General features: G+C 71.5%; 194 protein-coding genes, 1 tRNA gene, 3 pseudogenes and 3 riboswitches (1 of these 201 only partly in view). Of the genes and pseudogenes, 86 read left to right on the forward strand and 112 right to left on the reverse strand.

Going from position 1 to position 218,236, the window contains the following annotated elements:
* Nucleotides 1-4 carry the end of an HAD family hydrolase gene (locus IEY99_RS22645; protein WP_189206039.1) on the forward strand. 797 nt of this gene lie to the left of the window's left edge, so the window shows 4 of its 801 coding nt (coding positions 798-801); its start codon lies beyond the left edge, outside the window; its stop codon occupies nucleotides 2-4.
* Between the two features lie 286 nt (nucleotides 5-290).
* Here the strand turns inward: IEY99_RS22645 and IEY99_RS22650 are convergent, their stop codons facing one another.
* Together IEY99_RS22650 and IEY99_RS22655 are read right to left on the reverse strand one after the other, a co-directional pair.
* Entirely contained in the window at nucleotides 291-776 is a 486-nt protein-coding gene (locus tag IEY99_RS22650) for an SCO5741 family PH domain-containing membrane protein (protein ID WP_189206040.1), read from the reverse strand.
* 58 nt (nucleotides 777-834) lie between these two features.
* Nucleotides 835-1,578, reverse strand: coding sequence for a Fic family protein (locus IEY99_RS22655; protein ID WP_189206041.1), 744 nt, complete (start codon nucleotides 1,576-1,578; stop codon nucleotides 835-837).
* A gap of 159 nt (nucleotides 1,579-1,737) precedes the next feature.
* On the opposite strand from IEY99_RS22655, the gene acs reads away from it, so the two are divergent.
* The 5 genes from acs (at nucleotide 1,738) to IEY99_RS22680 (ending at nucleotide 10,490) form a co-directional block, all read left to right on the forward strand.
* On the forward strand, nucleotides 1,738-3,723 hold the full coding sequence (gene acs / locus IEY99_RS22660; protein ID WP_189206042.1) for an acetate--CoA ligase: 1,986 nt from the start codon (nucleotides 1,738-1,740) through the stop codon (nucleotides 3,721-3,723).
* 236 nt (nucleotides 3,724-3,959) lie between these two features.
* Nucleotides 3,960-6,359: an immune inhibitor A domain-containing protein gene (locus IEY99_RS22665; RefSeq protein WP_229799106.1), complete on the forward strand. Its 2,400-nt coding sequence runs from the start codon at nucleotides 3,960-3,962 to the stop codon at nucleotides 6,357-6,359.
* 218 nt (nucleotides 6,360-6,577) lie between these two features.
* Nucleotides 6,578-8,929, forward strand: a complete 2,352-nt coding sequence (locus tag IEY99_RS22670; RefSeq protein WP_189206232.1) for an immune inhibitor A domain-containing protein — start codon at nucleotides 6,578-6,580, stop codon at nucleotides 8,927-8,929.
* A 115-nt stretch (nucleotides 8,930-9,044) separates the two neighbouring features.
* Nucleotides 9,045-9,545 carry a hypothetical protein gene (locus IEY99_RS22675; RefSeq protein ID WP_189206043.1) on the forward strand — a complete coding sequence of 167 codons (501 nt, stop codon included), beginning with the start codon at nucleotides 9,045-9,047 and terminating at the stop codon, nucleotides 9,543-9,545.
* Between the two features lie 24 nt (nucleotides 9,546-9,569).
* Nucleotides 9,570-10,490, forward strand: a complete 921-nt coding sequence (locus IEY99_RS22680) for an alpha/beta fold hydrolase (protein ID WP_189206044.1) — start codon at nucleotides 9,570-9,572, stop codon at nucleotides 10,488-10,490.
* Between the two features lie 91 nt (nucleotides 10,491-10,581).
* On the opposite strand, the gene IEY99_RS22685 is transcribed toward IEY99_RS22680, so the two are convergent.
* From IEY99_RS22685 to IEY99_RS22705, 4 genes are all read right to left on the reverse strand, one after another.
* Nucleotides 10,582-10,944 (reverse strand): UCP033725 family protein, encoded by a 363-nt coding sequence (locus IEY99_RS22685; protein WP_189206045.1) that lies wholly within the window; start codon nucleotides 10,942-10,944, stop codon nucleotides 10,582-10,584.
* Nucleotides 10,937-14,554 (reverse strand): SseB family protein, encoded by a 3,618-nt coding sequence (locus IEY99_RS34425; protein ID WP_229799108.1) that lies wholly within the window; start codon nucleotides 14,552-14,554, stop codon nucleotides 10,937-10,939. The genes IEY99_RS22685 and IEY99_RS34425 overlap by 8 nt, the downstream gene beginning before the upstream one ends.
* A gap of 804 nt (nucleotides 14,555-15,358) precedes the next feature.
* On the reverse strand, nucleotides 15,359-15,655 hold the full coding sequence (locus tag IEY99_RS22700) for a WXG100 family type VII secretion target (RefSeq protein ID WP_189206046.1): 297 nt from the start codon (nucleotides 15,653-15,655) through the stop codon (nucleotides 15,359-15,361).
* 19 nt (nucleotides 15,656-15,674) lie between these two features.
* Nucleotides 15,675-16,013, reverse strand: a complete 339-nt coding sequence (locus IEY99_RS22705; RefSeq protein WP_373293418.1) for a WXG100 family type VII secretion target — start codon at nucleotides 16,011-16,013, stop codon at nucleotides 15,675-15,677.
* Nucleotides 16,014-16,318: 305 nt separating this feature from the next.
* On the opposite strand from IEY99_RS22705, the gene IEY99_RS22710 reads away from it, so the two are divergent.
* The 3 genes from IEY99_RS22710 (at nucleotide 16,319) to rarD (ending at nucleotide 20,290) form a co-directional block, all read left to right on the forward strand.
* Nucleotides 16,319-18,184, forward strand: a complete 1,866-nt coding sequence (locus IEY99_RS22710) for a type VII secretion protein EccE (protein ID WP_229799109.1) — start codon at nucleotides 16,319-16,321, stop codon at nucleotides 18,182-18,184.
* A gap of 321 nt (nucleotides 18,185-18,505) precedes the next feature.
* Nucleotides 18,506-18,886, forward strand: coding sequence for a phage holin family protein (locus IEY99_RS22715; RefSeq protein ID WP_189206047.1), 381 nt, complete (start codon nucleotides 18,506-18,508; stop codon nucleotides 18,884-18,886).
* Nucleotides 18,887-19,366: 480 nt separating this feature from the next.
* Nucleotides 19,367-20,290, forward strand: coding sequence for an EamA family transporter RarD (gene rarD / locus IEY99_RS22720; RefSeq protein WP_189206048.1), 924 nt, complete (start codon nucleotides 19,367-19,369; stop codon nucleotides 20,288-20,290).
* A gap of 11 nt (nucleotides 20,291-20,301) precedes the next feature.
* Here the strand turns inward: rarD and IEY99_RS22725 are convergent, their stop codons facing one another.
* The 23 genes from IEY99_RS22725 to IEY99_RS22835 all read right to left on the reverse strand — a co-directional run bounded on the left by IEY99_RS22725 (nucleotide 20,302) and on the right by IEY99_RS22835 (nucleotide 44,866).
* A complete protein-coding gene (locus tag IEY99_RS22725; protein ID WP_189206049.1) occupies nucleotides 20,302-21,012 on the reverse strand; it encodes an anti-sigma factor family protein in 711 nt (236 codons plus the stop codon).
* The gene (locus IEY99_RS22730) at nucleotides 21,009-21,503 is read right to left on the reverse strand and encodes a sigma-70 family RNA polymerase sigma factor (protein WP_229799169.1); all 495 of its coding nucleotides are present in this window, start codon (nucleotides 21,501-21,503) and stop codon (nucleotides 21,009-21,011) included. The genes IEY99_RS22725 and IEY99_RS22730 overlap by 4 nt, the downstream gene beginning before the upstream one ends.
* 90 nt (nucleotides 21,504-21,593) lie before the next feature.
* Complete coding sequence (locus IEY99_RS22735) at nucleotides 21,594-22,388, reverse strand: IclR family transcriptional regulator (RefSeq protein WP_189206051.1); 795 nt, start codon at nucleotides 22,386-22,388, stop codon at nucleotides 21,594-21,596.
* A 307-nt stretch (nucleotides 22,389-22,695) separates the two neighbouring features.
* Entirely contained in the window at nucleotides 22,696-23,688 is a 993-nt protein-coding gene (locus tag IEY99_RS22740) for a polyprenyl synthetase family protein (protein WP_373293425.1), read from the reverse strand.
* A 219-nt stretch (nucleotides 23,689-23,907) separates the two neighbouring features.
* A complete protein-coding gene (nuoN, locus tag IEY99_RS22745) occupies nucleotides 23,908-25,440 on the reverse strand; it encodes an NADH-quinone oxidoreductase subunit NuoN (protein WP_189206053.1) in 1,533 nt (510 codons plus the stop codon).
* Nucleotides 25,441-25,442: 2 nt separating this feature from the next.
* Entirely contained in the window at nucleotides 25,443-26,981 is a 1,539-nt protein-coding gene (locus tag IEY99_RS22750; RefSeq protein ID WP_189206054.1) for an NADH-quinone oxidoreductase subunit M, read from the reverse strand.
* Nucleotides 26,981-28,906 carry an NADH-quinone oxidoreductase subunit L gene (gene nuoL, locus IEY99_RS22755; RefSeq protein ID WP_189206055.1) on the reverse strand — a complete coding sequence of 642 codons (1,926 nt, stop codon included), beginning with the start codon at nucleotides 28,904-28,906 and terminating at the stop codon, nucleotides 26,981-26,983. Before nuoL ends, IEY99_RS22750 begins: the two co-directional genes overlap by 1 nt.
* A 12-nt stretch (nucleotides 28,907-28,918) precedes the next feature.
* Nucleotides 28,919-29,218, reverse strand: coding sequence for an NADH-quinone oxidoreductase subunit NuoK (gene nuoK, locus IEY99_RS22760; RefSeq protein WP_015618499.1), 300 nt, complete (start codon nucleotides 29,216-29,218; stop codon nucleotides 28,919-28,921).
* Nucleotides 29,215-29,982 (reverse strand): NADH-quinone oxidoreductase subunit J, encoded by a 768-nt coding sequence (locus IEY99_RS22765; RefSeq protein WP_189206056.1) that lies wholly within the window; start codon nucleotides 29,980-29,982, stop codon nucleotides 29,215-29,217. Before IEY99_RS22765 ends, nuoK begins: the two co-directional genes overlap by 4 nt.
* Complete coding sequence (gene nuoI / locus IEY99_RS22770) at nucleotides 29,979-30,635, reverse strand: NADH-quinone oxidoreductase subunit NuoI (protein WP_189206057.1); 657 nt, start codon at nucleotides 30,633-30,635, stop codon at nucleotides 29,979-29,981. Before nuoI ends, IEY99_RS22765 begins: the two co-directional genes overlap by 4 nt.
* 1 nt (nucleotide 30,636) lies before the next feature.
* Nucleotides 30,637-32,025 carry an NADH-quinone oxidoreductase subunit NuoH gene (gene nuoH, locus IEY99_RS22775; protein WP_189206058.1) on the reverse strand — a complete coding sequence of 463 codons (1,389 nt, stop codon included), beginning with the start codon at nucleotides 32,023-32,025 and terminating at the stop codon, nucleotides 30,637-30,639.
* Between the two features lie 2 nt (nucleotides 32,026-32,027).
* Nucleotides 32,028-34,499, reverse strand: coding sequence for an NADH-quinone oxidoreductase subunit G (locus tag IEY99_RS22780; RefSeq protein ID WP_189206059.1), 2,472 nt, complete (start codon nucleotides 34,497-34,499; stop codon nucleotides 32,028-32,030).
* Nucleotides 34,499-35,815: an NADH-quinone oxidoreductase subunit NuoF gene (gene nuoF, locus IEY99_RS22785; RefSeq protein ID WP_189206060.1), complete on the reverse strand. Its 1,317-nt coding sequence runs from the start codon at nucleotides 35,813-35,815 to the stop codon at nucleotides 34,499-34,501. Before nuoF ends, IEY99_RS22780 begins: the two co-directional genes overlap by 1 nt.
* Nucleotides 35,812-36,900 carry an NADH-quinone oxidoreductase subunit NuoE gene (nuoE, locus tag IEY99_RS22790; protein WP_189206061.1) on the reverse strand — a complete coding sequence of 363 codons (1,089 nt, stop codon included), beginning with the start codon at nucleotides 36,898-36,900 and terminating at the stop codon, nucleotides 35,812-35,814. The genes nuoF and nuoE overlap by 4 nt, the downstream gene beginning before the upstream one ends.
* Complete coding sequence (locus IEY99_RS22795) at nucleotides 36,901-38,226, reverse strand: NADH-quinone oxidoreductase subunit D (protein WP_189206062.1); 1,326 nt, start codon at nucleotides 38,224-38,226, stop codon at nucleotides 36,901-36,903. It abuts the gene before it with no gap.
* Nucleotides 38,223-38,951, reverse strand: coding sequence for an NADH-quinone oxidoreductase subunit C (locus IEY99_RS22800; RefSeq protein ID WP_189206063.1), 729 nt, complete (start codon nucleotides 38,949-38,951; stop codon nucleotides 38,223-38,225). Before IEY99_RS22800 ends, IEY99_RS22795 begins: the two co-directional genes overlap by 4 nt.
* On the reverse strand, nucleotides 38,948-39,619 hold the full coding sequence (locus tag IEY99_RS22805) for a NuoB/complex I 20 kDa subunit family protein (protein WP_189206064.1): 672 nt from the start codon (nucleotides 39,617-39,619) through the stop codon (nucleotides 38,948-38,950). Before IEY99_RS22805 ends, IEY99_RS22800 begins: the two co-directional genes overlap by 4 nt.
* 2 nt (nucleotides 39,620-39,621) lie before the next feature.
* Complete coding sequence (locus tag IEY99_RS22810; protein WP_189206065.1) at nucleotides 39,622-39,987, reverse strand: NADH-quinone oxidoreductase subunit A; 366 nt, start codon at nucleotides 39,985-39,987, stop codon at nucleotides 39,622-39,624.
* A 79-nt stretch (nucleotides 39,988-40,066) separates the two neighbouring features.
* Nucleotides 40,067-41,347 (reverse strand): geranylgeranyl reductase family protein, encoded by a 1,281-nt coding sequence (locus IEY99_RS22815; protein WP_189206066.1) that lies wholly within the window; start codon nucleotides 41,345-41,347, stop codon nucleotides 40,067-40,069.
* Nucleotides 41,348-41,445: 98 nt separating this feature from the next.
* Entirely contained in the window at nucleotides 41,446-41,739 is a 294-nt protein-coding gene (locus tag IEY99_RS22820) for a hypothetical protein (RefSeq protein WP_189206067.1), read from the reverse strand.
* Between the two features lie 78 nt (nucleotides 41,740-41,817).
* Nucleotides 41,818-42,513, reverse strand: a complete 696-nt coding sequence (locus tag IEY99_RS22825; RefSeq protein WP_189206068.1) for a demethylmenaquinone methyltransferase — start codon at nucleotides 42,511-42,513, stop codon at nucleotides 41,818-41,820.
* Nucleotides 42,514-42,843: 330 nt separating this feature from the next.
* The gene (mqnC, locus tag IEY99_RS22830; RefSeq protein WP_189206069.1) at nucleotides 42,844-44,079 is read right to left on the reverse strand and encodes a cyclic dehypoxanthinyl futalosine synthase; all 1,236 of its coding nucleotides are present in this window, start codon (nucleotides 44,077-44,079) and stop codon (nucleotides 42,844-42,846) included.
* 46 nt (nucleotides 44,080-44,125) lie between these two features.
* A complete protein-coding gene (locus IEY99_RS22835; RefSeq protein ID WP_189206070.1) occupies nucleotides 44,126-44,866 on the reverse strand; it encodes a TetR/AcrR family transcriptional regulator C-terminal domain-containing protein in 741 nt (246 codons plus the stop codon).
* Between the two features lie 71 nt (nucleotides 44,867-44,937).
* On the opposite strand from IEY99_RS22835, the gene IEY99_RS22840 reads away from it, so the two are divergent.
* The 4 genes and pseudogenes from IEY99_RS22840 (at nucleotide 44,938) to IEY99_RS22855 (ending at nucleotide 50,133) form a co-directional block, all read left to right on the forward strand.
* The gene (locus tag IEY99_RS22840) at nucleotides 44,938-45,318 is read left to right on the forward strand and encodes a VOC family protein (RefSeq protein ID WP_189206071.1); all 381 of its coding nucleotides are present in this window, start codon (nucleotides 44,938-44,940) and stop codon (nucleotides 45,316-45,318) included.
* A 55-nt stretch (nucleotides 45,319-45,373) separates the two neighbouring features.
* Nucleotides 45,374-48,421, forward strand: a complete 3,048-nt coding sequence (locus tag IEY99_RS22845; RefSeq protein ID WP_189206072.1) for a DEAD/DEAH box helicase — start codon at nucleotides 45,374-45,376, stop codon at nucleotides 48,419-48,421.
* A gap of 1 nt (nucleotide 48,422) precedes the next feature.
* Nucleotides 48,423-49,253, forward strand: a complete 831-nt coding sequence (locus IEY99_RS22850; protein WP_189206073.1) for an SWIM zinc finger family protein — start codon at nucleotides 48,423-48,425, stop codon at nucleotides 49,251-49,253.
* A gap of 67 nt (nucleotides 49,254-49,320) precedes the next feature.
* A pseudogene (locus IEY99_RS22855) lies at nucleotides 49,321-50,133 on the forward strand (IS5 family transposase).
* A gap of 8 nt (nucleotides 50,134-50,141) precedes the next feature.
* Here the strand turns inward: IEY99_RS22855 and IEY99_RS22860 are convergent.
* Nucleotides 50,142-50,432, reverse strand: coding sequence for a hypothetical protein (locus tag IEY99_RS22860; RefSeq protein ID WP_189206074.1), 291 nt, complete (start codon nucleotides 50,430-50,432; stop codon nucleotides 50,142-50,144).
* A 164-nt stretch (nucleotides 50,433-50,596) separates the two neighbouring features.
* On the opposite strand from IEY99_RS22860, the gene IEY99_RS22865 reads away from it, so the two are divergent.
* The gene (locus IEY99_RS22865; RefSeq protein WP_229799111.1) at nucleotides 50,597-50,938 is read left to right on the forward strand and encodes a DUF2087 domain-containing protein; all 342 of its coding nucleotides are present in this window, start codon (nucleotides 50,597-50,599) and stop codon (nucleotides 50,936-50,938) included.
* A 209-nt stretch (nucleotides 50,939-51,147) separates the two neighbouring features.
* On the opposite strand, the gene IEY99_RS22870 is transcribed toward IEY99_RS22865, so the two are convergent.
* Nucleotides 51,148-51,450: a hypothetical protein gene (locus tag IEY99_RS22870; RefSeq protein WP_189206075.1), complete on the reverse strand. Its 303-nt coding sequence runs from the start codon at nucleotides 51,448-51,450 to the stop codon at nucleotides 51,148-51,150.
* Nucleotides 51,451-51,760: 310 nt separating this feature from the next.
* Complete coding sequence (locus IEY99_RS22875) at nucleotides 51,761-53,359, reverse strand: glycoside hydrolase family 64 protein (RefSeq protein ID WP_189206076.1); 1,599 nt, start codon at nucleotides 53,357-53,359, stop codon at nucleotides 51,761-51,763.
* A gap of 231 nt (nucleotides 53,360-53,590) precedes the next feature.
* Here IEY99_RS22875 and IEY99_RS22880 point away from each other — a divergent pair, with 231 nt between their 5' ends.
* Nucleotides 53,591-54,544 (forward strand): aldo/keto reductase, encoded by a 954-nt coding sequence (locus IEY99_RS22880; protein WP_229799113.1) that lies wholly within the window; start codon nucleotides 53,591-53,593, stop codon nucleotides 54,542-54,544.
* A 2-nt stretch (nucleotides 54,545-54,546) separates the two neighbouring features.
* Nucleotides 54,547-55,512: an alpha-hydroxy-acid oxidizing protein gene (locus IEY99_RS22885; RefSeq protein ID WP_189206077.1), complete on the forward strand. Its 966-nt coding sequence runs from the start codon at nucleotides 54,547-54,549 to the stop codon at nucleotides 55,510-55,512.
* Nucleotides 55,513-55,516: 4 nt separating this feature from the next.
* On the opposite strand, the gene IEY99_RS22890 is transcribed toward IEY99_RS22885, so the two are convergent.
* The gene (locus tag IEY99_RS22890; RefSeq protein WP_189206078.1) at nucleotides 55,517-56,371 is read right to left on the reverse strand and encodes a menaquinone biosynthetic enzyme MqnA/MqnD family protein; all 855 of its coding nucleotides are present in this window, start codon (nucleotides 56,369-56,371) and stop codon (nucleotides 55,517-55,519) included.
* Nucleotides 56,372-56,620: 249 nt separating this feature from the next.
* Here IEY99_RS22890 and IEY99_RS22895 point away from each other — a divergent pair, with 249 nt between their 5' ends.
* Both IEY99_RS22895 and IEY99_RS22900 read left to right on the forward strand, forming a co-directional pair.
* Nucleotides 56,621-58,645, forward strand: coding sequence for a HelD family protein (locus IEY99_RS22895; protein ID WP_189206079.1), 2,025 nt, complete (start codon nucleotides 56,621-56,623; stop codon nucleotides 58,643-58,645).
* 99 nt (nucleotides 58,646-58,744) lie between these two features.
* Nucleotides 58,745-59,506, forward strand: coding sequence for a VOC family protein (locus IEY99_RS22900; RefSeq protein ID WP_189206080.1), 762 nt, complete (start codon nucleotides 58,745-58,747; stop codon nucleotides 59,504-59,506).
* 21 nt (nucleotides 59,507-59,527) lie between these two features.
* On the opposite strand, the gene IEY99_RS22905 is transcribed toward IEY99_RS22900, so the two are convergent.
* The 7 genes and pseudogenes from IEY99_RS22905 to mqnE all read right to left on the reverse strand — a co-directional run bounded on the left by IEY99_RS22905 (nucleotide 59,528) and on the right by mqnE (nucleotide 66,610).
* A complete protein-coding gene (locus tag IEY99_RS22905) occupies nucleotides 59,528-60,292 on the reverse strand; it encodes an ABC transporter ATP-binding protein (protein ID WP_189206081.1) in 765 nt (254 codons plus the stop codon).
* Nucleotides 60,289-61,332, reverse strand: a complete 1,044-nt coding sequence (locus IEY99_RS22910) for a FecCD family ABC transporter permease (protein WP_189206082.1) — start codon at nucleotides 61,330-61,332, stop codon at nucleotides 60,289-60,291. Before IEY99_RS22910 ends, IEY99_RS22905 begins: the two co-directional genes overlap by 4 nt.
* Nucleotides 61,329-62,243: an ABC transporter substrate-binding protein gene (locus IEY99_RS22915; protein WP_189206083.1), complete on the reverse strand. Its 915-nt coding sequence runs from the start codon at nucleotides 62,241-62,243 to the stop codon at nucleotides 61,329-61,331. The genes IEY99_RS22910 and IEY99_RS22915 overlap by 4 nt, the downstream gene beginning before the upstream one ends.
* A 65-nt stretch (nucleotides 62,244-62,308) precedes the next feature.
* Nucleotides 62,309-62,449: riboswitch (cobalamin riboswitch) on the reverse strand.
* A gap of 63 nt (nucleotides 62,450-62,512) precedes the next feature.
* Nucleotides 62,513-63,805: pseudogene (locus IEY99_RS22920) on the reverse strand (M14 family metallopeptidase); the annotation flags it as partial.
* A gap of 508 nt (nucleotides 63,806-64,313) precedes the next feature.
* Nucleotides 64,314-64,646: a DUF4229 domain-containing protein gene (locus IEY99_RS22925; RefSeq protein ID WP_189206085.1), complete on the reverse strand. Its 333-nt coding sequence runs from the start codon at nucleotides 64,644-64,646 to the stop codon at nucleotides 64,314-64,316.
* A gap of 12 nt (nucleotides 64,647-64,658) precedes the next feature.
* Nucleotides 64,659-65,036: a hypothetical protein gene (locus tag IEY99_RS22930; RefSeq protein WP_229799115.1), complete on the reverse strand. Its 378-nt coding sequence runs from the start codon at nucleotides 65,034-65,036 to the stop codon at nucleotides 64,659-64,661.
* A 404-nt stretch (nucleotides 65,037-65,440) separates the two neighbouring features.
* A complete protein-coding gene (mqnE, locus tag IEY99_RS22935; RefSeq protein WP_189206087.1) occupies nucleotides 65,441-66,610 on the reverse strand; it encodes an aminofutalosine synthase MqnE in 1,170 nt (389 codons plus the stop codon).
* A gap of 214 nt (nucleotides 66,611-66,824) precedes the next feature.
* On the opposite strand from mqnE, the gene IEY99_RS34430 reads away from it, so the two are divergent.
* Entirely contained in the window at nucleotides 66,825-68,822 is a 1,998-nt protein-coding gene (locus IEY99_RS34430; RefSeq protein ID WP_229799117.1) for a C40 family peptidase, read from the forward strand.
* 237 nt (nucleotides 68,823-69,059) lie between these two features.
* On the opposite strand, the gene IEY99_RS22945 is transcribed toward IEY99_RS34430, so the two are convergent.
* A complete protein-coding gene (locus tag IEY99_RS22945; protein WP_189206088.1) occupies nucleotides 69,060-69,599 on the reverse strand; it encodes a hypothetical protein in 540 nt (179 codons plus the stop codon).
* A gap of 124 nt (nucleotides 69,600-69,723) precedes the next feature.
* Here IEY99_RS22945 and IEY99_RS34970 point away from each other — a divergent pair, with 124 nt between their 5' ends.
* The 3 genes from IEY99_RS34970 (at nucleotide 69,724) to IEY99_RS22960 (ending at nucleotide 74,907) form a co-directional block, all read left to right on the forward strand.
* Complete coding sequence (locus IEY99_RS34970) at nucleotides 69,724-71,721, forward strand: hypothetical protein (protein WP_189206089.1); 1,998 nt, start codon at nucleotides 69,724-69,726, stop codon at nucleotides 71,719-71,721.
* 239 nt (nucleotides 71,722-71,960) lie between these two features.
* Nucleotides 71,961-74,021, forward strand: coding sequence for a DEAD/DEAH box helicase (locus tag IEY99_RS22955; protein WP_229799124.1), 2,061 nt, complete (start codon nucleotides 71,961-71,963; stop codon nucleotides 74,019-74,021).
* 262 nt (nucleotides 74,022-74,283) lie between these two features.
* Nucleotides 74,284-74,907, forward strand: a complete 624-nt coding sequence (locus IEY99_RS22960; protein ID WP_189206090.1) for a putative glycolipid-binding domain-containing protein — start codon at nucleotides 74,284-74,286, stop codon at nucleotides 74,905-74,907.
* Nucleotides 74,908-75,007: 100 nt separating this feature from the next.
* On the opposite strand, the gene IEY99_RS22965 is transcribed toward IEY99_RS22960, so the two are convergent.
* The 3 genes from IEY99_RS22965 to IEY99_RS22975 all read right to left on the reverse strand — a co-directional run bounded on the left by IEY99_RS22965 (nucleotide 75,008) and on the right by IEY99_RS22975 (nucleotide 78,104).
* A complete protein-coding gene (locus IEY99_RS22965) occupies nucleotides 75,008-76,264 on the reverse strand; it encodes a hypothetical protein (protein WP_189206091.1) in 1,257 nt (418 codons plus the stop codon).
* Between the two features lie 277 nt (nucleotides 76,265-76,541).
* Nucleotides 76,542-77,639 (reverse strand): L-cysteine desulfhydrase Cds1, encoded by a 1,098-nt coding sequence (gene cds1, locus IEY99_RS22970; RefSeq protein WP_189206092.1) that lies wholly within the window; start codon nucleotides 77,637-77,639, stop codon nucleotides 76,542-76,544.
* Between the two features lie 3 nt (nucleotides 77,640-77,642).
* On the reverse strand, nucleotides 77,643-78,104 hold the full coding sequence (locus IEY99_RS22975) for an Lrp/AsnC family transcriptional regulator (protein WP_189206093.1): 462 nt from the start codon (nucleotides 78,102-78,104) through the stop codon (nucleotides 77,643-77,645).
* 222 nt (nucleotides 78,105-78,326) lie between these two features.
* On the opposite strand from IEY99_RS22975, the gene IEY99_RS22980 reads away from it, so the two are divergent.
* Complete coding sequence (locus IEY99_RS22980) at nucleotides 78,327-78,602, forward strand: BldC family transcriptional regulator (RefSeq protein ID WP_071803604.1); 276 nt, start codon at nucleotides 78,327-78,329, stop codon at nucleotides 78,600-78,602.
* Here IEY99_RS22980 and IEY99_RS22985 read toward each other — a convergent pair.
* From IEY99_RS22985 to IEY99_RS22995, 3 genes are read right to left on the reverse strand one after another with little or no spacing between them, the layout of a single operon-like run.
* Complete coding sequence (locus tag IEY99_RS22985) at nucleotides 78,575-79,222, reverse strand: UbiX family flavin prenyltransferase (protein ID WP_189206094.1); 648 nt, start codon at nucleotides 79,220-79,222, stop codon at nucleotides 78,575-78,577. The two genes, IEY99_RS22980 and IEY99_RS22985, sit on opposite strands and share 28 nt — an antisense overlap.
* 3 nt (nucleotides 79,223-79,225) lie before the next feature.
* On the reverse strand, nucleotides 79,226-80,122 hold the full coding sequence (gene mqnP, locus IEY99_RS22990) for a menaquinone biosynthesis prenyltransferase MqnP (RefSeq protein WP_189206095.1): 897 nt from the start codon (nucleotides 80,120-80,122) through the stop codon (nucleotides 79,226-79,228).
* Nucleotides 80,119-81,579: a menaquinone biosynthesis decarboxylase gene (locus IEY99_RS22995; RefSeq protein ID WP_189206096.1), complete on the reverse strand. Its 1,461-nt coding sequence runs from the start codon at nucleotides 81,577-81,579 to the stop codon at nucleotides 80,119-80,121. The genes mqnP and IEY99_RS22995 overlap by 4 nt, the downstream gene beginning before the upstream one ends.
* 88 nt (nucleotides 81,580-81,667) lie before the next feature.
* On the opposite strand from IEY99_RS22995, the gene IEY99_RS34445 reads away from it, so the two are divergent.
* A complete protein-coding gene (locus IEY99_RS34445; protein ID WP_229799125.1) occupies nucleotides 81,668-82,660 on the forward strand; it encodes a hypothetical protein in 993 nt (330 codons plus the stop codon).
* A 22-nt stretch (nucleotides 82,661-82,682) separates the two neighbouring features.
* On the opposite strand, the gene IEY99_RS23005 is transcribed toward IEY99_RS34445, so the two are convergent.
* Nucleotides 82,683-83,651 (reverse strand): winged helix-turn-helix domain-containing protein, encoded by a 969-nt coding sequence (locus IEY99_RS23005; RefSeq protein ID WP_189206097.1) that lies wholly within the window; start codon nucleotides 83,649-83,651, stop codon nucleotides 82,683-82,685.
* Between the two features lie 64 nt (nucleotides 83,652-83,715).
* On the opposite strand from IEY99_RS23005, the gene IEY99_RS23010 reads away from it, so the two are divergent.
* Nucleotides 83,716-84,696 (forward strand): aldo/keto reductase, encoded by a 981-nt coding sequence (locus IEY99_RS23010; RefSeq protein WP_189206098.1) that lies wholly within the window; start codon nucleotides 83,716-83,718, stop codon nucleotides 84,694-84,696.
* A gap of 26 nt (nucleotides 84,697-84,722) precedes the next feature.
* On the opposite strand, the gene ccsB is transcribed toward IEY99_RS23010, so the two are convergent.
* From ccsB to hemL, 6 genes are read right to left on the reverse strand one after another with little or no spacing between them, the layout of a single operon-like run.
* A complete protein-coding gene (gene ccsB, locus IEY99_RS23015) occupies nucleotides 84,723-85,709 on the reverse strand; it encodes a c-type cytochrome biogenesis protein CcsB (protein ID WP_189206099.1) in 987 nt (328 codons plus the stop codon).
* A complete protein-coding gene (resB, locus tag IEY99_RS23020; RefSeq protein ID WP_189206100.1) occupies nucleotides 85,709-87,319 on the reverse strand; it encodes a cytochrome c biogenesis protein ResB in 1,611 nt (536 codons plus the stop codon). Before resB ends, ccsB begins: the two co-directional genes overlap by 1 nt.
* The gene (locus tag IEY99_RS23025) at nucleotides 87,316-88,074 is read right to left on the reverse strand and encodes a cytochrome c biogenesis CcdA family protein (protein ID WP_189206101.1); all 759 of its coding nucleotides are present in this window, start codon (nucleotides 88,072-88,074) and stop codon (nucleotides 87,316-87,318) included. Before IEY99_RS23025 ends, resB begins: the two co-directional genes overlap by 4 nt.
* Nucleotides 88,074-88,637, reverse strand: a complete 564-nt coding sequence (locus IEY99_RS23030) for a TlpA family protein disulfide reductase (protein WP_189206102.1) — start codon at nucleotides 88,635-88,637, stop codon at nucleotides 88,074-88,076. Before IEY99_RS23030 ends, IEY99_RS23025 begins: the two co-directional genes overlap by 1 nt.
* A complete protein-coding gene (locus IEY99_RS23035; protein ID WP_189206103.1) occupies nucleotides 88,634-89,290 on the reverse strand; it encodes a histidine phosphatase family protein in 657 nt (218 codons plus the stop codon). Before IEY99_RS23035 ends, IEY99_RS23030 begins: the two co-directional genes overlap by 4 nt.
* Nucleotides 89,287-90,621 carry a glutamate-1-semialdehyde 2,1-aminomutase gene (gene hemL / locus IEY99_RS23040; RefSeq protein WP_189206104.1) on the reverse strand — a complete coding sequence of 445 codons (1,335 nt, stop codon included), beginning with the start codon at nucleotides 90,619-90,621 and terminating at the stop codon, nucleotides 89,287-89,289. The genes IEY99_RS23035 and hemL overlap by 4 nt, the downstream gene beginning before the upstream one ends.
* A 147-nt stretch (nucleotides 90,622-90,768) precedes the next feature.
* Here hemL and IEY99_RS23045 point away from each other — a divergent pair, with 147 nt between their 5' ends.
* Nucleotides 90,769-91,095, forward strand: coding sequence for an STAS domain-containing protein (locus IEY99_RS23045; protein ID WP_189206105.1), 327 nt, complete (start codon nucleotides 90,769-90,771; stop codon nucleotides 91,093-91,095).
* Nucleotides 91,096-91,101: 6 nt separating this feature from the next.
* On the opposite strand, the gene IEY99_RS23050 is transcribed toward IEY99_RS23045, so the two are convergent.
* Both IEY99_RS23050 and IEY99_RS23055 read right to left on the reverse strand, forming a co-directional pair.
* Nucleotides 91,102-91,650, reverse strand: coding sequence for a response regulator (locus IEY99_RS23050; protein ID WP_189206106.1), 549 nt, complete (start codon nucleotides 91,648-91,650; stop codon nucleotides 91,102-91,104).
* Entirely contained in the window at nucleotides 91,643-96,037 is a 4,395-nt protein-coding gene (locus tag IEY99_RS23055) for a HAMP domain-containing protein (RefSeq protein WP_189206107.1), read from the reverse strand. The genes IEY99_RS23050 and IEY99_RS23055 overlap by 8 nt, the downstream gene beginning before the upstream one ends.
* 113 nt (nucleotides 96,038-96,150) lie before the next feature.
* On the opposite strand from IEY99_RS23055, the gene IEY99_RS23060 reads away from it, so the two are divergent.
* Together IEY99_RS23060 and IEY99_RS23065 are read left to right on the forward strand one after the other, a co-directional pair.
* A complete protein-coding gene (locus tag IEY99_RS23060; protein WP_229799127.1) occupies nucleotides 96,151-98,157 on the forward strand; it encodes a SpoIIE family protein phosphatase in 2,007 nt (668 codons plus the stop codon).
* A 30-nt stretch (nucleotides 98,158-98,187) separates the two neighbouring features.
* Nucleotides 98,188-98,754, forward strand: a complete 567-nt coding sequence (locus tag IEY99_RS23065) for a dihydrofolate reductase family protein (RefSeq protein WP_189206109.1) — start codon at nucleotides 98,188-98,190, stop codon at nucleotides 98,752-98,754.
* A gap of 36 nt (nucleotides 98,755-98,790) precedes the next feature.
* On the opposite strand, the gene IEY99_RS23070 is transcribed toward IEY99_RS23065, so the two are convergent.
* Genes IEY99_RS23070 through IEY99_RS23085 form a run of 4 tightly spaced genes read right to left on the reverse strand, consistent with a single transcriptional unit; the run spans nucleotide 98,791 to nucleotide 101,041 of the window.
* Entirely contained in the window at nucleotides 98,791-99,099 is a 309-nt protein-coding gene (locus tag IEY99_RS23070; RefSeq protein ID WP_189206110.1) for a hypothetical protein, read from the reverse strand.
* 28 nt (nucleotides 99,100-99,127) lie between these two features.
* Nucleotides 99,128-100,342 carry a WXG100 family type VII secretion target gene (locus IEY99_RS23075; protein ID WP_189206111.1) on the reverse strand — a complete coding sequence of 405 codons (1,215 nt, stop codon included), beginning with the start codon at nucleotides 100,340-100,342 and terminating at the stop codon, nucleotides 99,128-99,130.
* Between the two features lie 17 nt (nucleotides 100,343-100,359).
* Nucleotides 100,360-100,674, reverse strand: a complete 315-nt coding sequence (locus tag IEY99_RS23080; RefSeq protein WP_229799129.1) for a type VII secretion target — start codon at nucleotides 100,672-100,674, stop codon at nucleotides 100,360-100,362.
* Nucleotides 100,667-101,041, reverse strand: a complete 375-nt coding sequence (locus IEY99_RS23085; RefSeq protein ID WP_189206112.1) for a YbaB/EbfC family nucleoid-associated protein — start codon at nucleotides 101,039-101,041, stop codon at nucleotides 100,667-100,669. The genes IEY99_RS23080 and IEY99_RS23085 overlap by 8 nt, the downstream gene beginning before the upstream one ends.
* Nucleotides 101,042-101,202: 161 nt before the next feature.
* On the opposite strand from IEY99_RS23085, the gene IEY99_RS23090 reads away from it, so the two are divergent.
* Nucleotides 101,203-101,883 (forward strand): dihydrofolate reductase family protein, encoded by a 681-nt coding sequence (locus IEY99_RS23090; RefSeq protein ID WP_229799131.1) that lies wholly within the window; start codon nucleotides 101,203-101,205, stop codon nucleotides 101,881-101,883.
* Here the strand turns inward: IEY99_RS23090 and IEY99_RS23095 are convergent.
* Entirely contained in the window at nucleotides 101,880-103,082 is a 1,203-nt protein-coding gene (locus IEY99_RS23095) for an FAD-binding oxidoreductase (RefSeq protein WP_189206113.1), read from the reverse strand. The genes IEY99_RS23090 and IEY99_RS23095 overlap by 4 nt on opposite strands.
* A 119-nt stretch (nucleotides 103,083-103,201) precedes the next feature.
* Between IEY99_RS23095 and IEY99_RS23100 the strand changes: the two genes are divergently transcribed.
* On the forward strand, nucleotides 103,202-105,289 hold the full coding sequence (locus IEY99_RS23100; protein ID WP_189206114.1) for a S9 family peptidase: 2,088 nt from the start codon (nucleotides 103,202-103,204) through the stop codon (nucleotides 105,287-105,289).
* A 45-nt stretch (nucleotides 105,290-105,334) separates the two neighbouring features.
* On the opposite strand, the gene IEY99_RS23105 is transcribed toward IEY99_RS23100, so the two are convergent.
* Genes IEY99_RS23105 through IEY99_RS23150 form a run of 10 tightly spaced genes read right to left on the reverse strand, consistent with a single transcriptional unit; the run spans nucleotide 105,335 to nucleotide 116,132 of the window.
* Nucleotides 105,335-106,810 carry an FtsX-like permease family protein gene (locus IEY99_RS23105; RefSeq protein ID WP_189206115.1) on the reverse strand — a complete coding sequence of 492 codons (1,476 nt, stop codon included), beginning with the start codon at nucleotides 106,808-106,810 and terminating at the stop codon, nucleotides 105,335-105,337.
* Nucleotides 106,807-107,496 (reverse strand): ABC transporter ATP-binding protein, encoded by a 690-nt coding sequence (locus IEY99_RS23110; protein WP_189206116.1) that lies wholly within the window; start codon nucleotides 107,494-107,496, stop codon nucleotides 106,807-106,809. Before IEY99_RS23110 ends, IEY99_RS23105 begins: the two co-directional genes overlap by 4 nt.
* Complete coding sequence (locus IEY99_RS23115; protein WP_189206117.1) at nucleotides 107,493-108,029, reverse strand: PadR family transcriptional regulator; 537 nt, start codon at nucleotides 108,027-108,029, stop codon at nucleotides 107,493-107,495. The genes IEY99_RS23110 and IEY99_RS23115 overlap by 4 nt, the downstream gene beginning before the upstream one ends.
* A 32-nt stretch (nucleotides 108,030-108,061) precedes the next feature.
* Nucleotides 108,062-110,521: a hypothetical protein gene (locus IEY99_RS23120; RefSeq protein ID WP_189206118.1), complete on the reverse strand. Its 2,460-nt coding sequence runs from the start codon at nucleotides 110,519-110,521 to the stop codon at nucleotides 108,062-108,064.
* 25 nt (nucleotides 110,522-110,546) lie between these two features.
* Complete coding sequence (locus IEY99_RS23125; protein ID WP_189206119.1) at nucleotides 110,547-112,082, reverse strand: SpoIIE family protein phosphatase; 1,536 nt, start codon at nucleotides 112,080-112,082, stop codon at nucleotides 110,547-110,549.
* Nucleotides 112,079-113,422: a sensor histidine kinase gene (locus IEY99_RS23130; protein WP_189206120.1), complete on the reverse strand. Its 1,344-nt coding sequence runs from the start codon at nucleotides 113,420-113,422 to the stop codon at nucleotides 112,079-112,081. The genes IEY99_RS23125 and IEY99_RS23130 overlap by 4 nt, the downstream gene beginning before the upstream one ends.
* Entirely contained in the window at nucleotides 113,419-114,450 is a 1,032-nt protein-coding gene (locus IEY99_RS23135) for an ATP-binding SpoIIE family protein phosphatase (protein WP_189206121.1), read from the reverse strand. Before IEY99_RS23135 ends, IEY99_RS23130 begins: the two co-directional genes overlap by 4 nt.
* On the reverse strand, nucleotides 114,447-114,854 hold the full coding sequence (locus IEY99_RS23140; protein WP_189206122.1) for an ATP-binding protein: 408 nt from the start codon (nucleotides 114,852-114,854) through the stop codon (nucleotides 114,447-114,449). The genes IEY99_RS23135 and IEY99_RS23140 overlap by 4 nt, the downstream gene beginning before the upstream one ends.
* Nucleotides 114,851-115,261 (reverse strand): STAS domain-containing protein, encoded by a 411-nt coding sequence (locus IEY99_RS23145; protein ID WP_189206123.1) that lies wholly within the window; start codon nucleotides 115,259-115,261, stop codon nucleotides 114,851-114,853. Before IEY99_RS23145 ends, IEY99_RS23140 begins: the two co-directional genes overlap by 4 nt.
* 4 nt (nucleotides 115,262-115,265) lie before the next feature.
* Complete coding sequence (locus tag IEY99_RS23150) at nucleotides 115,266-116,132, reverse strand: STAS domain-containing protein (protein WP_189206124.1); 867 nt, start codon at nucleotides 116,130-116,132, stop codon at nucleotides 115,266-115,268.
* A 184-nt stretch (nucleotides 116,133-116,316) separates the two neighbouring features.
* Here IEY99_RS23150 and IEY99_RS23155 point away from each other — a divergent pair, with 184 nt between their 5' ends.
* From IEY99_RS23155 to IEY99_RS23165, 3 genes are all read left to right on the forward strand, one after another.
* A complete protein-coding gene (locus IEY99_RS23155; protein WP_189206125.1) occupies nucleotides 116,317-116,670 on the forward strand; it encodes an anti-sigma factor antagonist in 354 nt (117 codons plus the stop codon).
* Between the two features lie 107 nt (nucleotides 116,671-116,777).
* Nucleotides 116,778-117,218: a large conductance mechanosensitive channel protein MscL gene (gene mscL, locus IEY99_RS23160; RefSeq protein WP_189206241.1), complete on the forward strand. Its 441-nt coding sequence runs from the start codon at nucleotides 116,778-116,780 to the stop codon at nucleotides 117,216-117,218.
* 51 nt (nucleotides 117,219-117,269) lie between these two features.
* On the forward strand, nucleotides 117,270-117,503 hold the full coding sequence (locus tag IEY99_RS23165) for a hypothetical protein (RefSeq protein WP_189206126.1): 234 nt from the start codon (nucleotides 117,270-117,272) through the stop codon (nucleotides 117,501-117,503).
* A 6-nt stretch (nucleotides 117,504-117,509) separates the two neighbouring features.
* Here IEY99_RS23165 and IEY99_RS23170 read toward each other — a convergent pair whose 3' ends face one another.
* Both IEY99_RS23170 and IEY99_RS23175 read right to left on the reverse strand, forming a co-directional pair.
* Nucleotides 117,510-118,436 (reverse strand): zf-HC2 domain-containing protein, encoded by a 927-nt coding sequence (locus IEY99_RS23170; RefSeq protein WP_189206127.1) that lies wholly within the window; start codon nucleotides 118,434-118,436, stop codon nucleotides 117,510-117,512.
* A gap of 70 nt (nucleotides 118,437-118,506) precedes the next feature.
* Nucleotides 118,507-119,136, reverse strand: coding sequence for a CGNR zinc finger domain-containing protein (locus tag IEY99_RS23175; protein ID WP_189206128.1), 630 nt, complete (start codon nucleotides 119,134-119,136; stop codon nucleotides 118,507-118,509).
* A gap of 222 nt (nucleotides 119,137-119,358) precedes the next feature.
* Between IEY99_RS23175 and IEY99_RS23180 the strand changes: the two genes are divergently transcribed.
* A complete protein-coding gene (locus IEY99_RS23180) occupies nucleotides 119,359-120,144 on the forward strand; it encodes a L,D-transpeptidase family protein (RefSeq protein ID WP_229799133.1) in 786 nt (261 codons plus the stop codon).
* Between the two features lie 11 nt (nucleotides 120,145-120,155).
* Here the strand turns inward: IEY99_RS23180 and rho are convergent.
* Nucleotides 120,156-121,274: pseudogene (gene rho / locus IEY99_RS23185) on the reverse strand (transcription termination factor Rho); the annotation flags it as partial.
* Between the two features lie 415 nt (nucleotides 121,275-121,689).
* Between rho and IEY99_RS23190 the strand changes: the two are divergent.
* Nucleotides 121,690-122,253: a hypothetical protein gene (locus IEY99_RS23190; protein ID WP_189206131.1), complete on the forward strand. Its 564-nt coding sequence runs from the start codon at nucleotides 121,690-121,692 to the stop codon at nucleotides 122,251-122,253.
* Between the two features lie 28 nt (nucleotides 122,254-122,281).
* Here the strand turns inward: IEY99_RS23190 and IEY99_RS23195 are convergent, their stop codons facing one another.
* Nucleotides 122,282-123,880, reverse strand: a complete 1,599-nt coding sequence (locus IEY99_RS23195) for a GGDEF domain-containing protein (protein ID WP_189206132.1) — start codon at nucleotides 123,878-123,880, stop codon at nucleotides 122,282-122,284.
* A 313-nt stretch (nucleotides 123,881-124,193) separates the two neighbouring features.
* Between IEY99_RS23195 and IEY99_RS23200 the strand changes: the two genes are divergently transcribed.
* Nucleotides 124,194-126,566, forward strand: a complete 2,373-nt coding sequence (locus IEY99_RS23200; RefSeq protein ID WP_189206133.1) for an ATP-binding SpoIIE family protein phosphatase — start codon at nucleotides 124,194-124,196, stop codon at nucleotides 126,564-126,566.
* 15 nt (nucleotides 126,567-126,581) lie between these two features.
* Here IEY99_RS23200 and IEY99_RS23205 read toward each other — a convergent pair whose 3' ends face one another.
* From IEY99_RS23205 to IEY99_RS23220, 4 genes are all read right to left on the reverse strand, one after another.
* Nucleotides 126,582-127,577, reverse strand: coding sequence for a ribonucleotide-diphosphate reductase subunit beta (locus tag IEY99_RS23205; protein WP_189206242.1), 996 nt, complete (start codon nucleotides 127,575-127,577; stop codon nucleotides 126,582-126,584).
* Nucleotides 127,577-129,919 carry a ribonucleoside-diphosphate reductase subunit alpha gene (locus IEY99_RS23210; RefSeq protein ID WP_189206134.1) on the reverse strand — a complete coding sequence of 781 codons (2,343 nt, stop codon included), beginning with the start codon at nucleotides 129,917-129,919 and terminating at the stop codon, nucleotides 127,577-127,579. The genes IEY99_RS23205 and IEY99_RS23210 overlap by 1 nt, the downstream gene beginning before the upstream one ends.
* A gap of 126 nt (nucleotides 129,920-130,045) precedes the next feature.
* Nucleotides 130,046-130,250: riboswitch (cobalamin riboswitch) on the reverse strand.
* Nucleotides 130,251-130,300: 50 nt separating this feature from the next.
* On the reverse strand, nucleotides 130,301-130,645 hold the full coding sequence (locus IEY99_RS23215; protein ID WP_189206243.1) for a hypothetical protein: 345 nt from the start codon (nucleotides 130,643-130,645) through the stop codon (nucleotides 130,301-130,303).
* 138 nt (nucleotides 130,646-130,783) lie between these two features.
* A complete protein-coding gene (locus tag IEY99_RS23220; protein WP_229799135.1) occupies nucleotides 130,784-132,337 on the reverse strand; it encodes a CehA/McbA family metallohydrolase in 1,554 nt (517 codons plus the stop codon).
* 58 nt (nucleotides 132,338-132,395) lie between these two features.
* Between IEY99_RS23220 and IEY99_RS23225 the strand changes: the two genes are divergently transcribed.
* Nucleotides 132,396-133,115 carry a VanZ family protein gene (locus IEY99_RS23225; protein ID WP_189206135.1) on the forward strand — a complete coding sequence of 240 codons (720 nt, stop codon included), beginning with the start codon at nucleotides 132,396-132,398 and terminating at the stop codon, nucleotides 133,113-133,115.
* Nucleotides 133,116-133,124: 9 nt separating this feature from the next.
* Here IEY99_RS23225 and IEY99_RS23230 read toward each other — a convergent pair whose 3' ends face one another.
* The 3 genes from IEY99_RS23230 to IEY99_RS23240 all read right to left on the reverse strand — a co-directional run bounded on the left by IEY99_RS23230 (nucleotide 133,125) and on the right by IEY99_RS23240 (nucleotide 135,680).
* Nucleotides 133,125-134,633 carry a glycosyltransferase family 2 protein gene (locus tag IEY99_RS23230; RefSeq protein WP_189206136.1) on the reverse strand — a complete coding sequence of 503 codons (1,509 nt, stop codon included), beginning with the start codon at nucleotides 134,631-134,633 and terminating at the stop codon, nucleotides 133,125-133,127.
* Between the two features lie 111 nt (nucleotides 134,634-134,744).
* The gene (locus IEY99_RS23235; protein ID WP_189206137.1) at nucleotides 134,745-134,921 is read right to left on the reverse strand and encodes a YegP family protein; all 177 of its coding nucleotides are present in this window, start codon (nucleotides 134,919-134,921) and stop codon (nucleotides 134,745-134,747) included.
* A 99-nt stretch (nucleotides 134,922-135,020) separates the two neighbouring features.
* Nucleotides 135,021-135,680 carry a winged helix-turn-helix transcriptional regulator gene (locus IEY99_RS23240; protein WP_189206138.1) on the reverse strand — a complete coding sequence of 220 codons (660 nt, stop codon included), beginning with the start codon at nucleotides 135,678-135,680 and terminating at the stop codon, nucleotides 135,021-135,023.
* A gap of 63 nt (nucleotides 135,681-135,743) precedes the next feature.
* On the opposite strand from IEY99_RS23240, the gene IEY99_RS23245 reads away from it, so the two are divergent.
* Entirely contained in the window at nucleotides 135,744-136,184 is a 441-nt protein-coding gene (locus IEY99_RS23245; RefSeq protein WP_189206139.1) for a PaaI family thioesterase, read from the forward strand.
* A 118-nt stretch (nucleotides 136,185-136,302) separates the two neighbouring features.
* On the opposite strand, the gene IEY99_RS23250 is transcribed toward IEY99_RS23245, so the two are convergent.
* Entirely contained in the window at nucleotides 136,303-137,325 is a 1,023-nt protein-coding gene (locus IEY99_RS23250; RefSeq protein ID WP_189206140.1) for a right-handed parallel beta-helix repeat-containing protein, read from the reverse strand.
* A 101-nt stretch (nucleotides 137,326-137,426) separates the two neighbouring features.
* On the reverse strand, nucleotides 137,427-138,071 hold the full coding sequence (locus IEY99_RS23255) for a class I SAM-dependent methyltransferase (protein ID WP_189206141.1): 645 nt from the start codon (nucleotides 138,069-138,071) through the stop codon (nucleotides 137,427-137,429).
* A 95-nt stretch (nucleotides 138,072-138,166) separates the two neighbouring features.
* Between IEY99_RS23255 and IEY99_RS23260 the strand changes: the two genes are divergently transcribed.
* The 4 genes from IEY99_RS23260 to IEY99_RS23275 all read left to right on the forward strand — a co-directional run bounded on the left by IEY99_RS23260 (nucleotide 138,167) and on the right by IEY99_RS23275 (nucleotide 143,160).
* Nucleotides 138,167-139,096, forward strand: a complete 930-nt coding sequence (locus IEY99_RS23260; RefSeq protein ID WP_189206142.1) for a hypothetical protein — start codon at nucleotides 138,167-138,169, stop codon at nucleotides 139,094-139,096.
* A gap of 26 nt (nucleotides 139,097-139,122) precedes the next feature.
* The gene (locus IEY99_RS23265; protein WP_189206143.1) at nucleotides 139,123-140,322 is read left to right on the forward strand and encodes a sensor histidine kinase; all 1,200 of its coding nucleotides are present in this window, start codon (nucleotides 139,123-139,125) and stop codon (nucleotides 140,320-140,322) included.
* Nucleotides 140,319-140,957, forward strand: a complete 639-nt coding sequence (locus tag IEY99_RS23270) for a response regulator transcription factor (RefSeq protein WP_189206144.1) — start codon at nucleotides 140,319-140,321, stop codon at nucleotides 140,955-140,957. Before IEY99_RS23265 ends, IEY99_RS23270 begins: the two co-directional genes overlap by 4 nt.
* A gap of 370 nt (nucleotides 140,958-141,327) precedes the next feature.
* On the forward strand, nucleotides 141,328-143,160 hold the full coding sequence (locus IEY99_RS23275) for an alpha/beta hydrolase (RefSeq protein WP_189206145.1): 1,833 nt from the start codon (nucleotides 141,328-141,330) through the stop codon (nucleotides 143,158-143,160).
* 131 nt (nucleotides 143,161-143,291) lie between these two features.
* Here the strand turns inward: IEY99_RS23275 and IEY99_RS23280 are convergent, their stop codons facing one another.
* Genes IEY99_RS23280 through IEY99_RS23305 form a run of 6 tightly spaced genes read right to left on the reverse strand, consistent with a single transcriptional unit; the run spans nucleotide 143,292 to nucleotide 151,343 of the window.
* Nucleotides 143,292-144,329, reverse strand: a complete 1,038-nt coding sequence (locus IEY99_RS23280; protein ID WP_189206146.1) for a DUF6177 family protein — start codon at nucleotides 144,327-144,329, stop codon at nucleotides 143,292-143,294.
* Nucleotides 144,326-144,688, reverse strand: coding sequence for a hypothetical protein (locus IEY99_RS23285; protein ID WP_189206147.1), 363 nt, complete (start codon nucleotides 144,686-144,688; stop codon nucleotides 144,326-144,328). Before IEY99_RS23285 ends, IEY99_RS23280 begins: the two co-directional genes overlap by 4 nt.
* Nucleotides 144,685-148,626, reverse strand: coding sequence for a type VII secretion protein EccCa (gene eccCa / locus IEY99_RS23290; protein WP_189206148.1), 3,942 nt, complete (start codon nucleotides 148,624-148,626; stop codon nucleotides 144,685-144,687). The genes IEY99_RS23285 and eccCa overlap by 4 nt, the downstream gene beginning before the upstream one ends.
* A complete protein-coding gene (locus IEY99_RS23295; protein ID WP_189206149.1) occupies nucleotides 148,623-149,765 on the reverse strand; it encodes a nucleotide-binding protein in 1,143 nt (380 codons plus the stop codon). The genes eccCa and IEY99_RS23295 overlap by 4 nt, the downstream gene beginning before the upstream one ends.
* Before the next feature lie 4 nt (nucleotides 149,766-149,769).
* Nucleotides 149,770-151,089 (reverse strand): type VII secretion integral membrane protein EccD, encoded by a 1,320-nt coding sequence (gene eccD, locus IEY99_RS23300; protein WP_189206150.1) that lies wholly within the window; start codon nucleotides 151,087-151,089, stop codon nucleotides 149,770-149,772.
* Nucleotides 151,086-151,343, reverse strand: a complete 258-nt coding sequence (locus IEY99_RS23305) for a hypothetical protein (RefSeq protein WP_189206151.1) — start codon at nucleotides 151,341-151,343, stop codon at nucleotides 151,086-151,088. Before IEY99_RS23305 ends, eccD begins: the two co-directional genes overlap by 4 nt.
* Before the next feature lie 189 nt (nucleotides 151,344-151,532).
* Between IEY99_RS23305 and IEY99_RS23310 the strand changes: the two genes are divergently transcribed.
* Nucleotides 151,533-152,426: a hypothetical protein gene (locus IEY99_RS23310; protein ID WP_189206152.1), complete on the forward strand. Its 894-nt coding sequence runs from the start codon at nucleotides 151,533-151,535 to the stop codon at nucleotides 152,424-152,426.
* 24 nt (nucleotides 152,427-152,450) lie between these two features.
* Here the strand turns inward: IEY99_RS23310 and IEY99_RS23315 are convergent, their stop codons facing one another.
* From IEY99_RS23315 to IEY99_RS23340, 6 genes are all read right to left on the reverse strand, one after another.
* Nucleotides 152,451-153,140, reverse strand: coding sequence for a hypothetical protein (locus tag IEY99_RS23315; protein ID WP_189206153.1), 690 nt, complete (start codon nucleotides 153,138-153,140; stop codon nucleotides 152,451-152,453).
* 41 nt (nucleotides 153,141-153,181) lie between these two features.
* Nucleotides 153,182-155,368, reverse strand: a complete 2,187-nt coding sequence (locus IEY99_RS23320; protein ID WP_189206154.1) for a hypothetical protein — start codon at nucleotides 155,366-155,368, stop codon at nucleotides 153,182-153,184.
* Nucleotides 155,369-155,393: 25 nt separating this feature from the next.
* Nucleotides 155,394-155,729, reverse strand: a complete 336-nt coding sequence (locus tag IEY99_RS23325; protein ID WP_189206155.1) for a DUF6507 family protein — start codon at nucleotides 155,727-155,729, stop codon at nucleotides 155,394-155,396.
* Nucleotides 155,730-155,797: 68 nt separating this feature from the next.
* Nucleotides 155,798-156,103: a pore-forming ESAT-6 family protein gene (locus IEY99_RS23330; RefSeq protein ID WP_189206156.1), complete on the reverse strand. Its 306-nt coding sequence runs from the start codon at nucleotides 156,101-156,103 to the stop codon at nucleotides 155,798-155,800.
* A 30-nt stretch (nucleotides 156,104-156,133) separates the two neighbouring features.
* Complete coding sequence (locus tag IEY99_RS23335; RefSeq protein ID WP_189206157.1) at nucleotides 156,134-156,475, reverse strand: hypothetical protein; 342 nt, start codon at nucleotides 156,473-156,475, stop codon at nucleotides 156,134-156,136.
* Between the two features lie 225 nt (nucleotides 156,476-156,700).
* Nucleotides 156,701-157,174 carry a TSCPD domain-containing protein gene (locus IEY99_RS23340; RefSeq protein WP_189206158.1) on the reverse strand — a complete coding sequence of 158 codons (474 nt, stop codon included), beginning with the start codon at nucleotides 157,172-157,174 and terminating at the stop codon, nucleotides 156,701-156,703.
* Between the two features lie 378 nt (nucleotides 157,175-157,552).
* Between IEY99_RS23340 and IEY99_RS23345 the strand changes: the two genes are divergently transcribed.
* From IEY99_RS23345 to IEY99_RS23380, 8 genes are all read left to right on the forward strand, one after another.
* Nucleotides 157,553-158,674, forward strand: coding sequence for a hypothetical protein (locus IEY99_RS23345; protein ID WP_189206159.1), 1,122 nt, complete (start codon nucleotides 157,553-157,555; stop codon nucleotides 158,672-158,674).
* A 162-nt stretch (nucleotides 158,675-158,836) separates the two neighbouring features.
* Nucleotides 158,837-160,192, forward strand: coding sequence for a DNA polymerase IV (locus IEY99_RS23350; protein WP_189206160.1), 1,356 nt, complete (start codon nucleotides 158,837-158,839; stop codon nucleotides 160,190-160,192).
* A gap of 82 nt (nucleotides 160,193-160,274) precedes the next feature.
* Nucleotides 160,275-160,346: transfer RNA gene (locus IEY99_RS23355), tRNA-Lys, on the forward strand.
* A gap of 523 nt (nucleotides 160,347-160,869) precedes the next feature.
* A complete protein-coding gene (locus tag IEY99_RS23360; RefSeq protein WP_189206161.1) occupies nucleotides 160,870-161,223 on the forward strand; it encodes a hypothetical protein in 354 nt (117 codons plus the stop codon).
* Between the two features lie 803 nt (nucleotides 161,224-162,026).
* Nucleotides 162,027-162,452, forward strand: coding sequence for a hypothetical protein (locus tag IEY99_RS23365; RefSeq protein WP_189206162.1), 426 nt, complete (start codon nucleotides 162,027-162,029; stop codon nucleotides 162,450-162,452).
* A 94-nt stretch (nucleotides 162,453-162,546) separates the two neighbouring features.
* On the forward strand, nucleotides 162,547-163,020 hold the full coding sequence (locus tag IEY99_RS23370) for a hypothetical protein (RefSeq protein ID WP_189206163.1): 474 nt from the start codon (nucleotides 162,547-162,549) through the stop codon (nucleotides 163,018-163,020).
* 299 nt (nucleotides 163,021-163,319) lie between these two features.
* The gene (locus IEY99_RS23375) at nucleotides 163,320-164,615 is read left to right on the forward strand and encodes a cytochrome P450 (protein WP_189206164.1); all 1,296 of its coding nucleotides are present in this window, start codon (nucleotides 163,320-163,322) and stop codon (nucleotides 164,613-164,615) included.
* Between the two features lie 61 nt (nucleotides 164,616-164,676).
* The gene (locus IEY99_RS23380; RefSeq protein ID WP_189206165.1) at nucleotides 164,677-165,180 is read left to right on the forward strand and encodes a DUF6098 family protein; all 504 of its coding nucleotides are present in this window, start codon (nucleotides 164,677-164,679) and stop codon (nucleotides 165,178-165,180) included.
* A gap of 68 nt (nucleotides 165,181-165,248) precedes the next feature.
* Here the strand turns inward: IEY99_RS23380 and IEY99_RS23385 are convergent, their stop codons facing one another.
* The gene (locus tag IEY99_RS23385) at nucleotides 165,249-167,030 is read right to left on the reverse strand and encodes an N-acetylglutaminylglutamine amidotransferase (protein WP_189206166.1); all 1,782 of its coding nucleotides are present in this window, start codon (nucleotides 167,028-167,030) and stop codon (nucleotides 165,249-165,251) included.
* A 207-nt stretch (nucleotides 167,031-167,237) separates the two neighbouring features.
* Between IEY99_RS23385 and IEY99_RS23390 the strand changes: the two genes are divergently transcribed.
* Nucleotides 167,238-167,978, forward strand: a complete 741-nt coding sequence (locus IEY99_RS23390) for a GAF domain-containing protein (protein ID WP_189206167.1) — start codon at nucleotides 167,238-167,240, stop codon at nucleotides 167,976-167,978.
* Between the two features lie 10 nt (nucleotides 167,979-167,988).
* Here IEY99_RS23390 and IEY99_RS23395 read toward each other — a convergent pair whose 3' ends face one another.
* The gene (locus IEY99_RS23395) at nucleotides 167,989-168,783 is read right to left on the reverse strand and encodes a SigB/SigF/SigG family RNA polymerase sigma factor (protein WP_189206168.1); all 795 of its coding nucleotides are present in this window, start codon (nucleotides 168,781-168,783) and stop codon (nucleotides 167,989-167,991) included.
* A 327-nt stretch (nucleotides 168,784-169,110) separates the two neighbouring features.
* Between IEY99_RS23395 and IEY99_RS23400 the strand changes: the two genes are divergently transcribed.
* Both IEY99_RS23400 and IEY99_RS23405 read left to right on the forward strand, forming a co-directional pair.
* A complete protein-coding gene (locus IEY99_RS23400; RefSeq protein WP_189206245.1) occupies nucleotides 169,111-170,244 on the forward strand; it encodes a carboxylate-amine ligase in 1,134 nt (377 codons plus the stop codon).
* A 41-nt stretch (nucleotides 170,245-170,285) separates the two neighbouring features.
* On the forward strand, nucleotides 170,286-171,689 hold the full coding sequence (locus tag IEY99_RS23405) for a M20/M25/M40 family metallo-hydrolase (RefSeq protein WP_189206169.1): 1,404 nt from the start codon (nucleotides 170,286-170,288) through the stop codon (nucleotides 171,687-171,689).
* Nucleotides 171,690-171,729: 40 nt separating this feature from the next.
* On the opposite strand, the gene IEY99_RS23410 is transcribed toward IEY99_RS23405, so the two are convergent.
* Entirely contained in the window at nucleotides 171,730-171,924 is a 195-nt protein-coding gene (locus IEY99_RS23410) for a hypothetical protein (RefSeq protein WP_189206170.1), read from the reverse strand.
* Nucleotides 171,925-172,013: 89 nt separating this feature from the next.
* Between IEY99_RS23410 and IEY99_RS23415 the strand changes: the two genes are divergently transcribed.
* The 6 genes from IEY99_RS23415 (at nucleotide 172,014) to IEY99_RS23440 (ending at nucleotide 177,421) form a co-directional block, all read left to right on the forward strand.
* Entirely contained in the window at nucleotides 172,014-173,231 is a 1,218-nt protein-coding gene (locus IEY99_RS23415; protein ID WP_189206171.1) for a hypothetical protein, read from the forward strand.
* Nucleotides 173,224-173,820 carry a hemerythrin domain-containing protein gene (locus IEY99_RS23420; RefSeq protein ID WP_189206172.1) on the forward strand — a complete coding sequence of 199 codons (597 nt, stop codon included), beginning with the start codon at nucleotides 173,224-173,226 and terminating at the stop codon, nucleotides 173,818-173,820. Before IEY99_RS23415 ends, IEY99_RS23420 begins: the two co-directional genes overlap by 8 nt.
* Before the next feature lie 291 nt (nucleotides 173,821-174,111).
* The gene (locus IEY99_RS23425) at nucleotides 174,112-174,828 is read left to right on the forward strand and encodes a GAF and ANTAR domain-containing protein (RefSeq protein ID WP_229799139.1); all 717 of its coding nucleotides are present in this window, start codon (nucleotides 174,112-174,114) and stop codon (nucleotides 174,826-174,828) included.
* A gap of 49 nt (nucleotides 174,829-174,877) precedes the next feature.
* On the forward strand, nucleotides 174,878-175,618 hold the full coding sequence (locus tag IEY99_RS23430; protein WP_189206173.1) for a GAF and ANTAR domain-containing protein: 741 nt from the start codon (nucleotides 174,878-174,880) through the stop codon (nucleotides 175,616-175,618).
* A 236-nt stretch (nucleotides 175,619-175,854) separates the two neighbouring features.
* A complete protein-coding gene (locus IEY99_RS23435) occupies nucleotides 175,855-176,556 on the forward strand; it encodes a GAF and ANTAR domain-containing protein (RefSeq protein ID WP_189206174.1) in 702 nt (233 codons plus the stop codon).
* A 154-nt stretch (nucleotides 176,557-176,710) separates the two neighbouring features.
* On the forward strand, nucleotides 176,711-177,421 hold the full coding sequence (locus IEY99_RS23440) for a GAF and ANTAR domain-containing protein (protein WP_189206175.1): 711 nt from the start codon (nucleotides 176,711-176,713) through the stop codon (nucleotides 177,419-177,421).
* Nucleotides 177,422-177,476: 55 nt separating this feature from the next.
* Here IEY99_RS23440 and IEY99_RS23445 read toward each other — a convergent pair whose 3' ends face one another.
* The 3 genes from IEY99_RS23445 to IEY99_RS23455 form a co-directional block, all read right to left on the reverse strand.
* Complete coding sequence (locus IEY99_RS23445; RefSeq protein ID WP_189206176.1) at nucleotides 177,477-178,190, reverse strand: GAF and ANTAR domain-containing protein; 714 nt, start codon at nucleotides 178,188-178,190, stop codon at nucleotides 177,477-177,479.
* A 16-nt stretch (nucleotides 178,191-178,206) separates the two neighbouring features.
* Nucleotides 178,207-179,232 (reverse strand): ATP-binding protein, encoded by a 1,026-nt coding sequence (locus IEY99_RS23450; protein WP_189206177.1) that lies wholly within the window; start codon nucleotides 179,230-179,232, stop codon nucleotides 178,207-178,209.
* A gap of 173 nt (nucleotides 179,233-179,405) precedes the next feature.
* On the reverse strand, nucleotides 179,406-180,008 hold the full coding sequence (locus tag IEY99_RS23455; protein WP_189206178.1) for a hypothetical protein: 603 nt from the start codon (nucleotides 180,006-180,008) through the stop codon (nucleotides 179,406-179,408).
* A 114-nt stretch (nucleotides 180,009-180,122) separates the two neighbouring features.
* On the opposite strand from IEY99_RS23455, the gene IEY99_RS23460 reads away from it, so the two are divergent.
* Nucleotides 180,123-181,190, forward strand: a complete 1,068-nt coding sequence (locus IEY99_RS23460) for an ATP-binding protein (RefSeq protein ID WP_189206179.1) — start codon at nucleotides 180,123-180,125, stop codon at nucleotides 181,188-181,190.
* Nucleotides 181,191-181,308: 118 nt separating this feature from the next.
* On the opposite strand, the gene IEY99_RS23465 is transcribed toward IEY99_RS23460, so the two are convergent.
* On the reverse strand, nucleotides 181,309-181,803 hold the full coding sequence (locus IEY99_RS23465; protein ID WP_189206180.1) for an STAS domain-containing protein: 495 nt from the start codon (nucleotides 181,801-181,803) through the stop codon (nucleotides 181,309-181,311).
* A gap of 789 nt (nucleotides 181,804-182,592) precedes the next feature.
* Here IEY99_RS23465 and IEY99_RS23470 point away from each other — a divergent pair.
* A complete protein-coding gene (locus tag IEY99_RS23470; RefSeq protein ID WP_189206181.1) occupies nucleotides 182,593-183,603 on the forward strand; it encodes an ATP-binding protein in 1,011 nt (336 codons plus the stop codon).
* A 34-nt stretch (nucleotides 183,604-183,637) separates the two neighbouring features.
* Here IEY99_RS23470 and IEY99_RS23475 read toward each other — a convergent pair whose 3' ends face one another.
* Nucleotides 183,638-184,549, reverse strand: coding sequence for a LysR family transcriptional regulator (locus tag IEY99_RS23475; RefSeq protein ID WP_229799141.1), 912 nt, complete (start codon nucleotides 184,547-184,549; stop codon nucleotides 183,638-183,640).
* Nucleotides 184,550-184,628: 79 nt separating this feature from the next.
* On the opposite strand from IEY99_RS23475, the gene IEY99_RS23480 reads away from it, so the two are divergent.
* Nucleotides 184,629-185,297, forward strand: a complete 669-nt coding sequence (locus tag IEY99_RS23480) for a type 1 glutamine amidotransferase domain-containing protein (protein ID WP_189206182.1) — start codon at nucleotides 184,629-184,631, stop codon at nucleotides 185,295-185,297.
* Here IEY99_RS23480 and IEY99_RS23485 read toward each other — a convergent pair.
* Nucleotides 185,278-186,828, reverse strand: a complete 1,551-nt coding sequence (locus tag IEY99_RS23485) for an alkaline phosphatase D family protein (protein WP_189206183.1) — start codon at nucleotides 186,826-186,828, stop codon at nucleotides 185,278-185,280. The two genes, IEY99_RS23480 and IEY99_RS23485, sit on opposite strands and share 20 nt — an antisense overlap.
* A gap of 193 nt (nucleotides 186,829-187,021) precedes the next feature.
* Here IEY99_RS23485 and IEY99_RS23490 point away from each other — a divergent pair, with 193 nt between their 5' ends.
* From IEY99_RS23490 to IEY99_RS23525, 8 genes are all read left to right on the forward strand, one after another.
* The gene (locus IEY99_RS23490; protein WP_189206184.1) at nucleotides 187,022-188,140 is read left to right on the forward strand and encodes a hypothetical protein; all 1,119 of its coding nucleotides are present in this window, start codon (nucleotides 187,022-187,024) and stop codon (nucleotides 188,138-188,140) included.
* Complete coding sequence (locus IEY99_RS23495; protein WP_189206185.1) at nucleotides 188,140-188,844, forward strand: DUF6182 family protein; 705 nt, start codon at nucleotides 188,140-188,142, stop codon at nucleotides 188,842-188,844. The genes IEY99_RS23490 and IEY99_RS23495 overlap by 1 nt, the downstream gene beginning before the upstream one ends.
* 29 nt (nucleotides 188,845-188,873) lie before the next feature.
* On the forward strand, nucleotides 188,874-189,551 hold the full coding sequence (locus tag IEY99_RS23500) for a hypothetical protein (protein ID WP_189206186.1): 678 nt from the start codon (nucleotides 188,874-188,876) through the stop codon (nucleotides 189,549-189,551).
* Nucleotides 189,502-191,187, forward strand: coding sequence for a GH3 family acyl-acid amido synthetase (locus tag IEY99_RS23505; RefSeq protein WP_229799143.1), 1,686 nt, complete (start codon nucleotides 189,502-189,504; stop codon nucleotides 191,185-191,187). The genes IEY99_RS23500 and IEY99_RS23505 overlap by 50 nt, the downstream gene beginning before the upstream one ends.
* A gap of 55 nt (nucleotides 191,188-191,242) precedes the next feature.
* Nucleotides 191,243-191,356, forward strand: a riboswitch (SAM riboswitch).
* Nucleotides 191,357-191,566: 210 nt separating this feature from the next.
* Nucleotides 191,567-192,496 carry an ABC transporter substrate-binding protein gene (locus IEY99_RS23510; protein ID WP_189206188.1) on the forward strand — a complete coding sequence of 310 codons (930 nt, stop codon included), beginning with the start codon at nucleotides 191,567-191,569 and terminating at the stop codon, nucleotides 192,494-192,496.
* A gap of 4 nt (nucleotides 192,497-192,500) precedes the next feature.
* Entirely contained in the window at nucleotides 192,501-193,262 is a 762-nt protein-coding gene (locus tag IEY99_RS23515) for an amino acid ABC transporter permease (RefSeq protein WP_189206189.1), read from the forward strand.
* Nucleotides 193,259-194,002: an amino acid ABC transporter ATP-binding protein gene (locus IEY99_RS23520; protein ID WP_189206190.1), complete on the forward strand. Its 744-nt coding sequence runs from the start codon at nucleotides 193,259-193,261 to the stop codon at nucleotides 194,000-194,002. The genes IEY99_RS23515 and IEY99_RS23520 overlap by 4 nt, the downstream gene beginning before the upstream one ends.
* 9 nt (nucleotides 194,003-194,011) lie before the next feature.
* On the forward strand, nucleotides 194,012-195,019 hold the full coding sequence (locus IEY99_RS23525; RefSeq protein ID WP_268245140.1) for an aldo/keto reductase: 1,008 nt from the start codon (nucleotides 194,012-194,014) through the stop codon (nucleotides 195,017-195,019).
* A 26-nt stretch (nucleotides 195,020-195,045) separates the two neighbouring features.
* On the opposite strand, the gene IEY99_RS23530 is transcribed toward IEY99_RS23525, so the two are convergent.
* Nucleotides 195,046-195,633: a fibronectin type III domain-containing protein gene (locus tag IEY99_RS23530; protein WP_189206191.1), complete on the reverse strand. Its 588-nt coding sequence runs from the start codon at nucleotides 195,631-195,633 to the stop codon at nucleotides 195,046-195,048.
* 231 nt (nucleotides 195,634-195,864) lie between these two features.
* Between IEY99_RS23530 and IEY99_RS23535 the strand changes: the two genes are divergently transcribed.
* On the forward strand, nucleotides 195,865-197,409 hold the full coding sequence (locus tag IEY99_RS23535; protein ID WP_189206192.1) for a serine/threonine-protein kinase: 1,545 nt from the start codon (nucleotides 195,865-195,867) through the stop codon (nucleotides 197,407-197,409).
* A gap of 13 nt (nucleotides 197,410-197,422) precedes the next feature.
* Here IEY99_RS23535 and IEY99_RS23540 read toward each other — a convergent pair whose 3' ends face one another.
* Together IEY99_RS23540 and IEY99_RS23545 are read right to left on the reverse strand one after the other, a co-directional pair.
* Nucleotides 197,423-198,220 (reverse strand): FHA domain-containing protein, encoded by a 798-nt coding sequence (locus IEY99_RS23540; protein WP_229799145.1) that lies wholly within the window; start codon nucleotides 198,218-198,220, stop codon nucleotides 197,423-197,425.
* Nucleotides 198,221-198,258: 38 nt separating this feature from the next.
* The gene (locus IEY99_RS23545; protein ID WP_229799146.1) at nucleotides 198,259-199,506 is read right to left on the reverse strand and encodes an MFS transporter; all 1,248 of its coding nucleotides are present in this window, start codon (nucleotides 199,504-199,506) and stop codon (nucleotides 198,259-198,261) included.
* Between the two features lie 80 nt (nucleotides 199,507-199,586).
* Between IEY99_RS23545 and IEY99_RS23550 the strand changes: the two genes are divergently transcribed.
* Nucleotides 199,587-200,441, forward strand: coding sequence for a PaaX family transcriptional regulator (locus IEY99_RS23550; RefSeq protein ID WP_229799148.1), 855 nt, complete (start codon nucleotides 199,587-199,589; stop codon nucleotides 200,439-200,441).
* Here the strand turns inward: IEY99_RS23550 and IEY99_RS23555 are convergent.
* Nucleotides 200,431-200,844, reverse strand: a complete 414-nt coding sequence (locus tag IEY99_RS23555; protein WP_189206194.1) for a RidA family protein — start codon at nucleotides 200,842-200,844, stop codon at nucleotides 200,431-200,433. The genes IEY99_RS23550 and IEY99_RS23555 overlap by 11 nt on opposite strands.
* Before the next feature lie 83 nt (nucleotides 200,845-200,927).
* Here IEY99_RS23555 and IEY99_RS23560 point away from each other — a divergent pair, with 83 nt between their 5' ends.
* The 8 genes from IEY99_RS23560 (at nucleotide 200,928) to IEY99_RS23595 (ending at nucleotide 209,791) form a co-directional block, all read left to right on the forward strand.
* Nucleotides 200,928-201,746: a fumarylacetoacetate hydrolase family protein gene (locus tag IEY99_RS23560; protein WP_189206195.1), complete on the forward strand. Its 819-nt coding sequence runs from the start codon at nucleotides 200,928-200,930 to the stop codon at nucleotides 201,744-201,746.
* Nucleotides 201,747-201,754: 8 nt separating this feature from the next.
* Nucleotides 201,755-202,237: a cupin domain-containing protein gene (locus tag IEY99_RS23565; RefSeq protein ID WP_189206196.1), complete on the forward strand. Its 483-nt coding sequence runs from the start codon at nucleotides 201,755-201,757 to the stop codon at nucleotides 202,235-202,237.
* Nucleotides 202,234-203,145, forward strand: a complete 912-nt coding sequence (locus IEY99_RS23570) for an acyl-CoA thioesterase (protein ID WP_189206197.1) — start codon at nucleotides 202,234-202,236, stop codon at nucleotides 203,143-203,145. The genes IEY99_RS23565 and IEY99_RS23570 overlap by 4 nt, the downstream gene beginning before the upstream one ends.
* A gap of 23 nt (nucleotides 203,146-203,168) precedes the next feature.
* Nucleotides 203,169-204,812 carry an AMP-binding protein gene (locus IEY99_RS23575; RefSeq protein WP_189206198.1) on the forward strand — a complete coding sequence of 548 codons (1,644 nt, stop codon included), beginning with the start codon at nucleotides 203,169-203,171 and terminating at the stop codon, nucleotides 204,810-204,812.
* Nucleotides 204,809-207,166 (forward strand): bifunctional salicylyl-CoA 5-hydroxylase/oxidoreductase, encoded by a 2,358-nt coding sequence (locus IEY99_RS23580; protein WP_189206199.1) that lies wholly within the window; start codon nucleotides 204,809-204,811, stop codon nucleotides 207,164-207,166. Before IEY99_RS23575 ends, IEY99_RS23580 begins: the two co-directional genes overlap by 4 nt.
* Entirely contained in the window at nucleotides 207,163-207,606 is a 444-nt protein-coding gene (locus IEY99_RS23585) for an acyl-CoA thioesterase (RefSeq protein WP_229799150.1), read from the forward strand. The genes IEY99_RS23580 and IEY99_RS23585 overlap by 4 nt, the downstream gene beginning before the upstream one ends.
* 119 nt (nucleotides 207,607-207,725) lie before the next feature.
* Nucleotides 207,726-209,330 carry a metallopeptidase domain-containing protein gene (locus IEY99_RS23590; protein ID WP_189206200.1) on the forward strand — a complete coding sequence of 535 codons (1,605 nt, stop codon included), beginning with the start codon at nucleotides 207,726-207,728 and terminating at the stop codon, nucleotides 209,328-209,330.
* A 101-nt stretch (nucleotides 209,331-209,431) separates the two neighbouring features.
* Complete coding sequence (locus IEY99_RS23595) at nucleotides 209,432-209,791, forward strand: STAS domain-containing protein (RefSeq protein WP_189206201.1); 360 nt, start codon at nucleotides 209,432-209,434, stop codon at nucleotides 209,789-209,791.
* Here the strand turns inward: IEY99_RS23595 and IEY99_RS23600 are convergent.
* A complete protein-coding gene (locus IEY99_RS23600) occupies nucleotides 209,705-210,658 on the reverse strand; it encodes a sigma-70 family RNA polymerase sigma factor (RefSeq protein ID WP_268245141.1) in 954 nt (317 codons plus the stop codon). The genes IEY99_RS23595 and IEY99_RS23600 overlap by 87 nt on opposite strands.
* 91 nt (nucleotides 210,659-210,749) lie before the next feature.
* Here IEY99_RS23600 and IEY99_RS23605 point away from each other — a divergent pair, with 91 nt between their 5' ends.
* The 4 genes from IEY99_RS23605 (at nucleotide 210,750) to IEY99_RS23620 (ending at nucleotide 214,815) form a co-directional block, all read left to right on the forward strand.
* Complete coding sequence (locus tag IEY99_RS23605) at nucleotides 210,750-211,580, forward strand: alpha/beta fold hydrolase (RefSeq protein WP_189206202.1); 831 nt, start codon at nucleotides 210,750-210,752, stop codon at nucleotides 211,578-211,580.
* A gap of 56 nt (nucleotides 211,581-211,636) precedes the next feature.
* Entirely contained in the window at nucleotides 211,637-212,008 is a 372-nt protein-coding gene (locus IEY99_RS23610; protein WP_189206203.1) for a hypothetical protein, read from the forward strand.
* Nucleotides 212,009-212,010: 2 nt separating this feature from the next.
* Entirely contained in the window at nucleotides 212,011-214,086 is a 2,076-nt protein-coding gene (locus IEY99_RS23615; protein ID WP_189206204.1) for a CHAT domain-containing protein, read from the forward strand.
* A gap of 165 nt (nucleotides 214,087-214,251) precedes the next feature.
* On the forward strand, nucleotides 214,252-214,815 hold the full coding sequence (locus tag IEY99_RS23620) for a hypothetical protein (RefSeq protein WP_189206205.1): 564 nt from the start codon (nucleotides 214,252-214,254) through the stop codon (nucleotides 214,813-214,815).
* Nucleotides 214,816-214,819: 4 nt separating this feature from the next.
* Here the strand turns inward: IEY99_RS23620 and IEY99_RS23625 are convergent, their stop codons facing one another.
* On the reverse strand, nucleotides 214,820-215,674 hold the full coding sequence (locus tag IEY99_RS23625; protein WP_189206206.1) for a bifunctional helix-turn-helix transcriptional regulator/GNAT family N-acetyltransferase: 855 nt from the start codon (nucleotides 215,672-215,674) through the stop codon (nucleotides 214,820-214,822).
* Between the two features lie 92 nt (nucleotides 215,675-215,766).
* On the opposite strand from IEY99_RS23625, the gene IEY99_RS23630 reads away from it, so the two are divergent.
* Nucleotides 215,767-216,942: a phytase gene (locus IEY99_RS23630; RefSeq protein ID WP_189206207.1), complete on the forward strand. Its 1,176-nt coding sequence runs from the start codon at nucleotides 215,767-215,769 to the stop codon at nucleotides 216,940-216,942.
* A 74-nt stretch (nucleotides 216,943-217,016) separates the two neighbouring features.
* Here the strand turns inward: IEY99_RS23630 and IEY99_RS23635 are convergent, their stop codons facing one another.
* The gene (locus IEY99_RS23635) at nucleotides 217,017-217,844 is read right to left on the reverse strand and encodes a hypothetical protein (protein ID WP_189206208.1); all 828 of its coding nucleotides are present in this window, start codon (nucleotides 217,842-217,844) and stop codon (nucleotides 217,017-217,019) included.
* Nucleotides 217,845-218,236: the final 392 nt, after the last annotated feature.

Genomic DNA, 218,236 nt, shown 5'->3' on the forward strand with positions numbered 1-218,236 from the left:
CTGACCGGCATCGAGGTACGTCACCGCCAAGCGTCTGACTAATTACGGTTAGTAGCTTTTGCCCTGGTGATCAAGGGCGGAGCGGCGTAGAAAGGACTGGCGGGATCCCGGAGAACCACCGAGCGGATCCCGTGCACGGCCACCGGGAACCCACGCGCGATCAGCCACGGCAGGCACGTTGCGGCGGGACCCGCCGGATTCCGGCGGGACTGCCGACAACGACCCAGGTGCACGCTTGATAACCCGGCCGGACGCGCAAGCGGCGGCGTCTCACCTGTGAGGCGCCGTCCTTACATTTCCGCGCGCCGCGGAAAGGCCAGGTGCCGGTTGCGCAGCTCGTGGTAGACATCGCGGAACGCCTGCGGCCGGCGGTGGAAGTCGACGCCCTGGGCCCACAGCTCGGTGTTCACTGTGGATCCGTCGCGGCGCTCGATGAGCACGGTCATGCCGCCCTCGACCTCCCACCGGCCGATCTTGTTGGCGTGCCGGTGCAGGCGGACGTGGGCCACGTCCTCCCAGCGCATCGTCCGGGTTCGCAGAAGGCCGCGGATGCGCAGCGCGTGGGGACTGACGTAGACGCCCATCTCGAGGATGCGCCAGCCACCGATCACCCAGACCGCCGCCATGAGCACGGCGAGGATGCGTACGCCGACGCCGGTCAGCTCGAAGAGCCCGATGCTCGCCCAGCCCAGCAGCCCGAACGCCACCGCCTCCCAGCCGATGACCAGCCAGCGGCCGGTCCCGACGGAGTAGGGGCGAACCCACTCGTTTCCCACCAGCCGAGTATGCCAACCCGCTCGGGGACAAATAGGGTGTTGCGGACATCCGGCGGCGTCAGTTGCCCGACGGCGCCAGGACCTCGTTCCCGATCTCCTCCAGCTCCTCCGCGCCGGCCGACACGGCGGCCGCATAGTGCCGCAGCCACGACCGGACGCCGTCGGGGGTGCCGGTCGCGTACGCACCGGCCGAGCCGACGTACTCGGGCTCACGCGCCAGATGCCCCCGCTCGACGCCGACGAGGCCCCGGATGTCGAAACCGCGGGAGACGAGGGTGAGCCGGGCCGCGGCCCGCGCGACCACGCCGGACGGACCCGCGAAGGGCCGCAGGGTCAGCAGCTCGGCGTGCACGACCGCGGCCAGCAGCAGCGGCGGGGTCCGCTCGTTGCCCGCGACCAGTCCGGCCAGCGCGTCGATCCGTTCCGCCCCGGACAGCAGCCGGCCCAGGTCTCCGTCGGCGACCGCGCCGCGCGCGGCGAGCATGTGCAGGCGGGCCAGCACCTGCCGGGGAGCCCGGGGCCAGAGATCGGCGAGCCCGTCGAGCCCCTCCGACACCCGCAGCGCGCCCTGGACCACCGGGTCGGTGACCGTGCCGGCGCGGACCTCGGCGACGTCGTGGCGGTGGTCCTCCAGGGCGGCGCTCGCCACCGCGGCGCGCAGGCCCACCTCGGCCGCCACCTGGCCGCCGTTGCGGCGCAGCGCGCGGTGGCGCAGGGCGGCGTCGACCTTGGCGCGGGCGTCGGCGAAGGCGGGCTCGACGTCGGCGAGCGCGAGCAGCGGGGCCAGGGGATCGTTCGTCACGCGCCTACCGTACGCCGAAAATGACCCGCGCCGGGGGGTGCGCGTTAAGGCTCGGAAGTGGCAAGATTCGCGCAGTACCGAGCAGAAGGCTCGCCCGGGAAAGCCGGCAGAACTAGTGTTCCACCCAAGCAGAACGGTCACGGCAGAGGAGCCGCCCTCATGAGTGAGACCCTGGAGAATCTGTATTCGGAGACGCGGCAGTTCCCGCCGCCGGCCGAGCTCGCCGCCGCGGCGAACGTCAAGGCCGACGCCTACGAGCGGGCCCGCGCGGACCGGCTGGGGTTCTGGGCGGAGCAGGCCCAGCGGCTCACCTGGACCAAGCCGTGGGACCAGGTGCTGGACTGGTCGAACCCGCCGTTCGCCAAGTGGTTCGTCGGCGGCGAGCTCAACATCGCGTACAACTGCGTCGACCGGCACGTCGAGGCCGGCCACGGCGACAAGGTCGCCATCCACTGGGAGGGCGAGCCGGGCGACACCCGCACGATCACGTACGCGGACCTGCTGCGCAGCGTCAGCCAGGCGGCCAACACCCTGACCGAGCTCGGCGTCACGGCCGGCGACCGGGTGGCCATCTACCTGCCGATGATCCCGGAGGCCGCGATCGCGATGCTGGCCTGCGCCCGGATCGGCGCGATGCACAGCGTGGTCTTCGGCGGCTTCTCGGTCGACGCGCTCTCGACCCGGATCAAGGACGCCGACGCCAAGCTGGTGATCACGGCCGACGGAGGCTACCGCCGCGGCAAGCCGTCCGCCCTCAAGCCGACCGTCGACGAGGCGGTCGCACAGTGCCCGAGCATCGAGCACGTGCTGGTGGTGCGGCGTACGGGCGAGGACGTCGCCTGGGGTGAGAAGGACCTGTGGTGGCACGAGACGGTCGAGCGGGCGAGCGCCGAGCACCAGCCGCGGTCGTTCGACTCGGAGCACCCGCTGTTCATCCTCTACACCTCAGGCACGACGGGTAAGCCGAAAGGCATCCTGCACACGACCGGCGGCTACCTCACCCAGGTGTCGTACACGCACCATGCGATGTTCGACCTCAAGCCGGAGACCGACGTCTTCTGGTGCAGCGCCGACGTCGGGTGGGTCACCGGGCACTCGTACATCGTCTACGGGCCGCTCTCCAACGGCGCCACGCAGGTCATGTACGAGGGCACCCCGGACACCCCGCACCGGGGACGCTTCTGGGAGATCATCGACAAGTACCAGGTCACCATCCTCTACACCGCGCCCACGCTCATCCGCACGATGATGAAGTGGGGCGAGGACATCCCGGCCACGTACGACCTGTCCTCGCTGCGCATCCTCGGCAGCGTCGGCGAGCCGATCAACCCCGAGGCCTGGATGTGGTACCGCGCGAACATCGGGCACGACAACTGCCCGGTCGTGGACACCTGGTGGCAGACCGAGACCGGCGCCGGGATGATCGCGCCGCTGCCCGGCGTGACCAGCACCAAGCCCGGATCGGCGATGACCCCGCTGCCGGGCATCTCCGCGGACGTGGTCGACGACCAGGCGCAGCCGGTGCCGAACGGCGGCGGCGGCTTCCTGGTGCTGCGCGAGCCGTGGCCCTCGATGCTGCGCACGATCTGGGGCGACGACCAGCGCTTCATCGACACGTACTGGTCGCGCTTCGGCAAGGGCGCCGGCGCGGGCGACGACTGGATCTACTTCGCCGGCGACGGCGCGAAGAAGGACGAGGACGGCGCGCTCTGGCTGCTCGGCCGCGTCGACGACGTCATGCTGATCTCGGGGCACAACATCTCGACGACCGAGGTCGAGTCGGCGCTGGTCTCGCACCAGGCGGTGGCCGAGGCGGCCGTGGTGGGCGCGACCGACCCGACGACCGGGCAGGCCATCGTCGCCTTCACCATCCCGCGGGGCAACGTGGACACCACCGGCGACGCGGGCGAGAAGCTGATCCAGGATCTGCGCAACCACGTGGCGAAGACGCTCGGGCCGATCGCCAAGCCGCGGCAGATCATGCTCGTGGCCGAGCTGCCCAAGACCCGGTCCGGCAAGATCATGCGCCGGCTGCTGCGCGACGTCGCCGAGCGCCGTTCCCTGGGCGACGTCACCACGCTTCAGGACTCGACGGTCATGGACCTCATCTCGGCGGGAATGCGGAGCGCCAAGTCCGACGATTGACATAGACGCAGTTCCATCGACAGCGGCGGGTCCGGCGACGGATCTGCCGCTGTTTCATGTGGACGGTCCATTTTCGGCCGTTTGCCGGTATACGCGCGATGCCGCAGCCACGGATTGCAATCAACCATGATCAATCCGTTAGGACCCTTCCGATGCATCGCTCTATTTGCATACGTTCTCCTTCAGCCTCGAACCCGAGGCGGTCCACCGCCGTCGCTGTACAACAGCGCGCGGTCATGCCAACGGAGGTATACGTAGTGCGCAAGGTGGTCGTAGGACTGCTCGGCGCCGCGATGGTGACCAGCGTCGGAATCCTGATTCCGGCCGGCGCCACCGCTGCCCCGCCGGTCGATCCCACACCGGCGGCCAAGGCCGACGCGACACATGTGGACGATCTCCCCCACCCGCTGGAGGACAAGCGCCGGGCACTGCGCGAGCAGGCCGTCGCCGACGTCGCCAGCGGCAAGGCGAAAGCGATAAAGCGGAACGGCAGCACGGTCGTCAAGGTCGGCCGGACCCAGGGATCGGGTCCCACCAACCGCAAGATCGCCAAGTCCGGCGCCGACCAGTACGTCGAGCTGGGCCGCGAGCGGACCGACCGGATCTTCGTGATCCTGGCCGAGTTCGGCAACGAGCGGCACCCGGACTACCCGGACGTCGACTCCAACCCGAACGTGGCCGGGCCGACCACGTTCGAGGGCCCGCTGCACAACAAGATCCCCGCGCCGAACCGTGCGGTCGACAACTCGACGGTCTGGCAGCCGGACTACAACCCCCAGTACTACCGGGACCTGTACTTCGGCGAGGGCGCGGGCAAGGAGTCGGTCAAGACCTACTACGAAACGCAGTCCTCCGGGCGCTACAGCGTCGAGGGTGAGGTCACCGACTGGGTCAAGGTCAACTACAACGAGGCGCGGTACGGCCGCGACCTCTGCGGCAGCAACGTCTGCAACAACACCTGGGCGCTCGTGCGTGACGCGGCGAACAAGTGGGTCGCGGACCAGCAGGCGGCCGGGCGCACCGACGCCGAGATCGCCGCGGACATGAAGTCGTTCGACCAGTACGACCGCTACGACTTCGACAACGACGGCAACTTCAACGAGGCCGACGGCTACATCGACCACTTCCAGATCGTCCACGCCGGTGGCGACGCCGCCGACGGCGACCCGCAGCAGGGCGAGGACGCGATCTGGAGCCACCGCTGGTACGCGTTCGGCACCGACCAGGGCCGCACCGGCCCGGCGGGCAACCTGCTCGGCGGCACGCAGATCGGCAACACCGGCATCTGGATCGGCGACTACACCATCCAGCCGGAGAACGGCGGCCTGAGCGTCTTCGTCCACGAGTACGGCCACGACCTGGGCCTGCCGGACGACTACGACACCTCCGGCGGCGGCGACAACAACAACGAGCACTGGACGCTGATGGCCCAGAGCCGGCTCAGCGCCGCGGGCGACCAGGCCATCGGCACCCGCCCGGGTGACCTCGGCGCCTGGAACAAGATGCAGCTCAACTGGTTCGACTACGAGACCGTGGTCGCGGGCCAGAAGAAGACCCTGGAGCTCGGGCCGCAGGAGTACAACACGGCAAAGGCCCAGGGCGTCGTGGTGGTGCTGCCCGACAAGGAGGTCACCACCGAGCTCGGTGCGCCCTTCGCCGGCGAGGGTCAGTTCTTCTCCGGCAACGCCGACGATCTCAACAACTCGATGTCGCAGGAGATCGACCTGACCGGCAAGACCACCGCGGGCGTCACGCTCAAGGGCCGGTACGACATCGAGGAGGACTACGACTACCTGTACTTCGAGGCGTCGACCGACGACGGCACCACGTGGACGCGCCTCGACGGCACGCTCAACGGCGCGGCGTTCCCGCGCGACGCCAGCGGCACCCCGGCCCTGACCGGCAGCACCGGCGGCGCGTGGGCCGACATCGCGGTGCCGCTGAACGCGTACGCCGGCAAGAAGATCACCTTCCGCCTGCACTACCTGACGGACGGCGGCGTCGCCGAGGGCGGCTTCTTCGGTGACGACATCACGATCACCGCCGACGGCGCCACCGTGCTGGTCGACGGCGCCGAGGGCGACACCACCTGGGAGCTCGACGGCTTCTCGATCGTCGGGTCCTCCTCGACCGAGCTGTTCGACAACTTCTACATCGCCGGGCACCGCAGCTACGTGTCGTACGACAAGTACCTCAAGACCGGACCGTACTTCTTCGGCTACCAGCCGACGTTGCCGGACAAGGTGGACCACTACTCCTACCAGGAGGGTCTGCTCATTTCGTACTGGGACACCTCGCAGGTGGACAACAACACCAATGTGCACCCGGGATCGGGCCGCAACCTGATCATCGACGCGCACCCGGCGCCGTTCTACAACCTGGAAGGACTGCCGTGGCGGGCCCGCATCCAGGTGTACGACGCCCCGTTCAGCCTGAAGAAGGCGGATTCGTTCACTCTGCACATCAACGGTAAGCCCAGCTACATCCGGGGCCAGGCCGCACAGCCGCAGTTCGACGACACCAAGAAGTACTTCTACGACGAACTGCCCAACCACGGCGTAAAGCTGCCGGCGGTCGGCGTCAAGATCAAGGTCCTCGATGTCAATAACACTTCTATGAAGATCAAAATCGGGTGATCTAGGGATATAAGGAACGGCGCCCGGGGATTTTTCCCCGGGCGCCGCGCCGTTTACAAAAAACTTTTTTCTGAGGTCTTCCACACATCCATTTTTTTGCATACGTTCACCGGAGCCCCGATCAAGGGCCTGTGCCACCGCTCGCTGCGTGGGGCGTGCGGTTTGTTCAACGGAGGTACGTAGTGCGCAAAGTAGTCGTTGGACTACTGGGCGCCGCGATGGTCACGAGCTTCGGGGCTCTGCTCCCGGCCGTGGCACAGGCGGCGCCCCCGGTGGAGCCGACAACGCTGAAGGTCGTCAAGGCGGACCCGGCCGACGAGCTTCCCAACCCGTTCGAGGACAAGCGCCGCGAACTGCGTGAGGAGGCCATCAGCGCCGTCCTCAAGGGCGAAGCCAAGACGCAGAAGCGCGAGGGCAGCACCGTTGTGAAGGTCGGCAAGACCCGTGGTGGTGGCGAGACCAACCGCCGCGTGGCCAAGGGCGGCCAGGACCAGTACGTCGAGCTCGGCCGCGAGCGGACCGACAAGATCTTCGTGATCCTGGCGGAGTTCGGCAACGAGCGGCACCCCAACTACCCCGACGTCGACAGCGACCCGGACACCCCGGGCCCGACGACGTTCGAGGGCCCGCTGCACAACAAGATCCCGTCGCCGGACCGCACCAAGGACAACACCACGGTGTGGCAGCCCGACTACAACCGGGCGCACTACGAGAAGCTGTACTTCGGCGAGGGCAAGAACGTCGAGTCGCTGAAGACCTACTACGAGGCGCAGTCCTCGGGCCGGTACAGCGTCGAGGGCAAGGTCACCGACTGGGTCAAGGTCAAGTACAACGAGGCCCGCTACGGCCGTGACTGCGACGTCACCGGCACCTGCACCGACACCAACATGTGGGCGCTCGTCACCGACGCCGCCAACCAGTGGGTCGCCAGCCAGAAGGCCGCCGGGCGCACCGACGCCCAGATCAAGGCCGACATGCAGTCCTTCGACCAGTGGGACCGCTACGACTTCGACGGCGACGGCGACTTCAACGAGCCCGACGGCTACATCGACCACTTCCAGATCGTCCACGCCGGCGGCGACCAGGCCGACGGCGACCCGCAGCAGGGTGAGGACGCCATCTGGGCGCACCGCTGGTACGCGTACAACACCTCGGCCGGCGTGACCGGCCCGGCCACCAACAAGGCCGGCGGTACGCAGATCGGTGACACGGGCATCTGGATCGGTGACTACACCGTCCAGCCCGAGAACGGCGGCCTGAGCGTCTTCGCGCACGAGTACGGCCACGACCTCGGCCTGCCGGACGACTACGACACGTCCGGCAAGGGCTCGAACATGAACAGCGAGTACTGGACGCTGATGGCGCAGAGCCGTCTGTCCGCCGCCGGCGAGCCCCTCGGCACGCGTCCCGGCGACCTCGGCGCCTGGAACAAGATGCAGCTCGGCTGGCTCGACTACGAGACCGTCGTCGCGGGTCAGAAGAAGACCCTCGAGCTCGGCCCGCAGGAGTACAACACCAAGAAGGCCCAGGCCGCGGTCGTCGTCCTGCCGGACAAGGAGGTCACCACCGACCTCGGCGCCCCGTTCGCCGGCACCAAGCAGTACTTCTCCGGCAACGAGGACGACCTGAACACCTCGCTGACCAAGGCGGTCGACCTGACCGGCAAGACCAGCGCGGCGTTCGACCTCAAGGGTCGCTACAACATCGAAGAGGGTTACGACTACCTCTACATCGAGGCGTCCGAGAACGGCAAGGACTGGACGCCGATCGACGGCACCATCGACGGCGCGCCCTTCGGCAAGGACGGCGCGGAGCCCGGTCGCCCGACGATCTCCGGCACCAGCGGTGGCGCGTGGAAGAACATCCACGTTCCGCTCGACGCGTACGCCGGCAAGAAGATCCAGGTCCGGCTGCACTACATCACCGACGGTGGCGTCTCCGCGGGCGGCTTCTTCGGTGACGACCTGACCATCACGGCGGACGGTGCCGCTGTCTCCACCGACGGTGCCGAGGGCACCCCGGAGTGGACCGCGGACAAGTTCCAGGTCGTCGGCAACTCGATCACGGCGCTGTACGACAACTTCTACATCGCCGGCAACCGCACCTACGTGTCGTACGACAAGTACCTGAAGACCGGCCCGTACAACATCGGCTGGGCGAACACCAAGCCGGACTGGGCCGAGCACTTCGCGTACCAGCAGGGTCTGCTGATCTCCTACAACGACACGTCGGTCCCCGACAACAACACCAACGTGCACCCGGGATCGGGCCGCAACCTGATCATCGACTCGCACCCGGAGCCGCTGTACAACCTCGAGGGCCAGCCGTGGCGCTCGCGGATCCAGATGTACGACGCGCCGTTCGGCCTGACCAAGGCCGACTCGATGACGCTGCACATCAACGGCAAGGCCAGCTACGTCCGGGGCCAGGCCGCGCAGTCGACCTTCGACGACACCAAGAAGTACTTCTACGACGAGTTCCCGGCCACGGGCGTCAAGCTCCCGGCCAAGGGCGTCAAGATCAAGGTGCTCGAGCAGAACGGCACCTCGATCAAGATCCGCATCTCCTGACCCACCGCACCACCAGACGCCCGGGGGCCTCGGCCCCCGGGCGTCGCCCTTTTCCCCACCCGAGCAGGGAACCCGGCGCGCCGCAACCGGGTCTCACTCACGGAGGTGCCACACCATGTCCCTTTTCCGTACGGCCACCGCAACGTCCCTGGTCGTCGTCTTCCTGACCGCCTGCTCCGCCACGGACACCGCCGCTCCCGGCAACTCCGTGCCCGTCACGCCCAGCGCGGCGCCCTCGGCGCTCGCGCCCTCCCAGCCGGCGCCGTCCTCCCCACCGGCGGGCCCGGCGTCTCCCAAGTCGCCGGCGGCCACGCCGCACAACTCGGTCCCCACCGGCGCGCCGCCCGGCGTGCGCAAGCCGCCCGGCATCCCGAAGACCCCCACGGACATCGTCAAGAGCCCCGGCTGGACCGAGGGCTGGATCACCCGCGGCGGCACCGGCCCCTGCTACGGCTTCGCCGACGTCGACGGCAAGCCGTTCGCGGTCTACTCCGACGCCGGCACCCCCCTGATGAAGGGCGCCCACGTCCGCGTCCGGCTCGTACCCTCCCAGCTCCGCATCAACTGCGGCGAGGGCACCCAGATGCAGATGGAGGCCGTGGAACAGATCTCGTAGCCGGCGGCCCGTACGCTGGAGCGCATGAGTTCGCGGGTGGACGAGGCATGCGTCCTGACGGAGGGCCCCTGGACCCACCGTTTCGTCGGCGCCAACGGCAGCCGGTTCCACGTCGTCGAGGCCGGCACCGGACCGCTCGTGCTGCTGCTGCACGGCTTCCCGGAGTTCTGGTGGTCCTGGCACGACATGCTGCCCCGGATCGCCGACGCCGGCTTCCGGGCCGTGGCGATGGACCTGCGCGGCTACGGCGCCAGCGACAAACCGCCGCGCGGCTACGACGGGTACACCATGGCCGCCGACGTCACCGGGCTGATCCGGGCCCTCGGCGAACGCTCGGCGATGATCGTCGGCTCGGGCGCCGGCGGCATGATCGGCTGGACGGCGGCCGCCTTCCACCCCAAGATGGTGAGCCGCCTGGTCGTCCTCGGCGCGGCCCACCCGCTGCGGCTGCGGGCGGCCCTCTTCAACGACCCCCGGGGCCAGATCGCGGCGACCGCGCCGACGCTGAAGTTCCAGGTCCCCCGCTACGAACACGTCCTGACCAAGGACGACGCGGCGGTGGTCGGCCAACTGATCGAGCGGTGGAGCGGTCCGACCTGGACGCGCACACCGGAATACGCCGAGTACGCAGCCCGCTGCCGAGAGGCGATGCAGATTCCGCAGGCGTCATTCTGCGCCCTGGAGGCGTACCGGTGGGTGTTCCGCTCGGCGCTGCGCCTGCAGGGCTACCGCTTCGTGAAGCTGATGCAACGCCCGCTGATCACCCCGACCCTGCAGATGCACGGGGAGCTGGACACGGCGGTCCTGCCCCGGACGGCGCAGGGCTCCGGCCGCTATGTCATCGCACCGTACGAGTGGCGACTCATCGAGGACGCGGGGCACTTCCTGCACCTCGAGCAGCCCGACGTGGTGACCGGCGAAGTTCTGCGCTGGCTGAAGTCCTGACCCTCGCCCCACCCGTCCGCGTCAGCCGACACGCCCTGGATTCGGTGTCGGCGCGCCCGCCCGACTCGTCGGCCCGACCGGATCCGTGTCGTCAGACGCGGTGTTCGTAGAGCTCGGTGACCTCGTGTGCCGGGGCCCAGCCCTGGTAGACGCCGAAGTCGAACTCCTCCAACCCGAGCGAGCGCGCGACCGGAGCCCGGCCGCCCGTGTACTCCACGCGCAGCCAGCTGTCGGCCTCGGCCAGCACGATGAACGGCTGGCCGCGCCACGAGCAGGTCGTGCGGACGTACACGAGATCGCTGAACTCGCCGGCCTGCAGCACCCGGACGTAGCGCCCCGGGCGCACCTCCTCGAAGCCGTCGCCCGGCTCCGGAGCGTAGATCCGGACGTCCTGCCCGTCGGGCGCGGCGTCGTACTCGCGCCCCTGCCACGTCACGACGTACCCGTCACGCATCGTCCTCGCCCACCTTGCGCCACATCGGAGCGTCACAGTCGAAGATCGCGATCACCCGCTCGCCGCCGTCCGCGTCGACGCGCCACAGCTGCGCCCCGTGCGGCAGCCGGACACTGTCCACCTTGAACTCGGCGATGACATCGCTTCCCTCACCAGGGGCGAAACCGTTGCCACGGAAGGGCGGCCGCTCGATCACCCAGCCGTCCATGGCCCGCAGCGCCTGCTCGCTCTGCCCGCCGTACGGAATGCGGTAGAGGCTGGGCCGGTAAGCCGGCCAGCGGAGCACGAACGCCTCCTTGGCGTCGGCCTGATAGGGCGACCCGTCGTAGAGCAGGCCCAGCGCGGCGAAGATCTCCCCCGGCGTCCGCAGGTGCTCGACCTCGGCGGCCCGATGCACGAAACCGGCGACCCGGTCATATCCCCGCTCGAGGTAGTAGTCGACCTGCTCGGCGGGGACCATCTTCTGCATGGTGGTCGGTATCGCGGCAGGCTGCTCCTCGGAGCGCTGCGCAGCGCCGGCATCCTCCGCCGCATCGTCTTCCAGCCCAGCGGCGTCGCCGTCCGCCGGGTCATCGCCCAACCCGGCCTCGAGGGCCCAGTTCGCGAGGGCGATGACCTGCGGACCGGGGTACCGCGCCCCGACCGCGGACCCGGGATTGACCGCAAAGGACCAGGACGCATCAGGCCAGTTCCGGATCAGCTCCACAAACCGGACAGCGACCGTACGGACGGGCTCGGCGTAGTGCTCACCCAACCGATCGCGGCTGGTGAACACGACGAGGAAGCGATCGTCACCCACATCCTCGGTCCGGAACACGAACCCGGCCTCCCCGGGCGCACTCCCCGGCCGCGAATGGGAAGCGACAGGCACGAGAACGGTGGCCAGCAGCAGCGTGGAGAGGAAGGCGTCGTTGCTGTGGTCGAGGGTGGCGGAGTAGAGATCGCGCTCGACCTCGTTGGCCGGAAGGAAGTCCCCCTCGTCCACCGCCGCACCGACCCCGAAGCGCGGGCTTGCGGGATCGTTCTGTGCGGGAGGCCGGCCTTGGACGTCGCCGGACGCCGTGGCGTGCTCCGGGCGCGGACTCTCCGGAACGCCCCCGAACGGCCCGTCTTCTCCGGCGGCGCCGGAATCGGTGCCTTCCGGCCGTCCCGCCTGTGGGTAACCCGATCCAGGCGTGACCGGCTCGCCCGGGGTCGTGCTCGGGATCTCGTTCCGGGCCTGGTCAGGCGCCTGCTGCCAGGCCTGGTCCGGCGCCTGCTGCCGCCCGGCCCCGCCGCTGACCTGCTGCCGGGCCTCGCCGTCAGCCTGCTGCCGGGCCTCGCCACTGGCCTGCTGCCGGGCCTCGCCACTGGGCTGCTGCCGGGCCGGGGCTTCGGCGGCGACCTGCTGCCGGGCGTCGTCGGGGGCCGCTGCGGGCCCGGGTGAGGTGGCCGGGGCGCCGCCGGATGCGGGCCGGGCCGGCGCTCCAGGGGTCGACGCGGGGACCGGGCGGGTCGGCAGACCACTACCGGCTGTCGCTCCCGGAGGCGTGATCGCCGTCGCGCGCGCCGCGGAATCGGAAGCCAGCGAGCTGCCCGACCGGTTGGCGCCGCCCGCACCCGGAATGACAGGCGGAGCGATGCTGGACCGCGGCACACCGCCGGCCTTGTCCGGCGCCCCCTCGGCCGGGACCGGCTGCGGCTTGGTCGCGGAGGCGCCGGCTTCACCGCGAGCGGTCAGAGCCTGCGCGGCCTCCGCCATCGAGGCGGGACGCTCGGACGGCGAGGTGACCTGTCGCCGGGGAAGCCCACCAGGCCCGACCTGCTCATTCCCGGCCGCCGTAGCGCCGGACGCGGCAGGGCCGGAGGCAGAGCCACCGACCGTGGTAGCGCCGGACGCGGTGGCGCCTGGGGCGGCAGCACCGGCCGCGGTAGCGCTCGCCTCACTTGCTCCGCCGCCTCCGACGCCCGAGCCCGGAGTGCCGGCACCGGCGTCGGCCGGGCGTGCGGCAGCGATGTGACCGGGCAGCGGCGGGGTCTGCGCCATCGGCGTACGCGTCGGCAAAGGCGCGTCCGGCCGCTGCAACGGAGGCAGGCCCATGTCGCCCACACCGCCCTGACCGCCGCCGCTCGACGAAGCGGCAGCCGACCCCTGCCCGCCGGGAGCGCCGGAGCGATGACCGAGCGATTCGAGTGCGCTGGGGCTGCCCGCCGGAGCCGTAGTGCCGGACCTGCCCGCCAGCGCATCCAAGGCGCTACCAGGCGTCACACCCGAGACGGGCGATCCCCCCGGCTCGTGGGCTGCGGCAGCATTCCCCGGCGCGGCGGACGCGTCAGAGCGCCCTGGCGCGGCGGACGCGTCAGAGCGCCCTGGCGCGAGGAACGCGTCGGAACCCGGCGTGGAGGATGCGTCGGAGCGCCCTGGCGCGAGAAACGCGTCGGAACCCGGCGTGGAGGATGCGTCGGAGCGCCCTGGCGCAGAGAACGCGTTGGAGCCCGAGGCGGAGGATGTGTCCGAGCCCGCTGGCGCGGAAGCAGGGGCGGCCGACTCCGGAGGCTGTGCCCGTTCCTGACCGCCCCCTCCGGGCGGAGTGAAGCCGCTGAACGTCGAGGAACCGCCGGGCCCACCCATCCCCGGAGGCGTCGCCGGCACACGTGAGGGCAGCCCGCTGGGCAGAACGGCTCCCGGCGTACGAACGGGAAGCCCGCCCGGACCCACCGGGGGCTGGCCACCCGGACTCTGCCCGGGGCCGGAGGACGCGGACGAACCTCGGGAAGGCAGGGCTCCGGGCATGCCGCTGTCGCCGTACCGGCTCGAACCCGGACTCCCGCTGGGACCGCCGCCCGACGTCGCCGCCGCGCCAAAGCCCCCGCCGCCCGACGTCGCCGCCGCGCCAAAGCCCCCGCCGCCGCCCGACGTCGCCGCCGCGCCATAGGCCCCGCCGCCGCCCGACGTCGCCGCGTCATACCCTTCCGCACGGCCGGGCGCGTCCGCAGTGCCGTAGGTGGGTCCTGCAGGGCCGTAGGCGCTCCCCGGCGCGCCGGCACCCTGGCCTGTCACGCCGGCGCGGTGGTAGGGATCCGCCGCGCCACCGGCTGCTTCAGTGGGGTCCTGGCCAGCCGATACGGGACCGCCGGAAGCCGGTGATGCGAAGCCTTGGCCCGCGTTGGCCGCGAGCGCGGCGGCCTGCATGTCCTTGATCCGGCTGGTGGCGTCGCCCTCCCGAGCCGGCCCACGGGTGGGCAGCCGCAGGTCACCGCGGCTGAGCTGGGCAACGAACCAGGCCGGCAGGTAGCCTTCGATGGGCAGGCCGGGGTTGACCGCCAGCCACCATTCCAGGTTGGGCCAGGTCTCAGCGAGCTCCGCGTACGGGACCCGCCGAGCGGAACCGGTGTAGTCGGAGAGGCACGCCTGAAGGGCCTCGGAGGATGTGAAGGCGAGCACGTGCGTGCGTCCGCCGGTGCTCCACGTGCCCCAGCCCATCGGCGCGCGGCCGGCGAGGGCATCCGCCGAAACGGGCAAAAGCAGGTCGACGCCGGCGAGAATGCGGAAGTAGGACTCCTGATCGTCGGTGCGCAGGGCGTTGCGCATCGCGACTTCGGCGTCCGTAGCCGGTTCCCACTCGGTCACGTCCACCTCTCCCTTCGCGGCGAACGGGCCACCTCAACGCGTACAACCTACAAGGTCAGGCCCCGATCACAATGGGCGGCCGCTTGCATACAGCGAACCAACTCCCCCACCGCCGCAATAGTCGCGCAGCGACACTTCCCCATGGCAACAAGTAGCCACAATTCGGGAAGACGCGACTCAACAGTAACTATCCCGGCACCACCTCATCCGTGTCACCGCCATATCGCCCTCACATCAGGGCCCGGGTCAGCACCCCTGAGGCCCCGATCCAGACCGGCCGGCGCTCCCGGAGCCCTGGCTCCACCGCCAGCGCTCCCGGAGCCCTGACTCCACCGCCAGCGCTCCCGGAGCCCTGACTCCACCGCCAGCGCCGCGGCACCGCCGCTTCACGGCCAGCACTCGACACCCCGGCGCCACCGCCAGCGCCCCGGGCACCGCGGCTCGACGGCCAGCGCCCCCGGGCACCGCGGCTTCACCGCCAGCACTCGACACTCCGGCCCCACCGCCAGCGCCCTGACTCCACCGCCCATCGCCCGCAGGTGAGGGCTCCGCAGCGCCCGAGTCCTGACTCCACGCGAGCGCTCCGGGCGTCAACTTCACCCGCCAGCACTCCCAGGGCGACTCCACTGCCAGCGCTCCGAGGCACCGATCTATCACCTCATGCAAGGACCGGGCTGACGTCGTGGCTCAGCCGCCTGCCGCCCCGACCCGGATCAGGCTCGGCACCGGACAGCTCGCTCAGGCCGTACAGAAACGAAAAAGGCCGGGACCGACCGCTTGGAGCGGCCCCGGCCTTTCCCCGCATCAGCCCGCGAAGCGCTTCTCCGCGTTGCCCTCGGTGGTGGCGTAGTCCTGGGCCGCCTGGTCCACCGCGATCTTGATGTCGCGGAGGATGTTCTTCAGGTCGGTGGACGCGGTCGTCCACTTCTGCTGGCGCTGGGCGTACGCCTCCTGCGCCTTGCCTTCCCAGGTCGCGACCAGGGGACGGGCGTCGGCCTCGAGCTGACCGAGCTGCGACTCCAGCTCGTTCACGGCCTTCTGGATGTCGGCGCCGGCCTGGGCCAGGGCGCCGAAGTTCACGCGAAGCAAACCGTCGTTCATCGAGTGACCCTTCCCACTGTCAGTTCTCGAGCGGCAGGCTGTAGCCGCCGCCACCGGACTTGGTCACCGTGCTCGCGGCTGCGCTGTCGGTGCTCTCGTAGCCGACACCGGACGTGCGGATCGCTTCGGCGGTGTCGGCCAGGGCCTTGTTCAGGTCGGCCAGGTCACGCTGGTACTGGTTCTTGACCGTCTCGAACGCCCGGCCGCCAGCGCCCACCCACGCGGTCTGAAGCACCGAAAGCTCCGACATGAGCTTGTTGAGCATGGCGGTCAACGAGCTGTTGACCTGGTCAAACTTCGCGGCGGTCTGCGCCATCACCGCGGATTCTGCCTGCGTCTGGGCCACCCCGGACGTCACCCCGCTTCCTCTTTCGTCTGCCCTGCACCGGGTCCTCATTGGACGGCCGAACTGGTGAACGACCGGGCCGGCGCACTGACGTGGCCACCAGGTTAGCCCGTCCCGCAAGGTGGCGGGGGACTCCCCTGAGCAGCCGTTATCCGTTCCGATCAGTGACCGTAGCTCGCCGGACGCGGCAAAGGTAACCCGGAGTGCCGGCCTGTGGATATCGACGCCGCAGTTATCCACAACCTTTTCCCATCACCGAACGCAGAGCCATACGATGGCCCCTCGCGAACACAACCACGATCGAAGGGCGGCGCGGGGTGACGGCAGAGGTGGCGGGCGGCCGCAGCTTCCCGGAGCTGAACGGCGGCGGTCAGCGCCTGCCCAAGGTACGCACCTCGCCTGTCCGTTATGGACGGTTCTTCGGTATTCGCACCGGTCAGCTGGTCAGCACCCAACTGGCCGCCGTGGCCTTACTCATCGGCGCCGCCAACGGGCCTGTCGGCCTCGGGGCTGCGGCATTTGCGGCAGTTGTCCTCCTCGCCCTTACCTGGCTCCGCTTGCGTGGCCGGTGGGCGTTCGAGTGGCTCGGCACCGCGTCCCGATACACGGGCCGGCGCCACGCGGTCTCGCTCGACAGCACGCCGAGCGCACTACTCGCGCTGGTCGCACCCGGCGCCACAGTCGAGCAGGCGGGGCTGGCCGGCAATCCTGCCGCGATCATCGCCGACGGGCAGGGTCTCACCGCCGTTCTCGAGCTCGGCGACCCGGCCGGCCTGCTTGCCGAGCTCGCCGGCGCGGCGCCGTCACCGGCCGCACTGCTGCCCTCGGCGGACGCCGAGCATCCGCCCTGCCGCATCCAACTGGTGCTCACCGGGGCTCCGGCCCCTTCCCTGCGGGCGGGCAGCGGCACGCCGGCCAACTCGTACCGTCAGTTGACCGAGGGTCGCCTGCTCGGCCACAGCCGGGCGCTCCTCGCCGTCCGGGTACTGCGCGCCGAGGGCTGGTCCGACGACGATCTGCGGCGGGCCCTGTCCGGGCTGGTCCGCAGGCTGGTGCGCCGGCTCGCGCCGACGCCCGCACTTCCCTTGGGCGAGGCCGCTGCCCTGGGTGCCATCGCCGACCTCGCCCACGGCGACGGCGGCATGGCCCAGGAGAGCTGGGCGGGCCTGCGGGTCGGGGGCCTGAGCCAGGTCACCTTCCGGCTCCGCCGCTGGCCCGATCTGCGGATCGAGACCTCCCAGCGCATCATCGCCCGGATACTCGCCCTGCCCGCGGCGGCGACGACGGTCGCGCTGGGTGCCGGGCCGCATTCACCCTCGGGTACGGACACAGCCGTCGACCTCACCATCCGTATCGCGGCGCCCGATGCCGCGACGTTGTCGCTCGCTACCCAGACGCTGCGCAAACTCCTCGCCGCGGAGCGGGCCGCCGTGCAGCGGCTCGACGGGGAGCATCTCGACGGGCTGACCGCGACGCTCCCGCTGGGCATTCCGACGTCACCGGCGATCCCCGGCCGCCCCGACCTGAACGGTCTCGGCGGCCACCCCGCCGGCCTGCTGGAAGACCTCGAACTGCCGATCAGCAACGCCGGCCTGATGATCGGCACCAACCGCCGGGGTGAGCCCGTCATCGCCCGCCTGTTCCGGCCGGAGCAGACCCGTGCCCTCCTCATCGGCGGCGTGCGCTGCGCACAACTGGTGTCCCTGCGGGCGATGGCGCTGGGCGCGCGGGTGGTGGTTCAGACGGCACGCCCGCAGGCCTGGGAACCCTTCGTACGCGGGGCCGCGGTCCCCGGTGAATCCATCGCGGTCATCCCGCCAGGACGGGCCGTGGACATGCCCCACGGCTCGGCACTGCACCCACTCCTGATCGTGCTGGACGTCGGCCCGGTCGGCGCGGACAGCCGCCCGGGGCCCGGCTGGCAGACCACCCTGGTGGTCCGGGACGGCTTCACCTCGGCGGACGCGGACGTCGCCACCCGCGCCGACCTCCTCCTCGTGCAGCCGCTCCGGGCGGACGAGGCCGAGCTTGTCGGCGCCACCCTCGGCCTGGGCGAGACGGCGACCTGGCTGACCCAGATCCGCGCGGACATGGTGGGCGTCATCAACCGCCGGGCGGTCCGCTGGGCGGCGCTGTCCCAGACCCCCATCGAAGCCCAGCTGATCGGCCCCCCAAGCCGCTGACGCGCCGACCCACAACCGGGCCCGCCCAGGCGTCCGGAATCCGGCCGGTAGCGGACCGGCCGCGCCAGACCGGAAAGCCAGGCCGGGAAAAGCCCAGCGGGTGGACCGGCCGAGCCAGCGGGGAGCACCGGTCGAGCCAGACCGGGCATGCCCGAGCGGATGGACCGGCCGAGGCAGGCCGCGGCTGGCTCGCAAAGCGTGCCCAATCGGAATCGCGGGCAGCATCGGAACCTGGCCGTCCGGCCGGTTTCCGGAGCCGCACCAACAAGATCGTGGAGTGTTGCTGCTCTTGGTGGCCCGGGCGTGGCACCATCGCGAGCCATGGGCATCATCATCCGGCTGGTGATCACCGCCGTCTCGCTGTGGATCGCCACTCTGGTCATCGACGGCATCCAGCTCACGACCGACTCGGTACCCGGGAAGGTTGGGGCGCTCGTTGCCGTCGCTGTCATCTTCGGCATCGTGAACGCCGTGCTGCGGCCGATCATCAAGACGATCGGGTGCGGGTTGTACGTTCTCACCCTCGGCCTGATCTCCGTGGTGGTGAACGGCCTCCTCTTCCTGCTCACCAGCTGGATCGCCGGCCGGCTCGACGTGCCGTTCCACGTGGAGGACTTCTGGCCCAGCGCGGTCCTCGGCGCCCTCCTCGTCGGCATCGTGAGCTGGGTCCTCAACATGCTCGTTCCCGACGGCGACGACTGACCCCTCCGAAGCAAGCAATCGAGACGCCATAGCGACCGGTCCCGCCCCGAGCAGGGCCGGTCACGCTACAGAGCGCACCCCGCAAACCGGGGCGGGCACGCTACAAAACGCACCCGCAAGCAGGGCCGCTCACGCTACAAAGCGCACCCCCTCAAGCAGGGGCAGGCACGCTACAAAGCACCCAAGCAGGGCCGGTCACGCGACAAAACGCCCCCAAGCAGGGCCGCTCACACCACAAACCGCACCCCGTGAGCAGGGTCGGGCACGCCGCAGCGGACGCCCCCGCGAGCAGCACCGGACACGCTGCCAGGGACAACCCCGCACGAACGCGAGCCCGTCGAGCGAGGCACGGGAAAACGCCACGCGCAGCAGAACGGCCGCGGGCCAAACCTGACCAAACCCCCAACCGACACCGCCGGCACCCGGTGAGCTTCCACATATGCAAGGAGCGAACCACAGACCGGCCCTTACGGTGGAGACATGGGCGACGAGCGGCGCGGATACCTGTACGGCCTGATCGCGTACATCCTCTGGGGCTTCTTCCCGATCTACTTCAAACTGCTCCAGCCCTCCCCGCCCCTCGAGATCCTGGCCCACCGCGTCATCTGGTCCGTCGTCTTCATCACCCTCCTCCTCGCCGCGGCTCGCAACTGGCGGTTCGCCGGCCGGCTCGTCCGGGACCGGCGGCTGCTGGGCGGGGTCGTGCTTGCCGCCGTACTCATCGGGGTGAACTGGGCGACCTACATCTACGGCGTCAATTCCTCGCGGGTCGTCGAGACGGCTCTCGGCTACTTCATCACTCCCCTGGTCGTCGTGCTGCTCGGTGTCACCGTGCAGCGGGAGCGCCTGCGGGGGTGGCAGTGGGTGGCCGTCGGGATCGGCGGGGTCGCCGTGGGCGTGCTGACCTTCGACTACGGCCGGCTGCCCTACATCGCGTTGCTGCTGGCGGCCACCTTCGGCTCGTACAGTCTGGTGAAGAAGCGGCTGTCGGTGCCGCCGGCCGAGGGGTTGTTCGTGGAGTCCGCCGTGCTGGCGGTTCCTGCCCTGGTCTACCTGTGGTGGTTGAACGGGGACGCCCAGTTCGGGCAGGTCTCGGCCTGGCACACCACGCTCATGGTGCTGTCGGGTGTCGCCACTGCCGTACCGTTGCTGCTCTTCGCCGGGGCCGCCAACCGGGTGCCGCTGGTCGGTCTGGGCATCCTTCAGTACGTCGCGCCGATTCTGCAGCTTGCCTGCGGGATCCTGCTCTTCCACGAGCCGATGCCGCCCGCGCGCCTCGCCGGGTTCGCGCTGGTCTGGATCGCGCTGGTGATCTTCACCGTGGACGGGGTCAGAGGCGCCAGAACGGTGGCCGGCCCCGCGGCCGCCACCGCGGAGCCGGTCACCGCCCTGCCGCCGCGCTGACGGCCGGGCCGTCAGGGGACGTCGTACGCCAGCAGCGTCCGCCCGTCGTTGCGGACCAGCGCCAGCCGGGCGAGCGAGCCGCCGGCGAAGTGGGTGACGCCGGACATGCTGAACTCCTTGCCGGGCGAGGCGGTCCAGGAGCCGAGTTGCTCGCTCTCCTTGTCCGGCCCGTACGCCATCAGCCGGATCGTGTACGACTCCGAGTCGGCGTCCACCCGGTTGTACGCGCACCGAAGCTTGATCTTGGTGCCGCCCGCCGCGCCGGCGAGGTTGAGCTGAGCGGTCACCGGCACCCGGTCGGAGGCCGCCGTCATCGCCACCGTCGGGCCCCAGGAGTCGGTGTCACCGTTGCCGCCCCGGCCGCCCGTCCAGAAGACCGCGCCGATGCCCACCACAAGGGCGAGGCAGGCCGCCGCGAGGGCCGTGCCCAGCACCCGCCACCGGACGCGCTTGCGTTCCTGGCGCCGCGTCGTCTGCGCGACCGAGACCAGGTCCGGCATGCTGACCCGGCGGCGCGCCGGCGGCGTGGGGTCCGGATCCAGCAGGCGTTCGAAGTCGGACGGGTCGAGGCGGCCGAGCAGCCCGGGCAGGACCGCGATGTCGGCCACCGCCTCCCGGCAGAACGAGCAGGTGGCCAGGTGCCGTTCGTACGCGGTGCGCTCGGACGGCGACAGGGCGCCCAGGACGTACGCGCCGTCGTCGTGCTCGTGGTCGCATCTCATCCTGTCACCCCCATTTCGTTCAGCACCATGCGCAGCGAGCGAAGGGCGTAGTGCGTGCGCGACTTCACCGTTCCCGGCGGCACGCCCAGCCGGGCCGCCGCCTCGGCGACCGAACGGCCCTGGTAGAAGCATTCGACCAGGACCTCGCGATGGCTGGTCGAGAGCCGTCCCAGCGCCTCGGCGACCGTCCAGGCCTCCACCGCCCGGTCCGCCTCGTCCGCGCTGGGCGGAGGCTCGGGAATCATGTCCGTGACCACCTCGCCGACCCGTACCGACCGCCGCCGCCAGGCATCGATGGCCAGGTTCCGCGCGGTGGTGAACAGCCATGACCGCACCGTGCCGCGCTCGGGGTCCAGCGCCTCGGGATAGCGCCAGGCCCGCAGCAGCGTTTCCTGCACGAGGTCCTCGGCCCGCTGGCGGTCGCCCCCGGAGAGGCGCACCGCGTGCGCGAACAGGGCGTCCCCGTGCTCGTCCTGCAGGGCGCGCAGCAGTTCGGCGTCGTGACTCTCCAAGGCTGCCGACCTCCCTCGCGCGTTCCACCCTGTCTTACGGGCGAGGAAGGCCGGCGGGTTCAACCGAACCTATGCCGTGGCGGCGTCCCCGGTGGAGAGAGCCTCGGCGACGTTGCGTGCGGCCGCGGTCAGCTTGGCCCGGACCACGCGGGCGGAGGTCAGCATCTCCGCCGCCGGCAGGGAGCAGGCGAGCACCAGCCGGCGTTCCATGTCGCGGTCGGTGATGACGTTGACCGCGGCACAGGCGAGTCCCTGGCGGAACTGGCCCATCTCCAGCTGCATGCCCCGTCGCTCGCCCGCGGCGAGGTCGGCTTCGAGAGCCTCGGGGGTGGTCAGGGTGGCCGGGGTGAAGGCGCGCATGCCCCAGTCGCGCAGATATCGGGCGCGCTGGTCGGCGGTGAGCGTGGCCAGCAGGGCCTTGCCGAGCGCCGTGGCATGGCTGCCCTCGTCGAAGCCGGGGACCATGTCGTCCATGAACGGCGAGCGGGCGCCCTCGGCGCAGGCGGTCACCGCGATCCGGCCGCCGACGAACCTGCCGAGGTAGTGGCTGTAGCCGGTCTCGATCGCCGCACGCCGCAACGCCTCGCCGACCGAGGGCGGGCCACGAAACGCCGAGACCAGTTCTCGGTACCGGTCGGCGATCTCCAGGCCGACGATGTACGTGCCGTCCTCACGCCTGATCACGTAGCCCTCGTACGCCAGGGTGCGTACGAGGTGGTACGTCGTCGCAACGGTCAGCTCGCACCGTCGGGCGATCTGTTTCACGGTGAGTCCGCGCGGGGCCCGACCTACCGATTCGAGCACACGCAGGGCGCGTGACACGCTCCGGATGAGATCTGACGGCTCCGCCAGGGGGTCGCGCACTGCTACCTCCGACGCCGGGGACTTACACCATATGAATAATCTTCCCCCGACGGAATGCCTAGAGCGTGTCGACCATGACCAATCTCTACGGCACGTGTGGTTCTTGATACTCACCGTCTAGATCGACGGGCTCACCGATGCCCTCGAAGACCGCCACGACACCACCGTGACCAGCGCCGATGCGCGTGGCATTAGCACGATCCGCGCGCACCCGGTGCCCCGGCCCGCCGCCGGCGGCGCGGCCGCAAAGGCGTACGGCGCAAGGAGAATTCCCATACCTGAGACGGGAACCCCACGATGTGGACGGTCAGCTTGTGCGATCGGCGATGAAGTCGCACAGCGACTCCATCGCGCGCCGCGGCGACCCGTCCGGCAGCGGCGCGAGCCGCGCACGAGCATCCTCCGCATAGGTGCGGACGGTCTCGCGGGCCCGCTTCATCGCGCGCGACTCGCGCAGCAGCCCGAGCGCCTCGGCGTGCAGCGCGTCGTCCACGAGCGGCCCGGAACCGAGCAGCTCCCGCAGGCGCACGGCGGAGGCGTCCGCATCGTCGCCGGCGAGCGCGTAGAGCACCGGCAGGGTGGGGACACCCTCGCGCAGGTCGGTGCCGGGAGTCTTGCCGGACTGCACGGACTCCGACGCGATGTCGAGCAGGTCGTCGGAGAGCTGGAAGGCGATGCCGATCGTCTCGCCGTACCCGGCGAGGGCCTCGATGTGCGCCGGCGTCGCGCCGGAGAAGAGCCCGCCGAAGCGGGCCGACGTCGCGATGAGCGACGCGGTCTTCTCGGCGATGACGTGCAGGTAGTGCTCGATCGCATCGCTGCCGCGCGGACCGACCGTCTCGGCGATCTGGCCGTGCACGAGCCGGGAGAAGGTCTGCGCCTGCAGGCGGACGGCCTCGGTACCCAGCGTGGCCGCGATGTCGGCGGCCCGGGCGAAGAGGTAGTCACCGACGAGGATCGCCACGGAGTTGCCCCAGCGGGCGTTGGCGCTCGGCGCCCCGCGCCGCACGGCCGCCTCGTCCATGACGTCGTCGTGGTAGAGCGTCGCCAGATGGGTGAGCTCGACGACCAGGGCCGCCGGCACGATCTCGGCCCGCGCCGGGTCGCCGAACTGCGCGCCCAGCGCCACGATCAGCGGCCGGAACCGCTTGCCGCCCGCGTCCATCAGGTGCCGGGCGGCGTCGGCCACCAGAGGGTCGGCGCTGGCGACGTTGTGCCGCAGCCGATCCTCCACCACGGCGAGCGTCGCCGAGACCGACGCGTCGACCGCGGGGTCGATGTCGATGCCGAGCGACGTCAGCGCGCTGTCAGCAGTCACGCATTCACGATGCCATACCGGTTCCGCGAGGGTGGTGCAGGGGGTTCGAGATCAAAATCATGCTTCACGTACGGGCACCGCCGGCTCCCGTGGCACACGGGCTGAGGAGGTGCCTGGTCGCGCCCGCACTCGGCCGCCGGGCGGAGCTGCCGGGAAAGCAGACAGCCCCGGCCATCCGGCCGGGGCTGTCGTGAGAACCGCTTATCGCACGAACTGCGCGGCGTCGTTGGTCAGGTCCAGCAGCGGGGCCGGGACCACGCCGAGCGCGAACGTCGCGATCACGCCGATGGTCAGGGCCGCCGCGGTCAGGAAGCCCGGGATGGAGACCGCCGGGGTGGTCTCGCCCGGCTCGGACAGCCACATCATCACGATGACCCGCAGGTAGGGGAACGCCAGCACCATGCTGGTGATGACGCCGACGATGACCAGCCAGGTCTGCCCGCCCTCGATCGCCGCGCCGAAGACCGCGAACTTGCTGGTGAAGCCGCTGGTGAGCGGGATGCCCGCGAAGGCCAGCAGGATGAACGAGAAGACGCCGGCGAAGACCGGGCTCTTACGGCCCAGCCCGGCCCAGCGCGACAGGTGGGTGGCCTCGCCCTCGGCGTCGCGCACCAGGGAGACGATGCCGAACGCGGCCAGCACGGAGAAGCCGTACGCGACCAGGTAGAACATCGTGCTGGACAGGCCGTCCTTGTTGAGCGCCAGGACGCCCACCAGCAGGTAGCCCGCGTTCGCGATCGACGAGTACGCCAGCAGCCGCTTCATGTCGGTCTGGGTGACCGCCAGGACGGCGCCGACCAGCATGGTCAGGATGGCGATCACGCCGAGCACCGGCTGGAAGTCCCAGCGGACGCCGTCGAACGCCACGTAGAGCACGCGCAGCAGCGCGCCGAACGCCGCCACCTTGGTGCAGGCCGCCATCAGCGCGGTGACCGGCGTCGGGGCGCCCTGGTAGACGTCCGGCGTCCAGACGTGGAACGGCGCCGCCGCGCTCTTGAACAGCAGTCCGATGGCCACCAGCGCGAGCCCGCCGAAGAGCAGGATCTCGCTGCGGGCGGGATCGGCCACCGCGGCATGGATGGACGCCAGGTCCACGGCCCCGCTGAAGCCGTAGATGAGCGCCACCCCGAACAGGAAGAAGGCGGAGGCGTACGAGCCCAGCAGGAAGTACTTCAGCGCCGCTTCCTGGCTCAGCAGGCGCCGCCGGCGGGCCAGGGCGCAGAGCAGGTAGAGGGGCAGCGAGAAGACCTCGAGCGCGACGAACATGGTCAGCAGGTCGTTCGCCGCGACGAAGAGCAGCATGCCGCCGAAGGCGAAGACCGCCAGCGGGTAGACCTCGGTGGCGCCCGGCTGGCCGTCGGCCTGCTTGAGGTCCTTCTGCGAGCCGACCGTGATCGCCGCCTGGGAGACGAACGCGCCGCCGGCCTCGATCGAGCGTTCCCCGATCAGCAGCAGCGAGACGATGCCCAGCAGCAGGATCGAGCCCTGCAGGAACAGCGTGGGCCCGTCGACCGCGATCGCGCCGCCGATGGTGACCAGCCGCTTGTCGCGGACCCAGATCACCATGGTCAGCGCGGCGACCAGGGACACCAGTGCGAGACCGAGCTGGACGCCGTGGCGCCGGTTCTTCGGCACCATGGCCTCGAACAGCACGCCCACGCAGGCCGCCCCGAAGAGGATCAACATCGGCGCGAGGGCCGCGTAGTCGATGTCGGGAAGTTTGAGCTCTCCCATGGCTACGGCGCCACCTTTCCGTTCGCGACCGCCGTCGGCGCCGGATCGGTCGTGCCCACGTCCAGCATGGTCGCCTCGACCGCCGGGTTGATCACATCGGTGACCGGCTTCGGATAGAAGCCGAGCAGCAACAGCAGGAGCACCAGCGGCGCGACGACGACCTTCTCGCGCCAGGTGATGTCCCGCCGCATCTCGGGGACCTCCTCCAGCGCCGGGTTCAACGTGCCCTGGGTCGTGCGCTGCACCATCCAGAGCACGTACGCGGCGGCCAGGATGATGCCGGCCGTGGCGATGACCGCGTAGACCTTGTGCGTGGTGAAGGTGCCGATCAGCACCAGGAACTCGCTGATGAACGGCGCGGTGCCGGGCAGGGCCAGGGAGGCGAGGCCGGCGAAGAACAGCACGCCGGCGAGCACCGGGACCAGCTTGCCGGCGCCGCCGAAGTCGCTGACCAGGGCGGAGCCGCGGCGCGCCACGAACATGCCGACGACCAGGAAGAGCAGGCCGGTCGCGAGGCCGTGGTTGACCATGTAGAGCACCGAGCCGGTGCCCGCCTGGGTGGTGAAGGCGAAGATGCCGATGCCGATGAACCCGAAGTGGGCGATCGACGTGTACGACACCAGCCGCTTGAGGTCGTTCTGCCCGACCGCCAGCAGCGCCGCGTAGATGATGCCGATGACGCCCAGCACCAGCGCCGCCGGGGCGAACCAGCGCGCGGCCTCCGGGAAGAGCGGCAGGCAGTAGCGCAGGATGCCGAAGGTGCCGACCTTGTCGAGCACGCCGACGAGCAGCGCCGCCGCGGGCGCCGGGGCGGCCCCACCGGCGTCCGGCAGCCAGGTGTGGAACGGGAAGAACGGCGCCTTGACCGCGAACGCGATGAAGAAGCCGAGGAACAGCCACCGGGCGGTGTTCGTCTCGAACGCCGCGGAGGCCCCCTTGAGGGTCGCCCAGTCGAAGGTGTGCCCGCCGACCACCCAGAGGCCGACCACCGCGGCCAGCATGAACAGGCCGCCGACCAGCGAGTAGAGGAAGAACTTCACCGCGGCGTACTGGCGGCGCTGGCCGCCGTACGAGCCGATGATGAAGTACATCGGCACGAGCATGACCTCGAAGAACACGTAGAAGAGGAACACGTCGGCGGCCGCGAAGACGCCGATCATCGTGCATTCGAGGGCGAGCAGCAGGGCGAAGTACGTCGGCACCGACCGCTGGCTCTCGTCGACGTCGTGCCAGGACGCCAGGATGACCAGCGGCACGAGCACCGCGATGAGCACCAGCATCACCAGCGCGATGCCGTCGGCGGCGAAGGTGAACCGCGCGTCCCAGGTGGGGATCCACTGGTAGGACTCGCGGAACTGGAAGCGGTCGCCGTCGACCTGGAACGCCACCCACATGCCGATGCTCAGCGCGAGCACCACCAGCGACCACACCAGGGCGACGATCTTGGCGAGACCGCCGTTGCGGCGCGGGAGGAAGGCCACCACTGCCGCGCCCACCAGGGGGAGCAACGTCAGGATGGACAGGAACGGGAAGTCCTTCATTACGCCAACCACCCCAGCTGGATCGCGAGGAACGCGCCGACGACCAGCACGGCGCCGGTGAGCATGGACAACGCGTACGAGCGGACGAAACCGGTCTGCAGCCGGCGCAGGCGCCCCGAGCTGCCGCCGACGGCCGCCGCCAGGCCGTTCACCGCGCCGTCGATGCCCTTGTTGTCCAGGTAGACCAGGGCGCGGGTGAGGTAGATGCCGGGCCGTTCGAAGACCGCCTCGTTGAACGCGTCGGTGTAGAGGTTGCGCCGGGCCGCCCGCACCAGCGCGCCGGCCGGCTGCTCCTGCGGGGCGGTGCCGTTGCGGAACAGCATCCAGGCCAGCCCGGCGCCGGCCAGCGTGACGGCGATCGACAGGATCGTGATCGCCGTGTGGCCCAGGACCCCGTGCGGCTCGGCCTGCTCCTGGCCGAAGACCGGCTCGAGCCAGGTCGGCACCGAGGTGGACATGAGCCAGCCGGCGCCGATCGAGCCGAGCGCCAGCAGCATCAGCGGCACCGTCATGATCAACGGCGACTCGTGCGGCTCGTGGATGTCCTCGGTCCACCGCTTGGGGCCGTGGAAGGTGAGCACGAACAGCCGGGTCATGTAGAACGCGGTGAGACCGGCGCCGAGCAGCGCGGCCGTGCCGTAGAGCCAGGACGTCCAGTCCCCGCGCGCGAACGCCGCCACGATGATCGGCTCCTTGGAGAAGAAGCCGGACAGCGGCGGGATGCCGATGATGGCGAGCCAGCCCGTGGCGAACGTCAGCCAGGTCCACTTCATGTACTTGCTCAGGCCACCGAAGCGCCGGATGTCGACCTGGTCGTGCATGCCGTGCATGACCGAGCCGGCCCCGAGGAACATGTTGGCCTTGAAGAAGCCGTGCGCGAGCAGGTGGACGATGGCCAGCGCGTACGCCGCCCCGCCGAGCCCGACGCCGAGGAACATGTAGCCGATCTGGCTGACCGTGGACCAGGCGAGGACCCGCTTGATGTCGTCCTTGGCGGCGCCGATGATGCAGCCCATCAGCAGGGTGATCGCGCCGACGGTGACCACGATCGTCTGGAGCGTGGCGTTCGCGGTGAAGATCGCGTGCGAGCGGGCGATCAGGTAGACGCCGGCGGTGACCATCGTCGCCGCGTGGATCAGGGCGGAGACCGGGGTCGGGCCCTCCATGGCGTCGGGGAGCCAGGCCTGCAGCGGGAACTGGCCGGACTTACCCGCGGCGCCGAGCAGCAGCAGGATGCCCATGAGCAGCACCGTGCCGCCGGACAGCGCGGACACCCCGCTGAAGACCTTGTCGTACTGGGTCGTGCCCAGCGTCGCGAACATCATGAAGATGCCGATGGCCAGGCCGGCGTCGCCGACCCGGTTCATCAGGAACGCCTTCTTGCCGGCGGTGGCCGCCGACGGCCGGTTGTACCAGAACGAGATCAGCAGGTACGACGCGAGACCCACGCCCTCCCAGCCGAAGTAGAGCATCACGTAGTTGTTGCCGAGGACCAGCAGCAGCATGGCCGCGACGAAGAGGTTGAAGTACGCGAAGAACTTGCGACGCCCGGGGTCGTGCTCCATGTAGCCGACGGCGTACACGTGGATGAGCGATCCGACGCCGGTGATCAGCAGCACGAAGACGCCGGACAGCGGGTCGAACAGCAGCCCGAAGTCGACTTCCAGCTTGCCGACGACGATGAAGTCCCAGAGGCTCAGCTGGGCCGAGCGGTGCTCGGGATCCAGCCCGCGCAGCTGGAAGAACATCGAAAGGCCGAGGACGAAGGTCGCCGCGACCGCCAGCACGCCGAGCCAGTGGCCCCACTTGTCCGACCTCTTGCCGAGCAGCAGGAGGACGGCCGCGCTGGCGAGCGGAATGGCGACAAGCAGCCAGATTCCGCTCAGAAGCCCCGTGGCGTGGGCGTACTCCACTGTCTGTTCCACGTGAAGGCCCCTTTAGTACTTGAGGAGGTTGGCGTCGTCGACGCTCGCCGAGCGCCGGGTACGGAAGATCGACATGATGATGGCGAGCCCCACCACGACCTCGGCCGCCGCGACCACCATCACGAAGAACGAGATGATCTGGCCGTCCAGGCTGCCGTTGATCCGGCTGAAGGTCACCAGCGCGAGGTTCGCCGCGTTCAGCATCAGCTCGATGCACATGAACAGGACGATCGCGTTGCGGCGTACCAGCACTCCGGCGGCGCCGATGGTGAACAGGATCGCCGCGAGTACGAGGTAGTAGTCAGGAGTCACTTCTCAGTCCCCTTGGGTGCGGCCTCACGCTCGGTCAGCTCGCGCACGGGCAGGATCGGCGAGAGGGTGCGCTCCGAGTCGTTGCCGTCCGGCAGCTTGCCCGCGACGGCGACCGACATGGTGTTGGCGTAGACGCCCGGACCCGCCTTCGGACCGGGGTAGTTGCCCGGCCGGAACCGCTCCTTCATCCGGGTCACCTGGTCGACCTTCTCCAGCGAGGCGCGCTCCACGTGGGCGAGCACCATCGCGCCGACCGCGGCCGTGATCAGCAGCGCGGACGTGACCTCGAAGGCGAAGACGTACTTGGTGAACAGCAGCCGCGCGATGCCCTGCACGTTGCCGACGGCGTTCGCCTCGGCCAGCCCCACCACCTCGCTGGCGCCGAGCGAGCGGGCGAGGCCGGTCGCGATCAGCGCACCGAACCCGGCGCCCAGCAGGATCGCCGCGATCCGCTGGCCGCGCAGCGTCTCGATGAGCGAGTCGGAGGCGTCCCGGCCGACGAGCATGAGCACGAAGAGGAACAGCATCATGATCGCGCCGGTGTAGACGATGATCTGCACCGCGCCGAGGAACGGCGCGGCGTTGACCACGTAGAGGAAGCCCAGGCACAGCATCGTCAGCACGAGCCACAGTGCGGAGTGCACCGCGTTGCGCGCGAGCACCATGCCCAGCCCGCCGATGACGGCCAGCGAGCCCAGGATCCAGAAGCCCCAGGCCTCGGCGGTGGAGACCTGCGCGGCGGCGTCGGCCGCGAGCGCCATCATCGGGTCACCTCCGCGGGCTGGTCGCCGGCGTTCTCGCGGCGCAGGGTGCCGGCCGTCTCCGGCCGGCCGCCCGCGGTGCCCGCGGTGGCGGCGTCCTGCGTGCCGGTCTCCGACCAGGGAGCCCGTTCGGCGCCGGCCGACGTGCCCGGGTTGGTGAGCGCGCCCACGTAGTAGTCCTTGTCGGTGTCGCCGAGGCGCATCGGGTGCGGCGGCTGCTCCATGCCCGGCAGCAGCGGCGCCAGCAGCTCCTTCTTGGTGAAGATGAGGTCCTGGCGGCTGTCGCGGGCCAGCTCGTACTCGTTGCTCATGGTCAGCGAGCGGGTCGGGCAGGCCTCGATGCACAGCCCGCAGAAGATGCAGCGGGCGTAGTTGATCTGGTAGATGCTGGCGTACCGCTCACCGGGCGAGAAGCGCATCTCCTCGGTGTTGTCGCCACCCTCGACGTAGATCGCGTCCGCCGGGCAGGCCCAGGCGCACAGCTCGCAGCCGATGCACTTCTCCAGGCCGTCCGGGTGCCGGTTGAGGATGTGCCGCCCGTGGTAGCGCGGGGCCGGCTTCGGCGGCGAGAACGGATAGTCGGTCGTGATGACCTTGCGGAACATGTGCGCGAAGGTCACCCCGAAGCCCTTGAACGAGCCCGTGAACGTTCCCACGTCACACCTCCTTGTCTGACGTGTCGTCCGGGCCGGGGTTCGTGCCGCCGACCGTGGCCGGCTGGCGTTCGGCGACCGCGCGCCGGGCGCGCGGGCTGGGCGGGACCTGCAGGTCCATCGGCGGGACCGGGAAGCTGCCCGGCGGCCGCGCCGCGAGCTGCTCCTCGATCGAGTACTCCCGCGGCTTCTTGCTCGCCGGCCAGAGCAGTGCGATGCCGAGCACCACCACCGCCGCGACGAGGTAGACCAGCCAGCGGGCGCCGCCGTCGACCCGGTCGTTGGTGACCCGCACGCCGGCGAGGAAGAGGATCCACACCAGGTTGACCGGGATCAGCACCTTCCAGCCGAAGCGCATGAACTGGTCGTAACGCATCCGGGGGAGCGTGGCCCGCAGCCAGATGAAGCCGAAGAGCAGGATCAGCACCTTGCCGAGCCACCACACCATCGGCCACCAGCCGGAGTTGGCGCCCTCCCAGAAGGTGGTGATCGGTGCCGGGGCGCGCCAGCCGCCGAGGAACAGCGTGGTGGCGAACGCCGAGACGGTGATCATGTTGATGTACTCGGCCAGGAAGAAGAGCGCGAACTTGAACGACGAGTACTCGGTGTGGAAGCCGCCGACCAGCTCGGACTCCGCCTCGGGCAGGTCGAAGGGCGCCCGGTTGGTCTCACCCACCGCGGCGATGCAGTAGATGATGAAGCTGGGGAGCAGCAGGACCGCGTACCAGCTCGGCGCGGTCGGGTTCCAGCCGAGGATGTCGACGGTCGACTCGCCGTTGCCCGCCTGCGCCTTGACGATCTGCGAGGTGGACATCGTGCCGGCGGTCATGAAGACGGCCACGATGGACAGGCCCATGGCGACCTCGTACGAGATCATCTGGGCGCTGGACCGCAGGCCGCCGAGGAGCGGGTAGGTCGAGCCGGACGCCCACCCGGCGAGCACCACGCCGTAGACGCTCATCGAGGAGCAGGCGAGCAGCACCAGCACCGAGACCGGCACGTCGGTGAGCTGCAGCGCGGTCTTGTGCCCGAAGATCGACACGACCGGTCCGAACGGGATCACCGAGAACGCGGTGAAGGCGCAGGTCGCCGAGATCACCGGAGCGATGAAGTAGACCACCTTGTCGGCGGTCTTCGGGATGATCTCCTCCTTGAACGGCAGCTTGATGCCGTCCGTGAGGCTCTGCAACCAGCCCTTGGGCCCGACCTGGTTGGGGCCGGGCCGGACCGCCATCCGGGCCACGACCTTGCGCTCGTAGTTGATCGTGAAGAGCGTCAGCAGCAGCAGGATGACGAAGACGCCCAGCAGCTTGATGAGCGTGATCCACCAGACGTCGTTCTCGAACGTCTGGAGCGTCGGATCCTGCGCGGCCCCGAGAATCAGAGTGTTCATGGTTAGTTCACCCCTTGGGCGAGGACCGGGCCCGGCTTGCCGGCGCTGAGCCGGACCACCGCTCCCGAGGTGACGCCGAGGCTGCGGCGCAGCGTCGAGCCCGGCGAGTTCGTGGGCAGCCACACCACCTGCGGGGGCAGGTCCGTGATCGCGGCCGGCAGCGTGATCGCACCCCGGTCGGTGGCGACCGTGACGGCGTCGCCGTCGGCCACGCCGAGCGACCCGGCGAGGTCCTTGCCGAGGCGCACCAGCGGGGTCCGAGCGGTGCCGGCCAGCACCTCGTCGCCGTCGAGCAGCGTGCCGAGGTCGATCAGGTGGTGCCAGGTGGCGAGGACCGCCTCGCCGTCGGCGGGCCGCGGCGTCTCGCCCGCGGTGACCGCGGGCAGCGCCGGGCGCTCCGAGCGGCTCGCCGGCATGGATCCCAGCTCGCGCCGGATCGCGGCGACGTCGCCCGTCCCCAGCGTGACATCCATCAGCGCGGCGATGGCCTCCAGCACCCGGCCGTCGGTCATCGCGCCGGTCGGCAGCACCGTGCCGAACGTGCGCAGACGCCCCTCCCAGTCCATGAAGGTGCCGGACTTCTCGGCGGCCGGCGCGACCGGCAGCACCACGTCGGCGCGCCGGGTGACGGCGCTCTGCCGCAGCTCGACGCTGACCAGGAACGGCACCGCGTCCAGGGCCTGTTCGGCCAGGCGGGGGTCCGCGAGGTCGGCCGGGTCCACGCCGGCGACCAGCAGGGCGCCGAGCGTGCCGTCCGCCGCCGCGGCGACGATCGCGTCCGTGTCGCGGCCGACCGTGCCGGGCAGCGCGCCGGACTCGACGTCCCAGGCGGTGGCGAGCTCGGCCCGGGCCGCCGCGTCGGTGACCGGGCGGCCGCCGGGCAGCAGGTTGGGCAGGCAGCCGGCGTCGACGGCGCCGCGGTCACCCGCGCGCCGCGGCACCCAGGCCAGCCGGGCACCGGTGCGCGCGGCCAGCGCCGCCGCGGCGGAGAAGCCGCCGGGCACGCTCGCCAGCCGCTCCCCCACGATCAGCAGGGAGCCGGGCGACGCCAGCGCGGCGGCCACCGTGGCGTCGCTGCCGAGCAGCCGCGCCTCGTCGCCGGGCACGGCGGTGACCAGCGTCGCGCCGAGCTTCTGCAAGCCCCGGCTCAGGAACGGCGCGACGGCCGTGACCCGCAGCTTCTTCTTCCCGTGACCCTTGCGCAGGCGGAGGAAGAGGATCGGGCACTCCTCCTCGGGTTCCAGGGCGACGATGACCGCCGACGGCGCGTTCTCGACGTCGGAGTAGGTGACGTCGGTGACGCCGGCGACCGAGGCGGCCAGGAAGTCGGCCTCCTCCGCGGACAGCGGGCGCGCCCGGAAGTCGATGTCGTTGGTCCCCAGCGCCACCCGGGCGAACTTCGCGTAGGCGTACGCGTCCTCGACCGTGAGCCGGCCGCCGGTGAGCACACCGACGCCCCGTCCCTTGGCGGCGGACAGGCCCTCGGCCGCGGCCAGCAGCGCCTCGGACCAGGAGGCCTCGCGGAGCTCGCCGGTGGCGGCGTCGCGCACCAGCGGGGTGGTGATCCGGTCGTAGCCGGTGGTGTAGCGGAAGCCCCACCGGCCCTTGTCGCAGTTCCACTCCTCGTTGACCGCCGGGTCGTCGCCGGCCAGGCGGCGCAGCACCTTGCCGCGGCGGTGGTCGGCCCGCATGGCGCAGCCCGCCGCGCAGTGCTCGCACGTCGTCGGCGTGGAGACCAGGTCGAACGGGCGGGCCCGGAACCGGTACTGCTCGCCGGTGAGCGCGCCGACCGGGCAGATCTGGATGGTGTTGCCGGAGAAGTACGAGTTGAAGGCGACGTCGCCCTCGCCCTCGCCGACCTGCCCGTCGCCGGTGCCCCGGCCGCCGAAGAAGTCGTCCCGGTAGACGTTGATCTGCTCGCCCGAGGAGCGGTCCATCAGGTCGATGAACTTGTCCCCGGCGATCTCCTCGGAGAACCGGGTGCAGCGCTGGCAGAGGATGCACCGCTCGCGGTCCAGCAGCACCTGGCTGGAGATGTGGATCGGCTTCTCGTACTCGCGCTTGTGCTCGTGGAACCGCGAGTCCGACCGGCCGTTGGTCATCGCCTGGTTCTGCAGCGGGCACTCGCCGCCCTTGTCGCAGGTCGGGCAGTCGAGCGGGTGGTTGGCGAGCAGCAGCTCCATCACGCCGCCCTGCGCCTTGGCGGCGACCGGCGAGGTGAGCTGGGTCTTGACCACCATGCCCTCGGCGACCGTCTGGGTGCAGGAGGCGACCGGCTTGCGCTGGCCCTCCACCTCGACCAGGCACTGCCGGCAGGCGCCGGCCGGGGCCAGCAGCGGGTGGTCGCAGAACCGCGGGATCGCGATGCCCATCCGCTCGGCGACCCGGATGACCAGCTCGCCCTTGGCCGCGGTCACCTCGACCCCGTCGACGGTGAGCGTGACCTCGTCCGCTTTCTTGGCTACGTCGGTCATCAGTGCGCTCCTACCAGGGCCTTGGCGGACAGCCGCGGGGCGGTCCGGCCCTCGATGTAGTCCAGGTAGTCCTGGCGGAAGTACTTCAGCGTGGACATGACCGGGGTGGCCGCACCGTCGCCCAGGCCGCAGAACGAGCGGCCGAAGATGTTGTCCGCGGTGTCCTGCAGGGTGTCCAGGTCCTGGTAGGTGCCTTCGCCGGAGAGGATCCGGCGGTACGTGCGCACCATCCAGTAGTTGCCCTCGCGGCACGGCGTGCACTTGCCGCAGGACTCGTGGTGGTAGAACTCCAGCCAGCGCCAGGTGGCGTACACCGGGCAGTCCTGGTCGGAGAAGATCTGCATGGCCGTCGTGCCCAGGATCGAGCCCGCGGCCGCCACGCCCTCGAAGTCCATCGCGGTGTCGATGTGCTCGGCCGTGAGCAGCGGGGTCGAGGAGCCGCCCGGCGTCCAGAACTTCAGCTTGTGGCCGGGCTTCATGCCCCCCGCCAGCTCGATCAGCTCGCGCAGGGTGATGCCGAGGCCGCACTCGTACTGTCCCGGGTTGGCGATCCGGCCGGAGAGCGAGTAGATCATCGGCCCGGACGACTTCTCCGTGCCCATGCTCTTCCACCAGTCGGCCCCGCCCAACACGATGTACGGCACGCTGGCGATGGTCCCGACGTTGTTGACCACGGTCGGGCTGGCGTAGAGGCCGGCGACCGCGGGGAACGGCGGGCGCAGCCGGGGCTGGCCGCGGAAGCCCTCGAGCGAGTCGAGCAGCGCCGTCTCCTCGCCGCAGATGTACGCGCCCGCGCCGCTGTGCACGACCAGGTCCAGGTCGAACCCGGAGCCGAGGATGTTCTCGCCGAGGTAGCCCTTGGCGTACGCCTCGTTGACCGCGTGCCGCAGCCGGCGGGCGGCGTGCACGGCCTCGCCGCGGATGTAGATGTACGCCCGGCTGGCGCGGATCGCGTAGGCGGCGATGATCGCGCCCTCGATCAGCGAGTGCGGGTCGTACGTCATCAGCGGGAGGTCCTTGCAGGTGCCGGGCTCCCCCTCGTCGGCATTGATGACGAGGTAGTGCGGCTTGCCGTCGCCCTGCGGGATGAAGCCCCACTTGAGACCGGTCGGGAAGCCCGCGCCGCCCCGGCCGCGCAGGCCGGAGTCCTTGACGAGCTGGATCAGGTCGTCGGGGTGCACGTCCAGCGCCTTGCGGACCGCGGCGTACCCGTCGAGCCGCTCGTACGTCTCGATCTTCCAGGCGTCCGGCGAGAGCCAGCGCTTGGTCAGGACGGGGGTGAGCTTCTGGAGCACCTCAGGCCGTGGCTGGGTCACTTCTTCTCCTTGGTGCCGCGCTTGCCGTCACCGGCGGGCTTGCCGTCACCGGCCGGGGCGTTGCCCGCCGGACCCGCCTGTGCCGCCTCGACCTTCGCGGGGTCCGGCGTGGGCGTGGACGCGTCCGGGTTGCGCACCTCCGCGGTGCGTACCTCCGGGTCCTTGACGTCGCCGGCCTCGACCGGCGCGCCGGCCTTGCGATGCTCGACCACGTGCTCGGCCTTGTCGACGACGGCGGCCGCGGCGGACTTGACCGCCTCCGCCGCCTTCTTCGCCACGCTCGCGAGCTTGCCCTCGGGCTTCGCCGCCGGCGCGCCCGCCGGCGCCGGGTCCTTGACGGCCCTGGCGGACTCGTCACGGGCCGGCTTGGTGGTCGCGATCGGAGTGTCGATGTTGAAGTTCGGCACCGCCACGCCGTGTTGCTGGGCCAGGGTCACGCCGCGCAACGTCGGCGCGCCCGCGGGACCGTCGGCCACCGCGCCCTCGCGCTCGTCGGCGAAGCCGGCGAGCTGGAGCTGCATCTCCTTGAGCGAGCAGATCCGTGCGCCGCGGCTCGGGGTGGGTCGCTCGCCGTTGCGCAGCTTCTCCACCATGCCGACCGCCGCCTCGGGTGTGGCCTGGTCGATCGTGAAGTCGTAGTTGACCGTCACGACCGGCGCGTAGTCGCACGCCGCGAGGCACTCGGCGTGTTCGAGGGTGATCTTGCCGTCGGCCGTGGTCTCGTCGTGGCCGACGCCGAGGTGCTCGGTCAGGCCGTCGTAGATCTCCTGGCCGCCCAGCATGTTGCACAGCGTGTTGGTGCAGACGCTGACCAGGTATTCACCGGTCGGGCGGCGCTTGTACATGGTGTAGAACGTGGCCACCGCGCCGACCTGGGCCTTGTTGATGCCCAGGACCTCGGCGCAGAAGGCGACGCCGTCGGGGCTGACGTGCCCCTCGACGGTCTGCACCAGGTGCAGCAGCGGCAGCAGCGCGGAGCGCTCGCGGCCCGCCGGGTAGCGCGCGATGATCTCGCGCGCCTGTCCCAGCAACCTTTCCGCTAGCGGGGCTGCGGCTGGGGAGAAGTCCACCGTGGTATCGGACATTTAGCGGTCACACCCACCCATCACGGGGTCCAGGGAGGCGCCGCCGGCGATCACGTCGGCCAGCAGGGCGCCCTCGGCCATCGCGGGGATGGCCTGGAGGTTCACGAAGCTCGGGTCGCGGTAGTGCACCCGGTACGGATGCGTGCCGCCGTCGGAGACCGCGTGCACGCCCAACTCGCCCCGCGGGTGCTCGATGGCGACGTAGACCTGGCCCGGGGGCACCCGGAAACCCTCGGTCACGAGCTTGAAGTGGTGGATCAACGACTCCATCGACTGACCCATGATCTTGGCGACGTGCTCCAGCGAGTTGCCGAGGCCGTCGACGCCGAGCGCGAGCTGCGACGGCCAGGCGATCTTCTTGTCCTCGACGTAGATCGGGCCCGGGCGCAGCCGGTCGAGCGCCTGCTCGATGATCTTCAGCGACTCGCGGATCTCCGCGACCCGGACCAGGTAGCGGCCCCACACGTCGCCCGTCGTCGCGGTCGGGACGTCGAACTCGTAGGTCTCGTACCCGCAGTACGGCATGGTCTTGCGCAGATCCCAGGCGAGACCGGCCGAGCGCAGCACCGGGCCCGTGATCCCCAGCGACAGGCACCCGGTCACGTCCAGCACGGCCACGCCCTTGGTGCGCTCCTGCCAGATGATCTGGCCGGAGAGCATGTCCTCGTACTCCTTGAGCTTCTTGGGCAGGTACACCAGGAACTCGCGGATCTTCTTGACCGCCGACTCGGGCAGGTCCTGAGCGAGGCCGCCCGGGCGGATGTAGCCGTTGTTCATCCGCAGGCCGGAGGTCTCCTCGAAGATGTCGAGGATGTACTCCCGCTCCCGGAAGCCGTAGAGCATCATCGAGATCGCGCCGAGCTCCATGCCCGTGGTGGCCAGCCACACCAGGTGCGAGGCGATCCGCTGGAGCTCCATGAACATGACCCGGATCGTGTTCGTCCGCTCGGTGATCTGGTCGCTGATGCCGAGCAGCTTCTCCACCGCGAGGCAGTATCCGGCCTCGTTGAACATGTTGGACAGGTAGTCCATGCGGGTCACGAAGGTGACGCCCTGGGTCCAGTTGCGGTATTCGAGGTTCTTCTCGATGCCGGTGTGCAGGTAACCGATGACCGGCCGGGCCTCGGTGACCGTCTCGCCTTCGAGTTCGAGCACCAGCCGCAGCACACCGTGCGTCGACGGGTGCTGCGGACCCATGTTGACGACGATCTTCTCGTTGCTGAGCGGATCGATGCTGTCGGTGACGGTGTTCCAGTCGCCGCCCGTGACCGTGAAGACGCGGCCCTCGCTGGTCTCTCGTTCGGTGGCGTATCCGGACTGTGTCATTGGTAGACCCTCCGTTGGTCAGGAGGCGGAATCTCGGCGCCCTTGTACTCGACGGGAACGCCGCCGAGCGGATAGTCCTTGCGCTGCGGGTGCCCCTCCCAGTCGTCCGGCATGAGGATCCGGGTCAGGTTGGGGTGGCCGTCGAAGACGACGCCGAACATGTCGTAGATCTCCCGCTCCTGCCAGTCGGCGGTCGGGTAGACGGCGGTGACGCTGGGCAGGGCCTGACCCTCGGCGACGGCGGCCTCCAGGCGCACCCGGCGCCGGTAGGTCATGGACGTCAGCTGGTAGGCCACGTGGAAGCGGCGCTCGTCGCTGCCCAGGTAGTCCACACCGTCGACGGACGAGCAGAGCTCGAACCGCAGCGACTCGTCATCGCGCATGATCTTGCAGACCTCGGCGATCCGCTCCGGCGCGATGTGCAGCGTGAGCTCGCCGCGGTCCACCACGACCTTCTCGATCGCGTCGGAGAAGGCGGGGTAAGCCTCTTCGAGCGCGTCGTGGACCTCGTCGAAGTACCCACCGAACGGCCGCTGGCTGTCTGCGGTGGTCGGACGCCGCCGGGCGAGGCCGCCGAAACCGGAGACGTCGCCGGTGCCCTTGACGCCGAACATGCCCTTGTCGGGGCTCGGCGGGGTCTGCGCCGGGGCGTCGAGGTTCGCGCCGGTCGGCTGGGTCGCCGGTACGCCGCCGTCGGACGACGGGGACGAGGGGTGCGTGGTCACTTGCCACCTTCCCGGAGGTGCGGCTGAAGCTTCATCCAGTTCTCGATGCGGAGCTGCTCCTCGCGGCCTTCCTTGACGGCCTGGGTCCACTCGGCGCGCCGCGCCTTGTCCACCCGGTACGAAGAGGGCATCGCGCCGGGGGCCACGACGGGCACGTCGCCGCGCTGCTTGCGGGCTTCGAGCATCTTGCGGCCGTTCGGGCCGAGGGGCTGGGCCATGACCTTCTCGCGCATCTTGAGGATCGCGTCGATGAGCATCTCCGGCCGTGGCGGGCAGCCGGGCAGGTAGATGTCGACCGGGACGATGTGGTCGACGCCCTGGACGATCGCGTAGTTGTTGAACATGCCGCCGGACGAGGCGCACACGCCCATCGAGATCACCGAGCGGGGCTCCGGCATCTGGTCGTAGATCTGCCGGACCACGGGGGCCATCTTCTGGCTGACCCGGCCCGCGACGATCATCAGGTCGGCCTGGCGGGGCGAGGCCCGGAAGACCTCCATGCCCCAGCGGCCCAGGTCGTAGTGCGGGCCGCCGGCGGCCATCATCTCGATGGCGCAGCAGGCGAGGCCGAACGTGGCGCCCCAGAAGGACGACTTGCGGGCCCAGTTCGAAAGCTTCTCGACCGAGGTCAGCAGGATGCCGCTGGGGAGTTTCTCTTCGATTCCCATAGTCAGTCCCAGTTGAGGCCGCCACGCCGCCACACGTACGTGTAGGCGATGAAGACGGTGACGATGAAGAGGACCATCTCGATGAAGCCGAACAGGCCGAGCGCCTCGAAGGACACGGCCCACGGGTACAGGAAGATGGTCTCGATGTCGAAGACGATGAAGAGCATCGCGGTCAGGTAGAACTTGACCGGGAAGCGGCCACCGCCGATGGGCTGGGGCGCCGGCTCGATGCCGCACTCGTACGCGTCCAGCTTGGCGCGGTTGTAGCGCTTGGGGCCCACGATCGGGGCGATCGACACCGAGAACAGGGCGAAGAGCGCACCGAGGACCAGTAGTCCGACGATCGGTACGTAAGGATTGAGCGTCATGCCTTCTCCTGCTCGACTGTTAGCCGCTTCACACTATTAATGCGCATTCGCCGGGCCTCGACCGGGGTGTCCCGAATACTCATACCGCAGGTGCAACCTTCGTCAGACCGTTGATGATGCGGTCCATCGCGTCTCCGTCCCGCGGATCCGTCAGATTGGCGAGCAGCTTGAGCACGAAGCGCATCAGGGTCGGATGCGGCATGCCGTGCTTGGTCGCGATCCGCATGATCTGCGGGTTGCCGATGAGCTTCACGAACACCCCGCCCAGCCGGTAGTACCCCCCGAAACGGGTCTTCAACTCGGCCGGGTACGCCCGCAGGGCCCGCTCGCGGTCGGGGCCGGCGGCGCGGGCGAGCGCCTGGACGGCGACCTCGGCGGCCAGTTCGCCGGACTCCATCGCGTACGCGATGCCCTCGCCGTTCATGGGGTTGACCATGCCGCCCGAGTCGCCGACCAGCATCATGCCCCGCGTGTAGTGCGGCACCCGGTTGAAGCCCATGGGCAGGGCGGCGCCGAGGATCGGCCCGTCGGCGTTCTCCTCGCCGCGCATCCCCCAGTCCTCCGGGGTCGTGCCGAGCCAGTCGGTGAGCATCGCCCGGTAGTTCGTCTTGCCGAACGCGCTGGACGAGTTGAGGATGCCGAGGCCGACATTGACCCGGCCGTCGCCGAGGCCGAAGATCCAGCCGTAGCCGGGCAGCAGCCGGTCGCGGTCCTGGGCGCTGCGCAGCTCCAGCCACGACTCCAGATAGTCGTCGTCGGCGCGGACCGGCGAGTGGTAGTAGCGCCGGACGGCGACGCCGATCGGCCGGTCGTCGCGTTTGGCGAGGCCCATCGCGAGCGGCAGCTTGCCGGACACGCCGTCCGCCGCGATCACCAGCGGGGCGCGAAACTGAACGGGCTCCTTGGCGGGCCCGGACCTGGCCTCCACACCGATGGCGCGGCCGTCGGCGTCCAGCACCGGACCGGTGACCGTGACGCCGGTGCGCAGCAGGGCACCGGCCTCGACGGCCCGCTGCGCCAGCATGTCGTCGAAGTCGAGCCGGGTGCGCACCAGCCCGTAGTTGGGGAAGCTGGCGAGGTCCGGCCAGTCGAGTTCGAGGCGCACGCCGCCGCCGATCACCCGCAGCCCCCGGTTGTGCAACCAGCCGGCCTTCTCGGACGTGTCGACGCCCATGCGCACGAGCTGCCGCACCGCCCGCGGAGTGAGGCCGTCGCCACAAACCTTCTCCCGCGGGAACTGGGTCTTTTCGAGCAGCAGTACCCTCAACCCGTGCCTGGCCATGTGGTAGGCCGCCGCGGATCCACCCGGCCCGGCCCCGACCACGATCACGTCCGCCTCGTCGGCGACGCTCCCGTTCACGGCTCACCTCCGTCTCGCGCGGGCTCGTGAAATGGTTCACAAGCCAGCCCAGTCCGGAGTCTAGGACGGGCATTGAAGCGGATTAGGGTTAGGGAACCCTAACTATTTGCCGGCGAGGGAAAATCCGCCGAACTTTCGCTGCCCGCCGCACGGAGCGCCCGGTCCGCGACCTCTCGCGTAACCCCGTCCAGGTATTCCCGAAACGTACCGCCCAGGACCCGGTCCAGTTGCACGATCAGCTCATCCACCAGCCGCTGCGCCTGCCCGGGATCCCGGGCGGCCACCACCCGGATGCGGTGCGCCAGCTCCAGGGCCCGCCGCTCACCCTCGTCCCGGTCGTCGATCGCGACGTCGATGTCCGAGTCGTCGACGAAGAGGTCGATAGTCGTCATAGGCCGAGCTAACACCCACGACAGGGTGAAATCGGGCGAACGACGGTTTTTAGCCCATCCCAGGTTTTCCGCTACCGCCTAGCTTTTGGTGGCTCGGTGCAGCGCGACGATGCCGCCGCTGAGATTGCGCCAGGCGACCCGGTCCCACGGGCCGGCCCCGGCGATGCGGGCCGCCAGCGCCGCCTGGTCCGGCCAGGCCCGGATCGACTCGGCGAGATACACGTACGCGTCGGGGTTGCTGGAGACCCCGCGCGCCACCGCCGGGAGGCTGCGCATCAGGTACGACATGTAGACCGTACGGAAGGCGGCGTTCGTCGGGCTGCTGAACTCGCACACCACCAGGCGGCCGCCCGGCCGCACGACCCTCGCCAGCTCGCGCAGCGCCGCGTCGGTGTCGACGACGTTGCGCAGGGCGAAGGAGATGGTGACGGCGTCGAAGGCCTCGTCGGCGAACGGCAGCCGCAGCGCGTCCCCGGCGACCAGCGGAACGCCCGGGCGCACCCGGCGCCCCGCCCGCAGCATGCCGGTCGAGAGGTCGGCACCGACCGCGAAGGCCCCCGAACGGCTCAGCTCCTCGGTCGACACGCCGGTGCCGGCGCCGACGTCCAGCACCCGTTCCCCCGGCCGCAGGCCGAGCGCGGCACGGGTCGCCCGGCGCCAGCCGCGGTCCTGGCCGAAGGAGAGCACGGTGTTGGTGAGGTCGTACCGCTCGGCCACGCCGTCGAACATCTCGGCGACCTCGTGGGGCTGCTTGTCCAGGTCTGCGCGCGTCACGCTTGCCTACTCTGCCGCATCCGGCGGCACACAGAGCGGGCGGGATGGTCGCCCATCCCGCCCGCTCCTTGTGCGTTATATATACGACCGCCATCGGTCGGGTCCGAACCCACCGCCGGCGGTCAGATGCCTCGGCGACGCTTGGGTGTTGCTGGTGCTACCGGGTGTTACGCAAGGCACCGTAACCAGCGCGAACGCCGTCGGCACAGAGACACGCGGAGCTCGTTACCGAGGAGCAATCCGCACCTCTCCGGTCCACTGACCCGCACCTGACCGATCGGCCGACCGGGCCTGCCGTACGGCCCATCGACACCCCTCAACACCCGGCGGTCAGCCGGCGTCGACCAGCGGGAGGTTCTTGCGGCCGCCCTCGGGCATCGCGATGGACGAGTAGTGCGAGACGACCCGCTCGTCGGTGGGGTCGTCCGCCTCCGTGCGGTGCACGGCCAGGTGGCGGTAGAGGGTGTCGCGCTGGGCGGGGATGCGGCCCGCCGTACGGATCATCCAGATCAGCTCGTGCAGGTTCGACCGGTGCCGGGCACCCGCCGAGGAGATGACGTTCTCCTCGAGCATGATGGAGCCGAGGTCGTCGACGCCGAGGTGCAGCGACAGCTGGCCGACGTCCTTGCCCGTGGTCAGCCACGAGGCCTGCAGGTGCGCGATGTTGTCGAAGAAGAGCCGGGACACCGCGATGAACCTCAGGTATTCCATCGTGGTCGCCTGGGTGCGGCCCTTGAGGTGGTTGTTCTCCGGCTGGTACGTCCACGGGATGAACGCCCGGAACCCGCCCACGCCGCCGGCCGCCTCGACCGGCGAGTCCACGTACCCGTTGGCGACGGCCAGGTCCTGCACCTCGCGGATCATCCGGATGTGCTCGATGCGCTCGGCGTTGGTCTCGCCCGTACCCATCATCATGGTCGCGGTGGAGCTCAGCCCGTTGCGGTGGGCGACCGCCATGACCTCCAGCCAGCGCGCGCCGGACTCCTTGAGCGGGGCGATCGCCGTGCGCGGTCGCTCGGGCAGCATCTCCGCCCCGGCGCCGGCGATCGAGTCCAGCCCCGCCGCCTTGATCCGCACGACGGCCTCCTCGATGGAGACGCCGGAGACCTTCGCCATGTGCAGGATCTCGCTCGGCCCGATGGAGTGGATGGCGAGCTGCGGGTAGGCCGCCTTGACCGAGGCGAAGAGGTTCTCGTAGTACTCGACGCCGTAGTCGGGGTGGTGCCCGCCCTGCAACATCACCTGGGTCGCGCCGAGCTCGACCGCCTCGCCGCACCGGTGCAGGATCTCCTCCATCGGGTGCGACCAGCCCTCCTTGTGCTTCGGCGCCCGGTAGAAGGCGCAGAACTTGCACGCGGTGACGCAGACGTTGGTGTAGTTGATGTTGCGATCGATCAGGTACGTGACGATGCCGTCGGGGAAGCGCCGCCGCCGGACGGCGTCCGCCGCCTCGCCCAGGGCATGGAAGGGCGCGTCGGTGTAGAGCAGCAGGGCCTCGTCGGGCGTGATCCGCCCGCCGTCGGCACCCCGCTGCAGAATGCTGTCGATCTCCGCGTTCACCGTCACGCCTCGAAGACTACGTCCCCCCGCAATCCGGAGTCAGCGGCGAGGGTCACTGCTTGGATTCGATGAGCGCCGCCAGTCCGTCGAGCACCCGGGCCAGCCCGAAGGCATAGGCGTGCTCGGCGTTGAAGGCCGCGCCCAGCTCGGCCCCCGCCGCCTCACCCACCTGCACGGCGAGCGGGTAGCGATGGCGGTCGAACACCTTCTCCAGCAGCGGGCCGCTCTCCTCCCACCACTGCGCGTCGGTCTGATCGGTACGCTCGGCGACCGCCCGTGCCTCGGCCGCGGCCCGGGCCGAGTGCTGCACGAATCCCAGCAGGAAGGTCAGCGCCGAGTCGGTCTCCACCTCGCTGAGCCCGGACCCGTGGAAGGCGCCGAGCTCGTGCTCGTACTTCGCCATGAGGCCCGGTCCGAGCGGGGGCCGGCTCGCCGAGATCTCCGCGGCCCACGGATGGTCGTCGTAGAGCCGCCGGTTCTCCGCCGCCACCGCCAAGACCCGCTCGCGCCAGCCCGCCGCTTCCTCCCGCGCACGCGGCATCCGCAGGTAGAGCGCGTCCAGCATGAGATCAAGAAGGGCCGCTTTGTCGGGTACGTAGGTGTAGAGCGTCATCGGCACCACGCCGAGCTCCTGGGCGACCCGCCGCATGCTGACCGCGCCGAGCCCCTCGGCGTCGGCGAGCGCGATGGCCGCGTCGACGACCTGGGGCAGCGACAGCCCCTTCCGGCGCCCGCGCCGGCTCTGCGGCTCCTCGAACCACAGCAGGTCGATCGTGCGTCGCGCCTCCGCCACGGAGTGGCACCCCTTTCTTGTACGTTGTATCTTATACGGTGTCCAGAAAACGCGGGCCGCCGGGAGGCACCATGCGCATCTCTTCGTCCGCCGTCGCACTCACCGTCGACGACGTCCCCGCCTCCAGCCAGTTTCTCGCCACCCACTTCGGCTTCACCGAGCGGATGTCCGCCGACGGCTTCGCCTCCCTCGGCCGCGACGACGCCGCGATGGACGTGATCTTCCTGCGTCGCGGCCTGGAGGTCCTGCCCGAGGAGCTGCGGGACCGCCGCGCCGGCGGCACGATCGTCGCGTTCGTGGTCGACGACCTCGCGGCCGAGCACGAGCGCCTCCGGGCCGAGGGCGCGCCGATCACCCTGCAGCCGAGGGAGGAGCCCTGGGGCGAGCGGCTGTTCATGGTCACGGATCCGAACGGCATCGTCTACGAGCTGGTCGAGTGGACCACGCCGTGAGCCCCGGACGCCTCGGTCGATAATCTCGACGGGGTCGATCGGAATCGGAGTCGCAGTGCTCGTCGTACATGGCGTCTGGGTCGCCGGTGAATCCGCGCCGGGGCGGCTGGCCCTCTGGGCGGAGGATCCCACCCTCCCTCTGACCGCAAGCTCCCGCGCACGCCGCCGGCCGCATCCGTTCGCCGCTTCCGCGGCGGCCCTGGCGGCGGCGCTGGCCGGCTCCTCCGACGACGTCCGCGACGCCCTCGCCAAGGCCGGCGAGTCCGTGGTGGCCCTGCGGCTGCCCGGCACGTCCAAGGGTCCGCTGCCCTCACCGGAGACCGGCAGCGAGGCGCCGCCCCGGGGGCTGCGCCTCGCGCTCTGGGAGACCCCGGCGCTGGTGTTGCCGGGCGAGCAGGCCCTCACCGCGCTCGGCGCGCTCACCGAGCCCGATCCCGATGCACCGTGGACGGCGGCCGCGTCTCTGCGCTACCTCTGCCTGCTCGCCGGGCAGGCCTGCGACCTCGCCCGCCGCGGCCGCATGCTGCCCCAGCTCGCGGTCGAGGCGGGTGTGCCCGCCGCTCGCTGGCGGCCGGTGCTGACCGGCGCCGACGCCGCGGCCTTCCGGGAGTTCGCGGAGGCGATGCCCCCGGTCTGCCGCGCCTCGGCGCCGCCGGGGGCGGAGGCGGGTGCGGCGCGCACCCTCCGGGACGCGCTCGATGCCCTGCTCGACGCCGCGGCGCGCACGCTGTTGCCCGAGAGACTGCTGCTCGGGGCCCGGCCCGGGCTCAAGGCTCCGCTTGCCGACCGGTGGATCGCCGCCCTCACCGCGCCCGACGCCACGCTGCCCGGAGCCGGTGCCGCCGACGCGGCCGAGCTGAGCCGCCCGCTGGAGGCGTGGCTCCGCGCCGCACACGACGCGAACGGGCCGGTCCGCGTCAGCTTCCGGCTGGTCGAGCCGGCGCCGGGCGAGGACGACTGGGCGCTCGGGTTCGCCCTGCAGTCGGCCGACGATCCCAGCCTCTATCTGCCCGCGGAGGAGCTGTGGTCCGGCGGCCGCATGCCGGGCCTGGCCGGCCGGGCCGACGAGACCCTGCTCGCCGGCCTGGGCCGCGCGGTCCGGCTCTTCCCCGCGCTGCACGAGGCGCTGCTCGAGGCGCAGCCGCAGGGCATGACGCTCAGCACGACGGAGGCACACGAGTTCCTCCGGCAGGCCGCGCCGCTGCTGCAGGCGGCCGGCTTCGGCGTGCAGCTGCCGGCCTGGGCCGGGCGCAAGGCGGTGGGGCTCAAGCTGACCACCCGCACCAAGAGCACGTCACCGAAGGGGCGGGGCGCCGCCGACTCCGGGTTCGGGCTCGACGAGCTGGTCGACTTCCGGATCGACCTGGTCATCGGGGAGGGCACGGTCAGCGCCGAGGAGGTGGCCGAGCTGGCCCGGCTGAAGGTTCCGCTCGTGCGGGTGCGCGGCCAGTGGGTCGAGCTCGACGAGCGGCAGCTCAAGGCGGCGCTGAAGGCGGTGAGCCGCCGGCGCGAGGGCGAGCTGACCGTCGGCGAGGTGCTCCAGCAGGTGGCCGACGGGGGCGACGAGGATCTGCCGCTCGTCGACGTGGACGCCGACGGACGGCTCGGCGACCTCATCTCCGGGGATGCGGCCCAGCGGCTGACGCCGATTCGCACGCCCGCGGATTTCCAGGGAGTGCTGCGGCCATATCAGGAGCGCGGCCTGTCCTGGCTGTTCTTCCTGGCGCGGCTGGGGCTCGGCGGCATCCTGGCGGACGACATGGGCCTGGGCAAGACCGCCCAGACCCTGTCGTTGCTGCTGACCGAGCGAGCCGAGGGACCCGCTCCCGCGCCGACGCTGCTCATCTGTCCGATGTCACTGGTGAGCAACTGGCAGAAGGAAGCGGCACGCTTCGCCCCCCGGCTGCGGGTGCAGGTGCATCATGGCGGCACGCGGAAGCGCGATGACGAGTTCCTGGCCGCGGTACGCGAGGCGGACGTCGTCATCACGACATACGGCACGGCCCTGCGCGACCTCGGCGCCCTGCGCTCTGTCCATTGGGGACGGGTGGTGTGCGACGAGGCCCAAGCCATCAAGAACAGCGGCACCCGCCAGGCGCAGGCGGTGCGCGCGATTCCGGCACGCACGCGGCTCGCCCTGACCGGAACCCCGGTGGAGAACCATCTCGCCGAGCTATGGTCCATCATGGAGTTTGCGAATCCCGGGCTGCTCGGGCCGGCGAAACGCTTCCGTAAGCGATTCCAGGAGCCGATCGAGGTGCGCGGTGACGCCGACGCCACCGCGGCACTCAAGCGAGCGACCGGCCCCTTCGTGCTGCGCCGCCTCAAGACCGACAAGTCGATCATCTCCGACCTGCCGGAGAAGAACGAGATGAAGGTCTGGTGCACCCTCACCGCCGAGCAGGCCACGCTCTACCAGGCCGTGGTCGAGGACATGATGGCGGTGATCGAGGGCAGCGAGGGGATCCAGCGGCGCGGCAACGTGATCGCCGCGATGACCAAGCTGAAGCAGGTGTGCAACCACCCCGCCCATCTCCTCAAGGACGGCTCCCGGCTGCCGGGCCGGTCCGGCAAGCTCGCCCGCCTCGAGGAGCTGACCGAGGAGATCGTCGACGAGGGCGACAAGGCGCTCGTCTTCACGCAGTATGCCGAGTTCGGCGCGATGCTCCAGCCGTACCTGGCCGCCCATCTCGACCGGCCGGTGCTGTGGCTCCACGGTGGACTGTCGAAGACGAAGCGGGACGAGCTGGTCGAGCGGTTCCAGTCGGATGCGGAGCCGATGCTGTTCCTGCTCTCCCTGAAGGCGGCCGGCACGGGCCTCAACCTGACGGCCGCCAACCACGTCATCCACGTGGACCGGTGGTGGAACCCGGCGGTGGAGGACCAGGCCACCGACCGCGCGTTCCGCATCGGACAGTCGCGCAACGTGCAGGTGCGGAAGTTCATCTGCGCGGGAACGCTGGAGGAGAAGATCGACGCCATGATCGAGCGCAAGAAGGCGCTGGCCTCCACAGTGGTGGGCACGGGTGAGGACTGGGTCACCGACCTCTCCACCGATCAGCTCCGCGAGCTGTTCGCCCTCGACCCGGTGGCGGTGAGCTGACATGCCGGTGGATCCCGAGGGGCGCTGGTTCGACACGAGCGGGCCGATCCGCGTCGACGGTGGCATCGCCGTGCGCGCCAAGCGAGGCAAGATCGGCGAGCAATGGTGGTCCCGCCGCTTCGTCGACATCCTGGAACGCACCTGCGACTCCGGCCGCCTCGCCCGTGGGCGCTCGTACGCCCGCAAGGGCCAGGTCATCGACTTCGAGCTCACCCCGGGGGTGGTGGCCGGCCGCGTGCAAGGCTCCCGGCCCGACCCGTACCGGGTGACCATCACGATTCCCGCCTTCGGCGAGGCACAGTGGACGCTGGCCTTGCAGGCACTCGGCGCCCGGGCGCTCTATCGTGCCGCACTACTCGCGGGAGAGATGCCGCACGAGATCGTCGACCTCTTCGGCGAGATCGACATGCCGCTCTTTCCCTCCGCTCTGGACATGCGCTGCACCTGTCCCGACTGGGGCGTGCCCTGCAAGCACGTGTCGGCGATCCTCTACGTCCTGGCCGAGGCCTTCGACGACGACCCGTTCCTCGTCCTCGCGTGGCGCGGCCGCAACCGGGACGACGTCCTGGCCGCCCTCCGAGGCCTCCCCGAGCCGGCCGAGGGCACCGCCGACCCGCTCGCCGTCGACGAGACGCCGCTGGAAAGCCGCCTCACCGACTTCTACACGCCGGCCACATCCCTGAGCCGCCTCCGCGAACGGCCCGCCCGCCGCAGCGCACCCCCCGAACTCCTGCTCCGGGTCCTGGATCCCCCACCGATCCGGGTCCGCCACATACCCCTGACCGACGTGCTCCGCCCGGCCTACCGAGACCTGGCCGACCCGCCTGCTTAGAGATCAGTTCAGAAAGAACGGACGAGCTGTCCGCGTATGTCCGGCTAGCGGTTCGACGCTGAGATGCATGGCCGGCCGGATCCTGACCGACGAGCTGTGGGCACGGCTGGAGCCCTTGCTGCCGGCGCCGCCACCCCGCAGGTTCCGCTACCCGGGCCGCCGACGCACCGACTACCGGGCAGCGTTGGAGGGCATCCTGTTCGTGATGCGCACCGGCGTCGCGTTCAACGACCTGCCCACCGCGGCATTCGGGGCCTCCGGCGCTACCTGCTGGCGGCGGCTGACGGAGTGGCACGCCGCCGGCGTCTGGCAGCGGCTGCACGAGCGGCTGCTGACGGAGTGGCACGCCGCCGGCGTCTGGCAGCGGCTGCACGAGCGGCTGCTGGCCGAGTTGCGCGCCGCCGGCCGGCTCGACCTGGCCCATGCCGTGGTCGGCTCCTCCCATCTCCGGGCGCTGAAAGGGGGAACCACACCGGTCCCAGCCCAGTCGACCGGAGTCGGCCCGGCAGCAAGCATCACCTGATCACCGATGCCGCCGGCACGTCACCCAACTGCTGCCGCTGGTCGAGGCCATCCCGCCGATCCGCGGCCTGGTCGGCCGACCGCTGCGCCGCCCGCGGCGGGTCTACGCCGATCGCGGCTACGACCACGACAAGTACCGGCGGCTACTGCGCCAGCGCGGCATCACTCCGATCATCGCCCGGCGCAGCACCGCGCACGGCTCCGGGCTCGGCACCACACGCTGGGTCGTTGAACGCACCTTCGCCTGGCTCCACGCCTTCAAACGCCTCCGCTACGAACGCCGCGCCGACACCCACCAAGCCATGCTCAGCCTCGCCTGCTCCACATCTGCCTCCGTCGACTGCTGTCCCAGCTCTGAACTGTCTGCTACGACAGGCGGCTCAACAGCTCACCGAAGCGCGGCGTCAGCCGCTCGAAGTCGCCCGGTTCCAGGTAGTTGACATCAATAGGCGAGCCCTGCCGCAGTCCCTGCAACAGATCCTGAAGCCGCAGCTCGTTCGTGCGCTTGTTGGGCTTGCTGCGGCGCTCGAAGCTGCGCCAGCGGCGGATGGCCACATCGGCAAGCTGCCGAGCCGTCACCGGGTCCCACCCGAGCTCCTCAACAGCCGCATCACACAGCGCCTTACGCAAGCCCGGCACCTGCTCATCCCACGTCATCGCCCCAGCATGCCGGCATCCCAGGCTCGGACGCACCGGCAATTCCGCCTGGACGCCCACGCGCCACCTCATTCTGAACTGATCTCTTAGCCCGGGCACGGTCCGCCGGCCGCCGAGCGAATACTCGGTCGCCCGGCGAAGACCGCCGGCATACGATCCGTCCGGTGGAAGCCTCCGAGGAAAACCCGCAGCGCTTGGGGCTCGCGCCGTTCATCCGCGGTGACCGGTTGCGGCAACTACCGTCCAAGCGGACCCGACGTCACGCCGTGCTCGCCCATATCGTCGAGAACTCGTTCGAAGAGGCCGCGACCTACGACGAGGCCGCGGTGAACGCGATTCTGCAGCGCTGGTGCGAGGACAGCGGCGTGGACCACGTCGCGATGCGCCGATACCTGATCGACCATCAGCTGCTCTTCCGAACCGGCGGGGTCTATGCGCGCAGCCTCGACGTGCTGCCCTCCCCTGGCGACGCCGAGAGGTACATGAACGCCATCGGGCTGCACTGAGCCCGACGCCGGCCTGCCCGGTGAAGGCGCAGTCACGGTATGCCGGCCGGCATACCGTGGTCCGCGGTGGGCTGGACTGAGGGGCTCGAGCCCGCCCACCGGGACACAGTGCTCGGGTGTCCTCAATGGACATGCGTCCGGGCTCCGCCTGATGAGACGCGAAACCGGGACGCCGGCCACCGCGCCGTCCGTAGTGGACGCGGCCGAGCTCAGTGCTTCTTGATCCACGCCTTCTGGTGGTTGTTCGTCTTGCTATTGCACTTGGCGCTCTGGCCGTTCAGCAGGGTTGCGGTCACCACGTCGACGTCCACCTGGCAGACCTGGGCCGCCTGCTGCACCGATACGTTCTGCAGCACGGAGAACGTGTTGCCGGACGCGATGTCGGTCACCGTGACGTCGACGTTGCCGACGTCGACGCTGCCGACGTTGACGTCGGCCAGGGCGAACGGGGCGAAGGACATCGCGGCGGCGGTGCCGGCGGCGGCCAGGGCGAGAGCCATTCGAATGCGCATGGGGTTCCCTTCCAGCGGACGAGCGAAGCGCTCGTCGGGTGAGGAATTTTTACCCCATATGTCCGGTTGGTGAACGCCGGAAGGCCGTCATGGGACGTCAGCGCGGCGAGTCGAGCCGAGTGGCGCGGGGCCAGGCATCCACAACTCTGCACAGTGGATGCTGCATTACACCCGGAGGACCCGAAATCTGACGCAGCACAGCAAATATTGCACTTCGGCAAGCTATCGGGCCGCGTCTCAGCACAGTGGATGGTGGGGGGTGGGCACAGGCGGCGGTCCCGCGCCGCGACGCGGGACCGCCGGTGATGCCTCACCCCTTGTGCCACTTCTGGTTCGCCGTGCCGGCGCACTCCCACAGTTGCAGGCGGGCCCCGTCGCCGGAGTTCCAGTCCTTGATGTCGACGCACTTGTTCGCCTGCGGGTTGACCAGGTCACCCGCCGCGGACAGGACGAACTGCTGGGCGCCCGTACCGTTACAGGTGTAGAGCTGCACGGCCGCGCCGTTCGCGGTGGAACCGCCCGCCACGTCCATGCATTTGCCGCCCGCCTGCAGGGTGCCGCCGGTGAAGGTCCACTTCTGGGCGCCGGAACCGTTGCAGGTCCACGCCTGCAGCGGCGCGCCGTCGACGAAGGTGCCGCTGGGGACGTCGATGCACTTGCCGTGCCAGTCGCTGACCACCGCGACCGCGCCGGGCGGCGGGGCCGGGCTGGGGCCGCCCGCGCCGAACGGGGTGAGGATCAGGCCGGCCGTACGGGGGTCGCCGTGGTGCACCAGCGATTCGAAGGCGCCGACGTCGTCGAAGGCGAACGCGTACGCCCGGCCGTCCGCCATGTGCTGGTGAATGATCTTGGCGTACTGGTTCGTCGGGCTGTTCTGGTAGAACTGCGCGGCGTTCGTGCTCGGCTGCGTGTCGATCGTGCCCAGGGTGCCGCGGTTGAGGGCGGCGCACAGGGTGCGGGAGATCGGGCCCACCACCAGGTCGTTCGGTGCCGGCAGGTCGCCGTCGCAGCCCCAGACCGAGGCCGTCGACGGCTTGGTGAACGAGGCCACCCGCTGACCCGCCGAGTTGGTGAACGTCATGACGCTCCCGGAGGTACGCCCGAAGTATCTGGTGTTCGGCTGGTCCGCGAACGGCACGACCGTCAGCGTCCTGGTGGCGTACGCGTTCCACGCCCACGCGATGTACGGGTCGAGATAGTTGGCGTCCATCAGCCCCGCCTGCGCGGCCTTGCCCGGTGCGAGCACCCGCAGCACCGTGCCGTCGGGCCGGGTGTACACCGTGTTCGCCCAGGCCGGCTGCGCCTTGATGGCGTTGATCACGGCGTTGCGGCCGTTGCTGACCGGCTCGCCCGTCTTCGCCGTCACGCCGTTCGCGCCGGTGACCGTGACGGCGTGCGGTACGGCGAACATGTCCACCTGGGAGCTGTTCAGCCACAGCCCGGCGTCGTTGTAGGTGAACTCGCTCCAGTCGAACAGGATGTTCCGGTTCGGGTCGCCGGCGGCCCAGGGCGCCGGCTGCACCAGGCCGTCCGGGGTCAGGAAGAACTTCAGCTTCTCGCCGAGGGAGAAGTAGACGCGTCCCGAGAAGCCGCGCGGGAACTGGACGGTTGTCGCGCCGCCGTTGCCGGGGCCGGCGATAGAGACGTCCGGCGCCGGCGACGGCGGGATGTGCCCGGCCGGCCAGGGGTTGAAGGCGCCGCTCTTGGTGACGTACCCGAGGCGGTTGGTCGCCAGGTTGATGCCGATGACGTACAGGTGGACGGCCTCGCCGCGGCCGGTGTTGTTCGTGATCGTGACGGGCAGCAGGGCGGGACCGACGGCATGCGCCGGCGCGGCGGCCGAGACGGCCGCGGGCGCGGCCAGAACCAGGGCGGAGAGCGCCTGCACCAGCTTTCTCTTGGTACGCACGGTGACTCCTCGGGGACGAAGCGGCAACTACGCGGGACGAAGCGGGAAGAAGGGGACGAAGGGCGACGGTGGGGAGCCGGTGAAGAGGAGGGACAGCACACTAGAGAGCGCTCTCACAGCATCGAATGGTTAACATCTTGTGTCAATAGATGACCAGTGATGTGACAGCCGCTTGCCGGACAGTGGCCGCGCGGCAGGCGCCCGCGGAGATCGACGGCATAGGGTCGAGGCATGAGCGAGATGAGCTACCGCCGCCTCGGCACCTCCGGGCTGGTCGTCTCCGTCGTCGGCATCGGCTGCAACAACTTCGGCCGCAAGCTCGACCTGGACGGGACCCGGGCCGTCGTCGACGCGGCCTTCGACGCCGGGATCACCCTCTTCGACACCGCCGACATCTACGGCACCCCGCACGGCAGCTCCGAGGAGTGTCTCGGCGCCGCGCTCAAGGGCCGCCGGGACGAGATCGTGCTCGCCACCAAGTTCGGCATGGACATGGAGGGGCTCAACGGCAACGACCGGGGCGCCCGGGGCTCGCGGCGATACATCGTGCGGGCCGTCGAGGCGTCGCTGCGCCGGCTCGGCACCGACTACATCGACCTCTACCAGCTGCACGAGCCCGACGAGGCCACGCCGATCGACGAGACGCTGTCGGCGCTCGACGACCTGGTACGCGGCGGCAAGGTGCGCTACCTGGGCAACTCCAACTTCGCCGGCTGGCAGATCGCCGACGCCGACTGGACCGCGCGGACCGCCGGCTGGACGCCCTTCGTCAGCGCGCAGAACCAGTACAGCCTGCTGCACCGGGAGGTGGAGGCCGAGGTCGTGCCCGCCTGCGAGCGGTTCGGGCTCGGGCTGCTGCCGTTCTTCCCCCTCGACAGCGGCCTGCTCAGCGGCAAGTACCAGCGCGGACAGCAGCCGCCGGAGGGCACCCGGCTCTCCCTCGAGCGCTACCGGCGGTGGCTCGACGGCGCCGACTGGGACACGATCGAGGCGCTGACCGCGTACGGCAAGGAGCGCGGCCACTCCCTGCTCGACGTGGCCATCGCCGGCCTCGCCGCGCGCCCGGCGGTGACCAGTGTGATCGCCGGCGCGACCACGCCCGAGCAGGTACGCGCCAACGCCGCGGCCGGCGCCTGGCAACTCACCGTGGAGGACGTCGCCGCCCTCGACGAGATCCTCGGCTGAGGATGGACCTGGAGGAGCGGGCGCGGGCCGTCCTGCCGCCGGCCGTGTTCGAGTACTACCGCGGCGGCGCCGGCGCGGGCATCAGCCGCGACGAGGCCACCGCCGCGTGGCGTGACTGGCGGTTCCTGCCCCGCCTCTTCCAGGACGTCTCGCGGGTCAGCACCGAGATCAGCCTGTTCGGCACCACCCTCGCCGCCCCCGTCCTCGCCGGGCCGACGGCGCTGCACACGCTCGCGCATCCCGAGGGCGAGGTGGCGACCGCCCGGGGCGTCGCCGCCGCCGGGTCGGTGCTGGTGCACTCGGCCCGGGCCGGGGTGCCCGTCGAGTCGGACCGGTGGTGGTTCCAGGCGTACGTGCTGCGGGACCGGTCGCTGACCGAGGCGCAGGTGCGCGATGCCGCCGACCGGGGTGCGCGGGCCGTCGTGCTCACCGCCGACGCACCTTACGTGCACCGGTCAGCGATCCCCGAAGCCGGCGCCGCCGCGCCCGGGAACAGGCCGCCCGAGTGGCGGCAGGATCCGGCGCTCGGGGTCGACGCCATCGCCTGGCTGGCCGGGATCTCCGGTCTTCCGGTACTGGTCAAGGGAGTTCTGCGGCCCGCGGACGCGCTCGCTGCGGTGGCGGCCGGCGCGGCCGGGGTGATCGTCTCCAACCACGGCGGCCGCCAGCTCGATCGGGCCGTCTCCTCCGCACACGCGCTGAGGCCGGTCGTCGAGGCGGTCGGCGCCCGGATTCCGGTGCTGGTCGACGGCGGCATCCGCGACGGCGCCGACGTGCTGACCGCGCTGGCGCTGGGCGCACGGGCCGTCCTGCTCGGGCGGCCGGTGCTGTGGGCGCTCGCCACGGACGGCGCCCAGGGCGTACGGGACCTGCTGGACGCCTGCCGCGAGAGCCTCGCGGACACCATGGCGCAGGCCGGGCTGGCCACCGTCGCCGACATCAACGCCTCGGTGCTGGTAGCCCGGTGAAGGGCTACACCTCGGCGAAGATCGGCCCGTCGTCCGTCAGCGGCGGCACCTCGCCGCGCTCGGCGGCGCGGCGGGCGAACTCACGTACCCCTGCGATCTGCCGCTCCCCCAGGGAGAAGTCGAGCGCCCGGAAGTAGGTGGCCAGGGTGGCGGCGTCGAACGGCTCCCAGCGGGCGGCCGCCTCCGCGACCTCGTCCAGCTCGCCGAGGCAGAGGTCGCGGGAGCGCAGGAACGCCTCGTGCACCTCCTTGACCACGCCCGGCTGGGCGGCGGCGAAGTCCTTGCGGACCGCCCAGACCGCGAAGACCATCGGCAGGCCCGTCCACTCCTTCCAGGCCTGGGCCAGATCGGTCACCTCGAGTCCCCGCGCGGGCGCCTCGTAGAGCGCACGCAGCGCCGGGTCACCGATGATCACGGCGGCGTCGGCCTCCAGGAGCATCTGGTTGAGCTCCGGCGGGCAGCGGAAGTACTCGGGATCCGCGCCGTACCGCTCGGAGAGCAGCATCTGCGCCAGCAGGACGCCGGTGCGCGAGGTCGAGCCGAGCGCGACCGGACGGCCGTCCAGCTCGGCGAGGGGCCGGGTCGAGACGAGGTGTACGGAGAGCACCGGGCCGTCGCTGCCGACCGCGAGGTCCGGCAGCAGCAGCAGCTCGTCGGCGTGCCGCAGGTATTCCACGAGCGAGATCGGGCCGATGTCGAGGTCACCGGCGACGAGCGCGGCGTTGAGCCGGTCCGGGGTGTCCTTCTGCAGGTCGACGTCGAGCAGCGCGCCGGAGCGCATCAGGCCCCAGTAGAGGGGCAGGCAGTTGAGGAACTGGATGTGCCCGACCCGGGGCCGCCGCACTGCGTCGTCGCTCATGCACCGACGCTATCTCCGGCATTCATCCGGCGACGCCTGTCCCGCGGGCGGGAGGGAGCTATCTCACGTCCGGCGGGGCCACGGAGCGGAAATCCGGTCGTCGCCAGCAGCGGCGGGGCGTACTCTGGTGGGCCGCCCGCGGGGACCGCGCGCATTCTCAACCGGGCACTGCCGACACCGCACCCTGCCGGAGCGCCGGGCGGCCCAGGTCAGCCGAACCACAGACACCGACGCCGAAAGGTTCCTCGGATGACGCTGCCTGCCCACACCGACCTCGACGACGACCTGGCCGCGGAGCGGCGGCACCTCGCCGCGTCGCGGGAGGCCCTGCGCCGGATGCGCGGCCGGGCCGAGTCGCTCTACTCCTCCTCCGCGGACGTCGCCGGCGACTCGTTCGCGGCCGAGACGCTCGGGCGAGCCCTGTCCCGCCGGGTCGCCGAGCTGGCCGACGACCCGACCACCCCGCTGTTCTTCGGCAAGCTCGACGTCCAGGACACCGCGTACCACATCGGGCGCCGGCACGTCACCGACGACGCCGGGGAGCCCATGGTGCTCGACTGGCGGGCCCCGCTGTCGCAGTCGTTCTACCGGGCCAGCGTGCGCGACCCGCGAGGGGTCTCGACGCGCCGCCGGTTCGGGTTCGTCAAGGGGGAGCTGACCAGCTTCGAGGACGAGCACCTGGACCGGGGCGAGGAGCTCGGCACCAGCAGCCGGATCCTGACCGCCGAGATCGAGCGGCCGCGCGTCGGGCCGATGCGCGACATCGTGGCCACCATCCAGCCCGAGCAGGACGAGCTGGTCCGGGCCGACCTGGAGGACTCGATCTGCGTCCAGGGCGCCCCGGGCACCGGAAAGACGGCGGTCGGCCTGCACCGGGCCGCCTACCTGCTGTACGTGCACCGCGAACGTCTGCGGCGCTCCGGAGTGCTGATCGTCGGCCCGAACGCCGCGTTCCTCGCGTACATCTCGGCGGTCCTGCCGGCCTTGGGCGAGGTCGAGGTGCAGCAGTCCACGGTGGACGACCTGGTGGCGCGGGTACCCGTGAAGGGTTCCGACAGCGACGCCGCCGCCCTGCTGAAGCATGACGTGCGCATCGCCGAGGTGCTGCGCCGGGCCCTGTGGAGCAGGCTGGCCAAGCCCACCGAGCCGATCATGGTGTCGGACGGCTCGTACCGGTGGCGCATCGACGCCGAGCCGCTGCGCCGCATCGTCGACGAGGCGCGGCGGGAGGGTCTGCCGTACGCGGTGGGCCGGGAGCGGGTCCGCGCCCGGGTGGTCGCTCTGCTGCAACGGCAGTCGGAATACCGCACCGGCAACTCGCCCGGCGAGGGCTGGCTGCGCCGGATGGCGAAGGTGGCGCCGGTCCGGGAGTTCCTCGACGCGGCCTGGCCCGCGGTCACCCCGGAAGCGCTGGTCGTCGGGCTGCTCACCGACGCGGAGCTGCTGGCGTCCGCCGGCGAGGGCATCCTCACCGCGGACGAGCAGGCCGCGCTGCTCTGGCCCAGGGCGCCGAAGACCCCGAGGTCCGCCCGGTTGAGCGCCGCCGACCTGCTGCTGCTCGACGAGGCCGCCGGGCTGCTGGAGCGCCAGGCCAGCTTCGGGCACGTGGTGGTCGACGAGGCGCAGGACCTCTCGCCCATGCAGGCCCGGGCCATCGCGCGGCGCAGCGAGCACGGCTCCGTCACGCTGCTCGGCGACCTCGCCCAGGGCACCGCGCCGTGGGCGGCCGCCCGGTGGCAGGACACGCTCACGCACCTGGGCAAGCCGGACGCCGCCGTGGTGCCGCTGACCGTCGGCTTCCGCGTACCTTCGGCGGTGGTGGCCCTCGCCAACCGGCTGCTCCCGGCGCTGGGGGTGGACGTGCCGGAGGCCGTGTCGCTGCGCCGCGACGGCGACCTCACCGTCGTGGGCCTCGCCGACCCCGCCGAACTGGACGCCGCGACGCTGGTCGAGGTGACCGCGGCGCTGGAGCACGAGGGCTCGGTCGCGGTCATCGCGGCGGACGCCGCGGTGGACCGGCTGCGCGGCCACCTCGCCGCGGCGGGGCTGACGTCCGCGACGCCCGGCGACGTCGACTCCGAGGCGCGCGTCACGGTCGTGCCGGCCACGATCGTCAAGGGCCTCGAGTACGACCACGTGATCGTCGTCGAGCCCGCGGAGATCGTCGCCGCGGAGCCACGCGGCCTGCACCGGCTCTACGTGGTGCTGACCCGGGCGGTGTCCCGGCTCTCGGTGGTCCACTCGGCACCCCTGCCGGAGCCGCTTTCCGCCTGACGTGATGGTTCGGTTGAACTTCCGACTCAGCGGCCACGTACTTCGCATCGTGGTGCGACGATCGACGGGTCCTCTGCCGTGAGACCCGAGGAGCCGGTCATGCGCCACCCGCCGCCCGGTGTACCGACCTGGGTCGATCTGGGAACCTCGGACCTGCCCGACGCGACCCGCTTCTACACCGAGCTGTTCGGCTGGGAGGCCGATGTGTCCGGTGAGGAGTACGGCGGCTACACCACCTTCCGGCTCGACGGCCACGCCGCCGCCGGGGCCGGTCCGCTGTTCGGCGAGGGACAGCCCACGGCGTGGAGCATGTACCTCGCCACGGACGACGCCGACGAGATCGCCGCCCGGGTGGAGGACGCCGGCGGCAAGGTGCTGGTGGCCCCCTTCGACGTGATGTACCAGGGCCGGATGGCCACGTTCCTCGACCAGGCCGGCGCGCCCTTCAGCGTGTGGCAGCCGGGCAGCATGCGGGGCGCCGACGTCTTCGACGTGCCCGGCGCACTGGCCTGGAACGAGCTGGCCACCCGGGACGTGGAGGGGTCCGCGGCCTTCTACGGTGCGGTGTTCGGATGGCTGGGCCGGGAGGTCTCGGTGGGCGGGCGGCCGTACCTCGCCTGGGAGCTCGACGGCGTCACCATCGCGGGCATGACGGAGATGGACGACACCTGCCCCGACGATCTGCTGCCACATTGGATGGTGCACTTCGCGGTGATCGACTGCGACGGGGCGGCCGAGTACGCCCGGTCGCTCGGCGGCATGGTGCTCCGCCCACCGGCGGACCTGCCGATCGGCCGCTGCGCCCTCCTGCAGGACCCGCAGGGCGGGGCGTTCTCGATAGTGCAGACCGTCAACGCCTGACCTTTCCGGCGTCGCGGACCGTCAGCGCCTGACCGGCACGACCAGCGGGCCGTGCTCGCCCTCGATCACCCGGACCCGCACCCGGTAGTGCTCGGCCAGCAGGTCCGTGGTCAGCACCTCGCGGGCGGTGCCCTTGGCCACCACCCGGCCGCCGGACAGCAGCACCATGCGGTCGGCGTACTCGCCGGCCGTGGTCAGGTCGTGCATGGTGGCGAGCACGGTCAGGCCGCGCTCGGCCCGCAGCCGGTCGACGAGCTCCAGAACCTCCTGCTGGTGGCCGATGTCCAGCGCGCTGGTCGGCTCGTCCAGCAGCAGGATGCGCGCCTCCTGGGCCAGCGCCCGCGCGAGGAAGACCCGTTGCCGCTCGCCACCGGAGAGGGTCTCCAGCGGGCGGCCGGCGAAGGCCTCCAGATCGAGCACCGCCAGCACCTCGCCGACCCGGGCCAGATCCGTGGCGGATTCGCGGCCCAGCGCGGGGATGTGGGGGCTGCGCCCGAGCAGCACGTAGTCGTAGACCAGCATCGCCGGCGGCACGACCGGCGACTGGGCCACCGTGGCGAGCGTGCGGGCCCGTTCGCGCCGGGTCAGCCGGTCCAGCGGGGTGCCGCCGAGCGCGATCGATCCCTCGTACGAGACCAGCCCGCCGACCGCCCGCAGCACGGTCGACTTGCCGGCGCCGTTCGGGCCGATGATGGTCACCCACTCACCGTCGGCCACGTCGAGCTCCACGCCGTCCACGATCAGCGCGCCGCCGAGCCGGACCCGCAGGCCCCGTACGGCGATCATGTGCGGGTCCGGCGGAGCACGACGGCGAAGAACGGCGCACCGAAGAACGCGGTGACCACGCCGATGGGCACCTCGGCCGGGCTCGCCACGGTCCGCGCCACCAGGTCGGTCAGGGCCAGGAAGGCGCCGCCGTAGAGCACCGACAGCGGCAGGATCGACCGGTAGCTCGGCCCGGCGAGCAGCCGCATCGTGTGCGGCACGATCATGCCGACGAAGCCGATCAGGCCGGAGACGGACACGGCCGCCGCGGTGCCGAGCGACGCCGCGACCACCAGCAGATAGCGGCTGCGCTGCGGGTGCAGGCCCAGGCTCGTCGCCTCCTCGTCACCGACCGTCAGCACGTCCAGCTCGCGGCGGTGGATCAGCACGATCAAACCCGTGACCGCCGCGTACGGCAGGACGACGAGCACGTCGTGCCAGCCGGCGGTCGCCAGCCGGCCGAGCAGCCACGCGTACACCTCGCGCAGCGACTCGGTGTGCCGTTGCATGAGGAACGTCTGAGCCGCGGCCAGGAACGCGGAGACGGCCACCCCGGAGAGGATCAAGGTCGCGGGCGTACGGGTCCGGCCCCCGGCCGCCCCGAGCAGATAGGTCAGCACCACGGCGACGATCGCGCCGACGAAGGCCGCCAGAGGTACGCCCACCGGCAGGTCGGCGGTGACGTCGCCGGCGCCGCCCCGGAAGGTGATGACCGCGGTGACGCCCAGCCCGGCACCGGCCGCGATGCCGAGCAGGTGCGGGTCGGCGAGCGGGTTGCGGAACACGCCCTGGTAGGCGGCGCCGGCCAGGGCCAGCAGCGCGCCGACCAGGAGGCCGAGCACCACCCGCGGCAGGCGCAGCTCGGTGATGATGGCGACCTCGCGCTCGGTCAGGCCGCTGTCCAGCCGTACGCCCGGAACGAGGTTGAGCAGCTCGGCCGCGACCGCGCCGGGCGGCAGGGTGATCGGCCCCACCGCGATCCCGGCGACCAGCGCGACCGCCACGGCGGCGACGCCGCCGATGAACCAGGCGGCCCGCAGTCCGGCGGGCCGGACGGTCACGCCGCCGGTGCCTTGGCGACCGCGTCCGCGACGGCTTGGACCAGGTCCACGACGCGCGGTCCCCAGCGCGACGCGACGTCGTCGTTCAAGGCCACGATCTGCTTGTTCTTGACCGCGGTGACCCCGGCCCAGCCCTTGCGCCTCGCCACGGTCTCCGGGGACTGGGCGCAGCACTTGCTGTCCGCCAGGAAGATCATGTCGGGGTCGGCGGCGATCAGCGCCTCCTGGGCGAGCTGCGGATAGGCCGTCTTGGCGCCGTCGGCCACGTTCTTCAGCCCGAAGAGCGCGAAGATCGAGCCGACGTAGGTCTCCGACGTCACGGTGTAGTACGTCGGATCCAGCTCGTAGTAGTAGGTCAGCGGCGCCGACCGCGCCGGCACACCCTTCACGATCTTGTCGATCTGGCCCCGCATCCGCTCGACCAGCGCGGCCGCCTCCGCCGGGTGCCCGGTGAGCGCGCCGAGCTGACCGATCTGGGTGTACGAGTCCTGGAGGGTCTTCGCCGCCGGCGTCCTCAGCACGGGAATCTTGAGCCTGGTGAGCTGCTCCACGATCTTGTTGAGGTCGTCGGAGAGCACCACGAGGTCGGGGTTCTTGGCCGCGATCGCCTCCGCGTTGGGCTTGAACCCGGACAGGTCGCTCCGGGGTGCCTCGGCGGGATAGTTCGACTGGTCGTCGACGGCGGTGACCTGCTTGCCGGCGTCGATCGCGAAGAGCATCTCCGTGGCGGTCGGCGACAGCGACACGATCCGCTCGGGCCGCTTGTCGAGGGTGACCCCGCCGGCCGTCACGGGGAAGGCGGCGCCGCTCGCGCTCGCCGCGGGGCTGGCGGTTTCGTTCGTGCCGCCACCACCGCAGCCGCCGAGCAGCAGCGCGGTCACCGCGATCGCGGCGGTCATGAGCCGTCTCATCCTGAACCTCCTGCCGGGCCCGCCGGCCGGAGCCCGGCCCGCGAGGCGCTCTTCCTGCGAGAGCGCGGAATCGCGACCAGCGTGCAGGCGACCTGGCTACGCCCGGGGTACAGGACTTCACAGTTGCGGGACAGCGCCGGAATCCCACCGGCTTCGCTGCTACGCGGTCAGGTTGACGCTATCCCACCGGTTGACCGGCCGTTCTGCCGGATACGGAAAACTACCTGTCACAGCCGGTGAGCCGTGACAGGTAGTCCCCATGCGGGTCAGCAGTACGTGGATTCCTTGCCGATCACCTTGTACGGGCAGTCCGCCACCTCGGCGATCTTCAGCGTCGATTCCCGGTTCCGGCTGGTCTCCCTGGTGATGACCTCGTCCGGCGGGTAGAAGCCGCCGCCCGACGAGCTCCGCGGGTACAGCTCGAAGGTGTACGCGAAGATCCGGTGCGTACCCCAGAGCCAGTCGAGCGAGTCACCGTCGGTGATGTAGAGGTCGCTGGACTGCTCCGGCGTGTAGCCGTTGGTCGCGGCCATCTGCCGGCCCAGCGTGGCGAAGGTGTTGTACTGGTCGGCGTTCATGCCGGTAGTGGTGTTCGCCGTGGTGTAGCCGAAGGGCCAGAGCACCAGCTCCGAGTACGAGTGGAAGTCGATGGCGGCCTTGATCTGCTGCACGCCGCCCACCACGCGGCCGTTGACGAAGTCCCGCACCACGCGGGTCTCGGGCGCCGAGAACGCCTCGGGCCCGCGGTAGGTGTCCGATGCCGGGTTGCTCGAGGAACCGCGACAGCAGCCCCAGCGGTAGCCGTAGTTGCGGTTCAGGTCGGTGCCCACGTACGAGGAACCGGTGTTGGGCTGCCGGTTCTTGCGCCACGACCGGTAGCTGCCGGTCGCGACGTCGTACTCGGCGCCGTCCGGGTTGACCGACGGGATGATCCAGATCTCGCGGCTGTTCACGATGTTGCGGACCCGGGTGTCACTCGCGTAGTTGTCCGTGTAGAGATGCAGGATGTAGAGGGCCATCTCCACGGTCAGGTGCTCACGGGCGTGGTGGTTGGCGTCGTACAGGACCTCGGGCTCGCTCTCGTCCGTGCCGACGTTGTCGGAGATCTTCACGGCGACGATGTCCCGGTTCTGGTACGACTTCCCGATCACCCGCTTGCTCGCGATGGCCGGGTAGCGGGCGACCACCGCGTTGACGTCGGCGACCATCTCCGCGTAGTTGTGATACCCGGCGTCCTGCTGCGGGAAGTCCCGGGTGGACGCGCCCTCGCCCGGGGCGGCGACCTCGATCTTCCGGACGGTGAATCCGAGCGCCCGCAGCGTCCTGACCTCGCTGGGCGTGGCGGTGACCTCGACGACCGCGTGCTCCACCGCGTCGATGGCGACGCCGGTGCTGGCGATCGTGTTGCGCTGGGCGAGCGTACGCACGTCGTAGATCTCGTACTGGGCCGGACCGTCGGCGCGCGGCTCCGCGGTGGCGGGCGGCGCGGTGGCTGCGGAAGCGGCGATCAGGGCGAGGCCGGCGGCGGCCGCCGCGACCAGGCCGGTGACGCGTTTTCTCATGAACGACCTCCGGGGGGTATCAGAGGGTTCGGGCTTCCGTCACTGCACCACCCTGAATAGACGTTTGGCAATGCAGCGGGCCTGCCACCGACCATGCCAAAGTGCCCCCTACGTCGACGTGATGACGTCAGGAAACCCGTAGTTCAATCTTGACGTTCCGGCTTCCGCTCCCGCTCCGGCTGCCGCTCCCGCTCCGGCTGCCGCTCCCGCTCCGGCTTCCGCTCCCGCTCCGGCTTCCGCTCCCGCCGCCCGGCGGGCGCCGCGTGTCACACGTCAGACGGCCCGCGGGCCGTCCTCGCCGGATGCGGCGGGCCGACCTTGCCCGACGTTGGGGGTCGACCTTTCCCGACGTGACGGGTCTCCTTGGCCGAGGCGACCGGCCTCCTGGGCCGAGGTGGCGGACGCTCCTGAGCCGGCGCGACCAGCCCTCCTGGGCCGACGTGGCGGACGCTCCTGGGCGGACGCTCCTGGGCCGACGCGACGGGCCCTCGTTGCTGGGCTCGGCGGGTCAGACGGCCGGCGGCGGGGCGTCTTTGCCGGCTTCGGCCTTGCCGGGCTGCGCGGGCGCGGCGGCCCGGTCACCGGCCGCGGCGGCGGTCTCGTCGCCGGCAAGGGCGGCGCGCAGCCGCGCCTTCTCCGCGGCGCGTCGCCGTGCGACCTCGCCGAGCTGCTCGGCCATCTCGTTGCGCCACTTGGCCAGCAGGAAGTAGGAGAAGGCCGCCGAGGCGACCAGCGCGATCATCGCCTTGACCAGAATGTGCAGCGGCACCGGCAGAAGCATCACGAAGACCACGACGAACAGCCCGAGACGGCCGAGCGTGTACTTGACGGCGGGACTCATCACGAACTCCTGTCAGCCCGCCCGGTGGCTCAGCCACCGCAGGCCGTAGAACCAGACCAGGCAGTACACCACGGTGAGACCGAAGGCACCGATCGCCCCACTGACCAGCGAGGGAAAGATCGGAGCGACGAGCCCGGCCAGGGTCATCCCGACGGCGATCCCGAACCCGGCCCCGAGAGCCGCGACCACGATCCGGTACGCCCCATAGCCGGCCGCCCGGAACTCCTCGGTGAAGAGCCACACGGGCAGCACGATCGCGATCCACCCGCTGGCCGCCCCGAACTCCGAGATCCGCAGCAGCGAAAGCACGCCCTCGAAGATCAGCAGAACGACCAGACCGGCGACAAGCCCCGCCAGCGCCACACCCATGAGGTCCTGAACGCTCGCCAACCGCCCGTCCGCATCCCGGCGCGGACGGCGCGCACTCTGAGTCTCCGCCATGACACCACGAGGGTACGCCGCCCCGGCCCGGCCATCGAAGCCCACACCCACCCATCCCGCACAGCCCACCCAGCCCAACCCTGGCGTGGCGTCAACCGGCCTGACCTGGCCCGTCCCGGCGGCACCCCGGACCGGCCTGGCACGGCCGGTCCGGCGTGACCCGGCGCGGCCCGGCCCAGCGTGACCCGGCCCAGCGTGGCTCACCCTGGTCCGACGTGGCCCGGCCCGGCGTGGTCCTGACGCCGGCCCGCCGGCTCGACCCGGTCCACCTCACCGGCGGAGGACGTCGACCCCTCGATCCGGCCGGGTCCCGGCCGGGCGAGCGTTGCCGTCAAGCGCGCGGGAACGCGCCGTCAGGCCCACACCTGCTGCGGCTCGCTGCGCCGCTCGGCCAGCGGGGTCGGCTTGTCGTATTCGCGGACGACCTCGTACCGGGTGTTGCGCTCGACCGGCTGGAAGCCCGCGTCCCAGATCAGGTCGAGCAGGTCGGCGCGGTGCATGGTGTTCGGGGTGCCGTAGGAGTCGGCGTCGTGCGTGATCTTGTATTCGACGACCGAGCCGTCCAGGTCGTCGACGCCGAAGTTGAGCGAGAGCTGCGCGACCGACAGGCCGTGCATGACCCAGAAGCACTTGACGTGCGGCACGTTGTCGAACATCAGCCGGGACACCGCGAACGTCTTCAGGGACTCGGCGGGCGCCGCCATCGTCGTGCGGGCCTGGATCCGGTTGCGGATCTTGCCGTCCGCCGAGTCGACGAAGTCGTGCTGGTAGCGAAGCGGAATGAAGACCGCGAAACCGCCCGTCTCGTCCTGGAGCTCACGGAGGCGCATGACGTGGTCGACCCGGTGCCGCGGCTCCTCGATGTGCCCGTACAGCATGGTCGCCGGGGTTTTCATGCCCTTCTGGTGTGCCAGCCGGTGGATCCGCGACCAGTCCTCCCAGTGGCAGTTGTGGTCCACGATGTGCTGGCGGACCTCCCAGTCGAAGATTTCCGCGCCGCCGCCGGTGAGCGACTCGAGGCCGGCGTCCATCAGCTCGTCGAGGATCTCGCTGGCGGGCAGACCGCTGATCTTCTCGAACCACTGCACCTCGGTCGCGGTGAAGCACTTGAGGTTGACGTTCGGCAGCGCCGCCTTCAGCTCGCGCAGCACCTTGGGGTAGTAGCGCCAGGGCAGCGTCGGGTGCAGGCCGTTGACGATGTGCAGCTCGGTGAGCTGCTCGTCCTCCATCTCCTTGGCCTTGCGGACCGCCTCGTCGATGCGCATCGTGTACGCATCCTTCTCGCCCGGTTTACGCTGGAAGGAGCAGTAAGCGCAGCTCGCCGAGCAGACGTTCGTGAGGTTGAGGTGCCGGTTGACGTTGAACATCACCCGGTCGCCGTTCATCTCGGTGCGCTTGTGGTGCGCCAGCCGCCCGAGCCAGGCGAGGTCGTCGGACTCGTAGAGGGCGATGCCGTCCTCGCGCGTCAGCCGCTCGCCGGCGTAGACCTTGGCCTCCAGCTCGCGCTTCAGTCCGACGTCCATCTGGGCCCCTCTCACGTTCGCGTGCGTCGAGCGTACGTCCTACCACCGACAGAACTCCGCCCGTGTGCGGCTCCGGCGGCGCAGCTCACGTGAAAGGGCTTACGATTCTCAGCGTCCTCCCATCTCCGACGGATCGACATCGGTGCAGGTGTGCGGTATGACCTTTAGAGGACGGCAGTCGCCGGACGGGGGCCGCTGGCGGACGGGGAGCGCTTTGGCGAAGTTGAGGCAGGACCGCCGGGAAGCCGCGCGAGGATTGCGCCCCTGGTGGCGCCCGCTCGCGTATTCCGCCGCGACCGCCACCGCCATCGCCGCCCTCTTCCACCCGAACCCGGCCGTCGCCGTCCCGGTGGCGCCACCGGCCGCGCCCGCCGGTCCGGTCGCGCTCCCCGGCGCCCCGGTCGCGCCTGCCGGCGTGCCGGGCGCGGTGCCCGACGCCGGTTCCCGCCCGATCGCCACCGGCTCGATCACGCTGCCGGGGCAGCGGCCCGGCGCCGGCACCAGCACCACCCCGCCGTCCACCCTTCCGGTCGCCACCGGCGGCGCCACCAGCCCGCTGCTGAAGAAGATCGAGGCGGGCCGCATCGAGATCGCCACCAAGGGCGAGGAGCTCGCCAAGCTCGACGAGGACCTCAAGCTCACCCGCAGCCAGCTCACGATCGCGGAGCAGAAGGTGCTGCAAGGCCAGTCTGCCGTCGCTGCGGCCGAGCAGGCGGTCGCGGCCGCCGCAGCCAATGCCGTACGGAACGCGGCAGCGTTGCCGCCGGGCATCGCCGGCTCGGGGCTGAACGACCTCGACGCCCTCGCCCGCATCCAGCGTGGCGAATCGGCGACCGAGCAGGCCGCCAGCCGGCAGCTGAGCATCGCGCAGGCGGCGTACACGACGGCGACGACCGAGCAGCAGACCCTGCGGGCGAAGCTCGACCTCGTCACCACCGAGCACACCAAGAAGAAGGCGATCCTCGACAAGAAGACCGCGGCCCAGCAGAAGCTCGAGCAGAAGCACACCGAGGAGATCACCGCGGCCGACGCCGCCCAGGCCGCCCGGGACGCCCAGGCCGGCGTGGGCTTCCTGGCGGGCGAGAGCGCGGGCCGCAGCGCCGACCCCCGGGCCATCGCCGCCCTGGAGATCGCCCTGGCCCAGCGCGGCGACCCGTACGTCTGGTCGGAGGAAGGCCCGGACATGTTCGACTGTTCGGGGCTCATGTATTACGCCTACCGCTCGGACGCGGCGGGCAACTTCCCGCTGACCCGCGTGGCGAAGGACCAGTATTTCCAGACCCGCGGCAAGACGGTGGACCGTTACTCCCTGCTCCCGGGCGACCTGCTCTTCTTCAACTCGACGCCGAGCTGGACGAGCATCCACCACGTCGCCATGTACGCCGGCAAGGGCATGATGGTCGAGGCCCCGCGCGCCGGCATGGACGTGATGCTCACCCCCATGCGCTGGACCCAGCTGTTCGCGGCGACCCGGATCTACGGCTCGGTCGAGGGCAAGGTCGAGGGCCCGAAGCTGGGCGCGCCGGACCCGGAGAAGCCCAGCGACCACTCGCCGGCGCCGAAGCCACCGACGAAGCCGGGCAAGCCCTCCACCCCGGGTAAGCCGTCGGACCCGGGCAAGCCCTCCACCCCGGGTAAGCCGTCGGACCCGGGCAAGCCGTCCACGCCCGGCCAGCCCTCGACGCCCGGCCAGCCCTCGACGCCCGGCCAGCCGTCCACCCCGGGTCAGCCGTCGACGCCGGGCACGCCGCCCACCTCAGGCACACCGTCCACCTCCGGCCGGCCCTCGACGCCCGCGGGAGGCAGCAACCCGCCGTCGGGCTCGGCAAGCGGGTCCACCGGGGGCAGCAAGCCGTCAGGCTCGGCAAGCGGGTCCACCGGGGGTAGCAAGCCGTCAGGTTCCGCGGGCACGTCCACGGGTGGGAGCAAGCCGTCAGGTTCCGCCGGCACGTCCACGGGCGGCAGCAAGCCGTCAGGTTCCGCCGGCACGTCCACCGCCGGCAGCAAGCCGTCAGGCACCGCAAGCACTTCTTCGACGGCGAGCACGTCGGCGCCGGCTGCTACTTCCACGAAGTCTCCGGCGTCGGCCGGCGCGCTGAAGACCGCCGCCGCGCCGGCAGCGGCCGGCACCGCCGCGACCGGCACCGCCTCGGCCGCGCCGTCGCCATCGGCCGCCAGGGCGGCCGAAGCGAAACAATCCGGTAACGGCTGAGCTAAGACCCGATCTTTACACCGCGACCGGTTGACGCCGGGTGTGCTCACGAGCGCTGATATGGCACGGTAGTGACGAGCGCCCGGCATCCGGCTTGCCCGGCGTCCGATAGGTGGCGTCGGCACGTGGGTGGCGGCGATCGGGAGGACCCATGGACGAGCAGCAGGCGACACCGGCCAGAGACGGCACCAGGCCGCCCGCTGCACAGCCGTCCACCGGGGTCCCCGGGCCAGATGATCAGGGATACCAGCTTCCCCCACCCCCCGCCGCGGGCGCGCTGTGGGCGGCTCCGGCCGCGGCCGGACCCGCGAAGCCGGTCTCCGGATCCGCACCCGTCGCCACCGCGGGTTCCGCGTCGGTGCCGGCGTCCGCATCGGCCTCCACCTTCCGCTCCGTGCCCAGCTCGGCCCCGGTCAGCGGCTCCGCGCCCGTGCCCCGCTCGGCGCCGATCACCGGCTCCGCCTCGGTCGGCGCGCCCAAGCCCGTCAGCGGCTCCGCACCTGTTACCAGCACCGCCCCGGTCTCCGGCTCGGCGTCCGCACCCAGCTCCGCCCCGGTCTCCGGCTCGGCGTCCGCACCCAGCTCCGCCCCGGTCTCCGGCTCGGCGGCTGTTCCTAGCTCCGCGCCCGTCAGCGGCTCGGCGCCCGTGTCCGGTTCGGCACCGGTTTCCGCGTCCGCGCCCAGCTCCGCGCCGGTCAGCGGGGGTGCTGCGGGGCGGGCTTCCGTCCGCAAGGACCGCTCGGCGTTCTTCCCGGACAGTCCGGGCAAATCCGCCACCGCGTCCGGTGGAGCCGGCGCACCACGTTCCGCATCCGTGTCAGGTAGCAGCTCGAAGGGTTCCGCATCCGTGTCCGGCACTTCCTCTGTCGCCTCGTCCGGCCGCTCGCAGGGTTCCGCCTCGGTGAACGGCGGTTCGTCGCGGCCGGTGTCGGTGCCGCCGAGCCCGAACGCCGCCCGGGCCAGCGTCCCGGCCGCCAAGCCGGCCGAGCCGGCCGCTGACAACGCCGCGAAGCGGAAGGGTGGGCAGGCGACCGTCTACGGCACCCGCTCGATCGAGAACGCCGCCCCGGAGAAGCCCGCCGGCGGCTCCATCCCCGCCGAAGCCCCGGAGGACGAGGCAACCCGGGTGCAGGCCGCCGAGGAGGAGCCGACCCACGTCCAGACCGCCGAGGACGAGCCGACCCAGGTCCACACCGCGGAAGAGGAGCCGAACCACGTCAAGGCCGCCGAAGACCAGCCGAACGCGGTCCGGGCGGCGGAAGACGAGCCCATCCGCGTGCAGGGTGCGGAAGACGAGCCGACCCACGTCCAGCGTGCCGGGGACGAGCCGACCCGCGTGCAGGCGGCGCAGGTTGTTCGCGCCGCTGCCGGCGACGCTGCGGATAACGCCGAGACTACCGAGAAAGGCGGGGCTGCCGAGAAGGGAGAGGCTGGCCAGGCCGATGAGGCACAGCCGTCGACGCCGGAACCCGACCTGCCTGAGCCGTCGACCCCCGAGCCGCGGCCCGCGAAGCCCGAGCCGCCGAAACCCACCCGTCCGGAGCCGGCTCCGTTGCCGACTCCCTCGCCGGCGCCGCCCGGCCCGGGACCGGCCCCCGCTCCGTCGCCGGGGCCCTCCCCCGTGCCGCCGGGACCGGTTCCGCCGGGACCCAACCCGGACCCTGTGCCGCCGACTCCCGGCCCGGACCCCGTGCCCCCGGCTCCGGGACCCTCGCCGGTGCCGCCCGGCCCGGGTCCGCACCCGGTGCCCCCGGGCCCCGGCCCCTCCCCCGTGCCCGGACCGCCGCCGGCGCCGTTCCCGGCACCGCCCACTTTCCCGGTAGCGTCGGGCACCCCGGCCAGTTCAGCCGCCTCGGCAGCGCAAACGGCGCCGGCAACCCCGACCGCCCCGGCAGCGACCAGCGCTGCGGCGACAACCAGCGCTGCGGCGGAGACAACCGCTGCGGCGGCGACGAGCGCTGCGGTATCCAATGTTCCGGTCAGTCCCGGTCGCTCGTCGGCGAACGGCCTGCCGGCTTACACCGTGCCTCCAACCTCCGGGCCGGTCAGCGGCCATTCCGCCCAAGCGGCCCAGAACGACTCGACGATGCCCTTCGCAACCCAGGAACTGACGCGCGACGACGCCACCACACCCTTCGCCACCCAGGCAGCGGCGCAGAACGACGCCACCACCCCCTTCGCGGCACAAGGAACGGCGCAGAACGACGCCACCACGCCATTCGCCGCACAGGGAACGGCGCAGAACGACGCCACCACGCCATTCGCCGCACAGGGAACGGCGCAGAACGACGCCACCACGCCATTCGCCGCACAAGGAACGGCCCAGAACGACGCCACCACGCCATTCGCCGCACAAGGAACGGCCCAGAACGACGCCACCACGCCGTTCGCGGCGCAGCGGGCGGGAGCGTACGGTGCGGGGCAGCAGGCGCTGCACGGCCCGAGCGATGCCACGATGCCGTTTGCCGCCACAGGCTCTTCGCAGGGCTCCGCCTCGTTCGGGGTCGGCGTCTCGGGCGGCGGGCGGCAGCCGTTCGGCGGAGCGGGGTCGTCCTTGGGTAGCCCGTCCGCGCGACCCTCGGCGTACGGGTCGGGTTCCGGACAGGGCGTGCCGCAACAGCGCGGGGAGGGCACCGTGTACGGGGGGCTCGCGGACTACGCACCCGCCGACATGACGATGCCGATCATGACCAATCCGGTCGAGAACTCGGGCTCGCTGACCGGCCACATCCTGGCCCAGGGCTGGCGGGACGCCCCCGAGACGCAGCGCAACAGCAACGTCAAGGTGATCGTCGCGATGCTGGTCGTCCTGGCGCTGCTGGTCGGGGTGAGCCTGCTCTTCCTGTTCACCGTCGGGGACGCCTTCAGCGACATGATCGGCGGCGTTTTCCAGGGGTAGGTTGCCGTCGGACCTTCCCGCGCCTAAGCTGGCGAGGTTGCGCCGAAGGGTGAGCCTGCCCACTACCGGCGCGGAATGCGGTCAGTGTCTGCGACGTTGACCCGTACACTGATGGCAGTAATTGACCTGGCGTGCCCACATGGTGCACGCCACGGGCGTTCTTGCGGGCATTTCAGCGGCAGGCTTCCGGCAGCCGCGGCGGGCCATTCGCGAGCATGCGCCCCCGTAGAGAGGTTCTCTTGACCACTTTCGCTGATCCCAGCACGTTCCCGTCCGTCTTCGACGCCCCCGTCCCGGAGCAGGACCCCACGACCACCGAGGTCGAGATCATCGCCACCGCCGACACCGCGACCGCGGTCCAGGCGGGCGCCGCGGACACCGCGGGCCAGGCCAGCGCCACCGCCGCCCCGATCGCGGGCCAGGCGGGCGCCGCGGACACCGCGGGCCAGGCGAGCACCACCGACGCCCCGACCGGCACCGATGCCGCGGTGATCACCGCGCAGAGCGACGACGCGGCCGACGTCGACGTGGAGATCGTCGAGGCGCGCAAGAGCTTCGCCGACCTCGGCCTCCCCGCCGAGCTGGTCCGCGTGCTCAAGCGCGAGGGCATCACCACCCCGTTCGAGATCCAGGCCGCGACCATGCCGGACGCGCTCTCCGGCCGCGACGTGCTCGGCCGCGGCCAGACCGGCTCCGGCAAGACCCTCGCGTTCGGCCTGCCGGTGCTGGCCCGCGTCGCCCAGAGCGGGCGGGCACTGCCGCACCACCCCAAGGCCCTGATCCTGGTGCCGACCCGCGAGCTGGCCATGCAGGTCGCCGACGCGCTGATGCCGCTCGGCCGGGCCGTCGGCGTCTTCCTGAAGACCGCCGTCGGCGGCGTGCCGTACGACCGGCAGATGGACGCGCTGCGCCGCGGCGTCGAGGTGATCGTCGCCACCCCCGGCCGGCTGGGCGACCTGATCGAGCGCGGCGCCTGCAAGCTCGACAACGTCGAGGTGACCGTCCTCGACGAGGCCGACCAGATGGCCGACATGGGCTTCCTGCCCGAGGTCACCGAGCTGCTCGCCAAGACGCCGGCGGACGCCCAGCGGCTGCTGTTCTCGGCGACGCTCGACGGCGACGTCGACGCGCTGGTCAAGCGGTTCATGACCGACCCGGTGACGCACTCCACGGCTCCGGCCGAGGCGAGCGTGTCCACGATGGACCACCACCTGCTGCTGATCCCGCCGCACGACAAGTTCCCGATCACCGCGTCGATCGCCAACCGGGCGGGCAAGACCATCGTCTTCGCCCGTACGCAGATGGGTGTGGACCGGCTGGTCGAGCAGCTCGCCGCGGTGGGCGTGCGGGCCGGCGCGCTGCACGGCGGCAAGACCCAGCGGGTACGCACCCGCACGCTGGCCGAGTTCAAGGAAGGCCGCACGAACGTGCTGGTCGCCACCGACGTCGCCGCCCGCGGCATCCACGTCGACGGCATCTCGCTCGTCGTGCACGTCGACCCGCCGAAGGACCCGAAGGACTACCTGCACCGTGCCGGGCGTACGGCCCGGGCGGGCGAGTCGGGCGCGGTGGTGACGCTGGTCCTGCCGAAGCAGCGCCGCAGCACCCAGGCGATGATGCAGAAGGCTGGCGTCGCGCCGGGCGAGGTCCGGGTACGGCTGGGCGACGAGAAGCTGGCCGAGATCACCGGGGCCCGCGAGCCGAGCGGTGTGCCGGTGAAGGACGAGCCGGAGCCGCGCCGCGAGCGGGGCGACCGTCCGCGCCGCTTCGGCGACCGCCCGCAGCGCGGCGGCTTCGACCGTCCGCGCGGCGACCGCAGCTACGGCGACCGCCCGCGCGGCGAGCGCAGCTACGGCGACCGGCCCCACGGTGACCGCGACCGTTCGTTCGGCGACCGCCCCCGCGGCGAGCGCACCTTCAGCGACCGCCCGCGCGGCGAGCGCTCCTTCAGCGACCGGCCCCGCGGTGAGTTCGGCGACCGTCCCCGCGGCGAGCGCACCTTCAGCGACCGCCCCCGCAGCGAGCGTTCCTTCGGCGACCGTCCGCAGGGCGAGCGCAGCTTCAGCGACCGTCCCCGCGGCGAGCACTCGGTCAGTGACCGGCCGCGTGGCGAGCGCGCGTTCGGCGACCGGGACCGTGGTGGTTTCGGCGACCGGCCGCGCGGTGAGCGGGGCTTCGGCGACCGCTCGTCGCGCAACTTCGGCGACCGTCCGGGCGGTTTCCGCCGCGACGGCGGCCGCAACGACCGGCGTGAGCCGGGCAACGGCCGCTACCAGGGCCGTCCGGCACACACGCACTGATCGCACCAGCATCTGACGAAGGCCCCTGGCATAAGCCGGGGGCCTTCCTCTTTGTCGCCCAGGAAAGACGCGGGTCCACGGCCCGGAAGGACGCGGATCCACGGCCCGGAGAAGACGCGGGGAAGAAGGGCAGCCGGGGCGGGGACACAAGCGCGGGCAAGGTGCGGGAAAGCGCGGGCAAGCTGCGGGGAAGCGCAGCGAGGGCATGGCGAAGGAAGCGCAGGAGGGATTCCGGCGGCCGGTGGGCGGGTACACCAGGCGCATGTCCGTCCTGCCTGGTTCGTTGTTCTGGGAGCGCCGGGACACCACCGGTGCCGAGCACGCGATGATCGATGCGCGCGGCGGCCTGCACGCCCGCGGCATCGCGCTGGCGGTGGATCCCATTCCCTACACCGCACGGTACGAGATCCGGACCGATCCTGCATGGATCACCACGTCGCTCGAGGTCGGCACCGAGGGCGCGGGCTGGAGCCGTACGTTGCGCCTGACGGCCGAGGGCGGTCGCTGGCGGGCGACCACCGGCGAGCAGGGTGACCTCGACGCCGCGCTGACCGCGGGCGGGCATCCCGGCGCGGGGCTGCCCGGCAGCGAGGACCCCGACCTGCTCGTCGGCGCGTACGACGTGGACCTGACCGGCTCGCCGCTGACCAACACGCTGCCGATCCGCCGCCTCGGCCTCGCGAAGTCCGACCCGGGGGTGGCGCACCGGGTCAGCGTGGCGTGGGTCCTGCTGCCCAGCCTCGAGGTGATCCAGGCGGATCAGATCTACACCGCGCTGGGCGACGGGCGGGTGCGGTTCGCCAGCGAGACGTTCAGCGCCGACCTGACCGTGGACGACGACGGTTTCGTCCTCGACTATCCCGGCCTGGCCGAACGCCGGCCGTGACCGCGGTCGCGGACCCGCGCCCGCCATGAGCGGACGCGAACCGCGCCAGCCGGGAGCGGAGGCGAACCCGCGCCCTGAGCGGTCGCTGACCGGCGGCGGCCTAGGCGTGTTCGCGGATCCAGGCGACGCAGGCCTTGTCGACGGTCTGGAAGGGCGTGCCGAAGGCTTCCCGGGAGGCCGGGTCGAGGTCGCGGTTCTCGCGCAGATGGAGCCGGACGAAGGTGAAGAGGGCGCGTTCGCCGTAGGTGTCGGCCATGCAGTCGGCGGCGAAGTGGCCGAGGCCGTAGAACGCGTCGCCCTCGTCGGCGCCGGCGTTCCCGCCGAGGGCGTCGACCGCGATCGAGGTGGGCGGCCGGCTGCCGTGCACCGCGTCGCGGACCGCCTGGCGGCGCCAGCTCGCGGTGGCCGGACGGGGATGCCAGCCGATGTACTCGGCGATGCCCTCCTTGAGCCACATGGCGTTCCGGCCGCCGCGCGTGCCGTGGCGCACCCCGCCGACCGTCACCACGTGGCCGAGCTCGTGCCGGATGGTGGTGGCCAGGAGGCGCTCGTCGTCTCGGAGCTTGGCCAGGTTGAGCACGACGTCGGTGCCGGCCTCGTTGCGTGGCATGGCGTAGCCGACGACCCACTTGTCCTTGATGCCGCCGTACCAGGTCGTCCAGTGCTTGGGGCCGGCCAGGTAGATCCGGTAGCGCTGTTGGGGGTTGCCGACGAGGCCGGCGAAGCGGTCGGTGGCCGCGGCGGCCTGCTCGGCGATCGGCAGGAGCCGGCGGAGGTCCTTCTCGCCCTGCAGGGCGACGAGGGTGACGCGCTTGCCCTCGGCGGTCGCGAGCGCGTTGTTCTCCCAGGGGGCCGGCTGCTGTTTCAGGGCTCGCCGCCGGTTGTTGAGCGAGGTGATGAGCCACTGGCCCTCGACCGTCTTGAGCTTGAGCACCTGGGCGACGATCGGCGGCCCGGCCGAGTCGGCGCCCTTGTCCTTGGCGCAGTGGTCGCCGGCCAGGCAGTATGCGACGTCGGCGAAGATGCCGAGGCTGCCGGCGGCGCCCTTGTCGTTGGCGACGGACGTCTGGTACTGGAAGTGGCTGACACCGAGCGCGCGCAGCGACCGGAACATCGTCTTGTAGCGGGCGCGCAGTTTCGGCTGTCGCGGATCGACGGCGGCCAGCCAGGCCTCCTCGTCACCGCGCAGCAGAGCCGCCGCCTGGCGGCTGAGCGTCGCGTTCGCCTGCGCGATGGGGGTGAGCGGGACGGCGGCCGTCACCATGGCCTCCGCCGGAGGGTCGAGCGGCTCGTCGTGGGCGACGTAGGCGGCGCCCGCGCCGAGGGCCACGGCGGCGACCAGCGCGAGCACGCCCATCAGCACAAGCTTGCCGCGGCCGGGCGACTCGATCGGCGGCAGAAAAGGCGAAGGCGGAGTAAGCGAGGAAGAGGGACGCGGCAAGGAAGCGGGAGGCGGCAGGGGCGCCGAGTCGGCCGGATGTGGCAGCCGGGGCGCCGGCACGACGGCCGGTGGGGTGGTGACGTCGTCGCCGTGGGGCACCGGACCGCTCCTTGGACATGAATCCTTTTGCGCGCTCATCCTCGCAGGTCGGTTCCGGCCGCGCTGCCCCGCGCCGGCGCCGGTGCGGCCGAGGTCACGCCGGCGGTTTCCACACCCCTGTGGACAGGAACGCATCGATGGTGGCCAGCGGCGCGTCCAGCGTCATGCCGCGGGAGCGGACCCACTCGTCGGAGTAGTACGTGTCGGCGTACCGCTCGCCGCCGTCGCAGATGAGGGTCACCACGGAGCCCGTACGGCCCGCCTCGAGCATCTCGGCGATCATCGCGAACGCGCCCCACAGGTTCGTGCCCGTGGACCCGCCGACCCGGCGGCCGAGCACCGCCGATCCCGCCCGCATGGCCGCCAGGGACGCCGCGTCCGGCACGTGGATCATGCGGTCGACCACCGACGGCTGGAACGACGGCTCCACCCGGGGCCGGCCGATGCCCTCGATCCGCGAGCCGCGCCCGGTGCACACCTCCCAGTCCTGGCTGAGGTACGCGGGCCAGAACGCCGATCCCTCCGGGTCGACGACGCACAGCCGGGTGGCGAAGCGGCGGTAGCGGGCGTACCGGCCGATGGTGGCGCTGGTGCCGCCGGTGCCCGCGCCGACCACGATCCAGGCCGGTTCCGGGTGCCGCTCCAGCGCGAGCTGGGCATAGATCGACTCGGCGATGTTGTTGTTGCCCCGCCAGTCGGTGGCCCGCTCGGCGTAGGTGAACTGGTCCATGAAGTGCCCGCCGAGGTCGGCGGCGAGGGCGCGGGCGGCGGCGACCACCGTGGTCGGGTCGTCGACGAGGTGGCACTTGCCGCCCTGGAACTCGATCAGCGAGATCTTCTCCTGCGAGGTGCTCGCCGGCATGACCGCGATGAACTCCAGACCGAGCATCCGGGCGAAGTACGCCTCGCTGACCGCCGTCGAGCCCGAGGAGGCCTCGACGACCGGGGTGTCCGGGCCGATCCAGCCGTTGCAGAGGGCGTACAGGAAGAGCGATCTTGCCAGGCGGTGCTTGAGCGAGCCGGTGGGGTGCGAGCTCTCGTCCTTGAGGTAGAGGTCGATGCCCCAGGCCGGCGGGAGCGGGAACGGCAGCAGATGGGTGTCCGCGGAGCGGTTGGCGTCGGCCTCCACGCGGGCGATGGCGTCGCTCGCCCATTCCCGCTGGGCGGCGTCACATCGGTCGAGCTGGGCCATGTCTCAACCTACCGCCGGGTCGCGGCCCTGCTGCGGGCGATTCTCCCACTTGGTGGAGAGCGCGATGGCCGTGCGCGTGGAGGCCACCCCGGCGGTCCGGTTGATCCGGACGATGAGCTGCTCCAGCTCCGCGATCGTGCCGACGCGGACGGTGAGCTGGTACGACTCGACGCCCGCCATGAAGTAGCAGGACTCGATCTCGGGCATGACCCGCAGAGCGGCGAGGACGTCGTCGGTGTCGGCGCCGGAGTCCTCGACGATGCCGATCAGCGCGGTGACGCCCAGCCCGATGGACTCGGGCTCGATCTCCGCCCGGTACGCCCGGATCGTCCCGGCCGCCTCCAGCTTGCCGACCCGCTCGTGCACGGCGGGGGCGGACAGGCCGACCTGGCGGGCCAGTTCGGCGTACGAGGAGCGGGCGTTGTCCCGCAGAAGGTCGATCAGGCGCAGGTCGATGGCGTCCATGGCTTCAGAGGTTAATGCGACCCGTCCGGGTAGTTCACGCCCGGTAGCGGGCCACCAGCGCCCGAGCCAGCAAGGATAATGGCCAACGTCGCAATCAGGGCTTTTTCCGCATTTCAGCGACTTGCTGTTTTTGCCGATGCTCTAATGGCTGTACGTCCCGATCGAGCACGCCGAACACGCACCGTGACCACCGGCGCTCCACAACGACGCAGGGAGAGGGCCGTGGACACTGGAGATCGACTGCTGACGCCAGGGGAGGTTGCCGCGCTGTTCCGGGTCGACCCCAAGACCGTTACGCGATGGGCGGCCGCTGGACGCATCGGCAGTATCCGTACTCCGGGTGGCCACCGCCGGTTCCGGGAGTCGGAGGTGCGCGCGCTGCTCGAGGGCGACGGCGTGGTCGAGGAGATGCGCGAGGACGACGCCGCCAACCGGCCCCGCAACGCCGGCCCGTCGAACCCGGGTGCCGGCTACGGACCGCCCAACGGGCTGCGCTGACCGCCACCCAGCTCGCCGCGCCAGCGGGTGAAGAGGTCGTGCGGCACGGCCAGCGCGTCCAGCACCTTGCCCGCCACGAAGTCCACGAGCTGCCGCGCCGAGGCGCCGGCACCCGAGCCGTAGAAGCCGGGAGACGCGGGCAGGACCACCGCGCCCGCGTCGTGCAGGGCGATGAGGTGCTCCAAGTGGCTGCGGGTCACCGGGGTCTCGCGCGGGACGACGACCGTACGCCGCCGCTCCTTGAGGTTCACCTCGGCGGCCCGCTGCAGCAGGTCCTTGGAGAGCCCGATCGCGATGCCCGCACAGGCCGCGGTGCTGGCCGGCACGACCGCCATGCCCTTGGCCGGATAGGAGCCGCTGCTCGGCCCGGCGGCCAGGTCGCCGGCCGGCCAGTAGGCGAGGTCGGCCGGGCCGAGATCGCGCTCCAGCCACGCGCCGACGTCGTCCTTCCAGTGCGCGTCGCGCACGCTCGCCCCGGTCTCGTCGAGCAGGGTGAGCCGCGCGGCGCGGGAGATCACCAGGTCCACGGCCTCGCCGGCGTCGAGCAGGCCACCGATCACCGCCCGGGCGTAGGGTGTGCCGGAGGCGCCTGAGACGCCGACGATCCACGGGGTGCGCATCGCCTAAGGATGCAGCACGAGATCGAGCAGAGCGAAGACAAACAGGGCTATGCCCACGAAGCCGTTCGCGGTGAAGAAGGCCCGCTTCACCTTCGACAGGTCCTTCGGCGTCACGATGACGTGCTGGTACGCGAAGGCGACCGCGGTCAGGCCCAGCCCGATCCACCAGAGCCAGCCGAGGCCGACGACCTGGCCGAACCACACGAACAGCGCGAACGTCACGACGTGCGTCACGGTCGACAGGTGCAGCGCGGCGGGGACGCCGTACCGGGCCGGGGTGGAGTGCACCCCGATCCGGCGGTCGACCTCGGCGTCCTGGCAGGCGTAGATCAGGTCGAAGCCGCCGATCCACAGACCCACCGCGGCGCCGAGCAGCCAGGCCGGGCCCGACCCGTCGAACGTGCCGGTGACGGCGAGCCAGGCCCCGACCGGCGCCACCGCCTGCGCCAGCGCCAGCACGTAGTGCGGGAAGTTCGTGAAGCGCTTCGCGTACGGATAGATGATCAGCGGGAGCACCGCGAGCGGCGAGAGCAGCAGGCACAGCGGGTTGAGCAGGCCGGCGGCGAGGAAGAGCAGGACCAGCGAGACCGCGGCGCCGGTCCACGCCGTGCGCAGGCTCACCGCCCCGGTGACCAGCTCGCGGTTCTGCGTCCGCGGGTTCAGCGCGTCGATCCTCCGGTCGAGGATGCGGTTGGCCGCCATCGCGAACGTCCGCCCGGCCACCATCGCTACCGTGATGAGCACCAGGTCCCACCAGCGCACGTCCCCCGCGCGATCCATCGCGACCGCGGCGGACAGGTAGGCGAACGGCAGCGCGAACACCGAGTGCTCGATGGCGACCAGCCGCAGGAACGCCTTGATCCGGCCCGGTTGCTCCGGCGCGGACGCCACCGCCGTCATATGCCGTATTCCTTCCACCGCTTGTCCACCAGGGCGACCACCTCGCTCGACATGGTCATCTCCTCCGGCCAGCCGCGGGTGTATCCCTCGGCGGGCAGCTTACGGGTGGCGTCGATGCCCGCCTTGCCGCCCCAGAACTGCTGGTAGGACGCGTGGTCCAGGTGGTCGACCGGGCCGGTGGTGAGCACCAGGTCGTGGTCGTAGTCGACGTTGCCGAAGGCCCGGAACGCGACCTCCTGGTAGTCGTGCACGTCGCAGTCCTCGTCCACCACCACGATCAGCTTGGAGAGCGACAGCAGGTGCGCGCCCCAGATCGAGCTCATGACCTTCTGGGCGTGCTTGGGGAAGCGCTTGCGGATCGAGACGATCACGCAGTTGTGGAAGACGCCGGCCGCCGGCATGTCGTAGTCGACGATGTCCGGGACCATCATCCGCAGCAGCGGCAGGAAGATGCGCTCGGTGGCCTTGCCGAGCCCGTGGTCCTCCTGCGGCGGCTTCGACGTGATGATCGAGTGGTAGATCGGCTTCCGGCGCATGGTCATGCACTCGATGTGCAGCACCGGGAAGGGCTCGACGGGCGTGTAGAAGCCGGTGTGGTCACCGAACGGGCCCTCGGGCGCGCGCTCCCCCGGCTCGAGATAGCCCTCGAGCACGATCTGCGCCTGCGCGGGCACCTGCAGCGGCACGGTCAGGCAGTCGACCATCTCCACCCGCTCGCCGCGCAGGAAGCCCGCGAACAGGTACTCGTCGATGTCGCTGGGCAGCGGCGCGCTGGCGGCGTAGCTGACCACCGGGTCGCAGCCGATCGCCACGGCCACGGGCAGCCGCTCGCCCCGGCGCTCGGCCACCGCGTGATGGGCGGTCGAGTCCTTGTGGATCTGCCAGTGCATGCCGAGCGTGTTCTTCGAATGCTGCTGCAGCCGGTAGAGCCCGAGGTTGCGCTTGCCCGTCTCGGGATCCTTCGTGTGGGTCAGGCCGTAGTTGTGGAAGATCCCGCCGTCGCCGGGCCACACCCGCAGGCCGGGCAGCCGGTCGAGGTCCACCTCGTCGCCTTTGAGCACGACCTCCTGGCACGGCGCCGTCTTGACCTTCTTCGGCGGCACGGACTTGAGCTGCAGCACCTTGCCGATTCCCTCGCGGATGCCGGACCAGCCCACCGGCAGCTCCGGCTTGAGCAGGGCGCCGATCCGGTCGCCCACGTCGTCCAGGCGCTCGACGCCGAGGGCCATCGCCATGCGCTTCTCCGTACCGAAGAGGTTGACGACGACCGGCATCTCACCGCGGGTGGGTCGCTCGAAGAGCAGGGCCGGGCCGCCGGCCCGGACCGTCCGGGTCACGATCTCGCTGATCTCCAGCGTCGGATCGACGGGTACGCGCACCCGGCGCAGCTCACCGGCCGCCTCCAGGGCCGAGACGAAGCTCTGCAGATCGGGAAACGGAAAGCCTTTCGCAGCCATGCCCCCAGTCTGTCACCCGTCACCCGGTGATCTCGTCCGGCGTTGAGCCAGGCGGTTGATTCGCACACGGGTCGGGGGCGGTGGCAGCGTGAGATTCCGGGGTGTGGCACGGTGGTGTGCCCTTGCAGGGCTGGTCACCGGGGTGGCGATCGCGGCTCCCGCGGCGTCGCACCGCGGCGGCCGGCTGCCGGTCTGCAAGCCCGGCGGTGCCTCCACGACGGCGCCGACCGGCCCGGCGAGCCGGGACTCCCGCGGGGCCTGCCAGGCCTCGACCCGGGTGCTCGAGTCCGCCGTGCGCCTGGACCGGATGCGCGAGACCAGCACGCCGAGCGGCTACCACCACCTCGGCGCGGGCACCGGCGGCGAGTGGAGCGGCGTCGCCGGCCGGATCGGGATCGTCGACGGCGGGGTCCGGCGAAACACGTACGACTTCGTCGCGAGCCGCTTCATGGTCAAGCGCGACATGGGCGGCGGCAGCATCGCGTGGCTCGAGGCCGGCTGGGCGGAGACCGGCTGGGCGGGCCAGGGCCGCCAGCACATCTACACGTTCAACACCAACACGAAGACCTGGCAGTTCTACGATCAGTACCGGCTCAAGCCGGGCGACAAGGTCTGGCTGGACCTGCACACGGACGCGGACAACGTCTGGCAGGCCTGGCTGTGGTGGAACAACCGCTGGAACCTGCTGACCGCCCAGAAGCTGCCGATCGGCTCCAGCGCGTACGTCGAGCAGTACGTCGAGGTGCACGTCGACTCCGGCCGCGCGGCGCGGCTGCGCGTCCCCCGGGTGACCGTGGACAACGTCCAGCTCCGGCCCCCGGGCGGCGGCCAGGGCCGCTTCTGGCGCGAGGACGTGGACACCCTCACCGGGGACATGGCGCAGCAGCGGGGCGGCGGCTTCTGCCTCGACTGGATCACCCACTACGACACCTGGACCGCGGGCGACTGCCCGGGTGGCGGCGTCGGCGGCGGCCTGCCGCTCGCCCGGGCGCCGCAGCCGTCGGGCGAGGCGGACGTGGTCGGCGACATCCAGCCCGCGGAGGCGCGCGAGGTGAGCCTCTTGGACGTGCTGAACCGCTGAGGCCGGGGCGCTTCCGGGGCCGTCAGCCGGCGGTGAGGTCGTCACCCAGCCGCGTGCGCTGGTAGAGCAGCCGTCGGCCGGTGCGCTGCGTGGTTGCCAGCCCGGCGTCGCGCAGTGTGGTCAAGTGGTGTGACGCCGTGCCGGCAGCCAGGCCGAGGCGGGCGGCGACGTCGCCGGTGCTGTGCGGGGCTGCCAGAAGGGTCAGTACCGCTGCCCGGGTGGGCCCGAGCAGTGCGGACAACCGCGGTTCCGCGGAGGACTGCTTACCCGAGGTCCAGAGGTTCCCGTACCCTCGCGGCGCGTACCAGAGGGTGCGGCCGCTCGGCGAGTCCGGCATCGCGTACACCTCGGTACCGGCGAAGCCGGTGGGCAGCAGGGTCAGCTCATGGCCGTCAAGGCTCCACCGCCCCTGCTTGTCCGGGTAGCGCAGCAGCAGCGCGGAGCCGTTCCATCCGAGCTTCGGGTGCAGTTCGTCGACCAGCATCCGGGCACCGTGCTCGGCTGCCGCGCGGGCCCGGGTGGCGATCTCCGCCTCGGCGGCTGCGCGGAGCCGCTGCCACAGCGGTTCGATCGCGACGGCGGAGTACGCACGGATCTCCGCGAGGAGCACCGCGAGGGCCGCCCGGGGGTCACGGGCGAACCGGTCGATCTCCGGCGGCGTGTCGTATCCGGCCCACCCGGCGATCGTCTGTTCGGCGACCTGGTCGAGTGGGGTCGCGGCCACCTCGGCGAGTTCCTCCGCCAGTGTCGGGCGGCCGGCGCGCGGCGGCGGGGTGAGGAAGTCCGGCGCGTACCCTCGCGGGCCGAGGAGCACCGCCTGCAATGTCGGCCAGTTCGGCAGCAACGGGGCCACCCGGGAACGCCACGGCGCCTGTAGCCAGGCGCTCGGGCCGCCGCGCAGAGCGAATGTGCTGGCCACGACCTCGGCCATCGGTGAGTGCGCAAACCGCAGCCCGGCCAGGTCCGCTGTGCTGAACTCCCACTCGATCACCGGAGCATTCGAGCACAGTCGAACGATTTCCCGCCATGGCGCGCACGACCCTAGCGTCGCCGGCATGGAATACACCCGCTTGGGCCGGACCGGCCTGACCGTCAGCCGGCTCTGCGTCGGCACCATGAATTTCGGTTGGCAGATCGACGAGGAACAGAGCCATGCGATCCTCGACCGGGCGATCGAGCACGGCCTCAACTTTGTGGACACCGCGAACATGTACGGCCGCGAAACCGGCGACGGCCTCAGCGAACGTTTCATCGGCAGCTGGTTCGACAAGTCCGGCAATCGCGACAAAGTAGTCCTGGCCACCAAGGTCTACGCCCCGATGACCGACTGGCCCAACGACGGCGGCCTCTCCGCCCGCCACATCATCGCGTCCTGCGAGGCGTCGCTGCGCCGCCTGCGTACCGAATGGATCGACCTGTTCCAGATGCACCACGTCGAGCGCCGCACCCCCTGGGAGGAAATCTGGCAGGCGATGGAAACGCTCGTCACCCAGGGCAAGATCCGGTACGTCGGATCCTCCAATTTCGCCGGCTGGCACCTCAGCCGCGCGCAAGCCGCCGCGGACCGCCGGCACTTCCTCGGCGTCGTCTCCGAGCAGTGCAAGTACAACCTGCTCACCCGGCACGTGGAAATGGAAGTGCTGCCCGCAGCGGCAGAACTGGGAATCGGCATCCTGCCCTACTCGCCGCTGCACTTCGGCGCGCTTTCCGGCGCACTTCGCAAACAACGCGACGGCATACCGGGCCGGGCGCTGCTACACGCAGCAGAACGGGTGGAACCGCACCGGGCAGCTCTCGAACGTTACGAGCGCCTCTGCGCCGACCTCGGACAGGAGCCCACCACCGTCGCGATCGCCTGGTTGCTGTCGCGCCCGGAGGTGACCGCCCCGATTCTGGGCCCGCGCACTCCGGAGCAACTCGACCTACCGGTCGCCGCGCTGAACAGCCCGCTCACCGAGGACACCCGGGCAGCCCTCGACGAATGCTTCCCGCCCGTCGGCAACGGTGGCCCCGCCCCGGAAGCCTGGGCCTGGTAACCGGCTCGTCGGGCTTACCGCGTCGGTCAGCCGGCGTTCGCGTACGAGTGCAGGCCCTCGAAGAACAGGTTCACGCCGAACAGGTTCATCAGCATCGTCGCGAAGCCGAGCAGGGCGATCCACGTCGCGACCGTGCGCTTGACGCTCGGGGTGGCGCGGGCGTGCAGGTAGCAGGCGTACACGATCCAGGAGATGAACGCCCACACCTCCTTGGGGTCCCAGCCCCAGTAGCGGCCCCAGGACGCCTCCGCCCACAGCGGGCCGGCGATCAGCGCGCCGAAGGTGAACAGCGGGAAGGCGAACGCGTGCATGCGGAAGGTCAGCCGCTCCAGCGTCGCCGCGGCCGGGGCCTTGGCGCCCAGCGTGTACGGGAAGCTGCGCTTGCCCCGGTCGTACCCGCTGCGGACCAGGAACATCGCGGCCGGGACCGCGCCCACCAGCAGGATGCCGCTGGACAGGATGATGGTCGAGACGTGGATGATGTACCAGTACGAGTTGAGGGCCGGCACCAGCGGCCCCACCGGCGTGTACGCGACCAGCCCGGCCGCGCCGAGCAGCACGACCAGCGCCAGGGCGGCGAAGAGCCCGAGGTGGCGCACGCCCGGCTTGCGGGTCAGCACGCCGAGCCACACCGCGGAGCCGACCAGCGTGACGGCCAGGATGAACTCGTACATGTTGCCCCAGGGCATGCGGTCCGCCGCGATGCCGCGGGTGACCACCGTGCCCAGGTGCAGCGCGAAGGCGAGCCAGTTGACGACGACGCCGGCGCGGCCGAGCTGGGCGCCGCGGTCGCGCCGGGGAGCCTCCTCGACGACGGCGACGACGGGAGGCTCGGCGACGGGAGGCTCGGCGACGGCCGGGGCGCCCGCGCCGACGAGCTGGCGGGCCGGGCGGGTGGCCGCGCGGCCGATGTGGCTCTTGTCGCCGAATGCGTACTCGGCCGCGTAGCAGACCATCGCGACCAGGTAGGCGACGACCGTGACGGCCATCAACTGATTCGACAACTCCGCCATCACGGCGTCCCTTCACTCCGACCGCGGGCGGCGCCCACGATCTGGTCGAACTCCTCGTCGAAGCCCGGGTAGTCGGTGCGGGGCAGGCCACCGGCCTCCATCAAGCTACCGGAGCCGTCCCGGGGCGTGATCCGGAACCACAGCCGCCGCCGGTGCCCGGCCAGGGAGAGCATCAGCCCGATCAGCCCGAGGACCGCGCCGCCGAGCACCAGGGACTGGGTGGGGTCCGAGCGCACCGCCAGCGTCGCGAACGGCCGGGTGCCGACGAACTCCAGCTTCGTGCCGTCGTCCAGCGTCCAGGACTGTCCCGGCGTGAGCCGCTGCGGCCGGTGCCCGCTGACCTGCTTGAGCTTGCCGCTGACGAGCTGCGCGCGGTCCAGGGCGTACACCGAGCCGGGCAGGCCGGCGTCGACGCCGAGGTTTCCCCGGTACGCGCTGAGGAACAGCACCGGGTCCTTCTCCTCCGGGAAGACCGACGCCGGGCCGCCCTTCGGATCCACCGTGGGCAGATAGACGCCCTCGAAGCCGACCTGGAGGTTCTCGTCGCGCCGGTTCGTCTTCGGGTCGATGTTCACGTCCGGGAACTGGGCGACGCCCTCGCTGGTGAACATGCCGTCGCGGGGCAGGAACGGGACGATCTTGGTCTGCTGGGCGCCGTACCGGTCGGTGTAGCGCAGCTCCACCGCGTAGCCGTGACCGAGCAGGTGCACGTTCGCGCCGGAGAGCCGCAGCGGGTCGTTGACCGTGAACCGGGCGCGCCGCCAGGCACCGTCCTGCCGCTCGCGCACCTCGACGGCGGCGTCGAACTCCTTCGGCTGGCCGCTCGGCTGGAAGGCGGCCTCGAAGTCGTGCAGCCGCAGGCAGAAGAACGGCAGGTCGGCGGCCTCCACCCGGGGCCCGAGCGACCACTCGTCGTACTGCGTCACCGAGTTGCAGAAGCCCTGGTCCGCGCCTCGCACCAGGAGGCGGTTGCCGTGCCAGCCGTACCAGTGGCCGAAGCCCACCCCGATCAGCACCGCGATCAGGGCAAGGTGGAACAGCAGGTTGCCGGTCTCCTTGAGATGGCCCTTCTCGGCCGACACCGTCCAGGCGCCGCCCTCGCCCTCGCGGACGACCGTACGGAAACGGCGCTTGCGCAGCACGGCGGCGGCGGCTCGCGCCGCGTCGGCCGGATCGTCGGTCCGCTCCTGCGCCGGGGCGAACTGCGGCAGCCGCGCCATCCGCCGGGGAGCATCCGGCGGTACGGTGCGCAGCGCGCGGGCGTGGTCCAGCAGCCGCGGCACGATGCAGCCGATCAGGGAGGTGAACAGCAGCAGGTAGATGGCGGCGAACCAGGGGGAGCCGTACACCTCGAAGCCGCCGAGCCGGTCCAGGACCGGGGCCAGGTCGGGATGCTCCCGGAAGTAGCCGGCGACGTTCTCGGCGTTGACCGAGCGCTGCGGCAGCACCGAGCCGGGGATCGCGGCGACGGCGAGCAGGAAGAGCAGCAGGAGCGCCGTACGCATGCTGGTGAGCTGGCGCCACGAGTTGCGCAGCAGCGCCCACAGCCGGTTCGGCCGCCGCGGCGGCGGCGCGGCGGCCGGCGCGGGGCGCTCGTCGACGGCCGTCACAGCAGCGCCCCGTCGAAGGTGAAGGTGGTCTGCAGCCAGATGAGGAAGCTCTCCCAGCCGCCGGTGACCAGCGTGATACCGACGCCGATGAGCAGCGTCCCGCCGACCCGGGTGACCCACCGGCTGTTGCGGCGTACCGCCTTGAAGACGCCGAGCAGCCGCCGGAAGAAGAGCCCGAAGAGCACGAACGGCAACCCCAGGCCGAGGCTGTACGCCAGCGCGAGGGTCACCGCGCGGTCGGTCTGCCCGGCCGTCGTGGCGAGGCCGAGCACCGCCCCGAGCGTCGGGCCCGAGCACGGGAGCCAGGAGATCGCGAAGAGCGCCCCGAAGACCGGCGCGCCGAGCAGCCCGGCGTTCGGCAGGCGGTTGATCCGCACCTCGCGCTGCATGCCGGGAACGAGGCCGAGGAAGGCCAGCCCGAGCAGGATGATCAGGATGCCGAGCACGATGTTCAGCGCCTGCCGGTGGGTCTGCAGCGTCCTGCCGATGTTCGCCACCAGCGCCGCCGACAGCGAGAAGACGACGGCGAAGCCGAGCACGAACAGGCTGGTCCCGGCGAAGATGCGGCCCTTGGCGCGGGCCTGCGGGGCGGCGTCCAGATCCGAACCGGCCAGACCGGTCACATAGGACAGATAGCCCGGAATGAGAGGCAGGACGCACGGCGAGAGAAAGCTGACCAGTCCGGCCACGGCCGCGGCCGCGATCGCCAGCACCAGAGGCCCGTTGCTGGCGGCGTCGGCGAAGGACTCCCCCATCAGCCGTTTCCTTCGGCGGCGATGCGCTCCACGACGGGTTGCAGCACGCCGATGGTGGTCGCGCCGCGGATGCCGGCCGCGATCCGGCCCTGGCGGTCGAGGATCAGCGTCGCCGGCGTGCTGACCTGGGTGACGTCGAACTTCAGCGCGACGCTGCCGTCCGGGTCGAAGATGCTCGGGTAGGTCACCCGGCCACGCTCGAACGCCTTCGCGGAGTCCCGGTCGTCGCGCGAGTTGACCCCGACGAAGGTGACGTTCTTCGCCTTGGTCGCCTGGTACGTGCCCTCGAGGTCGTCGGCCTCCGCCCGGCACGGGTTGCACCACGATCCCCAGAAGTTGACCACCACGACCTTGCCGCGGTCCTGGGTGACGTCGTACGTGCCGCCGCCGAGCAGCTCGCCGGTCACCTCGCGGGCCTCCGGGCGCTGCTCAGGGGTGCACTCGATGACGTTGTCCGCGTTCGTCGTGCACTTCTTCTCCCAGCCCTCCTCGCCGCAGCCGGTCAGCGCACCGGCGACGGCCACGGCGGTGAGAACGGCAGCGAGGAGCCGGCGCACGGTCATGCCCCCTTGGCGGTCCCGGCGCCGGGAGACATCGCGATCAGCGCGGCCGCCGGCTCGGAGTAGTCGATGCCGACCACCTTCGAACCCTCGAAGCGGAACGAGGTGAGGCTCGCCAGCCCGCACTGCCGGCGGCGGGGATCATGCCAGAGCCGCTTCTTCTCGACGTAGCGGCGCAGCGTCCAGATGGGCAGCTGGTGCGACACGCAGACGGCCTCGTGGCCCTCCGCGGCGACCCGGGCGGCCTGGAGCGCGGCGAACATCCGCTGCGCGATCACCAGGTAGGCCTCTCCCCAGCTCGGCGTGATCGGGTCGCGCAGCACCCACCAGTGGCGCGGGTTGCTGAACGCGCCGTCGCCGACGGAGACCTTCTTGCCCTCGAAGAAGTTCGCGCTCTCGATGAGCCGGACGTCGGTCGCCGTCTCCAGCCCGAACTGCTCGGCGAACGGCTCGGCGGTCTCCTGGGCGCGTTCCAGCGGGCTCGCCACGACATGCGTGACGTCGCGGTCGGCGAGCACCTCGGCGGCGGCCTTGGCCATCTGCCGGCCGAGCTCGGAGAGGTGGAAGTCGGGCAGCCGCCCGTACAGGATCTTGGCGGGGTTGTAGACCTCGCCGTGCCGCAGCACGTGCACCGTGGTCCGGGTCGGTTGGCTCATGATCCCCCTCCGGCCGCCGCGGCGGCCCGCGCCGCCGCCGGCAGTGCCGCGCCGATCGTCTCCATGGCCTCGTCGTCCAGCGCCGTCGACACGAACCACGACTCGAACGCGCTCGGCGGCAGGTAGACGCCGCGGCTGAGCATCTCGTGGAAGAACGCCCGGAACGCGGCCGTGTTCTGGGTCTTCGCCGAGTCGTAGTCGGACACGTCGGCATCGGTGAAGAAGATCGAGAACATGTTGCCGGCGTACGAGAGCCGGTGCGCGACCCCGGCGGCGGCGAGCGCCTCCGACGCGAGCTTGCCGACCGTGCCGGAGAGCTCGTCGAGGCGCTGGTAGACGGCGGCGTCGGCGAGCCGCAGGCTGGCCAGCCCGGCGGCACAGGCCAGCGGGTTACCGGAGAGCGTGCCGGCCTGGTAGACCGGTCCCGCCGGGGCGAGCCGGGACATGATCTCGGCCCGGCCGCCGAAGGCCGCCGCGGGCAGGCCGCCGCCCATCACCTTGCCGTACGTGAAGAGGTCGGCGTCGACCGGTTCGAGGCCGGCCCAGCCGCCCGCCGAGACCCGGAAGCCGGTCATGACCTCGTCGAGGATGAGCAGGGCGCCGTTCGCGTGCGCGAGCTCGGCCAGCCGGCGGTTGAAGCCGTCGCGGGGCGCGACCACGCCCATGTTGCCGGGCGCCGCCTCGGTGATGATCGCCGCGATGTCGTCCCGCTCGGCGAAGATCGCCTCCACCGCGGCGACGTCGTTGTACGGCGCGACGATCGTCTCGCTGGCCGCCGCACCGGTCACTCCGGGCGAATCGGGCAGGCCCAGCGTCGCGACGCCCGAGCCGGCCGCGGCGAGCAGGGCGTCCACGTGCCCGTGGTAGCAGCCGGCGAACTTCACGATCTTCGACCGGCCGGTGTAGCCGCGGGCCAGCCGGATCGCGGTCATGGTCGCCTCGGTGCCCGAGTTGACCAGGCGCACCTGCTCGACCGGCGTGCGCCGGACGATCTCCTCGGCGAGCGCGACCTCGCCCTCGGTGGGCGTGCCGAAGCTGGTGCCGCGCGCGGCGGCGGCCTGCACCGCGGCGACGATCGCCGGATGCGCCTGCCCGTGGATCAGCGGACCCCACGAGCAGACCAGGTCCACGTAGCGGCGCCCGTCGGCGTCGACCATCCACGGACCTTCGCCGTGCGCCATGAACCGCGGCACTCCGCCGACGGCCCGGAACGCACGCACGGGTGAATTGACCCCGCCGGGCACGATGGCCTGGGCGCGGTCGAACAGGGCCTGGGAGACCGGGGCGTCCTGCGGGTACGGGGCGCCGGCGGTGCGGTATGAGGTGGTCACGGCGGATCCTATTCTGTCAGCGCGGTCCGGGCGGCGTCCGCCCAGCCCCGGACGAGGGTTGTTCACATCACTCGGGCAACCCGCCGGACGGTGGCACGAAATCGCGCCCAACAGGCCGGATTCGACCACCCGCGATAGGGTGGCGGGGTGGAGCGACCGGAGCTGTCCATCGCCGTTGAGCGCGCCCCCGACGAGGTGGTGTTCCACCTCGTCGGCGAGATCGACGTGCTCACCGTGGCGCGGCTGTCGGCCATGGTCAACGAGATCCTGCAGGAGCCGCCGGCCCGCATCGAGCTCGACATGGCGGGCGTGACCTTCTGCGACTCCCAGGGCCTCGGCACGCTGGTGGTGCTCAGCCGCAAGGCCCAGCACGCCCGGGCCGTCCTGACCCTCACCAACGTCGGCGACTTCCTGATGCGCGTGCTGGACATCACCGGGCTGCGGTCCGCCCTGATGATCTCGTCGACCGCCTGACCGCCGCTAGGTGCCCCAGCGGGCCTTCTCGAGCAGCTCCAGCGCCTCGGCCGGGGCGGCGTCCCCGCCGGCGCGCAGCTTCCGGGCCGCCTCGTCGACGAGATCCGTCAGCCGCTGCCACTGGGCCTCGCGCTCGCGTACCGTCTCGGCCTGGGCCTTGAGCTGCTGGGTCTTGGTCCAGAGCTCGACGAAGATGGAGACCTTGGCGCGCAGGACCCAGGGATCGAACGGCTTGGTCAGGTAGTCCACCGCGCCGACCGCATAACCACGCAACGCAAGCTGTGCGTCACGGTCCGCCGCGGTGAGGAACAGGATCGGGACGTGCCGGGTGCGCTCCCGGCGCTTGATGTGGCTCGCCGTCTCGAAGCCGTCCATGTTGGGCATCTGGGCGTCGAGCAGGATGACCGCGAAGTCGTCGACGAGGAGCTGCTTGAGCGCCGCCTCCCCGCTCTCCACCGCGACCGCCTGCACGGGCAGGCCCTGGAGGATGGCCTCCAGGGCGAGCAGGTTGTCACGCCGGTCGTCGACCAGAAGGGCCTTCGCGCGGTCAGCCACGTTCACTCTCCGTCCCGGAGCTGTCGGATGCGTTCACCCACCGGGCCATCAGCTCGATCAGCCGGTCGAGGTCGACCGGCTTGGTGATGTAGTCGCTCGCCCCCGCCGCCAGCGCCGACTCTCGGTCGCCGGGCATCGCCTTCGCCGTGAGGAACACTACCGGCAGGTCGCGGAACCGCTGATTCCGGCGGATCCCCCGGGTCGTCTCGTACCCGTCCTGGTCCGGCATCATCGCGTCCATCAGCACGATGTCCACCTCGGGGTGTTCGGCGAGCAACCGCACCCCGTCGGCGCCGTTGTCCGAGTACAGGACGTTGAGCCCGTGCATCTCCAGGGCGCTGGTCAGGGCGAACACGTTGCGGACGTCGTCGTCGACGATGAGCACCGTGGCCCCGTCCAGCTGCCGGCTCGCCGGGGTCACCGCATGCTCGGCACCCGGTTGGGGGTTCAGCAGCGGCACGTCCAGCGGCGGCAGCACCGCCCGGGGCGGGACCACCGCCTCCACCGGGAGCTGCGGCACCGCCACCGGGACCGTGTCCGGCACCAGCACGTCGGGTACGTAGAGGGTGAAGGTCGAGCCCTCCCCCGGCACCGAGGAGACCACGATCGTGCCGCCGAGCAGGGCGGCGAACTCGCGGCTGATGGACAGGCCCAGGCCGGTGCCGCCGTACTTGCGGCTCGTCGTGCCGTCCGCCTGCTGGAACGCCTCGAAGATCAGGCTGAGCTTCTCGTCCGAGATGCCGATCCCGGTGTCGGTGACCGCCAGGGCCACGACCTGCTCCGCGGCGGCCAGCGACGGTATGTCGAACTCGCTGTCCGGCGGCGCGGGGAAGATGCTCAGCGTGACCGAGCCGGTGTCGGTGAACTTGACCGCGTTGGAGAGCAGGTTGCGCAGGATCTGCTGCAGGCGCTGGGCGTCCGTCACGATCGACTGGGGCAGCTCCGGCGAGACGTCGACCCGGAACTCCAGGCCCTTCTCGTCGGCCTGCGGGCGGAACGCCTGCTCGACGTAGCTACGGACCTCCTCGAAGTCGACCTCGTCGGGCTCGACGTCCATCCGGCCCGCCTCGATCTTGCTCAGGTCGAGGATGTCGTCGATCAGCGACAGCAGGTCGGAGCCGGCGCTGTGGATGGTCCGGGCGAACTCGATCTGCTTCTCCGTCAGGTTCTTCTCGGAGTTCTCGGCCAGCAGGCGGGCGAGCAACAGCAGGGAGTTGAGCGGCGTCCGCAGCTCGTGGCTCATGTTGGCCAGGAACTCGGTCTTGTACGCCGAGGCCCGGGAAAGCTGCTGGGCCTTCTCCTCCAGCCCCAGCCGGGCCAGCTCGATCTCCCGGTTCTTCGTCTCGATGTTGCCCTTCTGCTCGCTGAGCAACTGCGCCTTGTCCTCCAGCTCGGCGTTGGTGCGCTGGAGCTCGGCCGACTGGTCCTGCATCTCGCGCGCCAGCCGCTGCGACTGGGCGAGCAGTTCCTCCGTACGCCGGTTGGCCTGGATGGTGTTGAGCGCGATGCCGATCGTGGCGACCAGGCGCTCGAGGAAGGTCAGGTGCAGCCCGCTGAAGGCGGCCACGGACGCGAACTCGATGACGCCCAGCATCTCGCCCTCGAACAGCACCGGGAGCACGACGAGGTCGCTCGGCGGCATCGACATCAACCCGGACCGCATGGTGAGCGCGCCGTCGTGGGTGGCGCGCACCCGGATGGTCCGGCGGGAGACCGCGGCCTGCCCGACGAGCCCCTCGCCCGGGCCGAACGTCACCTCGTGGTTGCGAGCGACGTAGCCGTACGACGCCGCGAGCCGCAGCCGCATCACCGCTTCCTCGTTGTCGACCAGGAAGAACGCGCCGAGCTGCGCATCGACCAGCGGGGTCACCTCCGTCATGATCATGCGGCAGACCTCGCCCAGGTCGCGCTGGCCCTGCAGCAGGCCGCCGATCCGGGCCAGGTTGGAGTCCAGCCAGCCCTGCTCGGCGTTCGCCTTGGTGGTCTCGCGCAGGGTCACGATCATCTGGTTGATGTTGTCCTTGAGCTCCGCGACCTCGCCCTGCGCCTCGACGGTGACGCTCTGCGTCAGGTCGCCGCGGGTCACCGAGGTGGAGACCTCGGCGATCGCGCGCAGCTGGGTGGTGAGCGTGGAGGCGAGCTGGTTCACGTTGTCGGTGAGGTCGCGCCACGTCCCGGAGACGCCCTTGACCTGGGCCTGACCGCCGAGCTTGCCCTCGATGCCGACCTCGCGGCCGACCCGGGTGACCTCGTTGGCGAACGACGACAGCTGGTCGACCATCGTGTTGACCGTCGACTTCAGCTCCAGGATCTCGCCGCGGGCGTCGACCGTGATCTTCTGCGACAGGTCGCCCCTGGCCACCGCCGTGGTCACCGAGGCGATGTTGCGTACCTGGGCCGTGAGGTTGGACGCCATGTAGTTGACGTTGTCGGTGAGATCCCGCCAGGTGCCGGCCACCCCGCGCACCTGCGCCTGACCGCCGAGCTTGCCCTCCGAGCCGACCTCGCGGGCCACCCGGGTCACCTCGTCGGCGAACGACGACAGCTGGTCCACCATCGTGTTCACCGTCGACTTCAGCTCCAGGATCTCGCCCTGGGCGTCGACCGTGATCTTCTGCGACAGGTCGCCGCGGGCGACGGCGGTGGAGACCTGCGCGATGTTGCGGACCTGGGCGGTCAGGTTGGACGCCATCGAGTTGACGTTGTCGGTCAGGTCCCGCCAGGTGCCGGCCACCCCGCGCACCTGCGCCTGACCGCCGAGCTTGCCCTCCGTGCCGACCTCGCGGGCCACCCGGGTCACCTCGTCGGCGAACGACGACAGCTGGTCCACCATCGTGTTGACCGTCGACTTCAGCTCCAGGATCTCGCCGCGGGCGTCGACGGTGATCTTCTGCGACAGGTCGCCCTTGGCCACCGCCGTGGTCACCGACGCGATGTTGCGCACCTGGCTGGTCAGGTTGGACGCCATGTAGTTGACGTTGTCGGTCAGGTCCCGCCAGGTGCCGGAGACGCCCTTGACCTGGGCCTGACCGCCGAGCTTGCCCTCCGAACCCACCTCGCGGGCCACCCGGGTCACCTCGTCGGCGAACGACGACAGCTGGTCCACCATCGTGTTCATCGTGTTCTTGAGCTGCGCGATCTCGCCGCGGGCATCGACCGTGATCTTCTGCGACAGGTCGCCCTTCGCCACCGCCGTGGACACCTGGGAGATGTTGCGGACCTGGTCGGTGAGGTTGGCCGCCAGCTGGTTGACGTTCTCGGTGAGATCCCGCCAGGTGCCGGAGACGCCGCGCACCTGCGCCTGACCGCCCAGCCGGCCCTCGGTACCCACCTCGCGGGCCACCCGCGTCACCTCGTCGGCGAACGACGACAGCTGGTCGACCATCGTGTTCACGGTGTCCTTCAGCTCCAGGATCTCGCCCTGCGCCGCCACCGTGATCTTCTGCGAGAGGTCGCCCTTGGCCACCGCAGTGGACACCTGGGCGATGTTGCGCACCTGGCTGGTCAGGTTGGACGCCATGGAGTTCACCGAGTCGGTGAGGTCCTTCCAGGTGCCCGCCACGTTCGGCACGTCCGCCTGGCCGCCGAGCTTGCCCTCGGTGCCCACCTCGCGGGCCACCCGGGTCACCTGCTCCGCGAAGAGCCGCAGCGTGTCCGTCACGCCGTTCATGGTGTCGGCCAGCTCGGCGACCTCACCCCGGGCCGACACGGTGATCTTCTGCGACAGGTCGCCGCGGGCCATCGCGGTCGCCACCTGGGAGATGGACCGCACCTGGTGGGTCAGGTTGGACGCCATCGTGTTGACGGAGTCGGTGAGGTCCTTCCAGGTGCCGGCGACGCCGCGGACGTCGGCCTGGCCGCCGAGCTCGCCCTCGGTGCCCACCTCGCGGGCCACCCGCGTCACCTCGCTGGCGAACGACGACAGCTGGTCCACCATCGTGTTCACCGTCCGGCCGATCCGCAGGAATTCACCCCGCAGGGGTCGTCCGTCCATCTCCAATGCCATGTGCTGGGAGAGGTCACCCTCCGCAACCGCCACGATGACCCGGGAGATCTCCGTGGTCGGTCGCGCCAGGTCGTCGATCAGGGAGTTGACCGAGCGCACCGAGTCCGCCCAGGCCCCGTCGAGCCCCTCCTCGTCGAGACGGTCGGTCAGCCGTCCCTCCCGCCCCACCGTCCGACTGATTCGACGAACGTCGAGATTCTGCCGCTCCTGCAACGACACGACCTCGTTGAATGCGTCCACGAGCTCACCGAACGACCCGCTCCGGCGGGCCAGGCGCACCTTGAGATCACCGCGGCGAACCCGCCGCAGAGCGTCGGCGACCTCACCGAGCAGGGCGGTCTCGTCGGTCATGCCGACGCCGACCTCTTTCGCCGCAGTCATGCTGTCCTCACTCGCTGTCCACCGGCTGGGGGCGTTCCATCATCTCTCGCCCGGCCGGGTCATTGCGAGTGATGGCTTTGTGCATACCGCCGCCGACAGGAGAGGATGCATGCGTGTCGGTGGAGGAAGGAGCGGCGGCGGGTGCCCTGGTGCGCCGTGTCCGGCTGCCCAACGACCGGCGTACGCCGGCCGCCGCCCGCGCGCTGGTGCGGTCGGTACTCGAGGAGACCGGGCTCGACAGCCTGGTCAACGAGGCGCTGCTGCTGACCACCGAGCTGTCCACCAACGCGGTCGTGCACGCCGGCACGGAGCTCGACATCGAGGTCGCCGCCGACCCGAGCGGACTCACCGTGACCGTCACCGACTTCGCCCCCGGTCCGGTCGAGGAGCTCGCGGTCGGCCCGCGCAACGACAAATCCGACATCGGGGAAGTTGCCGAGCGCGGTCGCGGCCTGCTGCTCGTGGACCACTTCGCGAGCCGCTGGGGAACCGTCCACGAGGGCACGGGCAAGGGCGTCTGGTTCCGGCTCGAGGCCCGCGCCAACCCGGCCGCCGCCCTGCCGGTGGCCGAGGGAGACGCGGCCCCCAGCGTCGGCGAGCTCACCACGCTGCTGCAGACCGACCCCGAGCGCACCACGGAGGAGGCGCTCGCCGAGTTCGCCACCGACCTGCTGGCCCGGCTGGCCCGGCTCACCGGCGCGACCGGCGGGGTGCTCCGGCTCGACCGCGGCGACGGCACCGGCCGGCAGGTCCTCGCCCGGCACGGCCGGACCCCGCGTACGGACGCCGCCACCATCCGGGTGCCCCTCGCCGTGCAGCGGCCGTACGTGGGTGAGCTGGAGCTCGACTCCTCCCCGGACGGCTACGCCATGCCGCTGGCCACGATCGTCGCCGAACGCCTCTCGCTGCACCTGGAGAACGACCGGCTGCGCCGCACCGACCTGCGCCGGCAGACCTGGCTGACGTTCCTGGCCGAGGCGAGCGAGCTGCTCGCCCAGTCCCTCGACGTCAACCTGACCATGGCGCTGATCCCCCAGCTCGTCGTGCCCCGGCTCGGCCAGTGGTGCGCGGTGCACACCACCGACACCTGGGGGCGGCTCCAGCTCGCCGCGGCCACGCACGCCGAGGAATCGGCCGTCTCCCACCTGTACGGCGCCCTCTCCGAAACCGGCCCCGACTCGATCCTGGCCCGGCTCGAAGAGGCGTCCCGGCTCGGCCAGCAGGTCATGTTCGGCACCCCGTCGGAAGGCTTCGCGGTGCCGCTGGTCGCCCGGGGCCAGCGCCTCGGCACCCTCGCGGTCGGGCGCCACCTGCGGCACCGGCACGACGTGGACGAGGTCGCCGTCCTCGAGGACGTGGCCCGCCGGGCGGCGCTCGCCATCGACAACGCCCGGATCCACGACGAGCGGCGCCGCGTCGCCCGTACGCTGCAGGCCTCGCTGCTCCCCCCGGCCCTGCCGCACGTCCCCGGCGTGGGCTTCGCGGCCGAGTACGTCCCGACCGGCTCCGAGGTGGGCGGCGACTTCTACGACGTGGTCCCGTCCGACGACGGCTGGATAGTGGTCGTCGGCGACGTGTCCGGCAAGGGCGTCCAGGCGGCGACGGTGACCGGGCTGGTCCGCGACGTCATCCGGATCCTGGTCGACGACGGCAAGCCGATGAAGGAAGTCCTCCACCGGGTCAACCGCACCCTGGTCCAGCGCGGCGGCGGACGCTACTGCACCCTGGCCATGGCCTCGGTGGCCCGCAACGGCGCGGAGCTGGACGTCTGCCTGCACCTGGCCGGCCACGACCGCGCGGTCCTGGTCCGCGCGGACGGCAAGACGTCGTTCGTCGGCGAGGGCGGCACGGCCCTCGGCCTGCTGGAGAGCATCACCTCCCCGGAGGCGGCGGTGCGGCTGCACCCGGGCGACTCACTGATCTTCTACACGGACGGCGTGACGGAACGCCGCCGCGGCCGCGAGCTCTTCGGCACGGCCCGCCTGCGCGACGCGGCGGCACCCCTGGCCGGCTACCCCGCGGACGTGATGGCGGCCCGGCTGCGCTCCACCACGATCAACTTCTCGGTCGAGGAACCCCGCGACGACATCGCCATCCTGGTCCTGCGCAACGACGCCTGAGTTGTCGTACCCCCATGACAGGGTGACGTCGTGACCAAGACGCAATACTACACAGCGACGAGCATCGACGGCTTCATCGCCGACCGGCACAACTCGCTGGACTGGCTGTTCGAGGTCGGCGACGGCGACGCCCCCGACAACCCGTTCGGCGCCTTCTTCGCCCAGGTGGGCGCCTTCGCCATGGGCGCCACGACGTATGCATGGGTCCTCGAGCACGACGCCCTCCTCGACCAGCCGCTCAAGTGGGCGGACTACTACGGCGACACCCCGGCCTGGGTCTTCACCCACCGCGACCTGCCCCGCATCCCGGGCGCCAACCTCACCTTCGTCCAGGGCGACGTCCGCCCGGTCCACCAGGCGATGACCACGGCCGCCCAGGGCAAGAACCTGTGGGTGGTCGGCGGCGGCGAGCTGGCCGGATCCTTCGCCGACGCGGGCCTGCTCGACGAAATCATCCTGGGTGTGGCCCCGGTGACCCTGGGCGCCGGCGCCCCGCTCCTCCCCCGCCGGCTGACGTCGTCGCGCCTGTCCCTGACCTCGATGGAGCAACACGGCCCGTTCGCCTACCTGACCTACCAGCTCAGTCCATCCTCCTGAGCGGCGTCACAGCACGGGTGAGGGGCCAGGCAACGATCAGTAGAAGTGCGCATGCGCGGTCTTCGGTGGCTCGCCAGATCGGACATAAGCGCGCAAGATCGATGAGGCTACCTTGATCAGGACACTGCGGTCGACGCTCTCGGCCGTGCCCGTCGCCTCCCCGCTGTTTCCGTCGATCACCAAATCTCCGAGGACACTGCCGGCCTCGTCCGCGGGCCGGAACTTCCGGGAGACAGGTTCGAAGGTCACGAAGCCGCACCCCCCGGTGCCGTGATCGGCTTCCCAGCGGTAAAGGACACCTGCGGAGGAACTGGCCTCAGCCCAGATACCGAGCGATGCGGTCATCCGCCCACCTTCTCCAGCAGCACGATGCTCAATTCCTCCGTTGATAGCCGAGGCCGTCCGAAGCCGCAGCCTCAGGATCCCATGCGTGGCCGGCCTCGATCGTCGCCGCGTGAGCCCTGCGGTAGCTCGGATCCCCGGTACGGGCCATGAAATCGGACTCATACCGCTCGTGCCTCAGCAGATCGATGTCCGCGGGATGCGGCCGACCGTCCGCCAACCGCTGCCAAGCCTCCGCTATTCGGGGATTGGCAGCGAATCGGCCCATTTCGCCGGGCGGATAGGAATCCAGAAGATGCTGATCTCTGAATAGATGTTCTTTGATGCGGGCGATGTCATCCGGGGTGAACCCGTATGGGCGGGCTGCCTCTGCCACAGCGGGAATCTCGTGGTCACTTGCCCGGATGCTGTCGTAAGCCTCGTCGGCCCATCGCATCTCATAGTCCATGTCGTTGCGAGGTCGGCGCACCTCCCCGCCCGTCTGGCGGACTCCACCAGCACTTTCCGCTCCGGAAGAATCCTGCCGGCCGCCGAGCTGATCGACGTTACGGGCAAGCCTGGCCATGGCGTCACCGAGCCGGCGGAGACTGGCCACCAGGGCCTTGAGCCAACGAGCGATTCTCGCCGCCCAGGACGCGCACAACGTCGTCACCTGCTCGACTACCAGCGGAGCGAGCGCGCCGAGCGACCCGGCCAGCTCAGCGGCGTAGACGATCAAGCGGGAGACGACCGTGGCGACGGCATCGCGAACCATGACCCGGACGGTGCCGATCAGCATGCCCGCCCCCTCGGTCATCAGCGCCATGGCCTCCGATGCCCGGCCGAGGGCCCGCAGAGACTGCGTCCGCCGGTCGGCGTGCATGCGGTAGGCATCGGCAGCCACCCCGCTCCACTCGCTGACGTCGTCCCGCACCGACCGGGCCAAGGAATCGGCTTCTTCGCCGAGCCTTCCGGCTACGTTGCGCCAGGTTGCGGCATGCGCGGCGATGTGCGCCGGGTTGCCGGCCAACCAGTCGAGCACTTCCGAGAGCGGCTTCACGTGCTCCAGCAGCCACGCGACGCCGTACTGCAGGAGCGCGCCGACCGGGTCCGACACGAAGGCAAGGGCGTCCAGGCCGGCGCTGACGGCACCCAAAGTCCCATCGATCCACGAGCCGCTCTGCACCCCGTGGGCGATCTGCTCGATGTCCTCCGCTATCCAGACCCCGGCCCACGGAGACGGACCGGTGTCAGCCGCTACGGCCACGAGCGGATTGGGCCGAGTCACAGCCTGGCCTCGATGGCGGACAGCTCTGTGGCGCGCGCACGATCCGTGGCCTCATAGTTCTCAGCCACCGCGTGCACCTTGCCACCTGTGTCAAGTAGGCCGTCGGCGGTGTCGGCGACCCCTTTGACGAGCACGTCCTGCAGAGCGCCCAGCATCACGGGCACCATGGCGCACAGCCGGCCGTAGGCGCCGGCGTCGGCCCGCACTGCCTGACCCGCCTGCCGTGCCGCCGCCACCCGATCCGCGACGGCCTCGACGTGCCGCGCGTGCGCCATGAGGTCTGCGGGCCGAACAACGAGGTCGTCAGGCACTTTTCAGGCTCTTCGCGTACGAGGCGAGCACCGCCCGCCCGGTTTCGGTGTCCACACCCACGGTGTCGGCGACCACGGACTCCGCCTTGTCGCGTAGCGCGGCACGGGCCGAGCCGATGGTGGCCAGAATCTCGCGGGCGGTTCGCGCCGCGGACTGCTGCCGGATCCCCTCGTCCAGACGGATGTCCGTGACCACGCCGGAGGAATCCACCGTCAGCTCGACCAGGTTGTCAGAGCTTCGCGCGGAGGCGGTCAAGTGGGCCATCCTGCGCGCCAGCTCCCTACCCTGAGCTGCGCGCTTTTCGATTTCCTCCTGCCAGTCGTCGATGAGACGCTCGGCGCCACCCAGATTCTGCCCGTCGAACACGGCACCCCCGGCTCCGTCAGCTCTTCACCGAAGCCTCAGTATCGCCCGCTGAACCGGCCGGCGGCGTGCCGCGCCGCCCGCGGCGCGGGCGTGGGCGGGACTGGTGGCGGGATCGCGGCTGTCCTGGGCCGATCCGACCCTTTTGTCGGCTGCGTCATGGCATGGTGTTTGTCGTGGCGAAGACTCAGTACTACACGGCGACCAGCATCGACGGCTTCACCGCGGATGTGGACAATTCGCTTGAATGGCTGTTCGAGGTCGATGAGGGGACGGACAACCCCTTCGGCGCGTTCTTCTCCAACGTCGGTGCCTTCGCGATGGGCGCGACGACGTACGAGTGGGTGGTGGCGAACGACAACGTCATCGAGGAGCCCGAGAACTGGCACGACATGTACGGCGACGTGCCCTGCTGGGTCTTCACCCATCGCGAGCTGCCCCTTGTGCCCGACGCCAACATCTTCATGGTCAGCGGCGACGTGCGCCGGGTTCACCAGGCGATGATGGTGGCCGCCCAGGGGCGCAACGTGTGGCTCGCCGGGGGCGGGGATCTGGTGGCCGAGTTCGCCGACGCCGGGCTGCTGGACGAGATCATCCTCGCCGTCGCACCGGTGATGCTCGGTGGCGGCACTCCGCTGCTGCCTCGACGGCTCTCCGCCGAGCAGCTCGCCCTGACCAACGTCACGCAGATGGGCCAGTTCGCCTACCTGTCCTATGCGGTGGGGACGCTCGCGAACCTCGGCCGCCACATGGCCGCGGACTTCCTCTCCAGCTCCACCCCGCTGGGGCTGCCCTGGGACCAGCCCGACCGGCCCGCCGAGCGTCTCGGGCGGCCCCTCGGCTAGCCGAGGTCCTGCCGGCTCGCCATGTCGAGCTCGGCGCTGATCTCCGGCGGCGCGGCGATCGCCACGCAGCGGCCGCCGCGCGCCAGCAGGACCCCCCGGACCGCGTCCAGGACACGCTCGGTGTGCGCCAAGCCCAGGCTGGCCGGCAGCGCCGCGTGGACGATTCCTCGCCCTGCCGCGCCGCGCACCGGCACCGGCGTGCCCGCCACGTCCCGCAGCGCGAACACCGCCGCCTGCAGATCCGCCGTCGGGACCTCGATGCGCAGCGCCACGTCCGACGGACCGAACGGGTAGCGGCCCCACCAGGGCGGCGGCATCGATGTCGCCGCCGCCGGCGTCTCCAGCGCCCTCCGCAGCCGGGCCGCCCGGTCTGCCACCTCCGCCGGATCCCCCTCGAGCAGCACCGCGAGCGAGCCGGGCGGCACCGCGAGCGAGCCGGGCGGCACCGCGAGCGAGCCGGGTTGTGCCGCGAGCGAGCCCGGCTTCGGCGCCGCCGGGAGGTCGATCTCGATCGCGCTCGGGGTCACCCGCTGAGCCAGGGTCTCCTGCACGAGGTCGTGGATGTCGCGGGGCGTGGTCACCGGCACGCTCACCCAGCGCCGGGCCGCCGGGACGGGCTCCAGGCGCATGTGCGCCGACAGAACCACACCGCCGATCCCGGCCGGGCCGTCGAAGCCGTCCGACGTCCTGCGGTGGCCGTCCCTCGTCGCGTACGTGATGTGGTTGACCTGGTCGGCCGCCGTGCCGAAGCGGTGGCGCAGCGGGCCCGTCTCGTCGAGGGCGAGCATGCCGCCGAGGGTCGCGGCCGGCGAGGGTGGGTCGACCGCGAGGCGCTGGCCGCGCAGGGCCAGCGCCGCCTGGGCCGCGCGGACGGAGGTGCCGGCGGCGATCTCGGCCGTCATCAGCTCCACGTCGTGGTGCCGGATGCCGGCCAGGCGCCGCAGGTCGAGGAGCAGGTCGACGCCGGCCGGCGGGCTGCCCCAGTCGAGTTTGGACCCGGCGCCGCGCGGGACGACCGCCAGGCCGCGGCCGGTCGCCAGCCGCAGGGTGTCGGCGACCGCCTGGCCGGTCGCCGGGAAGGCGACGAAGCTGGCCCGGCGTCCGGCCACCGCGTCGGCCCGGCGTGCCGTGCGCGCGAAATCCGGGCCGCAGATGTCGATCAGGGCCCGGAGCAGCGGCTCCCGGGCAGGCAGATCCATCCCCATCATTCTCCCCTGCCGTCCGTCACCCCTGCGATCATCACCTCGCTCATCGTACACATGTTCTAATGAGCCCAGGAGCCAGGGCAGCGAGCGGCGCACCGGTAACGTGGACAATCGTGACGACCGAGATGCCCACGACCCCGCCCGCGGCACGCCAGGTTCCGACCGAGCGCACGTTCCACGGCGACACGGTCACGGACGAGTTCGCCTGGCTCGCCGAGAAGGAGAACCCGGAGACGATCGCCTACATCGAGGCGGAGAACGCGTGGACCCAGCGGGCCACCGCGCACCTCGAGAGCCTGCGGAACACGATCTTCGAGGAGATCAAGGGCCGCACCCAGGAGACGGATCTGTCCGTGCCCCAGCGCAAGGGCGGCTACTGGTATTACACGCGCACGGTCGAGGGCAAGCAGTACGGCATCCAGTGCCGCGTCGCGGCCGCCCGGGACGAGGTGGACCCGCCCGCGACGGGTGACGGCGCGCCGCTGCCGGGCGAGGAGGTGCTGCTCGACGGCAACGAGCTCGCGGAGGGCAAGGACTTCTTCGCGCTGGGCACCTTCGATGTCACCCCGGACGGCGGCCGGCTGGCCTACTCGGTGGACTTCGACGGCGACGAGCGCTTCGTGCTCAAGGTCAAGGACCTGCGCACCGGCGAGACGCTGGCCGACGAGGTCCCGGACACCTTCTACGGCAGCGCCTGGTCCGCGGACGGCTCGACGCTGTTCTACATCACCGTCGACGAGGCCTGGCGCCCGCACCGCGTCTGGCGGCACGTGGTCGGGCAGCCCGCGGCGGACGACGTGATCGTCTTCGAGGAGCCGGACGAGCGGTTCTGGGTGGGCGTCGAGCTCTGCCGCAGCGAGAAGTTCATCGTCATCGACATCCACAGCAAGACCACGTCCGAGGTACGCGTCATCGCGGCCGACCGCCCCACGGCCGAGCCGGCGGTCATCCGCGACCGGGTCCAGAACGTCGAGTACTCGATCGAGCACCACGGTCACCGGTTCCTGGTCCTGCACAACGAGAACGCCGAGGACTTCGCGCTCGCGTACACGTCGGTGGACAACCCCGGCGACTGGGTGGAGCTGATCCCGCACACGCCGGGGACCCGGCTGGAGTCGGTCGACGCGTTCCAGCGGCACGTCGTCGTCTCGCTGCGCCGCGACGGGCTCACCGGGCTACGGGTCATCGCCGACGGCAGCACCGACTTCTACGACATGCAGTTCCCGGAGCCGCTCTACAGCGTCGGTCTCTCCGGCAACCCGGAGTACGACACCAACATCGTGCGGATCACCTACACGTCGATGGTCACGCCGGATTCGGTGTACGACGTGGACCTGATCAGCCGCGCGATGGTGCTGCGCAAGCGCAAGCCGGTGCTCGGCGGCTACGACCCGGACGCGTACGAGCAGTTCCGGGAGTGGGCGGTCGGCGACGACGGCACGAAGATCCCGATCTCGGTCGTGGCGCGCAAGGGCACCCCGCGCAACGGTACGGCGCCGCTGCTGCTCTACGGCTACGGCTCGTACGAGATCAGCATCGACCCGTACTTCTCCATCGCCCGCCTCTCCCTGCTGGACCGCGGCGTGGTCTACGCGATCGCCCACGTGCGAGGCGGCGGCGAGATGGGCCGGCGCTGGTACGAGGACGGCAAGATGCTGTGCAAGCGCAACACCTTCACCGACTTCGTGGCCTGCGCACGGTCCCTGGTGCGGGCGTCGTGGACCAGCCCCGAGCGGATCGTGGCCCGCGGCGGTTCGGCGGGCGGGCTGCTGATGGGCGCGGTCGCCAACCTGGCCCCGGAGGCGTTCGCCGGCATCGTGGCGCAGGTGCCGTTCGTCGACCCGCTCACCTCCATCCTGGACCCGTCGCTGCCGTTGACGGTGACGGAGTGGGAGGAGTGGGGCAATCCGCTGGAGGATGCGGACGTCTACTCGTACATGAAGGCCTACAGCCCGTACGAGAACGTCGCGAAGGTGAAGTATCCGGCGATCCTGGCGGTGACCAGCCTGAACGACACCCGCGTGCTCTACCACGAGCCGGCCAAGTGGATCGCCCGCCTGCGCGCGACGGCGCCGGACGGCTCGTACCTGCTCAAGACCGAGATGGGCGCCGGCCACGGCGGGCCCAGCGGCCGCTACGACTCCTGGAAGGAGGAGGCGTTCGTGATCGCCTGGATCCTGGACACGGTCGGCCTCGCCTGAGCGCGGGCGGCGCGGGGGCCCGGCCGGCGCCGGGCCCCCGCGCCGTCATCCGGCCCGGAGTTCCTCGAGGTTCGTGCTCGACCGCAGCACCAGCAGGCCGACGGCCGACACCACGAGCATGGCCAGCAGCGCGCCGCCACCGAGCATGGCCAGCGTGTCCACCGGTACGGGGACCGTCACCGTCACCGGCGGGGGAGTGGGCAGCGCGACGGGGCTTGCGGTGCCCGCCCGGCAGGCGGCGTCGCAGATGGTGCCGGTCGGCCCCTCCACCGAGATCTCCGTGCCCATCAGCCGGGTGAGGCCGACGCCCGAGAGCAGGGCGAGCAGCACGGCCGGGACCAGCGGCGCGAGGGTGTGCCACAGCACCGCCTCGGACATCGTCCGGCGGGGCACCCCGACGGCGGCCAGCGCCGCGTAGGAGCGCCGCCGCGCCACGATGCTCTCGGCGAGCGTCACCAGCACCCCGGCGGCGGCGACCGCGATCCCGACGCCGACCGCCACCATGACCAGGTCGACGGCGCCGACGTAGAAGTCCTCGTCCTCCGCCAGCCCCATGGTGGAATCGGCGGGGAACATGGCGTTGTAGGCCGCGAAGGCGCGGAACTGCGTCTCGAGCTGCACCCGGTAGCCGAGCGCGATGGCGCCGGCGACCACTCCGGCCAGCAGGGCGGCGAAGGTCCGGCTGCCGCTCCAGGGATCCGCCATGAGCCGCCGGCCGGCGAGCAGCATCGCCGGGCGCGGGCCGAAGCGGTGCAGCAGGCGCCCGGCCGTGTGCGCGATCCAGCCGGTGCCGACCACGACGCCGATCATGGTGAGCGCCACCCCGCCGGTCAGGGCGGTGACCATCGCCTTGCCGCCGATGGACTCCAGGTGCCGCGGCAGCGCGAAGAGCACCAGCCCGGCGACGATCAGGGACCCGGGCCACGGCCACGGCGCCCGGTTCCGGGTCCGCCGGACCACGCCGAGCGGGCTGATCACGATCCGGCGCAGCAGCAGCGCGCCGATCACCCCGGCGGTCAGGGGCACGGCCAGCACGATCGCGGCGACGGGCAACGGCGGCGGGAAGACGTCGGTCGGCAGCAGCAGCCGGCCGGCCGCATCCCGGCGGTCGAGAAGGAGCCGCAGCAGCTGGAACACGCCGACGCCGGCCACCGCGCCGAGCAGGGCGGCGGCCACCGTCTCCGCGCTGGCGACGAGCACGGCCTGCCGCGGAGTCGCGCCGGCCAGCCGGATCGCGGCGAGACGCCGGTCGCGGGCCGGGGCGCCGAGCCGGATGCACTGCCCGGTGAGCGCGAGGACGGGCAGCGACAGCATGATCAGCGCGGTGGCGACGCCGGGGCGCAGACCGCTCTCGGCGAGCAGGGCGCTGGCGTATCCGGCCTCGCCCTCGACCGCCAGCACGGTCGCCGCGGCGAGCAGGGTCACCACGGCCAGAGCGGCACTCAGTGCGGTCAGCCCGGTACGCAGGTGATCCGTGCGGTTGCCGGCGACCGCGAGCCGCAGCAGCGTGGTCGCCCTCACGCGCTCGCCCCGATGCCCAGCCCGCTGGCGTCCACCACGCCGTCGCGCAGCACGATCTCCCGGTCCGCGTACGCGGCGATCTGCGCCTCGTGGGTGACCAGCAGGACCGACATGCCGCGCTCGCGGGCGACGTACACGATCTCGGTGAGCACCTGTTCGCCGGTGAGCACGTCGAGCGCGCCGGTCGGCTCGTCGGCGAACAGCACCTGCGGCTCGGTCACCAGGGCCCGGGCGACCGCGCAGCGTTGCTGCTGACCACCGGACATCGCGCCGGGCAGCTCGTCGGCGAGCTCGCCGACCCCGAACCGGCCGAGCCACAGCGTCGCCGACCGGCGCGCCGCCCGCCGGGTCGCCCCCGCCAGCAGCAGCGGCAGGGCGACGTTCTCGGCCGCGGTCAGCTCCGGCACCAGCTGCCCGAACTGGAAGAGCACCCCGAACTCGGTACGCCGCAGCCGCGAGCGGGCGGCTTCCGTCCAGAGGGTGAGGTCCTCGCCGCGGTAGCGCACCTCGCCGGAGTCGGGACGCAGGATGCCGGCGAGGCAGTGCAGGAGCGTGGACTTGCCGCATCCGCTCGGCCCGGTGACGGCGACGATCTCGCCCTCACCGACCTCGAGGTCGACGCCGCGCAGCGCGGGGGTGGGGCCGTACGCCCGGTGCATCCCGGTGGCCCGGAGCAGAGCGTTCATGTGTTCACCTCTCGATACAGCTCGGTGACCCGCTGCAGCGTGGTCTGCAGCCAGCGCAGGTCGGCGTCCAGGTGGACGATGGCGTAGTCGGCGGCGACGAGGTCCGCGACCGTGGCGTTGCGGTCGGTCTTCACGGCGGTCAGCTCGCGCAGCCGGGCGGTGTGCGCCGCCCGCTGGGCGACCAGGTAGTCGGTGGCGGTGCCGGGATCGGCCACGAGCAGGCCGACCACGACCTTGGCGAAGAGCGTGCTCGTCACGTACGGGGCGGGCGACTCCACGGTGGACAGCCACTCGGTGAGCCGGGCATGGCCGGAGCCGGTCAGGGCGTAGGAGGTCCGGTCCGGTCCGCCGTCGCGATCCTGGCCCCGCGGCTCGACCAGCCCGTCGCGCTCCAGCCGGCCGAGCGTGGCGTAGACCTGCCCGAAGGCGATCGGCTTGGCCCGGGGCAGGCGTTCGTCGTGGGCACGCTTGAGTTCGTACCCGTGCCGGGGCCCGGCGGCGAGCAAGCCCATCAACACGTACGGCGTCGACATGGCGCCCACTATTCACTGGATGAATAGTGGCGTCAAGCGGCGCGGTGCCCCCGGCTGCGGAGCAGGTACGCCGCTTCCCGGTCGCCGTCGGCCGCCATCCGGCGCAGGTCGTCCAGGCGCCCCTGGGCCAGCAGCATGCCCACCAGGCTGGTCCGCGCCTCGATGTCACCCGCCGCCGCCATCTCGCGCAGCTCCACCTCCCGCCCCCGGTACGCCAGCAGCGCGGCCAGCCAGAACCGGGCGTCACCGTCGCCGGCGAGCGCCATCGCCCGCAGGTCGTCCTCGCGGCCGAGATGGGCTCGCAGGACCGCCAGCTCGCCGCTCGCGTACGGGTTGCCGGCGAGCACCTGCTCCTGCAGCTCCTCCTCGCGGCCCAGGTCGGCGAGCAGCTCGGCGACCATCGCGGCGGCCGGCTCGTCACCGTCCGCCACGAGCCGGGTGGCCTCGGCCAGCGCCTCCCGGAGGCGGCCCTCCTCGGCCAGGGCCTCGACCAGCCAGCGGCGGGCGTACACGTGGCCCTCGCTCGCCAGCACCCGCAGCTCCTTCTCGCGGCCGTGGGCGGTCAGGTGGTCCACCAGCCACGAGCCCGCGTACTCGCTTCCCGCCGCGGCGAGCAGGCGGGCCTCCTGCTCGCGCCGGTCGGCGTCCACGAGCTCCAGGAAGCTGCGGCAGCCGTAGCCGTCCCCGCGCACCGCCAGCTCGCGCAGTTCGGCCGTCCTGCGCTCCGCGGCCAGCAGGGTGACCAGTTCCTCGCGGGCGTAGCCGTCCCCGGCGTCGGACAGCCGCCGCGCATAGGCGATGGCCTCGGCGCGGCGGCCGTGCCGGACGAGGTCGTCCAGCACCTGGGCGTGCTCGTAGCCCGCGTCGGCGAGCCGGCGCAGCTCGCAGCGGTGCATCTCGGCCAGGGCCCGGCGGTCCTCCTCGGTGAAGACCACCGGGCTGTCGTCCACCATCCGCTCGAACGCCTCGCCGGTCTCCCGGCGGCGCCGGTCGAGCCACGCCACCCGCGCGGCGGCGTACCGGTTGCCGCCCGCGGCGAGCTGCCTCAGCTCCTCCACCCGGCCCTGGACCTCGACCAGGTCCACCAGCTCGCGGGCCGCGTACTCGCTGCGGGCGCTCGCCCGGCGGTAGAGGGTCCGAGCGAGCGGGTAAAGCCCGCGGTCGCGCGCGGCGTCGGCGAGGCGGGCCATGTCCTCGGGGTCGGCCAGGTGGTTCGGCAGCAGCTCCCAGACCGGCGGCGGCACGATCGTGTAGTAGCGCGCGTCGTCGCCGTGGTCGTGCAGGTAGTCGGCCAGCTCGTAACCGGCGATCGTGCCGATCCGCGAGCCGGCCAGCGGGTGCAGGGCACGGACGCCGCCCCGCAGGCGCTGGGTGGCATAGCCGAGCGCCACGTCGAACCAGTCGCCGGGCGCCTCCGCGAGGTGGTCGTCGCTGAGATACGCCGGCGCGACCGCCCGCAGCATCGGCCCGGTCAGCGGAGCGCGGACGTCCAGCCGCCGGATGTCCACGGCCGCGGTGAGGACCGCGGCGGCGTACGGCTGGAGCGTCGCCGCATGCTCCCAGTGGCTGATCAGCTCCGGGGCGCCGGCCAGGTGCTGGGTCACGCCGTACCGCGAGTCGAGCGCGTCGGCCAGCCGCGGGTCGCCGTGGCCGCGCAACGCGTCGCGGGCCCGGGCCCGTTCGGCCGCGCTGAAGTGCTCGCTCACGTGCACGACCCGGTGCCCCGCGAGCCCGAGCACCTGCCGCGCGTCGCGCCACGGGTCGCCGGCGGCGCCGTCGAGCTCCGCGGCCTGCGGCACCGAGGCGATCTGCCGGTAGGGCCCCGGCCACAGGACGGCGACGAGCACCACCGGGCCGCCGCGGCGGTCCTGTGCCGTCAGCGCCAGCAGGTCCGTCCGGTTCAGGCCGCCGGCGCCGAGGAACCGCACCGACGGGGTGTCGTCGAGCCAGACCACCGTGCCTCCGGGCAGCTCGGGACCGGCCCGGCGCACCGCCTCCGCGTCGTCGGCGAGCAGCAGGTGCCGGTCGCCGAACAGCTCCCGCACGGCTTCGTAGAGGCTGCGGGACTTGCCCGTGGACGAGCCGCCCACGACCACCACGAGGCCGCCGGTCGCGGCCGCCTCCCGCAGCGAGGTGCGCAGCTCACGATCGTGGTCCCGCATCACGTACGGGGTCAGCCGCCCGGGATGCACCCCGACCTCCTCGGGCCGGCAGCGAGCCATCGGCACGAGCCGCCACGACGGCCGCCCCGGCGCCCCGGCACCGCCGTTGCCGTGCTGCCGCACCGCCAGGAATCCGAACACGACGGTGACCGGCAGGCCGAGCAGGCCGGTGAGCCAGCCGAGGCGCTCGACCCAGTCCCACGGCTGCTCCGCGCCGTCACCGGCGAGCGAGCGCCAGACGCCGAACCGCGCCCCGGCGGCCACCAGGACCGCGGCGACGACCAGTGCCAGCGCACCCCACGCCGTCGCCCGCCACCGCCGTCGGCCCATGAGTCCATCATGACGCTACGAAGCGTCACGTACGACGGAGCGCCACCACCGCGATGTCGTCCGCCTGCTCGCCCGCACCCGCGAGCTGCACCAGCAGCCGCTGGCAGAACGCGTCGAGGCTCCGGTCCACCTGGCCCGCGCACTGCGCCAGCGCCGCGAAGCCGACATCGATGTCGCTGTCCCGGCGCTCGATCAGGCCGTCCGTGTAGAGCACCAGGGTGCCGCCCGGCGGCAGGACGAACTCCAGGTCGTCGGGCCGCGGCGCATTGATGCCCAGCAGCGGTCCGTGCGGGGCGAGAAAACTGGCCCCGGCACCCTCGACGTGCAGCAGCGGCGGCAGGTGGCCCGCGCTGGCGAGCCTGACCCGGCCGGTGTCGGGCTCCAGCGTGAGCAGGCACACCGTCGCCGACTCCATCGGCAGCACGGCGCGCATGAAGCGGTTGACCAGTTCGAGGACCGCTCCGGGCGGGTGGCCCTCCACGGCGTACGCGCGGACCGCGTGCCGCAGCTCCGCCATCACGGTCGCCGCGTGCAGGGAGTGACCGGCCACGTCGCCGATGGCCACCAGGAGGCGACCGTCCAGCATGGTCAGCTCGTAGAAGTCGCCGCCCACCTCGGTCTGGGCGCCCGCCGGCTCGTAGCGGACCGCGACCTCGAGGCCCGGCACGTCGGGCAGGCGGCTCTGCAGGAGGCTGCGCTGCAGCGTGACCGCGATGCGGTGCTCCTCGTCGTAGGAGCGCTGCGCCTCCACCGCGGCGGCGACCGCCTGCGACAGCTGGCGCAGCACCGGGAAGCCCGGCGTCTGCGTGCTGGCCGGGACCGCCACGTAGACCGGGCTGCGGTCACCGGGCAGCTTGGCCGAGGCGACGGCGACGGACTCGCGCTCCGGCCATTCGACGAGGCTCCACGCTTCGGGCCGCTCGGTGCGTACGGTCGAACCCGACGCCGTCTGGTGGTGCTCGACCGTCCAGGGCCGCACCGCGGCGTCCGGGCCCGCGACCGCCGCCAGGCCGTCGCCGTCGGCGGTCTCCGCGACCACCACGGCCGGGCCGCCGAAGATCTGGTTCGCCCCGTCCGCCGCCGCCTGCAGCAGCCCGGTCAGCGTCGACGCCGAGTTGATCGCCAGGGTGGTCTCGGCCAGCTTGATCATGCGCGCGGCCAGCGACTCGGCGCGCTGGCGGGCGCGGTAGTAGCGCAGCACCGCCTGGGCGGTGGCGATCAGCTCGTCCGGCTCGATCGGCTCGACCAGGTAGGCGTCCGCGCCCCGGTTCAGTCCCTGAGTGCGGTCGACCACGTCCACCGCGTGCGCCGACACGTGGATGACCGGCAGGACCCCGAACGCGGAATCGGTCTTGATCCGCTCGCAGACCTCGAAGCCGCTCAGGTCCGGCAGCTTGACGTCGAGCACGACGAGGTCGACCTCGGTCTCGCGGAGCAGGGACAGGGCCGCACCGCCGGTCTCCGCCTCGACCACCGTGAACCCCGCGCGGGTCAGCCAGCTCACCAGGAGATATCTCTTGGTGGCGCTGTCGTCCACGACGAGGACGGTGGCCGGGGTCATGGCGACACCGGCAGCGAGACGACGAACGTGCTGCCCTCGCCCGGTACGGAGGAGACCCGCATCGCCCCGCCGAGGATACCGACGAGCCGCCGGGCGTACGGCAGCCCCAGCCCGGTGCCCTTGCCGTTCACCGCGTGGCTGCCGGGTACCTGATAGAACTCCTCGAAGATGCGTTCGTGCAGCTCGGGTGGGATGCCGGAGCCGGTGTCCGCGACGGTGAACTCGACGTCGTCGCCGACGCGGGCCACGCCGAGGCGCACCGAGCCCGTCTCCGTGAACTTGATCGCGTTGGTCAGCAGGTTGCGCAGCACCTGGCTGAGCAGCACCTCGTCGGAGCGCAGCCGCGGCACCGCCGGCTCCTCGACGACGAACTCGACGTCCGGCTGGGTGGCGAGCGGGCGCAGCGTGCCGCGCAACTGCCCGAAGACCGCCTTGAGATCCACATCGGACCACTGCGGCTCGATCCGGCCGGCCTCCGCCTTGGCGAGGTCCAGCAGGTCGTTGACCAGCGACAGCAGGTCCGTGGCCGAGCCGCGGATCAGCTCGACCTGTCGGGACTGCTCGGCCGTGAGCCGGTCGGACGACTCGTCGGCGAGCAGGCGGCCCAGGCCGATGATCGCGGTCACCGGGGCGCGCAGCTCGTGGCTGACGTTGGCGAGGAACCGGCTCTTCGCCTCGCTCGCGGTCCGGAGCTGCACCGACTTCTCGTCCAGCTCGGCGTAGAGCGCGACCACGCCGCGGTTGGTCTCCTCCAGCTCGTCGGAGAGCTGGTGGTAGAGCGCCATCACGCCCTTGTTGGTCTCCTCCAGCTCGGCGTTGAGCCGGGCCAGGTCGTCGCGTTGCGCGCGTACCTCGTCCAGGGCCGCGATGAGCTGCTGGTTCTGCACCGTCAGCTCGTCGAAGGGGGTGCCCGGGACGTGCTCGGCGAGCCGATCGCGGATCTCGTCCATACGGTCGGGGTTCAGAGCCGGCGAGCTCGGCGGCAGACGTCGAGACATCCGCACGACCGTACCGGTCTCTCCATCCCCTACCTCCAAAGTGTCGACCAGGCGGGTTACCTGGGCCAGCTGCGGGCGCAGCCGGGCACCGTCCCCGGGCACCGGATGCACCAGTTCCACATGCAGCGTAGGTACCCCGTCGGCCGTCGTCGTGAACGCCACGTCGGCGTCGCGCCCGGCGGCCACCAGCAGGCGACCGACCTCGCTCAGCGCCGTGGCGAGGCGGGTCCGGTCCTGGGCCTCGAGACCGACCTCGCGCGCCACTTCGCGGGCGAACTGGCGGACGGCGAAGACGTCCTGCTCCACCCGGATCCGCATCCGCATCAGCGGCTCGCCGGTCATGACGAACGCGCCACGAGCACGCCTGCGTCGTCCCGGCGGGTGCCGGCGTCGCGGAGCACGGTCGCCGCAACGGCCTGCGGCGAGCGGGTCAGCAGCCCGGGATAGTCGGCCGGGTTCCAGCGGTCGACCACGCCGTCGGTGTGCATGAGCACCACCGCGGCGGGGGGCAACGGGTAGTCGTACTCCCGGATCTGCCGTCTCTGGTGTCCGGCGATGCCGGGCAGTGACACCATGCCGCGGCGCGGGGCGCCCGGCGCCAGGATCGTCCCGGCGATGTTGCCCAGGCCGGCGTAGCGGACCACCTGCCGCTGCCCGTCGATCTCGGCGACGGCCAAGGCCGCACCCCGGGTGTGCCCGAGGGTCCGGTGCAGGGTGTCCAGCAGCGCGGCCGGCGCCACCGCCGGCGCGCCGTGGAAGACGCGTACGGCCTCCTGCGCCGCCGCGTGTGCCAGCCGCCCGTGGCCGAGCCCGTCGCAGACCAGCACCTGGCGGCGCCCGTCCACCTCCCGGGCGGCGCAGGCGTCGCCGCTGACCGGTTCGCCGGTCAGCGGGCGGGTGAGGCCCGCCGCCCAGGCCGGCTCCGGCGCCTTCTCCGGCCACACCTGGGCGACGAGCACCGTGCCCTTGCCGGGCACGGAGTGCATGTCGCACCAGCTCGCCTGGCGCAGGATCGCGCCGAGACCGATGCCCAGGGTGCCGGCGGTGGAGTGCCCGTCGCCGACGGCCTGCGACAGGTTCGCCATGCCCGGGCCCCGGTCGATCACCACGATCTCGACGCCCGCGTGGCCGTCCGCGCGGGTCGCGCGGACGAGCAGCGCACCTTCCTCGGCGTGCTTGACGAGGTTGCCGGCGGCCTCGGCGACGACGATCGAGAGGTCGGCGATCCGCCGCTCGGGGAGCCCCAGCTCGGTGGCGAGGCGCTCGGCGGTGCGCCGGACGGCGGCGGCGGTGCCGGCAGCCTCGACGCGGAACCAGACTCCCTGGTCGAGAAGTCCTTCCGGTAGCGACGCCACCGCGCCTCCGCTCATCGACACCACTTGGTCACGCTGATGGTCGTGCCCTGGCCCACCGTCGTGTCGATGTGGAACTCGTCGACGAGCCGGCGGGCGCCGCTGAGCCCGAGGCCGAGACCGCCGCCGGTGGTGAAGCCGTCCGTCAGGGCCTGGTCCAGGTCCGGAATGCCCGGACCCTGATCGGCGAAGACGATCCGGATGCCGGCCCGGCGCCCGTTCTCCACCCGGGTCACCTCGACCGTACCGCCGCCGCCGTAGACGAGGGTGTTGCGGGCCAGCTCGCTCGCGGCGGTCACCAGCTTGGTCTGGTCCACCAGCGAGAGCTTCACCGCCACGGCCACCGTACGCACGAGCTGACGGACCCGGACCACATCCTGGTCGGAGCTGACCGCGATCCGCTCGGCGCCCCCGGCGGTCATGGCTGGGTGACCGCCGGTTCGTCCTCGTCGTCGGCCTGCTCGTCGTCGTCGGCGGCGCGTTCCCTGGCGAGCAGCGCCATGCCGAGCTCGACGTTGAGCGCCGTACGGATGCCCGGCAGCGAGAGCCCCAGCTCGACCAGCGTGATGGCGACCGCCGGCCGCATGCCCACGACGACCGTCTCGGCGTCGAGCACCCGCGAGATCGCCGCGATGGACGCGAGCGTGCGGCCGACGAACGAGTCGACGATGTCCAGGGCACTGATGTCGATGATCACGCCGTGACAGCCGGTCGCCACGATCCGGTCGGCCAGGTCCTCCTGCAACTGCAGCGCGACCTGGTCCTCCATGTCGGTCTGGATGGAGACCAGGAGGATGTCGCCGATCTTCAGGACCGGCACGCGTTCCATCGGCTCAGTCCTCCCGGCGTACGGGCTTTTGGGCGACCTTGTCACCGGTCTTGCGCAACACGTGCCGCAGGGCGTCGGCCAGCGACGACTTGGTGGCGATGTCGCCGAACTCGATGCCGAGGGCCACGATGGTCTGGGCGATCTGCGGGCGGATGCCCGAGATGATGCAGTCCGCGCCCATCAGCCGGGCGGCGACGACGGTCTTGAGGATATGCTGCGCGACCTGGGTGTCGACCGCGGGCACGCCGGTGATGTCGATGATCGCGTACGGCGAGCCGGTGTCCACCAGGGTCTGCAGCAGCCGCTCCATGACCACCTGGGCCCGCGCCGAGTCGAGCGTGCCGACCAGCGGCACCGCGACGACGCCCTCCCACAGCTTGACGACCGGCGTGGAGAGTTCCAGGAGCTGCTCGGCCTGGTCGGCGATGAGCTCCTCACGCGCACGGGTGTAGGTGTCGAAGGTGAAGAGGGCGGCGCGGTCGACGAACGCGGAGAAGGCGACGTAGTCCCGCAGGATGGACGCGTCCGTGCCCTCGCCCGCCTCGATGACGCCGAGGGCGGCCTCCTTGAGCGCGAAGACGCTGATCGCCGTCTCGGTGGCGGTGAAGCCCTGCCGCGCCCGGTTGCCGGAGAGCTCGCTGAGCTGGGCCCGCAGCTCGGCCGCGGCGTCGTCGGTCAGCTCCCGCACGTCGGCGGCGAGCGCCGACTGGAAGCCTTTCTGCAGCTCCAGCGTCTGCCGGTGCAGCTCGGCACGGCTCAGCCGGCCGCTCATCTGGGCGGCGACCGCGTCCGTCCAGGACGCCACGATGGCGTCCTCGTGCTGCTTGAGGAGGTCCGCGAAGCGGCTTGCCTCGCCCGAACTCAACGCCACGTCTCCTCCTGTGACTCCGCCGGACCGGCTCGCCGCCGGTCGCGGGCAGCTCGGGCGGACTTTACCATCGAGGCCGCTACTTACTTGTCGGCGGCCAACTAATATGCCGTGGTCAGCCGGTCGCCCATTCTGCGGATCCCCCGCCGCGTGGAGTAACGTTCTGGCCATAACTGGGAGGTCCTGAATGTCCCTGACGGTACAAACGGAGCAGCGCGGCGACGTGGTCGTCGTGTCGGTGGCCGGCGAACTCGACATGGCCACCGCTCCCCAGCTGCAGGACCAGATCAGCGACCTGCTCGAGAAGGGCCGCATCCGGCTGGTGTTCGACCTGGCCGAGGTCTCGTTCTGCGACTCCACCGGGCTCTCGGTCTTCGTCCGCGCCAAGAACAGCACCGACGACGCCGGCGGCGTGGTCCGGCTGGCCGCGCCACAGCGCGGGGTGCTGCGGATCCTCGAGGTGTCGGGGCTGGTCGAGGTGCTGCACACCTACCCGACGGTGGACGAGGCCGTGACGGCCGAGGAGCCGGCGCTCGACTGATTCCCCCTTCGCGCGAGGGGCCGGCCGGCGTAGTTTGTCGCGGACCGGGCGCGGGCAACTGCTGCCTCGAACCCCCGGCTCTTTTCGCAGGAGTGCGCGTGAACTCGATGCTCAAAGGCTTCAAAGACTTCATCATGCGCGGCAACGTCGTCGACCTCGCGGTCGGCGTCGTCATCGGCGCCGCCTTCACCGCCGTGGTGACCGGCTTCACCGACTCTTTCCTCAAGCCCCTCATCCAGCTCATCTCCGGCGACTCGGGCGTGAACCCGGGCACCTGGCAGCCGAGGAAAGGCGTGATCTTCGACTACGCCAAGTTCATCAACGCGGTGATCACGTTCCTTTTGACAGCCGCGGTGGTCTACTTCCTCGTCGTCTTCCCGCTGAACAAGCTGGCGGAGCGGCGCAGGCGGGGCGAGGAGCCGCCGCCTGCCGCGCCGAGCGAGGAGGTCAAGCTGCTGACCGAGATCCGCGACGCCCTGGTCCGCCAGCAGGTCGCGCCCGGCGCGGTGGACGACATCCTCGGCCGGCACCGGGAACCACCGCGCTGAAAAGATCACCCAACCCGCGCCGTTCGAACAGATGTTCGATACAGTGCCGGGATGGAACAGCGTAAGCACTGGTGGAACGGCAGGTGGGGACGCGTCGCCCGCAAGGACGTGTACCTGCGGACGAGCGGTGACCAGTGGTACGTGGAGCAGCGCGCGGGCGGCGCGGACGGCGTCTCCCACTTCTTCGAGTACGACAGCGAGGAGGCGGCGCTCGACATGGTCCGCGCCCTGCTGACCGGCATGGACGACTGGCGGGAGCTGTCGGTCCGCCCTCGCGAGCGCTGACCTTCCTCAGGCGGCCCGGCGGCTGGCTCCCGGCTCGTGCGCGGCGGTCAGCGGACCAGGCGGCACCAGCCGCAGCTTCGGCTGCCGGGGCGCCGGGTCCGGCTCCCCGGCGCCGTCCTGCGGCAGGTGCCATCCGGCGCCGATGCCCGCCCGGTCGCCCGGCGGCCGGACCGGATCGGCGCCGACCCGCGACAGCGCCACCACGATCAGGTAACCGACGATCACGAAGCCGTGGCTGACCAGCCGCGTCGCGTCGACCCGGGCCGCCGACAGGTCGTTGACCGACAGCAGCAGAAGCATCCCGACGAAGGCCGTCAGCATCGGCACCAGGCCGGTCGGCCGGCTGCGCCGCAGCGCGATGAAGAGGAAACCGGCGCCGACCGCCACGTTCCAGGCCGCCGACTCGTGCCACAGGTGGCCCGGGGTCGCCTCCATGCCGGTGTGCACGTGCTGGCCGGCCGCCCCGCCGCCGACCTGGGCCAGCCCGAGGATGAGCTGCACGGCGCCGACCACCGCGAGGGTCACGTAGAGCAGCGTGCCGAGCCGCGTCCGCCACGGGCGCGGGTGGGCGGCGTACGGACGGGAAGGCGCCTCGGCCCGGGTCACGGCGAACCACTCCCGCGCGAGGGAGCTCCACCGCCCGCGCGGGGCACGCGTCGCCGCGGTCGCCTCCCCGGCGCCCTGCGCCGACCTCTCCCCGGCGCCCTGGGCCGACCTCTCGGCGGCCAGGGACGCGAGGATGGCGTCGCTGAGGTCCGGGACGTCCGCGACCAGGGCCGTCCGGGTCAGCCGGTTGACCGCCGCGGCACGCTCCAGCCACTCCCGGCAGCCGGCACAGCCGGCCAGATGCTCGTCGACCCGTCCCCGGTCGGCCGGATCGTCCTCGCCGTCCAGTTGCGCGGACAGCATTTCGCGCCAACGCTCACACGCCATGCATCCATAGTCGCTCGGGGCGGGCCCCTGGTTCCGGCGCGATGCGCGGAATTTTCGCCGTCAGTGCAGCTCAGGGCCGGTGGAGTGAGGGGTCGGACTGACCGCCGGCGCCGCCCAGCAGCCGCCTGCGCTCCCGGAAAGCGCGCAGATTGGCGGTATTGCCGCAGGTGCTCACGTCGTGCCACACCCCGCTGTTGTTTCGCGAGGTGTCGAAGAACGCCGCCCGGCACTCGATGTTGTTGCAGAGCTTCAGCCGCGGCCACAGCCCGGCCTGCTGGGCCATCAGCGCCTCGGCCCAGAGCGCGGACGCCAGCCACCGGGTGCCGCGGCCGGAGGGCACGATCCGCACCCAGCCCTCGGCGTCGGGCACCAGCGTGACCGGCACGTCCGCCGGGGGCAGCGTGCCGTCCTGCTCCGGCCCCCGGCCGCTGCCGGCGAGGATGACGCCCTCGAACGTGGTCCGCAGCCGGCGCAGCGAGCGCAGGTCGGTCGAGGACAGCAGCAGGACGGGCGCCGGCAGGGCGGCGACGCGGGACCAGGTGGCGAGGGCGTCGGTCACCCAGCGCTGGGCGTCGTCGGCCGTGGCCAGCAGGTCGGGGCCGTAGGACATGGTCGCCCGGGTGTTGACGAGGTCCTGCAGGAGGGCGAGTCCTGCGGGCGCCTCGCGTACGCCGTGCCGCAGACTCGCCTTCCATGACATAAGCGAAGGCTACTGGACTCTTTTTCACGCTCGTATCCGCCGGTCGCCCGACGGGACCCCGGAAAGCGGCCCTACGCAGCGCGTTTCCGGCCCGGTAGCGAGTCGATCATCACCCGGGAAAGTGACGGACATGCTTGCCGTCGGGCAAATGTCAGGCTTACCGCCCGACTCGCCACCGCGAACACTTTTCGCATGTGATCATCGGGTATGGAGCGAGTCGGGGTGCGCAGGGCCGTTACCTACGCCGTGACGCTCGCGACCGCGGCGGCACTGGTCACCGGCTGCGACACGAGCGGTCCCGAACAGGCCGCGCCGGCGCCCTCGGCGCCCGCCCCCGCCGCCTCAGCGCCGCTGCCGGAGTCGCCGCCGCCGGAGCCGCCGCCGTCGAACCCGGCGCCGACGACGCCCGCCGGGAAGCTCAGGACGGGCTCGAAAGGGCCGGAGGTCCTGGCGCTGCAACAGAGCCTGACGAAGCTCGGCTACTGGAACGGCAGGGCGGACGGCACCTTCGGCTCGCTCACCCAGCAGGCGGTGTTCGCCCTGCAGAAGGCGGCCGGCCTCACCCGCGACGGAGTGGTGGGGCCCAAGACCCGCAAGGCCCTGGACGAGGGCGTACGCCCCCGGGCGAGGAGCGACGGCGGCCGGGTCGTCGAGATCGACAAGAAGCGCCAGCTCCTGATGCTCGTCGACGACGGCGAGGTGACCCAGACGTTCAACACGTCGACCGGCTCGTACGAGCGCTACGAGACCACCGGCGGCGGCACCGCCGTAGCGGCCACACCCGACGGCAAGTTCAAGGTCTATCGGCAGATCGACGGCTGGCGGAACGCGCCGCTGGGCATGCTGTGGCGCCCGAAGTACTTCAACGGCGGGATCGCGGTGCACGGGGCCACGAGCGTGCCGCCGTACCCGGCCTCGCACGGCTGCGCCCGGCTCTCCATCTCGGCGATGAACCACCTCTGGGGCGGCGACGAGATCCCGCTCAGGACGAGGGTCTGGGTCTACTGACCCGAACGCGCTCAGCCGGCGACGGCCAGCGAGCGGGCCACCCGGCGCAGGAACTCCGGGTTGGAGCCGGTGCCGCGCAGCTGCTCCAGCAGCTGGTGCAGGCCCTCGCGGCCCTGGCCGTGCAGCGCCCGGCGGATCTGTGCGGCGATGGCCAGCTCGCCCGGGGCGAGCAGGTTGTCGTCGTGCCGGGTGCCGGAGGCGGCGAGGTCGACGGCCGGGAAGAGGCGGGCCTGGGCCAGGCCGCGGTCGAGCTTGAGCTCCGCGTTGCCGGTGCTCTTGAACTCCTCGAAGATCACGGTGTCCATTGCGGACCCGTTCTCCACGAGCGCGGTCGCGATGATGGTGAGCGAGCCGCCGTTCTCGATGTTGCGGGCCGCGCCGAGGAACTGCTTGGGCGGGTGCAGCGCGGTCGAGTCGATGCCGCCGGAGAGCGTACGCCCCCGGCCCGGCGCGATCAGGTTGTACGCCCGGCCCAGCCGGGTGATCGAGTCGAGCAGCACGACCACGTCGCGCCCCAGCTCGACCAGGCGCTTGGCCCGCTCGATCGCCAGCTCGGCGAGCGCGGTGTGGTCCTGCGGCGGCCGGTCGAAGGTGGCCGCGACGACCTCGCCGGAGACCGAGCGCTGCATGTCGGTGACCTCTTCGGGCCGCTCGTCGACCAGCACGACCATCAGGTGGCACTCGGGGTTGTTGCGGGCGATCGCGTTCGCCACCTGGTGCAGGATCGTGGTCTTGCCGGCCTTGGGCGGGGCCACGATCAGGGCGCGCTGGCCCTTGCCGAGCGGCATCACCAGGTCGATGACGCGCGTGGTCAGGATGTGCGGTTCGGTCTCCAGGCGCAGGCGCTCCTGCGGATAGAGCGGGGTGAGCTTGTAGAAGTCCGGCCGGCGCCCCGGCTTGCGGCCGTTGACCGTGTCCACCCGTACGGTGGCCGGTTTGCGGCCGTCGGCCCGGGCGGCGCCGGCGATCCGGTCGCCGCGGCGCAGGTCGAGCCGGCGGACCTGGTCCATGGAGACGCGGATGTCGCCGGGGCCGGGCAGATAGCCGTCGGCGCGCAGCCAGGCCTGGTCGCCGGCGATGTCGAGCAGGGCGTCCACGGGCAGGTCGACGCCGGGTTTACGGAGATTGTCCGTCATGAGGGTGCTCCAGGAAAGCGGAGAGAACGCGCCTCGGAAGGGCGCGAGGGGAAAGAGCGGAACCGCCGCGTCAGGCCTCTGGGGGCGGCATCGGCCGCCGGCATCCAGGGCACGGCTGTCGCCAGGATAGCAGGCGCGTATCGAACTCGCTGAAACGCGCAGGACGCCGCGCAGGAGGCGTACGTACGCGCCTGGCAGCGATGATCCACCGTGTCCACATACGACAATCCGGAGGCTTGGGTCCGCAATGTGGCGTACCGCTTGTGCCTGAACCACTGGCGCAAGGCGAAGAACCGCATCGCGGCCTACCTGCGGCACGGAACCGACCCGGACGCCGATCCGCCGGGCGAGGACTCGGTCGCCTTGATCGCCGCGCTCCGGCGGCTCTCCGAGGCCGAGCGCCAAGTCATTGAACCAAGTACGTCTGCGCGCCCGTCGCCGCACCCTCGGCCGGGCCACGGTCCTGGCCGGCGTCGTCACGGTGTCGCTCGTGTCCGCCGGGATCGCCGTGGCCCAGAACCGCCAGGGCCCGGTGACGCCTCCGGCGGCCACCTCGTCGCCCGCGTCGCCGATGCCGTCGGCGCCGCCGGTTTCCACGCCGCCGTCCGCCCCGCCGGCCCTGCCGGAGCAACTCTCGGACCGTTCGCGCGCGTTCCAGAGCGGAGACCCGCGGGACGAGACCCTCCCGCTCCAGCGCAGCTACCTGTACGTCGACGGCGAGGCCGCGAAGTACCTGCAGGACGTCCGGAAGCGGGTTGCGGCCTGCTCACCGAAGGACCGGTCGATCAGCATCACGGCCGAGGGATTCGCCGGTGACGACGCGCTGCTGATCGTGACCAAGAGCGCCGAGTGCGCGGTCGGCAAGAGGGTGATGCTGCGCAAGGGCGACGTGCTGACCGAGATCTACCGGGGGTCCGCTCCCAGCGACTCGGCGATGCGAGAGCTGGCGCGCAAGGCGGCGGCCCGGTTCTGACCAGCCGCCGCGCCCGTGGCGCCGCCGGTCAGGCGGCGCTGCGGGCGCTGAGGGCCAGCGCCGGTTCCTCGCCGGCCGTGCCGCCCACCACACGGTCGCGGCCGGCGCGCTTCGCCACGTACAGGTTGCGGTCGGCCGTCGAGAGCAGGCCGGGCTGGGTGCGCTCCGCGGCCTCGCACACACCGGCGACCCCGATGCTGACCGTCACCGGCAGCTCCCGCGACATGCCCGCCCAGGGGTACGAGCCGACCGCCCGGCGCACCGCCTCCAGCTGCGCGACCGCGACGGCCGGCGGCGTGTGCGGCAGCACCAGCAGGAACTCCTCGCCGCCGAGCCGGGCGACGAAACCGTCCGGCGAGAACGCCGACAGCTCGGTGTCGAGGATCCTCGCCACCTGGACGAGCACCTGGTCGCCGACGTCGTGCGAGAGCTGGTCGTTGATCCGCTTGAAGTGGTCGAGGTCCACGATCGCCACGGCGAGCCGGGGGTCGGAGGCGATGAGCGCGGGCAGTTCCTCGTCGACGTAGCGCCGGTTGCGCAGCCCGGTCAGCGGGTCCCGCCGCGCCTGCTCGCGGAAGCGCTCGGCTTCCTCCCGCGCCTCGGCCGTCTCGAACATCGCCTGCCGGGTACGCGCCTGCGCCTCCTGCTGCTGCGAGCGGAGCTGCTCGTGCGCCTCGAAGAACTGCTTGTGCATGGCGAACGCCTCGGCGTACTCGCCGCGGGCCGCGTGCAGCTCGGCCCGCTCGCGACGGATGCGCACCAGGACCTCGTGCAGCCCGCGCTGGACCGCTTCCGCTTCGGAGGTGTCCAGGCTCCGCTGGGCCCGCTCGGTGTCGCCGAGGCCGCGCTGCGCCTGTGCCAGGGTCAGCAGGTACTCGGCCAGCGCGTCGGCGTCGTCCCGTTCGCCGGTCTCGTGCCGGGCGAGGCACAGCTGCATGGTCTGTTCGGCCTCGGCGTACCGGCCGTTGGCGATGTGGATGGCGGCGACGGTGTCGAGGATGGCGGCGTCGACCTCGAAGCCGTGCGCGTCGGCGTGGCTCAGCAGGCGCTGCGCCACCTCGAAGGCACGCTCCGGATTCCCGGTGATGTGTTCGAGGTAGGCGTGGTTGTTCAACACCTGCATGTGCAGCCACGGCTCGTGCAGCGCCCGGGCGATCTCCTCGGCCTGGGCGTACCGGACGCGGGCGTCGTCCATCGACGCGGCGAAGCCGAGCGCGTCGGCCAGCTTGGTCACGTGCCACACCTGCATGTGCGCGGTGGCGGTCTCGTCGAGCAGCTCCACCGAGCTCAGCGAGTGCTCCAGCGACTTGGCGGCGTCCCCGAGCAGCCGGTCGATGTTGGCCCAGACCAGATGGGTGCGCGCCAGCAGCATGCGGTCGCCGTGCTCGACGGCCCAGTCGTAGATCTCGCGGATCTCCGTGTTGGCGACGGCCAGCTCGCCCATCCGCAGGCGCATGTTGGTCCGGCAGAGCCGGGCGCGGACGACCAGGCTCTCCTCCCCCAGCGCGGCGGCCCGGCGCTCCAGCTCCGTGGCGGCACGGAAGGTGGCGGAGGCGTCCCACATCATGCGGTCCTCGATCGCCAACAGGGCGACGGACACCTGTTCGGCGTTCGTGCTGCGCTCCATGGGCCGGCCCTCCTTCCGCGTGACTCATCGGCGCCCGCCTGGTCGGCTGAAGCGGTTTCCCCTCGCCCCGGGCGGGTTCGCCGAGCTGCACCGCGCCGGCAACCCCCAGGGCACTATCCCGTACCCCGCTCAGCGTTGCACGCCGGGTCGACAATCAATTACCGCTAGTAATGGAGAGCCGGGCTGCGGCGTTAAGCCGTAAATGTCGGAGTTGCGAGGCCGGCACGTCTCACCACGACGGGCAATGACGCGGTCACCGCTGCCGGGAGAAGATGGGACCCGAGGTCTCGCCCGGAGACGCAGGGAGGTGCGGGTGGACGCGGAACTTCTCGCCCTGCTCGACAACGACCCGCAGGGATGGGTGCTGGCCCGCGCCGTCCGCGAGGACGGGGAGATCGTCGACTTCGAGCTGCTCTACATCAACGACGTGGGAGCGCGGCTGACCGGACGCGACAGGTCCGAGCTGATCGGAGGGCGCTACCGCGAGCTGTGGCCGGAGACCGTGCACAACGGCACGCTGCCGCTGTACCGCTCGGTGGTGGAGACCCGGCAACCGGTGAAGCGCACCGTGTACTACGACCGGGCGACCATCAGCGGGCACTTCGAGCTCTCGATCGGCCCGTACGGCGACGGCTTCGCGGTGCGCTTCGTCGACCTGCGCCAGGTCACCGTGGCCCCGCAGTCCGACGGCGGCAGCCGGCTCTACGACATGCTCGACGCCGCCTTCGACGGCTTCACGCTGCTGCGCGCGGTGCGCGACGACCGCGGCGAGATCACCGACTTCGTCTGCGAGTACGTGAACCAGCTCGGCGCCAAACTGGTCGGCCGCGCCGCCGAGGACGTCATCGGTGCGCGGCTCAGCGAGGTGAGCCCGTCGAGCTGGGACCACGGCCTGTTCGACCGCTACCGCACCGTTGCCGGCACCGGGGAGCCGTGCCGCCTGCAACTGGCGTACCCCGCGATCGGGCAGGTGTGGGAGATCAAGGTCGGCCGTGCCGGTGCCGGGTTCGTCGCGGTGTCCTTCCGGGAGATCACCGAGCAGGTCGACCAGCAACGGGAGCTCACCCGCAGCGTCGCCCGCGCCGAGCAGGCCGCCGCGCGCGCCGGCGCCCTGCAGAAGGTCACCACCGCGCTGGTCGCCGCGAGCACGACCGCCGAGGTGTACGCCGCGATCGGTGCGGTGCTGCGCCCGTCGGCCGGCGGCCAGGGCCTGGCCCTGCTGCTGCGGCACGACGACCACCTACGGGTGCACTACTGCGCCGGATACGAGCCGGACGTGGTCGAGCGGCTGCGCCGGCTGCCGCTCGATCATCCGTACCCGGCCGCCGCGGTCGCGCGCACCGGCCGCCCGCGGTACCTCTCCTCCGTCGACGAGTTCGAGACGGCGCAGCCGGAGGCCGCCCGCCTGCCCCGCGGCGGGCGGCAGTCCTGGGCGTTCCTGCCGCTCGCGGTCGCCGGTGAGGTGCTCGGCACGCTGGTCGTCGGCTACAGCGAGCCGCGCTCCTTCGACGCCGAGGAGCGCGACACCCTGACGGCGCTGGCCGGGCTCAGCGCGCAGGCACTGCAACGCGCCCTGCTGTTCGAGACCCGCACCTCGATCGCGGCGGAGCTGCAGCGCGCCCTGCTGCCCACCCTGCTGCCGCAGGTTCCCGGTCTGCGGCATGCCGCCCGCTACCTGCCCTGGACGCACGGCGCCGACGTCGGCGGCGACTGGTACGACGTCATCGCGCTCGGCAACGGCGTCGTCGGCGTGGTCATCGGCGACATCGCCGGGCACAGCGCCGCGGCGGCCGCCACCATGGGCCAGGTCCGCAACGCGCTGCGGGCGTACGCGGCGGAGCGGCACACCCCGGCCGGCGTGCTGCACCACGCCAACCAGCTCCTGCACGACCTGCGCCTCGACGCCATCGCGACGTGCTGTTACCTCGAGCTGCATCTCACCGAGGGCACGGCGACCGCGGTGCTCGCCGGGCATCCCCCGCCGGTGCTGCGCACCGGGCGGACGGCGGCCGTGCTGAACCTGCGCCGGGGCATTCCGCTCGGCGTCTCGCGGACGGCCTTCTACGCCGAGACGACCTTCCTGCTGCCGGCGTCGGCGAACCTGGTGCTCTACACCGACGGCCTGGTGGAGGACCACCGGCACCCCATCGACCAGGGCCTCGACGAGCTGTGTGCCGCGCTGCGCACCGCGCCCAGCCGCGACCCGGAGGAGGTGCTCGACCACCTGCTGAGCAGCCGGGTCGGGCCACAGCCCCGCACGGACGACGTCGCGGTGCTCTGCCTCACCAACGACGCCCCGCCGCCGGAGCAGCGCCGGGCGCGGCGCCGCTTCCGCGGGGAGCCGATCAGCGCGTCGGCGGCGCGGCGCTTCGCGGGGGACCTGCTCGCCGTCTGGGACCAGCGGCCGCTCATGAAGGACGCGTTGCTGCTGCTGGACGAGGTGGTCACCAACGCGATCCAGCACACGGCCGGGGACGTGGTCGTGGAGCTGCGGCTGGCGGACGGGTTGCGGGTCGAGGTCGGCGACTCCAGCGACCGGCCGCCGGCGCGACGGATCGCCGACGCGGAGAGCGAGAACGGGCGCGGGCTGGAGATCGTGGAGCGGCTCGCCTCCGCCTGGGGCACGGAGTCACTCCCGGGCGGAGGCAAGCGCGTCTGGTTCCACCTGGACGGTGAGACAGGCTGACCGGCCGGCAGCCGGTCAGAAGTCGTCGTCGAAGCGCACCGTGCCCGACACGCCGACCTGGTACGCCGACACCCGTCGCTCGAAGAAGTTGGACAGCTCCTGCACGTCCTGCAGCTCCATGAAGGCGAACGGGTTCGCGCTGCCGTACACCGGCGCGATCCCGAGCGTGGCGAGCCGCCGGTCGGCGACATGCTGGAGGTACGCCCGCATGTCGGCCAGGCTCATCCCGGAGACGCCCGACCCGAGCAGGTCGGCGGCGAACTGCACCTCGCACTCGACGGCCTCGGCCAGCATGTCGCGGACCTGCCGCTCCAGCTCGGCGTCGAACAGGTCGGGTTCCTCCGCCCGGACCTGGTCGACCACGTCGAACGCGAAGGCCATGTGCATGCTCTCGTCCCGGAACACCCAGTTGGTGCCGGACGCGAGGCCGTGCAGCAGGCCGCGGGAACGCAGGTAGTACACGTACGCGAAGGCGCCGTAGAAGAACAGACCCTCGATGCACGCGGCGAAACAGATCAGGTTGAGCAGGAAGGCGCGCCGATCCTCTTTGGAGGTCAGCGTCCGCAGCTCGAAGACCGAGTCGATCCACTTGAAGCAGAACTCGGCCTTGCGGGCGATCGACGGGATGTTGTCGACCGCCGCGAACGCGGCCGTGCGCTCGTCGAGGTCCGGGACGTACGTGTCCAGCAGGTTCAGGTAGAACTGGACGTGCACGGCCTCCTCGAAGAGCTGCCGCGACAGATAGAGCCGGCCCTCCGGCGAGTTGACGTGCTGGTAGAGGTTGAGCACCAGGTTGTTCGCCACGATGGTGTCGCCGGTGGCGAAGAACGCGACCAGCCGCGAGACGAGGTGCCGCTCGGCGGGGCTCAACCGGGCCAGGTCGGCGAGGTCGGAGTGCAGGTCGACCTCCTCGACGGTCCAGGTGTTCTTGATGGCGTCCTTGAAGCGGTCGAAGAAGTGCGGATACTTCATCGGCCGCAGGGTCAGGTCCATTCCGGGATCGAGCAGCATTACTGGCACGCCTCACACGATTCGGGGTTCTCCAGGGAACAGGCGTCGGCGGCAACGAGCGCGACCGTCGCCTGCTGAATCCGCGTCGCCGGGCGCGAGCGCAGGTAATAGCTGGTCTTGAGCCCCGACTTCCAGGCGTGGAGATACATCGACGACAGCTTGCCGATGGTCGGTGCGCTCAGGAACAAGTTCAACGACTGCGACTGATCGACGTACGGCGCCCGCGCCGCGGCCAGGTCGATCAACGCCCGCTGCGGCAGCTCCCACGCGGTCCGGAACAGCTCCCGCACGTCCGCGGGCAGCTCGGTGAGCTGCTGCACCGAGCCCTCGGCCCGCTTGATCCGGTCGCGGACCGGCGCCGTCCACAGGCCGCGGGCCTTGAGCTCGCTGACCAGATAGTTGTTGACCTGCAGGAACTCGCCCGACATGGTCTCGCGCTTGAACAGGTTGGAGACCTGCGGCTCGATGCACTCGTAGCAGCCGGCGATCGATGCGATCGTCGCCGTCGGCGCGATCGCGACCAGCAGGGAGTTGCGCAACCCGTGGGCGGCGATGCGCTCCCGGACGGCCGCCCACCGAGCGGACTGCGCGGGCGAGGCTCCCCAGAGATCCGGATGCAGCTCACCGCGGGCCGCGCGGGTCTCGGGATACGCGGGATGGGCCCCGAACCGCTCGGCCAGCCCGGCGGAGGTCTCCAGCGCGGTCAGCAGGATCTCCTCCTGGACCCGGGTGGACAGCTCCCGCGCCCGGGCGGAGTCGAACGGCAGCCGCAGCGTGAAGAACGCGTCCTGCAGACCCATGAGCCCGAGTCCGACCGGCCGCCAGCGCGGGTTCGAGGCGGCCGCCTGCTCGGCCGGGTAGTAGTTGATGTCGATCACCCGGTCCAGGAAGACCACCGCGGTGCGTACGGTCGCGCGCAGCCGCTCCCAGTCCACGCCGTCGGCGGTGACGTGCGCGCCGAGGTTGACCGAGCCCAGGTTGCAGACCGCGGTCTCGGCGTCGGAGTTGACCTCGAGGATCTCCGTGCACAGGTTGGACAGGTGGATGACGTTGCCCGGCTCGCCGGTCTGGTTGGACAGTGCGTTGGCGCGGTCCTTGAAGGTCATCCAGCCGTTGCCGGTCTGCGCCAGGGTCCGCATCATCCGGGCGTACAGGTCACGCGCCTTGACGGTCTTGACCGCCTTCTTCTCCGCCCGCCGGTAGGCGTCGTCGAAGGCCTCGCCGTAGAGGTCGGGCAGGTCGGGGGCGTCCGTGGGGTCGATCAGCGACCAGTCGGCGTCGGCCTCGACCCGGCGCATGAACTCGTCGGGGATCCAGTTGGCCAGGTTGAGGTTGTGGGTGCGGCGGGCCTCCTCGCCCGTGTTGTCCCGCAGCTCCAGGAACTCCTCGATGTCCGGATGCCACGGCTCCAGGTAGACGCACGCCGCACCCTTGCGCCGGCCGCCCTGGTTGACCGCGGCCACGCCCGCGTCGAGCGTCCTGAGGAACGGCACGATGCCGTTGGACCTGCCGTTGGTGCCGCGGATCAGGGCGCCCCGGCCTCGGACCCGCGACCACGAGATGCCGATACCGCCGGAGAACTTCGACAGCTTCGCCACCTGGTGGTACCGCTCGTAGATCGAGTCGAGCTCGTCGCGCGGCGAGTCGACCAGGAAGCACGACGACATCTGCGTGTGCCGGGTGCCGGAGTTGAACAGCGTCGGCGAGCTCGGCAGGTAGGCCAGGCTGGACATCAGCCGGTAGAAGCCGATCGCCTCCCCCGGCGTCCCGGACAGCCCGCACGCCACCCGCAGCAGCCAGTACTGCGGCGTCTCCACCACCAACCGCGACCGCGGATGCCGCAACAGGTAACGGTCGGCGACGGTCCGCAGGCCGAAATACTCGAACCGCAGGTCCCCGTCGGGGTCGACGGCGGCGTCCAGCTCGCCGGCGTGGCGGGCCACGAACGCCGCGGTCCCGTCGCCGATCAGCCCGTGCGTGTGCGCGTAGCGGATGGACTCGCTGAAGGTCGCGACGCCCTGACCGCGCAGTTCCTTGTCCACGCAGGCCGCCAGGAGCCGCGCCGCGAGCCGCGAATACTGCGGCTCCTCGCCGATCAGCTCCGCCGCCGTGCGGATCGACAGTCCGTCCAGCTCCGCCGTGGTGGCGCCGTCGTACAGACCGCTGATGGTCCTGGTGGCCACCCGCAGCGGATCGACCTCGTCCAGGTCACCGGCCCACCGCGCGACCGCCTGCACGATCTTGTCGACGTCGACCGGCTCCAGGTCGCCGTTGCGCTTGCGTACCCGCATGGCTTGCCGCCGCTGCTCCGGCAGCGTGGCCTTCTCCGGTGTGAGTGTCATGCCCTCTCCTCGCGAGCCCAGGGCCGTGCGCACACGCGGGAGCAGACACCACCGGCCGCGGGCACACGGTGCCCGAGGAGAGCTGGCGTCGGCCGTCCCGCGCGGCCTCCGGCCGCCGCACACCCCTCGGCGTACGGCGCGCTGGCAGGTCTTCGGACTCGTGGGCAGGACAGAAGTCGCCTACTGGCCGTCGCTTCCCAGGCCGGGGCCCAGTGCTGTGTGACGGCGGTCGTTCCCACTCACCGCTGCGGGGCAGTCCCGGATTCCCACCGGGTTCCCTCTTGCCTCGGCCCCGTCACGACGCGGCCGAACCAGCTACGGGCACCACCATATCTGGGTGACGCCGGAAAACCACCACCCCACATGGTGTGTTCGGGCGTGTCACCGCTTCCCGGCCGCGGCCGGCGCCGGGATGACCGACAGGGCGAGCGTGGCGGGCAGGCCGGCGACGCCCGGGCCGCCCGCGCGCACCCAGTCGGCGATGTCGGCGATGACCGCGTCGTCGAGCACCAGCCCGAACCACACCGGCCGGGCACCGCGGCGCCGCGCGGCGCGCGTCGGCTGCACGACCACGACGTTCGACTGGGCGCAGACGTCCAGACACAGGCTGGTGCGGACCCGGTTCGCGGCGGGAAGCAGCTCCCGCAGCCGGCCGAGCTGCGCCGCGTGGTCCACCGCCGGATGCTTCACCCGGCTGCCGCAGCAGCAGTCCCGGCACACCGTCAGCGTGCAGCCCGGCATGTCGTCCTCGGCCACTGCCACCCCGTCCTCCCGCACGGCCACCACCGTAGCCGCGCGCGGGTGCCGGGGACGGGCGGGGCTCAGTCGACCAGGCGATCCTGGGAGAGGGTGTGAGGCGGTGCGCTACCGGTCCAGCCAGACCGGGTTGCTCAGCATGAGCATGGTGGTCAAGGTGGTCGGCGTGGGCTGCGGCCGCTGCACCTCGGCGCGGACGTAACGGGCGCCGGCGCCGCGCGTACGCCAGGTCAGCGTGGTCGTGCCGGAGGCCGGGACGAGGCCGGTCGCCACCTGACCGGCCGCGGTGTGCAGCGAGACGACGGCGCTGGGCACGCCGCCGACCCTGGCCGTGACCTCGACGGTGTCGTCACCGACCGGCAGCGCCTGCCCGGGGCCCGCGACCCGTCCCCCGGCGGCCGCGGTGAGGTCCAGGGTCGCCCCGGCCGATCCGGCGAGGTACGAGCGCCCCGCTCGCAGCGCCGCCACAATCGCCGCGCGCGACAGCTCCGGCGCGTACACCACGGTCTGCGGATGCGCGACGGCGGCCGGGCTGTGCGCGTCGCTGTTGCCGAACGCGGCCAGCCGGCGGCCGTCGCGCAACAGCCTGTCCCAGATCCGTACGGAATTGACGTCGTCGATCGTCCACGGCCCGTTCCACACCTCGAGGCCGTCGACGTGCTCGTACCCGAACTCCCACGTCGAGCCGGGACCGGGCGAGCTGGGATGCGCGGGCACGACGAGGCCCCCGTCCGCGCGCACGGCGGCGGCGTAGCCGGCGAACAGCCCGTCGCCGGGACCGTAGCGCCAGTCCACCCAGCGGTCGGCGGGCAGGCCGAGGGCGAGCCAGTGGCCGTGCCGGGTGGTGACCTCCTCGCCGCCGATGACGAGCAGGTCGTCGCCGGCATAGCGGCCCCAGGTCAGGTTCGCCGACCGGGTGTTGTGCTCCGTGGACACCAGGAAGTCGAGACCGCGGGCCCGGGCCTCGGCGGCCGTCTGCTCCTGGGTGCCCTGGCCGTCGGAATGGACGGTGTGCAGGTGCATGTCGCCGCGATACCAGGCCGCGCCCCGGCCGGCCGCGCTCGGGGGCGCGGGCGCCGGGACGAACGCCGGCCCCTCCGGCCCGAACTCCAGCGTGACGTCCACCTGCCAGTCCATGCCGCGCGGGTTGACGACGATCGGGCCGAGGGCGACCGCCCACCGGCCCGGGTCGACGCGGCCGGGGAGATAGCCCGGGGTGGCGTCGGAGGCGGACAGCGTGAAGGAGTCGCGGGCACCGCCGGACCATCCGCGGAAGCCGTCCGCGGCGCCGGGCCCCCATCCCGCCGGGCCGAAGATGCCCACGTCCAGCACGTTCTGGAGCAGGCCGGGAACGAGGACGTACGGATCGTACGAGCGGCGCACCGAGATGCGGTTCACCCCGGCCGGCACGTCGAAGGGCACGTACTCCCACTGGTCGAAGCCGGGCGGCGAGTGCCCCGGGAAGGTGGTGGTCACCGGCGGCGGGTCGGCCGGGCCGGCGGCCGCACCCCGCGGCGTCGCCATCGCGAGCAGCCCGCCGGCGGCGAGGACGCCGCCGAGCCGCAGCACCTCCCGGCGGGCGGCTGCCGTACGCCGCACCTCGCGGTCCGGAGCCATGACGGCCATCCTCTCCGCCGCGCGGGAGGCGGCATAGATCGTCATGGATGTTACTCATGGCTATTTATTTCCGCCATACGCGCCCGCGGCCAAGATGACCCGCATGAGGTATCAGCTCAACCTGGCGCTCGACCGTCCCGCCGCGGTGGCACTGCTGCTGTGCTGCGCCATCGCGGCCGGGGTGCTGTTCTGGCCGATGTCGAGGCTGTTCCGCTGGCGGCCGGGATGGACGCTGCTGGCGCTGCTCGCCCTGGCACCCATCCTGGTCTTCACCGTGCCCGTGGAAGCCCCCGGCTGGCAGGACGGCGCGATCTACCGGCTCGCGGAGTACGTACGCTCGTTCCTGCGGGCGGCAACCTTCCAGGCCGAGCTTCAGGCACCCGCCTCGAGCGACGAGCAGGTCGCCAACCTGCTGCTGTTCATCCCGCTGGGCGTGGCCGGCGCCCTCGCCACCCGCCGCGCGTTCCGGACCGCCGCGGCGGCGGCCACCCTCTCCTTCGGCATCGAGGCCTGGCAGGCGATCAGCGGCGTCCGGGTCGCCTCGGCGGCAGACTGGATCTACAACACCGGCGGAGCCTGCGCGGGCGCGGCGATCGGCCTGCTGGTGCTGGCCGCGCGGCGCCTGACCCGGCCGGACGCCATCGCCCCGGGCCCATCCCCAGCGCCGGCCCGGCCACCCGCCCCCGCGGCACGGAACCCGCACGGCGACGCCTTGCCGGAACCGACGCTCGCCCTGTCCCGCCGCCCCGAGGCGGAACCGACGCTCGATCTGTCGCGCCGGCCCGAGGAGATGACCACCGCGAGCCTGACGCCCCGGTGGTGACGGCGGCGCTCAGCTCTTCACGGACGCGATGACCAACGACGGAATCCACACCAGCGCGTACACCGCCGCCAGCGCCGCGCCGGTCGGGCCCGCGTCGGCGCGGAAGGCCACCAGGTAGGTCGCCACGAGCGCCAGCAGGGTCACGCCGTTGAGCGCCCGGATCCGGCGCGCGCCGCGGACCGCCACCGGGCCGCGCCGGCGGTTGGTCTTGGGCGTGACGAACCAGGTCTGTGCCAGGTTCCGGAAGCCCTTGACGTTCGCGATGGCGTAGGTGTGCACGACGGACAGCGCGATCCAGCACGCCACCGGTATGTAGAGCAGGCTCAGCCAGTCGCGCTTCTTGACCACGCCCACCACCAGCGGCAGGACGCAGCTGAACAGCGCCACCAGCGCGGTCGGCACCAGCGTGTACGCCACCACGCGCAGCGGCCCCTCGAAGGCGGGCGCCGACTGGCCGCGCCCGATGCCGAGGACGGCGACGGCGGCCACCAGCAGGCTCCACAGCACCGACGCCTCCACGCCCAGCGCGGCGGTGAAGTAGGCGTTCTGCCGCAACAGGCTGAGCTTGGTCCACCGGTCCAGACCCGAGCGCAGGACCGGGAGGAAATACTCCTTGCACGTACGGGCGGACCCGATCGCCCACCGCTCCTGCTGCCGGCGGAACGCCTGGTAGTTGGGCGGCACCTCACCCACGTTGGCCACGTCCTCCAGATAGACCCCGCGGTAGCCGGCCAGGTAGAACCGGTTGGACAGGTCGATGTCCTCGGTGAGGTGCCCGGCCCGGAAGCCGCCGACGGCGTACAGGGCGGCGAGGTCGAACATGGTGCAGCAGCCGGAGAAGAGGATCATCTGATCGAGCTGCTGGCGGCCGGCCAGGTCCACCAGGTAGCAGGCCTCCTCGTTGATGGCCAGGCAGCGCTGGAAATGGTCCCCAGGGCCGTAGTGGTAGAGGCGCTTGGCCTGCACGTACGCGGTGGCCGGGTCGGCCTCGACGACCTCCAGGCACCGTTCGAGCGCGTCGGCCTGCGGGCGCCAGTCGGCGTCCAGCAGGTACATGTAGTCGAATCCGCGCTCGCGCAGATAGCCCTCGAGGGTCTTGAGGTTGCCCGCCTTGAAGCCGGCGTTGTGGAAGCGGTGGAACAGAACGAACCCGTCCGACTCCCACAGCTCGACGTCGGTGTCGTGGTACCGGGCGCCCGGTACCCGTACGCAATCCCGCTCGGCGGCCAACCGGCGCAGCAGCGCGACGGTCTCCGGGTCCTTCGAGTCGTCACCCACGACGATGGTCTTGTTGGCGAAGGTCAACCGCTCGCACGCGGCCACGGTGTCGGCGATCACCTTGCGCTCGTTGAAGGACACGATGACGACCGCGACCCGGGCATCGGTACGCAGCGGCACCGCCGGCGGCCGGCGGCGCAGCAGCGCGGCGGCGGCATAGGCGTAGTTGTACGCGGCGAAGAACGCGAAGTAGAGCGACAGCAGGAGGGGCACGGGGAGCCACAGCAGTTCGACGACCACGTGACCCGACGCTAATCCCGCAATGTTTCGCCGTCCTTTCAGGACGGTGTGCGTCGCTGTGCCGCCGCGTCCCGGGCGGTCCGGGCCCGGGACGCGGCCGGGTCCGCCCTGCTATGTCGTCTGATCGTCCACGGTCGCCGAGCCGGTGCTCCGCTTGATCGATTCGATGGTGTCCATCGCCGACGACTTGCGGGTGTAGGTCTCACTCGTGGCCACGACCTGACCGTTGTCCGCGACCAGGTTGAAGCGGACCTGTCCGTTGCTGGTGTTCTTCAAGACGAACTTCACGTCGCTCACCTCCGCGCCTGCTGTACCCGATCGTGCCGGCCGGCGAACCTGGACGAGCTGCGGAATCACCCGATGGCCGCGCTGCCCGGCAGCGTGCGGTCAGGGTCGCAGGGCGTACCCGGAGAACCATGTCGGGAATGCCCGGCGAAGCGTCGCCGGACCGTCGAGCCGGACGGCTTCGGCCCGCAGGAGCTGTCCCCACTGCCGCTCCCCGAGCCAGAACCGGGTCAGCGCCTCCAGGTCCGCATCCACGTGCAGGGCGACCGGGTGTCCGCCGCTGTCCGTGCACAGCGTGACGTCGGGCCGCCGGACGTGCAGGAAGAACGGTCCTTCCGGCCGTACCCGGAAGGTCAGCCGGACGACCGTCAGCTCGGCCGGCAGCCGTTCCGGATGCAGCCGGCGCCGCAGGTCCCAGACCAGCATCGCGGGATCCAGGTGGTCCGGTTGCAGGCCACGCCGATCCCATTCGTACGCCCACCCGCCCAGCTCCCGCAGCATCGGTTCCAGGGCCTGCCCGGCCGGGGTCAGCTCGTACGCCGGGCCGCCCGTCCCCGCCGTACGCCGGACGAGGCCGGCACGCTCCAGTTCCCGCAGCCGCTGGGTGAGCATCGTCCGGGAGATCCGGGGCAGGCCCCGCTGAAGCTCCGAGAACCGGCCGGCGCCGAGCAGCAGCTCCCGCACCACCAACAGGGTCCAGCGTTCGCCGAGCACCTCCAGCGCCCGGGCGACGGCGCAGAACTGCCCGTAACCGGCTCCCACCCGGCCGATGCTAGTACGGAATCCGTACTGGATCGCCGGGCCGATTTGGTTACCGTCGGCGACATGACCACCACACCGACCGCCCGCACGGGCGAGGAGTTCCTGCGGGCCATCATCGCCGGCGAGGTGCCACCGCCGCCGATCACCGCGACCTTGCGGTTCCACCTCGTCGAGGTCGGGCCCGGCAGGGCGGTCTTCGAGGGCGACGCGGGCGAGTTCGTGCACAACCCCATGGGCACCGTGCACGGGGGATACCTCGCCACCCTGCTCGACTCGGCCCTGGGCAGCGCCGTCCTCAGCCGGCTGCCCGCCGGGCGCGGCTACACCACCGTGCAGCTCAACATCCATCTGGTCCGGGGCCTGACGGCCGGACGGCTGCGTGCGGAGGCCCACGCCGTCCACGTCGGGCGCACCACCGCGACCGCCGAGGCCCGCCTGGTCGGCGCGGCGGACGGCAAGCTCTACGCGCACGCCACCACCACGTGCGCGATCCTCCCGGCCTGACCGGCGCCGCGCCTGCGCCCTTTTCGCCGGACCGCGCGCCCCGACTGCGTCCTTTCGCCGGACCGGGCGGCCGGGCGAGCCGCGGCTCGCCCGGCCCTCGCCGGCGCGGGGGGGGTGGTCAGCTACGGCAGGTGCCGTCGGAATCGGTGTTGCCACCGAGGTCGACGATCCGGGCCCAGACGGCCCGGCAGTTCTGCGGGCCGTCGACGCTGGTGTTGCCGGTGATGACGCTCCCCTGCAGGGTGACCCGCCCGGGCCCGAACGGGTTCTCGGGGCCGGGCACGTAGCCGAGCGTGATGTTGATGCCGCCACCGCCGTCCTCGGCGTAGTTGTCGGTCACCCGCGAGTCCACCACGGCCACCGTCTCCGTGCCCCGCACGTCGATGCCGCCGCCCAGCCCGGCAAGCTCGCCGGGTCGAGTGGGGTCGTGCGGGTTGGTCACCCTGTTCCGGGTGATGGTCGAGCGCTCGATCCGGCCTCGCCAGTCGAAGCGCAGGCCGCCCGCTTCGCCCGCCTCGTTCTCGTCGACCAGGCTGTCGCGCAGGGTGAAGGAGGTGAACGGGATGTTCTGCACCGCCCCGCCGAACCGGGCCCGGTTGCCGGTGAGGCGCACCCGCTCCATCGTCAGGTCCGAGGCGTTGAGCAGCCCTCCCCCGCCGTAGTAGTTGTAGAGGGAGGCGACCGGCGCCGAGACGCCGCCGGTGACGGTGACGTCGGTGATCGTCGCCCGGTTCAGCACCGTGAAGACGCGGTCGAGGCCCGCACCGTCGATCACGGTGCGGTCCCGTCCGGCGCCGGTGACGGTCGTGGGCTTGAAGATCTTGAGGTTGCCGTGCGCGGCGTCGGCCAGGGTGTAGTCGGTGAACGCCCGGCCCAGCAGGGGCGGGATGGAGAGCGCGAACCGGCCCGCCGGGACGACGATGGTCGAGCCCGGCGCCGCGTTCGCCTCCATGACCGCGGCGCGCAGGGTGCACGCTCCGGCCTCGTCGGCGCATCGGCCGTCACCCGGTCGATCGTCCGGCGCGTCGACGGCGCTGGTCACGACGAGGCGCAGCGCCTCCTCGGTGGACGCCGCACCGGCCGGCGGCGCGGCGGCGACGACGGCCACCAGGGTCGCGGCGAAGATGGTCAATGTCTTCATGCGGCGAAAGTTACCGGCCGGTAGAGCGGACCTCTGTAGCGAATCTCACTAAAGTCCATAAATTCGGATCACGGCAGATATCGCCACGAAGGTTGCGTAGTTCATCCTCGACGAAACGTCCGCCCGCCGCCCTGCACGGGAGCGCCGCCCATGACCGCGGCGATCGCGGCGTGTGGCCGGTGAGTACCGTCGCTGGGCCGCTGCTCGCGCTCGACCTCGATGAAGCCGGCCCGTGCCAGCCGGCCGGAGAGCTCGTCGGCGGACCAGCGATAGGCCGTCACGACCTTGTGGTCGAAGGGGCCGGCCTCGTCGCCGTCGAAGAAGCCGACCACCAGCGTGCCCGCCGGTGTCATCACCCGCCGGAACTCGGCGAGTACCGCATCGAGGTTCCGCGGTGGGACATGGATCAGTGAGTACCAGGCCAGGATGCCGGCGATGGAGTGGTCCGCGACATCGAGGCTTTCCATCGACCCGAGGCGGTACCCGACGTTCGGGTGGGCTGCCCTCGCATGGTCGATGAACTCGGGGACCAGGTCGATCCCGCTCGCGTCGACGCCGAGCGACCGGAGGTAGCCGGTGAGGTGCCCAGGTCCGCAGCCCAGGTCGAGCACACCGCCCGGCCGAATCGCCAGGTGCCGCCCGATGAAGGCCAGGTCGGCGGCATGGACCTGCCGACTCGTACCGAACAGTCCGATGTAGACGTCCGCGATGGCGGAGTATGCGCTGCGGACCCGCTCCACGTTCACCGCGTGACTATATGAGCCCCCGTTCCCTCTCGCGGGGGAGTCGAATCGCTCCGGCGCGGGAGGCGGGCCGAAACGCCATCGGTGATCGTCGGCTCATGCGTTTCCCGAGTCCTCGCCTCGTCGGCTACGCCGCGATGGCGACCACGGTCCCGTACCTCGCCCTCAAGGTCGCCTGGATCGCCGGCGTGCCGGTCGGCGTCTCCGATCCCGCGCTGATGCGCCAGCCCGCCATGCTGGCGGCGAACATCATCACGGCCGGGCTGGAGCTGGTCGCGATGGCGATCGCGCTGGCGTTCGCCCGCGACTGGGGACGGCGGCTGCCCGCCTGGCTGCTGCTGCCGCCGATGTGGGTCGGCACCGGTCTGCTCACCCCGATCGCGGTGTCCATGCCGATCATCGCCGGCTACGCCCTGCTGACGGGGGTACCGGTGTTCGGCGGCCGGGGGCTGGCGCCGTGGGTCTTCGCGGTGGTCTACGGCGGCTTCACCGCCGAGGCGTCGCTGCTGTTCACCGCGTTCGCGGGGCACGCCCGGCGCCGGTGGGGCCCGCTGCTGCGCGCCCGCGTCGCCGCCGTACCGGCCGGAGCGACCGCGGCGGCGCAGCGCCCGTTGACCGTCGGAACGGCCCTCCTGGCCGGCGTCACCGCCGCGGTGCACCTGTACTGGGCGCTGGGCGGCACCGTGGCCCTTTCCGCGGCAGCGCCCCGGGGCTTTCCCGGCCGGCTGATCGACTCGGTGCACGCCGTGGCGGCCCTCGCCGGCGCGGCCGGCTTGCTGGTCCTGGTCCTGCGCTGGCGCCCCGCCGCGGCGACCTGGCGCCCGCTCACCGCGGCCTGGGTGGGTGCGGCAGTGACGTTCTCCTGGGGACTGTGGAGCCTGCCGGCCTCCCTCACCGGGTCCGGGCCGGGCGGGCCGGCCCTGGTAGTGCTGGGATTCGGCAAGATCCTGACCGGGGTGCTGCTCGGCGTGGTCGGCACGGTTGTGCTGGCCGAACGCTCCGCCGCCGCGGACCGGGTCGGCGCGTGACGGCCCAGATCTGTCAGGATCCTCGGGTGCGCACCCGGGCCGTCCGCCTCGCCGCGCCGCTGGTCGGCCGGCGGGCCCGGCTGCGCTGGCTGCATCTCGTCCTGGGCGGTGCCCTGATCACCCCGTACTTCCTGGCCGCGCTGGTCGCCGTGCAGCTGATGGGGTTCGGCACCGGGATCGCCGGCCAGCTCCTGGCGTACCTGCTGGCGCTGCCGGTCGTCGCGATCACCGGCCTGGCGCGGGTGACCCGGACGCTGGCGGCCACGGCCGCCCGGGTGCTGCTCGGCACCGAGGCGGGGCCCGGCGGCGACCGGTGGCGGACGGCCGCCTGGCACACCCTGCACCTCGCCCTCGGCGCACCGGTGAGCGCCGCCACCCTGGCCGTACCGCCCGCCGTGGTGACGCTGTGGCTGGCACCGGTGGTACCGGTGCCAGCCCCGTACGGCTGGGCCGGCGGCTGGGGCCCACTTGCCGGCACCGTCCTGCTGGCCGGGCTGGTCGCCGCGGTGGCCGCCGCCGGGGCCCTGCTGGCCGCCGCCGCGCCACGGCTGCTCGGGCCGACGCCGGCCGACCGCCTCGCCGAGGTGTCCCGCCGCGCCGACCGCCTCGCCGAACGCAACCGGCTCGCCCGCGAGCTGCACGACTCGGTCGGGCACACGCTCAGCGTGGTGACCGTGCAGGCCGGCGCGGCGCGCCGGGTGCTCGAGAGCGACCCGGCGTTCGCCGCCCGCGCCCTGGAAGCGATCGACGACGCGGCCCGCGTCGCGCTCGCCGACCTCGACCACGTGCTCGGGCTGCTCCGCGACGGGACGGCCCCGGCCGCCGCGCCGGCCCTCACCCGCGGCAGCCTCGACCGGCTGGTAGGGCAGGTACGGGCCGCCGGCGCCACGGTGAGCGCCGACGTCGCCGGCGACCTCGGCCGGCTGCCCCCGGTGGTGGCGCGGGAGGCGTACCGGATCCTCCAGGAGAGTCTGGGCAACGCGCTGCGCCACGCCGGTCCGGTCGCGGTGACGGTGCGGGTCGAGGTCGCCGCGGACCGGCTGGCCGTCGAGACGGCCAACCCGCTGCCCGCCCGGCGCCGGGGCACCCGGCCGACCGGCGGACGCGGCCTGGCGGGCCTGAGGGAACGCGTCGCCCTGCTCGGCGGCGCCGTCACGGCGGCCGGCGCCGACACCGGCGACCGGTGGCGGCTCGCGGTCGAGCTGCCGCTCGGCGGCGGGCGGTGACCGTGCGGGTCCTCGTCGTCGACGACGAGGAGCTGATCCGGACCGGGCTACAAGCCATCGTCGACGCCGAACCGGACCTGACCGTCGTCGGCACGGCGGCGGACGGGGCCGACGTGGCGCCTCTGGTACGCCGGCTGCGCCCGGACGTGGTCCTGATGGACGTGCGGATGCCGGGCATCGACGGCATCCAGGCCACCCGGCTGCTGACCGGCGTACCCGATCCGCCGCGGGTGCTGGTGGTGACCACCTTCGAGAACGACGACCATGTGTACGAGGCGCTGCTCGCCGGCGCGGCCGGGTTCCTGCTCAAGCGGGCCCGGCCGGCCGAGCTCGTCCAGGCCGTCCGGGTGGTCGCGCACGGCGAGTCGCTGCTGTTCCCGGCGGCGATCCGCCGGCTGGCCGCGGGCCGGGCCGGCGCCCGCGCCGCCCGGCTGCCGCTGACCGGCCGGGAGGGCGAGGTGCTGAGGCTGATGGCCGACGGCCTGTCCAACGCCGAGATCGCCGAGCGCCTGCGAGTCGGCCTGGAGACCGTGAAGACCCATGTCGGCAACGTCCTGACCAAGCTCGGCGTCCGCGACCGGACGCAGGCGGTCGTCGCCGCGTACGAGTCCGGCTTCATCGTGCCCGGCGGCTGACCACCGGGGGGCGTCCGACGGGCGCCTCCCGTCACCATCATCACGTCGCGGTCTCGCGCTACCGGCCGCAACGAACCATCGTTCTCGCCGTGACCGGCAGCGACGACCCGCCGAGCACGGCCGAGGTCGGCAGCATGGGCGACTGCCGGCTCCGCGCCCGCACCGAGACGTATCCCCAGCGCCGTCGAAGGCCAGGCCGAGCCCATCACACTCGTCAACGCAGTAGCGGCCTTTCCTCGGCGCCCCACCTGGTCGCCGGCATCGCTTCACGGGGGTTTCACACCCGACCCGATTGAGTGTGGACCGCGCAAGATCGATAACCATGCATGATCTTGCCGCGAAGGATCACCACCTCTGGAAGGTCACCTGCATGCCGACCACCAAACGTCTCCTGACAGCCACGCTCTGCGGCACGCTGCTCACTGCATCAGCGGTTTCTCCCGCCTTCGCAGCGCCCATCGAGCAGCCGGCGACCACCGCCACGGCACAGGCTTCGGACAAGACCAGCGCCGCCGAGAAGAAGCGCGTCGACAGCGTGAAGACCCCGAAACTCGACTGGTACCCCTGCTACGGGCACGGTGAGTGCGCCACCGTCAAGCTGCCTCTCGATTACGACAAGCCCAACGGCGCCACCACCGAGATCGCCGTACTGCGGGTCAAGGCCAAGAACCAGCAGGCCAAGATCGGTAGCTTGTTCGTGAACCCGGGCGGGCCGGGTGGCTCAGGCACCCAGATCGCATTGGCCGCTCCGCAGTTCCTGAGCGAGTCGGTCCTGGAGCGCTTCGACATCGTCGGAGTCGACCCCCGCGGCATCGCCAGCAGCGAGAACGTGCGGTGCTTCGCCTCGGTCAAGGACCAGACCAAGGCGTACGCCGGCCTCAACGTGGCTTTTCCCTACGGCAAGGCCGAGGAAGCCGCCTACATCAAGTCGGCCAAGGCCATCGGCCGCGGCTGCTCCACCACCGGTAAGCCGCTGTCCGGCGCGATGTCCACCGCCGAGGTGGCCCGCGACATGGACGTGCTGCGCCGTGCGGTCGGCGACAAGAAACTGACCTTCCTGGGCTTCAGCTACGGCACCGCCCTCGGGCAGTACTACGCCAACATGTTCCCCGACCGGGTACGCGCGATCACCGTGGACGGTGTCATCAACCCGGTCAACTGGACCGGCACCCCCAAGACCCGCAACGTCATCCTCGACGACCGGCTCCGGTCGGCCGACGGCGCATACAAGGCGCTGATCGAGATCCTCGAGCGCTGCGACACCGCCGGCGAAACGCATTGCGCCTTCGCGGCCGGCAACCCGGTGCGGAACTTCGAGACGCTCACCAAGAAGCTGAAGGCCAAGCCGGCCACCATCACCGACGAAACCGGCACCTCCACCATCACCTACGCCGACTTCATCGGCGGGCTCCTCGGCTCACTGTACAGCCCGTCCGCGGGCGAGCAGGTCATCGGCCTGACGGCGTTGGTGTGGGACGCCGTCAACCCCGACGGCAGCGTCACCGCTGCCCGGCAGGCCGCCGCACGGTCGACCCTGGCCAAGCGGATCGCCGACGCTCGCCGTGCCGCACCGGCCCGCGACTTTCCGTACGACAACAGCCTCGAGACCTTCGCCGGCGTCGCCTGCACCGACGGCCTGCACCCCAAGGACGCCGCATCATGGCCGGCACTGACCGCGAAGGCCGACAAGCGAGCCCCGTACTTCGGTCGCGCCTGGGCCTGGAGCACCGCCGCCTGCGCGGCGAACACGTGGACGGTACGTGACGAGGACGCCTACCGGGGCCCGTTCACCAAGCGGACCGCCGCGCCGGTACTCGTCGTCGGCAACTACTGGGACCCGGCCACCAACTACATCGAGGCCGTCGAGTCCGCCAAGCTGCTACCCAACAGCCGCCTGCTCTCCAGCACCAACTGGGGACACACCGCGTACGGCACCTCCAAGTGCGCCACCGACGCCATCGACGCCTACCTGCTGAACGGAACGTTGCCCGCCGTGGGCACCGTCTGCGAAGGTGACGTCCAGCCGTTCACCGAGCCTCTCACCGGCGATCAGCCCGACGAGCCGACCGCCCGCAAGGCCGACCGGGCAGACGAGTCGAAGGCCGAAATCGCCACCAACGCGGCCCCGACCACCGATGAGGCCAAGCAACTGCCTCCGGTCACCGTGCGCGTACCCGCATCCACCCTCAACGGCACCCGCTGACCGGCGATCCCCGTAGCAGGAACACACCCCGCCCACTCCACCCGGAGGGGCGGGGTGCACCTGTGGACAGTGCTCGAATCGACCGTGATTGGGCTACGCCGTCAGGAGATCCCTGTCGGATGGCGTGCGGCTCATGCCTCGGGAAGCCGGGCGATGCGTTCCGGCTGGCCCCAGCTTCTCGGGGTCTGCGGTGTCAGTGAAGGGATGCTCAGGTGGGCGACCACCTGTTCCAGACGGTTCCAGCCCTGCGCGGGGTCTTCGCCGTAGGAGTGCAGGGCGTACCAGTACGCGCCGGAATCCAGCCGTGCGGCGTCGAGCCCGCCGATGCTGCGCAGATCGTCCGGCGATCGTCCCGCGATCGCTTCCGGACCGGCGAGCAGTGCCAGCGGTGTACTGAGCCCGGTCCAATGACTCGCGTGGGTGGTGTCGGCCTGGCCGGGTGCCTGCTGCACCAGCGCCTGGCGGATGTCGTACCCGGCCGAGAGGCTACGTGCGGCCTCGGTGAGCGCGTCCGCCTCGAGGGGTTCGGCGTACACGAGGGTGCAGCGGATGGTTTCGAGCACGGACTCGGCGGGACGGCTGACCACCATCGTGGCCAGCGCCGGGGCGCTGTCGCCGACCGCGCACAGCCACGTTCGCCGCGGTGCGCGTTCGCGGCACAGGCCGGTCAACGCAGTCCGGTCCCAGGGCTGGGTGGCGGGCTCCGCGGTGCCCCATCCGGCCGGAGGCCGTCCGGTGAGGAGCACGAACAGGTCGTCCAGGGCGCCGCCGAGCACGAGTCGTTCGGATGCCGGGTGGCGGATCTGCATGGTGAGGGTGAGGTGCCAGGCCGGCGCCGCCGGGCCGTTGGTGAAGTGGGGGGACAGACCTGGCGGGTCCGACGGTACGAACGCCGCACCGTTCCAGCCCAGGGGCCGGCCGGACATCCCGTCGTGGTGGCCGTCCGGGGTGTGCACGACCCACCGGGTGTCGGGGCCGTCCAGGGCGGCGTACAGGGCGGTGGTGAGCCTGCTGGTCACGGGGGTGACCAGTTGCAGGCCTTTGCCGTTGTCGGCGCAGATGCGGATGACGTCGGCGAGCCACGAGCTGAGCGCGACGACGGGCCGGTCCTGCATGACGACGGCGACGCGGTCGGTCAGGAAGTCGACGGCGGGATGGGCGGCGGTCACGACGCCGCCTTCGGGGGCCACACGACGCCGTCGAGGCGCCGCGCGACCTCGTCGGCGAAGCGGCGGGCGAGGGCCTCGGCCTCCGGGCGGCCGCTGGGGGCCCGGGCCTCCATCCACCACACCGGTACGCCGACCCGGTCGTAGGCGTCGCCGAGCAGGCGCCGGACCTCGCCGGGGACCTGGACGAGGACGGGTGTCTCGAGGGAGACCAGGGGCCGGCCGGCGTCGTCGCAGAGCTGGATGACGGCGCCGTTGGCGGTTTCCCGGACGCGCAGCTGTTCGCCGGCCGCGATCATGCCGGCGACGATGGCCCGGGGGTCGGGGGTCTGCCGGACCAGGGCGATGACGTCGTAGGTCACGGTTTCTCCTGCCACGCGGTCTGGATGAGACGGACGGGTTCGCCGCGGCGGATCCACTGGCCGCGGCCCGGTGGCAGCGGGCGGGCGTACACGTCGCCGAGGAGTTTGCCCTCGCCGCGGTCGCCGGTCATGACCAGGCCGGTGGCGCCGATCTCGCGCAGGGTCTGCACGAAGGGCTCGTAGAGGCCGCGGGACGCCCCGGCGACGCGCCGCGCGAGGACGACGTGGAAGCGCAGGTCGTCGCCCGCGGCCAGGTACGGCTGGAGCGCGCCGAGCGGCTGCGCGGCCGCGGTGAGCACGTCGTAGTCGTCGACGAGCAGGACGATGTGCGGCCAGGTGGCGGGGTCGCCCTCGGCGGTGCCGTTCTGCCGTTCCTCGAGCTGCCGGGCCACGGCGCCGGCCAGGCGGGCGGCGAGCACGGCGTTGTGCGCGTAACCGCCGAGGTGGGAGTCGGGGACGACGCCGTCGAGGCCGCGGCGGGGGTCGACGACGGCGAAGACGATCTCGTCGTCGGTGTGCCGGGCCACCAGCCGGCGGGCGATGAGGGCGAGCAGGTTGGTCTTGCCGCATTCGCCGTCGCCGAGCACGAGCAGGTTCGCGTCGCGGCCGAACAGGTCGAGGCCGACGGGCGCGGTGGTGGCCTCGTCGACGCCGAGGGCGATGGCCGCCGGTTCCGCCGGGGCGGGCAGTTCCGCGGCGTCGAGGCGGGCGGGCAGGACCCGTACCGGCGGCGCGACCGGGCCGGACCAGGCGGCCCGCGCGGCGCGGGCGATCTGGGCGATGGCGTCGCCGAGGTCGTGGGTGTCGGTGCGGGCGTCGATGCGCGGCAGCGCCACCTGGCCGAAGAGCCGGCCGCCGGTCAGCGCCCGGCCGGGCTGCCCGGGCCGGATGAGCTCGGCGAGGCGGCGGTCGACCGCGGAGTCGGTCGGGTCGCCGAGGCGCAGCTCGATCTGCGTGCCGATGGTGGACTGCACCGCGATGCGGACGTCGTACCAGCGCAGCATGGAGGCGACGACGTGCAGGCCGTATCCGCCGCCGCGGTGCAGCAGGGCGGTGACGAGCGGCTCGTACGCCTCGAACTCGCCGGAGAGGTGCCCGTAGCCGTCGATGACCAGCACCACGTCGGCGGTGGGCAGCTCCGGGAGCCGGCCGGCGGCGTGCAGCCGGCGCAGCTGCTCCACGCTGTCGATGCCGTGTTCCCGGAAGACCTGTTCGCGCTGGTCGAGCATGGCGCGTACCTCTTCGAGGGTGCGCCGGACCCGTTCGGTGTCGGTGCGGGCCGCGACGCCGCCGACGTGCGGCAGCCGCGACAGCGCGCCGAGCGCACTGCCGGTCAGATCGACGGCGTAGACGGCCACCTCGCGCGGGGTGTGGGTCAGGGCCAGCGAGGTGACGAGGGTACGCAGCAGCGTGGTGCGCCCGGACTGCGGCCCGCCGATGACCGCGAGGTGTCCACCCGCGACGGTCAGGTCGAGCGTCCACCGGCCCTGCCACTGCCGGGCGGGGTCGTCGAGCAGCCCCAGCGGCACCCGCATGGGCCCGGGGCGCTCGCGCAGGTGCAGGCCGCGGCCGGCGCTGACTTCGACGCCGCCGAGCTGGTCGAGGGTCAGGGCGGCGGGCAGCGGCGGCAGCCAGATGCGGGGTACGGCGTCCGCCGCGCCGCGCAGGTGCCCGGTCATCAGGTCGAGCAGCGCCGGCGCGCCGGTGCGCACCGGCATGGCGGGCTGCGCGGGCTCACCGGTCCGGCCGCCGATGCCGTTGTACGCCGGGTACGGCAGCGGCCGCGGGTCCTCCACCGCCTCCTTCTCCTCGTCCGGAGCGCGGTACGGCCCGGACACATAGGACGCCTTGAACCGCTGGTAGACGGTCGTGTCCACCTTGAGGTAGCCGAAGCCCGGCAGCGGCGGCAGGTGGTAGGCGTCGGGCGTCTCCAGCACGGTGCGGCTCTCGCCCTCGGAGAAGGTCCGCAGGCCCAGCCGGTACGACAGATAGGTCTCCAGGCCCCGCAGCTTGCCGCCCTCGATCCGCTGGCTGCTCAGCAGCAGGTGCACCCCGATGCTGCGGCCGATCCGCCCGATCGACAGGAACAGCTCGATGAACTCGGGCTTGGCCGTGAGCAGCTCGCCGAACTCGTCGATGATCACCAGCAGGTACGGCAGCGCGGGCAGCTCCGGGCGCCGCGCGCGCAACGCGGCGTAGTCGGCGATGTTGGCGACGTTCCCGGCGTCCTTGAGGGCCTGCTGACGGCGCTGCACCTCCCCCGCCAGGCTGGTGTGCACGCGCTCGACCAGGCTGACGTCGTCCTGCAGGTTGGTGATCACACCCGCGACGTGCGGGGCGTCGGCGAACGGCGCGAAGGTGGCGCCGCCCTTGTAGTCGACCAGCACCATGGCGAGCACGTCCGGCGGGTGGGTGACCAGCAGCGCCAGCACCAGGGAGCGCAGCAGCTCGCTCTTGCCGGAGCCGGTCGCACCGACGCAGAGCCCGTGCGGGCCCATGCCGAGCTGGGCCGATTCCTTGAGGTCCAGCAGCACCGGCTCGCCGTGCTGGTCCACGCCGATCGGCACCCGCAGCAGGTCGCGGTCGCTGCGCGGCGCCCAGCACGCCGCCAGCGACAGCTCGCGCGGCCCGGCGAGCCCCAGCAGCGCGAGGAAGTCGGCGCTGCCGCCCGCGGCCGGGTCCTGCACCGACTCGCGCGACAACCGCAGCGGGGCGAGCAGCCGGGCCAGCCCCTCGGCCGCGGCGGCGTCGTAGCGGTCGCGGCGTGCCCGCGCCACGGCGACGACCTCGGGACGCAGGTCCTCGACCAACAGGTCGTCACCGGTGACGGTGATCCGGATGGCGACGTCTCCCGGCTCCTGCAAGCGGTCGGCGACGAGATGCACAACCGTCACACCGAGCGCGGCGGCGGTCACCGCCTGATCCGGCACCGCAAGATCCCGCGCGATCTCGCCGAACGTGTCATGGACGAGCAGCAGCCGGGGAAGCAGCGCGGTTGCCGCCGCGGCGGTGCCGCCGCGGGCGAGTTCGGCCGCGTACCCGGCGTGTTCCTGCAGGTCCGCGGAGACCAGCGCGGCCAGTGCGGCCGGGTCCGCGGCGATGCGCCGGGCGGCGACCGGGCCGTCGCGCAGGTCGGCGTCGCGCAGGTGCGGCAGCCACTTGAGCCATTGCCAGGCGTCGATGCGTGCCGGCGGGCAGGCGAGCCCGATGCGCAGATCCTCGGGTGCGTGCAGGGCGGCGGCCTGCACCAGGAGCACCCGCAGGACCGCGAGCACGTCGTCGCGGGCGCCGACGACGCTGACGTTGCCGACCCGGTCCAGCGGCACCACCAGCGGCATCCCCGGCGCCGATCCGAAGCGGCGCACCAGCGCCCGCGCCTCGGCCAGCATGAACGGGTCCGTGGGGGTGAGCGGGCTGCCGTCGTCCTCGATCTGCAACGGAGCGACCGGCATGGTCCCCGATCCCGCGCGCAGGGTGAGAAAGTCCCGGTCGGTGCGGCGGCGTTCCCAGAGCCGGGCCGGATCCCGTACGACGTCGAGCAGCGCCTGCGGCGGCGGGTGCAGCAGGCGGGCGGCGGCGGCCGTCTCCCGCTCCGCGCCCAACAGCTCCTCGCGTAGCTCCTCGAGGTAGTCGAGGTAGCGTTCGCGCTGCTGACGGCGGGTGCGCCCGGCACGCCCGCGCTGGGTGAGCAGCATGACGAGCACGGCTCCCACGGTCACGATCAGCAGCACCGCCCCGATGGCGATCATGCCGGTACCGCGGAACATCACCATCATCGTCAGCGACGACAACACCCCGGCCACGGGCAGCAACGCCTGCGCCGCATTGCCGCCGGAATGACCCTCGGGCAGGGTCGGCGGCGCCGCCACCTGCCGGGCCTCGGGCGGCAGCAGCGGCCGCACGGTACGCGCGGGCCGGTGCACGACGCGCATCGTCATGCCCGGACGGCCCGGTCCATCACGGCGGCGGCGATCCGCAGCGCGGCCGTACGGGTCTCCGCGCCGATCCGCCGCGGGTCGATGGCCGCGCCGAGCGCCAGATGGCGGTCGAACGGCAGCCGCAGCACCGGCGTCCCGAAGCGGGCGAGCCCGGCGACGGCGGCGTCCACATCGACCCCGAGCGGCCCCGCGACCGGCGTGCTGAGCACGAGCAGCGAGCGGCCGAGCAGCTCGGCGCCGTGCTCCTCACCCAGCCGGCGCAGCGCCGCGTCGGCGCCCAGCACCCCGTCGAGGGTCGCCGTGCCGGTGAGGACCACGGCGTGGGAGTCGGCGAGCAGCGTACGGTTCGTCGCCGAGTGCATGCCGGCGCCGAGGTCGGCCACGGCGACCGCGAAGTAGCGGTTGAGGAACCGGACCCGGTCGCGCAGCAGCAGCGCGGCGTGGCTCTCGTCCTGGCGGGCCAGGGAGCTGGACAGCGCCCGCCGCCACAGCCACACCCCGGTGACCGTACGGTCCAGATAGCGGGCCACCTGATCGAAGGCGGAGACCTGCGCGATGCCGCCGTCGCCGGCCGTGCGCACCCCGACCCCGAGCGGTCCCAGGCGCAGCGGCAGCGACCCGGCGTCCGGGTCGGCGTCGACGGCCAGGACCGGGTCGCGCCGCAGCCCGGCCAGGGTGGTGGTGAGCAGGGCGCTCACCGTGGTCTTGCCCGAGCCCCCGCGCACTCCCGCCACCGTGATCCGCCGACCCGTGGTGATCGCCCGGTTCGCGTGCTCGGCCAGCTCGGCGAGCTCGCCGACCTCCCGGGTGGCACGCCGCCCGGCCGCCGTCCGCACCGCCTGGCCGACCCGCCGGGCCGGTGGATCGCCGTGCAGGTCCGCGTGCCGGGCGATCCGCGCCGCGTCGATGCCGCCCTCGGCGGGCAGGTCGGTCGCGGTGCCGCCGTGCCGCGTGGGCTCGGCCCGCGCCGGGCCGGGGGCGGGTGTATCGCGCTGGTGCTCGGGTGCGGCCGGGGCGGAGCTCGCGGGAAATCCGGTCAGCAGCGGCAGGGTCACCGTCCGCTCGTCGATGTGGTCGCTCGGCGCCATCGCAGGGTCGAGTTGGCGCCGCAGCATGGCCTGCCAGTCCTGGTCACTCACCGCTTCAGAACACCTCGATCAGCCGGGAGTAGACGCCGAAGATCCCGAGCACCACGGGGACCATGGCCACCACGGCCGCCGACTCGAGCAGGTCACCGATGCGGCGGACCCGGGCCCTGGTGTGCTCGGGCGGATCCACCACCAGCACGACGACCGGCACGGCCAGCGCCGCCGCGGCCACCGCCAAGGCCCCGGCCGGCGCAGCGGTGGCGGCCCAGCGCCACCACAGCACCGCGAGGATCGCGCCGGCGGCGGCGAGCAGGGAGATGACCTCGGCGGCCAGCGGGAACATCCGGGAGCGTACGAGCAGGACCGTCACCAGCAGTGCCGTCAGCGTCACGGTCCACGCCGTGAGCTGGGCCACGAGGAGAACCCCGGCCAGCACGGCGGCGGCCGCGGTGGCCAGCACCGCGATGATCAAGGAGCCGTGAGCGGCGTCGAGTGCGGCCCGGACCTCGCGGCGGGCCACCGGCCGGTCCTCCACCCTGCGGTCGTCGAGCATCGCCAGCCCGGACGAGGACAGCGCCAACCGGGGCAGCATCCCGATGACGAGCACCACCACGACGGCGAGCACGCCGCCGAGCCGGGACCCGGCGAGCCCCAGAGCACTCCCGGCCGCACACACCGTCGCCAACGACAGCATGCTCGTCCCACCGGCCAGCGCGGCCTTGCCACGCTCGGCGTTGACGCCGGTGAGCACGACCGTCAGCCCGAGCGCCGCGGTCACGGCGATGACCCGCCACACCGGCGACCAGCCGTACCCGTCGGCCCAGGCCCACGCGGCCAGCGGCAGCGCTACCCCCGCACCGGCGATCAACGCCGTCCCCAGCGGACGCAGAGCCCGGCCACAGGCCGTTCCGGCCAGGCCGAGGACCAGCCCGCAGGCGCCGGCGCCGGCCGCGACCGCCGCCGGATCGGTGTGCCGGTACGCGAACAGCGCCGCGAGTGCCACGACCGCGGCGAGCCCGGCCGTGGCGACCCAGCGGCGTACGGCCGGACTCCAGCGGGTGGCGCGCCGGTCCAGGTCGTCGGCGGTCTCCTCGGTGACATCGTGAATGACCGGAGCCGGCGGCAGATCCTCGGCGCCGGTGAGCCGCAGCACCGCCCCGTCGGCGACACCGACCGCCTCCAGGGTGTCACCGTCACCGAGCACGACCCCGCCGACGGTGACCAGCCGGCGTAGCCGGGCCGGATGGGCCGCCTCTTCACCGACGACATCGAGCAGATCCGGCAGCAGGCGGCCGACGGGTTCGGCCGCCGGTAGCAGCATGTCGACCCGCCGCGACCCACCGATCACCGTCACCCGGGTGTAGCCGACGCTCATCGGCCACCACCCGGCGCGGATACGGAACTCCGCTGCTCTTGCTCGGCACGCTGGGCAAGCTGATCCTGCAGGAAGGACCAGCCGACACATCCCGCGCAGATCACCGCCGCGACAGCGGCGCCGGCGACGAGCCGGCCCAGCAGATTCGAGGCGGCCCGCCGCGTCCGCAGCGTCCCCCAGAGCAGCGCATCACGCAGCCGCCGGCGACGCACCGCCACCGACTCGAGCAACTGCGCGTCGAAGTCCCGCGCCACTGACACCTCCCCAGGTCCCCGTCGCCCGTGAGGCTACCCACCCGCGACCGGGTTGTGCCTCCCCGCTCACTCGCACCGGCACCGTCGAGCCGGGCGTTCGGCGGGCTTGTTCCCGCCTGCGCACGGGGCTCCGGCAGGCGGCCGGCCGACGGACTCGCTGCGTTCGCAGCCGGATGATAGGAATGAACGGTGACCCCGTCGCAGCACGAAGATCCGGCAAGCAATGTCCGCGCCCTGGTGGACGACCTTCTGCCGGTCCTCCTGCCGGGAGCGAGCGTTGCGCCGGGCCGCGATGAGGTGCTCATCCCGGTGTCCGGCGGCCGTGCCCGGGTCTCCCTCACTCCGCTCCTGCACCGCTGCCAGGATCAGCCACACCACACGTGGCCTCAGCTCCTGGCCGACTGGGTCGCCGCGATCCGCCGCGAGTTGCCCCAGGACGTCGACGCCGACGACCTCGGGCCGGTCGACGTCGAGCGGCTCCGCGTACGGCTCGTGCCGTCGGCCGCATCCGCCGCGACCAGCGACTACGTCGCACTGCCGTTCGGTGAGCACTTCACCGCGACCGTCGTCGTCAACCGTCCCGCGCGGCTCGACGTGCTGACTGTCGCGCAGAGCCGGCAGCTGGGACGCGAGCCTGACGACCTGTTCCGCCTCGCCATGCGGCAGACCGTGCAGCACGAGCTGGCCGGCCTGGACCTCCGCGATCACGAACTGCCCGGGGGCGGGTCGGTGCGCCTGCTCGCCGGAGACGGCAACCCCTTCGTCACCACCACGCTGTTGTCCCTCAAGCGGTTCCTGCCGGACAACGCGACCCACGGCGCACTGGTCGCCACGCCGCGCTACAGCGCGGTGATGCTGCACCGCGTGGATGCGCGGCTGCACGACAACGCCGTGGCCTTCTACCGGCTGGCGAGCTCCATGTTCAGCGCGGCGGACGATCCATGCTCGGACACGATCTTCTGGTGGCATGACGGCGAGCTCCACCCACTGCGGGTGGTCACAGCGGACGACGGGAGCGCCCTGGAGGTACGGGTGCCCGAAGCGCTGACGCCCGTGCTGAACCAGTTGGGCGACATCCGCTGACGGGCACGTCCAGCGAGGCCGGCGCTACGCGGCCGGTGTTGTCTCCAGCTTCTGCGCGGCCAGATCCTGCTGCCGGCGTTCCGTGAGGAACTGCAGGGCGGCGTCGCGCCCGCTCTCGTTCCACACCTCGCGTAGCCGCTCGTAGAACGCCGCCTGCTCCAGCAACTGCTGTGCGCCCTTCTTCGAGGACCCTTCGGCGCGCTCCCGGCAGAGCGTCACGAGCTGCTCTGCCGGCTCTACGGGTGAAGCCGTGCCGTTGACCACGCGCCAGCCCGGTAGCTGGTGCCAGTGCGTGCGACGCCGGCGCGGATCCTGCGCGAAGTCCCGTTCGGCCACGTCGGCGAGACGCTCCACCGGCCAGCTGTCGATCTTCTCCAGGCCGGCACCGAGCACGAACTGCCGCACCTGCTCATCCGCATCGTCCGCGAGCAGGTCGACCGTGCGAGGGCCCGAGCGCACCTCATCCATGCGGATGCCGTAGGTCATCACCCAGCTGGTGAAGGGTACGACGAGGGGCTGCACGCCGGCGGAGACCCAGCCCTCCGCGCGCGTGGGAGAGTCCGCATAGCCGATCCAGGCCAGCGCCCAGTCCACCGGCTCGCGGGTGAGCACCGTGTCCGGCCCGGTTCCGCGGACCGACCAGTCTCCCGGCAGGTGAGGTCGCAGCTCGGTCAGGATGTTCCGCCACCGCCGGGCCTTGTCAGCAGACGACATGCAAACCTCTCGGAACGTACGGGGTTGAGCGGTGGGCCAGTTTATCCACCCAGGGGACGCTGGGTCGGACGAAGCTCCTCGGGCGCGTCGGGCAGATTCAGCAGCCGCTTCACCTGCTCGGACCAGCCCGGCTTGATGCCGGTCTTGAGGCCCGTCTTGAGGTCGTAGGCGTGCACGACCTCCCACTCGAGGTCACCGGTCACCGGATCACGGACCTCCCGCTCGAGAATGACATCCGGCCGGAACTCCTGATCGCGAACCCTCGGCGTCTCGATACCGTTCGCGTCGTAGCCGACCTCGGAGCGCAGCCGGAACCCGCTGCTCTCGTCGAGCATGCCCGCCGCTTCGGCGTCGATCGCGCGGGCGAGGTAGCTGTGTGCCTCGGTGCCCAGCGCCGTGCGCTCCACGATCTCCCGGGCCACCGGCTCGGGGTAGCGCTCCAAGAACGCCTCGTACTGCCGCTGGTAGCCCTCCTTCTGGAGCAGGGTGTCCTTGTTCTGCTCGACGTAGTCCCACGCCTCGTCGGACATCTCCTGCAGCCGCCCGGCGACTTCCTTGCGCGCTTTCTGGATCTCCGCCAGGGTCGCCGGGTCGTGCTTGTCGAGATCCGGATCATTCTGCGGGCGCTGCGGGTCCGGGCCATCGCCGGCATCGGGCTCATCCGGGCGGTTCGGCGGCTCGTCGCCACCGCCCCCGGGACCTCCGTCACCTCGTGGCGCGCCGTCGCCGGCGTCGTCGGCACCCCGGCCCGCGTCACCGGCGTCGTCAAGACCCCGGCCCGCGTCACCGGCGTCGTCAAGACCCCGGCCCGCGTCACCGGCGTCGTCAAGACCCCGGCCCGCATCGCCGGCGTCGTCAAGACCCCGGCCGACGTCGCCCAGGTCTCCTAGCGGGCCGTACCCTCCGCCGCGTGCGCCCGGGGGCGGGAGGTCCACGCCGGTGGGGCCGCCGCCGCGTCCGGCGCCGGCCAGTGCCGGTTCCTCGACCCGTACGGGAGGCTGCTCGCCGCGGCCCACGAGGTCGTCGCCGGGCGTCGCCCGGTCGGCGCTCGCCGCGATGTCGTCGGCCTGCTTCAACGCCAGCTCCAGCGCCGGGTCGGCCTTGACCACGTCACCGAGCGCGGCGTCGATCTGCTTGGCCAGGTCACCGACCGTCGGCAGGTCGTCGACCTTGCCGACGTCCGCCACGTTGCCCAGGTCGTCGCCGAGCTTCCCGAGATCGCCGACCTTGCCCGCGTCCGCGGCCGCATTGCCGGCCTTCGCCGCATCCGCCGCTTTACCTGCGTCCGCGCCCGCGGCCGCGCCCTTGCCGGCCTTACCGAGCGTGCCGACCTTCGCCGCGGCCAGCGGCAGAGTGACGACGTTGTAGAGCACGTTGCCGAACGCCCTGGCCGGGTCCTTGCTCCACTCGTCCCACGCCAGGAAGCTCTTGCCGAACTCCTTCCACGCCTTGAACGAGTTCTCCGTGTCGAAGATGAGCCCGCCGGTCAACGTCCACAGCCCGCCCCACGAGGCACTGAACGTGTCCCAGTCGAAGGGGTTGATCAGACCGAACAAGCCCTTGACGTCGCCCCACAGCCCGTCGACGACCACGCCCTTGCCGCCGGACCAGACCGCGTTCCAGGTGTCGACGTACCAGGGCTCGTCCTTCTCCTCGGACTTGCCCCACGGACGCTCGGCGTCGCCGGGCAACTGACCGGCGTCGAACCCGTACGCGTGGGCCTTGTCGCTGCCGTCGTCGACCGTCCACTGCGGACCGCCGTAGAGCCGGTTGATCCGGTTGGCCGTCTCCCGCTCGGCGGCCATCAACGCGGCGACCTGCGTGTCGACCTGGCTGATCAACTGGTTGTTCCGGTTGACCTTGTCGCCGTCCTCACGCCAGTCGTCGTCGCCGTCGATGCTCGACACGAACGCGCCGGCCTCACCCTTGAGCGCGGTGAGGCGGTTGGCGATCGGGCGCACCGTGGCCGCGTACTGCGCCAGCGCGGCACCGACCTCCTCGATGTCGTCGGCGACCGCGTCCGCACCCGTCTGCACCTGGGCGGTCATCCCGAACAGCTGGGCGGCCTCGGGTGCGTCGTAGAACGCCGACAGCCCCTGCCAGGTGCTGTGCACGTTCTGCCCGGTCGTGCGGAACGTGCCCCCGGCCGACTTCAACGCGGCGGCGTGGGTCTCCACCGCCCCCAGGTCGCCGCCGAACTCCGGAATCGCCTCCGGCTTGATGACCACGTGCTTCCCCCGTCGGTACCGGCCGTCAGCGGCCGCGGAAGTCGTTTCCCGGCGGCGGCGCGACCGCGTTGGCCTGCGCCGTCCGAGCCATCTCCAGATCGCCGTCGATGTACGCCTTGGTCGCGTTCACCGCGCCGGTCAACGCCCGGCCGGTGCGCTCCACCACGGCCTTCATCGCCGGCGCCTTGTGCTGGGCGAAACCGGCCAGCGCACCCGCGACGATCTCGCTGCCACACGCGCCGGCCGCACCCTCCAGCGCGGCGCCGTACTTCGTGGCCGCGGTCTCGAAGCCCTTGGCCGCCTCACCGGTCCGCGTCACCACCCCCGCCACCCCGGGCGGGTCGATGTCCCATCTGCTCACGCTCGGCCTCCGACGACCTCAGACACTTCGGCTTCACCAACTCCCACGTCATCGACGTGGGCAACGGTTCAGCCGATCGCGTCGACGGCCGCCTTGGCGCGCGACAGCGTGCTCTGCGCGGTCTCGTCGTTGCGCTGCAACGTGGTACGCACCAGCGCGATGATCGAGCGCACCTCGGCGGCGGCGCTGTTCCACCGGACTTCCTTGTCGTGATACTGCTCGGCGACGCCGTCGGCCAGGAAGTCGGCCATCGCCGCCTTCACCGCGGCGTCCCGGTCGTTGATCAGCACCTCGAGCCGGGCCACCACGGCCTGCAGGTTGCCCTGCGCCTCGCTGGACGTGGCCATGTCGAAGCTACGACGGTCGGAATTCATCCCTGCACTCCTCGCCTCGGGAAAAGAAGGTCAGCGGCCGGCGCCGAAACGGGCGGCGTCGAAGTTCGCCGCGCCCTCGGTACTGCTCGCGTTCGACGCCATGTCCTGCTCGCCCTCGCGGAACGACGTGTCCATGCCGCCGATGCCGCCGAGGATCGCCGACAGGGAACGGTTCAGCTCCCCGGTGATCTCGTCCGCACGCATCTTGAAGCGGTCGAAGGCGGCCTTCCCGGCACCGTTGAAGTTGCCCTCCAACGGGGAGGCGGCCTGCACCAACTGCTTGATCAGAGCGCCCAGCTCCTCGTTCGAGCCGCTCGTCTTGGTCCGCAATGTCCCCAGCGTCTCGGCACCCATGTCGAACTTCTGGCCCATGAACGCTCAACCTCCCCCATGGATCAACTCGTCGCAGTGCAGCACGAAGTGTAGTGCAGCGGGTCGATGACTGACACTGCGGAATACTTCTGGCACACCACCGATGCCAGGAAGTCCGCGTCACCGTAGGGAACAAATCGCCGCGCGAAAAGCCGGTTCGGTACCGGTTCGCCGGCGCGGAGGATCACGGGACGTGACACCGCTGCGGCGGTGCGTCCTGCCCTGCTACGGAAGTCCGGCGTGCAGACCGAGTTCGGCCTGCTCGTCTTGGCTGAGATAGTCGGTCGCAAGGCGTCGCGCGACGTAGTCGACCAACGACGTCGAGGTGGGGATGTCCGGGTCGGCGGTGTGCCCGGCGGGCTCGAACCGCTGGTTGAGCAGACCGCGGACGACCTCGCGCAGCGGCACGTCGTGCTGCAGGGCCAGCGAGGTCATCATGGACAGCGCCTCACACAGACCGGACAAGGTGGAGCCCTGCTTGCTGACCCGCAGGAACACTTCGCCGGGGCGCCCGTCCGGCAGCTCGGTGACGGTCAGGCTGCCCTCGGCGCCGGCGAGGTCGAGATCGTAGGTGACGCCGCGACGCGAGCGAGCCGGGCGCTGCCGTACCGGGCCGACCGGCGGGACGCCTCCGGTGCGGGCCGCGGGCACGGCCATCGGCCGGCGGACGTCGGCGCCCTGCCCCACGGCGATGCTCATACGCTCCTCCGGATCTCTGGGCGTCGGCGTGCCCACGCTCCTGACCACACGCCTATGTATGCGCGTTGCGCCGCGCGCGATCATGCATGCTAGTACAAACGTTCTAACGCCGGTATGGTGACGCGGTGACTGTCACAAGCACCGCCGAAGAAGATCCGCCGCCGTGGCCGGCACGTCGAGCTCGTGCCGCGCAATGCGCACCGTGACGTCATCGACGGCGACGAAGAGGTCGTCCTCGGCAAGGTCGCCTGCGTCCTGCGGCCTACTGACCAACGTACGTAGCCCTGCACGGCCCACGACGACGTACCGGGGGCCGGGTGCTCGCCGCAAGCTGTTGTCGACGTCCTGCCGGCGATCGGCGGGAGGAGTGATGTCCTGGTGACAGTTCTGTTCGACGCCGAGGTGCCGGTCCACTACGGCTTCATCTGGCTGTCCTCGGTCGAGGATCTGCCGGAGTTGATGGAGACGAGGGCGGGGCAGCGCAACGGGCTCTGCGGCGCGGCCTTCCCCGGCGTGCTGTCGATGGTCACCGGGCTGCACACCGGACGGGTTCCGTTCGTGGTGCAGTGGCACGACACCGCGCCGGACCTCGACACGAGCTGGGAAGAGGTCGTCGAGGTCCCGTTCACCGCCCAACAACGGGAACTCTCGCTCTCGTCGTTCCAGGACTGGTTCGACGTGACGCTGCCTGCCGCAGGCAGCCTGCGTGCCCGCTTCTGTGCGAACAGGATGGACGAGGCTCACGGCCAGGACACGCTGATGGACGAGGCGACGATCGACCGCTACCTGCTGGCGCTGTGGCCCGCCGACCCGGCCCCGGACGAGATCGTGCGGCAGACCAGCGCCATAGCGGCGTACTGGCATCGTGAGGCGCAAACCGTCCGGCTGCCCAGCGCCGAAGAACGCGCCGCCGAGGCCCGCGCTCGCGCCGAACAGGAGCGGCGGGAACACGAGCAGATGCTGGCCGAATACGAGAAGCGGCAGTGGGGCGGACGCCGGCCCAGCCCCCGGCTGCGGGAACTGGGCGGCAACGTGCTGGCGGTCGCGCAAGCGCATCGGGATATGCTCGACGCGTTCGAGGCGCTCGACCCGGACACCCAACGCGCCGCGGCCCGCTGGCTGGCTCGTCGTGCCTTCGAGATCGCCGAACTCGACCGCGTCGACTGGGCCCGCCCCGCGCTGGACGCTCTCGACCAGGGCCTCCCGCTGCCGGAACCCTTCACCGACCACGAATCAGTGTTTCCGCTGCTGTACGCGGACGCGACGGACGCCACGGTGAGCGTCGAGTGGCGGGTCACCGGATTCGACGACAACGCACCACACCGGCCGGAGCTGCCCATCCATCGGCCTTCTTTCGCGGTCCCGGCGATCTTCGCCGCCACCGACCCGGACCCGTTGCAGGCACTCGTCGAAACGTTCAGCCACGCGGAAGCGACGTTCCACGACCGCAGCGAGGAACTCCTCGCCGACCTACGGCAGCGCCTCTGGCCCGCCGGCTAGGACCGCACGGATAGTCGCCCCAACTCCCTTCCCGTGGTGCCTCGGCGGCCGAGGCTCGAAACATCCACCGGGCCGCCTGTCCCGCCGGCCGGCGGCCGTTGTTGTCATACCTCGCGCTTACGCTGCGGGCGGCGGTGGTGTTCGAGCTGGTGGGAGGAGCCGGTGCGGCGGGAGGCGAGCGTCGCCCATGTGGATCTCGATGCGATGTTCGCCGCCGTGGAACAGCGCGACAAAGTCTCACTGCGGGGCAAACCCGTCATCGTCGGCGGCGTGGGGGGACGCGGGGTGGTGGCGACCGCCTCGTACGAGGCAAGGGTGTTCGGGGCGCGCTCCGCGATGCCGGTCGCGCAGGCCCGCCGGTGTTGCCCGCCCGGCACGGCGTTCCTGTCGCCGCGCGGCGCGGCGTACCGAAAGACCAGCAACGTCGTCATGGCGCTCCTGGGCGAGGTGTCGCCGCTGGTGGAGCAGGTCTCCATCGACGAGGCCTACCTCGACCTCGCCGCCGGCGGCCACGACCCGTCCGTCGCCGCCGTCACCGCGCTGATGCGGCAGGTCAAGGACGCCATCGCCGCGGCCACCGGCGGGGTCACCGCATCCATCGGGGTCGGCACGTCGAAGCTGGTCGCGAAGATCGGCTCCGACCTGGACAAGCCCAACGGGCTCACCATCGTCGCCCCCGGCGATGAACAAGCGGTCCTGCATCCGCTGCCCGTCGGCCGGCTGCCCGGCGTCGGACCGGCCACGCAGGACCGGCTCCGCCGCTCCGGGATCCACACCATCGGGGACCTGTCGCGGGTATCGCTCACGGATCTGGTGGACCGGTTCGGCCAGGCCCACGGCAACGGGCTGTTCCGCCTCGCTCGCGCCGACGACAACCGCAAGCTCGTCGCGGAACGCGAGGCGAAATCCGTGTCGGCGGAGGACACCTTCGACACCGACGTCACCGACCGGGCCCGGCTCGGCACCGAGATCGACCTGCTCGCCGCCCGGGTAGGAGGCCGGCTCCGCACCGCCGGTCTGTCCGGGCGCACGGTGACGCTGAAGGTACGGCACTACGACTTCACCACCATCACCCGCTCGAGCACCCGGGCACAGCCCACCGACGACCCGCGGCTCATCGCCCAGCTCGCGCGGACGCTGCTCGCGGACGTCGACACCGCGACCGGGATCCGGCTGCTCGGCGTCGGCGTGACCACGCTCGCCGACTTCGTCCAAGACGACCTGTTCACGGACACCGTCAATGACACCGACAGCCATGACGGCCCTCCCCCGGAGCCAGCAGATGCCGCCGTGATACCGGCGTCCACCACCCCGCTGTCGTGGCGCCCCGGCCAGGACGTCCGCCACGAACAGTACGGCCCCGGCTGGGTCTGGGGCAGCGGCCTGGGCCGCGTCAGCGTCCGCTTCGAGGGTCCTACCACCCCGCCCGGACCGGTGCGGACCTTCCCCATCGACGACGCGCGCCTGCATCCCGCCGACCCGCCGGACTGGACAGCACCGCTCCGGCCCACAACTTGAGCGCGTCGATGCAGCGCAGGCCCCCTACGCAGGCGGGTATCGCTTAGGATTACGTGCTTCGCCCAGGTACCCTGGCCGTCGCGGGCCGCTAGCTCAATGGCAGAGCTGAGGACTTTTAATCCTTAGGTTCGGGGTTCGAGTCCCCGGCGGCCCACCTCAACCGGCTCTGACCTGCGTCGCCGCTGCGGGCAGACGGTCGCTCAACGGTTCGGTTACCGCTTTGTTACCGAAATTGCCTTACAGGTGTTCGGCGACGGACGACTTGTCGCCCCGGGGGTCGCGCCCAAGGTACACGCTTGCAGTCATCGCCGGATCGGCGTGGCCGAGCTGATCGGCAATGCAGCGATGGGCACTCCGGCCTGGTCAAGCAGCGTGGTCACAGTCCTCCCGGCGGAGCGAGCGTGCTTCGTTGATGCGGACTCCTGTTCCGGCCATGAAGGCAAGAAGGTCCGCGACATCTGTCGCTTGCGTCGGGTGGGCGGCGAGATGGTCTCGCTGAGTGCACTCTTGTCCGCGTACCCGATGAGCGAGTCACGTTCCTCTCGGGTCAGCGCCCGGGTGGTGTCGCGCGCCCTGGTCTCTGGTTTGTCGACCTGGCAGGTGACGGGCGGATCTCGTGCAGGGCGTTGCGTGGCAAGACACCGTTCTCCACGGCGAGACGGAGGATGCCAGAGACGATGCTCTTCGCCATCTCGGCTGAGGAGGTGCGCCGTCCCGCGCTCGCTCGATGGCCTGACTCAAGTTCTCCGGCAGAGGTCAACGCTGGTCTGGTGCAGCTCACCAACAACGACGGACTGGTCAAGCGAGTCGTGGAATTCGGCATCGTGGCCAGCGGGTCGTATCACTTGCATGCCCTCGCCGACAAGGTTGACAGAGTGATCGAGCAGTCGAAGGGAACAGTCGCTTCGGGCCTTGGCCGCGTCAGCGAGGTAACCACTCAACCGAGGAAGCCGGCCATCGGAGAACACGGTCAGAAGTACTTCCAGCTAGGCGCTCAATTCACCTTCATCAGTCAGGCGCCTACCGAATGATCCATGGGCGGGGAGGCGAGAAGCAGCGGCACTCGCTTCCTCGCTCAATAGAGACATCCCCGGGACCGGCAGCTTGCACCTCAGCGACTGATCGACACGGACTCAGCCACAACGACTTGGAAACTGTGGCAAAGTGCGGGCTGCTGAACCTGGCGGTCCCTTATGCGCGTCAGGGGGTCACAGTCCCTCTCGCGTTATCGGCTGTCTTCCTCCGCTTGACGTCTGGCTTTGTCGGCCTCCACGCGGTGCCACTCCGCGTCACGTTGGTGCTCGGCAGCATGAGCAGGATCAACGGACGCCGCCTCCTCGTGTGCCTGTTGCGCAAGCTCATGGCCCCTTGCCGCGCTCCAGTGCGCGGCGGCCGCCCGCGCACGGCTGGCCTCTGCCAGCTCGGCAGCGCGGGAGGCGGACTGAGTATCCGACACCGCCTGCACCTTTCCAGGCTGGTCGACATTGCTCAGGCGCTCGCCGATCTCCCGGCTCCGTTCATGAGCCTCAGCTGCACGCTGGGCTGCCTGCCCCCCCCGCTGGTGAGCCTCCGCCGCCAGCTCATTCCAAGACCGCTCGTCTGGCTCCACGCCAACCGCCCTTCGCCGCCAAGCTCGTGACGACCTACCAAGCGCGCGGTAGCGTCACCTGCCACAACGATACGTCTCAGCCCTGTCGCTGACTGTCGGTGGATCGATGGTCGCGCCAACGGCTGATGCGTCCACGAGTCGCCGCGTCCACACATCCGGTTCTGGCCCGCCGATGTCCGCCCAGATGCGCGCATTGGCGCCGGCAAACGCTGTCACCGCGGCACGATGGGCGACGCGCCAGGCCGGTACCGCGCCCGGAATGAGATCACCTTCGCGTCAGAGTCGCACTACCCCGAGTCGGTGGAGTCCCCAGTCATCGTGATCTGCGACTTCGAGGTCAAGCACGCCGACGTCGTGGGGCTCGTCGCCGGCGAGCTACGCGAGCGACACCCAGGGGCAGAGCTGTACTTCGCCGTGTTCGGAATCATGACCAAGGGTGAATCCCTGGAGGTCGATGGTTTCGACGACCTCACCGGCAGCACAATCATGCAGGCGGCGAAGTTCGAGGCGGTCTTCATCGCCGCGACGATGAGCCCTCCGGGCATCGAACCGCCGTTGAGCTTCGCTGAGCAGATAGAGCGATTGCGATGGACGAGGCCAACGACATCCCCGATCTCGCAGCCAGGATCGCCGCGACGGTACGCGGTGTGATGTTGGACCTGCGTCCCCGGCTCTGACCGGGCGGCGTGGCGAGAGCGAGAACCTGCGCCACGAGGACAACTTCCTGTCCGAGCATGACCTGTGGATGCACCGCCGCTATCGCGAACTGCTCACCCCGATCCTCGGCTCGTTCGTCTATGCCTCCGAGGAGGCCGAGCCCGAGGTGATCGGGGCCGATCCCGATCCTGACCTCTGCGTACTGGTCGATCCGCTCGACACCAGCGAACTGGCCGTGCGCGGTCTCCTCGGCTACACGCACGTCATGGTCTACTCCCGCGCCGCCGCTCAGCCCGTCGTCGCGGTGGTTGGCGACATCTTCCACCACCTCCAGCTCTACGTCGGCGCCCGCGACGAGCACGGCACCGACCGGGCCTTCGTCATCACGGCCGATTCCCAGGCGTACGAGCCGCGACAGCACACGAAGAAGCCGCGGGCTTCGCCGTGGCAGGCGCCGGACTGTCGCGCGCGCCCACCGCATCCGGCGTACGGCGGCGTCCGCTGCCGGGTGGCGCAATCCGGCCATTCCGGTGATGACCGGCATACCGGCGGACACCGTTGACACCGGGGCCACGCCGGCGGGCCCCGTACCGGCATCGGTACAGGGCCGCCGGTCAGCGGGCAGCAGGCGCCGCAGAACACCCTTGGCCGTGGCGCCGGCCCAGTACGACTGCACCAGGTGCGAGCCGGCGGCGATGTCGGCCCCCGCCAGAGCCGGACCCACGAACTGGGCGACCCGCTGCTACTTCGCGATCCGCTCCGGGGTCCGCTCGGTGGTGTGGTCGCGTAGGCCACGTCGATGCCAGGCCGCTCGCAGCAGAGGGTGGGTTTCTCCGTGGGGGGAAGGGGCATACCGCGCGCATGTCTGAGAATCGGCGTCCTTATCTCGACGACAGCCTGGGACTGGCGGTGCAGGGCTACTCCTGGCTTCCGGGGCGGTGGCGCCGCGCCGGTACGGCGAGCGCCGTGCAGACCCGGCTGATGGGCCGCCGTGCGGTCGGCTTGCGCGGGCCGGAAGCGGTGCGGTTCTTCTATGACGAGGCGCATGTACGGCGGCACGGCGCGATTCCCGAGCCGGTACAGGGCACGCTCTTCGGCCACAGCGCCATCCAAACGCTCGACGGCCTGGATCACCGCAACCGCAAGATGATGTTCCTGTCGGTGCTGAAGGACGCGCGCCAGGTGGGCCGGCTTGCGCAACGCGCCGGGGAGCTCTGGGACGAGGCGGCCGAGGACTGGACGCGGCGGCCGCAGGTGGTGCTCTTCGACGAGTCCGCTCGTGTGATCACCCGGGCGGTGTGTGAATGGGCCGGTGTTCCGCTCGCCGCCGCGGACGTGACACGAACGGCCGCCGACCTGACCGCGCTGGTGGACGGGTTCGCCACCCTCGGACCGCGGCACTGGCGGGCGCGCCGGGCCCGGGGACGCTGCGAGCGCTGGCTGGCCGACCTGATTCAGCAGGTACGCGACGGTGCGGTGACCGCGCCCGCCGACTCGGTGCTGGACCTCGTGGCCCGCCACACCGAGACAGACGGGCGGCTGATCGAGCGCAAGCGAGCGGCGGTGGAACTGCTCAACGTCATCCGGCCGACGGTCGCGGTGTCCTGGTACGTCAGCTTCGCCGGGCACGCGTTGCACCGTTGGCCGCAGCACCGGCAGCGGCTGCAGGCAGGTGATCGGGAATGGGCTGTCGCCTTCGCCCACGAGCTGCGCCGATTCTACCCGTTCGCGCCGTTCGTGGGTGGTCTGGCCGTCCGGGACCTGAGCTGGCGGGGCGAGCACATCCCGGCGGGCGCCATGGTGTTGCTCGACATCTACGGCCAGCACCACGACCCGGCGCTGTGGCCGGATCCGTACCGTTTCGATCCCGGACGTTTCCTCGACAAGGCGCCGGGCCGCGACGAACTGATCCCGCAAGGCGGCGGCGACCCGCACGCCGGCCACCGGTGCCCGGGCGAGGACGTCACCCTCGCGCTGCTGGCCACGCTGGTCATCCGGCTGGCCCGGCTCGACTTCGAGGTGCCGCAGCAGGATCTGACCATCTCACTGCGCCGGATTCCGGCCCTGCCTCGCAGCCGGGTGGTGCTCCGCGTGGCCGGCTCGGCCCGGTCCGAGGACGCGGTGGACGCGGTGCTTCATGCCACGCCGTACCGCTGACGAAGGGCCGGCCGTGGATCAGGAGCGGCAGGACGACAGCGGGTCTTCACCCCGGACCGGGATGCGGCAAGAGCCGAACACGGCGGACAACGGCCGGCCGCTGCCCGTGATCACTGACCTGGCCGAGCTGATCGAGCTGCTGGACGAGGCACCGGCCGAGGGCGGGTACTACGTGCGGTGGTCGAGGGGACCCGCGGTGGACCTGGTCGACGACCACGGCGGTTCCAGCCGGGACACCCTGACGGGTGTGCGCCTGCCGGGCCTGTCGGCCAACCCGCTCGCGGTGGAGGATTGGTGGGGCGACCGGTCCCGGCGGCTCTGGGCCGCCCGCCGGCTGTACGACTACCGCCACCTGCACCGCGACGGCGCACGCCCGTGGGTACTGGTGGGACAGGTCTGCGGGCGCGGCCCCGACAACGAGCCACTGGTGCGATGCCGGCGACCGATCGCCTGGGTGAGTGAGGCGGTTCTCGCCCAGGCGCAGGCGCTGGTCGAGCAGCAGTCGGCCGAGGGGTGGGGACCGCTCAACCGTAGCGGTGCGGACCCCGGGCCTCTCCCGGCGTGAATGTGGCATCCGGCGCGCGCACCGGAAGTACCGCGACTTCTCCGCGACGTCGCCGGCGTACGCGGCCGTCAGCCGATCCCGTGCGACTGCAGCCAGAGTTCGAGCAGGCCCAGCTGCCACAGTTTGTTGTAGCCGACCGGCGTGCGGTGCTTGTTCGGCTGCGCCAGCAGTTCTTCGACGTATTCCGGCCGGAACAGGCCGCGTTCCTTGGCGGCGGGGCTGTAGAGGGCTTTGGTGACCTGGTCGAGCACCGCTCCCTGCAGGTGGCGCAACGCCGGCACCGGGAAGTAGCCCTTGGGCCGGTCGATCAGCTCGGCCGGCAGGTGGCGCCGGGCGAGGTCCTTCAGTACGCCCTTGCCACCCTGCGCCACCTTCAGCTCCGGCGGGCAGGCCGCGGCCAGCGAGACGAGGTCCTGGTCGAGGAACGGCACCCGCAGTTCGAGCCCCCACGCCATGCTCATGTTGTCCACCCGTTTGACCGGGTCGTCGGGCATCAGCAGGTGCGTGTCGAGCCGCAGCACGGCATCGACGGCGGTGTCCGCACCGGGCGCGTTCAGGTGCTGTTCGATCACGGCGCGGCTGACGTCGTGGCGACACAGATGCTCCGGCTGCACCACCTCGGCCAGTTCGGCGTGGCTGCGGTCGGCGAAGGCCCGGATGAACGCGTCCGCCGCGGTGCCGCGCGGGATCCGGGCCAGCGGCTGGTGGTATCCGTAACCGCCGAACACCTCGTCGGCGCCCTGTCCGGACTGCGCCACCTTCACGTGCCGAGAGACCTCCTGCGACAGCAGGTGGAACGCGACCACGTCGTGGCTGCCCATCGGCTCGGACATCGCGGTGACGGCCTGTTCGACGGCGGATTGCAGGCGGACGTCCTCGATCGGGATGCGCGTGTGCTCGGTGCCGAAGGTACGGGCCGCGAGGTCCGAGTAGGCGAACTCGTCACCGGACTCCCCGCCGGCGCTGTCGAACCCGATGCTGAACGTCCGCAGGTCGCGTTGCCCGGCCTCGGCGGTCAGCGCGACGATGAGGCTGGAGTCGAGGCCGCCGGAGAGCAGGACCCCCACCGGCACGTCCGCGATCAGGCGCCGCTCGACGGCGACCCGCAACGCGCCGGTCAATGCCTCCTGCCAGTCGCCGGCGTCCATGCCGGCGTGCGCCGGATCGCGTACGTAGTCCGGGCGCCAGTAGATGTGGTCGCGGCTGCTTCCGTCGCGCTCGATGACGCGTACGGTGGCCGGCGGCAGCTTGCGGACGCCACGCAGGATCGTCCTGGGCGCGGGGACGATGGAGTGCCACGACAGGTAGTGGTGCAGGGCGACGGTGTCGATGCCGGTGTCCACCCCGCCGCCGGCGAGCAGGGCAGGCAGCGTGGAGGCGAACCGGACTCCGCTGCCGGACTCGGCGAGGTACAGCGGTTTGATGCCGAGCCTGTCCCGCGCCAGCACCAGCCGGCGACGGGTGCGGTCCACCACGGCGACGGCGAACATGCCGACCAGATGCTCGGCGAATCGTTCACCCCAACGGTGGTATGCGACCAGGACCACCTCGGTGTCGCTGTTCGAATGGAAGCCGTACCCGTAGCCCTCGAGTTCCGTGCGCAGCTCACGGTAGTTGTAGACGCAGCCGTTGAAGCTGATGCCGACACCGAGTTCGTCGGAGACCATCGGCTGGTGGCCGTTGTCGGACAGGTCGATGATGCTCAGCCGCCGGTGCCCGAGCATCACCCAGCCGTCGTCCCAGTGCCCGCTGCCGTCGGGTCCTCGTGATTGCAGCGCTTCGGTCATCCGTACGACCGCTCCGGCGTCGGGCCGTCCGCCGAAACTCACTTCACCGCTGATTCCACACATGCCGCCTGCTTTCTCCGATCCCCGGCCGCGCACCCCGGGGTGCCGGTCCGGCTACCCGTCGGAAGATCGATGAAACGGCCGGGATCGGCCGAGCACGGGGGCTGCGGCCGAACAGTCGCCCGTACGGATGCACCGGGTGCCGGCGTAGGTCCGGCCCGGCCGGGTATGCGTGATCGGACTCGGGGAGCCGATCACGGGGAAGGGCCCATGGCTAAGTCACAGCAACCGGAACGGGTATCCCCTCGGCGTCACGGGCCACTGGCCGACGCCCTCGTCGCCCTGGCGGAGACACCGGACCACGCTTCCGGCGTCGAGGAACGCCTGACTGCGATCGCGGCCCTGGCCGCTGACCGGATCGCGGCCGCGGACTACGCGTCGATCACGACACTGCAGGGCCACGAATACACCGCCGTCGCGACCACCAGCGACGTTGCCCGCGCCGTCGACGAGGCGCAGTTCGCCGACCGGGCCGGCCCCTGCCTCCAGGCGCTGGAGACCGGCGAACCGGTCGGGGTGCCCGACATCGCGGCGACGATGCACTGGCCCGGCTTCCACGAGGTGGCACCCGCTCTGGGCCTGCGCGCGTCCGTCTCGGTGCCGTTGTACACCGGGCGGGGCACACCGATCGCCGTGCTGAACCTTTACGGCCGCGACGACGCCGCGATGCAACCGCTGATCGCCGCGGTGGCCGAACTGTACGCCACCAGCCGTGGACTCGATCTGGACGCCGCAGGCCCACCGGTGTCCGACCCCGGAGCCGAGGAACTGCTCACCGGATACGCAAGCGCACTGTCCATACGCGCCACCATCCGGCTTGCTGTCGACGTCCTCGCCGGTTGCACCCGCAGCAGCACCGAGGACGCCTACACCGACCTGTGCGCGCGAGCCGCGGAGAAGGGAACCTCGCTGAGCCTTGCCGCGGCCGCCGTCCTGAGGCAGTGGCTGTGACCGGGCGCCGTCAGCCGCCGGCGTGCGGATCCAGGTCTTCCCGCAGCGTGGCCAGCGCCTTGGTGAGCAGCCGGGAGACGTGCATCTGCGAGATGCCGAGCTGTGCCGCGATCTGCGACTGGGTCAGATTGCCGTAGAACCGCAGCGTCACGATGCGGCGCAGTTGCGGCGTCAGGCGCGTCAGCGCCGGTCCGAGGCAGAGATGCCACTCGGTGAGCTCGTATCCGTGATCCTCGGATCCCAGCATGTCGCCGAGTTCGCCGGCGCCGTCCTCGCCGATCGGCGAGTTGAGCGAGGTGGCCCGGTATGCCTGGGCACCTTCCAGACCCTCGATCACCTTGTCCTCGTCGACGTGCAGGTAAGCGGCGATCTCGGCGATCGTGGGCGTGCTGCCGAGGACCTGCGTCAGAGCCGCGCTCGCATCGTTGATCGCCGTCCGCATCTCCTGCAGCCGCCGCGGCACCCGGATGGACCAGGCCCGGTCACGGAAGTACCGCTTGAGCTCTCCCAGGATCGTCGGCAGCGCGTACCCGACGAAGTCCGCGCCGAGAACCGGGTCGAACCGGTCGACAGCCTTGATCAGCCCGATGGTGGCCGTCTGCGTCAGATCCTCCAGCGCCTCGCCCCGCTGGGCATAGCGGCGTGCGAGGCGCCGCGCCATCGGTAGCCACGCCGCGATCGTCTCGTCGCGCAGCAGTGCCCGGGACGGCTCGTCCGGGTCGCCTGCCGCGAAGGCGTTGATCAGGGTGGCGGCGCGGTCGTCGGCCGCGGCGCGGCGGCTGTCCATGACGGGGGGCGATTGCATCGCTGACTCCAAGCGGAACGGTGATGACAAAAAGATCACCGGAACACGACGAGAAGCCGGGCGACACATCGGTCACAGTCCGAGATGCGCACCCGGCGACGACGTCGCACTGGATGATCTCGGCGCTCTTTTTGACCGATCACTGAACCCTACCCAAAGAACCGAGACTCGCCAACCAAAAGGTTGATAGACACAAGCCACTCCTTCTGGTTCCCCCGCGGTCGCCAGGCCGTTCACCAGGGGTTTGCGCCGAACGGGCACGGGTAGCCAGCACGCCCGACCGGGACCCTCCACCCCGTCAGCCAGAAGGACGAGGCCATGACTTCCATGATCACCGCCGGCAGGACGGCCACCATCTCCACGGCTTCGCCGGTGCTGACCGTCGGGGTCGAGGAGGAGTTCCTCCTGCTCGACCCGGTCACGGGACGCAACATGCCGGTCGCCGACCAGGTGGCCGCCGCCCTACCGGAGCCGGTCCGGGAACGCAGCCGGCGAGAAATGCGCCGGAGCATGCTGGAACTGGTCACCGGCGTCTGCACCCGGCTCGACGACGTACGTGAGCAACTGTCGCAGCAACGCCGGGTCGCCGCCGACGCGGCGGAAGCCGCCGGCGCACGGCTGGTGGCCATCGGCGCCACCCCGGTCGCCGAGCCCGACGTCAGCGTGCCGCCCGGCCGGCGCTACCAGGACCTCGCGGACCGGTACGGCCCGGTCGCGCTGGACCCGGCGGCGTGCGGTCTGCACGTGCACGTCGGCGTCCCGGACCGCGAGGTCGCCGTCCAGGTCTGCAACCACCTGCAGGTGTGGCTCCCCGTGATCCGCGCGCTCACCGGGAACTCGCCGCTGTTCCAGGGCGCCGACACGGGACACGCGAGCTGGCGTTCGGTACAGCTGCTGCGCTGGCCCAGCATGGGCCCGACACCGTACTTCACGTCCGCCGCGGACTACGACCGTACGGTGACCGCACTGATCGCCTCCGGGATGGTGCTCGACGAGGCGTCGATCTACTGGTACGCCCGCCTGTCCCCCAGCTACCCGACGGTGGAGATCCGGGTGGGCGACGTCTGCACCGACGTGGACGACACCGTTCTGGTGACCGCGCTCGTCCGCGCCACCGTCGCGACCGCGATCAGCGACATCCAGGCCGGACTTCCCGCGTCACGCCCACGGGACTGCGTGCTGGCCGGGGCGAACTGGCGCTCCGCCCGCGACGGGCTCAGCGGTGATCTGATCGACCTGCGGCTGGGCCGCGCCCGCCCGGCCTGGGACCTCGTCGACGAACTCCTCGCCACGGTGAGCCCCGCACTCCTGCGGGCCGGCGACCTCGAGCCGGTACTCGAGGGGCTCGCCCGGCTACGCGCCGACGGTGACGGCGCCACCCGGCAACGGGCGGTTCTCCGCCGGACCGGCGACGTGCGGGCCGTGCTCACCGCCCTGGCCGAGTGGACCCGGGCCCAGTAGGACGTACGCCGTACCGACCAGCACCGATCCGGAGAGACGACATGGGACGACAAGACGACAGCGACCGCATTCACGACTTCTTGACCGCCCGCCGGCAGGAGGTGGTGGAGGGGTTGATCGGTTGGATCCGGCTGCGTTCGGTCGCCGGGCTGCCGGAGCGGGGGCCCGAGCTGATCCGGTCGGCGAACTGGCTGGCCGGCATGCTCCGCGAGACCGGGTTTCCCCGCGTGGAGGTGTGGAAGGTCGAGGGCGCGCCGGCGGTGTACGCCGAGTGGTGCGAGGCCCCGGGTGCGCCGACGGTGCTGATCTACAGCCACCACGACGTGCGCGCCGCCAAGGACGAGCAGTGGGAGGAGACTCCGCCGTTCGAGCCGGCCGTCCGCGACGGGTACGTCTACGGTCGTGGCGCTTCGGACGCCAAGGGCCAGGTGCTGAGCCATGTCTGGGGAATCCGGGCGCACCTGGCGGCCACCGGGCGGGACGCCCCGGCGGTGAACCTCAAGTTCCTCGTCGAGGGTGAGGAGGAGACCGGCTCGGCGCATCTGGCCGACCTCCTCGAGCAGAACCGGACGAAGCTGGCCGCGGATCTGGTCGTCTTCTCCGACACCCTGACCTGGCGGCAGGACCATCCCGCGGTGTGCACCAGCCTGCGCGGCATGATCGGTGCCGAGCTGCAGGTGTACGGACCACTGCGGGACGTGCACAGCGGTACGGTGTCCGGGCCGGCGCCCAACCCGGCGATCGAGCTGGCCGGGTTGCTCGGCTCGCTGCTCGACGACAAGGGCCGGATCACGCTGCCCGGCTTCTACGACGATGTCCTGGAGCCGTCCGCGGAGCGCAGGGCCGAGCTGGCCGCCCTGCCGTTCACCGACGAGGACTGGCTTGCCCGCTCGGAGACCCGCAGCATCAGTGGTGAGGCCGGCTACACGGTGCTGGAACAGTTGTGGACGCGACCCGCGGTGGAGGTCATCAGCCTGGTGTCCGGGGATGCCGTGGGCGCTTCCCGAGCGGCGGTGCCCGCGGTGGCCACCGCGAATCTCAGCATCCGTACGGTGGCCGGGCAGAAAGCCGCCACGGTGGCGGACCAGCTGCGGCGCTGGGTCGCCGAGCGACTCGACGGCCGGGTCGACTACGACCTGACCGTTTCCGAGGAGACGGCGCAGGAGCCGTACGAGACTCCCGCAGACCTACCGGCGCTGGAGGCGCTGTCGGCGGCGATGGAAGACGGCTTCGGCAAGGCGCCTGGGCGGATGGGCAACGCCGGCGGCGGGCCGGCGGAGTTGCTGTCCCGGATGCTCGACGCGCCCGTCATGTTCTTCGGCATCGGCCTGCCCGAGGACCGCTGGCACGACAGCGACGAGCGGGTCGCGATACAGATGCTGGTCAACGGCGCGGCCACCCTGGGCAGCCTGTGGCGGCGCCTCGGCGACCTCGACCGCGTTTGACCGGCGGCGCCGGCGGCGGGGCACCGAAGCCGCCGTGAGGTCAGGCTTGCATGCGGAGAGCTTTTCGAGCGTCTGCTTGTCCGTGGCCCTCCTCGGCGCGGGCGTGCGCGCGCAACCTCGCCTCCACCTCGGCCAGGAGCTCGCGTCGATCGCCGTCACCGGCTTTGAGCCGGGCGAACAGCTGCTCCATCAACCGATGGTCGTTCGTGATCGCCGTGACGGCATCCGAGGCCATGGCATCTCCTTCTCGGTATCGACGCCGACGTTTGCGGCGAAAGGCCCCGGGTACGCCCGGTCGACCCCGATCGGCGCAAGGGAGTGGCGATGTTCAATCCGCTTGACCACAAAGGGATTCCCCTGGAGCAGCAGCTGCGAAACTGGCGTGAGCTGAACGTCGAACCGATCGATCCGGAGGCGGTCGATCCGTACACCCGCTGCCGGATCATCACGATGAACGGCATCGAAGTCGAGTCCGTCATGTTCTCGCACCAGTTCGCGCGCGTCTGCCGCGATGCCGACGTCAAACGGCAGCTGGCGTATACCCGGTTCGTGGAGAACCAGCAGCAGCGTGTCGTCAACTGGCTGCTGCCCGGCCAGGCGAGCGTGCTGGAGACCACCCTCGGCTACGAGCAGGTCGCGGTGGACCTGACCGCGTGGGTGGCCCGGCACGAGCCGGACCCCTACCTCAAGCAGGCGTACGAGTTCGGCGTCCTGGAAGACTTCGACCATCTCTACCGGTACGCCAACCTGTACGAGATGGTCGAGCGCCGCAAGGCCGAGAAGATCGTCAACGGGGTGACCGAGGTGATGCCGGGGCGTCCCACCGTGGCCGAGTTCCGGCACCCGTTCGACAACGTCAACGACCCCTATGCCAAGGACGCCGTCGATCCGCGGTCGAAGCTGCACGCGCTGACGATCCTGTCCGCCGAGCAGCAGGTGATGATCTATTACATGAACACCGGCCCGCAGTACATGGAGCCGATCGCGCGCCAGCTCTACCAGGAGATCAGCCTCATCGAGCAGGAGCACGTCACCCATTACGAGTCGCTGGTCGACCCGGGAGAGACGTGGTGGGAGCGGCTGGTCACCCACGAGTACAACGAGTGCTGGCTGTACTGGTCCTTCATGGAGCAGGAGAGCGACCCGCGGATCAAGGCGATCTGGGAGCTGCACCTGCAGATGGAGCTGGCGCACCTGCAACAGGCGGCAGACCTGCTGCGCCGCCACGACGGCCGCGAACCCGAGCAGATCGTCGGCGACACCGGATTGCCGGAGCCGCTGAAGTTCGAGCCCAACAAGGAGTACCTGCGCCACCTGCTCGCCACCCAGATCGATCTCACCAAGCTGGGAACCGGCTACGTCCGGGAGGCGCACGAGCGCTTCGAGCAGATGCAGGAGCAGATTCACGGCGGCGAGAAGCCACCGAGCGAGGCGGTGATCGACGCACACCGGGAGATGTTCGGCGACGAGTACCGGATGGAGACCGAGGGTCCGCACCCGGTGGAGTCGCTGCGTACGCAGGAGGGCTCCCGCCGTGCCTGAGCCCGCGAGCGCCGACACCGCACTCCCGCAAGGTCCCGACGTCGACGTGGTGGACCTGCTACTGACCCAGCACGCCCGGATCGAGGAACAGTTCCTCCTGGTCACCGGCGCATCCGGGGCCCGGCGGCAGGAGGCGTTCGACGACCTGGTCCGCATGCTCGCGGTGCACGAGACCGCGGAGGAAGAGGTCGTTCATCCGCTCAGCCGTACCATCGACCCCCACGGCGGAGGCGTCGTCGACGACCGTCTGCAGGAAGAACGCCAGGCCAAGGAGATGCTTACCGCCCTCCTGAACGCCGACCTCGACAGCGAAGGGTTCGAGGCGTCGCTGCTGATGTTGCGCACCGCCGTGCTCACCCATGCCCGATACGAGGAACGGTACGAGTTCCCGCAGCTGCGCGCCAAGGTGCCACCCGACCGCCTCCGCGCGCTGGCGTCGGTGGTACGCGCCGCCGAAGCGGCCGCGCCGACGCGCCCCCATCCGGGCGTCGAGTCGGCTACGGCGAACCTGATCGCCGGCCCGGCGCTGGCAGCCGTCGACCGGATCCGCGACCTGGTACGCGAGGCCGTGCGGCGAGACGCTTCCTGACCCGGCCGCCGCCCGGCGAGCCCACCCTGCGCCGGCCGGGGCGGGCTCGTTCCCTTGCCGCGGCCGACCAGCCCGCGCCGGCCGGCGCAACCGGCGCCGAGGCGGCGCGGGGCCACGTTTCGGCACCATCTGGCGGGGTACGCTGCGGGGCCTGGCCGGCGTCCCGCGTCGGCGAGACGGCGTCAAGAAGCGGCGCGGTCCCGGACCCGCATCAGCGCGGGCCGGCAGTGACCCGAAAGCTCCGCCCCGCACCGCGCGACCGGTGCGGCGGCGCGTCACGAGGACGCTTCCATGACGAATCCGCAGGCGATGAAGCCCACAGACGCATTCGCCGAACTCGGGCGAATCAGATTCACCGCGACAGATCTCCGCACGGCGCTGGCGACGGTGGCCGGCCTTGCCCAGCAGACCATCCCCGGCGCGGACGACGTATCGGTCACCCTGGTCGGGGCCCAGGGTGCGCACACCGCCGCATTCACCGGGCAACGAGCCACGGCCGTCGACGAATGGCAGTACCACCAGGGCCACGGCCCGTGCCTGGCCGCGGCGGCCGCCAACATCACGGTGAGCGTCCCTGACCTGGCCGGTGACGGTCGATGGCCGCACTGGGCGGCCCGGGCCATCGACGCGGGAGTCCACAGCTCGATGTCCGTCGGGCTGCCCCTGCACGACTCCGTGAGCGGTGCGTTCAACGTGTACGCCACCAAACCGCACGCCTTCGACGACGACGCGGTCATTCTGGCCGAGACCTTCGCCGGGTACGCCGCTGTCGCCATGGCCAACGCGCACCTGTACGACAGCGCCGCGAGCCTGGCCGACCACACCCAGGCCGCGATGGACAGCCGTGCCGTCATCGAACAGGCCAAGGGCATCATCATGGCCGAACGCCGCTGCACCGACGACGAAGCGTTCACCATCCTGGCGAATGTCTCCCAGGACTCCGGCCGCAAGCTCTCGGACGTCGCCGGAGCACTCGTCGCCAGTGCGGTGCACCCCCGCTACCGGTGAGCTCCCCGCCGGACGAGACCTTGACCTTCGGCCAGGAGAGGAAGTTCCCGTGACGACGCGGCAGGATCCATCACCCGTTCCGTATCCGCACCTGCAGAGCCCGCTCTCGGCGTGCCTGATCGCCCTGGCCGGCACACCGGACGACGCCTCCTGGGTCGAATGTCAGCTCGTGACCATCGCGCAGTTGAGCGCCGACCTCATCACACCGATCGCGTACAGCTCGGTCACCGCCTACCGGGACGATGCCATCACCACCGTGGCGACCGACAGCGAGATCGCGCGCGCCGTCGACCAGGCGCAATACGACGAGCAGGACGGTCCGTGCCTCGCCGCCCTGGACACCGCATCCCCGGTGGCCGTGCCCGACGTCACGGCGACCATGCGGTGGCCCGGTTTCCGCGACACCGCCTACCGGCTGGGCATCCGGGCGTCGCTGTCGATTCCGCTGTTCGCCGGCCGCGGCACCGCCATGGCCGCCCTGAACCTCTACGGCCGCGACGCCACGGACCTGGCGCCGCTGACCGCGGCCGTGTGGGCCACCTACGACCCGCACGACCCCTGCCCGCGCGCTCATCCGCACGGCCTGGACCACGGCGGCGAAGCACTGGTCGCCGGCCTGGCCGGCGCGTTCGCCGTACGCGCGCGCATCCAGCAGGCCATCGGCGTCATCATGGCGATCACGCACCGTGCCCCGGACGCCGCCTACCTGATCCTGCGCATACGCGCGGCCGAAGCCGGAACCACGCTGGCCGACGCCGCGACCGCCGTCATGGAGGAACAGCGATGGTGATCGAGGGCGAGGGATAGCCGCCGATGGCGGCGTGGCCGCAACGCGCCGGTGCCGCCGCGGGTGATGTCCCGCGAGATGGGTAATATGGTCATTCCGGCGGCCCAGCGGGCCGGCCGGACAGCGTCAAGCAGCGGCGCGGATCGGAAGCCTTGCTCGCTTCCAGAAGTCGTATTCCGCCGACTCGCACGGCCCCATCGCGATGGCGCCGTGCCCGCTGCAAGGATCACTTGAGATTCATGACGCACGACCCCATCGACCCGCTGGTCGCCTTCGCCGAACTTGGGCGTACCAAGCTGAGCGAGACCAACCTCGACGAGGTCTTGAACCGGGTCGCCACCGTGGCACAGCGGGCGCTGCCCGGCGCCGCCGACGTCTCCATCACGCTGGTCCGCCAGCACCGGCCCTACACGGCGGCCTGCACCGGCGACCTCGCCAAGGAGCTGGACGAACGGCAGTACGAACACCACCGCGGACCGTGCCTGCAGGCGGCCGCGGAGAACACCACGATCTCGGTGCCCGATACGGCGACGGACATCCGCTGGGCGGGATGGGCCTTGCGGGCTGCGGCCGCAGGAGCGGGCAGTGTGCTCTCCGTCGGCCTTCCGCTGCTGGACGATGTCACCGGGGCACTGAACATCTATGGCCGCCGGCCGGCCGCGTTCGACGACGAGGCGGTCACTCTGGCCCGTTCCTTCGCCGGGTACGCGGCGGTCGCGCTGGCCAATGCCTACGCCTACCACAGCACTGCCGACCTGGCCAGGCACCTGCAGGCGGCGATGGACAGCCGCGCCGTCATCGAACAGGCAAAAGGCATCATCATGGCCGAGCAGCGGTGCACTCCGGACGAGGCATTCTCCTTTCTCACCGCGGTGTCGCAGCGGACCAATCGCAAGGTCCGGGATGTCGCCGCGGCCCTGGTGGCGGGCATTCGACGGTGATCAGGCAAGCCGCCCGAACGGCGCCCGTCGCGAGGCTCCGGGCCAGCTACGCTGAAGGCGGTTCCTGCCGTCATCCATGCATCGTGGTGCACCGGGCGCGGTGCCGGAGGTGCCTCTCGAGGGACGACCGGTCATGACAGACGCGGAGCGACCCATGGACCTGATCGAGGCGTTCGCTGAAACCGGTCGGATCCGGCTCGCCGAAACGGACCTTGACGGCATGCTCGATCGCATCGCGCACCTGGCCAAGCGAACCATCCCCGGCGCGGCAGAGGTGTCGATCACTCTGCACCGAGGAAGGGGATCTCATACCGCCGCGTTCACCGGCGACGTCGCGCTAGCCCTCGACCAAAGGCAGTACGAGCAGGGCCACGGCCCCTGCTTTCAGGCCCTGGCATCCGGAGAGACCCTGTCCCTGCCGGACATGAGCATCGAGCGCCGGTGGCCGGACTTCGCCGCTCGAGCCCGCGACGCCGGTTTCCACAGTTCCCTGTCGATCGGACTGCCCGTCCCCGAATCCGCCGCCGGGGCACTGAATGTCTACGCCATCACACCCCACGCGTTCGACGACGACGCGGTAACGCTCGGACAGACCTTCGCCGGATACGCCGCCGTCGTCCTCGCCAACGCGCATCTGCACGAGGCCCGGTTCCATCTGGCGAAGCAGATACAGGCCGCGATGGCCAGCCGCGCAGTCGTCGAGCAGGCCAAAGGCATCGTCATGCGCGACCGGCACTGCAGCAGCGAAGACGCCTTCAAGATCCTGACCGGGTTGTCGCAGGACACCGACCGCAAACTGCGCGACGTCGCCCAAGCCCTGGTCGACCGCGCCACCGAGACGTCCGGACCGGCGGACGGCGGATGACGGCCGATCGTGGACCCTTCGCGGCCGCGCCGGCCGGCCCGTGGGGCGGCGGCTGTCACAGGGGCGGTTCGGCCGCCTTGTCGACGAGGGCGGTGGCGACGTCGCGGAGTTTGCGGTTGGCGTCCTGGGACAGTTTGTCGAGGATGGCGAAGGCCTCGGCCGCGGTGCAGCGGCGCTGGCCCATGATGATGCCCTTGGCCTGTTCGATGACGGCCCGACTCTCCATTGCCTTCTGCATATGTCCGGCCAGAGTGGCTTGCGTGTCGTACAGGTGGGCGTTGGCCAGGGCGACCGCGGCGAAGCCGGCGAACGTTTGAGCGAGGGCGACCGCGTCGTCGTCGAAGGCGTGAGCCTTGGTGGCATAGACGTTCAGGGCGCCGGTGACCTTCTCCTGCACCGGCAGGCCGATCGACAGGGAGCTGTATGCGCCGGCCTCCTTGGCCGTCCGGGCCCAGTCCGGCCACCGGTCTTCGCTGCCGGTGTCAGGCACGGACAGGCTGGCAGTGGTGACGGAGGCCTCCAGGCAGGGGCCCTGGCCATGTTGATATTGGAACTCGTCGAGGTCTCGGGCGAGCTCGCCGGTGAACGCCGCGCTGTGGGCGTCGGCGCCCCGGACCAGGGTGACGCTGACCTCGCAGGCACCGGGAACGGTGCGCTTGGTCAGCTGTGCGATCTTGTCCAGCAGCGCGTCGATGTCGAGCTCGGCCAGTCGGATGTGGCCGAGCTCGGCGAACGCCTCGTTCGGATCCATCGGTTCGGCGTGCGTCATGCCAAACGTTCCCTCATCAGGCGGACCACCAGTCCTGCGACGGAACAGTGGTGCCGGACCGCTGCAGGAACTCCTGATCCGGAATCCGGGATCCGCGCCACACCTTGACGCCGGTCTCAACAGCGCCCATCGAAGGCGCCGAACCACAGACGCCCCTACCATATCCCGGCCGGGACCCGTTCGCCGGAAAGAACTCAGGCGATTCGAGTCGGTACGTTTTGCCCTGGCTTTGCCACCGGCCCGGACGCACCAGTGCCCAGACCACCTTGCCGGCTGGGGTGGGAATCGTGCCCCAGACCGTTGCGGCGGCATGAACCACGCGTAGTCCCTGGCCGCGCGCGTCCACTATTGACGGATGCGGCGGTCCCAGGTTGATCATCTCCGGCAGCCGCGGCTCTTCGTCGCTGACAGCCAGGTGGATCCCGGCACCCCGCCGGGAGACGGTGACCACGATGTCGGTAGCCGCGTGCTCGACGGCGTTGCCGACCAGTTCCGAGACGACCAGACGGCACCGGTGCAGCAACTCCGGTAGGCGCCACGCCTGGCAGGCGTCCGTGACCATGGCCCGGGCCCGGCGCCGCGCGTCCGGCTGCGGCGCGAGGCATCGCTGCACACGCTCGGTCAGCGGCAGCCGACCCGCCACCGCGACACGCGCCTCCGGCATGGTCGCGAACATCGGTAGCTGGCGCCTGGCCCCCAGCCTCTTCAGCCGGGCCGCCAGTGCCGTCGCCGGGGGAAGGCACACCACGAACGGCACCGGCGGTCGCATCCGCGCCCCGGTCATGCCCATGGTCCACCAGGCCGGAGCACTGGCGGCCAGAGGGTCACCCAGATCATGCAAGTCGGCGATCACCGCCCGGGGATGCTCGGAGAACAACTCGCTCACCGCGGTCCAGGCGGTGCTGCGCAGCGACGGGCTCCAGCGACCACGAACCGCTGCCTCGATCACTCCGGCGTTCACGTCGGCGGTGACCGAGAAGCAGCCGTCAGCACCAGCCGGGGCATGTCTCAGCAGATACGGCAGGCCGAATTTCCGGGGCATAGCCACTCCAGACGGGACAACGAAACAATGGTGTGCCACCCGACTGCTTGAGCAGCAAACGCCGCAGAAAACGGCAGATTCCAGGCTAGCCGCGCCTACGCCGGGAGGCCACACGCGGTGGTGCCATCCCGGTGGCTTTCTCACCAGCCGGTACGCCGGCCGGCGTGGGAGATCTACAGCCGGCTCGACAACCCCGAAAGTGGAATTCCGTCGTACGTTGCCGGTTCGGCGAGGCAGTGACGGTGGAGCGGCCTCGCCGGACAGGTGACCTCCAGGTTCCGTCTCGGCGGCAAAGCGCCTAGGATCACGGCGTGACGGAGGATGAGGTCCGTTGCGCCGAACTGGAGCGGCGGGAGAGACGCGCGGCCGAGTGGGAAGCGGCGTGCGACGCCCGGCAGCGCGACGCCGACCAGCGCGACATCGACGCGGAACAGCGCGAGTCGATCGCCGCCATGCGCGATCAGGCCGCCGACGACCGTGATCGAGCCGCCGACCGGCGCGACCGGACAGCCCGGGAACGTGACCAGGCAGCCCGCGAACGCGACCAGGCCGCGGACCGGCGCGACGAGGTAGCCCGCGAACGCGACCTCGCCGCCGACCGGCGCGACCATGCAGCCTGCGAACGCGACCAGGCAGCGGACCGGCGCGACCGGGCCGCCGACCGGCGCGAGGCGCATCTGGATCAGCGCGACATCGACGCCGAACTCGCCCGGTGGAACACGCCCCCGGACAGCTGAACCCACCGCTGCCAGGCGGCCGGGACGCAGGTCGAGCACTGTCCCCCGTGCTGCTCTGGCTGGCCGTTGCCGGGTGCCACCTGTCAGCATGGAGGCCGATCTGCGACCGGAGCCTGTCTACAAGTCCCGGCCGCCTGGCCGTGAAGGCAGGGCATGAGCTCCTTTGACACAGCGGATCCGGTGCCCCCGGAGATGCCGGAAAGCTGGCCCGTCGAGCAACGGCTGTGGGCTGTGTCCGACTGGTTCGCCACCGCTGATCTTCTGGGCGACGAGTTGGTGCCCGCGTGGGCGGACTGGTGCGCCGTACACGTACGGACCTCCGTCGTCGCAGCCTTGCGCGCGGGAGCCGCTGTCTCGTTGGCCGAGTTGGGCCTGACCCAGCCGGTCGACGGCGAACTGCTGGAAATGGTCACACTGCGCCACCGCGACGCCGAACGTGAACCGGTGGTCCGGCAGTGGGCCGCCGAGGTACCGGTCCGCACGGGCGACCCCTACGGCGCCGGACGGGTGACCGCCACCGGGATCACGCGCTACCTGCCGCACGTGGGACCGGCCATGCTGCGGGCCACGGCGGCAACCGAACAACAGCGGGCCCAACTCCAGCAACTGGGTATCGGCAGCTCCATCGTGGTGCCGCTGTACACCTCGACCGGCGCGCTGCTGGGCGCCTTGACCCTGCTCCGCGAGCTCGACGGCCGAGAGGCCTTCAGCGAGCGCGACGTACGCTCGGCCGAACGGCTCGCCCGGTCGGCCGCCGAAGCGCTCGACGCGTCCCGCATCGCGACCGTGACCGCCGGGCCCCCAGCGCCTGATGTCGACCCTCGGCGCACCGCCACCTGGCGACCACCACGCCCGCACGACCCCGCCACCAGCGCCGAAGGGCGCAACTGGGCCAGGCGCACCCTGCCGGAGATCCTCACCAGCCCACCTCGGCGAGACCTCTACGACGACGTGGATCTGGTGTGCACCGAGCTGTTCAGCAACGCCGTCCGGCACGGCGGAGGGCTGCGCGAGGCGCAACTGTCCAATACCGGTGACCACCTACGCCTCGTGGCCGCCGACAACGATCCCCGCGGTCCCGCCGTCCGGGTCCGCCGCGCCGACCAGCCCAACGGACGCGGCATGCACCTGATCCAAGCCATAGCCGACCGCTGGGGCGTCCACCGCCATCACACCGAGATCGGCAAACGCGTCTGGGCCGACCTTCGCTTCACCGCCTGAAACCGCGACCGCACCGACCGCACACTGATCTGGGACGACGGCTCGGCCCGCTCGCCCGAGCGCGGCGGAGATCGTCTGCATGCCACGCCTCGGGCTCGGCGCGCGGCCGAGCAGGATGTCAGTCGATGTGGCCGAGCAGCTTACGCGAACGTTCGACGAGCTCACGGCAGCGTCGTACCCGTTCGGCAGTCTCCACCTGGATGACCGGTAGCGTTTCCGCTCGGCGGTGTTTCGCCGGATGCGGGGACACGCGAGCATGCCGCTGTGGCGGCGCGGCGTCCGGGCAGAGACGGGGAAAGGCGTCGGTGAGGGACAGGACCGTCGCGGGCAGGCCTCGGATTCCGGAGACATGCAGGGTGGCGTGCTGTTCCGCCGCGGCCTGCTGGCAGCGCTGGAGTGTCGCGACGGTAGCGGCGTCGAGGAACGTCACCCGGTAGGCGTCCAGGGTGATGTGCGATGCACCGTGGTCCAAGGCGTGACGCACGGCGGTGGTGATCAGGTGCTGGTTGTCGCGGTCGAACTCGCCGACGGCGGTGAGCCGGACGCGATCTCCGGTGACCGCCGCCGTGGTGATCCCGGCGGCGCCCGGAGGCACCGGAGAGGTCGGTGTCATGGTGGCTGCCTCCTGACAGGCTGACCGGTCCACGAGCGCACGGACACGTACCCAGTGTGACAGCTCCTCTCCTCGCCGGCGGGCCGTTGATGCACGCGGGTGGCGTGCGGCATCCGACGGATTGATGGCTCGTTCGAGCAGCCGGTATCCTGGTCGAAGGTTCGGACATGAGCCGGCCCGGCGGTGACACGCCAGGCGCCGGGTACGTGATTCCTCGCTTTTCGAAGGCGGGTTCATGTCTACCGACAATCGCTCGTCCCACGAGATGTCGCGTCCGCACCGCCCCGCGGTTCTGACGCTCGCCGTGGTCACCGACACGGCCGACGTCGTCATGGTCGCGGTTGGCGGCGCAGTGGATGCAAGCACCCCGGCTCAGTTGACAACGCTCGTCGAACGGTCGACGGATCGGGCCCTGTGGGATGCCAGTGTCGTGGTCACGGGTACCGACGACACGACGGCCGGCGGCGCTCGGCGCCGGCGCGCAGCGCGGCTGGCCGCTGCCGAGGCCGCTCGGGCGGCAGCCGTCAGCCGGCAGGCTGCTGACCTGGCGCAGCAGGCACGAGACAGCTCGGCACGACGCCGGGAACGCCTGGCGGCGGCGCAGCGGCGACTGTCCGAGCTACGGCAGCGGGCGGCATCTCGAGTTGCCCGGCCCTTGCCGCGGGAAGCCGGCACCGGCGGTGTAGAAGCCGTCCGGCCAGGGTATGAAGCTGACGCCGATCCGTGCGTAGCAGGTGAGGGACCGCGGCAAGTGACGATCAGGATCATCGGGGAGGCCGCCACGCGACCGTGGCCGGCCCCTTCTCCATGATCATGCAGGCGTCGGAAGAGCACCCTCATCGACTCCTGCACAGCGCGCTGATCATCGGCTCGCAGGAGGAGCTGCTCGCCGCGTTACCGGCTGAGATACACCGCTCCGCCGGCTCGTACGACGAAGTCCTGATGGTGGTCGGCGAGCAGACCCGGGCGGTGCTGGCCCCGTGTCTCGGCACCCTGAACGGCGTGCTGAGCTGGGCCGACACGACGGCGTTCTACCAGCGGCTGGGCTTGGCCTACGAGAGGTTCCGCCGCTACCTGGCCGAGCAACGCGACGCCGGCCGGCGGGTACACCTGATCGCCGAACCGGACATAGCCGGCGGCATGGACGCCGCGCTGCACGCCGACCGCGCTGCCGCCTATCTGGCATACGAGGCGATGTGCAACGACACCTACGCCCCGTACCACAGTGCCGTCACCTGTCTGTGGAGCGAGCATCGGCATTCCGCCGCGGTCCTCGACGGTGTGCGCGCCACCCACTCCCACCTGCTCACCCCGGCCGGCCTCGCACCTTCACCGTGCTATCGGACCCCGGAGCGGTACCTCACCGAACAGCCCCAGGCACCGCTGCTGCCGGCACCCGCGCATACCGACCACGACATCGAGCTGACCGACGTCACCCAACTGCGCCGACTACGGTCGGTAATGAACGCGTGGGCCGCCGCCCACCGATTCGCCGAGGAACCCGCGGACGACCTCGTCGTCGCCGTGGTCGAAGTGGCCGCCAACGGGCTACGCCACGGCACGGCACCGGTCCGCGTCCGTGCCTGGCACCACCACGACACCCTCGTCGTCCAATGCGACGACCCCGGAGGGCACCCCGTCCCCGCCACGGCGGGCTATCGCCGGCCCGGATCCGCCGACGCGACGCCGGGCGGCCGAGGACTGTGGCTGGCCCGCCAACTCGCCGACATGGTCCAGATCGACTCGACGTCAGGCCATACCCGCGTCCGGTTGCACTTCCCCTACCAGGTCATGCACTGAAGCACGGCCATGAGCACGATCGAACGGCTGAGGTCTACCAGTGGCGCGCCTGCCTCAGCAGCTCCCCGCGGACCAGGTCGACGTGCGGCAGCACCCGCGCACCCGCCCGCTGAGCGAGGAACCCGGTGTTGATCGGCGCGTCGTCCGGCTCCAGCAACACCACCAGCCGGCCCTCCGCGAGCTCCCGCTCGCACAGATACCGCGGCAGCACCGAGATCCCGGCTCCGGCGACGACCGCGGCCAGGACGGCGCGCAGGTCGGGGACGACGACGGCGGCCGGTGTGGTCAGGCGCCGGTGGAAGACGTGGCGCCAGTAGCGGCGCAGGATCGGTAGGTCTTCGGCGTAGCTGATCAGGGGCAGGTCGTCGAGGGGCCCGCCGGTCCGCCCGGCCCACGCGGGGGCGGCGACGAGGACGAACTCCTCGTCCATGAGCGGCACGGCGGTGACCGCCCGGCCGCGTGGGCGGATCGCGGAGAGTACGAGGTCGAAACGCCCGGCCCGCAGCCCGTCCAGCAGGTCGTCGGCGAGGCCGTGGGTGACGCGCAGCCGGACCCCGCGGCCGATCAGCGGCGCGAGCGCGGGCATGGCCCGGACCGCGAGCAGCTCGGCGGGCCCGGCGAGGTGCACGGGTTCCTCGGCGGCGGCGGCGACGTCGCTCGGCCCGGCCACCGCCGCCAGGCGGTCGAGGGGTTCGGCGACCTGCGCGGCCAGCTCCAGCGCCACCGACGTGGGCGCGACGCCGTGCGGCAGGCGCTCGAACAGCTGGCGTCCGAGCCGCTGCTCGAGCGCCTTGAGCTGGGCGGTCACCGTGGGCTGGGACAGGCCGAGCAGGCGGGCGGCGGCGGTCAGCGAGCCGGCGCGGTGGACGGCCAGGAACGTCCGCAGCTGCATGAGGTCCAGCGGCCGCGCCGCGGTGCGGGAGTCATCGCTTTTCTGATCGGCCACCGCAGGAATCCTATTGGTTCCTCGGGGTACGGCGGCCCTAACGTCGCAGGAGAAACCCACCGAGAAAGGACGTACTCCGATGTCCCAGGTCCTGTTCGTGATGACCGGCGCCGACCGGCTGACCCTGGCGGACGGCACCACCCACCCCACCGGTTTCTGGGCCGAGGAGTTCCTCGCGCCCTACCGCGCGGTGACCGCCGCCGGCCACGAGGTCGTCGTGGCGACCCCGGGCGGCGTGGCGCCGCCGGTGGACCGGGCCAGCCTCGACGCGGAGGACGTGGGCGCGCAGCTGGCCGCGGTCGGCGCGCTCGAGGACCCGGTGCGGCTCGAGGACGTGGATCCGGCCCGGTACGCGGCCGTGTTCTACCCGGGCGGGCACGGGCCGATGGAGGACCTTGCCCGGGACCCCGCGTCCGCGGCCGTCATCCGGGCCACGATGGCCGCGGGCAAGCCCTTGGCGGTGGTGTGCCACGGCGTGGCCGCGCTGCTCGCCACCGCGGAGGCGGACGGTGGGTGGCCGTTCGCGGGCTACCGGCTCACCGGCTTCAGCAACGTCGAGGAGACGGCCGCCGGTCTGGCCGGCAAGCTGTCCTGGCTGCTCGAGGACCGGCTGACCGGCCTCGGCGCCCAGTTCTCCGCGGGCGAACCGTGGGCGTCGCACGTGGTGGTCGACCGCAACCTCTACAGCGGCCAGAACCCCGGCTCGTCGCAGGAGCTCGCCACCGCGTTCACCGCCGCCCTGCGCTGAGCAAGGGGGCAGGCGTCAGCGTGGTGCTCCACAGCGACACCCCGTCCCGGTCGCGCAGGTCGACGCGGAGCTCACCGCTGCGGCCGTCGATGCGGACCTCGCCGAAGTGCTGGAAGCCCGCGGCCGGCGAGGTGTTCGCGACGGGCGGGGCGTGGACGAACACGGCCTGCGGCCCGAACGTACCGTCCAGGGCGTTCGGGCCGAACCCGCCCGCGTGGGCCGGGCCGGACACGAACTCCCAGAACGGCGTGAAGTCCTGCACCGCCGCCCGCGCCGGGTCGTAGTGGTGGGCGGCGGTGTAGTGCACGTCCGCGGTGAGGAAGACGATCCCGGTCACCCCGGCCCGGTGCGCCTCCCGTAGCACCTGGGCAAACTCCAGCTCCCGGCCCTTGGGCGCGCCCGGGTCGCCCTGCGCGACGCCCTCCTGCGCGGTGGGGCCGTCCGGCACGACGAGGCCCAGGGGCAGGTCGGCGGCGATCACCTTCCAGGTCGCCCGCGAGGCCCGCAGGCCGCGGATCAGCCAGTCCCGCTGCTCGTCGCCGAGCAGGCCGCGGTGCGGATCCGGGTACGTGTTGCCGTCGTTGACGTCCTTGCAGGTGCGCATGTCGAGCACGAAGACGTCCAGCAGCGGCCCGTACGGGATCTTGCGGTAGATGGGCCCGGTCGCGCCCGGGACCGGAACCCATTCGTGGTACGCCCGGTGCGCCCGGGCGGCCAGCACGTCGACCCGCTTCTCGGTGTAACGCGCGTCCTCGAGGATCTCGCCGGGGTACCAGTTGTTGACCACCTCGTGGTCGTCCCACTGGTTGATCTGGGGCACCTCCGCGGCGAACGCCCGGTACGCGGGGTCGAGCAGGTTGTAGGCGTACTGCCCGCGGAACTCGGCGAGCGTCTCGGCGACCTTGGACTTCTCCGCGGTGACGAGGTTGCGCCAGATCCGGCCGTCGGGAAGCGTCACCTGCGCCGGCAGCGGCCCGTCGGCGTAGACGGTGTCGCCGCTGTGCAGCAGGAAGTCCGGCCGCCGCGCGCGCATGGACTCGAAGATCTTCAGGCCGCCGTACGCGGGGTCGATGCCCCACCCCTGCCCGACGACGTCGCCGGTCCAGACGAACGAGACGTCCCGGCGCCCGGTGGGTGCGGTGGTGAGCTGCCCCGGCACGGGCTCGCTGAGCAGGCCAGGACGCTCCAGGCTCTCCACCCGTACGGAATAGAAGAGGCGCTCGCCCGGCGGCAGGCCGCGCAGGCGCACCTTGCCGGTGAGGTCGGTGTCCGGGGTGAGCACCGGGCCGCGGATGCGGCGGCCGCCGCGCAGGTCCGGGCGGCGGCTCACCTCGACCCACATCCGGCCCGGCCGGTCCGCCCGGGTCCAGACGAGGGCCGAGTCGGCGGTGGCGTCGCCGGCCTGGACGCCGTGCGTGAGCACCGGGCGGGCCGCGCCCCCTCCGGCGAACGCGGGCGCGGCGGGCAGGACGCTCAGGACACCGCCGGCCAGGCCGGCCCGCAGCAGGCTGCGCCGATCAATCGTCGTCATGTGACCGGTCTAGCGGCTGGATGTGAACCGCCGGTGAATGGCGTGCGCCGGCGGGAAGGCGGACGGTACCACCGGCGCCCGGTGGACGCTGCGTCGGATATCCGCGTCGTTGGAGGACGACGGGAGGATGCGCGGGACCGCCCGGAGCACTCATCGTTGATCGTGAGTGGACCGGACGGGAGAGAGGACGCCGATGACGACGTACGCGAGGCCCCGGGTGCTCGTCGCGCCGGTCACCGTGACGCCGACCAAGCCGTTGACGCCCAGTCACGTCAAGGGGCTGCTGTGGGTGGACGTGTTGTACCGGGCGACCGCCCTGGTGGCCGACGTCGACTATCGGTACAGCCTCACGACGTACAACGTCACGGCGCAGACCCTGGGCTTCTGGGCGTACCTGGACAGCGAATGCCCGGAGGTGGATCCCGAGTCGCTCACCGAGGAGGCCATCGGCGAGCACTACGTCCGGTACCAGGGTCGGGCCTCGCCGGCGTCCTACGACGTCCTGCGGTGTTACGCGGACAGGGCCGAGGCGACCGGGTGGGTGCATCCGGTGAGCGCCCGGATGCTGCGGATCTGGGCCGGCCGTTATGCGGCCCTGGGGCTGCACGACCCCGGGCTGACCGCCGTCCAGCCGCCCGGCCTGGAGCTGGCCGGGGTCCTGCGCGTGCTCACCGAGCACGGGCTGTGCCTCGACCTGCGCGGCGACGGCGGCCCCGTCTATCTCGACGCCACCCGGTTCGGGCTTCCGCTGCGCAGGATCGTGTCGGCCGAGGGGCAGCCGAACTACCTGGCCTGCGCGCTGCGGGACCTGCTGCCGCTGGCCGGATCGTACGACCGGATGGTCCTGCTGTACGACCGGGAGCTGGACGCCGACTACGTACTGCTGTCCAAAGTGCTCGAAGTCGTCGGCGGCGTGGTGTCCCGCGAGGTGGTGGAGCGCGTGCCGATCGACGGCGTCGTCCGTTCGAGCCGCCACGGGGGCTGGCAGGGGTACACCGTCGCCGATCTGCTGAGCGGCGTACGGGATGCCGGAGACACCGCCGCCGTCCGGCTGGGCGTGCGGTTGTACTTCATCGCGGTGCTGGGCCGCGGCGTGCAGCAGTCGTTCCGGATGGACCTTCTGCGTCAGTCGGTCGTCCGGGCCGGGCGGCTGCTGGCCGCCGGTTCCCGCACCGACCCGGTCGCCATGGACCGGATCCTGCGGCGCAGCATGGGCAACCTCGACTACGTCGACCCGTACCGGCTCACCTCGGCCCTGCTGGGGCGCGGCAACCCGCCGGTGCGGGAGCTGGCGCGGGCGGTCTTCTGCTGATGGCGACCCAGGAGCACCTCGCCGCCGTCGTGCACGAGCGGCTGACCCGGGCCGGCGCCCACGCCGCCACACCCGGGCCCGGAACCGGCCACCTCGCCGTCGCCGTGCTGCGCCGCTTCGACGTCGCGACGTTCGCGGACTCGGCGTTGCGCTTCGCGGCGAGCCTGGGCGAGGAGGAGCGCGCGGGCTGGCTGGCCGCGCTGACCCGCACCGCCTTCCTGGCGGGCAACCCGGCGAACCTGCGGGAGCGTTTCCGTCCGGGGCACGTCGCCGCGGACGAGTCGGTGGCCTGGTACGGACCCGCGCCGTCCCCGCGGCTCACCGGATTGCGCCGGCTGCTCAAGACCTTCCCGGCGGGCCCGCTCCGGGTGCCGGCCCGGGTGACCGTCCGCATACCCGCCCACGCGCAAGCCGGACCGCACTCCTGCCGGCTGCTCCTGGCCACGGCGGGTCTGACCACCGCCGGCTATCTGATCCACCTGAACCACACCCTGGCCGAGGCGCTCCTGCAGGGCCTGCTCCGGCCGGGTTCGACGCTCGCCATCGACCACGTACCGGATCTGGCGGACGCAGACCTGCGGACCGCGGCGATGCTCCGGGTGCACCGGGACACCACCGACCCCGGCCGCCTGCGCGCGTACGCCTGCCTGAGCCCCACCGGCCGGCTCAGGGACACCCTTGATTCACGAATCTCGATACGCTGAGCCGATTTCGATCGCACGCGGAGGTGTTCATGCCCGGCTCGGAGTTCTGGGTGCTCCTCGGGGCCGACTATGCGGGCAAGTCCTCGGTGCTGTCCGCGCTGGCGCGCCGCACCGGCTGGCGGATCGCCTCCTATGACGACGACGTCCTCGGCGGCGCCTATCCCCTGGTCTCCCGGCTGCGCACCGAGTTCCTGACGGAGGCGCTGAGCGAGGCGGGTCGCCGCTATTCCGCCGATTTCGTCCTCAGCATCGTGCAGACGGCGGTGGTGTTCCTGCGCGATCAGGTGCTGGCCGGCGACCCGACCCGCCCGGTGCTGGTCGATTCGTACTACTACAAGATCCTGGCGAAGTGCCGCCTGAGCGGGCTGGCCAACGAGCAGATCTTCGCCTGGTGGCGTTCGTTTCCCGCGCCGCGCGGAGTCGTCTATCTGGACACCGACGCCGGCGTCGCCTGGCGGCGGGCCGGGAACGGCGCCGCCGTCAACCGCTTCGAGCACTACGGCGACCGGCCGAGCCGGGAGGCGTTCGTCCGCTTCCAGACCGATCTCCGCCGGCTCATGCTCGCGGAGGTGCGGGACGTACCGACCAGGGTGATCGGCACCGCCGCCGACGTCGGCGACATCGCCCGTCAGATCGAGGAGTTCGTGAGGAGTGATCGTGACCATCGATCCGGAGATCGCCGCACGGGTCGCCCGGTACCGGCGTAGGACCGTCGCCGAACGCGACGGGCTGCGCGCCGCGCTGGCGGACGGCGTCGCCCATCAGCGGCGCGCCCTGGCCGGCGTGCTCACCGAGAACGCCGGCACGGCCTTCGGGGTGGAGCACGGCTTCGCCGGGATCCGCGACGTCGACGACTTCCGCGCCGCCGTGCCGATCCGCGACTACGACGCCCTGGCGCCGTGGATCCACCGGGCGGCCGACGGCGAAGCGCAGGTCCTCACGGCCGACGACCCGGTGGTGTTCTTCATGAGCAGCGGGAGTACGGGCGACAACAAGAAGATCCCGGTCACCCGCAGCTTCATGCGGCACAGCTTCTTCCCCTTCTACTACGCGGCCTGGGCCAACTTCGCCGAACACTTCCCACGGGTGCTGGAACGCGACGACACGACCCTCAACCTCAAACACGACCCGGTCTCCCGCCTCGCCACCACCGCCTCGGGACGGCCCCACGCCGGTGCCAGCCAGGTCGACTTCGGCGCCGCCTTCGGCGAGCACCTCGCGGCCGAGCCCGGCACCCGAGCACCCTGGTCCATGCTGCCGGCCGGGGTCTGGAGCGAGCACCACCTGGAGCGGTCGTACGCGCGACTCCGGCTCGCCGTCGAGGCCGACCTGCGCTGCGTCATCGGCATCAACCCCGCCATGGTCGCGGCCCTGCCCCACCAGCTCGCCCAGTGGCTGCCGCGGATCGTCAAGGATCTGCACGACGGCACGCTCGACGGGAGGCCGTTCGGCTCGGCCGACCGCGACCGGGCCGCGGAGCTCGAACGCCTCGCCGCGTACCACGGCACGCTGCTGCCGGCGCACGTCTGGCCGCACATGGAGCTCATCTTCTGCTGGACGACCGGGCTGGCCTCGCTCTACCTGCCCCGGCTCCGGGAGAGCTTCGGTCCGCGGGTGACCGTCCTGCCGGCTCCGGTCGCCGCCTCCGAGGGGCCGGTCGCCGTGGCCCTGGACCGCCACGCGACCGCCGGTTCCCTGGTCGTTCCGGCCGCCCTGTACGAGTTCGTCCCCGCCGACGACGAGCTGCGCCCGGACAGCGCGACCCTGCTCATGGAGGATCTCGCCGAGGGGCACGAGTACCACGTCGTCTTCACCCACGTCGGCGGGCTCTACCGGTACGCCGTGGGCGACGTGGTGCGCGTGGTCGACCGGGTGGCCGGGGTGCCCCGCGTCGAGTACGCCGGCCGCCGCAACCTCAGCGACGTGGCCGGCGAGCGGCTCCGCGAGTCGCACGTCGTCCGCGCCCTGCGCACCGCGCTGGACCGCACCGGCCTCGAGGTCGTGAACGCGACCTGCCGCCCGGTCCGGCACCCGGACGCCGCCCGGTACGAGTTCGCCGTGGCCCCGTTCCGGCGCTGGGGTGCCGACGAGGTCGGGGCGCTGACGGTCGCGCTGGACGCGGCGCTGAGCGGCGTCGCCGACGGTTACCGCGCCGCCCGGGCCGCCGGCCGGCTCGGCGCGGCGACGCTGCACGTGACCGGCGCCGAGCGGTTCGCCGGGGAGTGGCAGCACCGGGTCGCCCAGGGTGTGCGTCCCGCCCAGGTGAAGGACCGCGTCTTCCAGCGCGACGACGCCAGCTGGGAGCGCCTGCTCGGCGCCGGCGGCGCCGCGCACGGAGAGTGAGCGTGGTCATAACGACTGGACGATCCGGCGACCGGGGCTGCTAGCCTCGATGACAGGTCATGAGCGCCAGCATCGAGCCCCGGCTTGCTGGCCGGCAACCCTCCTCCGCGGTGGGGTGCCCCGGGTGAAGACCAGGCACCGGAGCAAGGCTCCCGTGCAAGCGTGGCCTGGTTCCCAGGTCATCACCGACCTAGGAGAACCATGTCTTCCCGCAGTTGTGCCGCACCGCTCGGTGCCGCCGCGACGCCGGCCCTGACCCGGCGCCGGCACGTCGACATGATGCGGGTCTGCAGCGCCGCGTGTCGGCCCTGCGCTGCGCGCTGAGCGCGCCCGAACCCTCTCTCGAGTACCGGAACACCCCTTTCATCAGGAGACCCCTGTGCGATTTCTGCCTGCCCTGACCCGGGCCGCCGCCCTCGGCATCGCCGCGATCCTCGGCGCCACCACGCTCACCGCCTGCGGCGGCGGCGCGGCTTCCAGCTCGGCCGACAACCCGTACGGTCTGCAACAGCCCGGTGTGCTGCGGACCGGGACGCTCACCGACGCCCCGCCGAACGTCTACCTCAAGGACGGCAAGTTCACCGGCTTCGACAACGACCTGCTCACCGCGGTCGCCGCCAAGCTCGGCCTGAAGGTGGAGTTCGTCGGCACCGACTTCTCCGCCCTGCTGTCCCAGGTCAACAACCGCAAGTTCGACGTCGGCAGTTCCTCGATCACCGTGACCGAGGCGCGCAAGAAGACGGTGGACTTCGGCAACGGGTACGACTTCGGCTACTTCGGACTCGACGTCCCGGCGAACTCCACCATCACCGGCTTCGACCAGCTGAGCGGCAAGCGGGTGGTGGTCGTGCAGGGCACCGTCCAGGACGACTACGCCACCGGCAAGGGCCTCAACCCGGTACGGGTGCCCGACTACAACGGCGCCATCAACCAGCTCAAGGCCGGCACCGCCGACGCCTGGATCGCCCCCGCCGAGATCGGTGAGAAGTCGGCCGCGGACAGCGGATCCAAGATCAAGGTGGCGGCCAAGCAGCTCAGCCCGGCCCCGACCGCGTACGCGGTGGCGAAGGGCAACGACGCGCTGCGCGAGGCGCTGAACCGGGGCCTCGACGAGGTCATCGCCGACGGCACCTGGAGCCGGCTGCAGGCCCAGTACTACCCGGGCCGCCCGATCCCGGCCGGCTTCACCCCCGGCAGCGGCAAGGTCGTGGCCCCGGCCACCGCGGGGGCCGCCTCGGTCCCGGCCTCGCCCGGCACGTCGGCCCCGGCTCCGGCCTCGCCCGGCACGTCGGCCTCCGCCAGCTCCTGACGGCATGGGCACGCTCTGGGAGACCTTCTTCGACTGGCCGTCGATGCGGGCCGCGCTGCCCGAGATGGTGACCGTCGGGCTGCGCAACACCCTGGTGCTGGCGGTTTCCGCCGCCTTGCTCGGCTCCGTCCTGGGCCTGTTGCTCGCCGTCGCCGGCATCTCGCGTACGCGCTGGTTGCGCTGGCCGGCGCGGGTCTACACGGACGTGTTCCGGGGGCTGCCGGCCGCGGCGACCATTCTGCTGATCGGGGTGGGGCTGGCACCGCTCGGCATGGAGATCTGGGGGCCCAACCCGTACCCGTTGGGGATCCTGGCGCTGTCGCTGATCGCGGCGGCGTACATCGGTGAGATCTTCCGGGCCGGCATCCAGTCCGTGGAGGCCGCCCAGCTCGAGGGCGCCCGGGCGCTCGGCTTCTCGTGGGCCGAGTCGATGCGGCTGGTGATCATCCCGCAGGGGGTGCGCCGGGTGTTGCCGGCCTGGGTGAACCAGCTGATCGCCTTGATCAAGGACTCCAGCCTGGTCTACTTCCTCGGCCTGGTGGCCAGCCAGCGGGAGCTGTTCCGGATCGGCCAGGACCACGCCGCCACCACCGGCAACGAGTCCGCGCTGCTGCTGGCGGGGCTCTTCTATCTGGCGCTGACCGTGCCGCTCACCCACGTCGTCAACTGGATCGACCGGCGGCTGCGGCACGGCCGGCCGCCGGCCACGGACGACGACGACACGGATCTGGCGCTGACCGGCGCCGTACCGGGGAGGGAACGATGACCGCCGCCACCACCACCTCGGTCAGCCTGAGCCTGCGCGACATCCACCTGGCCTTCGGGCCGAACCGGGTGCTGCGCGGCGTGGACCTCGACGTGGCCCGCGGGGAGACGGCCTGTGTCATCGGCCCGTCCGGCTCCGGCAAGTCGACGCTGCTGCGTACCGTCAACCGGCTGATCGAGCCGGACCGCGGTGACGTCCTGCTGGACGGCCGCAGCGTGCTGGGCGAGAACCCGGACCGGCTGCGGCAACGGGTCGGCATGGTGTTCCAGCAGTTCAACCTCTTCCCGCACATGAGCGTGCTGCGCAACATCACCCTGGCGCTGCGGCGGCTCAAGAAGCTTCCCGAGGACGAGGCGGTGACGATCGCCCGCGCCCAGCTGGACCAGGTGGGGCTCGCCGCCAAGGCCGACGCGCGACCGGCCCACCTGTCCGGCGGGCAGCAGCAGCGCGTCGCGATCGCCCGCGCCCTGGCGTTGCAGCCGCAGGTGATGCTCTTCGACGAGGCCACGTCCGCGCTCGACCCCGAGCTGGTCAAGGGCGTGCTGGGCCTGATGGCCGACCTGGCGTCCGAGGGCATGACCATGGTCGTGGTCACCCACGAGATGGGGTTCGCCCGCCAGGTCGCCGACACCGTCGCCTTCATGGACCAGGGCGTCGTGCTCGAGGCCGGCGCGCCGGCCGCGATCTTCGAAGGGGCCGCCCATCCCCGGCTGCGCCGCTTCCTCTCCCAGGTGCTCTAACCTTGATCGATGGAACTTCGCCGGCTCGGAAACACTGGACCGCTGATCTCGCGCCTCGCCCTGGGGGCGATGACGTTCGGGCAGGAGGCCGACGAACCGGCCTCCTTCGCCATCCTCGACGCCTTCGTGGAGGCCGGCGGCACCCTGATCGACACCGCTGACGTCTATGCCGACGGACGCAGCGAAGAGATCGTCGGGCGGTGGCTGCGAGAGCGCCCGGGGCTGCGCGACGGGCTCGTCATCGCCACCAAGGCGCGGTTCCCGGTCACCGGCCAGCCGGGCGCGGGACTGAGCCGGGACTATCTGCAGCGCGCCCTGGAGGCCAGCCTGCGCCGGCTGGGCCTGGACCGGATCGACGTGTACCAGGCGCACGGCCCGGATCCCCGCGTACCCCTGGACGAGTTCGCCCAGTTCGTCGGCGAGGCGCTGGACGCGGGGAAGATCGCCCACTCCGGGCTGAGCAACTTCACCGGGTGGCAGGTCGCGCTGGCCCATGCCGGCTGCGCCCGTCGCGGCATCGCACCGCCGGTGTCGCTGCAACCCCAGTACAGCCTGCTGGTGCGGGAGCCGGAGTGGGAGCTGCTGCCGGCCGTCGAGTCGCTCGGCATGGGCACCATGGTGTGGGGGCCGCTCGGCGCGGGATGGCTGACCGGCAAGTACCGGCGGGGGCAGGGCCTGCCCTCGGACAGCCGGCTCGGGGACGATCCGGACCGGGGCCTGGAGGCGGTCTCCCGGCGCGGGACCGAGCGCACCTGGCACATCGTCGAAACGCTGCTGGAGGTCGCCGATCAGCACGGCCTCACCCCGGCGCAGACGGCGCTGGCCTGGGTGATGGACCGGCCGGGCGTCACGGCCGCGCTGGTCGGCGCGCGCACCGCGGAACAGCTGCGGCAGTCGCTGACCGCCGCGGACCTGCACCTGGACCCGGCCGCCACCGAACGCCTGGACGCCGTCAGCGCACCGCCGACACCGGACTACCCGTACGCCTTCATCGCCGAGATCTCCGCCACCCACTGACGGCCGCCCGTGGTCAGGTGACGGCGTCAGGCTGTGGCGGTCCGGACCACGCCGGAGCGGGCGATGGTGGCGGCGAGGTTGCCGTTCTGCCAGGAAGTCGCCCGGACGACGTCGACGGAGAACATGTACGGGGTTCCGGGCCGCAGTCCGGTGATGGTGGCGGAGAGCGTGGCGCACTTGTCGCCCGGCTTGACCTCGTGCCACTCCAGCGGAGCCTGCTGGCCGGAGACCAGGTCCTGGGAGAAGCTCGTGACGCGGTAGGCGCGCACGTTCTTGTCACCGGCATGGAGCCAGCGGACGGTGGCGCTGGTCGCGCCGGCCTGCACGTCCAGTCCGGCGATCTTGCCGGGCTGGAGGCTGCCGACACAGCGGGGATCCAGCGGCCTGCCGGGGTCGTTGCGCGACGACCCGGACGGGGCCGGCGGCGTGAGCGTGGGTGTCGCGGTCGGCGTGGGCGTCGCCTTCACCGGGACCGGCTCGTCCTGCCGCGCGCCTTCCTGCACGACGATCCAGCCGGGCGCCGGCTCGGCCGCGTCGGGCGCGGCCGCGTCCGTGCCGCCGCCGAGCACCTCGGGGACCTCGCAGCCGCCGAGCGTCACAGGGATAAGCGTCACAGCCGCCAGCCGCAGACTCCAGCTCCGAACGGTCACCGGCTCCCCTTCCCATAGGCCGCGTCAAGGTACGGATCGGCCACCCGCGCCCCCGGCTGAGCCACTTCGGCGATGTCGCCCCGGCCCCGCGGGCCGCTGGTCTTTTGGACATCGACGATCTCGTTTGCCATGCTCTCCAGCCGTAGAGGGGCGGGCGCTCTCCGGCCGGGAGGGCGCGACAGCCGAGGAGGCGCGATGGACGACCAGCACTGGACCGTGCGAGTCCCCGTGGGCTACCGCGTCGGACCGTGGCAGGTGACGCAGGGACTGGCCAGCGGAAGCTGGAGCAGCGTCTATGCCGCGGTGCACGACCGGGCGACGGAGGGCCCGCGGCAGGCCGCGCTGAAGTTCCTGCCCACCGGCACGCTGACCCCGCGCCAGCTCTCCCATCTCGCCGCCATGACCGACCGGGAGCTCTCCGCGCACCGGCGGCTCGAGCATCCCCACGTGATCTCGGTGCTCGGCACCTATGTCGTCGACGACCCCGCCAGTCCCGACCTCGACGGCGCCACGGTGATCGCGATGGAGCGGGCCGAACGCTCCGTGGCCGAGGCGCTGGCCGGCGCCGAGCACGGCCTGCCCGAGGCGCCCCGGCTCATCGAGGAGATCTGCGCCGGCCTCGCCCACCTGCACGCCTCCGGGTGGGTGCACGGCGACCTCAAGCCGAGCAACATCCTGTTGATGGCCGACGGCTCGGTCCGGCTGGCCGACTTCGGGCTCTCCGCCGAGCTGAACGGCACGCACGCCTATCTGCCACCGGGCGGATCCGCCGATCACATGCCGCCGGAACGGTGGGCCGAGGGCATCACCCCCGACGGCACCCTCGTACGCCAGACCGCGGACATCTGGGCACTCGGCGTCACCGCCTGTCAGCTTCTCTCCGGCCGCCTGCCGTTCCCCGGCGTGACATCCCGCGCCCGCATGGCGGCGGCCTCCGCCTACGCCGAAGGGCGCGGCAATCTCACGCTGCCGGCGACCATCCCTCCACAGTGGCAGCGGTTCATCGCCGACTGCCTGGCTCCCGACCATGCCGGCCGCGCCGCGCACACCGCCGCGGAGCTGCTGAGCAGGGCGCGCGCCGCGGCCGGAGCGGATTCGCGGACCGCCGCCTCCCGGAGCGTCCTGCGGCGTTTCGTCCGCAACCGGCGGGCGGTCGGCGCGGTGGGCTCCCTCGCGCTCGCCTCGTGCATCGCCTCGCTGGCGGTCTGGCAGCCCTGGGAGGCAAGCGCCGACGCGGAGGAGAAGAGCGCGGCGGCCGGATACGAGAAGTACTTCCGCACGGACTCGGACATCCCCCGCCAGTACTACGACCTCATCGTGACGGCCGGGACGAAGTGCCCGAACTATCCCGTCGTGACGCCGTACCTGGTGGCCGCCATGCTCAAGACGGAGAGCAACTTCGATCCGAATCTGAGCGACAAAGACAAGGACGAGTACGGCATCGCCCGGTGGACGCCGAGCGTCCTGCAGTATTACCTGCCGCCGGACCAGCGGACGAGGGAGCCGAAACCACCGTTCCCGCCCGAGGTCTCCATTCCGCACGTGGGCGACTTCCTGTGCAGGTTCGCGCCCGAGCTGCGCGACGTGCCGGGAGACCCGAGGATCAACCTGGTCGCGGCCTGGCGTACGTCCGCCGACGTGGTCCGCGAAGCCAACGGCGTGCCCGACCGGCCGGCCCTCGAGGAGTACATGCCGAGGCTGCGGGCCAACCTCGACGCCTACCAGCCGAAGACGTCCTGACCGCCCGCGCTCGTCAGCGGGGCAGCAGGCTCAGGTGTTCCTCGCGTACCAGGTCGAACTGCAGAGCCAGGGAGATCAACGCCGCCCGCTGCCAGTCCGCCTTCGACCCGTCGCCGCCGTCGGCGGCGGGTTTCGGCGTCTTCACCCGCAGCTTGGAGCGGGCAAGGTAGTCGATGTGGAAGTTCACCGCCGATCTCGTGAGACCCGAGGTGCCACCGAGGCGGTCGAGGATCTCCGGAACGGTACGGATCACCGGCGACGAGGGGTCACGCAGCCGCGGCTCGCACAGGGCCACCAGCACCAGGAAGTACTTCGCCGTCTCGTCCAGGGGGAACGCCATCCGGGTGGCATCGGCCGTGCCGTCGGGACGCTCGTGGTGATCGGCGTAGAGATGCTGCGACGCGAACACGTAGAACGAGCACGAGTCCTGCAGGCCCGGCAGGAACACCTGGGAGAACTCGAACGGCACCGGCATGTCGAGGCGCCGGGGGGCGAGCTTCACGAACTCCCCGCCTCCCTCGGGGTTCCTGATCACGTACGTGTTGCGACGGCTGAGGTTGCTGATCAGCCAGTGATCCTCGACCGCGGTGATCGCGCCGGCGAGCCGGGACACCCCCGCGTCCGGCAGCGGGAGATCGACCGGCAGCTCGGCGGTGCCCCGGCCGAACGTCGCGCTGTCGCCGGGGGCCAGGTTGACGATCGTGGGCGGCTCACCGGCGCCCTGGATGACGATGCCCCGCCAGTCGACCCGGTCACCCGCCGGCGAGGCCCCCGGGAAGGACGGGCCGCCGCCGGCTCCATCGGTTGCCACCGGCCCATTGTCGCAGGGTTACGCCGGTTGGCGAGGTGTCATGCCGCGACGTCACTCCGCACGGCGGTGTCGGCCGGCGGCTCGGGCTGCCGGGTGTGCAGCCCCCACCCGACGACCCTCGCGCTGACCAGGCCCACCACGACGAACATGGCGCCCAGGCCCAGCCACCCGGGTACGCCCCAGCCGATCACCAGCGCGGTGAGCAGCGGCGGCGCGACCATGTTGCCGATCTGCCGGCCGGTCTGGTGCACGGCCTGGTACTGCCCGTGCGCCCAGTCCCGGGCCAGGTCGAAGACCACCACGAACGAGGCGCCGGCGAGCATCAGCTCCCCTACGACGTGCACCGCGGCGGCCGCCACGCTGAGCACGGCGACCGCCCAGACCGGCGCGTCCCCGGTCGACGCGAAGAGCACACAGGAGAGCGCGAGCAGCATCGCGGCGCGGCGGATCGCCGGGGGCGCGGCGGCGGCGGTGTGCATGCCGCGTGCGGCCCACACCTGCAGCGTCACGCAGCCGATGGTGTTCACCAGCAGCACCACGGAGACGAGAGCGGCCGGCGCCTCGGTGTGAGCGACGAGCCACAGCGGCAGCGCCAGGCTGAGCATCGCGTTGTACAGGGCGGCGACGAAGCCGTCGAGCACCGCGAAGGCGAGGAACGGGCGGTCGCGCAGCGCCACCAGCCGGGGCCCTCCGGCCGGTGCCCGCACCGCGGCCACCGCGCCGGCCCGGCTCACGACCAGCGCCGCCGCCAGGCTGGTCACCGCGTTGCCGGCCAGCAGGGCCAGGTAGGCGCCGCGGGTGTCCAGCAGCAGGGGCACGGCGGCCGCGAGGGTGCCGAGGGCGATGCCGGCGTTGTTCGTGGCACGGATGAACGCCCGGGTCCGCACGCGCTCGGCCGGCGGCACCGCACCGGCGATCATCGCGCCGTTGGCCGCCCTGACCACCGCGTCGCCGACGGCGATCACACAGGCGACCGGGAGCAGGTGCCCGAGGTCGCGGACCAGCACCAGCGCGCAGTAGGCCACCGCGAGGGTCACCAGGGCGCCGATCATCGCGCGCCGCGGCCCGGCCCGGTCGACCAGGTATCCCATCGGCGTGGTCAGCACCACCGCCGCCCCGGCGGCGACGCTGAGGGCCACGGCGACCTGTGCCGGCGTCAGCCCGACCGAGCGGGTCAGGAAGAGCACCTCGGCGGCCAGGTATGCGCCGTTGCCGAACGTGTTCACGAAGGTGGCGAACACCAGGATCCGCGGGGTGCCCCGGGCGGGCAGGAGCTTTCCGATCACTCGCCCGATTCAACAAGACGTACGTACGGTTTGCAAGAGGCGCCGCCCCGGCCCGATCCGGCGGGCCTTATCGTGTCCTCGTGACGACGGCGAACGGTGCGACCGAGGAGGAGCCGAGGTCCACCCGGCCCCGCGCCTTCATCGTCACGATCTACGGCCTGTACGCGCGCGAGGCCGGCGGCTGGATCAGCGTTTCCGCCCTGATCCAGCTGATGGACCGGCTCAAGGTCGACGCGCCCGCGGCGCGCTCGGCGATCTCCCGGCTCAAGCGCCGCGGGCTGCTGGAGGCGCGCAAGGTCGGCGGCGCGGCCGGATACAGCCTGTCCGAGCAGGCCCGGGGCATCCTGGACGAGGGCGACCAGCGGATCTTCGGCCGGCCCCGCGCCGACCTGGCGGACGGCTGGCTGCTCGCGATCTTCAGCGTTCCCGAGTCGCAGCGCCAGCAGCGGCACGTGCTGCGCTCCCGGCTGAGCTGGCTGGGCTTCGGCACGGTCGCCTCGGGCGTGTGGATCGCGCCGCGCCACCTGCGCCAAGAGACCCGGGAGGTGCTGGAACGCTACGACCTGTCCGGGTTCGTGGACCTGTTCGACGCCGACTACCTGGCGTTCGGGGACGTCGCCGAGCTGGCGGGTCGCTGGTGGGACCTGGACGGTCTGCAGAAGCTCTACGGCGAGTTCCTGGACTCGTTCGACCCGGTGCTGGCCCGCTGGTCACGGGGCGCCGGGGGCGGCGATGCGGAGGCGTTCGACGACTACGTACGGGCGCTGACCGCGTGGCGGCGACTTCCCTTCCTCGATCCGGGACTGCCACCGGAGCTCCTGCCGGCCGGCTGGAACGGCGTCCGCGCGGCCGCCCTCTTCGACGAGCTGCGCGAGAGGCTCACCGAGCCCGCGCATCGCTTCGCGAGCTCGGTGATGGGCGGGGTCACGGCCTGACGAGCCGCTCCTCGGGGATGACCGCGACGCCCAGAATCTCGATCAACGCCTCCGGCTGCCACAGCGCGGTGCAGCCGATGCCGGCCATCGCCGGATAGACGGGCCCGGCCAGCTCGCGCCAGACCCGGCCGATCTCCTTGCCGTGCGCCTGGTAGTCGGGGATGTCGGTGAGGTAGATCGTGATGCTGACCAGATCCTCCGGCCGGCCGCCCGCGGCGCGCAGCGTGGTGAGGACGTTGCCGAAGGCCTGACGGAACTGCGCGACGATGCCGCCCTCGACGATCTTCATGTCCTTGTCCAAGGCGGTCTGGCCGCCCAGGTACAGCGTGTTGCCGACCAGAGTGCCGTGCGAATAGCCGCTGGGGGCGGGCAGGGCAGCCGGATTGACAGGAATGGGCAGCATCGGGCCTCCGTCGGGTCTAGGCTATTGACTTTAGCTGACGGGCGTGAAAAAAACTGCATACCTGGCCTGGAGGTGTGCGACGCATGAGGTTCGCGACGGTGGCCCCGGCGGACGGCAGCACGACGGCCGCGGTCGACCCGGGCGACGGGTGGCGCCGGCTGCCCGCACCGCACCTGTCCGCCTATCTCGACGAGTTCTCCGGCCGTCCCGTGAGCGACCTGATCGGCGAGCCGGTGCGGCCCGCCCGCCTGGAGCTGCCGCTGCCCTCCCCGAACAAGGTGATCTGCTGCGGCCTCAACTACTCCGACCACATCCTGGAGATGGGCCGGGAGCTGCCCGCCCACCCGACGCTCTTCGCCAAGTACGCCGACACCCTGACCGGCCCGGCCGACGACATCGTCCTTCCGTCCGGACTGGACGTGGACTGGGAGGCCGAGCTGGCCGTGGTCGTCGGCGCCGAGATCCGCGGCGCCGGCCGGGCCGAGGCCGCCGCCGCCATCTGGGGTTACACGGCGGCCAACGACGTGTCGGTCCGCGACTGGCAGAAGCGGACCCTGCAATGGTTCCAGGGCAAGGCGTGGGACCGCACCACGCCGATCGGCCCGGTGGTGGTCACCGCCGACGAGCTCGATCCGGTCACGGGCCTCGACGTCGTCTGCCGGGTCGACGGCGCCGAGCGCCAGCGCGGCAACACGAGATCGCTGGTCTTCGACGCCGCCGCGCTGGTCGCGTACGCGTCGGCGGTCACCCGGCTGCGCCCCGGCGACCTGGTGTTGACCGGCACGCCCGCAGGGGTGGGAATGGGAATGACGCCCCCGGTGTACCTCACCGACGGCGCCGTCCTGGAAACCGAGATCACCGGCATCGGCGTGCTGCGCAACCGGATCGTCGTCAAGGACTAGGAGTCGACATGAATCTCACCGAGGGTGACTTCCCGCTCGACGGGGACAACTCGATGTACGCCACCAACGGCCTGGTCGTCCCGGTCGTCACCCGGGGAGGACTCGAGTCCGGGCTGACCGGGCAGTCGGCGGGCGCCACCCGCATCGCGGGCGTGAGCCCCCAGCACACGCCGGCGCGGCGGCTCTGGTTCGGCAAGGTCAGCAACGAGCCCGGCTTCCGGTCGGTGCCGCATCATCACGGCGAGGCGGAGACCGGCGGGTTCGTCCTGTCCGGCCGCGCGCGCATCTACTTCGGAGCGAAGTTTCAGGACTACATCGACATGGAGGAGGGCGACTGGGTCTTCGTCCCGCCGTACCTGCCGCACGTCGAGTGCAACCTGGACCGCAACAAGCCGCTCACCTGGATGACGACGCGGACCCCCGACAACATCGTGGTCAACCTCGACGACGTCGCGGACGAGGCGCTGCGGGACTGGAGCGAGCGCCCGTGACGCCGACCTCGGAGACCTTCACCGCCTCGGTCACCCTGAAGGAGGCCGAGCCGCAGCACTTCGACGTGGCCTACACCGCGGTCACCCAGCCCTGCCCCTGGCCGAAGGCGTACGGCGGCGACCTGGTCGCCGCGGCCGCGGCGGCCGCCATGCGGACCGTTGCCGAGGGCCCGGAGGACGGCAAGACGCTGCACTCCATGCACTCCTACTTCATGCGCCCGGCCGACATCGGCGCCGAGGTCCGCTACGAGGTGGAGGTGCTCCGCGACGGGCGCGGCTACGCCACCCGCCAGGTCCGCGCCTTCCAGTCCGGCAAGCCGGTGTACGTGGCCCTCGCCTCCTTCGCCAAGGGCGAGCCCTCCGGCACCTTCGCCGTACGGCCGCCCGAGGTCCCCGGCCCCGAGACGCTGCCCACCTCGGCCGAATACCTCGCGCCGCGCGAGGGCGGGACGATGACCGGGGAGTCGAAGGCGTACTGGGCCGGCGGGCGCAGCTTCGACATGCGGCACGTGCCCGGGCCGGTCTACCTGAACGTCGACGGGGAACGGGCGCCGCACCAGGCCGTCTGGGTGAAGCCGTACGACGCCCTGCGGCCGGTCGAGGGCCTGACCCGCACGCAGCGCGACCTGGCGGCCCTGGCGTACGTCTGCGACTACACCATCCTCGAGCCGGTGCTGCGCGTGCTCGACCTGCCGTGGGCCAGGCCCGGCCTGGTCACCGCGAGCCTGGACCACGCGATGTGGTTCCACCGCGTCCCCGGCGCGGGCGTGCTCGACGACTGGCTGCTCTACGCGCAGCAGGCGGGCTCCGCCGGCTCGGGGCGCGGGCTCGGCCAGGGCGGCTTCTTCACCCGCGACGGCGAACACCTGGCCACGGTCGTGCAGGAAGGCATGATCCGCGCGTCCTGACCCACCCCTGGAAGGGACTTCCCATGCAGCTCTCCCCCTCGGCCCACACCGACACCTTCGCCCGCGACCACCTGCCGCCGTCCGACCAGTGGCCGCACCTGGAGTTCACCACCGACCTGCTGCGGTTCCCGGACCGCCTCAACGCGGCCGCGGAGCTCGTCGACGTCGCGGTCGCCACGTTCGGCCCCGACCGGCCGGCGATCCGCACCGACTCGGGCGAGACGTGGAGCTACGGCGAGCTCCAGCGGCGCGCCGACCAGGTCGCCCAGGTGCTGGTCGAGGACCTCGGCCTCGAACCCGGCAACCGGGTGCTGCTCCGCTCGCCCAACAATCCGTGGTTGGTGGCCTGCTGGCTCGGGGTGCTGAAGGCCGGGGGCATCGCGGTCACCACCATGGCGGCCCTGCGCGCCCGGGACCTCGCTCCCGTCGTCGCCAAGGCGCGGCCGACGATCGCGCTGGTGGACCACCGGTTCACCGCGGAGGTCGAGGCCGTCCGCGAGGCCGGCGCGCTCGACCTCGCGGTGGTGGCGTTCGGCGGCCCCGGCGACGGCGACCTGACCGCCCTCTGCGCCGGGAAGCCGGGCGGGTTCACCGCCGTGGCGACCGCCGCCGACGACGTCGCCCTCTTCGGGCCCACCTCGGGCAGCACCGGCACCCCCAAGATCACCACTCACTTCCACCGCGACCTGCTGGCCATCGACGCGACGTTCGGCCGTGAGGTCCTCAAGCTCGCCGCCGACGACGTCGTCACCTGTACGGCCCCGCTCGGGTTCACCTTCGGGCTCGGCATGCTCGTGGTCTTCCCCTTCCGGGCGGGCGCCTGCGTGTTCCTCGTGGAGAGCGCGACGCCGACGCAACTCGCGGACCTCGTCGCCGAGCACGGGGTCACGGCGCTGGCCACCGCGCCCACGGCGTACCGGCAGATCCTGAAGTCCGGCAAGATCGAGAAGCTCCGCGGCCTCCGCGTCGCGGTGAGCGCGGGCGAGCACATCCCGCGCAGCGTCCGCGAGGAGACCGAGGCCGCCATCGGTCTGCGGATCATCGACGGCATCGGCGCCACCGAGCTGCTGCACATCTTCATCTCCGCGGCCGGCGACGACATCCGTCCCGGCGCGACCGGCAAGGCGGTGCCCGGCTTCCGGGCGACCATCCTCGGACCGCAGGGCGAGGAGCTGCCTCCCGGCGTCGAGGGCAGGCTGGCCGTCATCGGCCCGGTCGGCTGCCGCTACCTGGACGACGAGCGCCAGGCCGGCTACGTCGTCGACGGCTGGAACGTCACCGGCGACACCTTCTACCGCGACGAGGACGGCTACTTCTTCTACTGCTCGCGGACCGACGACATGATCGTCTCCTCGGGCTACAACATCGGCGGTCCGGAGGTCGAGGCGGCCGTCAACACCCATCCGGACGTGGCGGAGTCCGCGGTCGTCGCCAAGCCCGACGCCGACCGGGGCTCCATCGTGTGCGCCTTCGTGGTGCTGGTCGACGGCGTCGAGGGCGACGCGGCGAAGGCCAGGGAGATCCAGGACTACGTCAAGCAGCAGTTGGCGCCGTACAAGTACCCCCGCGAGGTCCGCTTCTGCTCGTCGCTCCCGCGCAATCCCAGCGGCAAGTTGCAGCGCTACGTACTCCGGCAGCGCGTCGAACGAGAGCAGGAACCCGCGTGAGAATCGCCATCGCCGGGGGCGGCCCCGGAGGCCTCTACTTCGCCGCCCTGATGAAGCAGCTGGACCCGGGCCACGAGATCACCGTCTGGGAACGCAACGCCCCGGACGACACCTTCGGCTTCGGCGTCGTCTTCTCCGACGAGACGCTGGGCGGCATCGAGAACGCCGACACGGTCATCCACGACGAGATGGCCCGCCGCTTCGCCCGCTGGACCGACATCGACATCGACGTCGACGGTCACCGCTTCACGGTCGGCGGGCAGGGCTTCGCCGCGATGAGCCGCAAGGAGCTGCTGCACCTGCTCCAGCGGCGCGCCGCGGACCTCGGCGTGACGGTCCACTACGAGACCGAGGCCCCCGACGCCGACGAGCTGCGCACCTCCTTCGACCTGGTGGTGGCCGCCGACGGGGTCAACTCGAGGATCCGGACCAAGTACGCGGACACCTTCGGGCCGGCCCTCGACCACCGGGCGAACAAGTACATCTGGCTCGGCACCGACCTGGTCTTCGAGGCGTTCCAGTTCTTCGTCAAGCAGACGGAGTGGGGCACCATGCAGATCCACGGCTACCCGTACTCGGCGAGCGGATCGACCTTCATCGTCGAGATGCACGAGGACGTCTGGCGCCGCGCCGGGTTCGACGCGACCGAGGGCACGCCGCTAGCGCCCGGCGCCTCCGACGAGCACGCCGTCGAGAAGATCAAGGCGATCTTCGCCGGCGAGCTCGCCGGCCACGAGGTGCTCACCAACAATTCCAAGTGGCTGAGCTTCACGACCGTACGCAACCGGCGCTGGCACGACCGCAACGTCGTCCTGCTCGGGGACGCCGCGCACACCGCGCACTTCTCCATCGGCTCCGGCACGAAGCTGGCCATGGAGGACGCCCTCGCCCTGGCGGCGTGCCTGCACGAGCGGCCGTCGCTCCCCGACGCGCTCGAGGCGTACGAGACCGAGCGCAAGCCGGTGGTGGAGTCGACGCAGCGCGCGGCGCAGGCCTCGCTGGAATGGTTCGAGAACATCGGCATGTACGCCGGCCAGGAGCCCGCCCAGTTCTGCTTCAACCTGCTGACCCGTTCCCGGCGCATCACCTTCGACAACCTCAAGGAGCGCGACCCGGAGTTCGCCCGCCGCATCGAGTCGGCGTTCGCCGAGGCGGCGGGGACGGGCGAGGCCGTGCCCGCCATGTTCCAGCCGGTCGACATCGGGCCGCTGCGCCTGAAGAACCGGGTCGTCGTGTCGCCGATGGACATGTACTCGGCGACCGACGGCGTACCCGACGACTTCCACCTGGTGCACCTGGGCTCCAAGGCGCTCGGCGGCGCGGGGCTCGTCATGACCGAGATGGTCTGCGTCTCCCCGGAGGGCAGGATCACCCCCGGCTGCACCGGTCTGTGGAACGACGAGCAGCGCGACGCGTACCGGCGGGTGACCGACTTCGTGCACGCGCGGACCACCGGGAAGATCGGCGTCCAGCTCGGCCATTCCGGACGCAAGGGCTCCACCCGGCTCATGTGGGAGGGCATGGACCAGCCGCTCGCCGAGGACAACTGGGAGGTCATCGGGCCGTCGCCGGTGCCGTACGGTCAGAACTGCCACCTGCCCCGCGAGGCCGACCGCGCCGACCTCGACAAGGTCGTGGCCGACTTCGCCGCCGCCGCCCGCCGCGCCGTCGCCGCGGGCTTCGATCTGGTCGAGGTCCACGCCGCGCACGGCTACCTCCTGTCCTCCTTCCTCTCGCCGGTGGCCAACAAGCGCACCGACGAGTACGGCGGCACGCTCGCCAACCGCCTGCGTTTTCCCCTGGAGGTCTTCGACGCCGTCCGCGCGGCCGTGCCCGGCCGGATCCCGGTGACGGTCCGCATCTCGGCCACCGACTGGGTGCCCGACGGCAACACCGAGCACGACGCCGTCGAGATCGCCCGAGCCTTCGCCGAGCACGGCGCGGCGGCCATCGACGTCTCGTCCGGGCAGGTCACCGAGGAGGAGCAGCCGGCGTACGGCCGTTCCTACCAGACCCCGTTCGCCGACCGGATCCGCCAGCTCGCGGCCGGGCCGGCGGGCGCCAAGGTCATCGCCGTGGGCGCCATCTCGTCCTACGACGACGTCAACTCCATCCTGCTGGCGGGCCGGGCCGACCTGTGCGCCCTGGGCCGCACCCACCTCTACGACCCGCAGTGGACGCTGCACGCCGCCGCGGAGCAGAACTACCGGGGCGAGGGCGCCGACTGGCCGATCCAGTTCCGGGCCGGCAGCCGCAAGCCGCCGACGTCCCGCACCGACAAGATCCCGCCGCGGCTGGCGCTGCTCCGGCAGCAGGCCGGCCCGCAGGTCCATCTGCGCTGGACCCCGCGGTGACCGACGCCTACGTCGCGCGCGGGGTGCACCGCACCCGGGTGGGCTGGATCGACACCGACGCCGCGGGCATCTATCACAACTCCGCGGTCACCCGGTATGTGGAGGCCGCGGAGGCCGAGCTCATGCGGGCGCACGGGCTTCCCGGCTACTTCCCCCGGGCCCCGCGGGTGCGCTACGAGGTCGAGTTCGAGGCCGCCCTGCGCTTCGACCAGGAGGTCACGGCGATCGTCGAGATCGCCCGGATCGGCACCGCGTCGATGACGTTCACCTTCGAGATCTGGCGCGAGGAGCTCCCGGGCCGCCCGCGCGCCCGGGCCGCGTCCGGACGCTACGTGACGGTACACATCGACGGCGGCCACGACGAGGACACGGGCGCGCGCAGCGCACCGTGGCCGGAGGAGTGGGTGGCCGCCCTCCGGCAACCGCCCGCACAGCTCTGAGCGAAGCCAGGGGAGTCATATAGCCGACGGTACATGCGTGGTGACGGATCTCGATGTTTCGATCTGTCGTGCACGCGATCCGGAACGGCCGGATCGCCTCAGCGCGAGGAACCACATTGGTGCAAACCCTGACCAAGCGCGTCGCGTCCGTCGCCGCCACCGCCCTCGCGGCGGTCGGCGTCACGCTGACCGTCGCGTCGGCACCGGCGGCCGCCACGCCGGTACGCAACAACACCCCCTGGTCGGTGCTGCTCTGCAAGTCCAGCGACAGGCCGGCCGAACCCAAGCCCCCGTCCTTCTTCGCCAACTTCCTCACCCAGGCCGGCGCGGGCACCGGCGGCGCCGCCGACTACTTCGCCGACCAGTCCGGCGGCCGGGTCTCGCTGGCCGGTTCGGTCGTGCGCGGATGGTTCACCGAGCGGTTCACGTTCGAGGAGAACAAGAACACCGACCGGGGTACGCGCATCCAGCGGTGCGTCGACGCGGCGGCCGCGGGCGGCTACACCGTACCGGCGAGCCACCGGGTCGTCGCGATCCTCAACGACGGCACCGACTCCGGTGCCGCGGGCGGCCGGGTCCTGCTCGACCAGAACGCCTGGAACCTCGGCTTCGCCGCCCACGAGATGCTGCACGGGTACAACCTGGGCCACTCGTTCTCCAACGACACCACGTACCAGAACGCGCCGTGGTCCCAGCCGGGCGAGTACGACGACCCGTGGGACGAGATGAGCGCGATGCACATCTACGGCACCGCCGGTACGTACGGCACCAACCCGGTCGGCCTCAACGCCTACCACCGCGACGAGCTCGGCTGGCTGGCGAAGAACCGGGTCCTCACGATGGGCGCCGACGGGGTCGGCACGCGTACCGTCACCCTGGCGCCGCTGGAGCGGCCCCAGGCGGCCGGCCCGCTGCTGGTGCGGATCCCCTACAACCCCGGCGACCTGTTCGCCGGGTACACCGTGGAGTTCCGCCGCAAGACCGGCTGGAGCGCCGGCATCCCCGGCGACACGGTACTCATCCACGAGGTGCGCAACGGAACCCCGTACCTGCTGCGCACCGGCCCCGGCGGCACACCCGTGCAGTCGCTCGACGCCAACGGCGTACGGATCAGGATCGACGGCGTCGCCGGCGACGCCGCCACCGTCACCATCAGCACGGACATCGTCAACCGCTGCCTGCAGGGGTACGTCTGGCGCGAGGCGCGCCCCGGTGACCAGGTCTGCGTGACCGGTGCGACGCGGGCCCAGGTGGCGGCGGACAACGCCGCGGCCCCCTCCCGATGGGTCAACGGCCCGTTCGGCCCGCACACCTGCATCCAGGGCTACGTGTGGCGCGAAGCCTTCGCCGGCGACGACGTCTGCGTGACCGGCGCCCAGCGCACCCAGGCCGCCGCCGACAACGCCGCCGCGGCGAGCCGCCGCAACCCGGCCCGCCTGGTCTACGGACCCAACGCCTGCGCCGGCGGCTACGTCTGGCGCGACGCCGACCTGGCCGACTACGTCTGCGTGACCGGTGCGACGCGCGCCCAGGTGGCGGCGGACAACGCCGCGGCCCCCTCCCGATGGGTCAACGGCCCGTTCGGCCCGCACACCTGCATCCAGGGCTACGTGTGGCGCGAAGCCTTCCTCGGCGACGACGTCTGCGTGACCGGCGCCCAGCGCACCCAGGCCGCCGCCGACAACGCCGCGGCCGCGTCCCGGGTGGCCCGCCCGGCCGGCTGACCTGCGACCCGTACGGAGAAATGGCCGTCCCGCCGGATCCGGTGGGACGGCCATCGCGCGCCTGACGATGAGTTTCGGGGGCACCCGGGGTCCCTATCCACATGGCCGTCCCCACGATTTCCCTGGTCCTCGCCGCGACGATCACGCGCGCCGAGCTCCCCGCCCTGCGCGCCGCGCTCGCCGAGCGGCTGCGCGGTCCGGACGCCGGCGTCGTGGTCTGCGACGTCGCCGCGGTGACCCGGCCTGACGTGGTGACGGTCGAGGCGCTGCTGCTGGCCTGCCTCACCGCGCGGCGGCACGGCCGGCGGACGGTCGTCACCGGCGCCCGCCCCGAGCTGCTCCGGCTCATCGGCCTGCTCGGCCTCTCCGACGTGTTACTCCAGGTGGGCGGGCAGGCCGAAGTGCGGGAACAGGCGGGCCGTGTCGAGGAAGTTGTTGACCGCCGCGATCCGCCCGGCTGAGATCTCCAGGACGATCAGCGCCCACGGATCGTGGCCGCCGCCGGGGCGGGGCCGGTACTGCCCGAAGGCCGGCAGGCCGCTGGCCGCCACCGGCACCAGGCGGGAGCCGCGGCAGCCGTTGCCCGTGCCGGACATCCAGGCGGCGATGTCGTCGTGGCCGCGCAGCCACAGCGGCAGCGGCGGCATCGACAGCGTCGCGTCCTCGTGCAGCAGCGCGGTGAGCGCCTGCAGGTCGTACGTCTCGAAGGCCGCCACGTATCGGCTGAGCAACGCCCGCTGCTCGTCGTCCAGCGGCCGCTGGACGTCCCCGCCGGTGTCGGCGGCCGACATCGTGGCGCGGGCCCGCTGGAGCGCACTGTTGACGCTGGCGACCGAGGTGTCGAGCAGATCGGCCACCTCCTGCGCCGACCACGCCAGGACCTCACGCAGGATCAGCACGGCCCGCTGCCGCGGCGGCAGATGCTGCAGCGCGGCGACGAACGCCAGCCGGATCGACTCGCGGACGGTGACGACCTCCGCCGGATCCGCGCGCTCGGGCAGCACCCGGGCGTCCGGCACCGGGCCGACCCAGATCTCGTCGGGTCGCGGCTCGCCCGCGCCGGTCGCCCGCCCGGACCCGGCCGGGCCCAGATCCATCGGCCGGACCCGCCGCTGGGCGCTGTCCAGCATGGTCAGGCAGACGTTCGTCGCGATCCGGTAGAGCCAGGACCGCAGCGCGGAACGCCCCTCGAAGCCGTCGAGGCCGCGCCAGGCCCGCACCAGGGCATCCTGGACGGCGTCCTCGGCCTCGAAGGCGGACCCGAGCATGCGATAGCAGTACGCCGTCAGCTCCGGCCGGTACGCCTCGAGCCGCGCCACATCATCCACGGTCAGAAAAATAGCCGACCCGGCGATGAGTTCGGGGCACGAGCCCGGTCTACCCCTACGTCAGATCGCACCGAGCACACGAGGAGCCGACATGACCGCCACCCAGTGGACCGCCGACAGCGCCGGCACGGGCCAGTACGCGGACGTCAACGGAATCAACCTCTACTACGAGACGTACGGGACCGGTCACCCGCTGGTCCTGCTGCACGGCGGCCTGGGCTCGGGCGAGATGTTCGGCCCGCTCGTCGGGACCTTCGCCGAGCACCACCGGGTCATCCTGGTCGACCTGCAGGGCCACGGCCGCACCGCCGACATCGACCGCCCGCTCGACATCCGGTCGATGGCCGACGACATCGCCGCCCTCATCGACCACCTGGGGTTGCAGCGGCCCGACGTGGTCGGCTACTCGCTCGGCGGCGGCGTGGCGCTCCTGCTCGGGATCCGCCACCCGGAGAAGGTGGGCCGCCTGGTCACCGCCTCGGCCGGCATCCGCCGCACCGCCACGTACCCGGAGATCCTCGAGCAGCAGGGCCAGGTCGGCGCCGCGGCCGCCGAGTTCATGAAGGACACCCCGATGTACGAGCTCTACCAGCGGGTGGCTCCCCGGCCCGAGGACTTTCCCCGGCTGCTGGACAAGATCGGCGCGGCCATGGCGGAGGACTTCGACTTCACCGAGGAGGTGCGCGGCCTGCAGGTGCCGACCCTGGTGATGGGCGCCGACGCCGACCTGGTGCCGCCCAGCCACTTCGTGGAGATCTTCGAGCTGCTGGGCGGCGGCGCCCGCGACGGCGGCTGGACCGGCGAGGGCCGGCCCGAGGGTGGGCATGCCCTGGCGATCCTGCCGGGCCTCACGCACTACAACCTGTTCCTGTCGCCGCTGTTCGCCTCCACGGCCCTCGCCTTCCTCGACCAAAGTCACTAAGAGTACGGCCTGAATGACGGATTGTCCGAAGAGTACGGAGCCGCCCACCATGGTCCATGACCTTCATCGAATGGGGCGCGTTCTTCTTCGGCGTCGTCATCGGCTGGAACACCTACTTCATCAACCGCTACCGCGGCTCGGTCAAGCTGCTCGACCTGCTGTCCCTCGTCGGCGCGGTCGGTGGCGGCGCGATCCTGGCACTCTTCCCCGAACAGACCGCCCTGTTCGCGGCGTACGGGATCGGGCTCTTCGCCGGCTTCGCCACGTACTTCCTGCTGCTCGTGGTCTTCATCCTGACCCAGCGCAAGAACGGCTGGACCCTGGCGTACTTCCTGGACGGACGCCGGCCCGCCCTCGGCACCGACCAGGAGAGTGACGCCACCCATCCGATGCTGACCGAGCGCGGCGGCGTCCAGGGCGGACGCTGACCGTGTCCGTGCTGACCGACCTGCTCGACTACCTCGGCAACCTGCCCCTTCCGGTCCTGCTGCTCCTCCCACTCCCGTATCTGGCGGCCAGGCTGGTCGGGAAGCTGACCCGGCAGGTCTACCGCTTGAACTGGAGGAAGGCGGAGCTGGAGTTCGAACGCCCGCGGCAGGGCTCGCCGCCCGGGGAGGTCCCGCCCGCGGGAGCGGCCCGGGCCGACGACCAGGAGCCGGGCGCCCAGGTGGTCAGCACCGGTTTCGCCCGGGACTGGGCGCCGGACGACCCGCTGCCGTCGGATCTGACCCTGGCCGGCGGACGCTACCTCTTCTGGCTGGCGGTCGCGCCGTCCGCGGTGCCGGGAAGCATCGACGACTTCCCCGCGCCGCTGACGCTCCCCGACGACGCGCGGACCGGCGAACTGATCACCGTCGCCCTCTTCGACTATCCGGGCGAGCTCGGGCTGACGGCCGGAGCGGACGTCGGCCGCCTGATCCTGCGCGGCGACGGCGGGGTGGACATCGACCGCCAGCCCACGCACGACTTCCGCTCCGCAGACCGGCTGCTCTTCCCGGTCGACGTGCCGGGCAGCCCGGGGACCTACCGGCTCCGGTGCAACATCTACTGCCGCAACACCTTGCTGCAGTCCCGGGTCGTCCAGGTCACCGTCTCCCCCACGCCGGTCCGCCGGCGCGACGCCCTGCGCACGACCCTGGACTACGTGACCGACTCGGTCCTCGACCCGGCGTCGCTGGCCCGCCTGCCGCCGCTGCGCCTGTCGGTCTTCGCCAACAACAACGACGACGGTACGCACAGCTTCCGCTTCTTCGGCGACTCCGCCGTCAAGGCGACGACCGTGGTCACCGCGGGCGAGGCGGAGGACTTCCTCGGCCGGGTACGCCGGACCCTCTCGTGGGTGGCCTGGGGCGACACCGAGGGCTGGAAGGCGGGCATCACCTTCAAGTACCTCAAGCCCAGACGCACTCCCACGTTCGCGAGCGACCTCAAGGAACTGGCCCTGGCCGGCTACTTCATGTGGACAGCGGTCATCGGCGGCGTCGCCTGCACCGCGGAAGGGCTGGAGGACGACGACGACTCCCCGATCCCCGCCCTGCAGAGACTCATGCGGCGCCCCGGGCTCGTCGAGTTCGCCAACAAGGTCAAGGCGTCGTACACCGTGCCGGCCGCGCTGCTGTACGACTTCGACCTCGACACGGGCGTGGAATGCGAGGACTGGACGCTGTGCGAGCAGGCACTCGCCGCCATCGACGCGGGGGCCGACCTGGCCGGCCATCCGTGCTTCCTGGGCGAGACCACCCACCCGCAGACCGTGGTGTGCCCGGCCGGGTTCTGGGGCTTCCGGCACGGCGTGACGCTGCCGCAGTCGGTGGGCGGGGGCAGCGCGCCGACCTACATCGAGGTGGCGGACGATCTGCGCGTCATCATGGGAGTCGCGGACCGGTTCGTCGGCCGGCACACCGCCTGGGTGCTCAGCAAGCTCCGGGCTTCCGGCTCGGTGGCCGACTTCCAGGATCGCGAGCAACTGCTGTCCGCGCTGCGCGATCGCCGGCAGTCGCCGCACTTCGTGTACTTCTACTGCCACGGCACCGAGGCGAACGGCGTACCCGCCCTGCAGGTGGGCTCACCCACCTCCCTGGGCATCGACTACGCCCAGGTGGCCAACGGCAAGATCTTCTGGAAGCGCAGCCGGCCCCTGGTCTTCCTGAACGGCTGCCGCACGGCCGTGGTCCAGCCGAAGTACGCCATGAACTTCGTCGAGGCCTTCATCCAGCGGGCGCAGGCGTCCGGAGTGATCGGCACCGAGATCATCACCGACGAGAGCCTGGGAGCCCGTTTCGGGCAGCGTTTCCTCGAGAACTTCCTGCTCCGCCGCGAGTCGGTGGCGGAGGCCATGCGCTCGGCCAGGCTGAGCCTGCTCACCGAGAGGGATCCGCTGGGCATGGCCTTCGTCGCCTATGCGCCCCCGCGGCTCCGCCTCGTCCGGCACGCCGACTCCTGCCTCTGCGGATCGATCTCCACCTTCGGCGAATGCTGCGCCCAGACGGCCCCTACCAGGCAGTAGGCCGCGCGGCTGCCGGCTCGCTGGATTGTCCTCCGTCCGGGTGGCATCGGGTGGGGGGTGCATACCGGACGTTCGGCTGAGGGGCCTCCGCGCTCCGGGCATTTCGCCGCACGGGCGGGCGAAAGCACTGGTGGCGGCTCGGCGGACCGTGTCACGGTGGGTCTCGTGACCAGGGTGACGTGGGATTTCACGAAGGAACAGACCGACGCGGGATGGCGCTCGATGTCTCTGCTCGCCCGCCTCGTCCACCGCGGCGGGCACCCCGCTCCGGTGAAGCCGACCGTCGCGCTCCGTCCGGAGGAGAACGAGTACGGCGCCTTTCCGGTCGACGTACTCGCCTATTACTCCGCCGACGTGGATTACTCGAGCGGCATCTTCGCCAGCGGCGGCTACTTCTTCACCAGCAACGGCAACGGGGCCACGACCCGGGCCGGCTGGCGGCACGAGGGGCGGCAGGCCGCCACGATCACCAGCCAGCGACTCGTGCTGCGCGACCGGGACGGCGAGCAGGCGTACGAATTCCGCTCGCTGATCCTGATCCAGCCCAACCCCCTCGACTGGTCGGTGAACCTCTACTTCCAGGGCGCCCAGCCGATGATGCTCCGCAGCCCCTGGGTGCCGTGGATGACCGTGGTGATGTCGGCCGAACTGTACGGCTCCCCGTGGCCGCCCGGACACGTCCCCGACGCGGACCTGCCGATCAAGGCGTTGTGCGAGAAGGCGCCCTAACCCGTCAGGCGGCGCCCTTCTCAAAGGCGAGCTGGTTGTACGGCGAGCCGTCATAGGGTGCGATCTCGCGGTATCCGCTGCTGCGGTACAGCTCGATGGCCTCGGTCAGCGCCCGGTGCGTAGCGAGCCGGATCGTGGTGAACCCGTGGGCCGCCGCATCGGCCTCGATCTCCTGGAGCAGCCGGCGCCCCAGCCCGATGCCGCGCGCCCGCGGGCCGACCCAGAGGTGGCGCACCTCGGCCGCCTTGGGACCGAGCCGGCGCCACGCCACGCAGCCGACCGCCTCACCGTCCTCCCAGGCCACCAGGAGCGCCAGCTGCCCCGGCGGTGTCAGCGTCGAGGCGTCGTATCCCTCCGGGAACCGGTCTTCGAGCTCCGCGGCGTACGTCAGCAGGCAGTTCCGCGCGACTCCGGACGCGTCGTCGACCCGGCGGATGTCCACCGCGGCGAGCCGCAGCAGGCGCCACACCTGCCCTTGGGCGGCGACCAGCCGCTCCCGCTGCGCCGGCGTCAGCGGGCGCAGCAGCGCGTCGACCGCCCTTCGCGAGCGGGCGTCCAGTTCCGCCAGTTCCTGGACGCCGGCGTCGGTCAGCTCGGCGACCCGCACGCGGCGATCGTCCGGCTGCGCGCCGACCCGGACGAGTCCCTCGCCCTCCAGCGAGCGCAGCAGCCGGCTCAGATAGCCGGAGTCCAGCCCCAGCCGGGTACGAAGGTCGCGCACCTCGGCTCCGGCGCCGATCTCGAAGAGCAGCCGGGCCTCCCCGAGGGGGCGGTGCTGCCCGAGATACTGGTCGGTCAGGACCCCGACGCGCCGGGTGTAGTAGCGGTTGAACTCGCGTACCAGCTCGATCTGGTCCATGTCGCGACCGTAGCAGGTTCTCTGACCTTGGTCAGACGATCGCCATCACCCGTTCACCTGCCGGCCACACCGATCGATAAGCGTCTCTAGATATGCGTCGAACTCTCGCACTCGCGATCGCCGGGGCCCTCCTGATCGCCGGAACCCCCGCCCACGCGGCCGGCTCCGAGGTGGTCGCCGGCAGTCCTGCCCCCGCGGGCGGCACCGACCACCGGGTCACCGCCTCCACCGAGACACCCGCGCTCTTCGACGACGAGGCCGGCGGCGACGCCGACGCCGACGACCCGGCCATCTGGGTGCACCCGTCGGACCGCGCCCGCAGCCTCGTCGTCGGCACGGCCAAGAACGGCGGCCTGCGCGTCTACGACCTCGCCGGACGGGAGATCCAGTCGATTCCGGCGGGCGAGGGCGGCCGGTTCAACAATGTGGACATCACCGGCCGCAACCTCGTCGTGGTCACCGACCGCGGCCGCGATCGGCTGCGGTTCTACCGGATCGACCCCGGCACGCTGCGCCTCACCGACGTCACCGTCGCGGACGCGCCGCTGCTGTTCTCCGCCGACGAGGCCGAGGTCGAGCTGCAGGCCACCGGCTACGGCCTGGCCACGTACGGAAGCCTCGCCGCGGTGAGCCGCCGCCACACGACCCGCCTCGGCTTCTTCGAGATCATCGACCGGGGCCGCGAGGTGACCTACACCCGCCGGGAGACGCTCGACCTGCCCCGCACCTTCACGCGCAAGGACGGCAGCAGTTGGACACCGTGCGCCGACCCCGGCGAGGATCCCCAGGTCGAGGGCATGGTCATCGACCCGAAGGCGGGCGTCCTCTACGCCGCCCAGGAGGACGTCGGCCTGTGGCGCATCGACCTGAGGACCAAGAAGAAGCACATCGTCGAGTACGTCGCCGAGTTCGGCGCACCCTACGACGGCGACTGCACGCTGACCGGCCCGGGTGAGGGCGGCCGCATCCACGCCGACGTCGAGGGTGCCACGATCTACCAGGACTACCTGCTGGTGTCGAGCCAGGGCGACAGCCGCTTCTTCGTCTACGACCGCCGCACCAACAAGCCGGTCACCACGTTCGCGGTGACCGACGGCAGCCGAACCGACGGCGTCCAGCACTCCGACGGCGCCGCGGCCACGCCCACGCCGCTCCCGGGTTACCCGGAGGGACTGCTCGTCCTGCACGACGGAGAGAACAAGCCCGACGAGGGCCGGCCCAGCACCAACTTCAAGTACGTCGACTGGCGCCAGCTCCACCTCTGCTGACCCCGAACCCTCCACAAAGGCCACCCGGTCCCCGCCCAGGGATTCGTCCTTGGGCGGGGCCGCACGGCTGATGTTCAGCCGTGGGTGACGGTGAGGGACGAGACCCCCGAGGCCACGTCGATGTCGAAGCGGTCCCTGGCCGTCTCCCAGCCGGGCGCCACGTGCAGGAAGCCCTCGGCGATCCCCGACTGTGCCTGACCGTCGATGGTCACGTCCCCGGCACCGTCGCGAACCGCGACCCGGACCGGCGCGGAACCGGCGAGCCGAACCTCGAGCAGGCTCGCGCCCCCGTTCACGGCCACCTTCTGGGTGCCGGCGGCCGCGGGCAGGGTCACCTCGGCACGACTCGTGCCGGCGCCGAGCTCGACGTCACCGCCGCGTGCCGCCCCGGTGAGATCGACAGCCTCGTCGCTCGCGCCGCCGACCAGCCGCACATGCCACCGGACGTCCCGCGCCAGCAAGACGGTGACCAGGGAGGGGCCTGCCTTACCGGTCTTCCGCAGGCGGGTCACCACGGAGGTCCCGTCGACGTCGACGTCCGGCGCCGCCGCCGAGTCGCCCGGGGTGGACACGTCGAACAGCTCGCCGCCGAGGTCCGCAACGCTCACCCGCACGACATCGGCTCCGCTGGCGAGCGCGAAGGTGTGCGGCTTGGCGGCGTACCCGGCGCCGCCGCGCACGCTCTGGTCGGGTTCGCTGGGCGCGGCCTGGCCCAACCCGGGAAGTCCCAGGCCGGAACCGGAGCCGGGCCAGGTCGGCAGCGGCGTGGGATTCGAGGAGCCGTCGAGCCCCGGAAGTACGTAGTCGGGCTGATGGGCCGGGTTGTAGTCCCGCCCGCCGTCGTCGGCCATCGAGCAGCCGCCCACCGCAAGCGCAGCCACCAGCACGGCCGTCCGCACCACCCGGACAATCATGGCCACCTATTACCCGACCCCTCGGTCCCCTACACGACGCGTCCCTGAGGAAGGTCAACCTACGCCCTGCGACCCCCCGGCGCCATCGCCCCACAACGCTCCGGCGCCACGCCCTACGACCCTTGGCGCCGTCGCCCTACGAACCCTTCGGCGCCCATCGCCCCGCACCCTTCGGCACCACGCCCGACGACCCTTCGGCGCCATCGCTCTGGTATCTCCCCGGCGCCATTGCCCACCCACCGGGCAAACCCCAGGAGGCCGCGGCTCCAAGGCCAGCGGAGACAACAAATCCGCCCGGCCTGTCCGCACCACCCTGAAATGGCGAAAGGCCGGTCCCGTGCCGGGGCCGGCCTTCCCAGAAAGTCATCTGCGTCCAAAAC

The sequence above is a fragment of the Couchioplanes azureus genome (assembly GCF_014648355.1).
Lineage (GTDB): Bacteria > Actinomycetota > Actinomycetes > Mycobacteriales > Micromonosporaceae > Actinoplanes > Actinoplanes azureus.

Coding starts and splice junctions, on each gene's coding strand:
- IEY99_RS23130 (WP_189206120.1), bottom strand. CDS start 113,422: ATGACCGGCGAGCCGCTGATGCGGATGCGGATCCGGGTGGAGCAGGAC.
- IEY99_RS22870 (WP_189206075.1), bottom strand. CDS start 51,450: ATGCGCATTCGAATGGCTCTCGCCCTGGCCGCCGCCGGCACCGCCGCC.
- IEY99_RS23370 (WP_189206163.1), top strand. CDS start 162,547: ATGCACCGCCGCTATCGCGAACTGCTCACCCCGATCCTCGGCTCGTTC.
- IEY99_RS23515 (WP_189206189.1), top strand. CDS start 192,501: ATGGGCACGCTCTGGGAGACCTTCTTCGACTGGCCGTCGATGCGGGCC.
- IEY99_RS23605 (WP_189206202.1), top strand. CDS start 210,750: ATGACCGCCACCCAGTGGACCGCCGACAGCGCCGGCACGGGCCAGTAC.
- IEY99_RS23010 (WP_189206098.1), top strand. CDS start 83,716: ATGGAATACACCCGCTTGGGCCGGACCGGCCTGACCGTCAGCCGGCTC.
- IEY99_RS23520 (WP_189206190.1), top strand. CDS start 193,259: ATGACCGCCGCCACCACCACCTCGGTCAGCCTGAGCCTGCGCGACATC.
- ccsB (WP_189206099.1), bottom strand. CDS start 85,709: ATGGCGGAGTTGTCGAATCAGTTGATGGCCGTCACGGTCGTCGCCTAC.
- IEY99_RS23365 (WP_189206162.1), top strand. CDS start 162,027: ATGGGCGACGCGCCAGGCCGGTACCGCGCCCGGAATGAGATCACCTTC.
- IEY99_RS22820 (WP_189206067.1), bottom strand. CDS start 41,739: ATGACGACTATCGACCTCTTCGTCGACGACTCGGACATCGACGTCGCG.
- IEY99_RS22985 (WP_189206094.1), bottom strand. CDS start 79,222: ATGCGCACCCCGTGGATCGTCGGCGTCTCAGGCGCCTCCGGCACACCC.
- IEY99_RS23025 (WP_189206101.1), bottom strand. CDS start 88,074: ATGGGGGAGTCCTTCGCCGACGCCGCCAGCAACGGGCCTCTGGTGCTG.
- mqnP (WP_189206095.1), bottom strand. CDS start 80,122: ATGACGGCGGTGGCGTCCGCGCCGGAGCAACCGGGCCGGATCAAGGCG.
- IEY99_RS23315 (WP_189206153.1), bottom strand. CDS start 153,140: ATGTCGTCTGCTGACAAGGCCCGGCGGTGGCGGAACATCCTGACCGAG.
- IEY99_RS22750 (WP_189206054.1), bottom strand. CDS start 26,981: ATGAAGGACTTCCCGTTCCTGTCCATCCTGACGTTGCTCCCCCTGGTG.
- IEY99_RS22805 (WP_189206064.1), bottom strand. CDS start 39,619: ATGGGAATCGAAGAGAAACTCCCCAGCGGCATCCTGCTGACCTCGGTC.
- IEY99_RS23525 (WP_268245140.1), top strand. CDS start 194,012: ATGGAACTTCGCCGGCTCGGAAACACTGGACCGCTGATCTCGCGCCTC.
- IEY99_RS23155 (WP_189206125.1), top strand. CDS start 116,317: ATGTCCCTGACGGTACAAACGGAGCAGCGCGGCGACGTGGTCGTCGTG.
- IEY99_RS23410 (WP_189206170.1), bottom strand. CDS start 171,924: ATGGCCTCGGATGCCGTCACGGCGATCACGAACGACCATCGGTTGATG.
- IEY99_RS23245 (WP_189206139.1), top strand. CDS start 135,744: ATGACCACCACACCGACCGCCCGCACGGGCGAGGAGTTCCTGCGGGCC.
- IEY99_RS23400 (WP_189206245.1), top strand. CDS start 169,111: ATGATCACCGCCGGCAGGACGGCCACCATCTCCACGGCTTCGCCGGTG.
- IEY99_RS23380 (WP_189206165.1), top strand. CDS start 164,677: ATGCGGCAAGAGCCGAACACGGCGGACAACGGCCGGCCGCTGCCCGTG.
- IEY99_RS23560 (WP_189206195.1), top strand. CDS start 200,928: ATGAGGTTCGCGACGGTGGCCCCGGCGGACGGCAGCACGACGGCCGCG.
- IEY99_RS23610 (WP_189206203.1), top strand. CDS start 211,637: ATGACCTTCATCGAATGGGGCGCGTTCTTCTTCGGCGTCGTCATCGGC.
- IEY99_RS23500 (WP_189206186.1), top strand. CDS start 188,874: ATGCCCGGCTCGGAGTTCTGGGTGCTCCTCGGGGCCGACTATGCGGGC.
- IEY99_RS23595 (WP_189206201.1), top strand. CDS start 209,432: ATGGCCGTCCCCACGATTTCCCTGGTCCTCGCCGCGACGATCACGCGC.
- IEY99_RS22880 (WP_229799113.1), top strand. CDS start 53,591: ATGAGCGAGATGAGCTACCGCCGCCTCGGCACCTCCGGGCTGGTCGTC.
- IEY99_RS22810 (WP_189206065.1), bottom strand. CDS start 39,987: ATGACGCTCAATCCTTACGTACCGATCGTCGGACTACTGGTCCTCGGT.
- IEY99_RS23450 (WP_189206177.1), bottom strand. CDS start 179,232: ATGCCCCGGAAATTCGGCCTGCCGTATCTGCTGAGACATGCCCCGGCT.
- IEY99_RS22675 (WP_189206043.1), top strand. CDS start 9,045: ATGTCCCTTTTCCGTACGGCCACCGCAACGTCCCTGGTCGTCGTCTTC.
- IEY99_RS23135 (WP_189206121.1), bottom strand. CDS start 114,450: ATGAGCGGAGGCGCGGTGGCGTCGCTACCGGAAGGACTTCTCGACCAG.
- IEY99_RS23375 (WP_189206164.1), top strand. CDS start 163,320: ATGTCTGAGAATCGGCGTCCTTATCTCGACGACAGCCTGGGACTGGCG.
- IEY99_RS22895 (WP_189206079.1), top strand. CDS start 56,621: ATGACGCTGCCTGCCCACACCGACCTCGACGACGACCTGGCCGCGGAG.
- IEY99_RS22765 (WP_189206056.1), bottom strand. CDS start 29,982: ATGATGGCGCTCGCGGCCGACGCCGCCGCGCAGGTCTCCACCGCCGAG.
- IEY99_RS23120 (WP_189206118.1), bottom strand. CDS start 110,521: ATGGGCCGACGGCGGTGGCGGGCGACGGCGTGGGGTGCGCTGGCACTG.
- IEY99_RS23210 (WP_189206134.1), bottom strand. CDS start 129,919: ATGACACTCACACCGGAGAAGGCCACGCTGCCGGAGCAGCGGCGGCAA.
- IEY99_RS22670 (WP_189206232.1), top strand. CDS start 6,578: ATGGTCACGAGCTTCGGGGCTCTGCTCCCGGCCGTGGCACAGGCGGCG.
- IEY99_RS22700 (WP_189206046.1), bottom strand. CDS start 15,655: ATGAACGACGGTTTGCTTCGCGTGAACTTCGGCGCCCTGGCCCAGGCC.
- IEY99_RS23140 (WP_189206122.1), bottom strand. CDS start 114,854: ATGACCGCCGGGGGCGCCGAGCGGATCGCGGTCAGCTCCGACCAGGAT.
- mscL (WP_189206241.1), top strand. CDS start 116,778: ATGCTCAAAGGCTTCAAAGACTTCATCATGCGCGGCAACGTCGTCGAC.
- IEY99_RS23170 (WP_189206127.1), bottom strand. CDS start 118,436: ATGGCGTGTGAGCGTTGGCGCGAAATGCTGTCCGCGCAACTGGACGGC.
- IEY99_RS23535 (WP_189206192.1), top strand. CDS start 195,865: ATGGACGACCAGCACTGGACCGTGCGAGTCCCCGTGGGCTACCGCGTC.
- IEY99_RS23095 (WP_189206113.1), bottom strand. CDS start 103,082: ATGGATCTGCCTGCCCGGGAGCCGCTGCTCCGGGCCCTGATCGACATC.
- IEY99_RS23415 (WP_189206171.1), top strand. CDS start 172,014: ATGTTCAATCCGCTTGACCACAAAGGGATTCCCCTGGAGCAGCAGCTG.
- IEY99_RS23195 (WP_189206132.1), bottom strand. CDS start 123,880: ATGGAGCGCAGCACGAACGCCGAACAGGTGTCCGTCGCCCTGTTGGCG.
- IEY99_RS23555 (WP_189206194.1), bottom strand. CDS start 200,844: ATGCTGCCCATTCCTGTCAATCCGGCTGCCCTGCCCGCCCCCAGCGGC.
- IEY99_RS23340 (WP_189206158.1), bottom strand. CDS start 157,174: ATGAGCATCGCCGTGGGGCAGGGCGCCGACGTCCGCCGGCCGATGGCC.
- IEY99_RS23440 (WP_189206175.1), top strand. CDS start 176,711: ATGGACCTGATCGAGGCGTTCGCTGAAACCGGTCGGATCCGGCTCGCC.
- IEY99_RS23090 (WP_229799131.1), top strand. CDS start 101,203: ATGGTGTTTGTCGTGGCGAAGACTCAGTACTACACGGCGACCAGCATC.
- IEY99_RS22995 (WP_189206096.1), bottom strand. CDS start 81,579: ATGGCTGCGAAAGGCTTTCCGTTTCCCGATCTGCAGAGCTTCGTCTCG.
- IEY99_RS23035 (WP_189206103.1), bottom strand. CDS start 89,290: ATGAGCCAACCGACCCGGACCACGGTGCACGTGCTGCGGCACGGCGAG.
- IEY99_RS23575 (WP_189206198.1), top strand. CDS start 203,169: ATGCAGCTCTCCCCCTCGGCCCACACCGACACCTTCGCCCGCGACCAC.
- IEY99_RS23460 (WP_189206179.1), top strand. CDS start 180,123: ATGAGCTCCTTTGACACAGCGGATCCGGTGCCCCCGGAGATGCCGGAA.
- IEY99_RS23485 (WP_189206183.1), bottom strand. CDS start 186,828: ATGACGACGATTGATCGGCGCAGCCTGCTGCGGGCCGGCCTGGCCGGC.
- acs (WP_189206042.1), top strand. CDS start 1,738: ATGAGTGAGACCCTGGAGAATCTGTATTCGGAGACGCGGCAGTTCCCG.
- IEY99_RS22905 (WP_189206081.1), bottom strand. CDS start 60,292: ATGATCGCCGTACGGGGCCTGCGGGTCCGGCTCGGCGGCGCGCTGATC.
- IEY99_RS22715 (WP_189206047.1), top strand. CDS start 18,506: ATGGGCATCATCATCCGGCTGGTGATCACCGCCGTCTCGCTGTGGATC.
- IEY99_RS22685 (WP_189206045.1), bottom strand. CDS start 10,944: ATGCGTGACGGGTACGTCGTGACGTGGCAGGGGCGCGAGTACGACGCC.
- IEY99_RS23030 (WP_189206102.1), bottom strand. CDS start 88,637: ATGACCGTGCGCCGGCTCCTCGCTGCCGTTCTCACCGCCGTGGCCGTC.
- IEY99_RS23125 (WP_189206119.1), bottom strand. CDS start 112,082: ATGACCCCGGCCACCGTCCTCGTCGTGGACGACAGCGCCACCAAGAGA.
- IEY99_RS22780 (WP_189206059.1), bottom strand. CDS start 34,499: ATGACCGACGTAGCCAAGAAAGCGGACGAGGTCACGCTCACCGTCGAC.
- IEY99_RS22975 (WP_189206093.1), bottom strand. CDS start 78,104: ATGGACGCCATCGACCTGCGCCTGATCGACCTTCTGCGGGACAACGCC.
- IEY99_RS23335 (WP_189206157.1), bottom strand. CDS start 156,475: ATGGGCCAGAAGTTCGACATGGGTGCCGAGACGCTGGGGACATTGCGG.
- nuoN (WP_189206053.1), bottom strand. CDS start 25,440: ATGGGAGAGCTCAAACTTCCCGACATCGACTACGCGGCCCTCGCGCCG.
- IEY99_RS23205 (WP_189206242.1), bottom strand. CDS start 127,577: ATGCTGCTCGATCCCGGAATGGACCTGACCCTGCGGCCGATGAAGTAT.
- IEY99_RS22960 (WP_189206090.1), top strand. CDS start 74,284: ATGTCCGTCCTGCCTGGTTCGTTGTTCTGGGAGCGCCGGGACACCACC.
- IEY99_RS23330 (WP_189206156.1), bottom strand. CDS start 156,103: ATGAATTCCGACCGTCGTAGCTTCGACATGGCCACGTCCAGCGAGGCG.
- IEY99_RS23175 (WP_189206128.1), bottom strand. CDS start 119,136: ATGTCATGGAAGGCGAGTCTGCGGCACGGCGTACGCGAGGCGCCCGCA.
- eccCa (WP_189206148.1), bottom strand. CDS start 148,626: ATGACGATGCGCGTCGTGCACCGGCCCGCGCGTACCGTGCGGCCGCTG.
- IEY99_RS23225 (WP_189206135.1), top strand. CDS start 132,396: ATGAGGTATCAGCTCAACCTGGCGCTCGACCGTCCCGCCGCGGTGGCA.
- nuoH (WP_189206058.1), bottom strand. CDS start 32,025: ATGAACACTCTGATTCTCGGGGCCGCGCAGGATCCGACGCTCCAGACG.
- rarD (WP_189206048.1), top strand. CDS start 19,367: ATGGGCGACGAGCGGCGCGGATACCTGTACGGCCTGATCGCGTACATC.
- IEY99_RS23055 (WP_189206107.1), bottom strand. CDS start 96,037: ATGACTGCGGCGAAAGAGGTCGGCGTCGGCATGACCGACGAGACCGCC.
- IEY99_RS23145 (WP_189206123.1), bottom strand. CDS start 115,261: ATGGAACGCGTGCCGGTCCTGAAGATCGGCGACATCCTCCTGGTCTCC.
- mqnE (WP_189206087.1), bottom strand. CDS start 66,610: ATGGACGTCGGACTGAAGCGCGAGCTGGAGGCCAAGGTCTACGCCGGC.
- IEY99_RS22850 (WP_189206073.1), top strand. CDS start 48,423: ATGCCGGTGGATCCCGAGGGGCGCTGGTTCGACACGAGCGGGCCGATC.
- nuoE (WP_189206061.1), bottom strand. CDS start 36,900: ATGTCCGATACCACGGTGGACTTCTCCCCAGCCGCAGCCCCGCTAGCG.
- IEY99_RS22890 (WP_189206078.1), bottom strand. CDS start 56,371: ATGAGCGACGACGCAGTGCGGCGGCCCCGGGTCGGGCACATCCAGTTC.
- IEY99_RS23435 (WP_189206174.1), top strand. CDS start 175,855: ATGACGCACGACCCCATCGACCCGCTGGTCGCCTTCGCCGAACTTGGG.
- IEY99_RS22885 (WP_189206077.1), top strand. CDS start 54,547: ATGGACCTGGAGGAGCGGGCGCGGGCCGTCCTGCCGCCGGCCGTGTTC.
- IEY99_RS23385 (WP_189206166.1), bottom strand. CDS start 167,030: ATGTGTGGAATCAGCGGTGAAGTGAGTTTCGGCGGACGGCCCGACGCC.
- IEY99_RS22860 (WP_189206074.1), bottom strand. CDS start 50,432: ATGACGTGGGATGAGCAGGTGCCGGGCTTGCGTAAGGCGCTGTGTGAT.
- IEY99_RS22900 (WP_189206080.1), top strand. CDS start 58,745: ATGCGCCACCCGCCGCCCGGTGTACCGACCTGGGTCGATCTGGGAACC.
- IEY99_RS23260 (WP_189206142.1), top strand. CDS start 138,167: ATGCGTTTCCCGAGTCCTCGCCTCGTCGGCTACGCCGCGATGGCGACC.
- IEY99_RS23565 (WP_189206196.1), top strand. CDS start 201,755: ATGAATCTCACCGAGGGTGACTTCCCGCTCGACGGGGACAACTCGATG.
- IEY99_RS22725 (WP_189206049.1), bottom strand. CDS start 21,012: ATGAGATGCGACCACGAGCACGACGACGGCGCGTACGTCCTGGGCGCC.
- IEY99_RS22795 (WP_189206062.1), bottom strand. CDS start 38,226: ATGACACAGTCCGGATACGCCACCGAACGAGAGACCAGCGAGGGCCGC.
- IEY99_RS23465 (WP_189206180.1), bottom strand. CDS start 181,803: ATGACACCGACCTCTCCGGTGCCTCCGGGCGCCGCCGGGATCACCACG.
- IEY99_RS23395 (WP_189206168.1), bottom strand. CDS start 168,783: ATGCAATCGCCCCCCGTCATGGACAGCCGCCGCGCCGCGGCCGACGAC.
- IEY99_RS23425 (WP_229799139.1), top strand. CDS start 174,112: ATGACGAATCCGCAGGCGATGAAGCCCACAGACGCATTCGCCGAACTC.
- IEY99_RS23165 (WP_189206126.1), top strand. CDS start 117,270: ATGGAACAGCGTAAGCACTGGTGGAACGGCAGGTGGGGACGCGTCGCC.
- IEY99_RS23275 (WP_189206145.1), top strand. CDS start 141,328: ATGCCGACCACCAAACGTCTCCTGACAGCCACGCTCTGCGGCACGCTG.
- IEY99_RS23115 (WP_189206117.1), bottom strand. CDS start 108,029: ATGTCGACGCCGTACGTGTTGATGGGCTTGCTCGCCGCCGGGCCCCGG.
- IEY99_RS22680 (WP_189206044.1), top strand. CDS start 9,570: ATGAGTTCGCGGGTGGACGAGGCATGCGTCCTGACGGAGGGCCCCTGG.
- IEY99_RS23625 (WP_189206206.1), bottom strand. CDS start 215,674: ATGGACCAGATCGAGCTGGTACGCGAGTTCAACCGCTACTACACCCGG.
- IEY99_RS23360 (WP_189206161.1), top strand. CDS start 160,870: ATGCTCTTCGCCATCTCGGCTGAGGAGGTGCGCCGTCCCGCGCTCGCT.
- IEY99_RS23445 (WP_189206176.1), bottom strand. CDS start 178,190: ATGACGCACGCCGAACCGATGGATCCGAACGAGGCGTTCGCCGAGCTC.
- IEY99_RS23220 (WP_229799135.1), bottom strand. CDS start 132,337: ATGACGATCTATGCCGCCTCCCGCGCGGCGGAGAGGATGGCCGTCATG.
- IEY99_RS23110 (WP_189206116.1), bottom strand. CDS start 107,496: ATGAACGCTCTGCTCCGGGCCACCGGGATGCACCGGGCGTACGGCCCC.
- IEY99_RS23390 (WP_189206167.1), top strand. CDS start 167,238: ATGGCTAAGTCACAGCAACCGGAACGGGTATCCCCTCGGCGTCACGGG.
- IEY99_RS23495 (WP_189206185.1), top strand. CDS start 188,140: ATGGCGACCCAGGAGCACCTCGCCGCCGTCGTGCACGAGCGGCTGACC.
- IEY99_RS23250 (WP_189206140.1), bottom strand. CDS start 137,325: ATGAAGACATTGACCATCTTCGCCGCGACCCTGGTGGCCGTCGTCGCC.
- IEY99_RS23480 (WP_189206182.1), top strand. CDS start 184,629: ATGTCCCAGGTCCTGTTCGTGATGACCGGCGCCGACCGGCTGACCCTG.
- IEY99_RS22965 (WP_189206091.1), bottom strand. CDS start 76,264: ATGGGCGTGCTCGCGCTGGTCGCCGCCGTGGCCCTCGGCGCGGGCGCC.
- eccD (WP_189206150.1), bottom strand. CDS start 151,089: ATGAGCGTCGGCTACACCCGGGTGACGGTGATCGGTGGGTCGCGGCGG.
- IEY99_RS22840 (WP_189206071.1), top strand. CDS start 44,938: ATGCGCATCTCTTCGTCCGCCGTCGCACTCACCGTCGACGACGTCCCC.
- IEY99_RS22665 (WP_229799106.1), top strand. CDS start 3,960: ATGCCAACGGAGGTATACGTAGTGCGCAAGGTGGTCGTAGGACTGCTC.
- IEY99_RS22925 (WP_189206085.1), bottom strand. CDS start 64,646: ATGAGTCCCGCCGTCAAGTACACGCTCGGCCGTCTCGGGCTGTTCGTC.
- IEY99_RS23405 (WP_189206169.1), top strand. CDS start 170,286: ATGGGACGACAAGACGACAGCGACCGCATTCACGACTTCTTGACCGCC.
- cds1 (WP_189206092.1), bottom strand. CDS start 77,639: ATGGCCCAGCTCGACCGATGTGACGCCGCCCAGCGGGAATGGGCGAGC.
- IEY99_RS22915 (WP_189206083.1), bottom strand. CDS start 62,243: ATGAGACGGCTCATGACCGCCGCGATCGCGGTGACCGCGCTGCTGCTC.
- IEY99_RS23490 (WP_189206184.1), top strand. CDS start 187,022: ATGACGACGTACGCGAGGCCCCGGGTGCTCGTCGCGCCGGTCACCGTG.
- IEY99_RS23630 (WP_189206207.1), top strand. CDS start 215,767: ATGCGTCGAACTCTCGCACTCGCGATCGCCGGGGCCCTCCTGATCGCC.
- IEY99_RS23070 (WP_189206110.1), bottom strand. CDS start 99,099: ATGACCGCATCGCTCGGTATCTGGGCTGAGGCCAGTTCCTCCGCAGGT.